Origin of the sequence: Deinococcus peraridilitoris DSM 19664 (assembly GCF_000317835.1) — a bacterium.
Classification (GTDB): domain Bacteria; phylum Deinococcota; class Deinococci; order Deinococcales; family Deinococcaceae; genus Deinococcus_A; species Deinococcus_A peraridilitoris.
Genome location: NC_019793.1, coordinates 508987 through 733151, shown reverse-complemented (window position 1 = coordinate 733151; position 224165 = coordinate 508987). Strand labels below are relative to the sequence as shown.

Sequence of the window (224165 nt, the reverse complement as noted above, 5' to 3'; positions counted from 1 at the left end):
CTCGGTCGAGATCGGCAAGCACGTCGAGACCCGCACCGAGACGCTGGAAGTGCCCGTGCGCCACGAAGAAGTGGAAATCACGCGGCACACCGTAAACCAGCCAGTCACGGGCGCGCCCGCCGAACTCGGCTCGCAGCGCATTCAGCTGGACCTCGAAGCCGAGCGGCTGCAGGTGCGCAAGCAGGCCTTTGTGGCCGAGGAGATCGAGCTGAGCAAGCGTTCGGTCACCGAGCAGCAGACCTTTACCGAGCAGGTTGGGCGCGAGGTGCTTGACGTGCGTGAGAACGGTGACCTGCGCGTGCGGACAGCGGAGGATACCGCAGCTTCGGCGCCCCGAACGACCACATCCCCAGCCGCTCAACGTACGGACACCCACCCGGAGGTATATATGACCGAACGCACCAACGATCAGGTTCGCCCCTTGTACGCCGCTGACGAGCAGACCACGGTGATCAAGGAAGTACGGACGCAGCCGGAGAACAACCGCAGCAAGATTCTTTACCCGCTGGGTGCCTCGGTGCTGGCCGGGCTGGCTTACGCGCTGGGCCGCCGCCAGGAGCACGAAGCGACCCCGCAGCACGCGCTGGCGCAGCACGTGTCCAACCTGGGCCGCTCGCTCAGTGGAGCCGGTTCGGCCGTGATCAGCCGCGCCGCGGAATCGGGCAGCGCCCTGGGCGAGGTGGCCAAAAATGTCACCCAGGGCGCCGTCAAGACGGTGGCCAAACTGCCCGAAGCGGTGTCGTCGAGCGTCGAGACGACTTCGGCGCGCCCGAGGGCCATGGAATTTCCTCTGCCTGCCATGCCGAAGCTGCTCAACACCCAAAGCGAGGACCATATGAGTGACAAAATCAAAAATGCCGCCCGTGAAGCTGCTCAGGAGGCCCGCCGCGCCGCCCGCGAAGTACCCCGCACGGCCGAGGTGCGCTCCTTCGTGAAGCAGGAAGTCCAGGAACTCGAAAAGCAGCTCGACCGCCAGCTCGACAAGCAGCTCGAGCGTCAGCAGAAGAGCTTCGAGATGCAGCAGAAGAACTACGAGCAGCTGCTCAAGCAAAGCGCCCAGCGTCACGAAGAAGTGCTCGAAGACCTCGGCAAGCAGCTGTCGAACCTCAAAGTGGACGTGCGCATGAAGGAAGGTGGCGGCTTTCCCTGGAAGCTGCTGCTGTTGGGCGGCGCCGGATACTACCTCTACCGCAATCCGGCCCTGCTTGAGCGCGCGATGGGCTACCTGCGCAAGCTCAGCCCGAACGCCGCTGAGAACCTGCAGAACGCCGGTGAGGCCGCGCGTGAGGGCCTGCAAAGTGTGCAGCGTGGAGAAAACCCCGGCCCGGCAGTGAAGAACGCCCTGTCCGAAACCCAGCAGGCCGCGCAGAAAGCCGTCAGCAACGTTCAGGACAAGGCCCAGGACCTCAAGAACAACGCGCAGGATCAGGCCCAGCAGGGTGGGCAGGGAAGCGCACCGGCGGGACAGAGCCCTCAGCAGGCGGGCGTGCCTCCAGTGGATCCCGCCAGCCGCCAGTCGGGCATGACCGGAGCTCAGCCGAAGGGTCCTCAGGACCAGGCGCAACAGTCTCAGGGCGCGCCGGCCACGCCCTCCAACATGACCGGCCGGATGGGCAACCAGACGACCGGCAACCAGAAGGGCGACAAGAACAACCGCCGCTAAGCCTGCTTGCAACCTGTCAAAGAACTCCTGGCCCAGGCCAGGAGTTCTTTTTTGATCACTGCAACCGTATGCCGTCTATACCGCTCAGACACCATCCTCTTCCGGCGCTTGCAGAGTGACGGGTGTAACGTTGTATCCTGAGATGCGAGGAGGATGACCGAAAATCATGGCGAATCCTACGAACGACCCGGCATTTTTTGCATTTTGTCGCGAAGAAAGTGGACGGCATGTCACTCGGCACCTCACAACGGAGCCACGATGAACCATGACTTTGATGTCGTTTCGGCCGCGCGCAACTGGCGCCTGGACAGTGTCACGCCAGCCACTCCCGCTGCAGTCGTCGGTGAGCTGTTTGCGTCGGATGTCCTGACGCTCGACGAATTGCGCCACCGCCTGAGCAAACCCGTCTTCCGGTCGCTGCAGTCCACCATCGAAGGCGGAGCGACGCTCGATCCGGCCATTGCGGACACCGTTGCGCTCGCCATGAAGACCTGGGCCATGGAAAAGGGCGCCACGCACTACACCCACTGGTTTCAGCCGCTGACCGGTTATACGGCCGAGAAACACGACAGCTTCCTGTCACCCACCAGCGAGGGTTCGGCGATCGCGCAATTCGGCGGTAAAGAGCTGATCCAGGCCGAGCCTGACGCCAGCAGCTTTCCCTCGGGGGGGCTGCGCGCCACCTTCGAAGCGCGCGGCTACACCGCCTGGGACCCTTCCAGCCCGGCGTTCATCATGCGTCACGCCAACGGTGCCACCTTGTGCATCCCCACGGCCTTTGCCAGCTGGACCGGTGAGGCGCTCGACCTCAAGACCCCCTTGCTGCGCTCGGTCGAGGCGCTCAACAAGTCGGTCCTGAAGGCGCTCGACCTGTTCGGTCACACCGAGTCGCGCCGGGTGGTCAGCACGCTGGGGGCCGAGCAGGAGTATTTCCTGATTGCCGAGGAGTACTACTACCGCCGCCCTGATCTCGTGATGAGCGGCCGTACCCTGTTCGGCGCCCAGCCGCCCAAGGGCCAGGAACTCGAGGACCATTACTTCGGCGCGATTCCTGACCGTGTGCTGTCCTTTATGACCGACGCCGAGATGCAGATGTACGCTCTGGGCATTCCGGTCAAGACCCGCCACAACGAAGTGGCCCCCGGTCAGTTCGAGATCGCTCCGATTTTCGAGCACAGCAATGTCGCCGCTGACCACCAGCAGCTCGTCATGCAGATTCTGCGCAACACCGCACGCAAGTACGGCCTGGTGTGCCTGCTGCACGAAAAACCCTTCGCGGGCGTCAACGGCAGCGGCAAGCACTGCAACTGGAGCATGGGCACCGACATCGGCCTCAACCTGCTCGAGCCCGGCGATACCCCGCACGAGAACGTGCAGTTTTTGTTCTTCTGCGCCGCGGTGATCAAGGCCGTCGATCTGCATCAGGACCTGCTGCGCGTCAGCGTAGCGAGCGCCAGCAACGACCACCGCCTGGGCGCCAACGAAGCGCCGCCCGCCATTATCAGCATCTTCCTGGGCGAAGAACTGACCGACATCTTCAACCGCCTGGAGAGCGGCCAGGGTGGACGCGGCGCCGAAGCGGGCGTGTTGGGGCTGGGCGTCTCGGTGCTGCCGCCGCTGCCCCGTCACGCGGGCGATCGCAACCGCACCAGCCCATTCGCTTTCACCGGCAACAAGTTCGAATTCCGCGCCGCCGGTTCCTCGCAGTCGATCAGCATGCCCATCACGGTCCTCAACACCATCGTGGCCGACGCAGTGTCGACGCTGACCGAGCAACTGCAGGCGAAGCTCGCTGCCAGCCAGGAATTCGACGCGGCCCTCGCGGAGCTGATCCGGGAAACCTATGTCCAGCACAAGCGCATCGTGTTCGACGGTGACGGCTACAGCGAAGCCTGGCACCAGGAAGCCGAGCGGCGTGGCCTGCTGAATCTGCGCACGGCCCTCGACGCCATCGAGCAGTTGGGCAGCGACAAGAACGTGGCACTCTTCGAGAAGTTCAACGTGCTTTCCCAGCGTGAAGTCGAGGCCCGCCAGGAAATCATGTATGACATCTACTTCAAGACGGTGAACATCGAGGGCGAGACCACCGAGTACATCGCGCAGACTCAGATTCTGCCCGCCGCCCTCAGTTACCTCAAGGACCTGTCGGCCGTGGGCGTCAAGAGCCGGGCCGTCGAAGGGACGACCGATGAAGTGACACGGGTGGTCGACGACCTGTACGACGCCCTGCAGATCCTGCGCGAGCACAACGCCGCGCTCGGCGGCGAGGAAGTGCACCAAAAGGCGCACCACATGCGCGACCACGTGCTGCCCGCCATGCAGGCCGTGCGCCAGGCCGCCGACAAGCTGGAGCGCATCGTCAGTGAGCAGCACTGGCCGCTGCCCAGCTACCGCCAGATGCTGTTCGTGAAGTAAATCAGGTGAAGTAAACCAGTCCAGGGAGGCCGGCCGCGGAAATGATTTCCGCGGCCGGCCTCCCTAATCGTTCAAACCCGGGCTCTCCCAGGCCAATCAAGTCAACCGATCAGCGCCCTGAACTGACTGCGGAGCGTTGATTCAGAGTTTGCCTGCGTAATTCGCGCAGACGACCGTCGAACCGTTGGTCATGACACGTTGCACGCGCTGCACCGAGTAGCGCCTTCCCGCGTGATGAATTTCGTCGTTGCGGCGAACGCTCACGCCTGGCAGCACCGTAAAGACCTCGGTACCAGTGGAACAGGAGTGCGCGCTGATCTCGTTAGGCTGAATGATCATGCTTCAGTCTATCAGGCAGCCACGACTCTCCGTTGCCAGAAGACGAGAACACCCACCGGGGCAGAGCCGGTGGGCCGTCTAGGAAACGCCTCAGCGACGGGCGCCGGTATTGTCGGGCACGACGACGGTTGGCGTGGGCTTGCGCAGTCCGGCCAGCCCCGCCAGCCCCAGCAGTCCCAGCCAGCCCCAGTCCATGCCCCGGTCTTCGTTTTGGGTTGCGGTGTTGGTGGTGCCAGTATTGGCCGTGTCGGTCGTGTCCGTGGTGCCGGTCGTTCCGGTGGTGCCCGTGTCCGTCTGGGCGAGCGCGGGCAGCGGAGCGAGGAGCAGCAGTAAAGCAGTCAGCGTAGTTTTCGTCATTTTCGTCATGTTCAAGCCTCCTGTCAGCTTTTGCCGGTGTCCCTTTGTTCGGCGCCCTCAGTGTGCGGCGATGATTCGTGCAATCTGCGTGCGCAGCCTTAAGGCGCTTTCAGCTGACGGCGAGCGATTCTTTATCACCCACGCCCGCGGGGCGTATTTCGCTACCCTGCGCACATGTACCTCGTTCAGCTGTTGCTGCCGCTGTATGACAACGAAAATCGACCTTTCCCGGGCGCGCACTACCGGACCCTGCGCGAAGAGCTCACCGCACGCTTCGGAGGCCTGACCGCGTATTCACGCGCGCCGGCCCTGGGCCTCTGGCAGGACGAAGAGCAGGGTCAGGTGGTGCGTGACGACGTGGTGGTATACGAGGTGATGACCGGCGAGCTCGACCGCGACTGGTGGCGAGATTATCGCAAAACCCTGAAAACGCGTTTCCGGCAGGACGACCTGCTGATGCGCGCCCAGCAGGTCGAAGTGCTTTGACGCTCGACTGGCCAGGCGCGGAAGGTGCAGGTATGTGAAAGGGGACTTGCCATCGGCGAGTCCCCTGGCGGTCTTCAGGTTCAGCGGGATTGTTCCTGATTGTCTTCTTCCTGATTGTCGTCGGCGGTTTCGTCGTCCGCGAGGCCTTCATTGTTGGTGACGTTGCTCTCGCCGCCGCTGCTCACGTTGTTGCCGCCGTTGTCCTTACGGACTTCACCGCCGGTGGTCGTGTCGGTTCCGGCCCCGCTGGCCGCGCCACGTCCATTGGGGTCCTCGGCCTTGTCGTCCTCGTTCTCGCCACCGCTCGGCGTTCCCTCGCCCTGTCCGCCGACGGCGCCGTTCTCACCCTGATCGCGCTTCTCACCGCCACTCGCGCCACCCGCCGGGGCACTGTTGGTCTGGTTGCCGCCCTCAGCCTGCGCGCTGGGGGCGGGCGCAAAGTTGTACAGCAGCACCAGGGCGATCAGCCCGATCAGCAGCCCGGTGGCCAGGCCCAGAATTCCCTGTTTCATGGTCATCCTCCCTGTCTTCATGCTGGGCCACCCGCATAAGCTGCGGCTCTCAGAAGGCTTGTGAAAACCGTAAGCCTGCTGGCACCATAAACGGGCCACAAAAAAGCGTCCCCAGGTGGGAACGCTGATCCGGGCCGCGCCTCAGACTTCGAGGGCGAGCTTGTTCACATCATTTTCCAGCGGCACCCCGGCCGGGTACTCGCCGTTGAAGCAGGCAATGCACAGCCCTGGGCCCGCAATGGCGCGCCGCAAGCCGACTTCGCTGATAAAGGACAGGGTGTCCGCGCCGATCAGCGAGCGGATTTCCTCGACGCTGTGCGTGCTGGCCACCAGTTCCTTACGGGCGGCGGTATCGATGCCATAAAAGCAGGGATGCTGGATGGGCGGGCTCGACACCCGGAAGTGTACCTCGGTGGCGCCCGCTTCACGCAGCAGGTTCACGATCTGGCGGCTGGTGGTGCCGCGCACGATCGAGTCGTCCACCAGCACCACCCGCTTGCCGCGCACCGCGCTGGTGGGGGAGAGCTTGAGCTTGACCTTCAGTTCGCGCGCTTCCTGGGTCGGCGCGATAAAGGTGCGCCCGGCGTAAGGATTCTTGTACAGGCCGTAATCGAAGGGAATGCCGCTTTCACGCGAGTAGCCAATGGCCGCCCCGATGCCGCTATCCGGCACCGGTACCACGATGTCCGCTTCGACCGGGTACTCACGCGCCAGCTGCTCGCCCATGCGGATGCGCGATTCGTGCACGTCGGTGCCGTCGACCTGGCTGTCGGCGCGCGCGAAGTAGATCCACTCGAAGGCGCAGGGCGTGGGTTTGTGGCCTTCGAGCACCTGCAGGCTGTGCAGTCCGGTGCGGTCGGCCCACACCAGCTCGCCGCCCTGCACGTCACGTACGAATTTGGCGCCCACCGCGAACAGGGCACAGGGCTCCGAGGCAAAGACCCACGCGCCGTCGTCGCGCTGCCCGATGCACAGGGGACGCACGCCGTTGGGGTCCCGGAAACCCAGCAGCTGCGTGCGGCTCATCAGCACCACCGCGTAGCCGCCCTGCAGCTCGCGCATGGCCCGCGCGGTGGCGTCGATCAGATCGAGCCTCGCGAGACGCGCCACCCGGTTGAGCATGACCTCGCTGTCGTTGGTCGTCTGAAAGATCACGCCGTCGTCGAGCATCTCCTGGCGCATCTCGCGGGCGTTCACAAAGTTGCCGTTGTGCGCCAGGCCCAGAATGCCCTTGTTGGTGCGCACCGTCAGCGGTTGCGAATTGAAGCGCAGGTTGCTGCCAGTGGTGCTGTAGCGCACGTGACCGATGCCTACCCGTGCGCCGCCCAGCCGCACCTTGTCAAGGCGCGTCTCGTCGAAGACCTGACTGACCAGCCCCAGGTCCTTTTCGACCAGAAAGCTCTCGCCGTCGCTGACACAGATGCCGGCCGCTTCCTGTCCGCGGTGCTGCAGCGAGAACAGCCCCAGATAGGTCAGCCAGGCGATGTCGGCCGGCTGCGGGCTGTAAATCCCGAAGACGCCGCACTCTTCCTGAGGCTTGTCGGTGGCTGGGTCGAAGATCAAGACAAAACCTCACGCAGAGGGCGTTCGAAGGCGTCGGAGAGGGCGCTGAGGGTCACGCTCAAGTCTAGGGCCTGACGAGGCAGCGAAATGGCGAACTCGTTACCACCCACGGTTCCCAGCTGAGAAAAAGGCACGTCAAGTTCGCGCAGCAGCGCCTCGGCCTGCTCCTGCTGGCCCGCCGCAATCGCCACGACCAGACGCGAGTGCGCTTCGCCGAACAGGGTCGCGTCGGGCCGCAGGTCGGTGTCGAGCGTGACGCGCAGGCCCAGGTTACCGCTGATGGCCATTTCGGCCAGGGCCACGGCCAGTCCGCCTTCGGCAAGGTCGTGCGCGGTCCGCGTGAGGCCCGCGCGAATCAGCGCCAGCACGCCCTGGATCACGCGCTGTTCACGTTCCAGGTCGAGGGCCGGCACCTGACCCGCCTCCAGACCGTGAACGGTCTCCAGGTACTGGCTGGCCCCCAGTTCGCCGCTCAGCTCTCCCAGCAGGTACAGGGCGTGGTCGGCGCTCTTGAGGCCCATGGTCGCGCGAAGCTCCACGTCGGGCAGCACTCCGACCATGCCGATCGTCGGGGTGGGGTGAATGGCGACCGTGCGGGTGGTGCCGTCCGGCTGGGCTTCGTTGTACTGGTTGTACAGGCTGACGTTGCCGCCCGTCACCGGGGTGTTCAGGGCCCGGCAGGCGTCCGCGATGCCCTGGGTGGCGCGTTGCAGCTGGTAGTACACCTCGGGACGGTGCGGGTTGCCGAAGTTCAGGTTGTCGGTGATCGCGAGCGGCGTGGCGCCCACGCAGGCCAGGTTGCGCGCCGCTTCCGCGACGGCAGCGGCCGCGCCCGTGTAGGGATCGAGGTACACGAAGCGCGGATTGCAGTCGCTGGTGGCCGCCACCCCCTTGCGAATGCCCTTGACCCGCAGCACGGCCGCGTCTGCTGCGCCGGGCAGCACGACGGTGTTGGTCATCACCTGATGGTCGTAACGCTCGAAGATCGGGCGTTTGCTGGCAATGGTCGGGTGCGACAGCAGTTGCAGCAGCACCTCGTCCAGTTTTTCCGGCACCGGCACGCCCGAGAGGTCCATCTCGCGCCGGGCGCGAATCTCTTCGCTCTCGACGCCTTCACGGGTGTACTTGGGCGCCTCGTTCAGCACGCTCACCGGCAGGTCGCACACGACCTCGCCGTGCCAGAACAGGCGGTAATTGTGGTGCTCACGAACCTCGCCGATCACCACGACGTCCAGTTCCCACTTGGCGAGCAGATCGAGGAGTGCCTGCTCCTTGCCGGGCACCGGCACCAGCACCATGCGCTCCTGCGACTCGGACAGGCACAGTTCCATGGGGACCATGCCTTCCTCGCGGGTGGGCACGGCGCCCAGGTCCATGTCGACGCCCAGATTCGCGCGGTAAGCCATCTCGCAGGTGCTCGAGACCAGCCCGGCGGCGCCCATGTCCTGCACGCCCGCCACCAGCCCTTCCTCAATGGCTGCCAGGGTCGCTTCGAGCAGCAGCTTTTCCATGAACGGGTCACCGACCTGCACGGCAGGCCGGTCGGCGCCCGAGGCGTCGCTGAGGTCGGCGCTCGCGAAGACCGCGCCGCCCAGGCCGTCGCGGCCGGTCTTGCTGCCGACGTACACGATCTGGTTGCCTACCGCGCCCATGGTGCCCTTGGCGAGATCCTCGTGCCTGAGGAGGCCCAGGGCCATGACGTTCACCAGCGGGTTTTCCTGGTAGCTGGGGTGAAAGGTCACCTCACCGCCCACGGTGGGCACGCCGATGGCGTTGCCGTAATGGCTGATCCCCTCCACGACGCCGTGCAGCAGAAACTGGGTGCGCGGGGAATCCAGGTCACCGAAACGCAGCGAATCGAGCACCGCAAAGGGGCGCGCGCCCATCGCGAAGATGTCACGCAGAATACCGCCCACGCCGGTCGCGGCGCCCTGTACGGGCTCCACGGCGCTGGGGTGGTTGTGCGACTCCATCTTGAAGGCCACCGCGTACCCGTCGCCAATGTCCACGACCCCGGCGTTCTCGCCCGGCCCTTGCAGCACCTGAGGGCCGGTGGTGGGAAACACCGAGAAGAGCGGGCGCGAATTCTTGTAGCCGCAGTGCTCGCTCCACATGGCCCCCACGATGGCGGCTTCCAGGGCGTTGGGTTCACGGCCAATCTGCGAAACGAGAAGATCGTACTCGTCGGTTGTCAGGCCGAAGGTACCGGCGCGGTCACGCAAAGAAACGGTCTGGGTCACAACAAACTCCCGGAGTGCTTGAGGGCGAACTGCATCTGCCCGCGGTGGTAGGCGGTATGGCGAACGTGGTAGAGAAGGCCGTCGATGACTGCCCTGGGTCTGGTCAAGGTGGGCCACGTGGCGTGGGGAGAAAAGCGCTCGGCGGGCGCCTCTTCGATAAAACGCAGGGTGTCGGTACTGACGGTATTCAGTGCGTTCACGATGACGTCCTGAGGGTCTGTGATGCAGGCGACGCTTGGGCCGAAGACGCTTTTGGTGAACTCCGCGTCCTCAAATCCCAAATAGGCGTAGCGAAGAGCCGGATTCACGCCGTTCAAACCGGGCTGTACCACACAGCGCGACCAGTCGACGATGTGCAGAACATGCCACGCAATGCTGTGTCCCTGGTCCGGTTGCCTGTGAAAGGCTGCGGGTGAGCATGTTTGCGCGACGTCCTGAAACGCAGCGAACTCCTGACTCAGGGCACGCCAGAGGAGCTGCCTCGTGGCTTCGTGCGGCATAGCTTACAGGCGGCTCTTGCCCAGTTGCAGGGCGGTCAGCTTGATCTGCCCACGGTGATAGGCGGTGTGGCGCAGCTGCCCGCCCAGGCTGGGCAGCAAAGGGCGCTCACCAAAGGGCGTGACCGCGCTGCCCGCGAGCGCTCCGTCGCTCAGGGAGCGCAGCTCGCGCAGTGCCTCGGCAAAGACCGCCTGCACCTCGACCAGAACGGCCGTCTTGCCGCCCTGTTCGGTCACGCGGGTGGGGCCTTGCAGCTTCTGCGTCCACTCCTTGTCTTCCCAACCCAGATGTCCGTAGGACGCCGTGAAGTCCTGCAGCACCAGGACACGCGTCCATTCGGCGATGTGCAGGGCGTGCCAGGCGACACTGTGCCCACCGCCTTGCGGTGCGTGCGCGAACAGGTCCTCGGGCACCGCCTCCAGCGCGCTGACGAACGCCTTGGTTTCCGTTTCGAATTGCTGCACCAGAAAATCCTGCAGCGAAGCGGCGGCGCTCATACGGCGAGCGCTTTCTTGCCCAGAAAAGCCTGCAGGCTCTCGAAGATGCCGCGTCCGTCGGTGCCACCCAGCACGCCTTCGACCACGCGTTCCGGGTGGGGCATCATGCCCAGCACGTTGCCTCGCGCGTTCACGATGCCGGCGATATCGTTGAGGCTGCCGTTGGGGTTGCCCAGGTAGCGAAACGCCACGCGGCCCTCGCCTTCCAATTCGGCCAGCGTCTCGGGGTCGGCGTAGTAGCTGCCTTCACCGTGCGCGACGGGCACGCTGAGGGTCTGGTCGAGGCTGTAAGCGCCCGTGAAGACGCTGCTGGTGCTGGTGACCTGCAGGGTGACACTGCGGCACACGAAGTGCAGGTGACCATTGCGGGTCAGCGCGCCGGGCAGCAGGCCCGACTCGCACAGAATCTGAAAGCCGTTGCAGATGCCCAGCACCGGGCCGCCCGCGTCCGCGAATTGCTTGACGCTCTCCATGATGGGGCTGCGCGCCGCGATGGCGCCGCTGCGCAGGTGGTCGCCGTAACTGAAGCCGCCCGGCAGAATCACGGCGTCCACCCCCCCGAGGCTATGCTCGGTGTGCCACACCAGCTGCGCCTGACCGCCCTGCACCTCAACGGCGCGCACCGCGTCGGCGTCGCAGTTGCTGCCGGGAAACTGCACGACCGCGACGCGCATCAGACGCTCGCCTGCAGCGCGAGCTCCTCGATTTCGACGCGCGCGTCTTCCATGACGGGGTTGCTCAGGACGGTGCCCGCCAGTTCGCGCGCCTGCGCTTCGACGGCGGCGCGCTCTCCTTCGAGGACCATCTCGATCAGTTTGCCGACCCGCACCCCCGACACGTTGTCGTGACCGAGGTGACTGACGGCCCGCTCGACCGTGCGGCCCTGTGGATCGAGGATGCTGGGCTTGAGGGACACGAAAACACGAACCTGGTATTTCATGGATGCCTTCTTTGCAAACAGGACTAAGGAGTTGGGCAGGAAACGAGGGCGCGTCAGTGACTCGGCGTCAGCGGCTCAGGGGCGTGCTCGTGGGGTCCGCTTCGCTGATGACGCGGCGCAGCATTTCCTGATAGGCGTCCTCGACGCCGCCGAGGTCACGGCGGAAGCGGTCCTTGTCGAGCTTCTCGCCGCTCTGGGCGTCCCAGAAGCGGCAGGTGTCCGGGCTGATCTCGTCGGCCAGCACGATCTCGCCGTCCGGAGTCTTGCCGAACTCCAGCTTGAAGTCGATCAGGCGTACGCCACGCGCCGCGAAAAAGGGCGTCAGGAAGGCGTTGACCCGCAGGGCCAGCGTGCGGATGACCGCGAGGTCCTCCTCGGTGGCCCAGCCCATCGTGACGGCGGTGTCGGTGTTGATGAGGGGATCGCCCAGTACGTCACTTTTGTAGTAGTACTCGACCACGGGCTGCGAAAGCAGCACGCCCTCGGAAAGTCCCAGACGCTTGCTGAACGACCCGGCGGCGACATTGCGCACGACCACCTCGACGGGCACGATCTCGACCGCTTTCACCAGCTGCTCGCGCTCGGAGAGCTGCGCCAGAAAGTGGGTGGGAACGCCGGCCGCTTCCAGGCGTGGGTACAGGACGCTGGTGATGGCGTTGTTCACCACGCCCTTGTCCGCGACCGTGCCGCGCTTCTGGGCGTTGAAGGCGGTCGCGTCGTCCTTATACTCGACGATGTACTCGCCCGGCTTGTCCGTGGCGTAGACTTTCTTGGCTTTGCCTTCGTAGCGGAGTTCACCCTTCATGCTGTCTCCTCCTGGCGGAGGAAGTGCCCCCGCGTTCTGCTGAAGCGGCGCAGCGCTCCAATAAGGTAGGACGAGCGCAGCACAGGACGTGCTCCGCTCGTTGGCTGGTGTCATCGGTCATACGTTCTCCAACGCCGCCTCTCGTGCGGCCATCGCCCGACATCGGGCGCGCGCCTCGCAGGGCACAGTCTGGAAAAGCTACAGAAAAAGATGTGACCGGGCGTCCGCTCGGTCCTGCCTCAGCTTAACATCTCTGATGAAGAGAACAAGAAGGGGGTCCGCGCCTCGTACAGTAATTCTGCAGTGAATGGGTAACGAAAGGGGAGTGCAGCCTGGCGGTGACAGGATACGGTGATGAACATGCTGCACCAGTCATGCCCGGCCAACGACGCGCGGAATGAACAAGTCCTTGCCTGCCGTGCCCGCGGGCGCGCCGTAGACTGACTTCATGGAGCACTACCTCATCGTCGAAGAGCAGGAAGGCGACATCGTGGAAGTAGAACTGAGCAATGGACTGCGCACCGAACTGCCCCTCGCGTGGCTGCCCGCGGGCGCCTCGAACGGCGCGGGTTTTCGGGTGGAAGTGGGTGTCGGCCAGATAAGCTTCGTGCCTGACGAGCGCGCCGCCCGTTTTGTCCGCGAGCGTAACAAGCAGACCCTGCTCGAATTCACCGACGAGGTGGAGTGAGTTCTTCACTTCTCGCCGGGGCGGAGGTTGTGTACGCCGTGCCCGACCTGCACGGAAGGCTCGACCTGCTCGAAGGCGCCCTGGCGCACACGCAGGGCGCGCATCTGGTCGTGCTGGGCGACGTGATCGATCGAGGGCCGGGCAGCCTGGAGTGCGTGCGGCTGCTGCTGGAACTCGAACAACTGGGCCTCGTGACGCTGTTGTGGGGAAACCACGAACAGATGGCCTACAGTGCCCACGCCTGGTACACCCGTTACGAAGAGAAGGGCGAACTTGACGACCTCCGCGCTGCCCGGTCCAATTTCAGGTGGTGGCAAGGCAATGGAGGCGATGCTCTGCAGCGCGAGGCAGGCCGCTTTGGCGTGGAGAATTACCCACCCGAGCTGGTCGAGTACTTTTCCCGCCTGCAGCTGATGGTGTTCGTTGACGCGCGCGGCGTGCACACGGCGCCGCCGGACGACGTGAGCGTGCTGGCGGTGCACGCCGCGCCGCCCCAGCCGCACCCGGATTACCCGGACCCGGACACTGCCGCCCTGTGGCTGCGTCCGGAAGACGGTCCGTTTCCGTTGCCGCCTGGCGTGAGCTGGAGCGTGCATGGCCACACACCACTTCCCAACCCACGCCAAATAGGCGCGCAGGTGTATACCGACCTGGGCGCGGTCCGTACCGGGCGATTGTGCCTGACCCGGCTCGATCCGGGCGGTCCTCGTGAGTTGCTGGTGCTGCACGCGCCGAAGGCCACCCACCGTGCCGCGCGCCCTGAGTACCCTGGAGAGCTGCCCTTTCGGTCGGTCTTTCTGACTTCCTGATCGCCGGGCAGGCGCGAGCGGAACGTCCGCCTTCAGGGCTCACACGCCACCTTGAGCTTTTGTTTATACTTATTGCTTGGAACGGCCACGCCAGACGATCGGGCCACCTCCAGGAGAACCATGAAGAAAATGCTCGCACTGCTCGCGCTCGGCACATTTGCCGGCAGCGCTTACGCCGCCGAAAACTGCCGTGTCATCAACATGGGTTTCAACCCGGCCCAGGACAGCAACGCCGTGCTTACCAACGGCCGCGCCATTGCCAAGTACATTGAGAAGAACGTGCGCGGTGTGGAAATCAACACCACCGTGGCGCAGGACTACGGCGCCCTCGTCGAGGCGATGCGCTCCAGCAAGCTGGATTTTGCCTGGCTCTCGCCGGTCAGTTACGTCGAAGCGCGCGACAAGGCAGGTGCCGACGTGCTGCTCAAGAGCGTGCGTGGCGCAGGCCCGTACTACTGGAGCGCCTTTGTGGTCCGCAAGGACAGCGGCATCAAGAAGATCGAGGACCTGCGCGGCAAGAACATTGCCTGGATCGATCCGACCAGCGCCGCCGGTTACACCTTTCCCCGCGCGGCCCTGGTGGCCAAGGGCATCGATCCCGACAAGTTCTTCGGCAAGCAGACCTTTGCTGGCAAGCACGACTCGGCGGTGCTGTCGCTCGTGAACGGCACCGTGGACGTTGTGGCCACCTTCAGCAACAACACCAAAGGGGATAGCGGCTCCTGGACGCAGCTCCTCAAGCCCGAGCAGGCCGCCCTGGTGACGCCCGTTGCCTACAGCAAACCCATTCCCGGCGACACCCTCAGCGTGCGCGCCGCCTACCAGAAGGAGTGCGAGGCTGTCACGACGCGCGTGCGCGCCGCGATTGCCGGCATGGGCAGCAACCCCGAGGGCAAGGCACTCCTCACCAACCTTTACCGCATCGACAAGATGATTCCCGCCAAGGACGCCGATTACAACATCGTCCGTGACGCCATGAAGGCTGCACAGAAGAAGTAAGCACGGCCACTTCAGGGGGAGGCGCAGGCCTCCCTCTTTTTCTGGCCTGTCCGAACTGATTTCGAATTGATTTCACCAAAGGCCGCTAGAGCAGCCTGGAGGACCTGCATGATCGAGGTCAAGAACCTCAGCAAAATCTACCCCAACGGCACCGTGGGCCTTGATGACGTGAACGTCACCATCCAGAACGGCGAGTTCGTGTGTGTCATCGGACTCTCGGGTGCGGGCAAGAGCACCTTCCTGCGCTGCATCAACCGCCTGAACGACGCCACCAGCGGCCAGATCCTGATAGACGGTGACGACATCGCCTTTGCGAGTGGCCCGCGTCTGCGCCAATTGCGCCGCCGCATCGGTTTCGTGTTTCAGCAGTTCAATCTCTCCACCCGCCTGAGCGCCATGGAGAACGTGCTCTCGGGGCGGCTGGGTTACCACAACCGCTTTTCAGGCGTGCTGGGTCTGTTCACCGCCGAGGACCGCAGAATTGCCGAAACGGCCCTGACGCGCGTCGGCCTGGCCGACCGCATGAACGTGCGTGTCGACCAGCTCTCCGGCGGTCAGCAGCAACGCGTGGCCATCGCGCGCGCCGTCGCGCAGCAACCCACCTTGATTCTCGCCGACGAGCCCATGGCGAGCCTCGACCCCAAACTCAGCAATGTCATCATGGGCATTCTCAAGGAATTCAACAAGGACGGAATCAGCGTGCTGGTCAACATTCACGTGCTGGAACTCGCCCTGCAGTATGCCGACCGTATCCTGGGCTTCAACAAGGGCAAGCTGGTCTTCGACGGTCCTCCCAGCGCGCTGAGCCAGGACGAAATCGACCGCATCTACTCCGGAAGCGTGGCGGACCTGTGAGCACCCCGCTTCTGCTGGCAATTCTGGCGGCGGGGATCACCTGGCTGGCGCGCGGCTCGGGACGGCGGCTCGGTGTGCTGGGCAGTGTCGGTCTGCTGATCGCCTTCTTTGCCCTGCCGTTTGTTGCCGTCGTCGGCGCGCGCAGCGATCAGGCGCTGGGCATGACGCCCTTCGGGCTCAGCTTCGTGTATCCGCTGCTGTGGACCGCGCCCGTGCTGGCCCTCGTGGCCCTGCTCCTCAGCCTGCGAGGCTCGGCCCGTGTGGGCGGCCTGGCGCTGGCGGGGGCCGGACTCGTGGGCATTGGCTTGCCCCTGGTGTTCCAGAACGGCAGTGAGCAGCTGCTCAGCGTGCGCAGCGTTCCCGGTGTGCTGGAAGTGCTCTTTCCGCTGGTGATCGGCGTCGCCCTGGGTTTGCTCGCGCTGGGGCAACGGGGTCGGCAGCGCGCTTATGGTCTGGTCATCGCGCTCGCGGTGCCGCTGACCCTGCTGGCCCTGCTGGCGTCGGGTACGGGCGAGCGTCTGTTTCCGGATCTGCGCGGGTACTACAAGCTCGCGGCGCCGGTGGCCGCGCAACAGGCTGCCCTCGTCGTCAATGACTGGCAGGCCGATCTGGAGTTTTACAACGAGGACGCGCAGAAACTGGCGCGTGACTGGCAGACGGTGCGCCGACAGCTCGCGACCGGCGGTTATGCCTCGACCGAGCGCGCCAAGCAACGCCGGGACTTTTACCGGATTCGCCAGGATTACGCCGACCGCCGCCTGGAGCCCGGCACCGTGCCGACCCTGCAGGCCATCTCGACGGCCGGCCAGTTGCCGTTCGGGTACGCGCCGGGGCCCGATGCGAGTGAGGCTGGTGTCCGCCGTGTGCTGGTGCGCCGGGCCGATTACGGCTTCGGGGCCTGGATCCTGTTTGCCGGTCTGGCACTGGGTGGGGGCCTGATTCTGGTGGGCCGGGGTGCGCTCGCCCAGGAACGGGGCGACCTGCGCAACGGCCTGCTGCTGGCGGGCGTGGTGACCGCCGTACTGGCCGGGTTCAACTCCACCGAGTTCAACTTGCGCGAGCTGATCATCGGCTGGCCCAACCTGGTAGATCTGATCGGGCGTTCATGGCCACCGGACACCGGCTTTATCAGCGAGGTCATGAAGCAGATGCTGGTGACGGTCAACATCGCCTTGATCGGAACCGTGGTGGCGGCGGCTTTTGCCTTGCCGCTCAGCCTGCTCGCCGCGCGCAACCTGACCTTCCGCAACGCCCTGATGCGCTTTTCGTACGTGGTCACGCGCACCTTCTTCAACGTGGACCGTGGCGTCGATACGCTGATTCTGGCGCTGATCATCGTTTCCGCCGTGGGCCTGGGCCCCTTCGCGGGCGCGCTGGCGATGGCCGTTCACTCCATCGCCGACCTGGGGAAGCTGTACTCCGAAGCCATCGAGAACGCCGAGCGCGGTCCTATCGAGGCACTGGAATCGGTTGGTGCGCCGGGCACCAGCGTCATTCGCTGGGGCCTGATGCCCCAGGTGCTGCCGCTCTTCCTGAGCTACACCCTCTACCGCTTCGAGATCAACTTCCGCGTTTCGATCGTGCTGGGATTCGTGGGTGCGGGCGGTATTGGTTTCCTCCTGAACGAGACCATGCGCGCCTTTCAGTATCAGCAGGCCATGGTCGGGATCATCACCATCGTGCTGGTCGTGAATTTGCTGGATTTCATCAGCGCCGAGATTCGCCGCCGTCTGGTATAAACGTTCTGGCTGCGGCGGGGTGGCCCGTTTGACCCACCCCGCCGTTTTTCGCGCGATTGACGCGTGTTTACTTGCGCCCCATCCTCATCAGCTGCGCGACCGCGACACTACCGTCATGAAGACTCGCATGGCCGGACAGACCGTTCTCACGCTGATCCTCGCGGGCGGCAAAGGCAAACGCATGGGGGTGCTGACCGAAGGTCGCGCCAAGCCGGTGATGCCCTTCGCGGGCGTGTACCGCCTGATCGACTTCGCCCTCAGCAACTGCGCGCACAGCGGCCTGTCGGATGTCTGGGTACTGGAGCAGTACGAGTTGCACAGCCTCAACGACCATTTGTCCAGCGGGCGGCCCTGGGACCTCGACCGCACGCACGGTGGCCTGCAGGTCCTGCCTCCTTACCAGGGCCAGGACGATCAGAATGAACAGGGGTCCGAAGGCGAGGCGTTTGCGCACGGCAATGCGCACGCATTGTTTCTCAACCGTCACCTGATCCGCGAATTCGCTCCGGACGTGGTGCTGGTCCTCTCGGCCGATCACGTGTACCTGCTCGACTACGCTGAGGTGGTGCAGCGGCACCTGCAGACCCGGGCGAGCGTCACGATGGTCACCACCCAGGTACCGGTGGGGGAGACAGCGCACCGCTTTGGGAATGTTACGGTGAACGGCGAGGGCCGCGTCACCGGTTTTGCCTACAAGCCCGAAGAACCCATCTCGGACCTTGTCACGACAGAAGTGTTTGTTTACGACGCCACGACGCTGCTCGATCGACTGGAAGAGCTGGCGCGCCGGCACGGCGATCTGCAGGACTTCGGCGATGAACTGCTGCCCGACCTCGTGCAGGGTGGGCGCGCTTTTGCGCACCGCTTCGAAGGGTACTGGCGCGACGTCGGCACACCGCAGGCGTACTGGGAAGCGCATATGCAGCTGGTCGACGGCGAAATTCCGTCCCTGGACGCGCCTAGTTGGCCGCTGCTCACCTTCGGGGTGCCGCGCGCCCCGGCACGAATCGAGGGAAGTGCGCGGATCATTGCGAGCCTGCTTTCGCCGGGCAGCCGGGTGGCAGGCCACGTGGAGCGTTCGGTGTTGGCGCCGGGCGTCGTCATCGAAGCGGGCGCCAGCGTCCATGAGAGCGTCCTGCTGAGCGGCACGGTGGTTCGCGTGGGCGCGCGCGTAGAGCGCGCGATTGTGGACGAGGACTGCGAAATTGGCGCGGGCGCGGTGGTGGGCGGGTCCGGTGAGTTGACGCTGGTCGGACAGGGCGCCCAGATCAAAGCGAACTCGCACATCGAACCGGGGCAATCATTGCCCGCGCGTGAGCGATTCGCGAAACTTCAGACCTTCAAGGGCCACTGAAAAGCAGCGTACCGTACCGTCTACAACGCGATGTCGAGACCGCTCAGGCACTCCTCGGCAATCGCCCGAGCGAGCGGATCGCGCGTCGAACGCGCGTACGAAATGCCCAGGTGCAAATGCTCCTGGGCGACGCCGCGGTTGTCGAGGGCGAGGGTCTGGTAGTACGCGAGGTGGGTGTGGGCCAGCAGCACGTCGCGCGTGCGTTCGGGCGGCAGGCTGCGCAGCAGCTGCAAGGCCTGGTTGTACTCCCGCACGGCTTCCTGGTCGTTGCCTTCGATGGCCGACTCGCGCCCCCGCTGCAGCAGGCGGGCGGCGGTGAGAAAGGCAGGGCGCATGCCCGCAGTGTAGCGCGCACATCCTGCGGCCAGGAAGCTCTCCGCTCAGGCGGAAGCTTTGCCTTGCGGCCGCGCTGTGAACTCCGGACAAGCCGGACGACGCGAAGTAGCATGAAGCATGACCGCGTTGTTGGCGTCACCCGTGCTGGATTTCGTGCTGTGTGCGCTGCTGGCGCTCGTGGGTCTGTGGTGGGGCGGTCAGGCACGGCGCGGCCTGACCGCGAGCGGATCGGTGCTGGGTGGACTGCTCAGCGGAGGGCTGCTGTTGCTGCTGATTTTCATCAACCTGGGTGGGAACCTCGTACCGGTCGTGGTGGGCGTGGTGGCCCACCTCGTGGGGTCGTGCGCGGCGGTCTTTTCTTCCGGTCCGGACACTTGAGGTGCTTACGACGAGGGCTTCGCGCCGGCGCCCGGCGCATCGTGAAAATCGCGCTCTTTGCTGGACAGGGTCCAGGTAGCGTTCGGCAGATTCATGGGCAGGGTGACTGTCACGGTGGTGCCCTGCCCGACCTGGCTGGTCAGGGCAATCTGCCCGCCGTGCTGCTGTACGATCCAGCTGGCAATCGACAGGCCCAGACCGGTCCCGCCCGGATCGCTGCTGCGGGCCGGGTCCGCGCGGTAGAAGCGTTCGAAGACGAACGGCAGATCTGCCTGCGGAATGCCGGCGCCTTCGTCGTGCAGCGTGATTTCTGCCTGCCCGCCTTGTATGCCAAGCCGCAGTTCGACGCGCTTTCCGGGGGGCGTGAACTTCAGCGCGTTGTCCAGCAGAATCAGGATCAGTTGTTTCAGGCGGTCGGCGTCACCATTGACCGTGATTTCTGGAGGCGGGGACGGGTGCGTGAGCAACTGTCCCCGCGCCAGGCGCGACGCGTCGCGGAAAGCGTCGAGGGCGACGCTGCCCAGGTCCACCGGGGCGAGGCGCAGTGGCACGCCCGCGTCGCTGCGGGCCAGCAGCAGCAGATCGTTGACCAGCCTGCCGAGCCGGACCGCTTCACGCTCGGCTTCAAGCGTGACCTCCTGACGTTCACCGGGGGGCATGATGGGATAGCGCCGCAGCAATTCGAGGTTGCCCTGCATGACGGCCAGCGGGGCGCGCAACTCGTGACTGGCATCGGCGATGAAGCGCTGCTGTAGCTTGGCGGCCGCGTCGAGGCTGGCGAGCATTTCGTTGAAGGTCAGCGCCAGCCGCCCCAGTTCGTCGCGGTGATCGGGGGTGGGCACCCGCCGGGCAGTATCGCGGGAGGCCGCGATGTCGTGCGCGGTGCGGGTCAGTCGGGCGATGGGCGCCAGGGCGCTGCCGGCAATCGCCCAGCCCAGACCGACCACCACCGCGAGTGAGGCCAGACCCAACCCGAACAGCAGGGTCCGCAGGTGCGCCACGGCGTCATCAAGCCGCCCCAGGGGGGTCAGCGTCTCGACGTAGGCAATGGGAATGCCCCCGTTGTCGAGGCGCACGACGTAGCGCCGCCAGCGTTCACCGCCGTAGCGCACCATCCCGAACGCGGCGTTTTCCCGCGCCGGCGCCGGGGAGGCCGTTGTCGGCACCAGGCGGGCCAGCCAGTCATACGCCGGTCCGGCCGGTGTATTGAGGGGGGCGGTGGGCGAGGTGGGCGGAATGTTCGGCCCGCCCGAGGAGGTCTGGCGCAACTGTCCGTCCGGTCCATACAGGCGCAGCAGCACTTCCAGGCTGTCACGGTCGGCGTTCAGCACATACGAGCGACCTGCGGCGCGCACGCCCGCCGAAACGTGGTTGGCACTCAGGACCAGCACCCGGTCGAGCACGGAGTACTGGCTGCGGCTGTACACCGCGTAACTGAGCAGCGAGACGGTCAGCAGTGCCAGACCGCACAACGCGCCGTACCATAAGGCCAGCCGCAGGCGAATCGACATGCCCTTCCTCCCTTCGGCTGCGCCAGTGGTCTTGCGTGGCTGCGGTGAACTCATCCTTCGCGCAATACGTACCCGACACCGCGGATGGTATGGATCAGGCGCGACTCGCGCTCGGCCTCCAGCTTCTGGCGCAGCTGTTTGACGTACACTTCCACCACGTTGGCGTCGCCCAGGTAGTCGATGCCCCAGGCGCGGTCGAGCAGCGCGGCTTTGGACAGCACCCGGGTAGGCTGCTCCAAAAACACCTGAAACAGCCGGAATTCCTGTGCGGTCAGTACGATGTCCCGCGTCCCGCGCGTCACGGAGTGTGCGCCGATGTCCATACAGACATCGGCGAAGCGCAGCACCTCCTGGCGAATGTTCTGGTGGCGGCGCAGCAGGGCCCGGACGCGCGCCAGCAGCACGTCGAAGCGAAACGGCTTGGTGACGTAGTCATCCGCACCGGCCTCCAGACCGGCCACCTGATCGTTGGGCGCGTCCTTGGCGGTGAGCAGAATGACCGGCAGGTCCGCCTCCACCGCACGCAGGCGGCGCAGCACCTCCAGGCCGTCCAATCCGGGCATCATCACGTCAAGGATCACCAGGTCCGGTTGACGCTCGCGGGCAATTCTGAGTCCGGCTTCCCCGGAAGGGGCCACATCCACCGCGTAGCCCTCGTACGTCAGGCCACGCTTGATCATGGTGGTCATTCCAGGGTCGTCGTCGATGGCCAGAATGCGCTGCATGACTTCAAGGTACGCGCCCAAGGCCGAAATGCCAACCTGCTTGGCCCAACTCAGTTTGGCCTCAGGAGGCCAACAGGCCCGCATCAGCGCTGAAGGTTACCCTGATTTTGGGTCGAGAGGGTCGCCGGACTCCGCCGCAAGGCAGCCTCCTATCCTGATGGTCCCAGCAAAGCAACATATCCCGGCGACCCCCGGCTCGCGAATGGGCGCGCCTGAGGGCGCGTGTTCTTTTGACCTTCTCCGAAGCGGACGGCGATGACTGCCTGCCTTGATTCCCATGATTTTTCCGCAAGATCTACGTCCGAATTGCCGATTGAAAGGAGTGGTCCGTGCTGAGCAGCCAGAACATGATCGGAAGCCTTGTCGTTCGCCCCAACGGGGAGCTGCTTGGCGTCGTCACCGATCTGGTCGTGGAATACCAGGCGCGCCGGGTGCTGGCGTTGCGAGTCGACATCTGCCGCGCGGGGTCCTGTGAAGCTGATTTTCCCCTGGATGAAATGGTCGTGGTGCCCTTCGAGGCGGTGTATGACCTGCAGCCGAAGTTCGTGGTGATCACCAACCGCGACGATCTGGTCTGCATGTCCAAGCTGCCCCTTGTGCAGGCCACCTGCGCGCAATCACTCACCTTGGGGCAGGCGCCGCTGTACGATCAGCAGGGCGGCGTCCTGGGGCGGCTCGAAGGGCTGCGCTTCGACGCAGATAGTGGAGAGCTGCTGGCCTTCGAGATGAACGCGCAAGGCGCCGAGCCGTGCGGGCGGGTGGTTCTTTCCGCCGCACAAGTCCAGTGCGTCGAGGGCGCATTGACGGTTTCGCCCGCGTTGGCCTCATTGTTCGCCGAAGTCGTGGCGCCGGGCGAACGGCGCTTCCCCGGTGGCACAGCGCTCCCACTTGCCTGAGCATGGCCTGGCGCTGCCCGGACGCGGCAGCGCGTGGCGGTTTCAGTATTGGCCTCAAAAAGCATTGCCGCGACCGACGACCGGTCGCCTGCTTCAGGACGAGACGTTCGGATGAGCTCTCGGCCATAACCCCGCTCCCCGGCGGGCGTCTCGCCCGTATGCAGTCTTCCTGGGGCGAGAGCATCATCGGCTGACGGTCAGGCCGGTCATCAGTCAAGCTGCGTCAGCGCCACGTTCTGCAGGATCTGTTCCACATCACTGCGCTGGCAGAGTTCGGTGCCTGGGGTCATGGCCGTCGCAGTTCCGCAGGCCACCCCATAGCGCAGGGCGCTCGCCGGATCGAGACCTTCGCCCAGCTTGGCGCACAGACCGGCGACCATCGAGTCACCCGATCCCACCGCCGATTGTGTGGTGACGCGTGGAGGTACGGCCTGCCACGCTCCGTCTGCCCGAATCAGCAGCGCGCCAGCGGCACCAAGGCTGACTGCGACTGCTCTCACACCGCGTGCGAGCACTTCACGGCCAGCGCTCAGCACCGCTTCCCGCGAGGGGAGTTCACGTCCGACCAGACGTTCGAGTTCATACTGATTGGGCTTGATCAGGTCCGCACCCGCCTCGACGCCGCGCTGGAGCTCATCGCCGTCAGCGTCGACGACGATGGGGATGTCTTCCTGCCTGGCACGCCGGATCACCCGCGCGAAAAAGTCTGCCGGAACACCAGGCGGTTTGGACCCCGAAACGAGCAGCCACGACGGGCGACGCAGCGAGAAGAGGTTCTCGTAGAGTCGTTCGGCGTCATGTGGCTCCACTGCCGGTCCGGGCGCGCTCACGCGGATCTGGGCGCCGGAGGGGTCCTGAATGATGGGGTTGGTGCGGGTGTTGTGCGCGACTGGCACGAACCAGGTGCGCACCCGCTCGGCTTCCAGCAGGGCGCCCACCTCCAGGCCGGTGGTGCCACCCAGGAAACCCAGCGCGACGGTGGGGCACCCCAGGCGGGCCGCAACGCGTGACACGTTGATTCCCTTGCCGCCCGCACCACGAAAGACCGTTTGGGCGCGGCGCGTGTCGTCGGTCCGGAAGTCGGGAACGAGATACGTGAGGTCGAGGGTCGGGCTGAGGGTGATGGTGTGAATCATGCCAGGCTTCTCCTGTGACACCTGCCGGGCGGGCAGGGCGGGTGATAACTGCCAGTCGGGTGTCATCCCGCCATTCGAGGCGGGGCCGCTTTGTGTCGCTCGGGCGCGTTGTGTTGCTGCGAGAAGCCCCTCTTTCAAGGGAAAGAGGGGCTTCTCGCATTCGCTTGATTCAGCGGCGGTCGCGGTCGGGTCGGGGGCCCCGGTCGCGTCCGCCCTCACGCGGGGCGCGCGGAGCGATCTTGCCCTCCAGTTCCGGGCGGATCAGGTCAATCTTGCCCCGGTCGTCGATACCGACGATCTTGACCATCACCTTGTCGCCGACGTTCATGACGTCTTCGACGGCATTGACGCGCTCCTCGCTCATCTGCGAGATGTGCAGCATGCCGTCCTGACCGGGGAAGAGGTTGATAAAGGCCCCAAAGGCGGCCGTCTTGACAACCGTTCCCTCGAATTCCTCACCGACCTTGGCCTGACGGGTGGTGTTCTGAATGCGTTCCAGCACGCGCTGTGCGGCGTCGGCGTCGCTGCTGAAGATCCGGATGGTGCCGTCCTCGTCCACGGTGATCTGCGCGCCCATGGCTTCGAGTTCGCGGATGTTCTTGCCACCCGGCCCGATGACCGAGCCGATCTTCTCGGGATTGATCTTGGTGGTCAGAATGCGCGGCGCATACAAACTCATCTCGCTGCGCGGCGCGGGCAGCGCTTCGGTCATCTTGCCGAGAATGAAGAGCCTGGCCTCGCGCGCCTGGGCAAGCGCCTCACGCATGATCTGCGGGGTGATCCCGCCGATCTTGATGTCCATCTGCAGCGCGGTGACGCCCTGCGCGGTGCCGCAGACCTTGAAGTCCATGTCGCCCAACGCGTCTTCAAGCCCGAGGATGTCGGTGAGAATGCGGTAGCGGCCCTCTTCCATCACGAGGCCCATCGCCACGCCCGCGACTGCCGAGCGCAGCGGCACGCCCGCGTCCATCAGGCTCAAACTGCCCGCGCAAACGGTCGCCATCGAGCTCGACCCGTTGGACTCCAGCACGTCACCGACCACGCGAATTACGTACGGAAACTGCTCGAAAGGAGGCAGCACCGCGCGAATGGCGCGCTTGGCCAGGTAGGCGTGCCCGATCTCGCGGCGCGACTGCCCGCCCATGCGCTTGACTTCCCCGGTCGAGTAAGGCGGGAAGTTGTAGTGCAGCAGGAACTTGTCACCCGTCTCCTCGGTCAGGTCGTCGATCAGAATCTCATCGCGTTCGGTGCCCAGCGTGGTGGTGCCCAGCACCTGCGTTTCGCCACGCGTGAAGAGCGCGCTGCCGTGCGCACGGGGCAGGTAGGGCGCCTCGATCCAGATCGGACGGATGGTCCGGCCGTCGCGTCCGTCGGCGCGCAAATCTTCTTCGAGAATCAGGCGGCGCAGCTCGGCCTTCTCGACTTTTTCCCAGGCCGATTTGAGCAGCGCGGCTTTTTCACTTGCTCCTTCGGCTTCGGCATCGGGAACGTGCCGGGCGATCAGCCCGTCACGCAGTCCCTTGAGCGCCACGCTGCGGTCCTTTTTCTTCGGGGTCAGCAGGGCCTCGCGGAGACCGGCTTCACGGGCCGCGAGGGCCAGCTCGGGAACCAGTTCCGAGGCCGCGTCACTGGGCAGCACCGGCTCGAATTTTTCCTTGCCGACCTCTGCGCGCATCTGCTCGATCAGGCTCAGTACGCCTTGCATCTCGGCGTGCGCGAACTCGATGGCGCCGACGAGCAGTTCCTCGTCCGCTTCACTTGCCCCGGCCTCGACCATCATGACCGCGTCACGCGTGCCGGCGACGACCAGGTCCATCTCGGAGCGCTCCAGCTGCTCCCCTGTGGGATTGATGATGTACGCGCCATCCACGCGACCGACGCGTACGCAGGCAGTGGGGCCTTTCCAGGGAATATCACTGACCGACAGCGCCGCTGAGGCACCCAGCGCGCCCAGGACGTCCGGCGCGTTTTGCTGGTCGGCCGACTGCACCGTGATGATCACCTGGGTTTCCTGGCGGTATCCCTTGGGAAACAGCGGGCGAATCTGGCGGTCGGTGATGCGCGCGCTCAGAATGGCCCGCTCTCCCGGACGCCCTTCACGGCGGTGAAACGAGCCGGGAATCTTGCCGACCGCGTAGTGCCGCTCCTCGAATTCCACGGTCAGCGGCAAAAAATCGAGGGTCGAGGGTCGCTCGCTCGCCTGGGCCGTGACCAGCAGCACCGTCTCGCCGTACCGCAGGGTGACGGCGCCCGAGACCAGCTTGGCAACCTTGCCGGTTTCAATGCTGAGTTCGCGCCCGCCCAGCGTGGTGGTGTATTTGCGTGCCGTGGAAAGGGTCACTGGGCCCTTCCCGTGCTCCGCGCCGTCGCGAAGCGTGTAACATTCAGGTCTTTTCGCATCGCGACATTCTATCCCGAGCGATCGACAAGGATTGTCGCGAGAAACCTGACGGATCTACCGTTACGGCAGGCGCTGCAAGGGTAGATCGGTGAGATGTGACGTGAGCGGGGAGGACGCCAGTCCTCCCCGCTCACTGCGAAGGTCTTACTAGTTGGTGACCGTGACCGTTTCCGACAAGACAGGTTCGTTGACGCCGTCTTCGACTTTCAGCTGGACCGTGCCGCCCACCTCGACATTCTTGATGGTGGCGCTGAAGTCGGTCCCGGTGAAGGCCGTGTCGATGACGCTGGTGAAACTGGGATGTTTGCCGCCTGGTTTCTGGGTGTACGTCAGCGTAATCTTTACGCTGGGCGCTTCGTGGGAGATGGTCGCCTTGACGCCCGCGTTGCTGCTGTTGCCCTTCTGGATGGCGACGACCAGGCCGATCACGCTTGGCGCAACGGGTTTTCTGGCGGTAACCGAGGCTGCGGCGGCCTGGGAGGTATTGCCTGCGCTGTCCGTGACCGTGGCCGTGTAAGAGGTCGACGTCGGAGCATCGAACGAGTCCGTGGCAGTCCAGGTGCCGTTTGCCAGGGTTGCGGGGAGCGTCTTGCCATTTCCCTTGAAGACGACGGAGCTGACGCCGGACCCGGCATCGGTGGGGGTGAGCGAGAGTGTCACGGTGCCAGGAACGATGACCACTTCAGGAGAGGCTTGAACGGTGCCGGCTTCTGGCGCCGTGAAGTCGGCCTTGACTTCCACCGTGGCCGGCGTGGCGCTCTGGTTGCCTGCCTGATCGGTCACCGTGAGGGTGAAGGTCGTCGTTCCTTCGGGGATGCCCATGAGTGGAACGCTGAAGCTGCCGTCTGCGGCGACATCACTCTTGAGGAGTTCACCGGTGCGGTTGCCAAAGGTCCAGCTGGCGCTCTTGAAGTTCGCTTCACCGACATTGCCGGTGATGGTGATGTTGGATTGCTTCGTCCAGTCGACCGGATTCAGGCTGGCCGTCGGTGCGGTCGTGTCGACCAGAAAAGCAGCGCTGATGGCGCCTGAGGCAAGACCAGCTTCATCCAGGATGCGCACGCTGACGTGACCTTCAGCGTCATTGGCGTATTGGGTCAGGTCCAGGTTGGTGACGTAGAGCGAGAATCCACTGTCGGTCCAGGTGGGCTCGGCCACGAGCGAGTAATTTTCGCCGTCAAGGGCATACTCGATCTTGAGACTGCTCGCTTGGGTCATGTTGTCGCTCGCCACCCCGGTCACCTGCAGGCGGTATCCTTCGCCATGTTTCTGGAATACGGCGCTGGCCTGGTGCAGTTCAGGTGCAACCATATCCGGCGATTCGGCGGGCGTGTAGGAGACTGCAAGCGTGCGCACGTCGGAAACCAGCCCGGCGGCGTCGTAGGCTCTGACCTTGATGGTATTGAGGCCCTGCAGCAGGTTCTCAACACTGAAATCAAGGGCGACACTGGTGCCTGCCTGGACGTCGAGGTCTGTTTCGGCGGCTTCATTGAGGCTGTATGTCACGCGCATGACGCCGAGGTTGTCGGTGGCGTTACCGGTGATGGTGACGTGCGATACGCTGACGTTTTGCGGCGCCGTGACAGTCACGACGGGTTTCTCGGTATCAGGAGTCTCGATGACGGGTACCGCTACGCATTTGAGCGTGGCGGTCGCGGTTTTGGAGACGGCGCTGCTGCCACTGCCGACCGTCAGGGCAATCGTGGCGGTGTAGGTGGAGGTGATGGAGACGTTCGGGCAGACGGCGCTGAACTCGACGGTCTGAGAAGCATTGGGCTGCACGGTCGCGCTCGCACCCTTGGTGACGTTGAGCCAGGCCGGGGTTCCTTTGGGGAAGGTCACGGTTGTGCTGTAGGTCAGCGCGCTGCCGCCAGTGTTCTTGAAACTCAGGGAGCCCGAGCCCTTGGCCTGGGATTGCAGTTCGAGCATCGGTGGGCTCGAAAGACTGTCAATTTTTCCAGGAGCGGGGGGGGTGCTGCCACAGCCAGTCAGCAGGGCGACGGAAACGGGAAGGGCCAGCCAAGCGTAGTGTTTCATAACTACTCCTCGCGGGCCGGTCTCACCATTGGCTCCCCCTGCGCATTGGTGACCGTATGCTGAGCAGGCTTCATCGCTTCCCGTTATGTTTTTCACACCGAAGTGTTGCCTTCATTTTGTACCATACTTCTTACAAATATCTTACATTCCTCACAATATTAATTGAGCGTGAACAGGTCGCTGCAGCGCTCATATCTTGCTCGTTGCGCTTCAGATGTCGCTAAAATGATGAGATTGTAATGTAATCAGAGTGAAGCCCACTGTCCTGCGGAAGTCGGTGAGGAGCGTCTGATCGGCAGGGGTTGCGTTGAGCGTGCTTATTCAGCAGCAAGCAAAAAGCAGAGCCCCCTCCGAAGAGGGGGCGATTGGTTGCGGGGACAGGATTTGAACCTGCGACCTCCGGGTTATGAGCCCGACGAGCTACCAGACTGCTCTACCCCGCGTTACCCGTGTTGTCTGCGCGCCGAGTGTGCACCCGTTCGTTCGCGCTCAAAGATACTAGCGCGGCTTTTTTGCTTCGTCAAGCGCCGCCGGAGAGAGTTCGGCAGCCATTGTGCACCGCGCTCACTCGAATGCCACTTTGTTTTGTAGAGTGCAGGGATGAGCGGTCCCAAGGTACTGATCCTGATCGGGCTCGCGCTGACCGTGTTGGGAGTGGTGTGGTTGGCCAGTCCCCAGACCTTCCCCAAACTGTTTTCATGGTTCGGGCGTTTGCCGGGCGACATCCGTATTCACAACGAAAACGCCAGCGTATTCATTCCGCTGACCAGCATGATTGTGGTCAGTGTCGCGTTGAGTCTGCTCTTCCGCCTGTTCAAATGACGTCGTTTGGATTTTCCATCTGCCTGGAGGAACGCATGATCAAGATGTACACGACCAGCTGGTGCCCGGACTGCCATGCCGCCAAGTCAGCGCTCGGCAAGAAGGGATTGCCTTATCAGGAAATCAACATCGAGCAGGACGAAGGCGCGGCTCAGTACGTCATGAGCGTCAACGGGGGCAAGCGCAGCGTGCCGACGCTGGAATACGAAGGTCATGCCGCCAGTCTGAGCGGTTTTCGGCCAGCCAAACTCGATGAATTCCTGAAAAGCGCCGGACTGACCTGAGCCCTGGGTCCGCAACGCCAGAAGGAGGTCGGAGTGTCAACTCCGACCTCCTTTATCGTGGTCACGTTTTTGAGGAAGTTGTTCTCGAAGGAGCTGGCATAAATCCGCCGATCCTTCCGGCTGGGTGGCAGGCCGGCCCAGCGCCCGCGGCTCGCTGTGCAGCTTACGCTTCCGGCAGTGGGAGGTCCGGCTGCCCGCGCGAAAGGATTCCCCACCTATACCGCTGCTCGGGGCTCTAGAATGATGGCGCTGGTGTGCCTGTCCCGCAGGGAATGAGGTCCGTACGTGACGAATTCGGTGGTCCCGCAACCTTCCAGAGCATCGATCAGAGCCTCCCTGGAGGCTTTGCAGGCGCGTATTCAGCGTCAGGATGCCCGGAGTGCGGCAGAGCTGGCGCTTCTTCACCGGGACGCGGCGTATTTCGGCCTTGACCTCAACGATCAGCTGACGGCGATGCGGCATGCACTCTTTGCCCTGGAGTTCGCGCGGGTCGCGGGCGATCGGTCGCTGCAGGCCAAGGCGCACGTCACGCTGGCCTTGGTGCAGGCCGAAGCGTACGATGACCTGGGTGCCGAGCAGCAGTTCAGCCTGGCCGAAGAACTCGCGCTGGAAGCCGGAGACGACCGTGGCATGGCGTTGATCGCGGTGAACCGCTCGCACGTGTTGATGCAGCGCCGTGAATATGCCCGTGGCGTCGAGCCGCTGCGGCGCCTGCTTCGCTCACCCCACGCTGTCGGTCTGCAGGCCCCCGAGAATGCCGGAATGGCCGTGGCGTTTCACATCAACTACACGGTCTGCGTGGCCGAAGCCCTGCTGCAGGGTCGGCAGGATCACCTGGCCTACCCGGAACTGCACGAAGACTTCCACCGCGCGGTCACCCGCCTGCAGGAAGTAAAAGCTGACCCGACGTTCGTGCTGGGCAATCCGCTCGACACCCTGGAAATTCTCGATGCGCTTGCACGGCATGCGCAGTGGCGCGGCGAGAGTGCTGAGGCGATCAGTTTGGCTGATGAGCGGGTTGCGCTGGCCGCCAGGACCGAGAGTCCCGCGCTGCAGGGCGCGGCCTTGTTCGAACGCGGCCGATTGCACGCACGCAGCGAAGCGTGGAATCTGGCGATCAGGGATTTCGAAGAAGCGGTGCTGCAGTTCGATGCGGCCCGGCAGGATCTGCCCGCTGCTCGCGCGCGCGACGCGCTGGCCGGCGCGTATGCCACCATCGGCCGGTTCCGGGAAGCCTTTGAGGTGCAGCGGGAAGTCACGCGGGGCGTAGAGCAGCTGTACCGTGACGTCTATCAGCAGCGCGCCCGCCTGGACGATCTGCAGGTTCAGGCCCGTGAGGCAGAGGTGCGGGCCTCGGCGTTCGCCGAGGCGGCCCTGCGTGATTCTCTCACGGGCGCACCCAACCGGGCGCGTGCCATGCAAGTGCTGGGCACGGTGCATCAACTGGCCCAGGGGGGAACGTCCAGCGCCGTCGCGCTGATGGACCTCGATCATTTCAAGCAGGTGAACGACACGTTCGGACATGCGGCCGGTGATGTGGTGCTGCAGCGGGTAGTCGAGGTCCTTTCGGGAGCGATTCGCGAGGTGGATTGTCTGGCGCGCTTCGGGGGAGAGGAGTTCGTGCTGATTTTCGCCGGGGTGACGGTTCGTGAGGCAGAGCACGCTTGCGCACGGCTGCTGGAACGGATCAGTTCGATTGACTGGAGTGATGTGGACGCCCGGTTGCACGTGACCGCGAGTTTCGGGGTGGCGGCCGTCAACGGGGTACGTGGCCTCAAGGAGACCTTGCAGGCCGCCGATGAAGCCCTCTACGCCGCTAAGGCCGCCGGCCGGGCGCGGGTCCGCGTCGCCGGTGAGATCTGAGGCAACGCGAGAAGCACTTAAGTCCCTCCCACTTGAGTTTTGGTGTTCTCCCAAAACGTGGGGCGAGCGGAGGCGAGCCGGGGAAGCGTGTCTGCCGCTGGGTTCTGTCGTTCTGGGTGCGGTTCCCAGAACAGTAGAACTGAAGCGGTAGACACCCAGATCGGCGATCGAGCCTGCCGTTGGCAATGCAGCAGTTGAGAACACTCGGGTGCCCCAAATGAACGCACGTTCTTATAAGCCGTCTGGCGGTAGAAGCGCACGCAGCAGTGTGACTACACTCGTTTCATGTTGCTCCTGATGCCCCGACCCTACCGGTTGGCTGCGCTCGGTGCACCGAACAACACCGCGCTTCTGCCCGGACGCGCGACGCGAACGCGGTGAGGTCAGGTCGTGCGGCGAACCTGCCACCGACCTGGCCTGCCATTGTCTCTCCCGCTTCCGGGTTGTTGCGCCCCGCGCAGACAGGAGCACCCTATGACCGAGAACGATCGTGTTGGAATGCCGCCCGGACCGCTTGACGCTCCGGGCGACTCCGGGCGTCAGGACCGTATACTTTTGCGTATGCAAGTTGTCCTGCCCGACGGCAAACGCCTTGATTTACCGCACAATGCCACTGCCCGAGACGCCGCCGCGCAGATCGGCCCCCGACTCGCTCAGGACGCTGTGGCCGCCCGCGTCAACGGGATTTTGCACGACCTCCTGACCCCGCTTCCCGACGGCGCCGAAATTGGCATCATCACCAAAAAGCAGCTTGCCGACGTGTCCGAGGTGTGGCGTCATACCCTCGCGCACGTCATGAGTCAGGCGGTGGGGGAATTCTACGCTGCCAAGGGTTTTGACCCGCAGGCCGTAAAACGTGGCGTCGGTCCGGCGATCGAAAACGGCTTTTACCAGGATTTCGATCTGCCCGAGCCGCTCACTGAAGCTGATCTGCCCGAAATCGAGAAGCGCATGCAGGGCATCATCGACGCCAACCTCGACCTGTCTCGCCACGAAGTCGGCCGCGAGGAAGCCCTGCGGGTCTTCGGCTACGATCCCTACAAGGTCGAGTTGATTCAGGAGCTGCCCGAAGGCACTCCGGTCACCTTTTACCGACAGGCCGATTACGTCGATCTGTGTCGCGGACCTCACCTGCCGCGCACCGGACTGTTGCCGCGCGCCTTCAAGCTCACCAGCACCTCGGGCGCCTACTGGCGCGGCAGCGAGAAGAACCCCATGCTGCAGCGGGTGTATGGTGTGGCCTTCGCGTCCCAGGCAGAACTCGACGAGTACCTGCGCCTGCTCGAAGAAGCCAAGAAGCGTGATCACCGCCGCATCGGCAAGGACCTCGAACTGTTCTTCACCAGCGACGTGATCGGCCCCGGACTGCCGGTGTGGCTCCCCAACGGTGCCGCCATCCGCCGCGAGCTGGAGCGCTTTATCGTGGACCTCGAAGTGCAGCAGGGCTACCAGCACGTCTACACCCCCGCGATGGCCAAAAGTGAGCTCTACAAGATCAGCGGTCACTGGGACCACTACCAGGAAGACATGTTCCCGGTCATGAAAATCGACCAGGAAGAACTGGTCCTGCGGCCCATGAACTGCCCGCACCACATTCAGGTCTATTCGCACAAACCGCACAGCTACCGCGAACTGCCCATCAAGATCGCCGAGCTGGGCACCATGTACCGCTTCGAGCAGAGCGGCCAGCTGACCGGCCTGTCGCGCGTGCGCTCGATGACCCTCAACGACGCCCACATCTTCTGCCGCGAAGACCAGGTCCAGGCGGAATTCAAGAAGGTCGTCGAGCTGATTCAGGGCGTCTACGAGGTGCTCGGTTTCGGGCAGTACCTCTACCGGCTGTCGCTGCGTGACCCGAACGACAAGGAAAAGTACTACCCGGACGACAGCATGTGGGAAAGCGCCGAGGGGCAATTGCGCGACGCCCTGAACGACATGGGCCTCAACTACTACGAGTCTCCCGGCGACGCGGCCTTCTACGGCCCCAAACTCGACGTGCAGGTGCGCAGCGCGCTCGGCAAGGACGAGACCATCTCGACCGTGCAGCTCGACTTTCTGCTGCCGCAGCGCTTCGAGCTCGAATATGTCAACGAGGAAGGAGGGCGCTCGCGGCCCATCATGATTCACCGTGGCGTGATCAGCACCATGGAGCGCATGACCGCCTTCCTGATCGAGAATACCGCCGGTGACTTCCCCCTGTGGCTGGCGCCCCGCCAGGTGATCGTGGTGCCGATTGCCGACCGGCACGTCGAGTACGCCCGCGAAATCGAGGTCACCTTGCGCGCCCTGGGCCTGCGCGCTGAGACGGACGATGGCAGCGAGCGCATGAACGCCAAGATCCGCAACGCCGAGCTGGCCAAGATTCCCGTGATGTTGATTGTCGGGGATCAGGAACAGGAAGCCCGCGCCGTCAGCGTGCGCGAACGCGGCAAGGGCGAGCGCAAAGGTGTGCCCCTGGCGGACATTTCGAGCGAACTCGAAACCCGCTACCGCCAGCGCCAACCCTAAGGGAGTCAGCGAAGCGGCGCGCACCCAAAGTGCGCGCCGCTTCGCCAGATCCTACAGCCCGAACACGCCGCGCTGCTGAGGATGCACCAGATCGACATATTCGCGGTGCTTCCCGATAAATGCCGCGACGAAGGGACACATCGGCACCACCTGTAATCCCCGCGAGCGCGCGTCATCGAGCGCGAAGCGGAGAAGAGAAGAGCCTACGCCCTGCCCCTCCAGGCCTTCTGGCACCTCCGTGTGCGAAAAAACCAGGGCGTTGGCGACCGGACGATACTCCGCAAAGGCGAGCCCGGCCTCGGTCTGGGCTTCATAGCGCTGGGCTTCCGAATTGTCGACGACCTGAATCTCTTGGGGTGTGCTCATGCCCTATGGTGACACCCGCACTTCGCAGGGCACTGCGCCCGATACACCTTTCAAAAGGTCCCAGCAGACGGGGCGGCGTAGGCAGGGGGATTGCCAACGCCATGCAGGTACCGGACCACCGTGAAAACACGAAGTGTCGGATGCTTCGCCTGCCCTCAGCGTACCTTTGACACGCTGAAAGGCGCATGCTAGTATTTCCTCCGCTGGGAGGGACGAGCAAGGCCTGCCAACAGGCCCCACTCAAGTCTCTCGGCCCGACCGCACGGCGGCTCGCGTATCTGGCGCTGTAGCCAAGTGGTAAGGCAGAGGTCTGCAAAACCTCCACCGGCGGTTCGAGTCCGCCCAGCGCCTCCAGAGATAGACTCGTAGCTCAGGGGTAGAGCACTACCTTGACACGGTAGGGGTCAGGAGTTCAAATCTCCTCGAGTCTACCAACAGGACGCACTTCTTCAGGAGTGCGTCTTTTTGTTTACCCCTCAATCACCCCTACGAAGCCTCGGAATTCGCCTCTTCCGCCCCTTCTTCGGGCGTCAGCAACGCCCGCAAGGGGTTCGCTACACCCAGCAGGGCCGACTTGCGCTTCTCTGCTCGGGAGTACGCGTACCGCGCCAGGGTGATCCGAGGGTCACTGTGCCCGGCCACGTCCGCAGCCGTGCGGGGATCCACGCCGTCCTCGATGAGGCGGCAGAGGAAGGTGTGCCTCAGGTCGTGAATGCGGTACGTCTCGTCGAGCTTCGCTTTGCGCAGGATGGCCCGCCAGTCCCGCCGGACGTTGTGCTGTGATTGCGGTGTGCCGGCAGGCTTGGGAACACCCACGCTTCCCCTGTGGTCGGCAGACCTCGTTCCTGCAGGTCATGCCGTTGCTTCGTGAGGACCCTCCAGAGGCCTGCGTCGAAGTACAGGACGCGCGCTGGCCTTCGTCTTTGGGTAGCTGATGGTTGGCACGTTGTCACGCGTGACGACCGTCCGGATGACGCTGAGGGTGCCGATGCCTTCGCGGGCGTCCCACATCAGGTCATCCCATTGCAGGCCGAGCGCTTCACCATGCCGCAGGCCGAGCGTGGCGATCACGGCGATCACCGCGAATTGCCGATGGTCTCGCGCGGCGTCGAGCAGCTTACGGACATCTTCAGTAGAGAGGTCCCGGCCGATGTGCTGTTCCTGCATGTAGGGCAGCTCGGTGACCAGGCCAGGGTGACTGCGCAGCACGTCGTGCCGCACGGCGCTCCTGAGGGCGCTGTTGATCATGATGCTGATGTGCCGGACGGTCGCCGGGCGTGCTTCGTCGCGAGGTCCTTGTAGAGGCGTCCGAGTGCTGCCGGGCGGAGGTCTGCGATGGGCGTGCCGCCGGTGGGTGTTTCTCGACGATCTTCACGAGGTACGTGAGCTTGAGCTGACTACCACTCAAAACGTCGCAGTAAAGTATTGCCCCAGTGAGTGGTCGGTAGGGGTGGTCGTTTCGGATGCCGAGTTTGATGGCTTCGGCTTTCACTCCAGGAGCGGGAGCGGCTTTTTGGGCATCACCGAGCATGAGGAAAGGACGGTGAACCTCTCTGAGTTGGTGACACCGTAAACAGGCACGCTCAACGAAAGTCCGTGCGGCCTCTTGAGTAATATGTGCTTCCATCGGACAGGTACTGGGGAGCGCTTGGTGTTCCGCGAGGTGTACACTGACAACAATTCCCCGCAGCACCTGCTTCTCCTCAACTATTTCAAGTCAACCCTGGCCCTTTCGAACTGTCACACGTTGCTGGATGCGACACGCGTCCTCACAGCAGGAGAACGGATGTCCAACTTGCGAGCGATCGTTGTTGGCAGCGGCTGGGCCGCCGAAGGTCACGCACGCGCCCTCCAACACCATGAAGTGAGCATCGCTGCCCTCTGCGGACGCACTCCAGAACCGGCGTATGCGCTGGTTGCACGCCTTGGAATACCAGAAGTTCGATTCGGTTGGCAAGACGCCATAGATACCTTAAAGCCCGACATCGTCTGTATCGCTACGCCAGCCGCACCACACCTCGACATCGCGACCGCTGCCATGACCGCTGGATGCCACGTGGTGTGCGAGAAGCCCCTCGCGCTCACCGCGACCGAAGCGCACGTGATGTTCACCACCGCTCCCCGCATGGGTGTTCGGCATGCCTACGCTGCGACGGGATACGCGCACCCCATCTACACCGCCGCACGCGACTTGATCCTCGGCGGAGCAGTGGGGCAGATGCGCGAGATCGAGTCGTTCATCCAGATTCGGGATGCCGAGCGGACGCCGTACTCCTGGGTTCATCAACTCGAGCAGGGCGGCGGGATGCTCAACAACATATTCCCGCACCAACTGCAGCAACTGACATACGTCACAGGCGCTGAAGTCGTCGCCGCGACCGGGGACGCCCGACCCCTGCAAGCCCGTGTTCCGTTCGTGGGAGACGTTCATGACTTTTGCCAGTTGTTCATGCCTCTCACGGACGAGCAGTTGGCACGCGCAGAGTGGAGGGAGCCGACCGTGGACGTCGCGTACTCGGTGGTGGTGAAACTCCGCTTTCCGGACGCTTCAGAAGCGACAGCGCTGGTGCACCTTACGCATGGCCCGGGCCGGTTGCAACCGAGCCGGCTGGTGTTGCATGGCGAGCGTGGAAGCGTGGCACTCGAAGGTGACATGTGGACGAACGAACGGCTTCGTCGCTTCAACGAGGGGTGGGAGGAGGTGGACGTTCCCGTTGGAGTGGGAGATCCGGTGCAGGCGCAATGGGATCAGTTTTTCGGAGCGTTCCTCGATGACGTCCGGGGGCATCCGTCGGAACCGTACCCGACGTTCGAGGATGGATGGGTTGCAGCGGAGGTGATCGGGGCGATGCGGGAAGGTCGATGGTGGCGTTGTGCTGAGCGGATCGCAGTGGCGGATGGCGGCTCCTGACAGGACGTTCTCAGGAGGATGGCCGACTGTCACGCCAACTCCAGATCGGAACCGGTGAGGCCGGGGGTGAGAATGAGCTTCTTGCGCTCGATGCCGTACCAACGGGTGAGGGTGAACGGAATCGGCAAGATGAACGGAGTGATGACATGGACACCCTTGAAGGCGCTGCGAATGGAAGCATTGACGAAGCCGTACTCACCACCCTCGTCCGTCAGACGCTGAACAGTGACACGGCGGAAATCACCGAGTGGACCGTCCGAACAATTTACGGGGGCGCGGGCGGAGGGAGCATCTACCGTTACGTTGGACAAGCGCAGGATCGCGGTACAACTCACCCCTGGTCACTAATTCAGAAAATCGTCCGTGCTTCCCCGGACTGCACCGACCCGTTAACCCCCAGGTACTGGGAGCGCGAACCACTGGCGTACCAGTCCGAACTTTTTGCCCGCCTCCCTGCTGGACTCGCCGCGCCACGCTGCTACCACATCGAAACGGCCGGGCATGAGTATCGACTCTGGCTGGAAGACATCCAGGAAAGCACCAGTGAATGGACGCTGGAGCACTATGGGCGAGTGGCACGAGAACTGGGTCGGTTCAACGCTGCTTACCTCACGAGTCCACCCGTACCTTCCTGGCCCTGGATGAGCCGCTCCTTTCTCAGGCACTGGATCGAACTCTGCGCAACGACCGCCCGGGAAGTCCGGCAGTTCCCGGATCACCCACACGTTCAGTTGTTGGGCCAACCGAACGCCATCAATCGGCTGTTGGCCCTATGGGACGACCGGGAGGTCTTCCTTGGCGCGCTCGAACGTCTCCCGCAGACCCTGTGTCACCTGGATGTCTTCCGGCGTAATCTTCTGCGCAGAATGACGAACGGGCAGGAGCAAACGGTGCTCCTCGATTGGGCATTCACGGGAACCGGTGCTCTTGGCGAGGAAATAGCGCCTTTGGTCACAGGCACGGTGATGTTTTTCGGCCTGGAGGCGGACAAACTGAGGAAACTCGATGCTGTCGTGTTCGAAGAGTATCTTGCTGGTCTTCACGAGGCTGGTTGGCGTGGTGATCCCCAGGAGGTGCGCTTCGCCTATGCGGCTACTTCCGCCCTGCGTTACACGTTCCCGCCGGTCAGCGTCCTTGATGAGCAGTTTATCCCGGTGGTGGAGTCGATCTTCGGACGGCCTTTTGCGGAAGTGACGGCGCACCATGCCGAAACCAGAAGCTTCCTGGCGGAGCGGGCAGATGAAGCACGCGCATTGATGGACAAGCTGAAGCTGTAACACTACGGAAAGTGACGGGTACCTGGGTCCCGGCGGTTCCCGCACCCCGCTCGTTTCGGTGAAACAAACGTCATGAGAGCCTGCGCGCGGACCGCCCTCGTTCGGCGGCCGATGCGGGTCGGCCCTCACGCTCTCAGAGCGTGTTTATGAAGGGTCACGGGTAGATTCAAGGCGTCGGAGCATGAGGCGGATATTGGCGAGGTAGAGCCAGGACTCGGAGGTTCTGGCTCGGCCTTCGTAGTCGCGGGAAAGGCGTCTGGAGCGGGTATACCAGGCCAGGGAGCGTTCAACGACCCAACGTCTGGGCAAGATGCGAAAGCCGCGCTGTCCTTCTGGCGGACGAACAATCTCCAGCACCCACTTGCACCACTGCTTCACCCACTCGACCAGACCGTGTTCATAGCGCTGATCGGCCCACACCAGCTTGAGGCGAGCGAAGCGTCGCTTGGCGTAGGCCAGCACCAACTTCCCACCGGTCCGGTCCTGAACGTTGGCACTGGTCATCAGCACCACCAGCAGCAAGCCCAGGGTGTCGACCAGCACATGCCGCTTCCGACCATTGGTCTTCCTGGCCGCGTCTACGCCTCGGGGTCCAGCTTGTGGACCGCCACGAACCGTCTGGGCATCCAGCAGCGCCGCACTCGGGTCTGGGTCTCGTCCTGCTGCCTGACGAGTTTGACGCAGCAGCACGCGATTGATGGCTTCCCAACAACCGTCTCGCTCGAAACGGCGAAAGTAGGCGTAGACCGTCTGCCATTTGGGGAAGTCGTGCGGGAGACTTCTCCAGCGGGCAAGGCCGCAAACCGCTTTGCGGCCTGTTCTGCCCAAGACAGGTGCAGCCGTTGGCCAGGACGTAGAAGATTGCCCAGATCACCTCGTACGGCTCGACGCGGCGAGGTCGGCCACTTGTCGCTACAGCGGGCAACAGAACTTCAAGGTGTTTAAACTGGCGACGGGTCAGGTCACTCGGGTACGGTTTGCGTTTCACACCTCAAACCTTGCCAGCGTCTCCTGACCCATCCCCTTCATAGACACGCTCTTAGTTTTTCGCTGAGCCGAGGGTGGTTTTCCTGGCTATGGATGCCGAGGTCATACACCCATCGCAGGTGCGGCCTCAAGCCGACGACCCAGTCAGCCGTTATGACCGTTCACTGCAGTGAAGCTTCACGTAGCTGCGTCTTCAGGCGGACCTTTTCATCCATCCCAAACTCGCCCAGTGCGCTCCACGCAGCCCCGCCACCAACGCCCACAGCAAATTCAACGACGGCTGCTCGCCCACAATCCTGTACCGCACGAAGGCTTCAACTGCACCTGCCTCACGTAAATCACCCATTGTCGTAATGCCCACTGATCGGAGCATGCGGCTGCTTATCGGACCAAGTGGCAATGACGAAATATCCGCGTGATCGTCACGAGTCATCCCGTTACCCTTCGTGCACGATCACCCTATGCTCAAAACTCTGCACTTCTTCAATACACGCCATCCACGCCGCGACTTCTGGAATACCCGAGGCTTCCGAAGCGGCACGTAACGCGTCGTCGAGGCTGCGCCACTCCAGCACGTCCAGCCATTGGCGTTCGTCTCCGCGTGACCGGACGCAGCGGACGAAGCCGGGGAAACGCTTCCGTAAGGCCGCTTCCGCTCCCGGCCATGCTTGCAGGGACAACTGTTCACTTCCGGGTTTGACCGTGTACCGAACGACTTCGAGTGCTCTTTGCATACCTACAGTTTGGACCGGGGCTCCTGACAACCCTATGTCAGGAGCCTCACGACACGCTGCGCTTCCTCGCGGACCCGGTCACGTAACTCGCGGGGATGGAGGGGTTCCGCTGCCGAACCCCAGCCCAACAACCAAGGCAGCATTTCACTCAGGGTTTCTACTCTATACGTCATGATGACGCCGCCTTCCTCCGCCACGGCTTCCTGGAAGGCGTAATGCTGACGTTCCATCACCCACCTCACCTGAGTGTCAGGGAAACGAATGCGAACCAGTTGAAAGGCACGTCCTCCTTGTTTCGTCACGCGCTCTCCGAAGGGTTCAGTCAGGATCTGCAGGGTCTCCATGCGCTCGAGGCGAAAGGAGCGTGTTGCCTGCCGTGAACGGCAGTACCCGGACAGGTACCAGGCATTCACGTGGTACCAGAGCCGCTCCGGCTCGACGACACGTGAAGTAGGCGTCTCCCGGTGCCGGCTGTGGTACGAGAAGTGAACCACCCGTCGATTTTGGATAGCGTCCTGGAGCTCCCGGAGGCGGCTGGAATCAAAGTCAATTCGTGTTCGTGCCTCTATGAATGAAACAAGCGCGGCTTGCCGCTCAGCGTCCTGACGTGTGGCGGCAGGAAGAACCACCGCCAGTTTTGCCAGGGCCAGCTGTGCATCCTGCGCAGTGCGGCCACCTGCGTGGGCGACGAAGAATCGACCGCTGAGGAACATGGCGCGGGCTTCATCGGGTGTAAACACCAGGGGAGGAAGAAAGTATCCTTCCATCAGCTCGTACCCCTGGCCGGGCATGGAAACGATCGGCACTCCGGCTTCGTTTAATGCGAGTACATCCCGGTACACTAGACCTCCTGCGAAAGTCATGACTGCACGTCAAGGGTAAGGTTGACGAGGGCGGCGATCAGGTGCAGGCGCAGCGCAAAGCGCCTGCGACGATGACGATACGTCTCCTTGAGCACCCGGAAGATCTTCAGCCGTCGGATGACATGCTCGATCCTCTGGCGGAAGTGCGCTAGCACGCGGTTTTCGTGCCGCTGCTCTTCGCTGAGCGGGACGCGCGCTGTGGCTTTATGCGGGGTCAGCGAGAGCGTGTGATCGTGGGCGATGCCCTGATACCCGGCGTCGGTGATCAGAGCGGTTTCTTGGTGCACCCGAACGCCCGAGTCGCGCAGCAGCGTGAGGTCATGGGTCGCACCGCGACCGGTTCCCACGCACAGAATCCGCCCCGTGACGGCTTCGATCATCAGCTGCATCTTCTGGGTGTGCCGCTTCTTCTTGCCGCTGTACCACGTCCGCTGTTTTTTGGGTCGCTCGCACGGCACTTCGGACACGTCGACGAGGACCGCGCTGTACACCGTCTCGGTCGTCAGCGCCGAGCGACGCGGCAAGGAGAACTGGCCGCTGGCCAGCAAGGCGGCTTCGACACGCTCGACGGTGCGCAGCACGGTGGTCTCGTGCACGCCCCAGTCGTCGCCGAGGTGAGCTTGAGTGCGATACTCCCGCCAGAATTCCAGTGTGAGCAGCAACTGCTCGTCCGGGGTGAGCGCTGCGGGACGGCCCGCCTTTGTCTTGGCCTGCTCGCGCTGATCAAGCACGTCGCGCATCGCCTCGAAGGTTTCGGGGTACACCCCGGTTCGCCGCTTGAACCGCACGCGGTTCAACTTCATCGTCCGTTCGTACCGCTCGTGCGCCATCCCCTACCCTAGCCCACGACTTTCGCAGGAGGTCTACTGTACGTTCACTGACTTCGAACTGCCGGGCGAGTTGTGCCGCTGTAACACGCTGCCGATGCTGAAAGACCAGCAGCAGCGCGAACAATCGATCTACGCGGTTCACGCTTCCAGCGTAACTGGAGTACGGCGCCTGGCAGCCAACTGGTCAATCCTGAAGCTGGAATACGGTCGCACAGCCAGATTTTACAACCCTCAGCACAATGCAGCTGTACCTTCTTGCGCTCCTAGAGCCGCGAAAGCCGGGTCGACGAGGGTGAGGTCGGTAGGATCAAGCAGAGCGGCTTCATGGGCTGTCACCTCGCCTTGATGCCGCTTCTTGTCATGAACCGGATGAGCTTAACCTCCATCGCCAAGAACACTGCCCTCAGGACAGCAATAACCTAAGGGTGTCCTGCCGAGACGTTCGGCCTGCTCTGCTTTGCCGAGGTGCAGGTACTTCTCTTTGGGGTCGGCATGATCTTGGCAGTTTGACGCTCGTAGGCGATATCGACTTGCAGCGTGATGAGCATGTCGTTGGGTAGTGCTTCAGATTTGACTTCGGGCGGCGATGCGAGCGCGCGCCGGTGAAGTGACTGTAGCCCAAGGGCGAATGCTTGCATTCCTGGTTGTACCACTGCAAAAAACGGGGCATGTCCGCTCGTACCTCTGTCATGGACTGCCGGTCGTGCGGGAAGGCGAACTGATATTTGTAGGTTCGGCCACGTCACTGGTGGTCTCGATTTCCTGATTCCGCTTCTCACGAATCTGGGACTGTGAGCTGAGTTCGGCAAGACGATGGGCAGGCGTCAGACTGTTTGATATGTCTGCCTCCACTTTTCGATTCGACAACACCTATGCGCGGGACCTGCAAGGCTTCTACGTGCCCTGGAAGCCGGCTTCCGTTCCTTCACCGAGCTTGCTGTTCTTCAACCAGGAACTGGCGCTCGAACTGGGGCTGGATCCCGAAGTGCTGGACGGGCCCGAAGGCGCCGCCATCTTTGCCGGCAACCAAGTTCCTGAGGGGGCCGAACCGCTCGCCCAAGCCTATGCCGGCCACCAGTTCGGCGGGTTCTCGCCTCAACTGGGCGACGGGCGCGCCTTGCTGTTGGGTGAGGTCATCGATCGGCTCGGACGACGCCGCGACATCATGCTCAAGGGCTCGGGCCGCACACCGTTCTCGCGGGGGGGTGACGGCAAGGCGGCCATTGGCCCCATGTTGCGTGAGGTGCTGATCGGCGAAGCCATGGACGCGCTCGGGATCCCGACCACACGGGCACTCGCCGTGGCGGGCACGGGCGAGCCCGTATACCGCCAGCAGCCTCTGCCCGGTGCCGTTCTCACCCGCGTGGCGGCGAGCCATTTGCGCGTGGGCACATTCGAGTTCTTCGGCGCTCGCGGCGAAACGCAGCGGGTCGGGCAGCTCGCCGACTACGCCATTGCCCGGCATGACCCAGACCTCGTCGATACAACCGACCGGTATCTTGCCCTGCTCCGGCGTGTGGCGCAGCGGCAAGCGGCCCTCATTGCAGGGTGGATGAACGTCGGATTCATTCACGGCGTGATGAACACCGACAACATGACGATTTCCGGCGAGACGATCGACTACGGACCGTGTGCCTTCATGGAGGCGTACGACCCGGATGCGGTGTTCAGCTCCATTGACCACGGTGGGCGCTACGCCTACAGCAACCAGCCGCTGATTGCGCGCTGGAACCTTGCACGTCTGGCCGAGACCCTGCTGCCGCTCATCGCCGAAGAGGAGAGCGAGGGCGCCGTATCGAAAGCCATCGGCCAGGCGACCGAGGTGATCGATGCCTTCCCCGAGTGGTATGCTGCCGCGCTTTTGAACGGCCAGAGAGAGAAGCTGGGCCTGCAAGGTGGCGAGGGAGGCGACGATGAGCCGGACCGCGCGCTCGCGGCTGACTGGTTGACGCTGCTGCACCAGCACGGGGTGGACTTCACCCTCGGGTGGCGCCGGCTTGCAGACGCGGCGTGCGGCGACGAAATGCCGCTTCGCTCTCTCTTCCCCCAACCGCAGACGCCCGACGCCTGGCTCGCCCGCTGGCGATCGCGCGGCGAGAGCGAAGGCGGACCTGCCCTGGCAGGGAGCGAACGGGCCGAGCGCATGCGCCGCGTCAACCCGGCGGTCATCCCACGCAACCACCGGGTCGAGGAAGCGTTGTCAGCGGCTTCCGAAAAAGAAGATCTCGCCCCTTTCAGGCGCCTGCTGAGTGCGCTCAGGCGGCCTTACGACGAGACGCAGGACCAGGCCGAATACACCGAACCGGCCGGCGCGGAGGTGACGGCCTGCTACCGCACGTTCTGCGGCACCTGACGATGCGAGCATTCGCGGGCGATCCCTAAGTAGCTCCCACTTGAGTTTTGGTGTTCTCCAAAAACGTGGGGCGAGGGGAGGCGAGGAGGGGAAGCGTGTCTGCCGCTGGGTTCTGTCGTTCTGGGTGCTGTTCCCAGAACGGAAGATCTGAAGCGGTAGACACTTAGGGTGGTGTTGCCTTCCTGCCGGGCCAGCTCGACGGCTTGCTGCTTGAACTCGCCACCGTACGTTCTGCGTCGTCCCATGTTGCACCTCGTTGTCGTCATTCTCGGAGTTCTTAATCCCGTCTGCGCACAACTGGTGCAACCTCAGTCTGGCGTTGAGGCTGGTGACGCAAGTGATGTTTGGGTGCAGGGCGGGCGACGCAGAGGCTGGCGTGCTCCGCGATGAAGGAGAGGCTTTTGATGTTGATGCTTTCCTGCTCGCGCAGTCCCAAGAAGTCGGTGGTTTGGGCGTCTGCCGGGAGCGTTCTGCGGGTGCCTGAGTTGTCATGAATGAGACCCGCTCTGTGTGAGGCAGGTCAGTCAGGCTTTGACGATTGGTGAAGGTGGCTGGCCTCCCGCTCCCGTTGAATAATCTGAGTCAGATGATACACTGTTGAATAATTCAATTCATTCACTGTGATTTCGTTGCTGAGTCAGCGTTGTGTTCCCTAACACATGGGAAACCATGACAGGCACACGCGTGCGCTGATTCGAAAGCCTGTCGCCCGACACAATGCACGCTCGGAAGCGCGATCAACTCGCAAGCCCTACAAAAGCCCGTCCCCGACTCAATTCAACCCAGGATCAAATTCTGGGCAGCACGCCACCCGAGGTTCAGCCCATGTTGTATCTCTTTCAGCGCCTCCTGCTCTTCATCTTCGTTCTGTGGGGCGTATCTGCCACGGTCTTCCTAGCCCTCCACCTCGCGCCGGGCAGCCCCGCGCAACTGCTGCTTGGACCGTTCGCCACTCCAGAAGCCCTGCAGCGCCTCACGGTCGAGCTTGGCCTGGATCAACCGGCTATCGTTCAGTATTTCAAATGGCTCGGTCAGGCCCTCAGCGGCGACCTCGGAACATCCATCAGCATCAAGCAATCGGTATCATCCGTCCTCTACGAACGGCTGACGAACTCCATGATCCTCGCGGTGCCCTCCTTCTTCGTCGCCACCCTTCTTGGCATTACCGCAGGTCTGCTGAGTGGACTGTACCGGCGAGGCTGGGTTGACCACAGCGCCAACACCATCATGTTCATCGCGCTGGCCCTGCCCGTCTTCTGGCTCGGGCTGCTCCTGATCCTGTTCTTCGGCTTACAACTCGGCTGGTTCCCCACCAGCGGGATGCACACCCCTGGTGGGAGTGGAGGCTGGATGGACGTGGCGCATCACCTGGTGCTGCCCGTCGTCGCGCTCTCTCTCGCTCCTGCTGCGGTCATCGCGCAGATCACCCGCTCGACCCTGCTCAACGAAGTCAAACAGGACTACGTGCGTACCAGCGTCGCCAAAGGCCTCTCGTACCGAAAAGCCATCATCAGGCATGCCCTGCGCAACACCTGGATTCCGGTGGTGACCACCCTCGGTCTCGAAATCAATTACGTCATCGGTGGAGCCGTGCTGGTTGAGAACGTCTTCAACTGGCCCGGCATCGGGCAACTGCTCGTGCAATCCGCCATCAGCCGTGATTACCCGGTGGTGCTCGGCGCGAGCCTGTTGCTTTCCGCCATCTTTGTTGCCGTCAACTTCGCCGTTGAAGCCTCCTACGCCGCAATCGACCCACGTCTTAAAGGCAACAATGCATAACGCCTCCGTATCGACCGAACCCCTGACGAACACCGAAGCGGCTTCTCAAAAGCGAAGCTTGAAAAGCAACGGCTATCTCCTGGCTGGCGCGGCCATCATGCTGCTGCTCGCGGCGTTTGCTTTGCTTGCCCCGGTCCTGGCGCCATCCGACCCGAACGCCATCAATCCTGTTCAGTCTCTCAAGTCCTTCAATTTCGAGGGTCACCTGCTCGGCACGGACAACCTGGGGCGTGACCTGCTGAGCCGCCTGCTGTACGGAGGACGCATCACGCTCATCAGCAGCGTCGTCGCGGCGTTGATCTCTACGTCACTCGGCACCGCACTTGGCCTGATCGCCGCGTACTACAAAGGCTGGATCGATGTGATCGTCATGCGCCTGACGGACATCCTGATGGGCTTCCCGTTCATTCTGCTGGCCATTTTGATCGTCGCCGCGCTCGGGCCGTCCACCATCAATGCCTTGATTGCCGTCGCCATCGCCAACGTCCCCTTCACCGCCCGCCTTGTCAAAAGTGAAGCCGCGCGCGTCCGTGAACGTGAATTCATCACTGCCGCCCTCGCCTTGGGGGCCAACCATCAGCGCATCGTGTTGTCTCACATGCTGCCGAACATCATCAGCGTCACGATCCCAACGCTCTTCATGACCACCGGCTGGATGATCGGACAAACATCTGCCTTGAGCTTCCTCGGCCTGGGCACCCAACCACCTACGGCCGACTGGGGCAGCATGCTCGCTGAGTCCCAGAACTACATGGCCTCACTCCCCCAGGTGGCGATGCTACCCGGGCTGATGATCGTCATCGCCGTGGTCGGATTGAATCTGTTCGGGGTGGGCTTACGAAGCAGCTTGATGCGTGAAGAGTGAAGAACCTGAAACCGCGACCCGTCGAACAGGAGGCTCCATGGTAAAACTCAACACCTTCTCGATCACCGCCCGGTGCGCCCAGACCGGACAGCTTGGCGTGGCGGTGTCCACCGCCGTGCCCGGCGTGGGCATGCTCTGTCCCTTTGTACAGGCTGAAGTGGGCGCCGTCGCCTCACAATCCTTCGTCAATCCTTACCTCGGCATCTGGGGGCTCGAGTACCTCGCCGATGGTCATTCCGCCAGCGAAACACTCGAGCTCCTCAAGCAACGCGATCAGGGACTGGCCCTGCGGCAATTCGCGATCGTCGACCGCCATGGAGGCTCCGCCGCGTTCTCCGGTGATGGCTGCGACGGCTGGTACGGTCACCTGACCGGACCTGACTACGCCATCGCCGGCAATATGCTCGTCGGTGCAGAGACGCTGAACGCCATGAAAGACAGTTTCGAGCGCAGCGAACACCGCCCGCTCGTCGAACGCCTGCTTGAGGCCCTGCAAGCCGGTCAGAACGCCGGAGGTGACAAACGCGGCAAACAGTCCGCGGCCGTGAAAGTGTACAGCACCGAGCAGTACCCGCTGGTTGATTTGCGCGTCGACGAGCACACCGACCCTGTTCCTGAACTGCAGCGCGTGTACGACGTCGCCAGGGAAACTCTGCTTCCACTCATCGGCATGCTCCCTTCAAAAGCTCACCCGCAGGGCCTCTTCAACATGGAGGAGTCCCGAAAACGCGGGCTGCTTCAGGATCACTGAAACGCGCGCCCAACCGCTGCCCCATCAGGAGAAACCATGAACAAGTACCTGCTCACCGCACTGCTCGCAACCATGACCCTCGGCGCCGCCCAAACGCCAAACCAGCTGATCGTCGGTTACGAAGCGGACGCCACTTCCCTCGATCCAGCTCAAGTTACGGACCTCAACACCATGCACGTGCTGTCGCATATGTACGATACCCTCGTCAAACTCGGGCCCAAAGGAGATTTCCAACCTGCCCTGGCGACCAAATGGCAGATGTCCAAAGACGGTCTGACGTACACCTTCACCTTGCGACCGGGAGCACGCTTCGCCAACGGCGATCCCCTCAACGCGGACGCGGTCGTGTTCTCCTTCGACCGGCAGCTCAACAAGAACAATCCCGGCTACAAATTCGGGCCCTTCCCATTCGCAGAGTTTTACTATGGCTCGGTCAGCAGGGTTCGCAAGATCAACGACAACACCGTCGAATTCAAACTCAAAAGTCCCAACTCCGCCTTCATGGCTGCCCTCAGCGTGCCCACCAGCTCCATCGTCAATCCCAAAGTTGCCCTCGCGAAAGGCAAGACCTTCGCGCTCCAAGGGGCTGGCAGTGGCCCGTACGCACTTGAGAAATGGAACCGTGGCGGGCAACTGATTCTCAAGAGCAACAACAACTACTGGGGAAACAAACCCAAAAGCCAGAAGCTGATCTTCGTGCCGATGATCCAGGAGAGCCAGCGCGCCGTGGCGCTGCAGTCTGGTACGGTTGATATCGTCATCAACCCGGCGGCCGAGAACCTCGCGAAACTCAAGAGTGGCGGTTTCAACGTCGCTCAGGAAGCCGGACCGCACATCTGGTGGATCGGCCTGAACCTCAAAAAAGCGCCCTTTGATAACAAGCTCGTCCGCCAGGCACTGAATTACGCCATCGACCGCAAAGCCATCACGGAAGGCGTGCTGTACGGCACCGGCACCCCGGCCGTGCAGCCCCTCGCGCCCATGCAACTCGGGTACAACCCGAACGTCAACCAATACGCCTACAACCCCCAGAAAGCCAAAGAACTCCTCGCACAAGCGGGACTCCCAAACGGCTTCACCACCACCCTCCTGGTTCCCACTTCCGGATCGGGGATGCAAAGTCCAGTGCAGATGGGCACCGCCATTCAGGCGTACCTTGGGCAAATCGGCGTGAAAGTCAACATCCAGCAGATGGACTGGGGCACGTTCCTTTCTAAAATCGGCGCGGGCGCCGAAAAATCAAACCTGGATATGTGGGAACTCTCGTGGATGGACACCCCCGTCGATCCAGCCTTCGTCCTCGACCCGCTGCTCTCCAGCAAATCCTTCCCGCCAGGTTTCAACTCCGGATTCTACAAAAACGCCGAAGTCGACAAGCTGATGGACCAGGGACGCATGGAAGCCGACCCCAAAAAACGCGCGGTGATCTACCAGAAGGCCATGGCCCTCATCAACGAGGACGCCCCCTGGTTGTTCGTCAATCACGCCCAGCAGGTCGTCGCATACAACAAAAACGTGCAGGGATTCACGCTCGATCCCATCTCGCCGTTCATCCTCAAACTCAGCAACGTCCAGAAACGATAACCAGCAGGCGCCCGCCCATACCCCCAACCCCGAGCGGCGCCAGGGTGTCCCAAGATTGCATCCTGGTGCCGCTCGCCAGCCAGGCAACGGCACGGACCATCACACCAACCCAACGGCAGGCCCGCCTGATCAACCGAGGATCAACATGACCAGTACCACCGACACTCAATCCGCCCTCGACGCACAAGTCATCACCTGGCGCCGCCATCTGCACCAACACCCGGAGCTGTCATTCCAAGAGCACGAAACCGCAGACTACGTCGAAACCCAGCTGCGTGAAATGAACGGCCTGATCATCACCAGGCCCACCCCAACCAGTATCCTTGCGGTCTTGCAAGGCCAGGCCGGCCCGGGCCGCACCGTCCTGCTCCGCGCGGACATGGACGCTCTGCCCATCCAAGAAGAAACCGAATATGACTTCGCATCTCAGAACGACGGCGTGATGCACGCCTGTGGACACGACGGCCATACCGCCATGCTGCTCGGTGCCGCCAAAGTCCTCTCCGAACAATCGCGGGCGCTGCATGGCGAGGTGCGTTTCATCTTTCAGCATGCCGAGGAACTCTTTCCGGGTGGTGCTCAGCAGGTCGTGGATGCCGGCGTGATGGATGGCGTTGATGTTGCCGTCGGCGCCCATTTGTTTTCCCCGATACCGGTTGGTTTGGTCGCCCTGAAATCTGGCCCCCTCATGGCCGCGCCGGATACCTTCGAACTGACGGTCATCGGGAAAGGCGGACACGGCGCCATGCCGCACGAAACGGTCGACCCGATCGTCATTGCCGCGCATATCGTCACGGCCTTGCAGACCATCGTCTCCCGGCAGCGCGATCCACTCGAGCCGGCAGTGGTGAGTGTGACAACGTTCCAGTCGGGAACGGCGCACAACATCATTCCCAACTCGGCTGTGCTCACCGGAACCGTACGAACCTTCGACGCGAGCTTGAGAGAGCAGATTCCGCGCTTGATGGAGCGACTCGTGCAGGGGTTGACGGACGGGTTCGGGGCCTCGTACCAACTGAATTACACCTTCGGATACCGCGCGACGGTCAACGACCCGGAAGTGACCGACGTCCTCCGGAGCGTGGTTCGTGACACGCTCGGCCCGGACGCCTTGATCGAGGCTCAACCCACTATGGGTGGAGAAGACTTCAGCGCCTACCAGACGAAAGCGCCTGGTACCTTTATCTTCATTGGTGCGCGCAACGAGCAGGCGGGAATCTCCGCTCCGCATCACCACCCAAAATTCGCAATTGATGAGCAAGCCCTCAGTCATGGTGTGAAAGTCCTGGTCGAGGCGGCTCTGCGGCTCTCGCAGCAGACCAGTGGTCCTTCCTGAGTCAAGGAAACCCATCCGGGTCACCGTGCGCATGCTGTTCGAGCATGACGTTGCAGTGTACGAAAGCGCCGCAGTGTACGAAAGCGCCGGATAGGGCGGCGACCGGATTGCCCGTGAGGCACAGGCATCGCCGTCGTGGCGTTCAGGTATGCGGACGGCGACCTGTGACTGGCGCCGGTTAGATCGAAACTGTCGCCCTATCTATCCGGCGCTCACTGCCTTCTCTCACGCTTTTGAATGGCAAGGGGGTCGCGTGTTACCCCCGCGTCAGCACCAGCCGGATGACGCGGCGAGCGGCCCCGTGTTGAGTCCGGCAATGGCGGGTTTGTCGCCCTCGATCTTTTCCGTTTGCCCCGGTGCGCCCTAGAGCATTTGTCCGTAGGATAGAAGGATGAGGGCGTATTCGTTGGATTTACGAGAGCGAGTGGTGGCGGCATACCAGGACACGCCAGTGATCGCGCAAGTGGCCCGCACCTTCCGGCTGAGTGAATCAGCGGTACGCAGCTATGTGCGGGCTCACGCTGCAGGCCAGCCCCTGGCGCCAGTCCGGCACAAAGGCCGGGTACGAATCCTGGGAGAAGCCAGCCATGCTGTCCTACGAGCCCAGGTGGAGCAGTACCCCGATGCGACCCTTGCTAAGCACGTGGAGTACTACTTCGAGCAGCATGGCGTGCGGGTCAGCATCAAAACCATGGACCGCATGTTCGAACGGCTCTCAATCACGAGAAAAAAAGACCGTCCGCGCCACTGAACAGTCCCCTGAAGCTCGAGCCGCCTTTGTGAATGAGATAACTGGACTGAAGCTGCACGACCTGGTGTGCTTCGACGAAAGTGGCTTCCACACCGGGATGAGTCGCGTCTATGCCAGGGCCCCACGAAATCAGCGAGCCTTTGCCCGCGTTCCGAGAAACACCGGCAAGAACCTCACCTTGCTGTGTGCCATGAGCTCGCGGGGCTCGCAGGCGGAACTGGTGATCGAAGGAGCGGTGAATGCTGCGGTGTTCGAGTCGTACGTGGATCAGGTGCTGTGCCCGACCTTGCAAAGCGGGCAGACGGTGCTGATGGACAATCTGTCGTCGCATCAGGGAGCGAAGGTCCGAGCGTTGATCGAGGCGCGAGGCTGCCAGCTGGTGTATTTCCCGCCGTACAGCCCGGATTTCAATCCCATCGAGATGTTGTTCTCCAAACTCAAAGCCTTGTTGCGGAAAGCTGCGGCCAGGACCACGGAGACAGTGATCGAGGCTTTGGGTTTTGCTTTGCGTGCTGTGACTCCGAACGACATCCTTGGCTGGTTCCACCACGCTCTGCCCCTCTCATCCCTATGACAAATGCTCTAAAAAGAAGTGAAGACGATGTACAGACCCAGCAGCAGCAGTGCCATCAGAAACACCTGCCGGAAGTGACCTTCGGCGATCCGGTGCCTTACCTTCTGCCCGAGCATCATTCCGACGACGGCGGGCACCACGCCGGCGGCAGACAGCAGCCCGAGTTGTGCGGTAAGGAGTTCCTGACTTCCCAGCGCCAGCGTGAGCCCAATCGTCGAGGTGGTGAACAGCAATCCCATCGCCTGCACCAGGGAGTCGCGCGGCAGACCGATGGCCTGCAGGTACAGCACGCCCGGAAACACGAACGATCCGGTGAGACCTGTCAGTACCCCGTTCACCGCTCCCAGCAGCGGACCCGCCCACATCTCCCAGGCAGGGCGAATCCTGATACGCGGACCGCGCAGTCCGACGAGCGCGTAAGCCACCAGCAGTACGCCGAGAAGCGCTGAGAGGACCCAGACATCGACTCGCCTGAGTGCCTGCGCTCCCACCCAAACCGTGAGGGTTGCGACCAGCAGGAAGGGCCACACGCGCCTGAGAATTTTTCGAAAGTGACCGCCCTGGCAGGCCTGCCAGAGGTTGGTCATCAGGGACGGCATGAGCAGCAGCGCCATGGCCGGGTGAAGCCCGATCACGGCGGTCAGGACTGCCAAAGCCACCGATGGAAGACCGAAGCCGACCACACCCTTGACGAATCCCGCGAACAGGAAGGTCAGCACGATCACGGCGAGCGGGACGGAATCGGCCACGGCGTCAATTATGACGACATTTGCACGTCAGACGAGAAAATAAGTATGACCCCACGGATGAACTGCGCCTGTGCCGGTGGAGTGGCTCACTGCACGCGCAGCCCGGACTGGACAGAGATACACCTCGAGAGCCGGAGCGACCATTCAGGGGCGTAAAGTTCTTGCACTGCGTGGCTCACGCCCGGATCGTTCACATTGAGGTCTTGCTAGGCTTGGTGGATGAATCCCTGTTTGGACGAGGTTGGCCGCGCGAGATCGGGAATGGCCCTTATGCCGCAGCTGTCCACTCGAAGGGGCACCTCTCCCCACGGACGGCCAGCATGAGCGTCACTGTCGCCGTCGTGCAGGCGGAAGTGGCTCCTGACCTCGAGCGGGGCCTGGAACTCACCGCCGAACTCTGCCATCAGGCCGCCGCGAAGGGCGCGCAGCTCATCGCCTTTCCCGAGACCTGGCTGCCTGGTTATCCCGCCTGGCTCGACATCGCGCGTGATGTGGCCTTGTGGGACCATCTTCCGGTCAAGGAAGCCTTTGCGCAGATGATGGAGAACAGCGTCGCCCTGCCCGGTCCTGCCGTCGACCGGCTGCGCGACGCGGCCCGCTCTGCCAGGGCGACCCTGGTGGTCGGCATGATCGAGCGCGTGTCCACAGGACGCGGACACGGCACGCTGTACAACACCATCCTCACGATCGGCCCGGAAGGAAAGGTGCTCAACCACCACCGCAAGCTCGTTCCCACCTACACCGAACGCCTGGTGTGGGGACCAGGTGACGCGGACGGACTGCGCGTCGTCGACACTCCCGTCGGCCGTGTGGGAAGCCTGGTGTGCTGGGAGCACTGGATGCCGCTGGCCCGTCAGGCCCTGCACGAACAGGCGGAAGACATTCATGTGGCCACCTGGCCGACCGTCAAGGAAATGCACCACATCGCCAGCCGTCACTACGCCTTCGAAGGCCGCTGTTTCGTTCTCGCCGCGGGAAGCCTGATGCGCGCGTCGGCGCTGCCGCCGGGGCTGGAGCTGCTGCCCGAACTGCAAGCCAACATGGACACGCTGGTAATGCGGGGTGGCAGCGCCATCATCGGACCGGACGGAGCCTACGTCGTCGAGCCCCTGTACGACGAGCCTGGAATTCTGGTGGCGGAGCTCGATCTGCGGCGCAATCTGCAAGAACGCATGACCCTGGACGTGACGGGGCATTACCACCGCCCGGAGTACCTCAACCTCGACATCCGCGCTTCGGGACGCCGCACAGCCGACCCCGAGATGGAATAACCGACGCAGACCGGAGCAAGAACCGGTTCTTGGCGCGGGCCCGCCGCAGGGCGCCATCACCGGGCTGTGCGTCAGGAACTGCTTGACCATCCTGCCGAACGTGCGGGAAGTTTGACGCCCATCGAGGTTGAGCTTCCCGCACGTTGATGGATGTCGGTGGACGCGCGGCAATGCGGCGTGCATCACTACGTTTGCGGCAGTCGGGCAGGAAGATGCCAGCATGAATCTCCAGGAACGCAGCATCCTGATCACCGGCGCAAGTGGTGGCATCGGCGCCACCCTTGCTGAGCACTTTGCCCGCGAAGGTACGCGCCTGACCCTCGTCGCGCGCCGTGCGGACGCCCTACAGGCCACGGTGGACCGCGTCATCCGAGAAGGCGCTCAGGCCACGGGCGTCATCGGTGACATCACTGATCCGGCCGTGCAGGAACGCGCTGTCCGGCAGGCTGTGGACACCTTTGGCCGGCTCGACATGCTGGTGAACAACGCCGGGAACGTCCGTGCGGGCCGTCTGGAAAACCTCACCCCTGAGGACATCCTGGCGATGATCAACCTGAATCTCACCGCCCCGATCCTGCTGACGCGCGTGGCGCTCCCAGCCCTGCGGGGCGATGGGGGAGGCGCCGTGGTGAACATTTCCAGCGGCTTTGGCCTGGTCGGTGGGCCCTTCTACCAGGTGTACGCAGCCACCAAGGCCGGCATCGCGCGGTTCGGGGAAGCGCTGCGGCGCGAGCTGCAGGGTGAGGGTGTCAGCGTCCACACCGTGTTTCCCGGGGCGACCCGCACGGCCATGATGGAAAGCAACGCCGCGGGGCCCGAGCTCGGCTTCCATTACCAGACGGCGGACGAAGTCGCCCGGATTGTCATAGACGGTCTCAAGGCGGATCAGACCGACATCATCACCGCTCCCGAGGAACGCCGGGCATTCTTCAGGAAAAACATCGAGCAGCCCGAGCAGGTGGACGCATTTTACGCGAGTATCAAGGACCGGCTCGAAGTGGCCGTCAAAGATCACTCCAGCCTGTAAGGGCGCCGAAGTACACCCGGCCTCCCACGCCACCGCCGGGCCATGCAAAGGAAACGCGAGCTGCTGAAATTCAAACGTGAATCTCAGCAGCAGCCCGCCCGGGTCAACCCCTCTTTTCCCTGAAAGGATTTACCATGACTGCACCCCTCAAGATTGCCCTTGTTATTTTTGAAGACATCAAACGTGACAGCGCCCGGGTATACCGGGCGCTCGTGACTGCCGAGGAACTCATCGAGAGTGGAGATGACGTGACGGTGGTGTTCGACGGGAGCGGCACCGAGAGCCTCGCGGCCGTGCTCGACTCCGAGAGCCGCCTGCACACCTTGTTCGAGCGGGTACGTCCCCAGGTACGTGGGGCGTGCAAGCTGTGTGCCCGGTCGCACGGCGTCCTGGACACGATTACCGAGGCCGGCATTCCGGCACTGAGCGAATACAAGCAGCACGCCAGCCTCGCGGCCCTGGTGCGCGAGGGGTACACCGTACTCACGTTCTGACGGACCTCGAACGACAAGGATTGCGCTCTATGCCTTAACGCGGGGCTTTGGCGGCACCTTGAACAGGCAGCCTTCAAGTGCCGAACCTGCGTGCGGTTTGCGCAGATTTCTTTCGTGTTCTGCTATACTCTTGTGGTGCGTTCCGCGCACCCGACGACACACCCGAAATGCTCGTGGACCTCGCACGTTGGGTCCGAAGAGCAGGCAATGGAGAAAACCATGAAAGTGAGAAGCAGCGTCAAGCCCATCTGCGACAAATGCAGCATCGTCCGCCGCCACGGGCGCGTTCTGGTGATCTGCGAGAACGTCAAGCACAAGCAGCGTCAAGGCTGAGATTACCGAAAAGGCAGGTGCGGCGTCCACGTGGACGCCGCACCTGCCTTTTCGTGAGCATTGGCTGCCGGGCTGCCTGACGTGATCCACCCGATTACGGTGAGAACTCAGCTTGGAGGTGGTGCAGGAAGACGTACAGGTCGCTGGAAGCCTGGCGGCCGTTCGTCTTGCCTGACGGGCAACTGTGTCTCCGATACCGTCCTCCCGCAACGTACGAAGTGTCAGGTCGGCCGGTTGGATAAACGGCGCTTTACGGTGGGTACACAAGAGCCGCACTCATAGCACTTATACGGTATTGCATTCATGAACTTTCAGGGTAGTAGCCCAAGTAGGCCGTTGCGGATGAAATGACCTGTGGCTGTGCATCGAGTTCCACGCAGCGAGTGCACAGCCGCTGTTCGAGGGCGTCGAGATCAGTGAAGGTCTGGTGGTGCGTCGCCTCACGCACCAAGGTCCACAAGCGTTCAGCTGGGTTGAGTTCGGGCGAGTAGGGTGGCAAGACGGCCAACACGATGTTGTCGGGCACCTTGAGTTTCCTGGTCGAATGCCAGCCTGCACCGTCAAGCACGAGCAGGGCGATGACCTTCTCGGGTAGTGAAGCCGCATAGGCGCGCAAGAAGACGCTCATGACGCACGTGTCAACCTTCGGCAATACGAACCAGAACACCCGACCCAGCGCAGGCTCGACGACTGCGTACAGGTACGTCCACTGGTACTTGACGGTACTGGGCGCCGTCGGTCGCTGACCTTTCTTGGCCCACAGACGGCGAGACGTGGGCTTGAGACCGAACCGCGCCTCGTCCTGAAAGCACAACCGCACGTCCTTGTCCGGATGTTCGGCTTGGAGCTTGGCACTCAGTGCGAGGATTTTTTTTGGAACGCCGCTTGCTCTTCCTTGCTGGCCGCCTGGGGATGCGCGGGACGCGACGTTTGCTGGCTGTAACCGAGCTTTTGCAAGTATCGCCAGCCGGTCGCTTGGTCAGGACGATGGCCCGTCTTCGCTGCAATCCAAGCCGCGACCTTTGCGCCCGTCCACAGTCCCCCGCCTGGCGGTGCCTCGGTGTCGAGCGCTTGCCCGAGTTCCAAGACGCCGCTGACGTCCAAGACCGCTTTCTTGCCGCCGCGTGCTTCGCCTGCACGCTTGTGGGTGGGTACGGCGTTGGGTCCGCCTTCGTTGTAGGCACGCACCAGGTCGTTGACCCAAGTATGCGAACGGTCGACGACTTGCGCGACGTGGCGATTGGCCTTGTCTTGCGAGATCAACCACAAGGCGTGCCAGCGTGTCTTGTCGGCAGGGTGAGCACAGCACCGATAGCACTTGCGCAATTCATCCGAGGTCAAGTGCGGCTTCAAACGAACTTCGGGGGGCACGCCTCAGCATGCTCCTCGGAAGATCCTCAACGCAAGACCGTATTAGGTTGAAAAATAGCTGCGGAAACCAGGACGGCCAGCCTTATCAGTGAAGCCAGTGGGCGCCCGTCAGGCGCAGGGGAGCGAGGACTGCATGAACTCATCAGCGGTGAACGTCCTGAACGAGGCCATCAAAGGGACAGTTGCGGGAGCAGCGGGCGTCTGGATGATGGACCGCATCGGCTGGTACATGTACCTGCGAGAAGACGAGCGGGCACTGCAGCAGGAGCTCGAGGCCCGCCCGAACGGCATGGATCCTGCGCACAACATCGCCAACCGAGTGGCGAACGCCCTGGGGAAGCAGCTCGTTCCGCCGCAGCCCAATCCGTGGGGCGTCACCGCGCATTTCGCCCTGGGCATTCTGCCAGCCGCACTGTACGGCGTGCTGCGCCACCGATTCAGGGAGCTTTCCAAGGCGCAAGGATTCCTGTACGGCCTGAGCCTGTTCGCCATGAACGACGAATTGGTGAACCCGCTTTTGAAACTGTCTGGCGGTCCGCGCGCTTACCCGTGGCAGGCGCACGCGCGCGGCCTGGTCGAGCACATTGTCCTCGGGATGGTGACGGACGCCGTGCTGCGTGTGATGGACCGCGAACTCCATCCACCCCGCCCCCAGGACCTCACACAGACTGTGGGAGCCAGAAGTGCCGCCCGCTCCTGAAGCCCTGGGTCCAGTACGTGCAGAGAGCACGCTCGGGTCGTGCTCGTTTTGTATGGATGGTCCTTTCGGGGTTCACCCTGGAAAGGGGTCAGGGCACGCCAAGGTGAACGCGCCAGATTGTCCCTTGCTTCTTGTCCCTCGTGCCAGAGACTCAGAGCAGTGGACCCCGGAGTTCAGCCTGACACCTGGTTCGTTTCCGTGCGGTTCGCCGTGCGAAAGCCACTTCTGGTATCAGTCTTTCCCTTGGAGTGATCGTCAAAGGAGGCCCTGATGATCCGCATCGCGAGAACGGTGAAAGCAGGTATTCTCGGCGCGCTGGCCATGGAAGCTTTTGCTTTTGCGGCCCATCAGTCGGGCCTCAGCCGCCTGAGCATGTCCCGCTACGAGGGCAGCATGGTCACGCGCCGAACGGACGGACTGAGCAGCAGGCTGAGCGGGATAGGGGCGCATCTGCTGCTTTCCATGCTGATTGCGTTACCGTATGCGGCCATCCTGGAACGTGTCCGGTCCCGTCCACCCGCTTTCGGGGCACAGCTCGGTCTGGTGCACTGGCTGATTGCCAGCCTCGTCCTGCCTGGCCTGGACGCCAGGAATCACACCGTGCAGGACGGCAGAACACCGGCCCTGAGGAGGTTCGCGCTTGGGTACGGGCCGGGGAGCGTCATGATGTTCCTGCTGGGACATTTGCTGTACGGGGCGGTTGTCGCGCACTTCTACCAGTCCGATTCCCACTGAGGACCCGGGCAGGAACGGGTGACGTTGGATACGTTGGTGTGGAGGTTGCGGTTGGCGTGCAGAGTGGGGCCCGCGCGCAGCAAACGGGTGACTCCCCGGTTACCAAGGATGTCCACGCCTGAAACAGCCGTCATTCGAACGGGTACTCATGGCCATCACGCCGTCAAGCTCAGTGCAGTAGAAGCGCCGGGTCTTGAACCGGTGCCTTACAGGAGGATGGACATGATCAAGGAACGCAACATGCTGGTTGAGGCGGCCCTGGGTGCGCTCGCTGGAGGGGCAGCGGCGTGGATGATGGGGAAAGCGACGTCGTACCTGTACGACCAGGAAAACCAGCAGGCCCGCGAGCGCGAAGATGCGGCGCGTGACGGAAAGATGGCGTATGGCGTCGCGGCAGAGAAGGCAGCGGAATTGATGGACCAGGAACTCGATGACGACCAACGACAGCAGTACGGGTCCGCCATTCACTGGGCGCTCAGCCTGGCAGCCGGCGCGGCGTATGGGGTGATGCGTGACGCTGTTCCGCTGTCCGGCTGGTCGAAAGGACTGCTGTTCGGCGCGGCATTTTGGCTGACGGTCGACGAGGCAGGAAACGCGGCCCTCGGTCTGACCAAGCCGCCACAGGCATTTCCCTGGCAGACGCACGCGCGCGGCCTGGCAGGACACCTGGTGTTCGGCGTCGTGACCGAAGCCTGTTTTCAGCTGTTCGACGCCCACCAATAGCCGAGCTTCCTGACCGACCTTCGGGCAGCGCCCGGATGGCCATATCCTCCGACCACAGCGACTCACCGAAATGCCGACGCGTCTTGGTGCTTTGTTGACCGTACCACGACCGTGCGGTGCGACCGCGTTGTCTCAGCGCGGCCATGATGACCACAGTAAACCCCACAACCGACAGCCCCACGGAGCTGCACGCCAGCCCGCTCAGCGCGGCCACAAGCTTGCTTTCGCGGCCCGTCACGACCAGCACGCCGCCGAGCCCGCTTGCTCGCAGCGCGCACCGAGCGGGGCACGAGCGGCTCTCCGGCCACGCCGAGCAGCAGCTTGTGCTGTCCCATCCGGCTCGACGCGCCCGCCGCGAGCAGCACCCCCGCTCCGCTCCCCGCCATGCCAGCAGTGTTCGGTTCACGTCGCCCGCCGGGCGCCCTGACAGGTTGCGAGTCTCCTCATGCACTCACGAATGCGAGACAAGTCGCCTCGTCTTCTCCCGCCGAGGGCTATAACGGGCGTGTGCCTCTCCTGCTGGACGCCCTCAGCCGCCCCCTGCGGGACCTGCGCATCTCGGTGACCGACCGCTGTAACCTGCGCTGCACCTACTGCATGCCCGCCGAGGTGTTCGGGCCGGACTACGCGTTCCTGCCACGCGCCGAGCTCCTCACCTTCGAGGAAATCGAGACGCTCGCGCGGGTGTTCGTGCGCGCGGGCGTGCGCAAGCTGCGTCTGACGGGTGGTGAGCCGCTGCTGCGCCGCGATCTGCCCGAGCTCATCGCGCGCCTCGCGGGAATTCCGGAGGTGGAGGATGTCGCCCTCACCACCAACGGGCTGCTGCTCGCCCGCCTCGCCCCGGCCCTGAGGGCCGCCGGACTGCGGCGTGTGACGGTCAGCCTCGACGCCCTCGATTCCGTGGTGTTCGGGCGCATGAACGGTCTGAACGTCCTGGTCGAGCGGGTGCTGGAAGGCATCGAGGCCGCCGCGCAGGCGGGCCTGGGCGTCAAGATCAACACCGTCGTGCAGCGCGGGGTGAACGACGACCAGCTGCGCGCCCTGTGGGAATACTTCCGTGACCGGCACGTGCTGCGCTTCATCGAGTTCATGGATGTCGGTAACCACAACGGCTGGAGTACCGAGCACGTTGTTCCCTCGGGCGAGGTCCTCGCCCGGTTGGGCGGTGACTTCACGGCGGCAGACCCCAACTACCGCGGTGAGGTCGCGTCGCGCTATGTGGACGGGCAGGGCCGCGAGGTCGGCCTGATCTCCAGCGTCACGGCGCCCTTCTGCGGGGACTGCTCGCGGGCGCGCCTCTCTGCGCAGGGCGTGCTGTACACCTGCCTCTTCGCCTCGGGCGGCACCGATTTGCGCGCGCCCCTGCGAGAAGGAGCAGGCGAGGACCAACTCTACGCGCTGCTCGAAGAGGTCTGGCGTGGCCGGACCGACCGCTATTCCGAGGAGCGCACCGAAGCCACCCCACGCACCAAAGTCGAAATGTCCCACATCGGCGGTTGAGGAGCCTTTACGCGATGCAGCTTATGACCCAGCGACCCATTCATCAGCGACTTTCAGGCACTGTCCGTGCCCCCTCCGTTTTTTTTCATCGCTGCACGCCCAATCGTCTTGAAGGGCGCACGGCGTGAACGTCACCGTCCTCTTCTTCGCGCGGCTGAAACGCGAGGCCGGTACGGAACAGGTGCACGTCGAACTGCCGCCGGGCAGCTCTGCGCGTGACCTCGCTGCCGGGGTGAGCGAGCAGCACGGCGTCTCGCTGCAGGGCTGCATGATCGCCGTGAACGAGCAGTACGCCACGCCCGACACCCTGCTGAGGGACGGGGACGAGGTCGCGTTTCTGCCGCCCGTCGCCGGCGGCAGCGGCGAAGGACAGGGTGAGGCGGACACCTGCCTGCTGACCGACGCGCCCCTCAGCCTGGGCGAGGCGCAGGATTTCGTGACGCGGCCCCAGTGGGGCGCTCAGGCCTTTTTCGTCGGGACTGTCCGCTCGCCCAACCAGGGAGTGGACATCGCTTTTATCGACTACGAAGCCTATCCACCGATGGCGCGGCGGGTGTTGCAGGACGCCGCGAACGCCGCACGCGCGAAGTTCGCGCTTGGCGGGGTGTATCTCGCGCACCGCACGGGTCGCCTCTTGCCCGGCGAGGCGAGCATCATCATCGCCGTGGGCAGCGCGCACCGCCGCGCCGCGCTGGAGGGCTGCGACTTTCTGATCGAGCACCTCAAGGTGCATATTCCGGTCTGGAAACTGGAAGTCGGCGTGAACGGTGAACGCTGGGTGGAGGGTACCGCCGGGGCGCCCACCCTGTAACCTGGCCGCTCAGTAACCGGCCGCTCAGAAGCCCTGAAAACCCAGGACGTTCACGAGGTACTGGCTCATCACCGCAAAGCCGTTGGTGAGCAGCAGCACGCCCGCCACCACCATCATGACGCCGCCCACCCGCTCCAGGGTGGGCGTGAAGCGCCCGAGCAAGCGGATCCGCTCGAGAAACAGGGCGCCCAGCAAAAACGGCACGCTGAAGCCCAGGGCGTAGGTCAGGAGCAGCGGAACGCCCAGCCCCGGCTGCTGCGCCGCGACGAACAGCACGCCCGCCAGGATCGGTCCCATGCACGGCGTCCAGCCCGCCGCGAAGGCCAGCCCGACCAGAGCGCTGCCCAGGTAGCCTGCGGGTTTGCGGGCCAGGTGTGTGCGCCGTTCCATCTTCAGCCACGGTGCCCGCAATGCGCCCAGCGTGACCAGACCGAGCAGCAGCACGATCACGCCGCCCAGCACCCGCACCGGTGTGCCATAGGTCGTCAGGATGATGCTGGCCGACTCCACCAGCGCCCCCAGCGCCAGAAACACCACCCCGAAGCCTGCCAGGAACGCCAGCGCGTGCTTGAGGGCCGGACGCCGTGCGGCGCGCTCTGACAGTTCCCCGCGGCTCATGCCCGTCAGGAAGCCCAGATACGCCGGCAGCAGCGGCAGCACGCAGGGTGACAGAAAGGACAGCAGCCCCGCTCCGAAGGCGAACAGAAAGCTGGGGCTGGAGATCATGGCGTCTGGATGGTCTTCAGGTACACGCGAAACTGCTCGGGTGGCATGTACCCGGAGTGGACTGCCGAGACCTTGCCCGCTTTATCGATAAATACCGACACCGGCTGCCCGATGATCCGGTAGGCCCGGGCCACGCTGGCCGCGGTGCTCGTCCCTTTGGTGCCCGGCGCGTCCACCAGGGGTGTAACGCTACCCAGCTCGTTTTTGCGGAAATAGGCCAGGGCGTCTTTGGCACTGTCCGTGGCGCTCACGGCGTACATGTTCTTCAGCTTCGCCGCCCGCGCTTCCTGATTGAGTTCGGGCAGCTCCTCCTTGCACACCAGGCACCAGGTGGCCCAGAAGGTCAGCACGACCGGCTCTCCGCGCAGGCTGTTCAGGGACACCGTCTTTCCGGCCTCGGTTTTCAGGGAGAAGTTCGGAGCGACGTCGCCCGGGCGCACAGCCTGGGCGACGCCCAGGCTTAGAAGCAGCAAAGTCGTCAGTACTCGCATGGTTGATCCTTTCATGGTTCCGAGCTTGTCTCTCTTCACTGTGTTGTAGCGCGCTGCCCGGCCCAGCCGTGTTGTCCGCACAACACACCCGCCGTGAAGCGCGTGTCAGGCTGTTGTGGCAGCGTTCCTGGTTTGCTTTCGGCAGGAAAGGAGCCTGATGTGCCTCCAGCTGCCACTGCTGATTGTTCCTGGGTTCTGATCCTGGGATGTGCGGCGTGGCGGGCCGTACCGGAGCGCGAAGGAGACCCACATGCTCAGACCGCTCCTGGCCACGGTGACCCTGCTGTTCGGTGGGGCGCACGCGCAGCCCGAACAGATCGACGCCCTCAAGGTTGAGTCGCAGTACAAGACCGTGCAGCTCGACGAGTTGCGCTCGGGTGGTCCTCCGCCGAACGGCATTCCGCCGCTGGGCTTTCAGGAGGACCACGCCGGCTTGCCCGACACCCGTCCAGCTCGCTTCGAGACGGTGAAGCAGGCCGCGAAGTGGCTCACGCCGCGCGAGCCGGTGATTCTGGTGAGCGTGGACGGCGAGACGGGCATCTTTCCGCTTCAGGTGCTGATCTGGCATGAGATTGCCAACGTCACCCTGGGGCGCGTTCCGGTGGCCGTGACTTTCTGTCCGCTGTGCAATACGGCGCTCGTCGCCGACCGTCGTGTGCCGGTCGGCGACGAGCAGCGCTCGCGCCTGGGCGGCACTCCGGGCAGCGAACTGCTGGTGACCTTTGGCGTCTCAGGCATGCTGTACAAAAGCGACCTGGTGATGTTTGACTCCGCCACGCACTCGCTGTGGTATCAGGCCATCGGGCGTGGCATCGTCGGAACGCTCGCCGGGACGCAACTGCGAATTTATCCGAGCCTGATTGTCTCCTTTCAGGAAGCCGCGCGCGAGGCGCCGGAGGCGCGCGTGCTCTCCAGAAACACTGGGTACCCCCGTGATTACGGCCGCAATCCCTACGTGGGGTATGACGACGCGGACGAACCGCCCTTCCTGTATTCCGGACCGCTCGACGGGCGCCTGGCGCCCAAGGAACGCGTCGTGACGGTCAGCGTGGGTGACACGCACGCGGCGTATCCTTTCGGGGTGCTGTCCAAAGGAGGCGTTGTGAACGACCGCGTGGCGGATACGCCCGTGGTGGTGTTCTGGTCGGCGGGAACCGCGAGCGCGCTCGACACCGCCCAGATCGGCGAAGCGCGGGATGTAGGCGCGGGTGTGGTGTTCGACCGGCGTCTCGGGGAACGGTCGCTCACCTTCGAACGCGTCAAAGGCGCCTTTCGCGACCGTGAGACGGGCAGCCTGTGGAGCATCGCCGGACGCGCCATCAGCGGGCCGCTGAAAGGCAGGACCCTGCGGGCGATCGCCCACGCAAACCACTTCTGGTTTGCGTGGGCGGCGTACGCGCCGCAAACCCGGCTGTACGCGCCGCGCTGAGCGCTGAAAGGAGCGAGCGGCCCGACAGGGGCCGCTCGCTCCTTTCAGCGCTCAGTCGGGCAGGATCTCCACGCCGCGCCAGAAGGCCACCCGGCCCCTGATCTTCTTCGCCGCGTCCTTGGGTTCCGGGTAGTACCACACGGCGTCGGGATTTTCCTTGCCGTCCACCACCAGGGTGTAATAGCTCGCCGTGCCCTTCCAGGGGCAGACGGTGTTGGTGGCGCTGTCCTTGATCAGCGCGTCGCTCAGGGCTTCCCTCGGGAAATACGCGTTGCCCTCCACCTTGACGATGTCGTCACTCTGCGCGATCGTCACGCCGTTCCATACTGCTCGCATCTGAAACCTCCCGTGTCTCTGGAATGCTGTGCCTGGCATAGGCCGGGGTGCCGCCCGCCGTCGTGACGGCCAGCGGCACACCACCGCTCCAGGCTCATTGCAGCGCAGCCTCACCCGCGGGCGTGTCGCCCAGAGAACAGAGTGGCTTGAGCTGTGCTTCATGCATCATGCCTCCTGGCCATGGATCTGCCCGTATGTCAAGCGCTTGACACACCGTCCCCCGGTGTTGGACGACGCTGAACCTGGAGGAAAATTATGAATACGCAGAACCTGAAGGCAGGCGTCGTCGGCGGGCTGGCAGGCGGAGTGGTATTTGGGGTGATGATGGCCACCATGGGCATGCTGCCCATGATTGCGAGCCTTGTCGGCAGCGAGAGTGCCGCAGTCGGTTTGCTGGTGCACCTCCTGATCAGTGCAGTGATCGGGCTGGGCTTCGCGCTGGTCCTGGGAGAGCGCGTGCGGGGTACCGGGTCCGCTGCGGGCCTCGGCGCGCTGTACGGCCTGGCGTGGTGGGTACTGGGACCCCTGCTGATGATGCCCGTCATGATGGGCATGGGCCCACAGTTCGCCAGTGCCCTGAGCATGCCGAACCTGATGAGCCTGCTGGGCCACCTGATCTTCGGCGTCGTTCTCGGCGTGACCTACGCGGCGATGGCCGGACGCACGGTGCCCCGCACCCGGCTGACTTCTTAAACCAGTCTGAGTTCGCCAGCCCGCTTGTCCCGGCGCGTGTCGTCATGGCGACACGCGCGCGCCCACGCTGGGGCACACTGGAGACATGCGCAGCCACCGGGAGTATGTTTACGTGCAGGAGGGGCGGTCATGACAGTCTTCGATCCCGCCCGGCGCCTGCTGTCGATGTTGGGCGTCGCTCCGCACGCGCGCGGTACCCTAAAAGGCAGTGCCACGAAAGCCTGGGCAGTCACCGAGACCGACTGGATGAAGTCCCTCAGCGACCGCGATATGCAGCTGATGGGCCAGATCTGCCCGCCGCGTCCTTTCGCGCGGGGTGAGCGTGTGTTCCGCCATGGCGATCCGGCCGGGTGCCTCTACATCCTGCTCGAAGGGCACGTGAAGCTTGCCCAGCCCACCTGGCTGGGCGGCGAGCGGGTCATCTCGGTGTGTGGTCCCGACGACTTTTTCGGGGAGAACTTCCTGACCGGAGCCGATCAATGCCTCGCCGACGCCGTGTGCCTGAGCGAGCCGACGGTCGTGTGCCCGGTGAGCCGCGAGCAGTTTCTGGAAGTCGCGGCGAGGCTGCCGAACGTCGCACTGACCTTCGCGATGGTGCTGGCGCGCCGCAACGCGGACCTCGAAGCAAAGCTGCACGTCATGACCCAGCCCGTGCAGATCAGGCTCGCCCGCGTGATGCTGGAACTCGCCGCGCGACTTGGCGAGGAGGTGGGGGAGGGCGTATACCACCTGAAAATCGACCTTCGGCACGACGAGATCGCCAGTATGGCGGGCGCCAGCCGGGTCAGTGCCACGCAGGCCATCAGCGCATGGAGGACGCAGGAACTGGTGCTCGGGACCCGCGGCGATTACCGGGTGAACGTTCCTGGCCTGGCAAAATTCATCGAGCGACTGGAACTCGAGGCGCTCGAGTGAAGCGGGAAGCGGATACCCCTCCTGCCGCACAGTGGAACGTGCCGTGCGTCCTGGGTGACCAGACGTTGCGCGCGGACGTGATCGTGATCGGCGGAGGCTCGGCGGGTCTCACGGCTGCGCAGCTCGCCGCGACCGCCAGGAAACGCGTGATGCTCGTGGAGCGTGACCGGCTGGGCGGAGAGTGCCTCTTTACCGGATGCGTGCCGTCCAAGACGCTGCTTGCGCTGGCCCGGCGCGTGCACGCCGCCAAGACGAGCGAGTCCCTCGGTCTGGCGTCGCTGGGAGCGCCGTGCTGGTCGAGCGTCCGCGCGGCGCTCGACCGCGCCCGGCTGGCCTTTCAGGAGTTCGACTCGCCGCGCGCGGTGCAGCACAGCGGCGTGCGCGTGGTCAATGGTGAGGTGCGCTTCGTGGCGCCGCGCACGCTGGAAGTGCAGTGTGGCGGTCATACCCACCGCCTGGTGGGCCGGGAGTTCGTGCTCGCCACCGGTTCGGAAGTGGTCCTGCCGCCAGTCGAGGGCCTGACCGAGGTGCCCTACCTGACGCACGAGTCGCTCTTCGAGTTGCCCGTGCAGCCCGGTCATCTGCTGATTCTCGGGGGCGGCGCTCAGGGCTGCGAAATGGCGCAGGCCTTCGTCCGGCTCGGCAGCGACGTCACGCTGGTGCACTCGGGCGAAAGACTGCTGCCCCAAAGCGACCCGGCGGCGTCGCGGGCGCTGTTGCGGGCGCTGGAAGCCGACGGGGTGCGCGTTCACCTGAAGGGCCATGTGGAGCGTCTGGAACGCATGCCGGACGGAATCTGCGCGCACCTGCGCGGCGGCGCGGCGCTGGAGGCCTCGCATGTGCTGCTCGCCACCGGCAAGCGGCCCCGCGTACGCGGGCTCGGCCTGGAGGTGATCGGCGCGAAGTTCGACGAGGGGGGGCTGAAGGTGAACACCCGCATGCGCTCGGTCAGCTGCGCCTATCTGAGCGGCGCGGGGGACGTGGTGGGGAGTCCCATGTTCACGCACGGCGCCACCGGGCGCGGCACGCTCGCCGGTCTCGGCACGCTCGGCGTCCCGGGAAGGCTCCTCGCACGCCTGCGTGCGCGGGCGTCGCGGGCGTCGCGGGCCGAGGATATCCCCTGGGTCGTTTTCACCGATCCCGAGATCGCGCACTGGGGCATGACCGAACACGAGGCCGTGCGCCGCTTCGGTCGGCGCGTGACGGTCGTGGAATACGACCTGCGCCGTCTGGACCGCGCCATTACCGAGGGAGAGGGCGGCTTTGTGAAGCTGGTCGCCCTGAAAGGCTGGCTCGGCACGCCGCTCGGTCTGCGCATTCTGGGCGCGCAGGCCGTTTCAAGCCGGGCGGGCGAACTGATTCAGTTGCTCAGCCTGCCCGCCCGGCTGGGAGTTCACCCCCTACGCCTTGCACTGCTGAGCGCGCCATACCCGACGTTCGGGGACGCGGTCCGCCAGACGTACCTGGGCTTGTTCCTACGGGGACACGCCTTTGGCCGCCGCCGTGACGGGCGCGGTGACGGGCGCGGTGAAGCCTGAACAGCGGCGAGCGCTGACGCGGCCTCAGCGCTCGCCGCGTTCGTCTGCGAACTGGTAGCGCCCGATCCAGACCCGGTCCGCGAGGTGCTTGAGCGTCAGCAACAGTGAACCGCGCAGCCCCAGGTGCGGCCCGAGGGCCAGCAGCGCTTCACGCTCCCCGGTGGAGAGCAGGTAGGGCGCCACCGGGTAAGCCTTGAACGCGGCGAGCCCCACCGTATCCGGGCCCTTTCCGGCCTGCCAGGCATCCACAAGACGCTCCATGTTTGCCCGCAGGGTCAGGCCCTGTTTCACGGCGTTCACGCCGCTGCGTTCGAGCATCGGGCCTTCCATGCGCGCGCAGTCACCGGCCGCAAACAGCCAGGGCTCACCGGGTACGCGCAGAAAGCCGTCGACCCACACGTAACCCCGCTCATCAACGGCCAGCCCGGAGTCGGCGAACAGCGGCTGTCCGCTGGTACCGGTGGCCCACACCACCTGGTCCTGTGCCACGCGCTCGCCGTTCTGCAGGCGCACGACGCCGTCCTCAACCTGCTCGACCTGCGCGCCCAGCCGCACGTCCACCCCGCGTGCGCGCAGGAGCTGCCCCGCGCGGCGCCCGAGCGGGGGCGCGAACTGCGGCATCAACGTCTGCCCGGCGTGCAGCAGCGTCAGGCGCAGCGCGTGCGGGCGCGCACTGCGCTGCAGGCGGGCGCTGACGTTCAGCATGACCTCACAGCCGGCGCTTCCGCCGCCCACGATGACCAGCGAACGGACCGGCTGTTCGCGCGACAGCACGTCCGCGAGCCACCGTTCCAGGCGCAGCACGTGGTGCAGGGGTTTGGTGAGGACCGCGTTTCCCGCGCGCGCCTGGCGGGGATTGGTGGCGCCCACGTCGAACACCGCGAGGTCGCAGGCAACGGCTGTGCCTTCCTCGGTGAGGACGGTGCGACGCTTCAGGTCGATGCCCGTCGCGCGGGTCTGCAGAAAGCGGACGCGGGCGGCCAGACACCAGCGCAGCAGATCGATGCGGATTTCGCTCAACCGGTACGCCCCGCCAAGGTATTCGGGCGTCATGCCGGAGTAAAGCAGGTGACGGGTATCGTTGATCAGCGTGACCTCCACGCCCCGGGCGGTCCAGCGACGCGCGGCCTTCAGCAGGGCGATGTTGGCGTGCCCGCCACCCACCAGCAGCACCCGCAACGGGCGTTCCGGCCGGAATCCCGCATGGCGTGCCTGAAGCGTGCGCTCCGCCTTCACCCGGCATCCACCTGAAAGATCTCGCGCAGCGCTTTGCGCTGCAATCTGGGGACCTGTGCGCCCGGCGCCGGGTACCCCACCGGCAGGACCAGCATCGCCTCCTCGTTTCTGGGACGCCCGAGCAACTCTCCCAGAAACGCCATCGGGTTGGGCGTGTGCGTCAGGGTGGTGAGCCCCATGTGGTGCACGGCGGCGATGAAGAGGCCCACCGCGATGGCCACGCTCTCGGTCGTGTAGTAGTTCTTGTAAGTCGAACCATCGGGGCGCAGACCGAACTTCTCGCGAAAGACCACCACCACCCAGGGCGCATCCGTCAGGTGCTCCTTGACGTAATCGGTGCCGAGGGGCGCCAGGGCTGCGCGCCACTCCTCGGGCATCCGCGCGGTGTAGGTCCTGAATTCCTCTTCTTCGGCGGCTTCGCGGATGCGGCGTTTGAGTTCGGGGTCCTGCACCGCCACGAAGCGCCAGGGTTGACGGTGAGCGCCGCTCGGCGCCGTGCCCGCGCTGAGGACCGCCAGCTCGATCAGTTGGCGCGAAACGCTTTCCGTGCTGAAATGCCGGGTGGTTCGCCGGGCGCTGAGTTCCCGGTAGAACGCTTCGGCGCGCTTCTGCATTTCCTGGGGGGGCAAGCGGTGGAACACCAGCGGTTCGAAAACCGGTTCCGGGTAGCCCGGGTAGAGTTCCTGAAAGCTCGGCTTGGGTCGCGTCATGGTGTTGCTCCTTTCGGCGCGCTGAGAAGGGTGTTTCCAGGCTAGCGCACGCTCTCTGTCAGTCGCCTGCCCCGATGTGCCCGCCTGGTTTAGGCGGACCCGGGCCTCAGGACCCGGCGCCCTCGTAGCGCGCGAGGCCGCGCCGCCAGACCACGAGCGAGAGCGCAAAGACCGTCAGGCCGACGGGCAGGGTAAGCCATCCCAGGCGGGCGTATTCGTCACGCAGCAGGCCCGCCGCCGGGTAGAAGGCGATGAAGGCATACGGCAGCACGAAGGTCAGCACAAAGCGCACGGCCGCCGGGTACACCGTCAGCGGATAGCGTGAGAAATTGATGGAGTTGTAGACGACCGGAAAAAGGCTGGCGCTCCGCTCCTGCGTCCAGAAGGACAAACTCGCCACCATCACCCACACGCCGCCGTACACCAGCCACGCGCCCAGGATGCCCGAGAGGGCGGCCAGGATGTCGGCGGCCGTCCATGTCACCCCCAGGCGGGCGGAGGCGATTCCCAGCACCACGACCCCGAGCATTACACCATTGAGGGCCTGCGGGCGCAACAGTTCGAGCTGCACCTGCAGCAGGGCGCTGAGCGGCCTCGTGAGCACCCGGTCGAGGTCGCCGCCCACCACGTAGCGCCCGCCCACATCCGAGAGCGCCGCGAAGGAGGCGTTGAAGAGCGCGAAGGGAATCAGGAAGAAACCATAAATGAACAGCGCCTCGTCGAAGGACCAGCCCGCCAGTGAGCGCACACGCGAAAACACCACTGCCAGAAACGCGATGTCGACTGCCTGCAGCAGCAGGTCCGAGCCCACCTGCACCAGAAAGTCCGCCCGGTAGCTCAGGCGCGCCTTCAGGAGCATCGACACGTAGGCCAGGGTCAGGGACAGTTGACGCCTCACCTCAGCCTCCGTGCACGGTCAGGCGGTCGAGGGCCCGCCGCCACAGCAGGCGCACCAGCACGAAGAGCGCGGCCGACCAGGCTGTCTGCACCAGCAGCCCGCTGACAACGTCCGTCCGGCCGAGGTATATGGCCACGGGCGTGTATGCGACGGCCTGAAAGGGCAGCCACGCCAGCACCCCTTGCGCCCACTCGGGAAAGAACGGCAGCGGAATCAGCACCCCGCCCAGCAGGTCCACCATGGCGTTCTTGGCGCGCTGAAGACCGATGGTGTGCTCTGTGAAGGCGGCGGCAATGCCGACCAGCAGATTGAGTTGCGAGTACACCGTGAAGGCCAGGACTGCCCCGACCAGAAAGCCGAGTGCGGCGCCAGGGCTGGCGGGTGGCAAGGCGCGGTACACCATCAGGATCACCGCTCCGGAGGGAAGCGTGAACAGCAGCGCGCGCACCAGGGCCTCACCGGCGGCGCCCGCGAGTTTCGACCACGGGTAGTCCACGGGACGCAGCAGAAACAGCGCGATGTCGCCGCGCCGCACGTCCTCGGTCACCTCGCGGTCGAGCGCGTTGGTATAGAGCGAACGCAGCACCCACGCCAGTGCCACGTACGTGAGGGCACCGAGCAGCGAGAGGCCCGCCACTTCCTGCTGGCCCTGGTAAATGGCGCGGTAGATGGCGGCGTACACGCTGACATAGATGAAGTACGACATGATACCGATCAGAAAACGCGTGCGGTTGGCGATGAGGTCGAGAAACCTCAGGCGCACGAAGCCCCCGTAGACCGCGCGCTCAGTCATGCCGGCTCCGGTCGTACAGTTCGCGCAGCACGTCCTCGATGCTGGCTTCGCGCAGTTCGAGGTCCTCAACGGGCACCGCCGAGAGCGTCAGTGCCACCAGTTCGGGTGTGCGAACCCGCCGCGCGTCGTACACCGCGCACAGCCGCCCGTTGCCTTCGTCAGCCCAGCTGACGCCCAGCGCCGCGGTTGCCCGGTTCAGATCGTCCAGCTGGCCGTGCGGCGAGACGATCCTGAGGCGGTCGCCGCGTCCCAGGTCGCTGCGCAGGCGGCCCGGCGTTCCGTCGAAGATCAGCCTCCCGCGGTCGATGACCATGACGCGCCCGCTGATCGCTTCGACGTCCCCCAGGTCGTGCGTGGTGAGCAGCAGCGTCGTGCCCAGTTCGCGGTTGATGCGGCGCAGAAACTCGCGGATGCGGGCCTTGACGCTCACGTCGAGGCCGATGGTCGGTTCGTCGAGGAACACGACGCGCGGGTCGTGCAGCAGGGCCGCGGCGAGGTCGGCGCGCACCCGCTGCCCCAGCGACAGCTTGCGTGCCGGGGTGGCCAGCAGGGCGCGCAGGTCGAGCACCTCGTCGAACATCGCGAGCCTTGCCTGAAAGAGGCGCTCTGGAATGTGGTACACACGCTGCAGCAGACGCAGGGACTCGATGACTGCCAGATCCGTCCAGAGGGTCGTGCGCTGCCCGAACACCACGCCGATGTGGCGCACGTAGGCCTGACGCTCGGCGTGCGGAGAAAACCCCAGCACGCGCACTTTCCCCTGCGTGGGTTTCAGAATTCCGGCGAGCATCTTGACGGTGGTGCTCTTGCCGGCACCATTCGGACCGAGGTAGGCGACGCTCTCACCGGGCAGCACCTCGAAGCTGACGCCTCCCACCGCTTCGACCGTGCGGTACTCGGGGTGCAGCAGGTCCTGCAGGGCTCCGTGCAATCCCGGGCGCTTTTTGGGAACGCGGTAAGTGCGGCCAAGGTCCGAGGCATGAATGATGGGCGAATTCAAGCGTTTCCTCCCTGGAGGGTGCGTAGGTTTCCACCCTACCGCACGCCGGAACACCAGGCCGCTTGGCCGCTTGTGTAAGCCGCTGCGGGGTGTCCTGGGATGGCCATGGGTAGCATGTTTTTTCAGGCGGCACGCATGAAGCGTCTCCTTCCAGAGGACCTGAGCAGCCTGCGCGCAGCAGGAAGGCGTCATCGTGGATGTCCGGAGCGAGGAGAGGTTTCACGCCGGGCACGCCGGGGGACTGCCCCGTGACCGCCCGGTCGTGACTTGCTGCAACAGGTTTCATCCGGGTTCGTCACGCGGCGCAGCGGAGTCCACAGAGCGACGGCGACTGAGTCGAGCGCCGCTGTGCGGACGTGGCTGAGGAACTACTCAGTACTCAGGCCGGAAGGATTGCGTGAGCCGTGGGCCTTGTCGACGCCCCGGGCGCGGGTCCCCGCCTGACCTGCCGAGCACTTCGAAGCGCAGGCTCGGTCCAGGGCGTGCACACGGATGGGACAGCGACGGCGCCCGTCACGCCGGCTGCCGGACCGCGTTCGTCGCCGGTGAAGGGCACGCTCTCGGCCCTCTCATGAAAAGCCTGGACCGAACAGGCAAGAATCACGGGGAAGTCGTCCAGTCGATCCTGCGCCGTTCCGGAAGCGGCGCTGCGTCACCGGTGTGTACTGAAAGGACAGGCATGCAAATTCAAGTTCAAATTCATCAGGTTGGCGTGGCGACCGCTGAAGGGGTCGCCCGCACGCACCACGTGCTGATCGACCGTCCAACCGAGAAGGGGGGCGAGGACCGCGGTATGATGGGCGGCGAGTACCTGCTGGTCGCGCTGGGAGGCTGTTTTATGAGCAACCTGCTCGCGGCGATCCGCGCGCGTGAGGCCGAGATTCACGACGTGCGGCTGGAGGTGACTGGCACGCTGGCGAGCGCTCCGAGTCGCTTCACTGAGATCGAGGTGGTGGTGGGGGCCCGCTGCGCCGACCCTGCCCTGCTGGAAAAGCTCGTCGAGATGGCCGACCGCGCCTGTATCTGTACCAACACGCTCCGGCCCGCCGTCATCCCGACGTTTCGCATTTCGGCCATCGAGCGTTGAGTCGCGGGCATGTCGCGCTTCTGTGCGGCTTTTAGTGGAAGTTCAGCTTCTCCTAAAGCGTGGCGTTTAAGGTGACCCGATGAGTGCCCAACCCCTTTCCATCTTGCTGATCGAGCAAGATCCCATCGAGACAGCACTCATTCAGACCGTCTTCGACGCCCGGCATCCGCAGGTGGATTTGCGTCATGTCCTCGACGCCCACGCGGCCTGGCAGCACCTGGAATCGCAGTCACTGCCGGACCTGATCATTTTCAATCCGCCGAACGTGCTGGACCTTGACTTTCTGATCGAAATCAAACAGCGCCAGGGACTGATGCAGATTCCGCTGATCGTCCTGACAGGCTCGAAGTACGACCTCGAGGTCTACCGGGCGTACGAGGCGCACGCCAATGCTTACGTGTGGCGGCCCGTGAACTTAGCGGAATACGAGGAGCTTTTCGAGGTGCTGATCCGCTTCTGGCGAGACATGGCCCGTCTGCCGCGCCAGAGCCCTTCCTGAAGCTCATACCGTCGTCCAGCTGAGCGCGCCCGCAGTTTTTCTGCCATTGACAGAAAGGGCTCCAGGGAGTATTCTTATAGACCGCCGACGGGAAGCTTCTGGCTTCGTCCGTCGAGCGGTATCTGACATGCCAAAATCTCTTGAGTCAAGCTCTTGAGTCAAGATCGACGTTGTCCGCACAAGTCGAACCCGATGGCTGGTGCGCCGATTCCGGCGGTCTGCCAATACCAGCAAGCCCCGGCGCCGCACGCGAGCCGACACGATCCAAAAGTTGGCGCGCTTCGGGTGGCGCCGTGGGGAGGAGGGTGCTCCACAGGCCACCTCCGGACCCGGGATTTCCCTCTGGCGTTCCGGGAAACACGCACAAGACCTCGCCTGGCACACGTGAATTCGCCCAGGCCACCCTGCAGCTTGAAGTGGTCCGGCGGACACGAGTCTACGGGCTTCCCTCACGATGTCGCATGACCCGTCTTATCCCCCTGGCCATCAAAGCCGGGCGATCACTCTGGAGAACTCACCATCATGCCAAGCAAAGCTGTCAGTACCACCAATGAAATCACTTCCCGCGCACCTCGCCGTGCGCGCGTCAAAAACAGTGGCCAGGCTCGAGCTGAAACGCCACCGGTCAGTTCAATGCCCGGTGAGGCCCAACCCTTCGCCGAAGAGCGCGAGCTGTTCGTGGCGTCCGCCGAACTTGACAACTCCGAGGACCTGACCGAAGCCGACCTCGAACTCGCCGAAGCCGAACTGGCCGAAGCGCAGGCATCGCTGGACCGAGCGGATGAAGACACCGAGATCCTGGCTGGTGCGGGTGAGGGATACACCGACCCCATCCGGCAGTACCTTCACGAGATCGGCCGGATCCCCCTGCTGAGCGTCGCCGAGGAAATTGCACTGGCGCGTCGCATGGAACAGGCCCAGGCTGCCCATGAGCAACTGGAGAGCGCCTTTGACCTCGGCGAACGCGAACGTCGCGCCTTGCAGCGCCAGATTGAGGACGGCGAAGCAGCCAAGCAGGGCCTGATCGAAGCGAATTTGCGCCTGGTGGTCAGCATTGCCAAGAAGTACTCGAATCGTGGCGTGAACCTGCTCGATCTGTTTCAGGAAGGCAACACCGGCCTGATCCGGGCTGTCGAGAAGTTCGAGTACCGTCGCGGCTTCAAGTTTTCCACCTACGCGACCTGGTGGATCCGTCAGTCGATCACCCGGGCACTTGCCGATCAGGCGCGCACCATTCGCGTGCCGGTGCACATGGTCGAGACCATCAACAAGCTCAGCCGGATCGCTCGCCAGCTGCAGATGGAGCTTTCGCGCGAAGTGAGTGATCTGGAACTGGCCGAAGCGATGGGGCCTGGCTGGAATGAGGCCAAAGTCAACGAGGTTCAGAAGATCAGCCGTGACCCCATTTCGTTTGATGCGCCGATGGGTGAGGAAGGCGACGCGGTGTTTGGCGACTTCGTCTCCGACGATCAGTTGGCCTCGCCGGGTGACAATGCCGACCGCAACCTGCTGGGTGAGGCGCTGGAACGGGCCCTCAGCAGCCTGAACGAACGCGAGGCACTGGTCCTGAAGTTGCGCTCCGGTATGGCCGACGGTCAGGAGCACACCCTGGACGAAGTAGGCCGACGTCTGGGCGTTACTCGGGAACGCGCCCGCCAGATCGAGAGCAAGGCGCTGCGCAAGCTCAAGTACCAGGAAAGCCGCGGCCAGGGTCTGCACGACTTTCTGGAGTAATACCAGGTGGCGTGGACGACCGAGCGAAGCGAAGGGGTCAATCGCGAACGGCGTGAGGATATTCAGCAACGAGGTTGCGGCAATAACGGAGCAGGAGCAGCTGAGTGGTGTTCCCAGCTGCTCCGAAATGCACGCCAGTTCGCCTTGGCACGTCAGAATCAGCGCTCACTCTGCTTTCCTGTTCACCTGCGCTCGCGTGGCGTGCTCATGTGCTGCCTGAACGCCAGGAAAATATTCAGAAGTCTGCCGGATCAAGTCGAATCAGATCGTCGGGGGCAATCTGGGCGAGCCCCGCGACGCGGTTGGCGTGTCTGGACAGGGCGCTCTCCAGTACCGGCGGTACCTCCAGCAGGCTGATGCTTTGCTGACGGGCCTCGGCCATCCGGGTGAAAGCCTGCTGGGCGGCCAGGATGGTCTCGTGGTCCATCCGGAAGCCTTGACGCGCAGCAAAGCGGGCGAGCACCTCGGCCAGTTCTGCCACCGTAAAGTCAGTCAGCTGCACCAGCCGTGCGAAGCGTGTACGCGTGGCCTCGTTGTACGTCTGGAAATACTCCAGCCGCTCCTGCTTACCGGCGACGATCACCGCCAGATCATCACGGTGCCGTTCCAGCAGCCGCATAAAGAGCGACACGACGTGTCCGCCCGAGGAGTCGAGTTCGGTCAAGGTGTAGGCCCGGTCGATCAACAGGACACCACCCGACGCGCGCTTGATGACCTGCTCCAGTGCCTCCATATTTTCCGGAGCGTCCCCGGCCATCAGGTCGGTGGCGAGTACCTCCACCACGTGCCCGCGTGTCAGCAGGCCCGCCGCCCGGTACAGGCGGGCCAGCAGGTGAGCCGCCGTCGTGCGCCCCGTGCCCCGCTTTCCGGCGAGCGCCAGGTGCGGAGTGAAGTCGGTGGTCGGCAGTCCGCTGGCGCGCCGCATCTCACGCACCCGGATCAGGTTGGCGATCTGATGGATCTGACGCTTGAGGTCTTCTTGTCCCACCAGCGCCGACACATCCCGCAGCACCGTCTCCATTTCATCTTGCTCGTGTGACGCGCCATGCGAGGTCTGTCCGCGGGCGCTGGAAGCCGAAGACGTTTTTGTGGACGTTGGTTCCTGCAAGTCAGGGACCGGCAGATCGATTTCCAGCGTCAGGTCGGTTCCTTTGGGCGTGCTGGGCAGGTGAGAGGGCAGCTCCAGTGAGAAGTCGGGGCCGAGATCGGGACCGGCGGGTCGCTGAGGGGTCAGTTCCTCGTCGTCCCAGACCTCATCCTCCAGCGTCTCGATGAACACCGGCGTTCTGGGGATGGGCACTTCAGTGGAGAGGGTCGGCAACGACAGTTCTGCTGCCGTTTCCGGTGTCCGTGCTGTGGCGGGCTCGTCCTCGACTTCGGGCGCCGTCTCCAGGGTGGACGAGTCCTCCGGGGACGCCTGGGACTGCGCGGCGGCAGTGGGCTCGCTGTCCTTGTCAGGAGCGGTGACAACGCTGCCCTGCGCTGTGGGCGCCGGCCCGAGGTGTTCCTCGATGCCGGCTTGCAGGCGAGCGAATCCGGCGGCGACCTGTTCCTGGTTTGCGCCACCCAGCAGGTCGTTGACGTAGGTTTCGATCACGTTCCGGGTTGTTTTTTGCAGCACGTCGAGCGCACTTCGCCAGGTGGCACTGGCGCTGGCGGCATGCAGCAACTCACGCAGGTAATCTGGGCGAAAGACGAAGGGGTCCAGCGCGTATTCCCGGAGCGCTTCGTCGTGCCATGCCTGCCACCCGGACGCACTTCGACCTTCACCGGACAGGGCGTTGAGCAAGGCGACACTGTGATGCCCGAAGGTGACCGGACCTGCCTGCCGGACGGACGTGGCGAACAACACCTGAAAGTGCCGCGCGAAGTCGTTGCGCCAGGCCTCACGTTGCTCCTCGCTGCGCGCGGGCACTGTGAGCGTGCCCCGCAGTTGCTGGAAACGCTCGCCCAGGACCTGGCCCAGCAGCCCTGTTGGCAGGCTGGGGGATGGCGGGAGCTGCGCGCGTGCACGCGCCGCACTTTCCGGCAGGTACTGTTCACTGCGCGCGGCCTGCGCGGCGTAGACCTGCTGGCGGAACGCGGCGCGCGTGCCGTCATCATCACGGCCCAGCGCCAGCAGGACGTCGAAAAGCCCCAGCGTTTCCTCGATGACCGTCGTGATGAAATCCTCGGCGACTTCGCGCTCGGTGCGCTGTCCAATCGAGCGCAGCGACTCGGGAACGAATTGCGCGATGTCCTGCAGGGACAGTGCCTCGTGAAGCTGACGCCCTATCTTGTGCCAGCCCTGCAGGTTGAGAAAGCCGCCCGACAGCTTCATCACGCGCGCCAGAACACGTAAATCGCGCAGGCTCGCTTCCTGTCCGGCGGAGAGAAACGCCGCCAGCAGGAACAGCTGATACTGCTCGGCCACGTGCAGCTGACTTTGCAGAAAATGCGCCGAAGCCGTCTGCGTCAGCAGCAGGCGCGTCGTGTGACGGCGCTGATTTGCCTGTTCCAGCAACGCCGTGACCTGGGGGGGCATGAAGAACTTGCCGCCCTCGACATCTACGGTTGCTTTATCAAACACTTCGGCCCAGCGAACGGAGTCGAACACTTCGGCGACGGGACGCGACGCCGCCAGGATTCCCGCCTCGGCTTCGGGCTGAAGTGGGGTGGTGCGCAGCTCACGCGAGCCGGAATCCTCCGGCGACGCGAGCTCGGCCACCGTCGGTGTTTCAGGCCGCTCCGCGCCCGTCAATGTCGGGTGCCGGGGAGCGCCGACGTCGGAACGCGCCGGCGCGCTGACGCGAAACCGGTCAGTCAGCAGGGTCTGGACCCGGGCCTGCTCGCCAGTGATAAAGTCGCGCCCACCCCGGTTGCCCGGAAGAATCAGCGCCAGCTCGATAATGTTCCAGAGTGCGTCCAGCGTCGCCTGCTCGGTGGGGGTCAGCTCGGGGCCGGAGGCCCTGGTGATGCCACGCTGGCGCGCGAGCACGAACGACTGTCCCAGCGAGCGCAAGGCTGCACGGGGAAGCAGCGTGCGGACGTCTGCCTGAATGTCCGCGTCGGGAAAGGCTGCGCCGTAGACTGCGTGATCCAGCGCTCCAAGCGCGCCCTTGCGGTTCAGGAACACCAGCACGCTCAGGCGGCATTCGCTCAGGAAGGTTCGCTGCAACGTGTCGGCTTCTTTTCCAAACGGAGCGTGGAAAGTACGTGCGCGGTAAATCAGCTTTTCGCCGGACCTCGACAGATCCGCGCGCAGGCCAAATGGCAGGGGATCGGTCGAGGGCGTGTCTTTGCGGCGGAACATGAATTCTTATTCAAGCACAGCCCGGCAGGAGACGTAAGCCCCTGCCGGGCGCCGGGAACGTTCGTCAGGAGTCTTCGCTTGTCAGACGCAACCCGGCGGGCGCAGGTGCCCGGAGGTGCAGCGTGGCTCCTGACATCGGGTGACGCAGAATCAGCTGCTCGGCGTGCAGCAGGTAGCCAGCGTCTCCCGGCAGGCCGGGGTGCTGTGAGCCGGGCAGTCCACCCGTCCCGTAGAGCGGATCTCCCTGCAGCGGGTGGCCGACACAGGCCAGGTGAATGCGAATCTGGTGTGGCCGCCCGGTGTGAATGTCGACCTCGAACAGGGTGGTGTCCGCGCGGCGCTCCAGCGGGCGGGCCACGCTGCGGGCAGCTTTGCCATCCGGCGAGGCTGCGTGCACGGTGCCCAGGCGGGGATGGGGCACCGGCCCGATCGGCGCGTGAATGTCGTAGCACTCGTGTTCGGCCACGCCGGACGCGAGGGCGCGGTAGATTTTTTGAATTGCGCGGTCACGCCACGCCCGAGACAGCTGCGCCGCCGCTTGCGGTGTGCGGGCGAACAGCACCAGCCCGGACGTGGCACGCCCCAGGCGGTGCAGCGGCGCGGCGTGAGGGGTGCGTGCGCGGACGAGCTGGAGCAGGGTATTTTCCAGGTACCCGGCTCCGGGCAGCGTGGGGAGACCACCGGGCTTGTTGACGGCCAGCAGGACGTCATCCTCGAACAGCACCTCATAGTGTCGGGGTGCCTTGTGTTCCTGCCACGGTGGCCGGTGCCACACCAGGATCTGCCCGGCCCGCAGCGTTTCGTGGGCACGGGCGGGGCGGCCATCGAGGAGCACCTCGCCCCGGTCCAGGCGCTCTTGCCACTGGCTGGGAGAAGAATGGGGATAACGGGCGCTCAGGTAGTGCAGCGTCGATTGGCCGGTGGCCTGTCCGTTCAGCTGTTCACGGTACGCGTAGCCCTGGTTCTTGCCCACCGGCCTACCATAGCGGACCTGCAGGCTGGTCCGGTACTGCCCGTCACGGCTGGCTGGTCTACTGGTCTGCTGACAAAAAACCCGCTATAATTCTGTTGTAAGCATATTCCGAAGCCCTGATTTTTCGAGGAGTAGAGTCATGCAACGATCTGACAGCATCACCAAACTCGCGCCCGCGCTCGTGAAGGCGCAGGGCCAGCTGCAGGTGGCCATCAAGGACAGCACCAACCCGGCCTTTCGCAGCAAGTATGCCGATCTCGGCGCTGTATGGGACGCCTGCCGCAATGCGCTGCAGGACAACCGCCTCAGCGTCTTGCAGCTGCCGTACCGCAGCGAGGCCGGCTGTGCCGCGCTGGAAACGGTGCTGTTGCACGAGAGCGGGGAATACATCTCCAGCATCAGCGAAACCCGCCTCGTCAAGGACGATCCGCAAGGCTACGGCAGCGCGATCACCTACCTGCGCCGCTACGCCCTGAGCGCCATGCTGGGCATCGTCGCCGACGATGACGACGGCAACGCTGCCAGCGGGTACACCCCCGGGCCACAGCGGCAGGTCATGCCGAGCCGCCCGTTTGGCAAAGCCCGCACTGCCGGAATCGGCAATGAAACGGCCAGCAAGCTGCAGTCCAACATGGCCTTGTGGCTGCGCGACACGCCGCATGCCGCAAAGCCCGCTCAGCAGTACGCCGGCGAAGTGCTGGGACGTGAGGTCGGCGACCTGGCCGACTTGAGCCCCGAAGACGCCGCGCGGGTACGCGATACCGCCAAGGCCGAGTCGAAAGCCAGCTGAAGCCGTTGTCCAGAACGACGCCACGAGCTTGCCCTGCTCGTGGCGTCGCCCTTTTGGGCCAGAAGTCAGCGCACGTCACGAATCTGGCGGATCAGGACCACGCCCAGCAGAAAACAGGCGGCGGCGATGCCAAAGACCAGCGTGTAGCCCAGATGCTCGCTTTGGCGGTTGCCCCAGTCGAGCAGCAGGCCTTGCGGGGCGCTCGACATCTGCGGCGCCACGAACGCGATGTGCCACACGCCCATGTCGCGCGCGTACGACTTGGCACTGGGCATGGCGTCGCTTCCCAGGGCCCAGTCCACGCTGACAAAGGCGCCGTACCCTAGGCCGAAGACAAACGAGAAGGCGAGCGCTACCGGCAGGTTCGGAGCGACCAGAAACAGCAGCGCGCAGGCGGCCATCAGAACGCCCGCCACGTAAATGACTGGCTTGCGGCCCACCCGGTCCGACAGGCGCCCGCCGATCAGGGTGCTGAGAATGCTTCCCACGATGATGCACAGCAGCATCACGCTGGTGACCGTTGCAGCGTCGGTCTGGCGGTTCAGCACATCACCCACGTAAAACTGCAAGAAGGGCTGCACGCTGTACTGCCCGAAGCTGAAGAGCACCCGTGTCACGAAGACCCATAAAAACGCCTGCAGGGCAAACAGCCGCCACCAGGGAATGCTGGGCGCCCGCTCACGTTCGCGCGGCTGTGGCTCGGGGATGAAGTGCAGGGTCACGAGGGCACTCAGCAGCAGCACCACGGCAATAGAGGCGTATGAAGCGAGTGCCGGTATCTGCAGCAGGCCGAAGACAAAGGCGCACAGCGCCCCGAGAAGCTGACCGCCTGCCTGCAAGAAGCCCATGATGCCGCTGGCCCGCCCGCGTTCCTGAGGGCGGACCAGCTCGGGAATCAGGGCGCTGTAGGGCGCGGTGGCCAGGTTGTTGCCGAACTGCACCACCAGAAAACCCAGAAAAAAGAGCCAGTATCCGGGTGCCAGGGCCATCAGGACAATGCCCAGCACATTGATCACAGCGCCCCAGCGTAAAAAGACCATGCGCCGCCCGAGGCGGTCGGACAGCGCGCCGACCAGTGGCGGCATGACCAGGGCGATCACGGCGCCCACCCCCAGCATCAGGCCCAGGTAGGTACCTTTCTGCTCGTCGCCCACGAAGCGCACGACACTCGCGGGCATCAGAATCAGGAGCAACAGCAGCCAATGAAAACTGGAGCCGAACCAGAACGCCGACAAGGAGAAGTACCGGCTGACCGGTACGGAGGCCGCAGAAAAGGCGTTGGTGGACGACATGTGCGTTCACTTTACATGCCCAGCGCGGCGCAGACGGCTTTTTTGTACCCGGTCCGGCTGCGGGTTCCCATTTCCGTGCGTTGAGGGGCGCTTTTCCCGGGTGCCCGGCTCGTGCAGGCAGACGAGAATCGTTGTGCGCTGGCAATGGCCTTGATGTGTAGAGACCGCTGGGTCCGCGCAAGCGGTCGGGACGCACCCAGGTGAGTTTGTACCGCGCCGGGCAGGAGCACAAGCTTCGCTTTGTACTCGTTCGCTGAATAGAAAGTCGGCCAGAAGGTTGCTGTGCCGCTCGAAGAGCATCCGTTTGCGCAGCGCACTTTTCTCGATCTGCCGGATGCGTTCGCGGGTCAGTGCTTGTGTGAAAGCTCAGTGCTCGTGTGAAAGAAGACTGTCAGATGGTTCCGCGTAGGTTGAACAGAATGCCTACCCTGCCCAGGCTCCTCAGCCCGGCCACCGACCGTTCCGCCGCACGTCGTCCCTCCTGGGCGTGGTCTGCACTGCTGCTGCTGACCGTTCTGCACACCTTGTGGGTTCTGGCTGGTTCCCGGCCGGAAGAACTGCGCGTGCTGATCGGAAACCTGGTGTTTCTGCCGATCTACGCGCTTGCAGCGGTCCTGACCTACCGCGCCGCCCGGGCACACGAGGGCAAGCTGCGCCGCGCCTGGTCGTTCATCTCGGCGGCGCTGCTGGCCTGGGGCCTCGGTCAGGTGGCCTACACCTATCTGGATTTGACCCACCGGGCTGTTCCGTTTCCCTCGGTGGCCGACGTGGGCTTTTTGCTGTTCGTTCCGCTCTTTCTGACGGGTGTGCTGCATCTGTGTGCACCTACCAGCAGCCGCACCCAGATCCTGACCTTCGTCCTTGACGTGCTGATCATCATGCTCACGGTGGCCGGGCTCGTGTTGCCGTGGGTGCAGCGCAGCGTGTTTGCCTTTGATCTGTCGTTCGCCGCGCTGGCACATCCGACGTCAGACCTGCTGCTGGTGACCATTCTGGTCTTCCTGCTCGGGCACCCGGGCAATCCTGGCCGGACCCACGCCGGGCTGCTCGGTCTGGGCGTGCTGGCCTTCAGCGGCGCGCACGTCGGCTATGGCTATCTGAGCGCCGGAGGGACGTATCAAGTCGGACAGATCATCGATCCCCTCTGGAACTGGGGTGCGGTGATGTTTGCACTGGCCGCCCACCGCAGCACCCAACCCGGCCACGCCGGCCAGACAGTCCGCGGGCGCTGGGGCCGTCTGGCGCCCCGCGCCCTGCAGTTTCTGCCGTATGTAGCGATCACCGTCAGCTTCGCGCGCATGTTCCTGCCGTCCCCCGCAGGTTCCTGGACACCCGCACTGAACGGCATCGCGATGACCGTGGCATTTCTGGTGCTGCTGCGCCTGCTGGTTGCCGAATTCCAGAATGCCCGCCTGACCCGGTGGCTGCGCGTGCAGGCGTACACCGACGCACTCACCGGACTTCCCAACCGCGCGGCCCTGTACGAGCAGCTTCCGGTGTTCATCGCGCGCGCTGGAGCAGCACCGCGAAGTGTCGGTGCTGTTCATCGACCTCGACCGTTTCAAACCCGTCAATGACCTGTTCGGTCACGCGATCGGCGATGCGCTCCTCAAACAGGTCGCCGGGCGAATCCGGCAGATACTGCCGCCGAACACGCTGTTGGCGCGGGTGGGCGGCGACGAGCTGATCGTCGTGGCCGAACAGCTGAACCGCAATGCGCTTGGGCAGATGGCAGCGGAGATTCTGAAGCACCTCGCCATTCCATACCAGCTCAACGGTCGACCGCTGGCCATTTCGGCGAGTATCGGTATTGCCCTGGTGCCACACGACGCTCTGGATGCCCAGAGCGCCCTGGGGCATGCCGACCTGGCGATGTACCGGGCAAAGCAGTCCGGCGGCAACGCCTACCGTTTTTTCGAGGCGTCGTGGCATGACGAGACCAGCGGGCAATTCGAAATCGAGGTGCAGCTTCAGGGTGCGCTGGAGCGTGGCGAATTCGAGTTGCACTACCAGCCCATCGTGGATCCGCACGCTGGCTCGCTGCGCAGTTTCGAAGCGCTGCTGCGCTGGCACAACCCGGTGCTGGGGATGGTTGGGCCCGACCGGTTCATTCCAGTCGCCGAGCAGTGCGGGCTGATCCTCCGTCTGGGTGAATGGGTCCTGCGTGAGGCCGCCTGGCAGATTCAGTCGTGGCGCGCCCTGGGGTACGGAGACGTGCGGGTGAGCGTCAATGTCTCGCCCGTACAGTTCGCGCAGAGCGAGTTCGTGGAGACCGTCACGGCGGCGCTGCACGCCGCCGCGCTGCCCGGCCAGGCCGTGGGGCTCGAACTCACCGAGTCTGCGCTGATTCATGACATCGAGGGCAGCAACGCGAAGCTGGCCGCCCTGCGTGCGATGGGCCTGCGAATTGCGCTCGATGATTTCGGCACCGGCTTTTCCAGCCTGTCCTACCTGCAGCGTCTTGACGTGGACGCCCTCAAGATCGACCGGTCCTTTGTGTGGTCGATGGATCAGAAGGGCGGCTCCCTGGTGAGGGCCATCGTAGAGCTCGCCCATGAACTGGGGTTGCGTGTCGTCGCGGAAGGTGTCGAAACCGCCTCGCAGCTGGCCGGTGTCAGCCGCTTCGAATGTGATTCAGTGCAGGGCTACTTTTTTTCGAAGCCGCTGCGGGCCGTGGACGCCCTGGAATACCTCCAACGCGACGCGGCCCGGCCGAAGGGAGACGGGCAGGCTTCGGGCGTGCTCCCGGACGCCCGTGCGCTGCAAGACGAGGGCTTTGACCGGGCCGACCCTGAACGCCCGATGCGTGGATGAACCGAACGAAGCAGGGCGGCGTTCACGCGTGAACGCCGCCCTGACTGCACTTCCGGAAAGGTCAGATCAACGAGAGGGAGCTGTCCTGCTCCAGGTGCGCCAGGTGCTCCGGGAAGCTGCCAGGCTTGTCCATGAACAGCTGCTCGGCTTTGTAACTGCTGCGCACTAGCGGGCCAGAAACCACCTCGACAAAGCCCATCTGCAGGCCGATCTCGCGCAGCTGCGCGAACTCCTCGGGCGTCACGTAGCGCTCGACCTTGAGGTGATGCTCGGTGGGGCGCAGGTACTGGCCGAAGGTCAGCACGTCCACACCAGCCGCGCGGCAGTCGCGCATGGCTTCGAGAATCTCCTCGTGCGTTTCACCCAGCCCCAGCATGATGCTGGTCTTGGTGTACACGTCCGGGCGCGCAGCCTTGGCGTGCGCGAGCACTGCCAGAGTCCCGTCGTACGACGCGCGGATGTCACGCACCGGATGGGTCAGGCGGCGCACCGTCTCCAGATTCTGGGCGTAGACGTCCACGCCCGCATTCAGCACCAGGTCCACGCAGTGGGTGTTGCCACCGAAATCGGGAGTCAGGGCTTCCACCCGGGTTTCAGGCGAGGTTTTCTTGATCTGCTCCACCGTGCGCGCGAAGTGGTAGGCGCCGCCGTCGGGCAGATCGTCACGGTCCACGCTGGTCAGCACGACGTATCTGAGGCTCATCAGCTGCACGCTCTCGGCGACCGAGTAAGGCTCGGTGACGTCCAGGCGGCCCATCGGGTTGCCGGTATCCACCGCGCAGAAACGGCAGGCGCGGGTGCAGATGTGGCCCATCAACATGAACGTTGCCGTACCCCGCGACCAGCACTCGGCGATATTGGGGCACATGGCCTCCTCGCAGACCGTGTGCAGCTTGTGCTCCTTGACGATCTTGCGCACCTCGCCGAAGACCTCGCCGGTTGGAATGCTGACTTTCAGCCAGGCCGGTTTGGGTTCGCGGTGTTTTTCCTTGACCGCGTCCTTGCGGTAGATGCCGTTCTTGACAAAGCGGGGTTCGGTGGTCATAGCGCTCCTTGCGCGGCAGGGGAAGGGTCGGCGGTGAGGGAGGGGGAGAGTTCGGGCAGGGTCCAGTCGTAATTCGCGAACACCTCGCGAAACGCCGCCACCGTGCGGGCCTTGGCGTCTGGCATGCTCACGGCCTGCGGCGCGCCACGCAAGGTCAACTCGCGCTCCAGCGAGGTCATCTGGGTGTCCTGCAGACCGCAGGGCAGGATCAGGTCGAAGTGGGCGAGGTTGGTGGCGACGTTGAGCGCGACCCCGTGAAAGGCGACGTTGCGCTGCACCGCCACCCCGATCGAGGCGAGCTTCTGGTCGAGCAGGCGGCCGTTCACCTCGCGGGCGTCCACGTACACGCCCGCGTAGCCCGGGTTGGCGCGCGCGCTGAGGCCGTAGCCCTCGGCCACACGCACGAACGCCGCTTCCAGCAGCCGCAGAAAGTCGCGCACCCGCCGTCCTACCGGAAAGATCGCGTAGGCCACCAGTTGCCCGGGCCCATGATACGTGACGTCGCCGCCACGCTCGACTTCAAACACCTCGATGCCGTGCTGGGCGAGCAGCTCGCGCGGCGCGATGATGTTGCCGCCTTCGCGCGCCTTGCGCCCCAAAGTCAATACGGGTGGATGCTCCACCAGGATCAACGTCGGCTGACCGCCGCGCACGACACGGTCATGCTCAATTTTCTGGCGCTCCAGGGCATGCGCGTATGGCAGGACGCCCAGATCCAGCACGCCGAATGGTTCGTTCACGCGGGCATTCTACTGTGTGCTGCCCGCGCCGGGCAGTTCGTGCGGCACACTCAAGGGTAAGGCGCAGTGGACAAACGACAGGAAGCGCAGACGCATTCGCCTGCGCTTCCTGTCTTGGCCTATCAAGCTCAGCGGTAGCCGGCACCCTCGGGGTTGTTGCGCTCGTCGGGGTCCTGGGGCACCTCGCGCACTCCAGGATGCGCGCGGGCGGGCTCAGGCGCATCGCTGCCTTCCAGACTGCCCGAGCCCGGTCTGACCGGCGCGGTTCCCCAGCTGGCTTCCTTCTCGAAGGCACCGCCTGCGCCCGTGAGTTTGGCCGCCAGTTCGGCCCAGGCGTCGGTGCGTGACCGGGTACCCGCGTTGACGTTGGCGTCGGGCACGCGGTGAGAGTAACCCACCCAGCCACTCACCCCCGGCTGGGTCAGGGCTTTTTGGATCTGGGTCACGCTGCCGTCCGTATAATTCAGGTAAATCGCGCTGCCCACGGCCAGTGCGACCTGTCCACGAACCTGCGACGCCGCGAACTGATTCCACTGTTCGTACATCAGGCGCTGGTCGTTGCCCGGTGCGGTGAAGTGTTCACGCTTGTAATTCATGATGACGTTCAGGTCGATCAGGCCCTGCTGCATCCACTTGGCCCAGTCCTGCAGGACCTCAACATAGGTGCGTGACGTGTGAAAGCCACCCAGGTCGGCTGGGCCGTATCCGTAGGTGATGGTCGCGGCGCTCACCCACACGTGCGGCTTGATGGCCTTCACGGCGCGGCTGGTGTCCCTGACCAGTTTGGTGACCTTGTCACGCCGCCACTGCATCCATTGCGCGTCGGTCGGCTCGGGCGTATCCGTGCGTCCGGTGTCCGCGCGGAAACGCTCCAGGGCGGTGGGATTGTAGCCCCAACTGGGCACGTTGAGGCCCAGGTTGAAATCCGGGTAGCGCACGCGGTCGAAGTGGACGCCGTCCACGTCGTAGTTCTTAACCACGCTGGTGTACATGCTGGTGATGTACTTCGCGGCGTCCGGATGCCCGGGGTCGAGCAGGAAGTCGTTTCCGGCACGCTCCAGGCCATCCGCGCGCTGCATCAGCCAGTAGTCGCGTCCGGTTTTGCCGCGCCCGTGCAGGTTGAAGACGTGATCCGGCTGGGAAGGCGCGGCCAGCTGGTTGTGAATGGCGGTCGTGATGATCCAGGCATGCACCTGGATGCCCTGGGCATGCGCTTTTTGCAGGAGGTACGCCAGTGGGTCAAACCCGCCGCCCTGCACGGCCGGGTCGCTCGTGCGCGGCATGGCAGCCTTGTTGCAGTAGCAGTCGCCACGCCGACCGATCTGCGCGAAAATGGCGTTGGCATGGAGCGCCTTCGTGTCCGCCACCAGGGAATCGATTTCGGCGGCAGTCTTGAGGCCCGGCCCGAAGGCATCGACCCAGATTCCACGCAACTGACCCGATGGAGCCGAGCGCTGCTTTTGAATCTCCACCGCAGCGTCCTGACCTTGTGTCGGCGTGGACTGGTTGCAGGCGAGCAGGCTGACGGTGAGTGCGCCCAGTGCCCCCAGACGAAGAAGGTGGTTCATGGTTGCCTTTCTGGCTGCCACAGGAGCAGCGCCCGGCGCGTGACCGTGCGCGCCGCTATGGTGTGGTGATGGAAATTCGGTGGTTCGAGGAACCCCTGCCGCCTGCTTTGCCGGTCACGCAGGTGTACGGCTGGGTCCTGAATGTTGGTGGCGCGGTGCTGGTGTTGCGCGACGGCGAGAAGTTCACCCTGCCCGGCGGTCAGCCCGAGGCAGGGGAGACCTGGCAGGAGACCCTCGCGCGTGAAGCCTGGGAAGAAGCCCGGGTGACCGTGCGTGACGTGAGGTATCTCGGGTATCAGCGCGTTTCGGAAGACACGGCCTGGTTCGCTGGCGCCCCGTACGCGCAGCTGCGCTTTGCGGCCCGCCTGCAGCGCGAATCGCCCACCGGCCCCGATCCGGCGACCGGGCGCACCTACCAACGGCACTGGCTGGCGCCGGACGCCGCCGTGCGGGCCCTCGGCTGGGGTGGTGAACAGCTCGGCGCCGCCTGGCGCCTTCTCGCGCTCAGCTGACGAGCGCATGCCAGGTTGCCGGTCCCACGATGCCGTCACTGGTGAGCCCCCGGGAAGACTGAAAGCTCTTCACGGCGCTTTCCGTACCGGGCCCGAAGTTGCCGTCCACGCTGAGGGCGTAACCCTTGCTGGCCAGCTGGCTCTGCACGCCCTGCACGGCGCTGCCGAGGTCACCGCGGCGCACGGTGAGGATCAGGCGCTCCCAGGTGAGTGATCCGACCACGCCGTCCTGGGTGAGCCCCGCGCCCGCCTGAAACCGGCTGACCGCTCCCGCCGTTCCGGAGCCGTACTGGCCGTCCACGGCCACGCTCTGGCCGCGTGCGTTCAGCAGATACTGCACGCTTTTTACCCGCTCACCGCTGAAGCCGCTGCGCACCGTCGGCCACACGCGCACGACCTGACCCCGCTTGGCGGCCACGTCCGAGCGGAGTTTGGGCAGCTGACTGTACAGCACGTCACCCGGGCAGGCGGTGGCGTAAAAGTCACGGTGCCCGTAGATCTCGGTGCTGACAATGCCGTAGCGGTCGCACAGCCAGGCGCACAGGGTGACCAGCTGGTTGTAGAGCACGCTGGGCGGCGCCACACTTTGGTAATTCCCCTCGTTCTCGATGCCCACGGCCACCTCGTTCTGACCGGGGCAGTGCGCGCCGACCACCTGCAGGTTGCCGTTCTGCGCGGCCTCCAGACTGCGGTGACGGCCTTCGAGCACGTAGCCGCCACGCGTGATGGTGAACTGCTGCCCGGAGTCGATCCAGCCGTTGTTGTTCTGGTGGTAGCTCTGAATGGAGCGGGCGAGTTCGTGCGCGTGCGCCAGCGAGGTGTCGCTCGTGTTGGCGGTGTTGGTGTGATGGACGATCAGGCGCGTCGGCCGCGCGCTGAGCACGGTGATGGCTTCCTTGGGCGGCGCGGCCTTCCACGAGGCGCAACCGATGATGCCGGGCTGCGTCACGGCCAGCGTGTTCAGGCGCTCGGCGTCAGGAGGGGTGACCTGCACACCGCAGCCCGCCAGCAGCAGGATGCCCGCCAGTCCCAGGCCGCGCTGCAGCACTTCACGCCGATTCATGGTGGTGTTCATTGACCCTCCAGGGTGGGCAGGAAGCGCGCCCGCCTTTGGCGGGCGCAGGGCGGGTCTCAGTCCGGCCAGGCGCAGTGAATGTGGTCCTGGTGGTCGGCGCGGTTGCTCGGTCCCAGCACCTCGATGGCGCCGAAGTCACGGCAGGCCTGCATGGCAGCGCGGTTGAGCGAGCTGTCCCCATTCACCCGCACCCCGTTCACGATGCCGATGTCAAAGCCGGTGCCCCGGTAGTGGTACGACGTGCTGGAGTGCACGCCGCCGGCAATCGAGGTGATGTAGATGGTGTAGCGCCCGGCGACGTTCTGCATGCCCTGCAGCATGTTCGCCTTGAGGTAGACCGTCAGGCCACAGTTGGCGTCGGTGCTGCAGCCGCGCTTGGCGGGCAGGCCGTTGGAGGTGTCGATGATGTTCTGACGCGGGCTGCCTCCCGAGGTGGAACTGCTGCTTCCCAGCGTGATGCGCGAGTTGTTGAGAATCTGGTTGGCGAGGCTCGCGGCGCTGCCGCCCGACGAGGTGCCGGTCACCAGGGCGTGCCAGGTGTTGAGGCCCACGATGCCGTCGGCACTCAGGCCCCGCTTGCTCTGAAAGTCCACCACGGCGCTTTTGGTGCCGCTGCCAAAAACCCCGTCGATCGTCAGGTTGTAGCCGTACTGGTTTTTCAGCTGGTCCTGTACGGCGCGCACGGCGTTGTTGCTGTCTCCTTCGCGGGTGGTGACGATCAATGCTTCCCACGTGTTGCTGCCCACCACGCCGTCGGACGTGAGGCCCTTGCTCGTCTGAAAGCTGCGCACGGCGCTTTCCGTGCCGCTGCCGAACGCGCCGTCCACGCTCAGGCTGTACCCGCGGTGGCGCAGCAGGTACTGAATGGTCACCACGTCACGTCCGCTGTCGCCATTGTTGTAGGCAGGCCAGCTCTTGACGGCGAGGGTGGTGAGCTGCCCAGCCTCCGGAGAGGAGCTCAGTGGGCCCGTCGGTGGCGCGCTGCAGGCGGCGAGAAGGAGGGTGAAGCCAAGCAACAAGTGTTTGTGCATGAAGCTCCCGTCCGCTCCTGCGCGGAGCGGCCATTGTGAATTGTCCGAAGGGACACGTTCACCTTAACCAGCTGTCCGGCCTGGGCTGCACGGACTTTTTCACATCCGCTAGGGCATGAATGAAGCATGAATGATCTGGTGGTTGTTTCGTTCTTTCGGTGAGCTGCATCTGAATTTGCAAGTGCACTGCTCTCATCGTTGCGTCCCTGCCATGCACACCGCTATACTTCCTTCTTGTGCCTTGGCCCGCGACGTGGCCGAGCGAAGTGGCAGTGAAGGCCTCTGAGTGCTTCGGGTGAGTGCTTCGGGGTGGTCCGCCTGCTGCGAAGGAGCAACTATGAAAATCAACCGTGGCGCCATCCTCCGCTCGATCGAGCAACCCCACCTCAAGACGACCCAGCCTGACTTTCAGCCGGGCGACACCGTGCGGGTGGATACCAAGGTGACCGAAGGCAACCGCACCCGCGTCCAGGCCTTCGAAGGTGTGGTCATCGCCGTCAACAACAGTGGTACCCGCAAGAGCTTCACCGTGCGCAAGATCAGCTTCGGTGAGGGCGTCGAGCGTGTGTTTCCCATCAACTCGCCGGGCATCGACAAGATCAACGTGCTCGAGCGCGGCAAGGTTCGTCGTGCCAAGCTGTACTACCTGCGTGAGCTGCGCGGCAAGGCCGCCCGCATCAAGACCGACCGTGGCCGCATGATGCGCGACTCGCAGCCCAAGAACGTCAGCAAGACCCAGAGTGCCGCTGCCGAAGTGCAGACCGGCGACTCGCAAGCCGACTGAGCCTCGCGGCGTTGCCTCTGTTCACTGGCCCTCTCCTGACACGGAGAGGGTTTTTTCTTACGCCCGATGTTGCCCGCCTGCTGCTGCCCCTTTGCTCGATCTGCCTCGTGGGTTAGCATGAACCCGCTTGAGACACGAAGGGAGATCGACATGACACAGCACATGAAACAACCTGTTCGCGTGGCCGTCACGGGAGCGGCCGGCCAGATCGGCTACAGCCTGCTCTTCCGCATCGCCTCGGGCGAGATGCTCGGCAAAGACCAGCCGGTCATTCTGCAGCTCCTCGAAATCACCCCGGCGCTGGGCGCGCTCAGGGGCGTCGTGATGGAACTCGAAGACTGCGCCTTTCCGCTGCTCGCGGGCGTGGTGCAGACCGACGACCCGAACGTGGCCTTCAAGGACGCCGAGTATGCCCTGCTGGTCGGCAGCCGTCCACGCACCAAGGGCATGGAGCGCAAGGACCTGCTCGAAGCCAACGGCGCGATTTTTACGGTGCAGGGCAAGGCCCTCAGTGATGTCGCGAGCCGCAACGTGAAGGTGCTGGTCGTCGGGAACCCCGCCAACACCAACGCCCTGATCGCCATGCGCAGCGCACCCAACCTCGATCCCCGGCAGTTCACCGCCATGGTGCGCCTCGACCACAACCGCGCGCTCTCGCAGCTCGCAAGCAAGACCGGCAAGAGCGTCACCACCATGCGCCACATGACCATCTGGGGCAACCACTCGGTCACCCAGTACCCCGACCTCTACCATGCCGAGGTGGACGGCCAGAATGCCTACGAGCTGGTAAACGATCATGCCTGGTACGAGCAGGAATACATTCCCACCGTCGCCAAGCGCGGCGCGGCGATCATCGAGGCGCGCGGTGCGTCGAGCGCCGCCAGTGCGGCGAGCGCCGCGATCGACCACATGCGCGACTGGGCCCTGGGCACTCCGGAAGGCGACTGGGTCAGCATGGCTGTGCCGAGCGACGGCAGCTACGGCATTCCTGAAGGGGTCATCTACGGCTTTCCCTGCACCTGCAGTGGCGGCGACTACCAGATCGTCCAGGGCCTCGACGTGAACGAGTTCAGCCGCCGCAAGATGGACGAAACCTACCAGGAGCTGGCCGAAGAGCGCGACGCCGTTCAGCACCTGTTTTCGTAAACGCCAGCAAGAAGTCGCCGGGCTGAGGGAGCCCGGCGACTTCTATCGTCTTCTTAGGCTAGTCCAGGGCGTAGAGCGCCTGAAAAGCCTGAACGATCTGCGCGCCGTACAACAGGTGCACCAGCGCACCCAACGCCAGCAGCGGCGCGAAGGGCAGCTTGTTCTCGCGGCGCAGGCTGAGGGTCACGACGCCCACCAGGGCGCCCACCAGAATGGCCACGCCCAGCGATACCAGTGCTCCTGTCACGCCCATGAAGGCGCCCAGCAGGCCCATCAGCTTCACGTCACCAAAGCCCATCGCCACCGGATCGTAATCCTGATCTTCGCTTTCGATCTCGTCGGGTTGCGTCCACCAGTACAGCGCGGCGAGCAGGCTCATGCCGCCCGCCGCGGCCAGGGCGTTCTGGGTCATGTCGATCACTCCGGGCCCGGTGCCTGACACGCCCAGCACAATCGAGACCAGCAATCCCAGCAGCAGCAGGATTTCCGGCAGGCGCACCACCCGGCGCGCAAAGACGTTCAGGGCCACCGAGAAGAGTCCCAGTACCACGCCCCACACCACGCCCAGCCAGGCGCCCACCAGCGCCGCGAGCGCTACCTGCTGGTAACTGACCGGAAACTCCGGAAAACGCCGCTCGCGAAAACGGCGCAGCACCAGTTCACCGTACAGGGCGATCAGGGCGATCAGCCCGGCCCCCAGCAGCGCGCCCGCGAGCGCGCCCTGCACGCCGGGCAGCCCGGCGATCAGCGCTCCGGTTCGCTCGTTGGCAAAGCCCAGCAGCAGCCCCAGCGCCAGTCCGGGCAATACCAGCGCGTCGGGAATGGTGCGGGTCTCGGCATCGATGAAGCTGATCACCAGCAGCAGTGTGAACATCGCCCACAAACCGAGCAGGCTCGCCCCCGCCGCCGACCAGGGCAGCAGTACGGCCAGCAGTGCGTATCCCAGCGCCGTGAGCAACTCGACCAGCGGGTAGCGCGCCGAGATGCGCGCGCCACAGTACCGGCAACGTCCGCGCAGGCCCGCCCACGAAAACAATGGAATCAAATCGAGGGCACTCAGGCGGTGCTGGCAGTTCGGGCAGTGCGACGGCGGAAATGCCACCGATTCGCGGCGCGGCAGGCGGTGGATCAGCACGTTGGAGAATGAGCCGATCAAGGCGCCAAGCAATGCACCCAGGACCACGATCAGGGTGTCGGTACTCATGGGCATCGGGTCAGTCGCCCGGAGGCGGATGAAAGTGGATCGGGCCAGGAGAGAAAGCTCGGCATACGCGGCCAGTGTAAAGGGTGCTGAGAAGCGTGAAGTGAAGCGCAGGCCAGTTGCCTTGGGCCCGATGGGTTGCCCGCCCGCTCGACCGCACTTTCAGAACCGAACGGGAGCCGGGCCTGGCCCTACGGACGCTGGGCCAGCCGCGCCGAGAACAGCGGGGCGAGCATGCCGCTGGCATAAGTCGCCAGACACTCGTAGCTGAAATCGTTGAGGTGCAGTCCGTCGGCGGACATCAGGTCTTGTGTTCGGTACTGCCCACTGACCAGCAGACGCTCCATGATTCGGTAGCGCGGCAGCAGGGGTGTGTTGGATTCTGCAGCGACGTCCCACACGGCCTGCTGGAAAACTTCGTAGTTGTGGGGACGCTGCTCCGGGCGCAGGTACTGGCTGTCGAGCAGGATCACGCTCACACCGTGGCCGTGCAGTTTGTCAATTTCGGAGCGCAGCTGACGCCGGAACTGTTGCGGATCGGCTTTTTTGATGGCGTCGTTCGTGCCGGTCTGCCACAAGACCACGTTGGGCCGCAACGCATAGACATCACGGTCGAGGCGCGCGACCATGTGCTGCAGGGTGTCGCCGTTGACACCCTTGTTGAAAACCTGCGCGTGCCCTTTTCCCCAGGCACGGTCAAGCAGACTTTGCAGGCGAGCCGGGTAATTGCTGCTGCGGCTCGACGCCCCCTCACCGAAGGTTGACGATGAGCCCAGCGCGACGATCCGCAGCGGGGCCGCTGCCTCACCCATCAGCTCGCCCCTGACCGGCGCCATCATGCTCGAGCATTCGGATGGCAGGACCTTGGCCTTGGACTGCATCTGCACGGGCGTGCCGCAGCTTCCGAATATCAGGGGCACCAGCATGAGTGAGGTATTCCTAAACATCTTTTTAAAGATAAAACAATGAGCACTCATTCTTGATGAGCTTCAGGCGGTGAGCGCGAGCGTCAGAAGGCATTCTCAACGTGCTCCAGCGTGCCGCCACACACGGGACCGGCAATGGCCACCACGTCGAAACGGCAAGGAAGCTGATCGGTCCCGAAGGTACGCAGCAGATAAAACAGGGCAGTCCGGCGAAGACGCAGGATTTTTCGAACACTCACACCTTCCAGCGGGCTGCCGTAGGAGACACGGGTCCGGTGCTTGACCTCGACGAACACAATCACCTCACCTTGACGGGTGATCAGATCGATTTCGCCGCCCCGAATACGGTAATTGCGAGCCAGCAACTGGTGTCCCTGACCTGTCAGGTATGCCAGCGTGCGCTCCTCGGCGTCCGCACCTTTCACAGGTCCTTGCGCTCAAAGGTGAACATCGCCAGCAAGCCAAAACCCACCGTGTAGATGACCAGCAAGGTAAGCGACTGCTGCATGACGGCGGTATTTTGCTGCAGGTACGCGTCGAGGTGCGAGGTGAGCAGCAGATTCTGGAAGCCCTGCGGAAACACGATCAGCAGTCGCATCAGCAGCAGGGTGGCAATGGTTGCCAGCGCCGCCGCCGAGGTGTTGAGGTAAATGACACTGAACAGCAGCGCCAGCGCCGCGATGGGCATCAGCGTCAGCGCGGCCAGACCGTAACCACGCAGCAGTTCCAGCAAGGCGCCCGCCGGAGTCAGCAGTCCCTGCCCGACCCAGGCGCCGGGACCCAGACCAGTTCCACCCGCGAACTCTCCCAGCCCCAGCCGGAGGCCTGCCAGCAGGCTGGCCAGCAACAGCACGCCCAGCAGCACCAACGGAAAGGTGAGGGCCACGATCAATTTCAGCAAGATCAGTTTGGCGCGGCTGACCGGGCGCAGAATCAAGGGCGCCAGCGTACCCAGGCTGATCTCGGAGCCGACCAGTTCGGCTGCCGTGACCGCCACGAAAATCGGCAGCAAAAACTGCGCAGACGTCACCAGGGCGAGCGCCGGCACCTGCCAGCCGCTCACCAGCGTAAGGTTGTACACCTCAACCAGCCGCGGAGCGTAACTCCAGATCCACGGCAACACCACACAGACCATGACCGCCAGCCAGGTCGAACGAAAGCCGAACAGCTTGCGGTATTCCAGCCAAACCAGCGTCAACATGCCACTTCTCCTTGGTCAGGCGCCGAGGCGCTCGCGGTAGTACTCGTACAGATCGAACAGGTCCGGTGCGGCCTCGAAGACCCGCACCCCTTCCAGCGCCAGGCGTGACAGCGCTTCGGGCACGACCGTTTCATTGGTCAGTTCAACCACCGCATACGGTGCGCGGGCCGACACGCGCGAAACGAACGGCAGATTGCGCAGCACGCTCACGGCGCGCTGCGGGTCGTCCACGCGGAAGCGGAAGGCATTGTGGCGCGAGCGCAGATCGACGGTGTCGACCAGGCGGCCACCACTGAGAATGCCCACCGTATGCGCGTAACCGGCGATCTCCCGCAAATGGTGACTGGACAAGATAACCGCGCCGCCGCTCGCGGCATGATCGGCGACAATACGGTGAATCAGGCTGATGCCCAGCGGATCGAGGCCGCTGGTGGGCTCGTCGAGAATCAATACCTTGGGGACGGCCAGAATGGCCGCGGCCACGCCCAGACGCTGGCGCTGGCCCAGCGAGAATTCACGTACGGGCCGGTCGGCCATGCGGGTCAGCTCGACGAGTGCCAGCACTTCCCGCACCCGCTCCATCCCGATGCGTGCCCCCCGGCTGCCCTGGGCCGCGAGTCGTGCGTGCATCACAAGATTCTGCGCGCCGGAAAACCGGGGGTAAAACCGGGCAGGCGCTTCTACCACGGCGCCCAGCAAAGCGCGCGCCCGGCTGCCTTCTTCATGGACGTTGCGGCCCAGCAGGTGAACCGAGCCGCTCGAAGGAATCGCCAGGCCGGTGACCGAGCGAATGAGGGTGGTCTTGCCGGCGCCGTTCGGGCCGGTCAGTGCGAACACCTCACCGGCCTTGACCATCAGGTTGATGTTTTCGAGGACGACGCTTTTGCCGTAACGTTTGCCCAGGCCGCGCACGGCCACTGCCGGAAGGCGCTCGTCGGGCGTGCCGGAGGAAGCGGGCGCTCGAGGTTCTGTGATCACGCTTCAGCTTAACGCGCGGTGAAGGTCTTCTGAGGTGAATTTTCTATGCCCTTCTCTCTCCCTGCCAGGACTGCGAGCTGGCCCGATGAAAGGTCTCGCGTGGCACGCGCTCCGAGAAGCGGCGCAGCCAGTCCACCGTCGACAGGGCCTGCGAGCGGTGACAGGCCATGGCACGCAGCTTGAGTGCCGTGAAAGCGCTGACATCCCGCTCGATGTTCGGCGCGAGGTACGAAGCCAGCAGCTGTGGGTCCTCGGGCGGCACGCCGGCATAAAACCACAGTTCGGGCAGCGCTTCGCCCTGGCTCTCCATGACCTTCCAGGCAGCCCGCACTGCCGCCGAGGTGGCAACATGGTCCGGGTGGCCGTTCGAGCCGTTGGGTGGAAAGGTCAGCACAATTTGTGGGCGGAACCTTCGCACGGCATTCTGCACGGTCAGGGCGAGTTCTTCCAGAAGCACGTTTTTCAGGCCGCCATCGGGGTAAGCGAGCTGCTGGTGGTCCTGCACTCCCAGGACGTCGAGGCAGGCGCGCAGTTCTGCCGCGCGCAACGTGGCGAGCTCTTCCGGGGAGGCCGCCAACCCCAGCGTACGGCCCTTTTCGCCGCGGGTGAGGGTCAGCAATCCGACTCGGTGACCTTCACCCGTCCACTCCAGGATGGTGCCACCCGCACCGTACACCTCATCGTCAGGGTGAGGAACGATCAAGAGCAGTTTCATGCCGGAACGCTAACACGGCGAGGCGCCGCATGCGCCACTCGGCGGATGGCGAAACGCGCGGTGCCCGGCACGATAGGGCATGAACTGCGCACCTCTCCCTCATGTCCCACCAGCCCACTTGGCACGCGCGACAATGGCGCCCGGCAAGGCTTCCTGCGTCGCGAACCCCGGCTGCGAAGCTGAGCGTTCCGAGTCGGAGGGCGAGTTATGACCAGCACGACCCGGCAAGAACTGCACGTCCGCGAAGCGACCCCTGACGACTACGAGCAGCTTGCCGCACTGCTCAGCGCGACCTGGCCCGACAGTCCCGAAACAGTGCGCAGCCTGCGGGAGGAGGACCGTGAACGCGAGGCACGCTGCCGTCACCTGCGGCTGCTCGCCTTCGACGGTGAGCGCCTGGTCGGAGCCTGCGGTTACGGTCAGTTTGCCGGCATGTACCACCCGCGTAAATTTTACGCGTGGGTGCGCGTTCATCCTGCGCATGAAGGACAAGGCTTCGGGCGGCGTCTGGTGGACACCTTGCACCGGCGCCTGGCGCGCTTCGATCCCATCTCGGTGCTGGCCAGCACCCGCGAAGACCACCGGCGGGGCATGAACTTCGCGCAGCAGCAGGGCATGTCCGAGAAAATGCGCTATTTCGAGTCGCGCCTGGACGTCAACAGCTTCGATTTCACGCCTTATGCACACGTGCTGCCGGACATTCGGGCGCGTGGTTTCGAGATCCGCGCCCTGAGCGAATTTCCCGACGACGAAGAGCACCGGCGCAAGCTGTACGAACTTTTCTGTGACATTCGCCGGGATGTTCCGCGCCCGGACGAAGCCAGCGAAATCGCGCACGATTTCTTCGTCTCGGCCACCTACGACAGTCCGTACTTCTTGCCCCCGGGATACCTGATCGCGGTGGATACGCGCAGCGGCGCCTGGGCGGGCAGTTCGGCCCTGTGGAAGAGCGACCAGGCCTACCTCGACACCGGACTCACGGGCGTACGGCGCGCGTATCGGCGCCAGGGACTGGCCCTCGCCATGAAACTGCGCGCCATCGAGTTCGCGCGCCGCGAGGGAGCACCGGAAATTCGCACTGGCAACGAAACGAACAACCGCCCGATGCTGGCGATCAACGAGCGGCTCGGCTTTGTCAAACAGCCGGCCTGGGTCGACTTCGTGAAGGTGCTGACTCGTGAGTAACTGCAGGGGCGGGATCGGCCCCGTCGTGCCCGAGCCATGAGGTGTTCCGCGCTGGACCGGGCGTGCCCACCGCGCACCTGCTCATGAAATCCCCATCTTTTCCGGTCATGCCCTCACAAGCGTGACCATCCGTTTTGAGTTCCTTCAATCAGGGTGACGAAACCGGTTGGCGGGGAACGAACCACCTACCCTTTGGCTCAAACGATGCGAGGCTGCCAGGCGGCAGCACGTCGCCGTTCACACCAGACGAGGTGAGCTTTCGTGCAGGACCTGCAGCGTACGGACTATGTGTTCGTCAACAACATCCGCTTTGTCGCCATGATCTCGATCATTGCAGTTCATGCACACTTCCTGACCTACCACGAGGACCTCAGCTTCCTGCCCTCGCTGGTGCTGCTGCAGGCGTTCAAGTTCGGTACCATCTGTTTTTTCATGATCTCGGGGTTTTTGCTGGGTGGCCAGCTGCTGTCGCGTCCTCCCGGCGAATACCTGCGCCGGCGCGTCAACAGCACCTTTGCGCCCTGGTTGTTCTGGGCCACGCTGTTCATCGTGCTGTTGACCTTCAAGGATGCCGCGCTGGGACGGTTGACCCTGGCCGAAATCGGCAAGAACCTGATCGACACGTTGTTTTTCACCAACTTCTGGTTCGTACCCAACTTTTTGCTGGCCCTGACCATGCTGCTGCTGCTGCGCCGCTGGTTCGAGCGCCCGTGGCTGGGTGCGGCGCTGCTGGGCCTGACGCTGTTCTACAGCGCCAACATCTACCTGCGCTGGCTTCCCACCGAGCACACCACGGCCCTGCTGGGCTTCGTGTTCTACCTGTGGCTGGGCGTGCAGGCGAGCCGCCACGCGGGCCCGCTGATCGCGGCCGTCCGCCGCTTGCCTTGGCCGCTGCTCATCGTGACGGTGGGCGCCACCTGGGCGCTGGCACTGTTCGAAGGCCTTCAGGTGCGCGCGCATAGCGCGCCCGACGTGCTGAACACCCTGCGCCTCAGCAACCAGCTGTTTTCGCTGGCGGTGTTCGCCGCGCTGCTCAAGTTCGACTGTCCACTGTGGCCCCGCTGGATGGACGTGCGCCGTCATACTTTCGGCCTGTTCCTAAGTCACTGGCTGGTCCTGACCGTGTGCATCGACTTGCTGACCGTCGTCGGTGGCCAGTTGACCGGGGTTGGGCGCGCAGAATTCGCCGCCAACCCCGGGTCCTACATTCAGCATCCTGCCACCCGGTTGGCATTGTGGGCTGCGATGTTCGTGGTGGTCTACGGCGTCTCCTTCGTGCTGACCCGCTTCCTGGCGCGTTCGGCTTTGTGGTCGTGGACGGTGGGTGCAGGCGCCACAAGTCGCGCGAGTGGCGAGCAGCGGCTGCCCGGCACCCACACGCAGACTTCGGGCGGGCACGACTGATCTCAAACGGCGTTGACGACGGGGCGACAAGACAGCGAGCGTACTCAGCGACGGGGTTGCCGCAATGCAGCCCCTGAGTATGTGCTCAGGCTCTCCGAAATGAACGACAGTTCGTATGACAGGCCTTGACCGGTACTGCACCGCACCAAGGCCACGCCCGGGACAGGTGGCCTGGGCGTCGCTCCGAACTTCCCGATCTTACAGTTGGGCTTACAGCTTGGGCAGCGTGACGCCGGTCTGTCCCTGGTACTTGCCCTGGCGATCCCGGTACGTGACGTCGGGGCGGTCGCCTTCAAAAAAGAGCAGCTGCACGATGCCCTCGTTGGCATACACCTTGGCCGGCAGGGGCGTGGTGTTGCTGAGCTCCAGCGTGACGTGGCCTTCCCAGCCGGGCTCCAGCGGCGTGACGTTGGCCACGATACCGCAGCGCGCGTACGAGCTTTTTCCCAGGGCCACAACCATCACGGTGTCCGGAATGCGCAGGTACTCGACGCTGCGCGTCAGCACGAAGGAGTTGGGAGGAATGATGCACTCGTCGCCGTCGAACTCGACAAGGGACTGCACGTCGAAGGACTTGGGATCGACCACAGTATTGAAGGCATTGACGAAAATGCGCCATTCGGGTGCGGCGCGCAGATCGTAGCCGAAGCTCGACAGGCCGAAGCTGATGATGCCGCGGCCGCTTTCGCTTTTCCGCACAAGATTGTCAGAGAACGGTTCGATCATGCCCTCACGGGCGCGCTCGCGAATCCACCAGTCGGGCCGGATGCTCATGGAGAGATTCTACGGGTTGGATCGTGCCTTCTCCACGCATCGCGGTGTTTCCTCTCCCCACGGTCCTGCCGTCACCGTGCCGCCGGTCCCCGCGGTGTGACGAGGTGGTCACCCTACCAGCTGAGGGAGCGCGATCTGAAGGGATACTGACGACGCGCGGAACCACGCACGTATGCGTGCGTGTCACAATGGAACGTTATGAATACTGGTTCCTCTGAACTGAACACCTCGGGAAACACACAAAGCCAGACCCGGTCGGGTTTCGTGGCCATCGTCGGCAAGCCCAACGTCGGAAAAAGCACTCTGCTCAACAGCATGCTGGGTGTCAAGGTCGCTCCCATCTCGCCCAAGCCGCAGACTTCGCGGCGGGGCGTGCGCGGCATCTACTCGACTCCGGAAGAGCAGATCGTTTTTGTCGACACGCCGGGCCTGCACCGGCCCAAGGACGCGCTGGGCAAGTACATGAACGGAGAAGTGCACTCGGCGCTGGCCGACGTGGACGTGATTCTGTGGGTGGTGGACCTGCGTCACCCCCCAGCCGACGAGGACGAGCTGGTCGCCCGGATCGTGCGTGACCTCCCCAAACCGCTGGTGCTGGTCGGCAACAAGCTCGACGCCGCCAAGTACCCCGACGAGGCCCTGCGTCTGTACGCCGCGCAACTCGAAGGCCGCACGGGCGATACCCAGCAGGTGATGCTGAGCGCCCAGAACGATCCGGGCGCCACAGCCGAGCTGCGCGCCAGCGTACTGGCCCTCCTGCCTGAAAACCCGTTCTTTTTCCCGGTCGGAGCCGCTTCGGACCAGTCACGCGAGGACTGGGCCGCCGAGATCATCCGCGAGGAAGCCATGAAGCGCCTGCGTGACGAGATTCCCTACGCCATCGCTACGCGCGTGACCAGCTGGACCGAGCGGCAAGACGGCCTGCAGCGCATCGAGGCCGAACTGGTGGTCGAGAAGCAGTCTCACAAGGGCATCGTGATCGGGCAGGGCGGCAAACAGCTGCGCGACATCGGTCAGGCCGCGCGCAAGCAGCTGGAAGTCTTTTTGAGCAAGCATATCTACCTGGGCCTGGAGGTCATCGTGATTCCCAACTGGCGCGCTGACCAGGAAGCCCTGCGCGAGCTGGGATACGAGTAAGCCGCCGGTTCTTGCCCGGCAAACAAGCGGCGTGACGAAGCGGAAGGCAGGGTGAGCGTGGCCCGGCTTTCCGCTTTTCGGGTACAACCTGATGGAGACTTATGACGATTCCGGACCTGATTCAAAAAAAGCGCGACGGACAGGAGCATTCCCGTGACGACCTCGAACGGCTGATCGGTGGATACACGGCGGGGAGCGTGCCTGACTATCAGGTGGCCGCCTGGCTGATGGCGGTGTACCTGCGCGGGATGAGCGCACGTGAAACCGCCGACCTGACCGAGGTCATGGCGGAAAGCGGCGACCTGCTCGATCTGAGCGCCCTGCCGGATACGGTGGACAAGCACTCAACCGGCGGGGTGGGGGACAAGACCAGCCTGGTGCTGGCCCCCATGCTGGCCGCGCTGGGCCTGACGGTCGCCAAGATGAGCGGACGCGGACTGGCGCATACCGGCGGAACCATCGACAAACTGGAGAGCATTCCCGGTTGGCAGGACCAGCTGAGCGAGGAAGCGTTTCTGCGCCAGGCGCGTGAAGTGGGCCTGGCGCTCGTGGGGCAGAGCAAAAACCTCGCCCCGGCAGACGGGTTGCTGTACGCGCTGCGCGATGTTACCGCGACCGTCGACAGTGTGCCCCTGATCGCGTCGAGCATCATGAGCAAGAAACTGGCGGCGGGCGCCAGAACCATCGTGCTGGATGTCAAGGTGGGGGCTGGCGCTTTCATGAAGACCCTGGAGGACGCCGAGATCCTGGCGCGCGCCATGGTCGACATCGGCCGCCATGCCGGGCGCCAGGTACGCGCGCTGCTGACCGACATGGAAACCCCCTTGGGCCACCTGGCCGGCAACAGCCTGGAAGTGCAGGAAGCGATTGCCACCCTGCGCGGCGAAGGTCCGGAGGATCTGCGAGATCTGTGCCTGGCGCTGGCCGAGGAAGCCTTGCAGGCCCACGGCACTGGACCCGACGAGGCCCGCGCGCGTGCCCGGGAAGTTATCGAGAACGGCGCAGCCCTCGGGAAACTGCGCGAATTTGTCGCTGTGCAGGGCGGAGACCCCCGCTTCGTGGACGATCCGGCGCTGCTCGACGTGGCGCCGGGTCGTCTGGAGATCACGGCCCAGCAGGCCGGGTATCTTGACGAGATCGACGCGCTGGCTGTCGGGCGGGCGGTGCTGCTGCTGGGCGGTGGACGCGAGCAGAAAGGGGAGGCCATCGATCATGGCGTGGGTGTCGAGCTGCCCTTCAAGCCGGGAGCGGCCGTGCAGCCAGGCGACGTGCTGGCGCGCCTGTATCACCGTGAACACGGCGTGGAGCACGCCGCGCAGCTGCTGCGCGCAGGGCTGCGCGTGACGCCCACGCGCCGTGAGCCCCCCCCGCTGGTGTTGGGCCGCGTTCATTGAGCCCGGCTTCCCCGTGCGCCTGGGCCAGCTCACCTTCACCTGACCCCACGTCCGTGTTCATGCCCGCCCTGCTAGGCTGAGGCACCGGAGGTTTCTCATGAAGCTCAATACCGTCGTGCTGATTGTGGTGCTGGCGCTGCTGATCGTGTTCGCAGTCTTCAACTTCGACGCCTTGATGTATCCGCACACCCTCAATCTGTTTGGTGCTGCTTCCTATACCGTACCGCTGGGCATGATCGTGCTGGTGATCGGCGCCCTGATCGCGCTGCTCTTTTCGCTGCTCACCTCGTACGCCGATCTGCGTTCTCGTGCGGCGGAAGCGCGCACCCTGCGGGAAATGGAGAACCTGCGTCAATCGCTGGATCAGCAGGAGAGCAGCCGGTTCTCGCAGTTACAGGCTTACCTTTCGGAGCGCTTCGCGGCCCTGGAGCAAGGTGGAAGTAGAGGGCAGAGCGAACTGGGTCCGCAACTGGCGGCCCGCATGGACCGACTGCGCGACGAACTGTCCGCCGATCTCGGCCAGATTGACGACTACCTGCGTCGCCGTCTGGGCGACCTGCCCCCCGAAGATCGCCCCGGACGCTTCTGAAGTTGCGTACCGTGGAATGCTGACTGCTGCGCGTGGGCACCGCGCGTCCCTGCGGGGGCGGCAGTGAGCGAACGCGCGTTAGACTCAGTACAGCCGCGCCGCGCCGACGCCTCTAGAATGCGCGAAGGAGAAAAAGCCCTTGGCACTCGATAAGTTCTTCCGACGCAAAAAACCCCAGCAGACCACTGACTCCGAGGCGCTCCCGGACCTCTGGACCAAATGCACGTCGTGCAAGGCCAGCGTGTACAACCGCGATTTCGAGGCCAACGCCTACGTCTGCCCAAAATGCAACCACCATCAGCGCCTGGGCGCCACAAAGCGTGCCGAGGTGCTGCTTGACGACGGCAGCTTTGTGCAACTCAGCGGCCGGGTCACCCCGCTTGATCCCCTCGGGTTCGTCGATACCGAACCGTACCCCGAGCGGCTGCGGCGCGCGCAGGCCAAGACGGGCCGACCCGACGCCATTCTGACGGGAACCGGACGGATTCTGGGGCAAGAGGTCACGGTCGCCATCATGGACTTCGACTTCAGTGGGGGCAGCATGGGCAGTGTCGTCGGTGAAGAGATCACCCGCGCAGCCGAGCACGCCACCCGTACCAACACGCCCTTCGTGCTGGTCGCGGCGTCCGGTGGAGCGCGCATGCAGGAAAGCGCCCTGAGCCTGATGCAGATGGCGAAGACGACCGTCGCCCTCGAAGGCCTGGCCGATGCCCGCCTGCCTTACATCAGCATCCTGACCGATCCGACGACCGGGGGTGTCACGGCGAGTTTTGCCACCATCGCTGACGTGATCATCGCCGAGCCCGGTGCGCTGATCGGCTTTGCCGGGCCCCGCGTCATTCAGCAGACCATCCGTCAGAACCTCCCGGATGGCTTTCAGCGTGCAGAATTCCTGCTGGAGCACGGCATGGTCGATCTGGTCACCGACCGCCGTCAGCAGCGCGAAGTCCTTGGGCAGCTCCTCACGGTGTTGATGGCAACGCGGCGCCCCCAGGCTCCGAGCGTCCAGCTCGAACACGGCAACGCGATGACCGAGCGGGGTGCGGTATGAGCGAAGCCAGCCTGCAAGGCCTGGAACGTCAGATTGTCGATCTGGAGCGCCTGGCACGTGAAACCGGCGAGAACTTCGAGGCAGAACTGCAACCGCTGCGCGACAAGCTGGGCCGGCTCCGCAGCGAGCGCAGTCAGAACCTCAGTCGCTGGGAGCGGGTTCAACTGGCCCGCGCACCCGGAAGGCCGACCGCGCTCGAGTACGTGCACCGGCTGTTCACCGGCTTCGTAGAGCTGCACGGTGACCGCGCCTTTGGCGACGACCCGGCCCTGATCGGCGGTCCGGCGCAGTTCGGGGACCAGAGCGTGATGCTGCTGATGCAGCACAAGGGGCGTGATACCAAGGGCAAGATCCGCCGCCGTTTTGGTATGAGCAATCCCGAGGGTTATCGCAAGGCCATCCGGTTGATGGACCTCGCCGACAAGTTCGGCCTGCCGGTGATTGCGCTCATAGACACACCCGGCGCGTATCCCGGCATCGAGGCCGAGGAACGGGGACAGGGCTGGGCGATTGCCGAGAGCATTCAGCGTATGGCCCGGCTGCGCGTTCCGGTGGTGTGTGCCGTGATCGGCGAGGGCGGTTCCGGCGGCGCCCTGGCGATCGGGGTAGGCAACCGCGTGCTGATTCAGGAAAACGCCTGGTACAGCGTTATTTCCCCCGAGGCCTGCGCCAGCATCGTCTGGCGCGACGCCGCCAAAGCTCCCGAAGCCGCCGAGGCCTTGCAGCTCACGGCGCCGGACCTCAAGCGCCTCGGGATCGTCGAAGATGTCATTGCTGAGCCCGTAGGGGGTGCGCATCTCGATGCGGTCGAAGCGGCGCGCCTGCTGGGGGAGGCCCTGGAGCTGCACCTGCGCGAACTGCAACAGCTCAGTTCGGAACAGCTGCTCGCCCAGCGCTCGCAGCGTTTTCGCCGCCTGGGTGTGTTCGCGGAAGTTTGAGCTTCCCACTTGCGTCCCCGAAACACCTTTGCTACACTTCTTCTCGCTGACCGCGCCCACGCGCGCCAGCGGTGTTCGGCAGTAGCTCAGCGGTAGAGCGTTCGACTGTTAATCGAATGGTCGTAGGTTCGATCCCTACCTGCCGAGCCAGAAAAAACCCCCTCCAGGAGGGGGTTTTCCTTTTGGGAGAAAAACTGAATATGGGCTGATCGACGCCGTGCCACTAAAAGTGCCACTAAATGTCATTTTCAGTTTTCGCGACGCTCCGCCACCCTGCGGGTCCACGCTTCGTGTTACCGGGCAGGGCGACGACGTCAGGGTACAGCGGCGCCCGTCTGATCATGCCTTTTCTCAGCGTAAGCGTTCGGTGCGAGGCGACCACTGCGCGTCAAGTTTGGTTGATGGCGCTGTATGGCGCGGCAGTGAGGTTGAACGATGTTCGCTGCCTTGCCGACTTTTGGCGCGAATTCTTTCCGGTTTTTTCGAAACCCTGGAATGGGCAGCGGGCGAGATGATTGAACTGATGAACAATGACGGTGGCGTCCCGTAAGTGAGTAAAATGAGCTTCTATAAACATGCTGCGCCTGCCTCCTCACAACATGTTCGTCGGTAATAATTGACGGCCAGGCACTGAAGTCGTCGTTCGAGCATGCGGCAACCACATAACGAGTCAATGAAAACCGATGGGTTCCGTGAGCATCCCCACTGCTGCTGGCAAAAGCGATCAAGCATTGCGGTGGGGCCATCCAGCAAGGAAGGCTGAGATTAAGGTCAAATTTGCGGTGATGGTACAGACAGCCCGTCTCCACCCTTGCCGGCGAGAAGGGCAAAGCAGAAGGCGAAAGAGAACCATAAATCGTTTAGCGTTTGTATACTCTTCTAACCTAACGTCTAAGCTTTCCCGTATACAACTAACTTTTTACTCATGATACTCTTTATCTCTGAAAGACCCCTATGCGCGAGAAGTTTTTAACTTTAACATCAACACACGCAACTGAAGCTCAGCTGATGGAAAGAGCAAGAAAGTCTCAAGTAGGGCACTTTCAACGCTAGCCACCCGTCTCAACCGCCCGTGGAGGAAGGCAACGCGTGCAGGCTCGCAAGACCTGACAGGAACGACGGCCCCAGGAGTTCGTCCTTTTGCAGCAAGTTGCGCTCTGCGACGCAGCCCGAGCCTCAAACACGCAGAAAAGGAAACGGCTGATGCACCCTCCCGTTCGAGCATTGAGTGCTGTACTCCTGTCCCTCTCCCTGGCCGCCTGCGGCACCCAGCCCAAAAGCACTCCAGCGCAAACCGCCGTGATACCGCTCGACACCGTCACCGTGAGCGATAACGATCTTGTGACCAGCGGAAAACGTTCCATCCAGCCTGGTCAGGCTGGAACTGTCAGCGTGTACCTGGTCGCCACCAGTGAAGCAGGAGATGCCAGAAACTGCAACGCCACACCCGGACAATCCGTGCGGGTGGCACTGACCACGACCGACCCCAGAATCGAGAAGGACTCCACCGGCATCGCCGGATATACCACCCTGACGGATTGCGGTCAAAGCGCGGCGGGCAGCATCCGCTACAGCGCGTCCACCAGCGCTACTCCCAGCACCGACGACAGTGACGTCGCCCGCATGACCCTGGTCGCCTCCGGCGGCAAACAAGGCAGCACCTACACTTACCCGCTGGCTTCCTTTACCGTTCAGTTCACCCCCGCACCTCCTCCTCAGGCTCCCCGCGACAGCAGCGGTCCGGAGATTACGTCGGAAATCATCGGCACGTTAGGCCTGAACAACTGGTATACCAGCGACGTCACGGTACGCTGGAACGTCACTGACGACGGGAGCGCGATCAGCAGCATGACCGGCTGTGACGCCAGCACGGCTCAGGAAGATACCTCCGGGCTGACGCTCACCTGTTCTGCCACCAGCGCGGGCGGAACGACCAGCCGATCCGTCACCTTCAAGCGTGACGCGACGGCGCCCACCATCAGTGCCGCCCCCAGTCGCGCGCCCAACCAGCATGGCTGGTACAACGACGATGTGAACGTCAACTTCACCTGCAACGACAGCCAGCCCGGATCGGGCCTCGCCGCCGGCGCCTGCCCGTCCGCCCACACGCAATCAGAGGAGACCGGCCAGAATGGCCAGAATATCTCGAAGAGCGTGACCGACCAGGCGGGAAACTCGGCGACCAGCGACCCTGCCAACATCAAGCTCGACAAGACCGCCCCACGGCTCAACCCCAGCGTGACCCCCAACCCGGTGCTGCTTGGCGGGACGGCCAACGCCAGCGCGGGCGCCAGCGACCCCCTGTCAGGTCTCGCGAGCCAAGCCTGCGACGCGGTCGTGACCAGCCGTGTTGGTGCGCAGCAAGTAACCTGCCGCGCCGCTGACCTTGCCGGCAACACCGCCCAAGGCAACGCCGCGTACAGCGTCATTTACGAATTCCAGGGGTTCTTCAGCCCGGTGGACAACGGTGGCACGCTCAACCGCGCCAAGGCGGGCAGCGCTGTTCCCGTGAAGTTCAGCTTGAAGGGCGATCAGGGCCTGTCGATCCTCGCTTCCGGTTCTCCCACCGCCAAGGTCATCAATTGCAGCTCCACCGCGAGCACGGATGATGTCGAGGTGACCTCCACCGCGGGTTCGAGCAGCCTCAGCTTTGACAGCGTAGCCGGTCACTACGTGTACGTCTGGAAGACCGACAAGGCCTGGGCAGGCCAGTGCCGCCAACTGGTCGTAAAGCTGGCCGATGACACCGTACACACTGCCAACTTCACCTTTGTCCGCTGAAGAAGCCGCGCGCCCGATGGCGTTACCTCAAGTGCAGACCCACCCTCAGGGTAGGTCTGCACTTGCTTCCCGGGGCGCCAAGTCGAGCGCGGGGTGACCATCCCACACCGCGGCGCTGCTTCAGCAGAGACAGCGTCAACTTCATGGGCCGTGGCGAATCGCTCAACTGGCCGGGCACTGTCAATCGAGGACCCGTACGATGAACAGCACCGGACGCTACGGCGTACTGTCGTCCTCCAGCAACTCCTTCAAGCTGATCCGCCGCCCGCTTACGTTCCTGAGGCAGCACGTCCTGATACACCCGCGCGGTGAAGGCCGGATCGGCATGCCCGACAAACTCCGCGATCGCCCGCAGCGACAGGCCTTTTTTGGCGCCCAGGATGCTGACGTAGGTGCGGCGCAGGTCATGCACCCGGATCTTCTTCACGCCCGCTTCGCGGCACAGGCGGGTGTGGGTGCGGTTCATGGTGCTGGGCCGCAACGGCCAGCCGTCACTCCACGACAGAAATACGAAGTCCTCTTCCCGCCAGGGTGCGGGAGTCAAGGCCGTGACGGGCGCCCAGCGCTCACGGTGCTCCTGCAGGATCGGCAGCAGATCATTGGGCAGCGGCACCACCCGCACGGCGTTGCGCGACTTCGGCGGGCCGAACTGCAGCTTGCCGGCAATTTCGGTGATGGTCACCCGGACGTGCAGCTCACGCTGCTCGAAATCGAGGTCCTGCCAGCGCAAGCCCGCCAGTTCTCCGCGCCGCAGGCCGGTCAGGATCGCGGTGATCCACAGCGCCTTGAGTGGATGGTCCTGGACGTGCTGCCAGAAGGTCTGCACTTCGGTGAGCGTCCAGGACTGCTGGAGGGTGCGGGGCACCTTGGGCGCGCGAACCAGCGCGGCGACATTGCGGGCGAGGATTTCTTCGCGCACCGCGTCCTGCAAGGCGGTCTTGAGGTGATTGTGGGCCCGGCGGATGCTGGATTCCGACCTGCCCGCCTCGCGGAGCTTGCGGTGCAGCAGCCGGATGTCGTCGGTCGCGAGTTTCTCCAGCCGGACCGGACCGAGGTACGGCTTGACGTGATTCTTGAAGGTGCCGCGGTAATCGAGCAGGGTGGAAGGGCGGCGTTTGTCGTTCTGTTCTTTGGCGAGCAGCCAGCCATCGAGATACTCCCCCAGCGTTTTGCGCCAGGCGATGGTGAGGGTTCCTTTGTCCCGCTCGACCATCGCCTGGCGCAGGTACCGCTCGGCTTCTTTCTGGGACGCGAAGGCGCGCTCCAGGTGACGTTTGCCGCTGGGGTGATGCCAGGACAGCGGGACCCGCGCGACCCACTGCTCACGCTTTTTCCGGTAGAAGATGCTGCCGGAGTCGTTGCTGCGGCGTTTCTGGTTACGCAGCATGCCAGGAGCCTTCAAGCGTGGAGTCAGGCGCGCGGAAGGACCCTCCGTCAGGAGTGTGGGCGGTGGGGAAGCGGGCGTGGGTGGCGTGCATGGGGTTCCTTTCAGAACAGCGGCCCACCGAAGGGTGGGCCGCTGCTGTCATTGCTGGTGGAGGAGCTGCTCGTCGATCCAGCGCATCAGGGCCCGGCGTGGAAAACGGTAGCGTTGACCGAGGCGGATGCAGGGCAGGTACTTGGTTGCCAAACTGGCCAGGACCGTCACGCCCCTTCTAATCTGGTCGCCAACTTCGCGGTCGAAGGATGAACCGGCCTGCCTGTTAAAGGCGGCTCTCACCCGCTACCCCGTTCAGGGGCCGCTCGGCTGTCAGCGCCCGTTCCTCTGACGACTCAGGCAGCACGATCTCCACGGCGATCACTGCCTGCGGGGTGTAGAACTTGCTGCCGCTCACCGCGATGAAGCCGTCATGCGTGAGGCGCTCCAGAAAACGGCCGACTGCCTGGGCCGTACTCAGCGGAGTGTGAATCTCGGTGGGACTGGCGCCGCCCACCAGGTTCCCGTCGTGATCGAAGCTGCCCGACGGTGGGATGACGCTCACGAGTTCGGTCTCAAGTTCCTCGGCAAAATCCTGCTGCAGACCATCCGCGAAGTGAACCCGAATCGGCATGCCGAAGCCTACCACGGAGTCGATTCGGGCCGTGACGGACGTAAAAGGCACCCGAGATGGCTTCCGGGCGAGGCTGTCAGGAGGCTTCGTTCCCGACCACGGCGGCCTGGGAAGCGAAGCCGTACCCTCGGCCCCGTTCACTCCATTTCTTGGCTACTGGCCGGACTGAAAGAATTTGTAGATGGTCTCGATGCCGTTGACGTTCCCGTCAACATCGCGTTACAGGGACAGGTTTCCCTGGTCTCCGCACTGGTCGCCAACGTCCTACCCAACGTCCCGGTGATCGGGCCCTGATGGAGCATCTACGTCATCCAGCCTCCCACCGTCTGGCTTCAGGGTGTCCTCGGCGTACCGGCCAGCACGGGGCACGGCTTGACCTTGCTGCTCACGACAGCGATGCTGATGTTCAGCGGGGCGATCATCGGCGCCGAAAAGCACCGCAGACCTTTCCGTCTCCATCAACGCCAAACCGCACGAAAGGTCACGCCGCCCCGTGCTATCCGAATCCGGCGACCAGCCCCCACAAAGCCACGCCTCGTCGGTCACCTCGCCAGGAGAGGTTGAAGAGCCTCACTGAATGGCCAATCCGCAGAAGACGCCCGAAGACGCGTTCGTCGGGCCCGGCACAAAAGCGTCCATCCTGATTCCAGTAGGCTGGAGAATACGCCGCTTCGGCGGCCTTTCTCGCCTGGCTCGCAGCAGTACGCCGGCGTTCGGCAGCTCGACGGTGGGTGACGCAGGTCACGGCCTGTCCGCTTCGGTCGCCTGCTTTCAGGCGCCTGCCGGCAAGCTGACGCTGCTGAAACCACAGAAGTCAAGTTCCATCCCACGTCCACGATGACCGTGGCGCGCTCCACGACCGCAGGGTCGGTTCTTTCGCTCCTGAACGGTGGTCCTGAACCGCCACGCCGTCTGTCTACCGCTCATCCCTGATCCTTGAAGGAGGACACTCTTGCCCTCCAGCAGCATTTTTGACGTTCCCATTCTGATTGGCGCCGCCCTGATTCTGCTGAGCCTCTTCGCCAGCAAGCTCGGTGGGCGGCTTGGCGTGCCAGCCCTGCTGCTGTTCGTGGTGATCGGTATGCTCGCCGGCAGCGAAGGACTCGGCGGGATTCCTTTTGAAAATTACGAACTGACGCAGCTGGTCGGCATCATCACCCTGGTGCTGATTCTCTACTCCGGGGGGCTGGAAACCCGCTGGAAGGACACCAGACCCGTGCTCGCCAAAGGGCTGGTGCTGTCCACGCTGGGGGTGTTCATCACGGCGGGAGTCCTGGGCGCCGCCGCGCACCACCTGCTTCACCTGCCCTGGCTGACCAGCCTGCTCCTCGGCGCGGTCGTGTCATCGACCGATGCCAGCGCGGTCTTCAGCGTGCTGCGCGAACGGGCACTCGGGCTGAAAGGGCAGATCAAGCCGCTCCTGGAATTCGAGTCCGGCACCAACGATCCGATGGCCGTGTTCCTGGTCATCGGCCTCACCAGCCTGATCATGCAGCCTTCCTTGCCGTGGTACAGCATCATTCCGCTGTTCCTGCAGCAGATGCTGATCGGCGGCGCGGTGGGTTATGTGGCCGGGCAGGTTGCGGTTCACGTGCTGAACAACATCAACCTGAAGTTCGACGGCTTGTACTCGGTGCTGTCCATTTCCTTGATGGCCTTGATGTACGGCAGTGCCGCCGTGGTGGGCGGCAGTGGGTTTCTGGCGGTGTACATCGGCGCGGTCGTGCTCGGCAACAGTGACTTCATCCACAAGCGCTCGCTGCGGCTTTTTCACGATGGCCTGACCTACCTGTTCGAGATCGGTATGTTCCTGCTGCTCGGTCTGCTGGTCTTCCCGAAGCAACTGCTGAGCGTCGCCGGACCGGCCATGCTGCTCTCGCTGATCCTGATGTTCATCGCGCGGCCCCTGGCGATCTACCTCAGCCTGGCGCTTTCTCCCATGAAAAAGCGTCACAAGAGCATGATCGCCTGGGTGGGATTGCGTGGTGCCGTTCCGATCATCCTGGCGACCTTTCCGTTGCTGGCCGGCGTTCCGGGTGCACAGATCATCTTCAACGTCGCGTTTTTTATCGTGCTGACCAGCATTCTGATTCAAGGCACCAGCCTGCCTTTCGTGGCGCGCCTTTTGCGGGTCGACACGGATCTCGTCACGCCGCAGGTTTCGCCGCTTTCCTACGCATCGCTCGACTCGGAGAAAACCGACCTGGTTGACATTCGCGTGCCACGCCACTCCATCGTGGAAGGCAAACGCATCGTCGACCTGGGTTTCCCGGAAGACGCCCTGATTGTCCTGATTCACCGTGATGGCGAGTACGTGATTCCCAAAGGCGCCACCACCGTCGAAGCGGGGGACGGCATCCAGATTCTCGGAAGTAAAGCCGACGTGGATGAAGTGCGCCGCCGCATCGCGCAGTCCCTGCCGAAAAATCCGCCCCCCCTGGAGGAGCTTTCCTGATACCCCAGCTGCTGATACCCGAGCGCTCATTTCGGGCCGGTGCCGCGCCCTCTCGTCTGGTGCGCCACGACACGCGAGGCGCTCGTAAACGCCTGGACGAAGCACTCATTTCGGGGTCAAATGGTCCGGCGGAGCTACACTTGGCAGTATGGTGCGCCTTGAGGAAACCAAACTGCCGGGAGTAGGTGTCCGGCATGATTTTGCCAGCCAGTACGGCAAGCGCGTCGGTGTCATCACGCACCGTGATGGACGCCGCGAAATTTTCGTGTCCCGCCAGGATGACCCGGACGCCTGTGCGCAAAGCATCACCCTGACCGAAGAGGAAGCCGAAGCGGTCGCGGACCTGCTGGGCGGCAGTACCATCACCCGCCGTCTGGCGACCCTGCCGCAGGACATCGAAGGACTCGCGATGGACTGGGTGCCCCTCCCGCCCACGTCACGTTTCCTGCGCTGCCCGATGGGCGACGCGCAGTTGCGTTCGCGGACCGGCACGTCGATTGTCGCGGTCATGCGCGATGGTCAGGCGCACCCCGCGCCAGATCCGCAGTTCGTGCTGCTGGCAGGCGATACGCTGGTGCTGGTCGGTACGCCTGACGGGGTGCTCGCCGCATCACGGCACCTGGGAAGCTCGTAAGGCAAGGCGTTGGTATTGATGTTCCGACTTCTGCTGCGCTGAATCACCTGTCGTTTTCCAGTCTTCTCACCCAACCCCAGGAGGTCCTCCGTGGAACTCGGTCGTATTTTTCTGGAGCTGGGCGCCGTCACGCTGGCGCTCGCCTTCGTCGGGCGCGCCGCCGGACGATTCGGTATCACCCCCATACCGCTGTACCTGCTGGCCGGCCTCGCGTTGGGTGCAACGTTTCACCTGGGCAACGAATCCGAGGATTTCGTGCACGTCGGAGCGGAAATCGGCGCAGTTCTGCTGTTGTTCGTGCTGGGTCTGGAGTACACATCCGCGGAGCTCAAATCCAACTTGCGGTCGAACTCGGGCGTCGGTGTGGTGGATCTGCTGTTGAATTTCAGCCCGGGTCTGCTGGCCGGGTTCGTGCTCGGCTTCACCCCGCTGGGCGCGATTCTGCTCGGTGGTGTGACGTACCTGAGTTCGTCGGGGATCGCCTCGAAAGTGCTGACCGACCTGGGCCGCCTTGGCAACCGCGAGACACCGATTGTGCTGGCCGTGTGCGTACTGGAGGACATTGCCATGGCCTTCTACCTGCCGGTCGTAGCGGCGTTGCTGGTCGGTGGTGGATTGCTCGCCACGGGCGTGAGCCTCATGGTGGCGCTGCTGGCGTTCGGCGTGACGTTTTACGCGGCGATGCGGTTCGGCCCGGCGTTCAGTCGCCTGCTCAACGTAGGGTCGAAAGAAACCCTGCTGCTGAGTGTGTTCGGGCTGGTGCTGCTGATCGCCGGACTCGCAGACCTGCTGAAAGTCAGTGCGGCCATCGGTGCGTTTCTGGTCGGCATCGCGCTTTCCGGCGATGTCGCACACCGCACCCGGCCGTTGATCGAGCCCTTGCGTGATCTGTTCGCTGCCATCTTCTTCATCTTCTTCGGGTTGCAACTGGACCTCAGCTCCGTTCCGGACGTGATTCTTCCGGCCGTGATCCTGGCCGTCGTCACCACGTTCACCAAACTCCTGACCGGCTGGTATGGCGCGGCTCGACTGGGCGCGCGGTCCCGGGGCCGTTTTCGGGCCGGGGCGTCGCTCGTTGCGCGGGGAGAATTCAGCATCCTGATCGCCGGTCTGGGTGTGTCTGCGGGCATTGCGCAGGGCATCGGGCCACTCGCGGCCGTGTACGTGTTGCTTACGGCCATTCTGGGACCGTTGCTCGCGCGTCTCGACGAGCCGCTGGCACCGTTCCTGTCTCGCTTCGACCCCGGCGCCAAGGTGGCGGCGGATTCCTCGGTGGCTGTCGGCCAGCGCGGTACAGACTGAGACCCGCCAAGCCCTGGGAACCTGAGCAACGAAAAACCCCATTGCTCTCCCACGTCGCCTCGCATAGACGGTTTTGCTTCGCTCAACCGTCTATGCTGCACACCTCGTCGCGCCTGGCGAGGTGTGCTTCCACTTCCGGGCGTGTCAGCCAGGCGGGGCGCAGTTCTCCACGCGCAAAGAGTGGGAGCTGGTCACCCACGTGCGGTGAATTCGGCTGCGAACTGTTGCCGTAGGCGAGCAGCACCCGCGCCCGGACCGGACGCGAGAATTCGATGGCGGCAATGTAGGTCGTGCCAAAGGCCATGTCGAACATTCCTTCTGCCGCGGGCTGAAAGCCAGAAACCCGGAACACGCCAAACGGATCGAGGTGGCCGTGGCCGGGCACGCTGTACTCGCCCCGTCGGGCGTGAGTCAGCGTTCCCCAGGGCCGCTCGAGGCTGCCGTATTCCTGCAGCAGGGCCGAAGCGGCCTGCTCCAGCGCGCTCAGGGCAGCGCCTTCGTCGGCCAGCCCGCGTGGGGTATCGAGAGGCTCGCTTTCCTGCCAGGGCTCGCGGGTCACGTTCGAGAGCGTCCGGTTGGCGCCCAGGCCCACCAGCCAGCGTGAAAAGAGGTGGGCCTGGGCGCTGGCAGAATCGAATCGATGGTCCCAGCCTGCCAGCACGCCGGCTGCCTGGCGGGCGAGTTCGCTCCCGGACCGTTCTGCCGCCTCCAGCAGGGGAGGGACGAGACGCTCCGCGGTCTCCGAGCGTGTATCGTTCACGCAGGCCATCAGGTCCTCCAAGGTGGGCCGCTCCAGTGAGCGCAGCATCCGGATCGAGCGCTGCTCGCGCGGAGTTACCATTTGCGGTGACAGGTATCCAGGAAACGCCGCCGGATCCAGCGCCGGCGGCAAGGTGGCGAGCCAGGGCGGGTTGTTGGCATTCTGCAGCCAGCCGGAGGGTGGATCGACCAGGCGGGGCAGTTCGCTGAAGTCGTGGACCTCATGCCAGATGAGTTCGCGGCGATCGCCACTCAGGGTGCCCGCCCAGTCGCTCCAGTGGCCGCCCGCTCGCCGCGGTACGAGTCCGGTGAAGTAGTACGCCGCGTGGCCGTCCGTGTCGGCGTACAGGACGTTGAACATGGCGTTCTGATGGCGCGCGAGGGCGCGTTCGAATTCGCCGTGGTCGCGCGCCTGCGCCATCGCCCAGTACTGGGCGAAAATGCCGGGAATGGGCGCAACATCAAGGCCCACGCAGCGCACGGCCACGGGTCGGCCGTCCTGCTCGGTCACCACCGGGCCGTGTTCGCTTTCAAGCACCTTCAGGTGCTCCGTCCGCAGGGCGCCGTCGGGCGCCCGCACCAAAAGCGTCTCGTGACGGACGGTAAAGGCGCGTTTCTCACCGTCCAGCAGGTAGCCGTCCCCGTTCGGCGTCAGGGCGAACGCGTCCCAGCCCTTGAGGGTATTGACCGTATGGGCCCAACCCAGGTGTTCGTTGAAACCGTAGCGCAATACTGGCCAGCCGACCTGTGCGACGCCGTACAGGTTCAGGTCCGGCTGGCCGTTCTGCGAGATGTTCAGGTGCGCTTCGAAGAAGGTATGGGCGTCACCCCAGTACAGGTGAGGATTGGCCAGCAACAGGCCGTGGCCGCTCTCGCTGCGCGACCCGCCGACGGCCCAGGCGTTGGACCCCGCGACACCGGTACCCATGGCCGGCGCGTCGGGAAGCAGGGTGCTGTACGGTAGGATGTCGTTGTAAGGCTCACCCGCGGGGCGTTGTCCGCCCAGCGTGAGGTACACCAGGTAAACCCGCTGGATGTGCGCGAAGACGTCGTCGGGCGTGACGGGCAGCACGGCGCGTGTGTCCGGGGCAAGGGCGTCGGCATGCCCTTCGGCATAGGCATTGACGCCGTTCACGAACGCGGTGATGTTGGCATGCATCTCGCGCTCCTGCGCGGCCAGCCAGACGGGAGCGCGCTGCGCAACGCCCATCTGGCGAATCAGGCGGTCGCTGGCGAGGTATTTCTCCCCCCAGTACTCAGCGCCCCGGCCTCGGGCGAGGCCGTAAAGCCTGAGCAGAAGGTCGCCATGCGCGTGCATCTGTGCCCAGCCAAAAGCGCGAAATGCCGCTTCTTCACTTCGGGCAAATACGTGCGGGACACCCCAGGTGTCCCACAGAATTTCGGCGAGATCAGGCATAGCCCAGCCTACCCTGCGCTGCGGGGGCACGCCGCGTTCAGGCGCTCAGGTGATCAAGCCACGTGTTGGTCAGATCCTGCATCGTCGAGAGAAAAGCTTCGAAACTGCTGGGTTTGGGAACGTAGTCATCGGCGCCCAGCTCCTCGCACGCGGTGCGGTCGACCTTGGAAGTCGAGAACACCACGATGGGCACGTGCCGCAGGTCGGGATCATTTTTGACCGAGCTCAGCACCTGAAAGCCGCTGACCCGCGGCATGTTGAGGTCGAGCAGCACCAGCGCAGGATGGCCTTCGGGACGGGACTCGAAGACTCCCCGACGGCGCAGGTAATCGAGCGCCTCCTGACCGTCACGGGCGACGGCCACCTGCCCGTCGAGACCGCGCTCCTGAAACACCAGCTGGGCGAGTTCGATGTCCAGTTCGTTGTCCTCGACCAACAAGATACGGTGCGCTGCCATGCTCGACCTCAGACAGAAAAAAGACGTTCCGTGAACAAGCGGCTCACCTGGAGCGTCCTGTTCACCTGTTCTTCATTCTACTTTGTGAATCTGCTGTTTTTCCCATATGGGTATGAGAAAAATTTATACAGGGAACGGTCTGACCGTGCGGATCAAATACTGCGCTCGCCAGTGTATCGTGTCCACCGCAAGTCATGCCGCCGTATGACGGCCAAGAGGAGCCCGTGCCAGGCACCACCCTTCATCTTGCACATTCAGCCAGATTGCCCGAAGCGGACCAAGGATACCCGGGTGATCGGCACTGTCTTGAAGGCCCAGAACGCCCCGAGTACAGTGCCAACTCACTATCGCGCCGAGGCCATCAGCGGCCCGTCCACTCGCTAAGCGGGGAGCCAGATCGAGCGGGAGTCAGTCCCCCAGCAGGCCGGCTTCCTGAAAGGTCAGCATCTCGCGCAGGGACGCGGCGGCGGCGCGAAACAGCGGTACGGCCAGCACGCCGCCCGTGCCCTCGCCCAGCCGGAGCGACAGGTCAAAGAGCGGTGAGAAGCCCAGATAAGCGAGTTGCGCGCCGTGTCCACGCTCGGCGCACAGACCCGCCGGAAACAGGTAATCACGCACGCGCGCCTGCAGTTGTACCGCGATGAGGGCGGCAGCGCCCTCGACAAACCCATCGAGAATTACGGCCCTGCGGGCGCGCGCTCCAGCAAGCATGACGCCCAGCATGGCGGCCAGCTCCAGTCCGCCCAGGTCGGCGAGCACGCCCAGCGGGTCAGTCGGCGCGCTCGCCTGACGGGCCAGCGCGTCGCGGATCACCGTGATCTTGTGGTCGAGCTGTGCGTTGTCCACGCCGGTGCCCCGCCCCGTGACGTCGGCCGGATCGAGCGCCAGCAGACGCGCCGTCACGGCGGCAGCGGGCGTGGTGTTGCCGATGCCCATTTCACCGGCCACCAGCAGGTCGGCGCCGTCCGCGATCGCTTGTTCGGCGGCCCGCACGCCCGCAAAGACGGCCTGCAGAGTCTCCTCGCGCGTCATCGCGGCTTCCCGGCGCAGGTTTCGTGTGCCGGAGCGCACCTTGGCAGCGATCAGGCGCGGCGATTCGGGCAGCGCGGCGTTCACGCCCACGTCAAGCACGTATACCCGCGCGCCGATACTGCGCGACAAGGCGTTCACCGCGGCGCCTCCCGGACCGCTGGGGGTGTCCATCAGAAAGTTGGCGACCATCGCGGGAGTCACGCTGGCCGGAAACGCGCTGACGCCCTCGTCGGTGACGCCGTGATCGCCGGCGCAGACGATCACCGCGGCGCGCTCGGGCGTGGGCCGCTCGCTGCCAAAAACAGCTGCCAGCCGCACGGACAGATCCTCGAGCGCCCCAAGCGCGCCAGGAGGTTTGGTGAGCTGGTCCTGCCGGGCGCGGGCGCGCTCAGCGGCGGCCGAATCCACCGGCACGATCTGGGAAAGGAGGTCGTGGAAACGCGCTTCGAGGTCGCTCATCAGGTCAGGCTAGCAGAGCAGCAGAGCGTTCGCGCCACGCGAAGCTCAGGCCTCTTGACCGGCCCAATGCTCCAGCAGCGCTACCGCCCAGGCCGGACTGTCCAGGCGATGCGGCGCGAGCGTTTCGCCCTCGCCGACCTTGACGGCCGTGCCATCCAACGCCAGCACCGCAGCAAACGCCTCCTCGTCCGTGACATCGTCACCCAGAAATACCGGGTGGTGTTCTGGAAAGCGCCGTGCCAACGTGAGGGCCGCGCGGCCCTTGCCGAAACCGCCCGGGCGAAACTCGTGCACTTTCTTGCCCTCGACCGTTTCCCAGCCTGGGGGCAGATTTACGCCGGTCAGGAAGTCCTCGATGGCCGCGTGAAGTTCTGCTGGGGCATTGCGGTAATGCACCGCCATCGTCCAGCCCTTGTCCTCCAGGCGCAAACCGGGCAGGTTGGCGAACACACCCTCACGGTCGATCAGCGGCTGCAGCTGACGGCTGATCTGGCTCAGCGCCTCCCGGTCAGCCCTCGGGGGGGGCTCGCCGGGCCATTCCATGCCGTGCAGGCCGATCACGGTCAGGTCAGACGTATTCAGAAATCCCTGAGCTGCCGCCACACTGCGCCCAGTGATGACGGCCACCTCATGGCGGGGGTGATGCAGCAGCCGTTGCAGGGCTGCTCGGGCGCCCTCCTCGGGCCGGGCGTCCTCCGGGCGGGCGACGATGGGCGCCAGCGTGCCGTCGTAATCGCACAGAATCAGCAGCGGCCAGTCTGCCAGACGAACGAGCGCTTCCGGCAGGGTCATGTGGCCGCCAGCTCCGAAAGAAAATTTTCGCTCCAGGCGCGCAGGTTGCTTTGCTTCAGACGCGAACGCAGCTGATGCAGGCGCGCCTTCTTTTCGTCGAGCGGCATGCGCATGGCCTGCATCAATTGCTGCGCCAGGCCGTCGTGGTCGTACGGATTGACGTGGATGGCCTCGGGCATCTCGGACGATGCGCCGGCGAACTTCGACAGAATCAGCGCGCCGTCGCGTGAGCTCGCCACGAACTCCTTGGCGACGAGGTTCAGGCCGTCGCGCAACGGCGTGACCAGCATGACGTCGGCCGCGCGGTAATGCGCGATCAGCTCTTCGCGCGACAGGCCCCGGTAGATGTAGTGAATCGGCGACCAGCCACTCTCGGCGTGTTTGCCGTTGATGCGCCCTACCAGTCCTTCCACCTGAACGCGCAGCTGCCGGTAGGACTCGACGCGCTCGCGGCTGGGTACGGCCACCTGCACCATGGTCACTTGCCGCTTGAAATCGGGGTAGGCGTCCAGGAACGCGTCGAAGGCTTCCAGACGCTCGGGAATGCCCTTGGTGTAGTCGAGGCGGTCCACCCCGAGCAGCATCATGGTCTGCAGCCCCTGCCGGATACGCTCTGAAGCCGCTTCTACCTCGGGCGAACTGGCAATGGACTCGAACACCTCGGTCTCGATGCCGATGGGACGGGACACCACCCGCGAGAGCCGCCCGGCATGACGCACGCCTTGCGGCGTGGTCTCGGCGCCCAGTGCGATTGCGCAGCCCGAGCGGAAGTGACGCACGTAGTCCTCGGTGTGCATGCCGATCAGGTCGGCGCCCAGCATGCCCTCCAGCACCTCACGGTCCCAGGGCAGGGTCCGGAAGACTTCGGAGGACGGCCACGGAATGTGCCAGAAAAAGCCGATCCTGGCGTTTGGCAGCGCCTCGCGAATCATCTTCGGGACCAGCGCCAGCTGGTAGTCGTGCACCCAGATCAGGTCGCCTTCCTGATAGCGCTGCACCGCCGCTTGTGCGAAACGGCGGTTGACGGCCTGATAGGCGCTCCAGGAGGAGCGCAGGTAACGCGCGCGCCCGATGAAGTAGTGACTCATGGGCCACAGGGCCCGGTTCGAGAAGCCGTAGTAAAAATCACGGACCTCGGCTTCGCTGAGCTTGAGGCGTTCCAGTCGGTACCGTGGACGTTCGGTGGGCAGCTCCACGCTGCCAATGTGGGGGTGTTCCTCGCCCCAGGCAATCCAGGTGCCCCCGGCGTGCTGCAGGGCCGGATCGAGGGCAGCGGTCAGTCCACCAATCGATGGTACCCACTGAATGTCGCCGCTCTCGGATTTGCGAGGCGCGTACGGCTCGCGGTTCGAAATGACAATGAGACCCAAGGTCAATGTTCCTTTCCTGAACCCGCATGGCGGGAAGGAGCAAGGCAGGAATACCCAGCAGCTGTCCAGCAAAGCGTTGCAAATCCGGTGCCGGCACGGGCAGGGCACGCGGCGTGATTATAGCCTTGCCTGCCTCTCGCTGGCGCGCCGGAAACCTTCACTCAGCGTTCAAGCGTGGAGCTGGTGGGGGCCAGTTCAGACCGACCAGCCACCACGCTCCGGCGGCCCGTCGGAGCACTGCCGCGCGGCCCGGCCAGATTTCCAGCGCGCCGAGCGGCAAGGTGAGCTGCAAGACCGCCCGCACTGGACCCGCGTGGGTAAAGGCCAGCACGACGCCGTGCTCGGGCAGTTCATCGAGCCAGCCCTGCAGCCGGGCGTGAAAAGCGCGCCCCGTTTCACCACCGGGTGGGCCGTCGTCGGCGTCCGGGCAGGACAGGGCCTCGATCCAGCGGCGCGGCGCCTCGCCAAAGTTCGTTTCGAGCGCGGCCCAGGTCTGGCCGGCCATCACGCCGAAGTGCGCTTCACGCAGTGCATTCGTTTCATGCGCCTGCGGAAAGCCCGAGAGCACGGCGCTTTCCCGTGTGCGGCGCGCGGGAGAAACCCATGCCTCACCCGGCGGCAGGAGCGGGGCCAGGGCGCGCATCTGCGAGCGGCCTTCCGTGCTGAGCGGCGCGTCCTCGTTTGGAGCGGGATACCGCCGTTCGGTGTTGGGGGCGCTCGTTCCGTGGCGTACCAGCCACAGTTCTAGCCACTCCCGCTCAGGCCATTGCCGTTCAGGCACGCGAGGCCACCAGTGCGAGCAGTGCAGCGATCTCGGCAGTTTCGATGACCGCCCCATAGGCGTCACCGTTCAGGCCTCCCCCCAGACGCGCGGCGGCGAAGCGGCCGACCAGCACGGCCATGGCGAGTGCGGCAAGCAGGCCCAGCCAGGCCTGCGGCAGCAGCAGTACCGGCAGGGTCAACACCAGGGCGAGGGGCCACCAGCCCTGTCGTGCGCTCGCACCCAGCGACCCCGGCCGGGCAGCTGGAAAGAAATGCATGGGCGCGAGCACGACCAGTCGCGCCACGACAGCCGCGACCACCACGTACAGCGGACCGGACACGGCGGCGAGCAGGCTCCACTTGAGCAGCAGGGCGGTGACGCCGGTGGCAAGGCCAAACGCCCCGACGTGCACGTCACGCAGAATTTCCAGGCGCCGTGCCGGAGATTTCATCACCAGCAGCGCGTCACCGCAGTCGACCAGCCCGTCGAAGTGCAGCATGCCGGTGACGCCCAGCCATACCGCCAGCGCCAGCGCCGCCCCCACCCCTGCTGGAAGGCCGAGGCCTTGCGCTCCCCAGAGGGTGAGGGCCACGAACGCGCCCACGACGTACCCCGCAAGCGGATAGAAACTGCTTGCCCGGCGGAATTCGTCGGGCTGTACGGACCGAAGCTGCGGCAAGGGCAGGGTCGTCAGAAAGGTCAGGGCCAACTGGGCGGCGCGCAGCAGTGAACGCATCATGCGCATTGTAGGGGCACCACAGGTGCACTCGGGCCAGGCTGAACCCTGACGGAGCCGGAGAGCTGACGGAGCAGGAGAGGACGTATCGGACGCGGACGGCCTGCACACCGACTTCGCCTGCCTGCGTATGGCTGCGAGGAGACGGCAAATTCAAAAGGGCCCAAGTGCGCAGGGGCGAACATTGGCTCGGCTTTAACGAACTGAACGCTGCTCTGGTAAACGGATGAAGCGTAATTTATGCGCTTCGCCAAAGACAAACACCCGTGCGAGATAGACAAAAGGAGATACATGTCGAGTGCCAGTTTGTGTATTAAGGAGGTCGCCGAGGATATCATAGGAGTCTCTGATAGACAGTTGGACACCGTTTATTTGTGGATGCAGTGCTAAACTGCAAGCATACCATTCTTTTCTGTTATGTAGGGAGCCAACATGAAATATACCCTGACGTGCTTAACACTTACCTCAATGCTCGCCCTTGGTTTTTCTGCAACTGCACAACAAAATAATCAACAGAACCAGTCTGGTAACCAACAGGGTGGCAATATGCCGGAAATCTCTTGCCTCGTGGCGACTGGTCAGGCTACTGGCGGCACGGCAGGTGGTGCCGGGGCGACAGGCGGCACGACCGGCGGCACGACCGGAACCACGGGAACCGGCGGTACCGGCACGGCGGGTGGCACGACGGGTGGAACTGGCACGACCGGCGGCACGACCGGAACCACGGGAACCGGCGGTACCGGCACGGCGGGTGGCACCACGGGCGGAACTGGCACGACCGGTGGCACGACGGGCGGTACCGGAGCGACCGGTGGCACCACTGGTGGTACAGCTGGAACCGGTGGCACCACGGGCGGCACGACGGGAACAGGTACCGGCGCGACCGGTGGCACCACTGGTGGTACTGGGACCACGGGAGCTGGGGGCACGACGGGCGGTGCGGCCAGCGGCGCGCAAACGCTACGTGGTCTCGACAACAACCAGATCTGCTTCCTGGACAAGGCCGCACGCAGTGACCAGTACGAAATTCGTTCTTCGCAGCTTGCTGTACGAAACTCCAAGAATCAGGCAGTCGTTCAGTACGCGCAACGGATGATCCGCGAGCATCAGCGGTCCTCGCAGCAGCTTACCGCGCTTGCCCGGCAATTCGGCGGGCGGCTGCCGCAACAGCCGAATACCCAGCAGCTGCAGAACATCAACACCCTCAGCCGTCTGACCGGTACGGCGTTTGACGCTGCTTACATGACGCAACAGGTCGCCGCCCACCGTGAGACGGTAGATCTCTACAAGCGCTATTGCGATGGAACGCTGTTCAGTAGCGGCAACTCCGGTGGTCAGTCGGGTTCCGGCGTCAATAACTGCAATACCGGGGGCGGCCAACAAAGCGGTGGTACAACGGGTGGCACGACGGGTGGTACCGGTGGTACAGGCGGCACGACAGGAACCGGTACCACGGGCGGTGGCACCATGGGAACTGGTACCACCGGTGGAACCACGGGAACCGGTGGCACCACCGGCACGACTGGCGGAACTGGTGCGACCGGTGGCACGACGGGCGGAACTACCGGCACGACGGGTGGCACCACTGGTGGTACAGCTGGAACCGGTGGTACGGGTGGAACTGGCACGACTGGCGGCACGACCGGAACCACGGGAACCGGCGGCACCGGCACGGCGGGTGGCACCACGGGCGGAACCGGCGCGACCGGTGGCACCACGGGCGGTACCGGAGCGACGGGTGGCACGACGGGCAACGCCAATCAAAATCAGAACAACGATCCCAGGCGCCTCATTGCAACCTTCACCAGCCAGATGCTGCCGAGCATTCAGCAGCACCTCCAGGAAGCTCAGCGCCTCCTGCAAGGGCTTGGCAAGTAAGAACAGCGAGCGCAGCCAACACGCAGCATGAGTCCTCAGGGCAGAACGACCACGTTGGGTCGTTCTGCCCTGAGGACTTGCCAGGTACCGCTGGTTCCTGATCGAGTTGGATTGAACACATACGCGCCGACCGATTGCAGCTGCCCTCCCAATCATCTGTCCGCTCAGGCTTTCTCCGACGCTGCCGCCCGGCATGCTCAAGCCATCAGCGGGTTTGAAACAGCGCCCACAAGACTTCGGCGGACTCACCCCGCAGGAGCAGTTCTTCAGAGGAATTCAGGTATGCCGAAGGCCGCCCGATGCTGACGAGGATCTCTCGGGCCTGTGCGTGGCTGAGCTTGTCGAGGGGATGCGCGCCCACACGTGCACGCCATGACGAAAACAGCTCACGATGAGAGCCGTTCTCCTGGCCGGAAACGGGAGTTGCCGCCATCAGATGCTGGAGGCTGTTCAGGAACGCCCGCGCCGTGATGGGGTCATCGAGGCGCAGGTCGCCCGGCGTACTGCCAGGCGCGCCGAACAGGCCTCGTTGCAACAGCGCTCGCGCCGTGGGAAAGGACTCGTGCTTGGCGTCTTCTTCGTTTCCGCGAGGGCCGGGCGCCTCGAGCCGTACTCCGCGAAGCGTCAGAAGCTTGTTGTACCGTGCCAGGCTACGTTCGTGCTCTACCAGGGCGGGAAGTGCCACGCGCTCCTGCCTGGCGAGCACGACACTCAAGGCAGCCGCCTGTCCGAGCGCCATTTGCAGCGGCGCCACCCGTGCGGAAAAGGCGGCGGCACTGTCGAACGAAGCCGCCTGTGATACCACCAGCAAGTTCGTCGGCCCGTGCTGAGGCAACAGCGCGCGTAAGGGCACCTGATACGGCGCCGGTCGCCCCAGCCCGTAGGCTGCTTCACCCGGCAGATACATCTGTCCGTCGAGAGCGTACCCGCCAAGCGCGGCACCGTCCGGGAAACGCCGACCGTACAGGACGTCGTCGGCTTTCAGGCGGTAGCGGCCCAGAAGATGGCGGCTTTCACGCACGTACAACTCGGGCGCCACGCCTCGCAGGACAGCGCCGCCAAATACCTGCGGTAAAGCGCGCCGCAGGAAGAACGTGACACGCTCGGCTTCGTGCCGGGCGTCCTCGTGGGCCCGCTTCAGTGAATCGGCATTCGTGCCGTCCACGCCGAAGATCAGCAGACCATTGACCAGCAGGCTTGTGTCATCTTGGCGGGCAACATTGAGGCCACGTAAATAGAAGCGCTCAGGATCACTGGGCACGTAATCCTGCGTGACGTTGCCAAGACCACGACCACTGCGGCCGTGCACCTGCGCACGGTTCCCGAGCACCTGCCCCTCCAGGGCGAGCTGTTCGGCCAGTGCTGACCACGTCACACCTTCCAGGCGAAAGACCAGGGTCGCGGCCATCTGCCGGTCATCCAGGCCGGTGTCCTGACGCCCCAGCGTGAAACGCGCACCTGTCTGCGCCGCCAGTTCGGCCGTGTCCGTGGCGTCAATGACGTACCGGGCCTGCACGGCATGGTTACCGTGCCCTCCTGCGAGGATCAAGGTGCTGAGCAGCGGACCGTCCTGCCTGAACTGCCGTACGGCAGTATTCAGCTTCAGGTGTACGCCCGCATCACGCAGCATTTCACGATGCGCCCGGGCTGCCTTCGCCACATCGAAGGACACGTCATGCTGAAGTTTGCGGAAGAACGGCCGGAACAGTCCGCCGTACAGGGGCTCTCCTTCGGCGTCATACGTGAGATCGAGTGTGGCGAGCCAGCTTTTGGTCAGTACTCCGCCCAGCGTGCCGCCCGGCTCGATCAGCAACACGTTGAGGCCTTCCCGGGCGCCAGCTGCGGCCGCCGTAACACCTTGCGGCGTGCCACCGTATACCACCAGGTCATACGGCACGCGAACGCTGTGTCCCAGCGAAAGGTAAGCGCTCAGGGCGAACAACATGCCTGCGCCCAGCGTCAGCCACCACTTCATCTCCCGCACCTTCTACACCCTAGCGCGCCCATGCCCACACTGACGTTGTGCTTGGCCAGCGCATGACACGACGGCCAAAGCGTCTTGCGCACCTTCTCAAGCTCTGCTGGCCGGAAGGGCAAACAATACAGGAAAGTCCCAAAGGAGCAACCTCATGACCGATGCCCAGAAAAACGCCAATCCCGCTTCGGACGCCACCGACCTCGATCGTCAGGGCGGCAGTTCCACCCAGGGCAGCGACCGCGGCACCACGCTCGACTCGGCGCGTACGGGAGGCCGGACAGGCGGAATGGGTGGAATGCCCGGCACCCTGAACGCCGACACGGACATGGCGGGCACGGCACCCACCGGTGAACTTGAAGACCAGTGACCGGTATTCCCGCTGAATGCACAGCTGCCAGAACCGCAGGAACACAGGGGAGAACATGAACGACGACCAGAGCCGCCCTCAGGACACGCCAGATGAAAGCGAGGTGGTGCTGACCACCCTGCCCGAAAATGCACCGGAGGCGCCGGAGGCATCTTCAGCTGAAAACAACGAAACGCCCACTGAGCTGATCGGCAGACTGCATCAGACCCAGCTGTCCGGGTTCACCGAACCGGATAACGAAGACGGCTGAGTGCCTCCGGCGGGGTTTGACGGAGCGGGACGCTCATTGGCCAGTTGGCCGTGTGCGCCGCGCGACCGCCATGACCGGTGAAGTGGCTGCCTGAGAATCGCCCGCCAGGCAGACAGTACGGCTGGCGGGCGATTCTCCTGGCTCACTGTCCGGTGGGGAAGGTGTCGGGCAGCGCCTCTTCGTCACGGTTCGCGCGTGGGGCGTCCAGGGGCACGACCGCGTCCGTTTCATCAAAGTGCAGAATCGCGTCAAACTGCTCGGGCAGGCTGGCGTGAAAATAGTGGCTCCAGCGTTCGGTTTCCGGCCGGTAGATCACCCCGATCGCGCGCTGCAACCGCTCTTCACGCAGGACTTGCGTGCCACTGTTGGTGTCGCGCAGATTCACCCAGAAGTTGGGACTGGGCAGGTGCGCGGCGACTTCGTGCAGTAACTCCTCGTAGCTGCCGCGCAAACCGGGCCGGACCCGTTTGCGTTTGGGGCGCTCGCCCCAGTCGTCTGCGGCCATGACCGTGCCCGTGTAGGTGCTGAAGCCGATGTTGTAGACCTCGCCCGGGTGCCGCTCGCGTACAAGTTGCCCGACGTTCAGTTCACCGCCGCGTCCCATCTGGGTCGCCCGCGCGTCGCCCAGGTGCGAGTTGTGCGCCCACACCACGATCCGCGCGCGTTGCCCCTGGCTTTCGAGGTGTTCGGCCAGGGCATCGAGGGTATCGGCCATGTGGGTGTCACGCAGATTCCATGATTCATTGCGCCCCCGGTACATGGCCCGGTAGTACCCTTCGGCGTTCTGGGCGAGCCGGGCGTTCTGCTCGGCATAAAAGTGCTCGTCGTGCGCCAGTGCGCCTGCGGCGGTCAGTTCCGGCTCGCGGCGCTGCAACTCCACCAGCTGCGCCACCGCTGCGCCCTCGCAGGGTTCGCTGCCGTGGCTGGTGTACAGGCCGTACGTCTGGCCTTCGTGCCCGAAATCCTCAAAGCAGGCGTAGCGCTCACGGGCACGGCGCGCAGCCTCCGGATCCACGCGGTCGAGGTACTGCACCACCGCTTCCATGGAGCGGTGCAGGCTGTACAGGTCCATTCCGTAAAAACCCACGCTCCCCTGCTGCGCGTGACGCGTGTTGTGCTCACGCAGCCACTCCACGAAATGTAAAACGTCTTCGTTGCGCCACATCCACTGCGGGAAACGCTGAAAGTCACCCAGGGCGTCCAGGGCGCTGCCGTCGCTGCTCTCGCTCTCTCCTTCCAGGGCCGGAGCGCGCACATAGCGGTTCACGCGGTAGGCGTCAGGCCAGTCTGCTTCGACCAGCACCGCCGTGAAGCCGCGCTCCTCGATCAGGCGCCGGGTGATACGCGCCCGTTCACGGTAAAACTCGTGGGTCCCGTGCGACGCTTCGCCGACCAACACGAAGCGGGCGTCTCCGATGGCTTCAAGCAGGTCACCGTAATCATCTGAGCCGCCGTACAGCGGACGCGCCACGGCGCGAACAAGACTCAGGGTGTCATTTGCCGTCATATTGACCTCCGTTTTCCGGCACCGTCATGTTCTTGTACTGTCATTTCCTGGCACTGTGCCGTCAGGTGCGTGGGCGAGCAGCGCCATCACCTGCTCATCGCTGGTCTGGTCGAAATTCCGGTACCACAGCCCGACGGCGTGAAACGGCTCGGGTTGCGACAGACAGACCACCTCATCCACGACCCGCGACAGTTCCCGGCAGGTATCACCCGCTCCTACGGGCACCGCGACCACCAGCCGCCGGGGGCCCGCCTTTCTCGTGGCCTCGATGGCGGCGTACATGGTCGAGCCGGTGGCCAGCCCGTCATCGACCAGCACGACCGTGCGCTCTGCGAGTTGCAGTGGTCCCCTGCCAGAGCGGTACACGGCTTGGCGGCGCAGCAGTTCGCGGCTTTCGCGCTCGGTCACGCTTTGCAGGGCTGCTTCGGAGACCCGCAGGAAGCGCAGGGCGTCTTGCTGTACCACCCGCACGCCCCCCGGTCCGATCGCGCCCACCGCGTACTCCTCGTGTCCCGGCGCGCCCAGTTTGCGAACCACCATGACGTCCAGGGGTGCCCCGAGGTGCACGGCCACCTCGAACGCCACCGGGACTCCCCCACGCGGCAGACCCAGCACCAGCAGACCTGGCGCGCCGCGCAGGTGTTCCAGTTTCAACGCAAGTCGCCGCCCGGCGTCAGTGCGGTCGTGAAAAGGCGTCATACCGGTAGGCTAGACGGCAATGTTTAATCCGGTGCTTCAACACCATGAAGCCCCCGGGGTGATTCCGACGTCAAAGCTCCATGTCGATTTGTGGTACGGACGCGCCCGTTTCGCTGGGTTTGGCGCTTTGCTGAACCGAGCGGTTTACGGCGAGCAGAATGGTGTTCACGTCCGTGCTGCTGAGGACGCCCTTGTCCTGCAGCACGCTGAGAATGGCCAGGCCCAGCTTTTTGGCGTAAAGCGCGTCGGCAGCACTCGCTTGGGTGTCTTCAGAAGGCATGCCGTTACCCTAGCGCAAACACAAAATGGTGCCCAGCGTCACTCGTCTTTTTGACTGGGTCGCGCAGGACCTTCTTCAGGCAGGGCGTTGCCACTGGCTCCCGTTCCTCCCTGACCACCGATGTCCGCGCCCACCGGGCCGCCGCCACCCTTGCGCGAATTGAAGCTTGATGCTTCTCCACCGTCTGAAGCGCTGTCTGCCACGCCGGAACCGGTGAGCTGGCCCTCCTGTTCGCCGTGGCTGCCGTGGCCGGTCGCTGCCGGAGTCTTCTCGTCGCTCATGTCGATCCTCCTGGGCTCAGGCTAGAAAATCGTCTTGAGCGGCAGGTGGCAAGGCTCTTCACGCAACGGTCACCTCAGGGCTCCGTCAGATGCGGGCACGGCAAGGTCTGCTAAGGTATCGGGCATGAGGCGGTACGCACGTGAGGCCTGATGTTCCGCAGTGGCGGGTTTGGATCACCATGTTGCTGGCCGCGCTGTGGGGGGTGCTCGCCATCTCGACGGCGAGGCAGGAGAACTGGCCGTTCTTTGCGCTTTGCAGCGTGATGTTTTTGTGGAATGCCTATCAGCTCTGGTTGTATACCCGCAAGCCACGCGGACCATAGCCGCGCGGTGTCGAACGCGCTCCCTGCCCGGCCACCCCGATGTCGGGTACGACATCCGGCCTGCGTTTCCCGTCACAGGCGCACTTCCCAAGCGGGTAGTCCTGAGGCGTCTCGACGGTCAGCCTGGGCCCGCTGACGCCCCCGTCAGAATTGAATGCTGGCTCTAGGTCCGGTTATGGGCGCCTAATAGGTGTTCTGCAAGACTCCCCGCTAGCCTGAAGCATGTGGCTCGAAGAGCTTTGCAATGACACTTATGAACTGATGAAAAGCCTATTGTCTGCCTCTCCACGCGATGAGCGCCGCATTCATGACGTCCTGCAGGACCTGTGCGTTCAGTTGACCGGACGAAACTCTACCGCGTGCGAGCAGCAATACCTGCAGTCCGGTGGGCTGGTGGAATTCGATGTGCTGCTGCACGGGTATCTGCACGAACGGCGTGACCTTTTCCGTCCGGCGGAGCAGCAGTCGATCACACCGCCAGAGGGCGTGGTGCGGCAGGTCGGCAGGCAGCTCAAACCCGTGATGCTGGGAAGCGCTCTCGGAGAAGACCAGGTCGCCAACTTCTGACGCGCCCGGGTGGTCGGTGGTGGCGGGCGTTGTGCCCCGCTTGTGCGGCTGAGCCCATGCGGCCGTCTGTCTTGGTGTGCGTCGCCTGCGTGTGCAGGGCCGCCCTCTGGTTCGTGGGTCATGTCAGGCAGCGGTGGTGTAGTGCTTGCAGGTGGACCTGACTGACCGTCGCCGGGAGCGCTGAACAGTGTCGGTTGCCGGGATGGGTCATGATGGCAGACATGAACGGACCGTCCGTTCATGGGACGCAACGCCGGTCAGACTTGACGGGCAGAGGTGCACTCGGCATGCTTTCGGAGAATCCGCGAGTGTTCTTCGACGCTGTCTGATCCGTACCGTCGTCATAAAACCCATTCACGTCGCGCCACCTTTTGAAGCGCGTCGCCCCAAGGGAGGCCGAGCATGTCAAGTAAACTGGAGCAACTGCGCCAATTGTCGGTGGTGGTGGCGGACACCGGAGATCTGGGCGCCATTTCCAGATTCCGCCCCCGCGACTGCACCACCAATCCCTCGCTAATCCTGAAGGCCGCACAGCAGCCGGAATCCGCCGGACTCGTCCGTGACGTGATCGAACAGGCCGCCCAGGCAGGTGACACGACCGAAGTGATCCTCGACCGGCTGGCGGTGCGTTTTGGCGTGGAGCTGACGAGGCTCGTTCCAGGTGACGTGTCGACCGAAGTGGACGCGATGCTTTCCTTTGACACGGACGCCATGATCGACAAGGCGCGCTTTTTGATCTCGCTCTACCAGCAGCAGGGGGTAGGCAAGGAACGCATTCTGATCAAACTTGCCGCGACCTGGGAAGGAATTCGCGCCGCTGAGGTGCTGGAACGCGAGGGTATTCGCTGCAATCTGACACTGGTCTTCGGACTGGAGCAGGCCGTCGCCTGCGCGCAGGCCGGTGCCTTTCTGATCTCGCCTTTTGTGGGGCGTATCACCGACTGGTACAAGAAAACCGAGGGGCGCGAGTCGTACCCGGTCGATGAAGACCCTGGCGTGCAGAGTGTGAAGCGCATCTACCGGCACTTCAAGGAGCAGGGTTATCAGACGGTGGTCATGGGCGCCTCGTTTCGCAGCGCCGCGCAGGTCGAAGCGCTGGCCGGCTGTGATCGCCTGACGGTCAGCCCGGCCCTGCTCGCTGAACTCGATCAGGATCAGGGCGTGCTGGAGCGGCAGCTCATGCCCGAAGGAACGGCCAGTGCGAAGCAGGAGGCCATCACCGAAGCGGTCTTCCATTGGGCCCTCGTGGAGAACCAGATGGCCGGCGAGAAGCTCATCGAAGGGCTGCGCCTCTTTCACCGCGATTACCTGGCCCTCAAGCAGGATGTTCAGGGCAAACTCGAGCTGCTTTCCCATTCGGGTGTCGTCACCCGCTAACGAAGTCTGATTCGCGCCGGACTCCACGCTCTACTCGGAGCGTGGAGTCCGGCGTCGATCGGTTTTGCGAATCAGTTCCTCCACTGCGGGGATCAGCACAGGCTGCTCCTCCGTGGGCGTCTGTTTGAGGATCTCCCAAAGCTCGTACCACTGCTCGATGGAATGTTTATTCCGGGTCACGCGTGAAAGCCATAATGCATCGGCAAACAGATCTACGACGCGCGCGTCATTCTTGCCCACATGACGAGCCTGACAGATGCACTCGGTTTTGAGGTTGGTCTTTGATTGGTGTTGTCTTTAACTCGTGTTGAGGCGTTGTCCCTGAATCCGGCAGGACGCCTGGAGGAGCAGGGAAGTTCTGCCATGATCAAAACAGAGGAACCCCGTTCGAAACGGGGTTCTTGTTTGGTGGGTTGCGTAGGGCTCGAACCTACGACCCGCTGATTAAAAGTTGATTCTCTACATTCACTCCATAGAACTCCTGAGATCACTGACGCCCTCCCAGACACGCTTTCTGTGATTCTGCTGCTCTCTGCAACCCTCCTGATCCCGCCTAGATCCTTCGGCGTTGTGTCACGGTTGTGCCACTTTTACAGGTCGGTCAAGAACCTGCCTACACCAACACTTGCCCATCAGCACAATCAACCCGCCACATTGATTCCCCGAGCGCTCAATATCCTGGCCTGTACCCTGGTGTGCTTTCGGGTACACTAGCGCACCCAATCAACGTGGAGGGCGCTTCGAGCTGAGGGCTTGCAGTTCAAGAGCATGCCTGGTAAGCCGCTCGGGGAAATCCAGCTGCGTTCGCCACGACCAGAAAAAGTCCAGGTTGAGCGAGGTCGCTCGTGGTTCGACCCGCACGGCTGGTTCGAAACATGCTGCTCGCAAATCAGTCCAGGTGGCCTCAAGCCCTCGGTGAGTTCCTCGGACTGTTCCAGGCTGAGTGGCGCCATACGGCCCAGCGAGAATGGTGCCCGGTGTCCGTCTAGGGCATGCGGCGGCATTCTCAAGCGCGGGTTATTCAGCATCGCGCTCATTGCTCTGCTCATGTCAGCCCGCCCGAAACCCAGCCCACGCGAGCGCAGGCAGAGCATTCTGTTCGCCATGGTCTTCGTGTTCGGAATTTTGGCCTGGATTCTGTCGCAGATATTGCCCGTGACGCCAGAGGTGCGGGTCGCCGCACGCCCCGAGGGCCAGCGTGGCACTTCGTGGTGGAGGACAATGGGATCGGGGTAGCGCCTGAGTACGCCGAGCGGGTGTTCGGGATGTTTCAGCGCCTGCATGCCCGTGGGGCGTATGAGGAGTCAGGAATCGGCTGGCGGCGAGTCAGCGGATCGTGGAGCTGTATCAGGGCCGCATCTGGCTGGAGCCGAGGGAGGAGCAGGGCACGCGGGTGCAGTTCACGCTGCCCGCCGTGCCTGAGGAGGATTCTCGTGCGGCGCCATGAATCGGAGAGTACCGTGGGGTCATTTGAGGGCGTGCGGCGCGGTCGTTGGTGGAGTGTACGATCCGGGCGGGGAAGCGTGACGTACTAAGGGTGGCAGGAGATCGGATCGTTCGGTGGTTCCGCTCTGCGAATCAGCGGGAAGAGCGCGGTCGATCTGGCGATCTGGCCACACTCCTCGGGGCAGCTGAAGGCAGGTTGGTTGACCACCCACCTCGATCACGACGGCGTTCGGTAGCGTGGACGGCATGGCCCTGAAAAGGCGACTCCGGCAGCAGGTGAGATGCGCGCAACCGTGGCTGGTGCCGCTCGCCCGGCTGGGGTACCTCGCCAAAGGGTTGGTGTTCCTGACGCTCGGTGTCTACACGGTGCGGGCGGCCGCCCGCGCAACGCGGGCGCAGAGTGTGCATGGCGCGCTGGCACAGCTGGTCGAAGAACCGTTCGGGCGGCTGTTGCTGAGTGGCCTGACGATAGGTCTCGGCGGCTACGCGTTGTGGCTGCTGGTGCGCGCGGTGCTTGACCCGGACGGGCAAGGCACCAGTGTCCTCGCCTGGGTGCGGCGTCTGGCGTGCCTGCTCAACGCCGCGGTGTACCTGGGACTCGCGTGGTTTGTGCTGCGGGTGGCGTGGAACGGTGGGGGCGCCACTTCCGAAGCGCCCATCCGAAGCTGGACAGCAACGCTGCTCGAACCACCGTTCGGTCCGTGGCTGGTGATCCTGGCTGGCCTGGTGGCCCTGGGAGTGGCCATCAACCAACTGGTCGTGGCGTGGACGGGCATGTTCCTGGAATTCCTCGATCTTTCAGCGCTCAAGGTGCGTGACATCACCGCCTTGCGTCTGTTGGGACAATTCGGCCTGCTGGCGCGCAGCGTGGTGTTCAGTACCATTGGGGTGCTGCTCATTCAAGCTGCCTGGTGGCACGATCCACAAGAAGCGGGCGGCGTCGCCAAAGCCTTGACGGTGCTGGGACAGCCACCGCTGGGCACCTGGGTGCTGAGCGGTGTCGCGCTGGGCTTTATGGCCCTCGCGTTGTATTCCTTCCTGCAAGCGCGCTTCCGGCAAGTGTCCTGCTGAGAAGCCACTGAGTTTGGCGTCGCTGGATGACGTTCTTTCCCTGGACGGGTGCCGGCGCACACGAGTGCCGTCGGGGAACTGCTGCTCAGGACGAAGCTGGTTTCCCGATGAGTTCGAGAACGCTTCGGAACCGGTCGGACCGACATGAAAAGCCGAAGGCCAGTGTTGCTTATACTGACAGCGCTGGGGGAAGCCGGCTCGCGTTGCTCGAACAACCCTTCTCCGCTTGACCTTCCCGACGTCAGGCCCCATTCACCGGTGACGCACCCTCCGGTCCTTTCGTCTGCCCTACGGAAAGCCTTCCCCATGACCCACCCCCCTCCCGATCCTCAGGAACTGGCACAGCTTCAGCAGGAACTGCGCGCGCACCAGGAACGCGAAGCCTACTCGCCGATCGCGCAACTCACCCTCGATTCGCAAGGCAACATCCTACACGCCAACCCGGCCGCCTGCGCGCTGCTCGCCAGCGACGAAGCACAGCTCAGACGAAAACACCTCGGTCACTTCATACACCCGGAGGACAGCCGTTCCCTCACGTATTTTCAGCATCAATTCCTGTCCGGCTCCGCGCGTGCCGTGGTGGAGCTGCGTCTGCTGCCGCGACCTGACGCCTTGTGCTACGCGCGGCTCGAAGGGCAAGCGGTCTGGACTCAGCCATCCGCTAGCGTGCGCCTTCACGTGGCACTGACTGACCTGAGCGTGCAACGCCACGCGTTCGACGAATCCTTGAGGCGCCAGGCGGACCTCGAACTGGAGCTCACCCGCACCAAAGCACAAGTGCAGGCCCTTCACGCGGAATTCCAAGAAGTCGCGGAGCTCTTCAGCGAGGAGCTGCTGCCTCGTCTGCAAGCCCTCAGCGGGCACGGACTTCCCGCCAGCGAAGCGCAGGTGCCTCGGGAACTCGAAGCTCGCATGGAGGGTTTCGCGGCGTACCTGCACGCTCGCCGTCAGCGGCTGCGGCTGGAACGCGTTAACATGAATACGGTGCTTCGGCCGTTGATTCAGCAGTGCACCCAGGAAGGGCGGGCCCCCCAGAACCGCGTGACGTGCGAGCAGCTTCCGGAGGTCACGGGAGACGCGCAGGCCCTGGAGTGGGTGTTGCGTGCGCTGCTCGACAACGCCTTGAAGTTCCGTCAGGACGGTGAAGCCGCTCGGGTGCATGTCGGCACGTTGAGGCAACCGCAGGAAGACGTGGTGTTCGTGCGCGATTCGGGTGTGGGCTTCAACAGGCGTCACAGGTCACGCCTGTTTCGCCTGTTCGGTCGCCTGCACGGTGACGCGTTCGAGGGGCATGGGGTGAGCCTGGCCGTGGCGCGCGTGTTGGTGGAGCGGCAGGGTGGGCGTCTCTGGGCGGAAGGCAAACTCGGGGAAGGCGCCACCTTTTACTTCGCGTTGCCACGCGATGCAACGCCCAAAAACTCCTGACCATTCAAAGCGGCATGACGCAAAGCGGCTCGTGGCTGCTCCGAGCGCGAACTCCTGGAAAGGACCGTGGTGCCCACGGGGCATACTGGAGGCGCATGAAGGAATTACTCCGCCTGAACGACCAGGATGTGCAGGTCCGCGTGATGAACCAGGATGGTCACGAAGTGCTGGGGACGCTCGATGAAGGAGAGCGCTGCTGGTATCCCGCGCGGACCGGCTGTTGCGTGCTTGCCCGGCATTTCTGCGTTCTGCTGCCGGAGCGCGCTTGACGCTCGTGGAATGCCATCAGGGCGTGCCCGTGGGTTCCCGTGGACGCCTGTACTTGCAGTACGCCGTGCGTGGCGCTTCCCCCTTCGACGTGTGGGTGTTCGAGGGCCCTGGGGATCTGGTGGATTTGAAACGGGCGGTCGTCACGCTGCGCGACTCTTGACCGCCGCATACCGTCGAGCACGCGTCCCCGATCATCCCTGGCCATGCACACCTCAAGGCAGCTGGCGTGCGCTGCCAGGCGCATTGGTCGAAGAGCCGTGGCGCCCAAAATCTTTGAACTTAAAGTGTTTTTTACTGATTGTCTTTGCGGCATTCAGGACGGTCATCAAAGCTACTCTTGTGCCGCTCGGCATGAACGACCAAACCCCATTCAAAATGAGGAGGACGCATCATGACGGACAACAACGACAACCGCGGTTTTGCAGGCATGGACGAAGAGAAGCAACGCGAGATCGCCAGCGAAGGCGGCAAAGCTGCGCACGAGAGTGGTAACGCGCACGAGTTCACTTCCGAAGAAGCCCGCGAAGCCGGCCGTAAAGGCGGCGAGAATTCCCAAGGTGGCGGTAACCAGGGTGGCGGGAGCGAGTAACCTGTCGGCACGCGCAGAACCATAATCCGAACGCTGAACGAAGGAAGAGCGCCAGAAGCAGGTGCTCTTCCTTCATTGACCAAGGGTGAAGCGACGTGCCAGACCACATGCAGCGTGCACGGCTTTGGATGAGCAAGCCGTTGAGTCCAAGTTCGGCCGTAAGGTTCCGTGAACTTCGCTCGCACGTTTGTCTTGTGGCGGTTCAGTACAAGAATAGGGGAGGTTGTCATGCGTGTACGGGTGTCATGGGTGCTGTACGGTCTTGGTTTCGCGTCGATTGTGGTTTCAGCGGTGAATTACTTCAGCGGAAAACCAAAACTGGGCGGTGGGCAGGAACGAACAGGGCTGTTTATTGGTCAGTGGCCACCGACGCTGTTCATTCTGGGCAAGATCGTCGAAGACTGGGAGACGCGGCGTGCCGCAGCGACGTCAGCAGAAGGCGGCGAAGCGGAGGCGACGCCGACGACGGAGGAAGCCACACCGACAGCGACAGACGCGTAAACAGAAATCACCCTGGCCGTTCGTTGAACCTTGCTGTCTCGCGAGCTGGTCCTGATGGACATGGAAAAAGCGGAGCTGCACGCTCCGCTTTTTGGTGGTGGCAGGTTGCTGGAGTTGCACCAGCCTTCGCTCGTTCCTGCTCGTACGTCCGTTGTTGCCGAGGTGGACGCCTCCCCCGCGATGATCGGTTGAGACTTCGCCACACTGAATGGTGTTGCCCCAAGCACAACCACACTAGCGTCCGGCGTATTCACGGCGATGAGCAGGAGGCTGAGTAAATCTTCAAGTTCCCGCATCTGATGAATTGGGCTGAATGCCAGCACGAGCGTGGCCGGTTCCAGGGTTCTCCGAGCGTCAGTTGGGGTGCTGCCCGTCCAGCCAGGTGCGGCCGAGATCGTTCAAAACGTCAATGAGGTGTTGCATGTCACTCGGTTTGACAACGTAGCCATCAGCCCCCAGTTCGCTGCTGAGGTCCCGGTCGTGTGGGTCGTTGGAGGTAGTAAACACCACGACCGGCACATGCTGGAAAATCCGGTTGCTCTTAAGCCGCTTGAGGACATCGAAGCCGTTCAGTCGCGGCATGTTCAGGTCGAGCAGCACGAGGTGAGGACACGAATCGGTGAGGTAGGCGTAACGACCTTTGCGCTTGAGGTAGTCCAGGGCGTCCTGGCCGTCGGTGGTAACGACCACCTCGCAGGCGAGGTCGCTGAGGTCGAGGGCCGCGCGGGCCAGCTCCAGATCATGTGGGTTGTCGTCGACCAGCAGCAGCTGTCGGCCTTGTCCGATCTTCAAGAGCGAGCCTTTCGCATGAGGGCGATGGTCAGAAAAAGCAAGGAAGGAGACTGATACGTCTTCATAGATGATAATGTTTTGAGGTTTTAATATTGTGGTTCGTCTCAGTTTTCTTTCAGCGTATACGAGGTGAGCTCACAAGTCTCGCTCTTTTCGGGAGGGGTTCCTCGTGCACCACTGCTCCGCAATTGAAAAGCACATGACGAAGTCGTTCACCTGAGCGTTGGTCAGACGCCAAAACAGAATGACAGCCACTTAAGTCGCCGAGGAGCGATCAGCGAATCCCGAGCGGACTGTCACAAAAGGTTGTGTTTGATGGTAGTTCTGACCGTGATGAACGCCGTGACCTGGCAGTCATGGCGTGAGAAAGCGGGCGCACCAATTGGTGCGCCCGCTTTTGTTGCGGTTACTTGTTCCCCGGCTTCACGATGTTCAGTTCCGCTTCAGCACGCCGATTCGAGGAGCGGTCCGCCTCATACTGTTGGAGCTGAACCTGCTCCAGGAACTTCAGCCACGACTCGAACAGGTCAACACCACCATGCCCGATGGCATGCACTTCCTCCGGGTAGACGTCGCGTCCGGTGAAGTCACGGGCGAGCTGCGAGAGCAGCTCGTGCAGCAACGCCCATTGCCCTTCATCCGTGGGAATGAAAGGTTGGTCTTTGAGAAGGTCACGCACAGCGTCCGCGAGGCGTGCGTGCAGCCCGAGGAGCGGCATGGCCACACTGTAGTGCCAGACGACTTTCTGCACTGGGTTCAGTCTTGCAAAGCGCTGGGTGGCACAGCCATGCTGCGCGAAACCAGACGGGGTCAGTCGGCCGCGCTGGCGACGGATTCGAGTGAAAACAGCGCTTGTGTGACGTCCCAGAGGAGGTCTTCGTCGGCGTCGAGGACGTATGAGCCGCGCAGGTACAGTCCTTCGAGGGCGTTACGTCCCAACAGGCGGACGATGTGCGCGACGTGCACTTCCCCCGCGACCCATGGGGTAGTGATGCGGACGCGGTCGAGAGTGCCCAGCGTCCAGCGGCAGGTGAGGACGTTCGTCATGCGGTCTCCTGAGAAGGGGATCAACGGAAGGTGATGGTGACCTGATGAAAAGCTAAAGCCGGAAGCGTTTCCGTGCCACTTAAGGAACCTTTACTTGAAGCGCCGCCCACTTCAGCCGCCCGAGGCGATCCATACACAATCAACCCTTTACGGCCGCCTTACGCGATAATCCTGGCAAGCCCTTTCCATGAGGAACACGTGACCCACTGGCGCACTTCATCACAACACCAACACGGAGGCCAGGTTGACTCATTCCATCCTCGTCATCGAGGACAATCCCGACATCACCCGCGTTCTTCAGGACATCCTCGCCAACGCTGGATACCGCCCTACGACCACCAGCAGCGGTCTGGACGGGCTCAGCGCCGCACGCGAACTCAACCCCGACCTGATCGTGCTCGACCTCGGCCTGCCGGACATCAATGGCGGAGAAGTGGCCCGCCGCGTCCGTCAGTACTCCAGCGTGCCGATCATCATCCTGACCGCCGTGGATGTTGTGGATCGCAAAGTCGACCTGCTCGAGGCGGGCGTGAATGACTACATCACCAAACCCTTCGACCCGGACGAGCTGCTGGCGCGCATCAACGTACAATTCCGCCGACAGGAGCAGGAAGCCGAAGCAGTGCTTCAGGTCGGCGAGCTGTGCATTCAGGTGGCACAACGACGGTGCACCTTCGCGTCCCGGGAAATCACCCTGACCGCGCGGGAATTCGATCTGCTGCTGCTGCTTGCCCGTCCCCCCGGCAAGGTCCGCTCGCGTCAGGAAATCGAAGAGAAGCTCTGGAAAGGTGAATTACCCGAGTCCAGCGGTGTGCTGGAAGTGCACCTGTCGAATCTGCGCGCGAAACTCCGGGAGGTCGACGCTCACGGCGTGATCCGCACCATTCGTGGGCAAGGGTACGCCTTGCAGTGTTCTGCGCGTGACCCGGAAGACCTCGCTTCGTCCTGACCTGCTACGCCGTCCTGCCTGCATGCGCAGGTTGGCATGGTCGTGCTCTTCCCGGCTACCGAAAGCGTTCGTGAAGGCCAGGGCGCCGACCAGAAAGCTTTTCATGATCGAGCGGGTATCGTGACGGTATGACACCTTCCATCCTCGTCGTTGAGGATGACCCGCACATCGCGGGGAACCTCGAAGACACCCTCACCGGCGCCGGGTACCGCGTGCGAATCGCCATGGACGGCACCGAGGCCCTGCGCGAAGCCTTATTGACACCACCGGACGTGGTGCTGCTGGATTTGGGGTTGCCGGACATTCCCGGGGAGCAGGTGCTGCATCAGCTGCACGAAGCGCACGAAACACGCCCGGTTCCCGTGATCGTCCTGACCGCGTACGCCAGCCCGGAAGACCGCAATCTGTTGCTGGAGGCTGGAGCGAGTGATTACCTCAGCAAGCCGTACCGCAACGAGGAGTTGCTCTCCTGTGTGGAGGCGCACCTCAATCCCGGTTCACCGACCAGCAGCGTCAAGGCTGGCCCGCTGGTGTTCGACCTGGCAGCGCGCTGCGTGAGGTGTGAAGGGAAGGACGTCGGGCTGCTCGGCACGGAGTTTGACGTACTGCTCGCGCTGGCCAGGCAGCCGTACCGGGTGGTGTCCGCCGAGGAGTTGGCACTGCGGGTGCACCTGAAAGCCAGCGCGGGGGTGCAGCAGCTGGTCGCAATTCAGGTGGCGAACGTGCGTCTGGCGCTCGAGCAGGCGGGCATGAAGGACCTGGTGCGTGTCGCGAAACGTTTTGGGTACGCGTTCGTTCCGGCCCGGGCATAAAGCGGAGGCCGCATCCTTCATGCTTGCTTCAGCGACGAGTTCGCGGCGTGCTGGGCAGCCATCTCCGTTTTGCAAGAGGCGAGGGCGCATCGGGGACGAATTACGCAAGGCGCCTTGCGTCTTTTTTCGTAAAGGAGCTCAGGAGGAAGCCCTTCACGTGGACGACAAGTTCTCCAGCCGGTCCGGCAGAGCCAGCATCAGCGCCATGCCCGGCACACCCGGCGCGTTTCCATCGACCCATACCTGCCCCCGTGCCGCGCCACAATACGCCGCGCGTTTGCCGGGCCGATTCGGTCACCCGCGCCAAGACCGGACCGAGGCGCGCGGAAGACACTGAAGAACTCCTCCGCCTCCCCGGCGGACAGTTTTGCACCATTGTGCCGCACCCATACGACCGCTTTCCCGTCACGCAGCTCACCGTCCACCTCAATCACCGCACCGGGGATTTCCTGCGTCGCATCCAAAGCCACCGCCATCAGCTCCGCGAACACCTGCCGAAGCAGCAACGCGTCTCCCACACTCGCAGTGGCGTGCCAGTCACCCACTTCACCTTGCGGCCCTCAGCAATGGCTCCAAGTCATGCTGCGCGCTTTGTGGTTCAGGGCATGCAGATGGTTTCGCTCCTGCGTGAGGGTGTGCAGCAACGTTTCTCGCTCGCGGACCAGGACTTTGAGCTCTTCCATAGACGCCAGAGGGAGCTCCCAGGCTTGGGCTGCATCAACTGGCCGCAGTACCAAGCGATGATCTCGGCGTCCATCTTGTCCGTCTTCCCTCTGCGGAGTGTAGAACAGAAGAAGAACTTGATCTGCACTGGGTTCTCGACACTGATCGTACAGCCAGCCTGGGGGAGCGTTCGCGCGCAGGTTCCCCAGGACACGCCGGTTGCTTCCATCACCACGTGGAGCTCAGTCGGCAGCCGTGCAGAGTCGTCCATTTCAGGAGATGCTCGCAGCCAGTTGGGGTGTTCTCGATCTTCTTGAGGGAGAAGGCCTTGCCTGCTGTTGGTCCTGTTGATAGGAGCAGGTGGGCGTAGAAGTCGTCCTTGCCGATGTCGATACCAACCACGGACATACATGACCTCCCGGAGCGTAGAGTGGTCGGGCGTTGCTTGCCCTGGACTGACTCTTGTGTGCAGGCTCGTGGCCTCGGATAGGATGCAGTCTGCAAGAAAGCGCTCGGATCAGCCAGGTCTAAGTCGCGGTCTTGGTGGACCAAAAGTGCGTACTGGCTGTTTGATCCGGGCTGGCCGGACAATTCATTCTGATCAGGAATGCTGCCCGTACTGAAACATAAAAGTGCGTTCCAGACGATTGTTCCTCGCTCCGCCAGCTTAGGCCGCAACTTTCGCAGGAGGTCTATTGCTGACATAGCCGCAAAAGAGGGGTATGTCTTCCTCTGAACGACAAACCGTTACCTAGAAGATGCCTTTTCTTTACTTCTCGAAGACGGACATATTCCCCGTAGCCTCAAGCACGACCGTGTCAATTTCTTCCAGCGTGGTATGGCCCTGAGCCCGAACTGCGGCCAGGATGTCATCCTCAGTGATGCGCTCGCGTCGCATCGCTTTCTGGCGCAACGTTCCATGGCTATACAGCACTACGGGTTCAGAGGTGATGGCCTTCGAAAAGGATTTGAAGTGAAACTTCAGCAGGGAAAGCAGGTACTGAAGCCCGATCAGCAGAACGATTGCGGCGAGTGCTTCGGACAGCGAAAGGTCTTTCGCTGTGAGGGCGCGCCCGAATACAGCTCCCACAGCAACGGTCACGATGAAGTCGAAGGTGTTGAGGCTGGAAAGGGTTCGGTTGCCGGTGATCCTCAGGAGCAACACCACCGATAAGAACAAGAGGGTGCCAACCACGACGATACGCCCGAGGGGCTGCCATCCGGAAAAAAAGTACTCGACCTCTGTCAAGGCAATGCGCTCCTCTTATCTTCCCTGCCGCCCAGAAGAAGGCGAGGCAGCAGAAGAAATCTGGCTTGTAATCAAGTGAAGCCTCAGCGGACTTACCGAAGCGTGATTCTGAAAGGTTAGCCGCTTTTAGAAGCTACCCGGCAAGGTTTCGAAATAACAGGTCGCTGGGGTAGGGCCGTCGCGTCACACCTCATTCTGCTTCACCCCAACACCATCAACTATTAGACCTCCTGCGAAAGTCAGTTGGGACATGCACGGGTGAGGTTGCACTGCGCGGCGATAAGTTGAATCCGGAGGGCAAAGCGACGCAGCCGATGGCGATAGACTCCCTTGAGCACGCGAAATATTTTCATGCGACGGATGACATGCTCTATTCCTTGTCGAGTCCACGCCAAGACGCGGTTCTCCTGACGCTGTTCGTCCGAGAGCGGCGACGCTCGTGTCGCCTTGTGGGTCGTGATGGCATGTCCGTGGCTCCTCCAGAGGCCCTGATACCCCGCGTCCCCAATCAAGGTAGTGTCGCGTGACAACCGAACCCCAGACTGGCGGAAGAGTTTCAGATCGTGAACCGTCCCGGCACTCGTGGCCGTGCCGAGAATCCTCTGGGTCGTGGTGCACAGCAACACCTGAAATTTCAGGGTGTGCTGTTTTTTCTTTCCGCTGTACCGCCCTCGTTGCTTTTTGGGCCACTCGCATGGCACCTCGGAGGCGTCTACAGCCATGATGCTGTAGACGATCTCCGCTTCCTGGAAGACGCGTTTTTTGGGAAGCTGGAACTGCCGACTGGCGATCAGGGCTGCTTCAATGAAGGTCGCTGGAGTGCCGCGCATCCGCTTTCATGACATGCGCCACACTGCAGCTTCACTGATGATTCGTCGTGGCATTCCACCGAAGACCATGAGTGAGCGCCTCGGGCATGCCGATGTGGCCTTCACCCTACGGACCTACACCCATCTGTATGACGACCAGCGCGAAGAGGCCGCGTTCGATCTGAGTGAACTGTTTCCGCCCGCCGGGTCGGGTGCGAATTGAGCTGGTTGTGTCACTCGGGTGGTGGAGCGTGGTCTGGCCACCCTATAGAAACAGAGGAACCCCGTTTAGAACGGGGTTCTTGTCTGGTGGGTTGTGTAGGGCTCGAACCTACGACCCGCTGATTAAAAGTCAGCTGCTCTACCAGCTGAGCTAACAACCCAGCGGAGGAAAGTATAAGGACGCCCGGCGCGGGTGTCAACCTCACGCCGGGCGTTTTCGGGAAGCAGGCGCTCAGGCGCGCGGTCCACCCGGACCAAAAGGCAGCTTGGGCATCTTGCCGCCTTTGCCGCCCATGCCCATCTTCTGCATGACTTTCATCATTTCCTTCATCTGCTCATGCATTTTCAGCAAGCGGTTGATGTCCTGCACCTGTACGCCCGAGCCCTGCGCGATGCGTTTGCGCCGCTTGCCGTCGATGATCTTGGGGTTGCGCCGCTCTTTGAGGGTCATGCTGGAGATCATCGCGTCGATGCGCTGAATCTGTTTTTCGTCCACGTTGAATTCGCTGGGCAGCATACGGCTCATGCCGGGAATCATCTTGAGCAGGTCGCCCAGCGGTCCCATCTTGCGAATCTGGCGCAGCTGCGTGAGCAGGTCTTCCAGATCGAACTCTCCGGGCTTCTTGGGCAGCGTCGCTTCGATCTCGGCCTGCTGGGCGCGCTCGATGAGGCTCAGCACGTCGCCCATGCCGAGAATGCGCCCGGCGATGCGGTCCGGGTAAAACGGCTCCAGGCCACTGAGTTTTTCGCTGACGCCCGCGAAGTAGATGGGTTTGCCCGTCACGAAGCGGGCACTGAGGGCTGCCCCACCTCGCGCGTCCCCGTCGAGCTTGGTCATGATCAGGCCCGAAAGCCCGATGCGTGATTCGAAGGTCTGGGCGACGTTGAGGGCTTCCTGACCGGTCATGGCGTCCACTACCAGCAGCGTCTCGGTGGGGGACAGGGCGCCTTTGAGGTCGGCGAGCTGGTCCATCAAGGCCTCGTCGATCTGCAGGCGTCCGGCGGTGTCCACGATGATCAGGTCGCGGTAGTCCTTTTGCAGGTGTTCGGCGAGGCGGGTGCGGGTGGTGACCGGATCCTCGTGGTCGGCGACTTCCAGCACGGGCACACCGACCTGCTGGCCAAGGGTCCGCAACTGCTCACGCGCCGCAGGGCGCTGGGTGTCGGCGGCCACCAGCAGAACCCGGCGGCCCTTGCTCTTGTAGTGGCTGGCGAGCTTGCCCGCGCTGGTGGTCTTGCCCGCGCCTTGCAGGCCGACCAGAAAGAACACGTTGCCTTCGTTCTTGAGATTGGGTTGCTGCGCCTTGCCGCCCAGGGTCTCGATCAATTCGTCGTGTACGACCTTCACGACCTGCTGGCCTGCTTGCAGGTTGCCCAGCACTTCCTGCCCGACGGCCTTCTCGCTGACGCGCGCTACGAAGTCCTTGGCGACGCCAAAATTCACGTCGGCTTCCAGCAGGGCCATGCGAATCTCACGCATGGCTGCCTTGACCTGCGCTTCGGTCAGGGTGCTGGACTTGCGCAGGTTGTCCAGGATGTCCTGAAGTCGGTTACCCAGTGACTCAAACATTGTTTTTACGGTAGCACGCGCACTTGTGGCAGACCGTTCCCGACGTACACTGCCGTATTACCAAAGAGCGGCGCCAGTGCGCCGCTCTTTGGTAATCAGTTGTTACGGTTACTGGTACTCGTAGAATCCACGCCCGCTTTTGCGTCCCAGCAGCCCGGCCTGCACCATCTTGCGCAACAGCGGGCTGGGGCGGTACTTGTCGTCACCCAGCCCCTGGTGCAGCACTTCCATGATGGCCAGGCAGGTGTCCAGACCGATGAAATCTGCCAGCGTGAGGGGCCCCATCGGATGGTTCATGCCCATTTTCATGATGCCGTCGATGGCTTCTTTTTCGGCGACGCCTTCCATGACGCACTGAATCGCCTCGTTGATCATCGGCATCAGGATGCGGTTGGAGACAAAGCCGGGAAAGTCGTTGCAGGAGAGCGGCGTTTTGCCCATCATGCGCGCCGTCTCTTCGACGAGGCGCGCCGTTTCGTCGCTGGTGCGGTAACCACGGATGACCTCGACGAGCTGCATCAATGGTACCGGGTTCATGAAATGCATCCCGATAAACTGTTCGGGTCGGCCCGAAGCGGTGGCCAAACTGGTGATCGGAATGCTGCTGGTGTTGCTCGCCAGAATGCCGCCCGTTTTCACGATGCGTCCCAGGCCCCCAAACAGTTCCTGCTTGACGGCCTCGTTCTCGACGATGGCTTCGACGGTCAGGTCGCACTCCGCGAAGTCTTCCAAGCGGGTCGTGAAGTGCACCCGGTCCAGCACGGCCTGCGGGGTCGCGTCCAGCTTGCCTTTCTCGTGCAGCTTCCCGAGGCTTTTTTGTATGGTGGCGCGTCCACGCTCTAAAAAGCGCTCCTCGACGTCCCGCAAGACCACCGTGAATCCCGCCTGCGCGGCGACCTGCGCGATGCCCGCGCCCATCTGTCCTGCTCCGATGACTCCGAATTTCATAAGGTTCTCCTTGGGGCTGTCAACCGGTGGCCGACCGCCTCAGTCACGAATCTGGTCCGTCGAATCTTGCCCGGTCTGGACCCGTAAATCGCTGATGCCGTATTCCACCCCGTCGAGCAGGGCCGTCCACATCGCCCGAATTACGTCCTGATCGATGCCGACCGTGGTCCACTCCCGCCCGGTGCCCGTGAAGCTGACGGTCACGCGCACCTTTCCGGGGGCGAGATTACGAATTCGGGCGCGTCCCAGCCGAAGACCATCGGCTTTTTCGCGCAGTCCGGGCGATCCGCGCAGCGCCTCGATCAGCACCAGGTACAGCGCCTCGAGCGGTTCTCGTCCTTCGGCTCCCACATACAGCGTTTCGCCGTCCACGCGGACCTTGAGGCTTGACTCCACGACCGTCTGGTTCAGGCCGCGAATCACCTCGAAGAGCCGCAGGCGCTCCACGCCCAGCTGCAGGGTGGCGTGCCCCGTCAGGGCAGCCAAACGCAGTTCGAGCGACGCAGAAGCGTCTTCATAGGTATAGCCCTGATCCTCGAGGCCTTTGAGGACTGACAGGATGTGCGCGTTCGCCGCACTGTCAGAGCTGAGATCGACGCCGTACTGCCGCGCGATTTCCTGCAGGTAGGTGGGTCGGGTGAGCCCGGGCAGCAGCAGACGGCGGGTATTGCCGACCCGTTCGGGTTCGATGGCCTCGTACGCCTGAGGTGCCGACAGCACTGCCGCGACGTGCGTCTGCGTTTTGTGCGCAAACACCTTGCGGCCCACCACCGGGTGATGGTCCATCTGCTCACCCAGCCCCACGATCTCCGCCACCCGGCGCGCGACGTCGCTCAGGCGCGCGAGCTGCTCGTCGGACACCACGTCCACGCCCATCTTGAGCTTCAAAATCGGCAGCAGGATGCACAAATCGGTGATACCGGTGCGCGCCCCATAACCGTTGACCGTGCCCTGCACGTGCGCGGCGCCAGCTCCCAGGCCCGCGAGGGTATTGGCCAGAGCCAGCCCCAGATCGTCGTGCAGGTGCAGCCCCAGCACCGCGCTTCCCACCGTGTCGCGGGCTGCGCGCATGCCTTCCTGAATCAGTTCGGGCAGGCTGGCGCCGTTGCTGTCGCCCAGACTGATGATGTCCGCGCCGCTTTCCACGGCAGCCTTCAGGTTGGCCAGCGCGTACTCGCGGTCCTCGCGAAAGCCGTCGAAGTAATGCTCGGCGGTGTAGATCACCTCTCGCCCGGCTTCTTTCATCAGGCCCACCGAATCACGCAGCATGGCGAGGTTCTCGTCGCGGGTCGTGCCGAGCACTTTCTCGACGTGCAATGTCCAGACCTTGCCGTACAGGTGAATCACGGGCGCAGCCGTTTCGAGCAACAGCTGCATTCCCCGGTCGCGTTTCACGACCGTCTCGGGCCGGCGGGTCGCGCCGAATGCCGTGATCCTGGCCTTAAGGCCCAAATCGCCCACCTGCTCGAAAAAGTTCAGGTCGCGTCCTTCCACCTGTGGCCAGCCGCCTTCCAGGTAGTGTACGCCCAGGGAGTCGATGAGGGGCGCGAGACGCAGTTTGTCCTCGACCGTCAGGGTGATGTCCTCGGTCAGGGCGCCGTCGCGCAGGGTGGTGTCGAGGATGGTCAGGGTCATGGCTTACCTTACAGTGCACGTTCAGCGCGCGGCGAGCGGGTCTGAAAGCGGGTGTCTGACAGGGCGCGGCCGGTTGCCTCCGTCTCCCTGCGGCTTTTCTGTTGGGCGCAGTTCGTCAGGCGAGGCGGCGCACGGCCAGGGCGAGGCCGTTGCCTCCGCCCATACACAGGGTCGCCACGCCCGTCTCGCGGTCCTGCTGTCTCAGGGCGTGCAGCAGGGTCACCAGGATGCGCGCGCCGCTCGCGCCGATAGGATGACCCAGCGCGACCGCGCCGCCGTTGACGTTGACGCGCGAATCGTCGAGCCCGAGTTCCCGGATCACCGCGAGGCTCTGCACGCTGAAAGCTTCGTTGAGTTCCCACAAGTCGACGTCGCTCACCGTCCAGCCGAGCCGCGAGAGCAGCTTCTGGGTGGCAGGAACGGGGGTCATCATGACCCATTCGGGATCAAGCCCTCCGGTGGCGTAGCTGACGATTTCGGCAAGGGGGGTCAGGCCCAGGGCGCTGGCTTTCTCGGCGCTCATCAGCAGGACGCTCGCCGCGCCGTCGTTCAGCCCTGGTGCGTTGCCTGCCGTGACGCTGCCGCCTTCCTTGAATGCTGCCCGCAGTTTTCCGAGGGTTTCGAGCGAGCTGTCCCGGCGTGGCCCTTCGTCTTCGGTCACGAGGGTCGTGCCCTTGCGGCCCTGAATTTCCACGGGCACGATCTCGTCCTGAAAGCGTCCGGCGTCTTGAGCGGCAATCGCGCGCTGGTGGCTGCGCAGCGCGAAGGCGTCCTGTTCCTCGCGGCTGATGGCGTACTTGTCGGCGACCCGCTCGCCGGTCAGGCCCATGCCCTCGTCGTTGATCGAGCACCACAGGCCGTCGTGCGTGTTGGCGTCAATCAGCTGGCCGTGGCCGAGGCGCTGACCGGTGCGGGCCTGCGGCATCAGGTAAGGCGCGCTGCTCATGCTTTCCATGCCGCCCGCGAGTACAGCTTCCTGGTCACCCGCAAGAATGCTCTGGGCACCCAGAATGACGGCTTTGAGACCCGAGCCGCACACTTTGTTGATGGTCAGGGCTCCCGCGCTCGCGGGCACGCCGGCACGAATGGCCGACTGCCGCGCCGGGTTCTGGCCGCTGCCGGCCTGTACCACCTGACCCATGATCACGTCCTCGATCAGCTCGGGAGAGACGCCGGAGCGCTCCAGCGTGGCGCGCAAGGTGGTGGTGCCCAGTTCGGTGGCCTTGACTCCGGTGAGGGATCCCAGAAATCGACCGGTCGGCGTTCGGGAGGCCGAAACGATGACGGCTTTGACAGCAGTTGACATGGAGCAAGTCTAGCCCAAACGGACTAACAGACGTTAGGTCGGCCGAGGTCACTGGGAGTGGTGTTCAGCTGCCGGTCACGGGTGAGGCGCGGAAATACAGCACCAGAATGATCAGGGCCAGCACCAGAATCGTCACGGCGACGATCGCCCCAATCCCGATGTTCTTGGGAAAATTCGTCTTGCGGTCGATGTCCTTGTCGAGGTCTTGGTCGTCGGGCATATGCGCACCATAGGCAAACGCGGCATGAGCAGGGTTCAGGCACCCCCAGCTGCCACTTAGCAACCATGAAGACAGCGAGGCCTGGAACCAAACCGTTCCTTGCGGCGTAATGGGCTCGTGGCACTCACTGTCTTTCTCGTGGCCTGGCTGATCGGCGTGATCGGAACGTTCGTTCCCGTGCTGCCGGCTACGCTGATCATTTTTCTGGGCGCACTCGCGGCCGCCTTTCTGGAGGACTTTCAGCGCCTGTCATGGCCCTGGCTGGTGGGCATTGCGTTGGTGACGCTGTTTGCGAGCCTGGTCGACAACCTCGCCGGAAGCTGGGGCGCGCGCAAGTACGGCGGTTCACGTGCGGCGGCCTGGGGCGCCCTGCTGGGCAGCCTGGTCGGTCTCTTTCTCCCCTTCGGCCTGCTCATCGGGCCGGCGCTGGGCGCGCTGACGGCCGAACTGCTGTTCATGCGCCGTCCCCTGGCCGAAGCCGTGGGTAGTGTCTGGGGCACGCTGGTGGGCCTGCTGACCGGCATCGCGGCCAAGTTCGTGCTGCATGTCCTGATCGGCGTGGTGGTGTTGTGGCGCCTGCTGAGTTGAAAGCAGGGCAGCCGGGCACGCAAGGCCTGGTGCTGTATTCCCGTGCGGGCTGTCACCTGTGTGAGGACGCCGAACGGATGCTCGCCTCGCTCTCCGTGCCCTTCACCCGAATCGAGGTGAGCAGTGACGATGACCTCGAGCGCCGCTACGGCTGGGACGTGCCGGTGCTGACGCGCTCCCCTTCGGCCGGTCACCCGCCGGAGGTGCTGCTCAAGGGGGTCTTCTCGCGCGCGCGGATTCTGGCGAGGCTGGCCGGGCGTCCCTGAAGCGCCCGCTTTCAGCCTTCCTGCTACCCCGAGCCTTTACACTGAGACGACATGGATCCTGTGGCAATTCAAATAGGCGGCTTCACGATCGCCTGGTATGGCATTCTGATCACCGCCGGCATTCTCATCGGTGCGGTGATCGCGACGCGTCTGGCGCGGGCACGTGGCCTGAACGTCGATCTCCTGAGCGACATGATGTTCTGGGAAGTGGTGTGGGGCGTGGTGGGTGCGCGCATCGTGTTCATCCTGACCAGCCCGCAGAACTTTCAGAACGCCTCGTTGCTCGATTATCTCAACATCCGTCAGGGTGGCATCAGCATTCACGGCGGACTGATCGGCGGCATTCTGGTGCTGCTGTACTACGCGCGACGCTACCGGGTGAATCTGTACCGCTACGCCGAGCTGATGATTCCCGGCGTGGCGCTGGGCATCATCGGTGGGCGCATCGGTAACATCATGAACGGCAGCGACACCGTCGGCCGCGTCACCGGCTGGCCGATCGGGTACGTGTGGCCCGGCAGCGCGCGCAGCTTTCACGACACGATGTGCAACCCCAACGCGCAGGAGAACCTGGCCCAGTATTGCCAGAACGGCGTGGTGACCGCGCCAGTGCACTTTACGCAGCTGTACGGGGTGTTCATCGGCGTGGCGCTCCTGATCGCCAGCTATTTCTGGCTGCGCTCGTACCGGCCCGGCTGGGCCTTCTGGCAGTTCTGGCTGTGGTACAGCCTGCTGCGCGCCGGACTGGAGGAAACTTTCCGCCTCAACCCGCTGGCCTGGAACGTCTACCTCGAAGAAGGTCTGGACGCACCCGGCATCGGTCTCTTCACCAGCACACATCTCGCCTCGGTTCCGATCATTCTGGTGGCCATCTACATGCTGTACAGAATTTCCCGCCAGCCCGCCGTTCCTCACACTCCGGAGCCTGTCCGTGACCACAAGACCCATGCCAAGCGCGTTTGATCCTTGTCCGTTCGCCTGGCTTTCCTGCCCCGTCCGGAGGCGTCATGTCTGAGGCGCCACTCGATGTCGTGATCCTGGCAGCCGGTCAGGGCACCCGCATGCGCTCCAGACGGCCCAAAGTACTGCAGCCCGTGCTGGGTCGGCCAATGGTCGCCTGGGCCGTGAACATCGCCCGTGAACTGAACGCGCGCCAGACAGTTGTCGTGACCGGACATGGCGCCGAGGAAGTCGAGGCAGCGCTGGCGTCCGACGGCCTGACCTTTGCCCGTCAGGACCGTCAGCTGGGCACAGGGCACGCGTTTCTGGCCGGCGCACGGCAACTTCCCGGAGACGGGGACGTGCTGGTGCTTTACGGCGACACGCCGCTGCTCGCTTCCACCACCGTGCGCGCCATGCTGCAGGCGCACCGGGCAGAGCAGAGCGCGCTGACGGTGCTGACTGCGCGGCTTCCCGACGCTACGGGTTACGGGCGCGTCGTGCGCGGCGCTGACGGTCAGGTCGAGCGGATCGTCGAGGAAAAGGCGGCGACAGACGAAGAAAAGCGTCTCAACGAGTTTAATTCGGGTGTGTACCTGATGGACCGCCGCGCGCCGCAGCTGGCAAGTCGAATTGGCCGCGACAATGCCGCCGGAGAATACTACCTGACCGACCTCGTGGCGCTCTACCGGGACGAGGGCGCGCGGGTGTCGGCCTTCGTGATTGCGGACCCCGACGAGGTGATGGGCGCGAACGACCGCGTACAGCTCGCTCAGGCCGAGGGCATCATGCGCCGGCGAGTCAACGAACGCCTGATGCGTGCCGGGGTAACCCTGCTCGACCCGAAAACCACCTACATTGACGATACGGTGGGCATCGGACAGGACACCGTGGTCGGCCCGGGCGTGGTGATTCGGGGACACAGCGAGATCGGCCCGGATTGCGTCATCGGGGCCTACAGTGTGCTCGAGGATACCGTGCTGGCAGGCGGTGTTTGCATCAAGCCACACAGCGTGCTGGAAGGCACGCGGGTCGGCAGTGGCAGCGATGTCGGACCGTTCGCGCGCCTGCGCCCTGGGACAGTGCTGGCCGAGCAGGTTCACGTCGGTAACTTCGTGGAAGTCAAGAACGCCACCCTCGAAGCGGGTGCCAAGGCGGGTCACCTGGCTTATCTGGGTGACGCGCAGATCGGACGCGAGGTGAACATCGGCGCGGGTACCATCACGGCCAACTACAACGGCGTGGTGAAGTCGCAAACCGTCATTGGGGACGGCGCCTTCATCGGGAGCAACAGCGTGCTGGTTGCCCCCGTCCGTGTGGGAACCGGCGCCATCGTCGGGGCAGGCAGTGCCGTCAACAAGGACGTGCCCGAGGGTGCATTGGCCGTGGCGCGCGGCGCACAACGCAACATAGAGGGTTGGGCCCGGCGGTTCTGGCAAGGGGTGTTCGGGCAGATTCAGGGCAGGCACGAGGTGCTCACCCGCTGGCTGACCCACGGTGACCGGCCGACACGCCCGGAGGAGCGTGGCGAGTCTGTGTCGGAATGACCCTGACCCGCTCACCCTGCCCGAGCGACCGATTGACTTCCCGCCGGACTGTGAAGCCTGTCTCAGCATTGATCCCGACATGCAGGACAGTTTCCTGGACGCCCGGGCGTTACCCTGACCTGAACGAACCCGCTACGCTCCAACATCCACCTCGCCCTCAAGTGCGTATCACTTACTGGAGGATCACATGGGACCCCTTGAAATCATTCTGATCATCGTCGCGTTGCTGCTGCTGTTCGGTGCGCGTAAGCTTCCTGAGCTGGGCAAAGGCTTCGGGCAGGGCATCCGCGAATTCAAAAGCGGCGTCAAAGACGACAAGGACGTCAGTACGGCCGACCGTCGGGTCGAGACGTCCAAGCCGGAAGACCGCGCGTAGAGGCAGGCGTCATGGGAAAGCTGGTCACCAACCACGCCGAAGCGCCGCTGCTTGATCACCTCGAGGACCTGCGCAAGCGGCTGATCATCGCCGTGCTGTTCTGGCTCGCGGGGACAAGCTTCGCCTGGTTCTACCGCACTGAACTGCTGGAGTGGCTCAAGCGCCCGCTGACCTTTTCGGAGCTGTACAACGCGGGCAAGCTGCAACTCGTTTCGCAGCAGCTCACCGATCAGCTGATCATGAGTTTCTTGATCGCCATGTGGGGCGGGCTGGCCCTCACGCTGCCCTTCATCCTGCACCAGGTGTGGCTGTTCGTCGCGCCTGGTCTGTATGCCCACGAACGCCGCTGGGCTGCGCCCTTCGTGCTGGGTGCCGGATTTTCGTTTATCATCGGCGCCGCCTTCTGTTACTTTGTGATCCTGCCGCAGATGGTGCCGTTTCTGGTGGACTTCCTGGGTGGGGCCGTCAACGGCGTGTACCCGATTGCAACGTACATCTCGCAGGTGGTGACCTTTCTGGTGGCCTTCGGAATCATCTTCGAGCTGCCCATCCTGTCGTTCGTGCTGACCAAGATCGGCATCGTGAATGCAGGAATGATGGGACGGGTACGGCGTCCGGCCGGGATCGTGATCCTGATCGTGGCGGCGGTCATCACGCCCACCACCGACCCCATCAACCTGATGCTGGTCGCGGTGCCGATCTACGTGTTGTACGAATTGGGCATCATCGTCTCACGTCTGGCGGCGCCGCGAGGGCGTGCCGCCCTCGCTCAGGAATAACGACGACCTGGCCATCTCGGGTGGCCGGGCCTTTCGAACCCATCTGCACAACTTCACGAACTTGACTATCTTGCGCACGTTCCTCGGACGTGCGCTTTTCTAGACTGAGGGCATGCAGACCATTGAACAACTGCGTTCAGAAATCGACGGCATCAACCGTGAATTGCTGACGCTCCTGAACAGACGCGCCGCCCTGGCCGCCGACATCGGACGCATCAAGTCGCTTGAAGGCAAAAGCCAGTCTCACTACGACCCGGTACGCGAAGACCAGCAGCTGCGTGAACTGGAGAAGCTCAACGGCGGGCCTTTCTCGCACGCCACCGTCAAGAAGATCTTCACGGAGATCTTCCGGGCGAGCCTCGACCTTGAAGAGTCCAACGATAAAAAGCAGCTGCTGGTGTCGCGTAAGGTGAAGCCAGGCGACACGGTGCTCAGCATCGGAAACGTGCGTGTCGGGGGAGAAGTCCCGCAGGTGCTGGTCGCCGGACCCTGCTCGATCGAGTCCGAAGAGCAGATGGACGCGACGGCGGCGTTCCTCTCAGCGCGCGGCGTGAAGATTCTGCGCGGCGGCGCCTACAAACCACGCACCTCGCCTTACGGTTTTCAGGGCATGGGCGTTGACGGGCTGGTGCTGGGCAGCAGCGTCGCCAAATCCTACGGCATGCAGTTCATCACCGAGGTGATGGATACCCGCGACGTCGAGATCGTCGCCGAGCATGCCGACATTCTGCAGGTGGGGGCGCGGAACATGCACAACTTCGCCCTGCTGCGTGAAGTGGGCCGTACCCGCAAACCGGTGTTGATCAAGCGTGGTCTGTCGGCCACCATCGAAGAGTGGCTGTACGCCGCCGAGTATGTGCTCTCGGAAGGCAACAGCCACGTGATTCTGTGCGAACGCGGTATCCGTACTTACGAAAAGTGGACCCGCAATACCCTCGACCTCTCGGCGGTGGCGCTGGCCAAGCAGGAAACACACCTGCCCGTGATCGTAGACGTGACGCACGCTGCAGGACGGCGCGATTTGCTGATTCCGCTGGCGCGCGCCGCGCTGGCCGTGGGTGCCGACGGCATTCACGTCGAGGTGCATCCCAACCCGGCCACCGCGCTCAGCGACAACGAGCAGCAGCTCAACTTCGCGGGCTTCGAGGCGTTCAATGCTGCCATCGAGCCACTGCTGCGCCGCGCTCCTCAGGAAGTGTCGGTCTGAGCTGAGGTCAATCTGCGTGCCCCGACGCACTTCATGAATATCGCGCGCCTGCTTTGGGCGCGCTTTTTCGGAGCCCCAACCCGTATACTGATTTTTAAGTTTTTATTCATCTTGGTTGCCGATGCCAGGTCAACCTGAAGGGGGTCGTGTTGTCATTTCTACTCAGTATCTCCCGCGCCATTGACCGGGTTTCCGGCTGGTTTGGAGCCGTCATCGCCGTCATCACCATGGTCATGATTCTGGTCGGTGTCTGGAACGTTATCGGGCGCTTTATCGGACGCGCGGTCGGGCAAAACCTGACCTCGAACTCGTTTCTCGAATGGCAGTGGTACCTGTTCTCACTCGTGTTCCTGCTTGGTGGCGCCTATGTCCTGCGTCACAACGAACATGTCCGCGTCGATGTGTTCTATGCCCGCATGACACCTCGGGGCCGGGCCATCACGAACTTGGTGGGAACACTGCTCTTTCTGATTCCCTTTTGCATCATCATGCTTTACGTGAACTGGCAGTTCTTTTACACTTCGTGGCTGATCCGGGAAGGCTCGCCTGATCCGGGCGGACTGCCCCGCTATCCCATCAAGTTCGCGATCGTCCTGGGTTTCGCGCTCCTGCTGCTGCAGGCCGTTTCGGAACTGATCAAGTCTGCGGCGATTCTGATGGGACGTCTGCACGAAGAGCGCAAGGACCAGCTTGAGCTGATCAAGGCTGAAGTGGTGGAAGGCCCATGAGACGCCCTGGGAATATGTCGCGGCGCTTGCCTCTGGGTTGTCGGTCGCGCACATCACAGCGCGGAGGGATTGTTTGATGGATGGAATTCTGGGCTCCATCATGTTTTTCGGGGCGCTCGTCCTGATTTTCAGCGGCTATCCGGTGGCCTTTGCGCTGGCCGGTACGGCCATTCTGTTCGGCCTGCTCGGGCTGGCAACTGATCAGTTCAGCATTGGACTGGTGCGCGCACTTCCCGACCGCATCTTCGGCACCATGAGCAACTTCACGCTGCTGGCCATTCCGTACTTCGTGTTCATGGGCAATATGCTCGGGAAGTCAGGGATCGCCGAGGAGCTGCTGCGTACGGCAGGTCTGCTCTTTGGGCGTCTGCGCGGAGGCCTGGCCGTCGCGGTGATTCTGGTGGGCACGCTGCTGGCCGCCACCACCGGCGTCGTGGCGGCCACGGTCGTCACCATGGGCCTGATCTCGTTGCCAATCATGCTGCGCTACGGGTATGACAAGGGGCTCGCGAGTGGTGTCATTGCCGCTTCCGGCACCCTGGGACAGGTCATTCCGCCTTCGGTGGTGCTGGTGGTGGTGGGCAGCGTGCTGGGCGTGTCGGTGGGTGACCTGTTTCTCGGGTCCATCGTGCCGGGACTGATGCTCTCGGCACTGTACATCGTGTATACCCTGATCGTGGCCGGAACCCGCTGGCAGGCGGCGCCTGCCCTGCCCCCCGAGGAAGTCAACATTCCACGCGCGCAGCTGGCCATGCAGGTCGTGCGGGCGATGTTCCCCCCGCTCATTCTGATTCTGCTGGTGCTGGGCTCGATTTTCTTCGGTGTGGCCTCGGCCACCGAGGCCGGCGCGGTGGGCGCCATCGGGGCGCTGATCCTGGCCGCCATGAACCGCCGCCTCGGCTGGCGCAACCTGTATTCGGTACTGGACGGTACGGCCCGTCTGACGACCTTCGTGATCTTTATCCTGATCGGCTCGACGGCCTTCGCCCTGGTCTTCCGCGCGCTGGACGGCGACATCTTCATGCAGGAATTGCTGGCCAACCTGCCCGGCGGCACCACGGGCTTTCTGATCGTGGCGATGGTTTCGGTGTTCATCCTGGGCTGTTTCCTCGACTTTTTCGAGATCGCCTTTATCATTCTGCCGCTGCTCGCCCCGGTGGCCCGCGAGCTGGGCATCGATCCAGTCTGGTTCGGCATCATCCTGGGCGTGAACCTGCAGACTTCGTTCCTGACGCCACCTTTCGGGTTTTCGCTCTTCTATCTCAAAGGTGTCGCGCCGCCTGCTGTGCGGACCGCTGACATCTACCGGGGAGTGTTGCCCTTCATCGGTATTCAGCTGCTGGTGTTGCTGCTGGTCATTTTCTTCCCGGTGCTGACTTCGCTGCGCGCGGCAGGTCCGTAAGTTCCAGGCAAAAGGAGGCGGGGGCCATGGCCCCCGCCTCCTTTTGCACCACGCCAGGCTTACTTGGTGTTGGCGTAGTTGTTATACGTCTGCTGCGCGGTGTTATGCCACGCCCGGACATTTTTGCCGAAGGACTGGAAAGCCGCGTACACGCGCCGGTAATCGGCGTTCTTGGCGGCATTCTCGGCGTGCAGCGCGTCCATCTCCTTGCGCCCGGCGTTCATGATATCGTTGGAGAAGCGGCGCAGTTGCGTGCCACCCTTGACCAGGCGCTGCAGCGCGGCCTGGTTCTTGGCGTTGTACTCGGCGAGCATCGACATGTTCGCCTCGGCTGCGGCTGTCGCCAGCATTTCGCGGAACTCGGCGGGCAGACGCTCGTACTCGCGCTTGTTGACCATCAGATCGAGCGTCGCGCTGGGCTCCCAGAAGCCGGGGTAGTAGTAGAACTTGGCTGCCTTGTGCAGACCGAGTTTCTCGTCGTCGTATGGACCGACCCACTCGGCCGCGTCGATGGCGCCGCGGTCAAGGGCCAGGTAGACCTCACCACCGGGGAGCAGCTGGACGTTGACGCCCAGTCGGGCCATCAGCTGACCACCGATGCCGGGAATGCGCATCTTGAGGCCCTTGAGATCGGCAGCCGTCTTGACTTCCCTCTTGAACCAGCCGCCCATCTGGGTGCCGGTGTTGCCCGCCGGGAACTGCACGATGCCGAATTTGTCGTACACACCGCGCAGCAGGTCCAGGCCGCCTCCGTGGTACATCCAGGCGTTCTGCTGATCGGCGGTCAGTCCAAACGGCACCGCCGTGGCAAAACCGAGGGTTGCTTCCTTGCCGACGTAGTAGTAACCGGCAGAGTGTCCGCACTCCACAGTGCCCGCCTGCACGGCGTCGAGCACCTGGGTTCCGGGCACGAGTTCACCCGCTTCGAAGATGCGGATCTGAAAGGCGCCGCCCGACATCTTGTTGACGCGGTCCGCGATGACGTCCGCGCCACCGAAGATGGTGTCGAGCGACTTGGGAAAGGAGCTGGCCAGACGCCAGCGGACGTTGCGGTTCTGAGCGAAGCTGTACGGCGAAAACACGGTGCTGACGGCAACAGCGGCCCCAGCGCCCTTTAGGAACTTTCTACGGTTCATGACAGTCCTCCTGAGCAACAGACAATTTGGAATTTCCGAGAGTCTAGCACGCGTGGGCGCACGCTGAATATCCGGTGAATCGTACAATGTGAGATTTTAGATGGCGCGCGTAAGGCGCTGCTGCTTTACAAAGGCCTGAAAGGCGTCCAGGCTCAGGTGATTCACGACATCCTGTCGTCTCAGCCCGGCCTTGCGCGCCACCATCACGCCGTAACGCGAGTCACGCAGCCCGGACAGCACGTGCGCGTCAGTGTTGATGGCAAACTGCAAGCGTCCCCGCCAGCGCAGCACCTCGCGCCAGTCGAGGTCGAGACGGTAAGGGTTGGCGTTGATCTCCACCACCGTACCCCGCTCGCTGGCCGCCTGCAGCACGGCGTCCAGATCGAGTTCGTACGGAGGGCGGCGCAGCAGCAGGCGTCCGGTCGGGTGGCCCAGGATGGTTACCAGCGGATGCGACACCGCCCGCACGAGCCGCTCTGTCTGGCGCGCCGCGTCGAGCTGGAAGTAGCTGTGAACGCTGGCGACCACGTAATCGAGATCGGCGAGGACTTCGTCGGGATAGTCGAGCGAGCCGTCTTCGAGGATATCTACCTCCGCTCCGGCCAGGATCGGTAGGCCCGCACGCTGCAGTTCTCGCACTTCCCGCACCTGCTCGCGCAGCCGTTCGATGCTGAGGCCGCCCGCGTAGTGTGCGCTCACTGAATGGTCGCCCGTACCCAGATAACCCTGGCCCTGCGTCACCCGCCGGGCTTCCTCGGCCATTTCGCGGAGGCTGGCAGTGCCGTCGGACCAGGTCGAGTGGGTGTGCAGCAGCCCCAGGATGTCTTCGCTGCGCAGCAGTTCTTCTGCAGGGGGCAGCTGATCGATGCCATACCGCTGGTGTTCCTCCTCACGGTACTCGGGAGGCACGAAGGGCACTTCGAGCGCCGCGAAAACATCCGCCTCATCGGGCGTCGGAATGAGCCTTCCCTCACGCCGCAGGCCGTGGCTGTCCAGGGTGAAACCACGCTGCTCGGCGTGTCGCAGCACCTCTGTGCGCAGTGCGCCGCCCGTACACATCAAATCGAGGGCGCCTCGCGTCTCGGCGCTGGCGTAGCCGACCTCGACGGGAACGCCGTTCACCTCGCCCTGCCAGGCCGGGTGCGGAGCGTGCCTCAGGTCGCTGACCAGTCCATCGAGGGCTGAACGCACCGCGTCACGCTCTCCGGTCACCGTGAGGTCCACGTCGCCCGCGCTTTCCAGACCGCGCCGGAGGCTGCCCGCCACGCACGGCGAAAAGCCCGAGAGCGAGCGGCAGAGCTGCTCGGCCACCGTGCAGGCAGTCGAAAGGTGCTGGCGGCCCTGCGCACGCAAGGCGAACTCGACGTTTTCCAGGATGGCCGTCTGGCTTTTGGCGCCAAAGCCCTTGAGGGCCGCGACGCGTCCGTCAAGACAGGCTTCACGCAACTCCTCGAGGGAGCTGACGCCACTGCGCCACAGGGCCTGAATCTTTTTCGGTCCCAGTCCACGCACCCGAAAAAGACTCAGGACCCCCGGCGGCACGAGCGCGGCGGCCGCTTCGAAACTGGGAAGTTGCCCGGACACGGCGTATTCGCGCAGCTCGGCACCCAGGGTGGCACCAATACCACGCACACCCCGGAAACCGCGTTCCACGACGTCCTCGAAGGGTTCTTCCAGGGCCTCGAACGAACGCGCCGCCGCCGCGAAGGCCTTGACCCGAAAGGGGTCTTCGCCCAGCAGCTCCAGCACGTCGGCGGTGCCCTTGAGTACGCTCACCACCTGCTTTTTATCCACGCTGCGCCTCACTGTCCTCTTCCTGCAGAATGCGCGCCTTGAAGGTGACGACCCGCGCGCCTTCTTCCAACAGGAGCTGCCGGGCGTCGCCCAGGCGGTAGCCGACTTCTTCCGGGGAGTGCGCGTCGCTGCCCAGCACGAAGGGAATGCCGCGCGCGACCGCCTGATAGGTCAGTTCGGGTGAAGGATAGGCTTCCCCGACTACCTTGCGCCACCCGGCCGTGTTGAAATCGAGCGCCAGGCCCCGCGCGGCAATCACATCCAGCGCTGCCAGGGCGGGCCCGTCCTCAGGAGCGCGCAGACCGAATTTCTTGGGCAGATCGAGGTGACCGATGGCGTCGAAGAGGCCGCTGCGTGCGGCGCCTTCGATGAGCGCGTAGTAGCTGCGGTACAGCGCGCCCGGGTCACGGCGTTCGTACTCGTCCTGAAATTCGGGATTGTCAAATCCCCAGGCGCCGATGTAGTGCACGCTGCCGATGACGTAATCCCACTCGTGGGCGCTCAGGACTTCCTCGATCCAGTGCTCGGTGCCGGGATGAAAGTCGGCCTCGAGCCCCAGACGCACCTCCAGCCGGCTGGCAAACGCGCTCTGGGCTTCGCGGACCGAGCTGACATAGTGGTCGAGCTGATCGCGGCGCATGCGCCAGGGCGCGTCGTACCAGGCCGGCATGGGCATGTGGTCCGTGAAGGTGATTCCGGCCAGGCCGGCGTCGAGCGCGGCCCGCGCCATTTCCAGCGGGGTGCCGGTGGCGTGCTGGCACAGTGGAGTGTGCATGTGTGAATCGAAGTACAGCGCGGACGGTCGGTTTTTGAAGTCTTGGGGCATGGGCGTCGTGGGCCCATGCTACCCCTCCGGTACCCGCGAGAACACGCGAAGCCGGAGGGTCAGTCCGGTGAGGACGCAGCGCTCAGGGGCGGCACCGCTACCGGGCGGCCCTGATCGTCCACCGCCACGAACACGAAGGTGCCGCTGGTGGCCAGCTGTTGCTCGCCGCTGGCCAGCTGTTCGCGGTAGACGTCGACGCGCACGGTCATGCTGGTCCGGCCCACCCGGGTGACCTCGGCTTCGAGCGCCACGGCGTCCCCGGCGCGAATGGGCACGTGAAAATCGACGCCATCCATGCGGGCAGTGACCACTGCGCGGCGGGAATGGCGCACGGCAGCCACCGACGCTGCCTTGTCCATCAGGCTCAGCACGAAGCCGCCAAAGGCCGTTCCGAGGTAGTTGGTGTCCTTGGGAAACACCAGCTCCAGCATTCTCGCCGAGGAGCGAGGGGCCAGCGTACGCGGGGTGGGAGAGTCCATGGCCTGAGTCTAGCGGCCTCGCCCCCGCATCCGTTGGGAAGTGCGCGCCCGCACGCCACCTTCTCCATGCGTTCTCCTAAGAGACCTGTAAGGGAAGAGTAAGGTCAATAGGAGTAAGGAATAAGGTAGCTACCAGAAAGGAGTGCTCGAATAGAACTGGTGATCAGAGGCGTTTTCGTTCTGTGGGTGGTGCTTCCGCACTTGCTTCACCTCTAGAAACTTGATAGACTTGCACTCAACTTTCTTGGGCAAGAGCCTCGTCCCCAACCCGCCTCAAAGGAGCGATACATGCCCGCAGCCAACACGCCAAGTGAAGGGATCCAGAGCCACACCCCGTTGCCCCGCAACATGCCGGTCTGCCCGGTGCGCGGCAGCGTTATTTATCCCACCATGGTCCAGCACATCGATGCGGGCCGCGCGCTGTCCATTGCCGCCATCGACGCGGCGATGAACGAAAACAAGGTCATCATGATCGTCTCGCAGCGTGACAAGGACCTCGACGATCCTGATGTCGACGATCTGTATGAGATCGGCACTGCCTGCTCGATTCTGCGGGTGCGCAAGAATCCGGACGGAACCCTGCAGATGCTGGTTTCGGCCCTGTCGCGCGTGCGCGCCTCCCATTACAGCAAGGGCGAGTTTCTGCGCGCCGACGCACAGGCCATCGAAGTCGAGAATGGCGAGAGCGTCGAACTCGAAGCGCTGTCACGGGAACTCGAGACGAAATTCGAAGCGCTCATTCAGGGCGGCAAGTTTATGGCTCCCGAGACGGTTCAGCACATTCAGAACCTCGAGGACCCCGGCCAGATCGCCGACCACATTGCTTTCAACATGGACTTCAAGCTCGAGGACAAGCAAAGTGTTCTCGAAGCCGTGTCCCTCACCGAGCGCCTGCGCAAGGTGCTGACCCTGCTGGACGCCGAAGCCGAAGTGCAGAGCGTACAGCAGCGCATCCGCCAGCAGGTCAAGGAAGAAATCGACCGCAATCAGCGCGAATACTATCTGCGCGAGCAGATGAAGGCCATCCAGAAAGAGCTTTCCGGCAACGAAGGCGAGGAAGGCGACGAGGCCGAGGAGTTCCGTGCCAAGATTGAAAAGCTCGGCCTGAACGCTGACGTACGCAAGGAAGTGGACCGGGAAGTCAACCGCCTCGCGCGCATGCACCCTGACGCTGCCGAAGCGGGCGTCATCCGCACTTACCTCACCTGGATCACCGAGCTGCCCTGGAGCAGCCGCAGTGATGACAGTCTCGACATCGTCGAGGCAGTCAAAATTCTCGACGAGGACCACTACGGTCTGGAGAAGGTCAAGGACCGTGTGCTGGAGTTCCTGGCGGTGCGCCGCCTTCGCAAGGAGCGCGCCGAGCGGGGCGAGATCGACGCGGCCGAGGTCAACAAGGGACCGATTCTGGTGTTCACCGGTCCTCCTGGCGTCGGTAAGACCAGCATCGCGCAGTCAATCGCCAAGTCACTCGGACGCAAGTACGTTCGCATCGCCCTGGGCGGCGCGCGAGACGAGAGCGACATCCGTGGTCACCGGCGCACCTACATCGGCGCCATGCCCGGGCGCATCGTGCAGGGCATGCGCACGGCGGGCACCAAGAACCCGGTGGTGCTGCTCGACGAGATCGACAAGCTCGGCTCCAGCTACCAGGGTGACCCCAGTGCGGCGCTGCTGGAAGTTCTCGACCCGGCACAGAACCAGCACTTCACCGACCACTACCTGGGTGTTCCCTTTGACCTCAGCGAAGTGATGTTCATCGCCACCGCCAACTATCCCGAGCAGATTCCGCCCGCGTTGATGGACCGCATGGAAGTCATCGATTTCTCCAGCTACATCGAGCAGGAGAAACTGGAAATCGCCAAGCGTTACCTGCTGCCGCGCCAGCTCACCCAGAACGGCCTGAAGGGCAACCAGATCGCCATCACCGACGCGGCGCTCGAAAAGCTCATCAGCCACTACACGCGCGAAGCGGGCGTACGCAACCTGGAGCGCGAGATTGGCACTGTCGCCCGCAAGGTTGCACGCCGCATCGCCACGGGCGAGCTCAAGCGCGCCAAGGTGACCGACAAGGAACTCGAGAAGTACCTCGGTAACGCGCGCTACACCCCCGAGCACGAAGCGCGCGAGGACATGGTGGGCGTATCCACCGGTATGTTTTATACCCCGGTGGGCGGTGACATCCTCTTTATCGAGACCTCGGTGATGCCCGGCAAGGGCCTGGTGCTGACCGGGCAGCTGGGCGACGTGATGCGCGAATCCGCGCGTGCCGCGCTGACCTACGCCAAGACCAACTCCGAGCGTTTTCACATTCCGCGTGAACGGCTCGACGATTCCGAGATTCACATTCACGTGCCGGCTGGGGGCATTCCCAAAGAAGGTCCCAGCGCCGGAACGACCATGAGCGTGAGTCTCGTATCGGCCCTGACGGGTATCCCGGCGCGCCGTGACGTCGCCATGACCGGCGAAATCACGTTGACCGGGCGAGTGCTGCCCATCGGCGGCCTGAAGGAGAAGGTGCTGGGCGCACGACGTGCGGGCATCCGGCACATCATTCTGCCCAAGGCAAACGAGGGTGATCTGCGCGACATCCCGGCGCACCTGCGGACCAGCATGACCTTCCATCCCTGTGAGACGCTCGACGAGGTGCTCGACGTGGCCCTGGTGGGTGGTCTGCAGGCGCTGGAACGGCGTGGTTCGACCGCCAAGCGCAAGCCTGCCCGCCGCAAGAACGACGCCGGCGCCAGCGCCTGAGTTTCAGGACCCCGAGCACGCTCGGGGTCCTGTCTTTTCAGCCGCTCAAGCCGCGCGGAGCGCTCAAGTGCACGTTCTTTGTCTTTCTGTCATTCTGAATGCACGCTTCACCGCACACTTCGACTGCGGATACCGGGAGGTCCATGCACAAGGCATTTGCCGCCAGCCATACCAGGAGTAGGCCGTGACCGCGCCCCTCACCTACCTCGTTGCCAGCCCTCACATGGTGGGCACCATGTTCGAACGCGCCGTGGTACTGCTGCTCGAACACTCTGCCAACGGAGCCATGGGGCTGATTGTCAACTTGCAGACCGAGATGCCGATCGGAGAACTCCTCGCCATTGCCGAGGGACGCACCGACCACGCCTTTTTGGGTGGCCCGGTCGAGCCGCAGGTCGGCTGGTGCCTGTATGAGACACCGACCGGTAAGCCCGGCGAATTGCGTCTGGCCGCGACCCTGCACGTCACCTCGGGCCTGGAGGTCTTGCAGGAGGTGCTGGAGCAAGGCGGAGAGTTCATGTTGCTGCTGGGCTACGCGGGCTGGAGCGCCGGACAGCTGGAGCTGGAGACCCGGGCGGGCAGCTGGGTGTTTCTGGAGGCCGGACCCGAACTGGCGCTGCAGATTCCAGCCGAAGAACGCTGGGATAAAGCCTGGGAGCTGCTCGGTGTCGACCCGCACAGCCTCGCGAGCGGTGGCGCGCAGGCCTGAGAAGCCGCCCTCAGGCCTGCAGCTTGCGCGAGCGCTTCTCGGCTTCGACAGCGCGTTGCAGCTCCTGAATCTGTCGGAGCAGATTCATCTGCTCGGTAGGAGCGGCCGCCATCACCTGTTTTTTCAGCATGGCCAGCTCCTCGCGCATCTCATCAATGGTCAGTTTGCTCTCGATTTCGCGTCCCGCGCGCAGGGCAGACTCGGCGACCTTTTCCTCGAAGACCCGGGCGTTCTCGCGGCCGATCAGGCCGGGAGTGCGCGCTTCGAAGAGCAGCCGGATCAGCACCTGCTGCTCGGGCTGACCGTCGAAGCTGGCGATGATTTCCTCGGCACTGCTGGTGCCGCGCGCGGCCAGCATGACTTTTCTGACCGTTTCGTTGCGCCAGGCGCGTAAGCCGTCGAGCTTGTCGAGCAGCTGGGGATTTTGCAGGATTTCGCGCAGCAGGCGCAGTTCGCCTTCCTGCTCGTCGGGCTGCTGTTGCATGCCGCTGATCTGCACGTCGCTGAGGGTCTTGCGCTTGGCTTTGCTGGCAATCCACTCCAACAGCGCCTCCGGTTTGATGCCCAGCACCTCACAGACCCGCGCGCGCATGCGCTCGGCCACCTCGTCGAGGGGGTCTTGTGATTGCATGCGCGGCAAAAGGGTTTGCAGAATGCCGCGCTTGCCGGCTGTCGTGCTGAGGTCGTGCTGCGCGAGCGCGCTCGCCACCCGGTACTCGACCTCGTCCATGCCACCCGCCAGGGCGCCCCGCAGAATTTCGGTGCCGCCGGCCAGCAGGGTATCAGCCGGGTCCTTTCCGTCTGGAACTGTCAGTGCCCTCACCGCGAAGCGCGAGCCGATCACCTGATCGAGTCCGGCCAGGGTGGCGCGCTGCCCGGCGGCGTCGCGGTCGAACAGCAGCGCCAGCGAGCGTACTTCCTGGCGCTGCAGCAGCGTGGCGTGCTCGGCAGTGAGCGCGGTTCCCAGGGTCGCCACAGCGGTGCCGAACCCGTGCTGATGCATGGCGATCACGTCCATGTATCCTTCGACCACCACCAGCTCCCCACTTTTCTGGGCCAGCGCGCGCGCCTTGTCGTAACCGTAGAGCAGCTCACCTTTTTTGAACACTTCGGTTTCGGGAGTGTTGAGGTACTTGGGTTTCTCGTCGCCCAGCACCCGTCCGCCAAAGCCCACCAATCGTCCCAGGTGATCGCGGATCGGAAACATCACCCGTCCACGGAAGCGGTCGTACAGGCGGCCCGTTTCGGCGTTTTCGGACAGCAGCCCGGCGTCCAGAAGCTGTCGCTCGCTGATCCCTCGCGCTTTGGCGCGTTTGAGCAGGCCGTCCCACTCGCCGGGCGCGTAGCCCAACTCGAAGTGCTCGATGGTTTGCTCGGTCAGACCGCGCCGCTGAAAGTAGTCAGTCCCAACTCCCGGCAGGTGCTCACGGAAATACTCCAGCGCAAAGGCGTTCACATCGTACAGATCGCGCGAGGCTCGCTCTCCGTACGTCGCTTCGAGGGTGATACCGGCACGGGCGGCGAGCTTTTTCATGGCGTCGCCGAACTGCAGGTTTTCCACGCGCATCAGAAACGAGAAGGCGTCTCCGCCGGCCTTGCAGCCGAAGCAGTAAAAGTACCCCTGGGTGGCGTCGACCTGAAACGACGGGGTTTTTTCCTTGTGAAAAGGGCACAGGCCCTTGAAACGACCTTGCCCGACCGGGGTGAGCTGAACGTAATCACCGACCAGATCGGCGATGCTCAACTTTGCACGGATTTCCTCTTTGCTGCCCATGCGCCCCTGCCTTCGCTCACCCCGCCTTGCCGTGCTCGCCCCCGGTGAGGCCACCACCGTGGACCATCACGCTGCTCCTCATGTGACGTCGATGCCAGCCCGCCCTGTCGGCCTGGTGAAGTGAGGTTGAGAGCGCCCACCCTCAGTGTGGCGGGTAAGGTCCTCAGTGTACATCCCGGAATCCTTAGGGTAAAGAGCCGATTTTGTCGTGCTGGTGCACAAAATTCACAAGTGCGCTGGGCGCGGGAAATCCTGCGGCGCGTCTTCCCGACGCGCGCCTGGCCGTAACCTGGCCGTAAAAAGCCGGGTGCGCTCAACGCGCACCCGTGCAGAAAAGGGTTTGACTCAGTTGCTCAGAAAGCGGCCTTCGTCCTCGTATCCGGTGTAGGGCAACCCCAGGTGATCGTAGGCGTGGGCGGTCACCACCCGGCCGCGCGGCGTACGCTTGATGAAGCCCAGCTGGATCAGGTACGGCTCGTACACGTCCTCGATGGTGTTGGCGTCCTCGCTGAGCGCGGTGGCCAGCGTATCCACGCCGACCGGCCCACCCGAGAAGCGGTGGACCATCGCTTCGAGCATCTTGATGTCGCGCTCGTCCAGGCCCGCCGAGTCGAGGCCGAGCTTGTCGAGGGCGTCCTGTGCCCGCGCCAGGCTGATGTTCTTCTCACCGGCCACTTCGGCGTAATCACGTACCCGGCGCAGCCAGCGCTTGGCGATCCGCATGGTGCCCCGCGAACGCGCGCCGATCTCGATGGCTGCTTCCTCGTCGAGTCCGTAGCCGCTCAGGCGCGCGTCACGCAGCAGGCCGGTGGCGAGTTCCTCGGGCGTGTAGTACTCCAGGTGCTCGATGATTCCAAAGCGCGAACGCATCGGTGCGGTGATCAGACCGGGACGGGTGGTGGCGCCGACCAGCGTGAAACGCGGAATGGGCAACTCGATGGTGCGGGCTGCCGGGCCCTGACCCAGCACGATATCGAGCTTGAAATCTTCCATCGCCGGATACAGGTGCTCTTCGGCGACGCGTCCCAGGCGGTGGATCTCGTCGATGAACAGCACGTCACCCTCTTCGAGACTGTTTGTGAGGATGGCCGCGAGGTCACCGGGCTTTTCGATGGCAGGGCCACTCGTGACGCGGATATTGACTCCCATTTCATACGCAATGATGTGCGACAGGGTGGTCTTGCCCAGTCCGGGGGGCCCGAAGAGCAGCGTGTGATCGAGGGCTTCGCCGCGTCCTTTGGCCGCCTTGAGGTACACCGCGAGCTTTTCTTTCAGTCGGCTTTGCCCCACGTAATCCGAAAGGCTGCGGGGACGTAGCGTGAGATCAGCTTCCATGAGGTCATATTACGCTATATCCGAAATTTGTGCGAGTTTCTCGGCTTTAGTGGAATCGGACCTGATATCGGTGGGCCGGGGTGGGCTTGGTGCTGCGGGCAGGGCAGCTGCCCTGCCCCGTGAAGCTCAGTACCGTCCGCGTGCCAGCGCTTCGAGATCGCGGGTGATGAGGCCCTCGGCCAGGTCCTGCTGGGTATAGACCCGGCGCATTCGCCCGGCGCGGTCGATCACGGCCACGGTATCACCGTGGCTGAAGCTTCCCTCGCCTGCCTGGGCGGCATAGACGTAAAATCCCTTCTGCATGGCCTGCAGCGCCGCAGGTTTGCCGGAGAACCCGACGAAGTCAGCATGAAAGCGGTCAAGGTAATCACGCAGCTGCCTGGGTGTGTCGTGCTCGGGGTCCACGGTCAACAGCACGACCTTCAGGTTCGAGCGCTCCGGCTCAGACAACTGCTCGTAGGCGCGGGCCAGCACGCCCAGGGTGGCCGGGCAGACGTCCGGGCAGCGGGTGAAGCCGAAAAACACCAGGCGGGTCTGGGCGGTGAGGTTTGACAGGCGGCTCGGCCTGCCCTGGTCATCGACCAACCCTTCGTCGGGCACCAGGGGGCGGGTGTCCACCTCGGTGCCACCCAACGGCGCCAGATAGGTCCGGTAGGCCAGGACACCGCCCAGCGCGAGCGCGACGGTCAGCAGCAAGGTGGTCAGCAGGCGCAGCATGCCGCGAGCCTAGCGGCATGCTCAGGGCGAAGTGTCCCCATGCACTGCCCTTCCAACCAGACGGCTTCGCAATGACACCTGGAAAACCTCAGTGTGTCAGCAATTCGCCGCGTAGCACCGTCACGGCCTGCCCGGTCAGATTGACGCGGTCACCCAGAACTTCCACGGTCATCTGCCCGCCACGTTCCGACAATTGGCGCGCCCTGAAACGGTGGCCGCCCAGCCGGGCAGCCCAGTACGGACCTAAAGCACAATGCGTCGAGCCGGTCACCGGATCTTCGGGAATACCTACGCCGGGAGCAAAATACCGCGAGACGAAATCGGCGTTCTCGTGTTCACTTTTGGCAGTGACGACCACGCGCCCCGGCGCCAGGACCGCCAGCGCCACCAGATCAGGGGTGAGTTCCTGCACTTCACGTTCCGTGCGCGCCTCCACGAGAAAACGTGTTTTCGTTCGGCCGATGAAATTGGCTTTCCACAAGCCCAGCACTTCCAGCAGGCCATGTGGAGCGATCGTCTCCTGCACGCTCTCCACCGGAAAATCCAGTTCGATGCCCGCCGGGCTGCGCCGCGCGGTCAGCGTGCCACTGCGGGTTTCGAAGATGGCCGGAGCACGCTCAGGCAGCAGACCACATTCCCACAGCACGTGCGCGGAAGCCAGGGTGGCATGCCCGCACAGATCGACTTCGACTTTTGGGGTGAACCACCGCAGCTGCGAACTCTCGGCCTGGGTCCACACGAACGCGGTCTCCGAGAGGTTCATTTCCCGGGCCACCTGTTGCAGCCAGGCGTCGGATCGCGGTGAATCCAGCAGACAGACTGCCGCCGGGTTCCCTTGAAACGCCACGTCAGTAAAGGCGTCGACCTGAAACAGGGGAGTGGAAGAAGGCATGAGCAGACCTTACCAGCTCTGTCGCACCAGCTCCGTAACTCCGCTTCAGCCGAACCCCTCGGTTCGCGCGTTGGTGCAACCAGGTGGCACATTCCCAAGAAGCGTGCCCGGGTGGATGCCCGGGCACGCTGGTGAATGGTCGCAGGTTACGCCGAGGGCGCTACCAGATGTAGAAGATCGCGAGGATGAAGATCCACACGACGTCCACGAGGTGCCAGTACATCGCGGCCGGTTCGATGGACCCGTGGTTGTGCTTGTCGAGCTTGCCGGTGAGCGCCTGGTAGTACGGCAGCGCCACGCCCGTCGCGCCGATCAGGATGTGCAGACCGTGCAAACCGACGATGATGAAGAAGCACGATTGCCACAAATTCTGGCGCCAGTCACTCTCCGTTCCGAAGACCACAAACTCGAAGATCTGGAAGAGCGTGAAGATCACGCCGAGCATCAGGGTAATGAACAGGCCCAGACGGAAGCGGGTGGCTTTGCCTTTGCGCAAATCGGTTTCGGCCTGATGAATTACCCCAGAGGACGCCACCAGGATCAGGGTGTTCAGCGCGGCCAGCCAGATCTCGGGGCGCTCGACCGGTGGGACGGCCAGACCGGTGACGCGCAGGTATACGTATCCGGCAATCAGCACGGCGAACAGACCGACTTCGGAGACGATGAACCAGGCCATGGTCAGCCACCCGTTGCCGTACTTCGTCAGGTGGTGGTGATGAACTGGCACCGCGTACTCGAACGTGCCTGCCCATTTGAACAGCGCATAGAGGAAGAAGGCCAGACCGCCGTAGATGGTGATCGTATTGACCGCGTCATACGCGGTGCGGAACCCACTGTTGAACCAGCCATAGCTCAAGCCGTAACCCATGATGATCAGGCCGAGGGCCGACATGAACGGCCAGGGAGTACTTTGTGGCAGATGAATGCTGGCCGGATCAACGGGCTTCAGCTTCATGCCTTGCTTTTCCCAATCGTACAGGGGACGCTCGGTCGGGAAGGTTTTGGGGAAATCGTGCGCGAAGTTGTAGTGGGCAGGCGGGCTGGAGGCCGTCCACTCCAGCGTGTAGCCGCCCCACGGGTTCGGACCGAGCGTCGCGGGTTTGCGAAAGCTCTGAATGAAATTCCAGACCATTACGATGCTGCCTGCCAGCAGCAAGAAGGCGCCGATACTCGAAGCGAGATTGAGTTCGCTCCACAACACATTGCCTTCAGGGTAAGTGTAGTAACGACGTGGCATACCCAACAGGCCCAACAAGTACTGCGGCAGAAAGGTCAGCCAGGAGCCCACCATAAACAGCCAGAAATTCCACATTCCGAGCTTCTCGTCCAGAAAACGCCCGGTCATCTTCGGCCACCAGTAGTACAGGCCGCCGAACACCAGGAATGCCGTGCCGAACATCATCACGTTGTGAAAGTGTGCCACCACGTAATAGCTCTGGGTCACCTGGTAATCGAAGGGAATCATGCCGAGAGACACGCCGGTGATGCCGCCGATCAGGAAGTTGAACACGAAGCCCACCACCCAGTAGGTAGGCGTGCGCATGATGAGCCGTCCGCCCCACAGGGTACCGATGATGTTGAAAATCTTGACGCCGGTGGGAATGGCAACAATCAGGGTGAAGAGCGCGAAGGCAAACTGCCAGGTGTCAGGCAGGCCGAAGGCAAAGATGTGGTGTACCCACACCAGCAGCGAAGCAAGCGTAATGCCCAGCAGCGAGTACACCATCACGCGGTAGCCGAACAGTGGCTTGCGGGCCATGGTGCTGGCGATCTCTGCGGCAATCGCCAGGTAGGGCAGCAGCATGACGTAAACCGCCGGGTGCGAGTAGAACCAGAAGAACTGCGTCATGAGAGTCGGCACGCCGCCAATCTGCGGATTGAACATGCTCAGGCCGATTTTCAGTTCCAGGTACGTGACGAGCGCCGCGGCGGTCAGGCCACCCAGCGAAATCAGCTGCAGAACTGAAGTGGAGAAAATGCCCCAGGCGAAGATCGGCATTTTCCACAGGCTCATCCCGGGTGCCCGAAGATTGAGAATGGTCGCTGCGAAGTTCGCGCTGCCCAACAGGGACGCGATGCCGTTGAGGGTCAGCGCCACCATCAGGGTGCTGGTACCAATCGAGTTACGCGGATCGACCGAGAGCGGGTAATAGAAGGTCCAGCCGACGCCGGGCGAGCCACCGTTGACGGCCGAGGTCCCGAGCAAAATCAGCGAGAAGATGAAAAGCCATACCGCGAAGTTATTCAGCCGTGGCAACGCCACGTCCCGGACGCCCAGCATCAATGGCAGGAAGTAGTTCCCGAAGCCGAACAGACCCGCCGGAATCAGGAAGAAGAACACCATGATTGCGCCGTGGGCGGTCAGCACTTCGTTGTAGGCCTGTCCGATCAGGAGATTGTTGTTCGGTACCGCCAGCTGCGTACGCATCATGACGGCCAGGAGGCCGGCGATCGCAAAGCCGAACATTGACGTGACAAGGTAAAGAATGCCGATTTTCTTGTGGTCGGTGGTGGTTATATAGTCCCACAGCACCGCCGTGAAGCCCGGGCGCGCGTCAGAGTGGGAGGGTACGTGTACGGCCATTCAGTTTCCTTCCTTCTCTTTCATCGAGAGGGGACTTTGTTCCAGTATTCGGCGGCGGGGGGCAACTTGAGCGTGAGCAGGTATGCCTCGAGATCGTCGAGATCCTGTTCGCTGAGCAGCGATTTGCCGGTCTGCACGTTGCGGTAAGCCGGCATCAGGCTGCCGGGCTTGAGGCCTGGTGAATTGAGAATCCACTCCTTGAGGCGCTCCCGGGCCGCCTCGCCCTCCCACATGCCCGCGCCCAGCGTGTTGCGCGAAGCGAAGTAGCTCAGGTCCGGCCCCGCGAGGCCCGCCGCGCCCTGCAAGCCCTGCACGCGGTGGCAGCCGGCGCAGGAGGGCGAGCCGTTCTTGCCTTGCAGAAAAATCTGTTGACCGCGCGCTTCGCTGCTGCCCGGCGCGGGTACGGGCGCCCGGTACGCGCGCGCTGCCGTCACGAACGCATTCCAGTCATTTTCCGCGAGCACCACGACCTTGTAGCGCATGTTGGCGTGCGACGGCCCGCACAGCTGGGTGCAGTTACCCTGGTAGATGCCCGGACGCTCAATATCGAGGGTGTACTCTTTTTGGACTCCGGGAATTGCCGCCCGCTGTCCACCGATATTCGGTGCCCAGAACTGGTGCATCACGTCTCGTGAAGTGATGTTGGTTCGGATGGCGCGGCCCTGCGGCATCACCATCTCATTCCCGTTGGCGATATTGCCCAGTTGCGGATAGGTGAAGTTCCACCAGAACTGTGCAGCCAGCACGTCCACCTGGACTGGCTCCCCACGCAGGCTTTTGGCGTAGATATCCGGATTGTTGATGCGCACCATCGTGCGCACCGTCAGGATGGCCAGTACCGTAACGATCAGAAAGGGCACGGCGATCAAGGCAATTTCCAGCACGTTGTTGCCGTGGAACTGCGCCGGTTCGCGCACCTCCCCTTTGCGCTCGCGGAACTTGATGACGCTGTAAAAGAGTGCCCAGGACGTCGCGACAGCGATCAGAATCGACATGATGATCGCTGGGATGCTCATCTCCCAGACTTCGCGGTTGTAGCGCGAAGCGAGATCACCCAGGAAGAGAAAATTCCGCGTTTCCTTGTCTTGCGCGAAGGCGACGCCAGCACCGCAGGCAAACAAGGCTGCCGCCCGCATCGCGTGCAGGTTTCCCTGGCGCCAAAGGTGCGCGGGAAGGTGAGAAAACGTATTCAACATAACTCCTTTCTATTGCAACCCAGTGTATGAGGTTTCGCCCAGGGGCGGGAGTCCCGGCCTGCGCGGGCTCGAAGCGCGCTGGCCGCCCATAGACGCCTACAGTCCGGTCTGCCGAACCGCCAGGGAGCGCTTATGACAGCACCGCCCGATCCAGTGCCGCCGCGAGAAACACGATGGCAAGGTACAGCATCGAGTACTTGTAAAGCCCCACGGCAACAGGCCGCGTCACTTTGGGCGCCTTGTAGAGCTTCCACGCACCTTGCAGCAGCAGCACCCCCGAAACCAGCGCGACCAGCAGATAAAGCCACGAGACCTCACGAAGCAGCACTGGCTGCAGCGACAGCACGACGGTGAGGATTGCGTACAGGCCGATCTGAATGACCGTCAGTTTTTCGCCGTGCACGACCGGCAGCATGGGAATGCCCACCTGGGCGTACTCGTCCTTGATCATCAGTGCCAGCGCCCAGAAGTGCACCGGCGTCCAGAAGAAGACGATGGCAAAGAGGTACCACGCGAACAGGTTGAGGTCGCCCGTGACCGCCGCCCAGCCGACCAGTGGAGGGAAGCAGCCGGCTGCTCCGCCGATGACGATGTTGTGCCAGGTCATGCGTTTGAGCCACAGGGTATACACCACCACATAAGTGAGCAGTCCGGCCAGCGACAGCCAGGCCGTGAGTGGATTGGCAACAGTCCACAGCAGGGTGAACGACCCGACGGCCAGGGCCAGCCCGAACACCAGCGCGCTCTGCAAACTGATCTTGCCGCTGGTGGTGGGCCGTGTGGCGGTGCGGGCCATCTTGAGGTCGATGTCGCGGTCAATGATCATGTTGAACACGCCTGCCGCGCCAGCGGAAGCGTACCCGCCGACGGCCACGGCCAGCAGCAGGATCGGGTCGGGCCAGCCACGCGCGGCCATGACCATGGCCGTGAGGGTGGTGAACAGCAGCAGGCTGATCACCTTGGGTTTGGTCAGCGAGAGGTAATCGCGCCAGGTGGCACGTTCAGGGGTGGCGAGGGTCGTCACGCGTGCACCTCCGGGAAGCGTCGATGCGCTTTTGGGGCGGTAAGCAGGAAGAAACAGAGCAGTACGGTCACCAGCCACATCATGCACGCCAACAGCAGGTGGGTCAGCTGCATCCAGCCGGGCGCCTTGAGCGCCACGTTGAGAAAACCTGCCAGCATCTGCAGCGCGATGGTTCCGGTGAGCACCGAGCCCCACAGGCGCGCGCCCGCCGAGGGCCGCGCGATCTGGCCGAATCTGGAAAACACGAGCAGATAAGCGCTCACGGCAATGGCCATCACCGGGTGAACTACCCGCAAGCGCTCCAGAATGGTCGCAGCCGCCCCGAAGTCACGGCGCAGCGTATCGACCACCACCGTGCCTTCGGGCCGGAAAAGCAGATCGCCCAGCGCGGTCACGGCTCCGGCCATGCCGAGCAGGATCATGCTGACCAGCGCGAAAGCCACGCCCCATCCAAGCCAGCCCTGACCGCGCAGACGCGGGCGCGGTGCGCCGGAGGCCCACAGGGCCGTGAGCAGCAGCGCGCCTGTCAGCGCGAAAGTATTGGCAAAGTGAACGCCCTGCACGAAGCCGCGCGCCGGGTCTCTCGAATCTGCCGTGAGTCCCAACAGGACCTGCACGCCTCCCACGAATCCTTCCAAGATGATCAGCGTGAGTGACGCTGCGGCACCCAGCCGGACGGGATCGCCTTTGGGGCGGCGAAAAGCCCACACGACCAGCACGATGGCCAGCAATCCCGACAGGCTGCTGCTGACCCGGTGACTGACCTCGATGAGGGTATGCACGCTGGGAGACTGCGGCACGACCTCACCGTTGCACAGTGGCCAATGGCTGCCGCAGCCCGCTCCCGAACCGGAAATCCGGACGTAGGCGCCCCACAGAATGACCACGATGTTGTACGCGAGCACGCTCCAGGCAAAGGCAGAGAGGCTCAGGGCGCGGCGTGGCGCGGCCAGCTGCGCCTTCATTTTCTGCTCCCGAGACATGCCCCGGCCAAGTGTTCCGTGCCGGTTGTCGCGTCCGGCCCGCCGTTCAAAGCAAGATTTACCCGCACACCATACCTACCCTTCATGCGTCACCAGCGGCGCGCAGGAAACATGCTGTTTGATCTTCTCACTGCTCCTTTGGCCAAGCTGCGTGGTCCAGTGCGTCCAGGCGCCCTGCGTGCAGTTTAGCGGTATTCTAGGACCCGCCGTTCGCGCCCTTCAGTACAATTGTCCCCGCACCAGCACGCAAAAAAGTCCTCTAATGTAAACGAATGATGACCCCGACCTTCACCATGAAAGCCGATTTCTCCCGGCGCTTTGCTCGGAGCGGGCACTCCTGATGGGTCCGCTGCTCAGCCAGCTTTCCGTGATCACGATCATCCTGAGTGGGATGGCGCTCGTCGTCGGTGTTCTGCTGATCAAACGGGACCTGCGGGTGTGGCACATGCGTGCTATGTTGCTCGCCTCGGGCCTGGCGACGCTGTTTCTGGTGCTTTACCTGTGGCGTATCGGCATCGGGTACGGCAAGACCTACGTCGGTCCGGACGAGTGGCGCGGCGCGTACTTCACGCTGCTGATCTCGCACACCATTCTGGCTGCGTTCAACCTGCCCCTGGCAGTGCTGGCGGTCCTGAACGCCTGGAAGGGCCTGCGCGCCGCCGGAGACCTGCAGCAGATCGACAGCCCCCAGGCCCGTCCCTACTTTCAGCAGCACCGGGCCTGGGTGCGCTGGACCGTTCCGGTGTGGCTGTACGTGGCGGCCACGGGATGGATCATCTACCTCGTGCTCGAGCACCACGGCGCCGTCAAGGGAGCCTGATCCGGCTGCTGACCGGCTTGTGGTGCAGGGACTGTTCTTCGCGCCGGCGCAGAGTAGGCTGAACGCATGAAGAAGACCGTGCCCGACCTCGTCCGCTCGGAAGACAAACTGGTCATGGTGACGGCCTATGACTATCCCGGCGCCCTGAGCGCCGAGCGTGCCGGCGTTGACATGATCCTCGTCGGTGACAGTCTGGGCAACGTTGTGCTGGGTCTGGAAAGTACCGCTCAGGTCACCCTGGACGACATGATTCACCATGCCCGTGCCGTGCGCCGAGGCGCCCCGGCAACGTTTCTGGTCGTCGACATGCCTTTTGGCAGCTTTCAGACCGGCGTAACCGACGCGGCGCGCAGCGCCGTGCGGCTGGTCAAGGAAACCGGTGCCGACGCGGTAAAGCTCGAAGGCGGTGAAGAGGTGCTCGAGATCACGGCGCACCTCACCCGCTTCGGTATTCCGGTGATGGGTCATGTCGGTCTGCGGCCTCAGACGGCCAGCGCCCAGGGCGGGCTCAAGGTGCAGGGAAAAACGGTCGAGGGCGCCCGGATGGTGCTGGAGGGCGCGCGAGCCGCCGAGCGTGCCGGCGCTTTTGCGGTGGTACTGGAAGCCATTCCGAACAGGCTCGCTGCCCTGGTCACCGAGCGGCTGAGGGTACCCACCATCGGCATCGGGGCAGGGCCGCACTGCCGGGGGCAGGTGCTGGTGTACCACGACCTGCTAGGCCTGTACGAAGGCGACGAGAAGAAGCTGGCCAAGCGCTACGCAGAGTTGGGACGCGATGGCCGTGAGGCCATCACCGCCTTCGCGCAGGAGGTCCGGGCCGGCGTGTTTCCCACACCCGAGCACGGGTTTCTGATCAACAGCGACGTGTTGCGCAGGCTGCAAGAAAGCTTGGAGCAGGCCGGGACAGCGCAGCGGGTGGCCGAACTCGACGATCTTGGCGATGCCGAGCGGCTCGAAAAGCTGTACTGACGTCGCAACAGTACCTTTGGACAGCAGCGGCCCGGGTGGTGTGCTGTCGGCTGCCGAGAGGAGGAGTGCGGGGAGTATGCTAACCCTCTAGAGATGATCGAGCTTTCGACGACATGGCAACAAACAACGCAGGTGCTCGAACACGAGGACTTTGACGCGGCCTATTGGGTATTGGAGGGCGCGTTCAGTGCCGCTGGCCGTGCCCAGCGGGCCCGACTTTCACTGCTGGTCGCCAGCTTGCACAGTCTGTACGGTGACGCAGGCATCGAGGATACCCGGAGCGCTCTGCGCGAAAGCGTCACGCTCGATCCCGCCCTCAGCGCCGAGGCGCTGTATCAGGCCTTGAGTGCCGAACTGACTGCCCGAGAAAACCCCGGCGAAGGCGCGCGCCTGGCCCAGGAAGTGCTGCAGGCACAGACCACGTTGCCACTGGCTGAGGCAGCCGCCCTGGCGCGCTACCACGCGATGGTGGCCCTGGCGCTGGCTGAGCAGCCGCAGAGCGCGCTGGACAGCGCTCCGCCCTCCTCGGCGCTGCCGGTGCACCTGCGCTGGCGTCTGCGTTCCTGGCAGGCCGACAGCGAGGAGCAGTTGGGCCATCACGAAGACGCTGCGCTCCTCTACGCCGAGGCTGCCCATCTCGCACTGGGTCTCAACCGCGCCATCATGCTGCAGGAACGCGCGGCGGTGCTGTTACAGCTCGACCGTTTCGACGAGGCGCTCGAAAGCCTGGAGCGCGCTCACGTCGAGTACCGGGGAGGTGAGGAAGAGATGCTGCACCGGGCCAGCTGGCACTACCTGCGTGCCCAGGCGCTGCTGGGGTTGGGGCGCCTGCCAGAGGCGCTGCAGGCGATTCAGGAAGCCGGGCGTCTCGAACAGGAACACGGCGATCTGAGTTACGGGGTGGAGCTCGTGTGGGGACAGGTCATGACGGCGCTCGGTGACGGTGAGCAGGCCACGCAGCACTTTCACAAGGCCCTGGCACTGTCGCAGGGGGGTGACCGTGCCTACGCGCTGCATGAGTTGGGCGTGGCGTATCTGGACTGTGACATGCCGCTGGAAGCGCGTGAACGCTTGCAAGAAGTGCTTGCCCAGCAGGACTATCCCTTTGTGCCCGAGGTGTACGCCGATCTCGCCGAAGCGGAATACCGTCTTGGCCGTTTGCAGGAGGCGGAACAGAGCGCCCAGCAGGCGCTGTCACAGGGAGCGACCGTGCCAGCCAGCCTGGTTCTGGGCAGTGTTGCCCTCGACTATTACCACCTCGACGAGGCGCTCGAGCATTACGAACGGGTAGTGGGGGAGGCCGCGCCCGGTTCGCGCGACTGGGTGACCGGGCATCAGATGGCAGCAGATATCCTGGCCCAGCAGGGCTTTCGCGATCCGGGGGCCATTTACGCCCACGCCAGCCAGGCACTGGAGCATACAGACCGCAGTGACGAGTGGTATGCCACGCTGAGCGAACTGATATCGCGCGCAGAAAACGAAATGCGCGGCGGCAACCAGCGGACCCTGAACTGAGGCCGGTCTGCGGTCACCAGAGCCGCCCTGAGCCTGGACACCGGCCTTGTGCCCAGGCTTCTCACACAGCAGTGGCGATTCGTTTAACGAGCCGTGTGGGCTGTAATTTGGAGCACGCAACCCCACCTTGAGTCTGGTACACTCAAGTATCGCGTCGGCGCGGACAGGATCAGGCGCAGCTTACCGGTCTTTCACGCTGCCCGAAGCGGGGCACGGTGAGACGTATCGTTTCGGGCGCAGCCAGTGCTCAGGCAGACACGCTTTACTTCGAACATGGCACCCATTCTTTCTGGAGGACAATATCTTGAGGCGCTTCAATCCCTGGCTCATTCTGCTGCTCGTGCTCGGTCTGTATCTGGTCTTCGCCAATAACCCGGTCAACACGCAGCGGGAAGTCAGCTATACCACCTTCAAACAATTGGTCGAGCGAGGCCAGGTCGAACGGGTCACCTTGACCGAATCGAACGCGACCGTGCAGCTCAAGGCGCCCACAGAGGTGCTGACCACGACCGGCAAGACCGAGAACGTCGAGCGCTTCCAGACCACACTGATCACCAATGCCGCTACGCCCGACGCCAACCTGATCGGCCAGCTGCAACAGCAGGGTGTACAGGTCGAGCAGCGGCGCCAGAGTCTGTGGCCGGCACTGCTGATCAATTTTCTGCCCATTTTGCTGATGATCGGCCTGTTCTACTTCATCTTTATGCGGGCGCAGGGCGGACAGAGCAGCGTTATGCAGTTTGGTCAGTCGCGGGCCAAGAAGTATGGCAAGGAAAACCGCGTCAGTACGACTTTCGGTGACGTTGCCGGACAGGAAGAAGCCAAACGCGAACTCGTCGAGGTCGTCGACTTTCTGAAAAATCCGCAGAAGTACGTCAATATCGGCGCGGAAATTCCCAAAGGTGTATTGCTGGTGGGTCCTCCGGGCACGGGCAAGACCCTGTTGGCGCGCGCCGTATCAGGCGAAGCCGATGTCCCCTTCTTCACTGTTTCGGCTTCCGAATTCATGGAGATGTTCGTGGGGGTCGGTGCGAGCCGTGTGCGCACGCTGTTTGAGGACGCGCGCAAGAATGCGCCCGCCATTATCTTCATCGACGAGATCGATTCGATCGGTCGCAAGCGCGGTGCTGGTATCGGTGGTGGGCACGACGAGCGCGAACAGACCCTCAACCAGATCCTCAGCGAGATGGACGGCTTCGACAAGCAGACCAGCGTAATCGTGATGGCCGCCACCAACCGACCGGACGTACTCGACCCGGCGCTGCTGCGCCCCGGTCGTTTCGACCGTCAGGTCACCATCGATCTGCCGAATCTCAAGGAGCGTGAGGCGATCCTCAAGGTTCACATGCGCAACAAACCGCTGACGAGTGGTGTCGATGTGGATGAAATTGCCAAGAGCACCCCCTACTTTTCGGGCGCCGACCTGAAGAACCTCGTCAACGAGGCGGCCCTGGAAGCAGCACGCATCAACAAAGTGCAGATCGACATGAGTGACTTCTACCGGGCGCTCGACAAGATCACGCTGGGCCTCGAAAATGCCAGCCTGACCATCACGCCGGCTGAGCGGCGCGCCATTGCGTACCACGAAGCAGGCCACGCCGTCACGGCGGCTGTCACCCCAGGGGCCGACAAATTGCAGAAGGTCAGCATCATTCCGCGTGGACGCGCGTTGGGAGCCGCATTTTACCTGCCCGAGGAGCAGGTGCTGATGAGCAAGGAACGCCTGGAAAACCAGCTGGTGGTGTCACTGGGCGGACGTGCCGCCGAAGAGGTGTTCATCGGCACGGTAACCACGGGGGCCGCCGACGACTTCAAGAAGTCGACCAACATGGCCCGCCGGATGGTTCTCGAATGGGGCATGGGCGATACCTTTCAGCACCAGGCGCTGACCACCGAAAGCGGTCCGGTGTTCCTGGGCGAGGATATGGCCCGGCGCAAGGAATTCAGTGAGCACACGGCCCGACTGGTAGACGAAGACGTGAAGCGGATTCTGGACCGTTCTTACACGCGCGCCAAGCAGCTCGTCAGCGAGTACGCCGGCGCCATGCACGAAGTGGCCGAGGCCCTGCTCACCAGCGAGCTGATCACCGGAGATGTCGTGCGAAGCGCGGTCGAGAAACTTCGCGGCCACGAACAGCCACTGTCACACAATCCTGCCGACTGATTTCGGGAAATGAAAAGGCCCTGCTTGGCAGGGCCCTATTTTTGTGGTGAACGATCGTTGCCTGCCCCCTCGCACAACTGGCCTCGCTTCACCCGGGCGTCGCTGGCTCCTGGCAGGACTGGGACTGGATGGAAAATTAAACTATGCTAAAAGTCACCAACAGGCGGCAAGCGGCTACCGTGGAACTTGCGACGCGAATTTGGCGCGATACACTGGAGCAATTGCCTGAGCCCTGTCAAGGAAGCTTGCGGAATCCGAGGAGGAAGTTTTGAACGCCAAAGTGATCGTCGTGACCTCTGGTAAGGGAGGCGTGGGAAAGACCACCACCACTGCCAACATTGGCGCCGGACTGGCCAAGCTCGGCGAAAAAGTCGCCGTGATCGACGTCGATGTCGGTTTGCGCAACCTGGACGTCGTGATGGGACTGGAAAGCCGGGTGGTGTTTGACCTGATCGACGTGATCGAGGGCAAGTGCCGTCTTCGGCAGGCCCTCATTCGTGACAAGCGTGTCGAATCGCTCTACCTGCTTCCGGCCAGCCAGACGCGGGACAAAGACGCGCTGGACGCCGACAAGATGCAGACTGCCGTGCGGGCGCTGCTGGAGGAAGAGGGATTCGACCGCATTCTGATCGATTCGCCGGCCGGGATCGAGAGTGGTTTCAGGACAGCAGCCGCACCTGCCGAGGGCGCGCTGGTGGTCGTCAACCCGGAAGTCTCGAGCGTTCGAGACGCCGACCGGATCATCGGCCTGCTTGAAGCCCAGCAGGTGCGCGAGATCCGCCTGGTGATCAACCGTTTGCGCCCCAAAATGGTCGCCAGTGGCAACATGCTCAGTGAAGCCGATGTGCTCGATATTCTGGGTGTCAAACCCATCGGAATCGTTCCCGAAGACGAAGGCATCCTGGTATCGACCAACATCGGCGAACCGGCGGTGCTGGGGAGTAGCCGCGCCGGGCAGGCCTTTTTGAATACCGCCCGGCGCATTCACGGTGAGGACGTTCCGTTCATGAAACTCGAAGAGGACCGAGGCTTTATGGCCGCGCTGCGCCGCCTGTTCGGAGGAGCCGCGTCGTGACGCCGCGATCCTCGTTTGGCTCATTTCTCAGGGCTGGCCCTGGCGACGTTTATCCTTGCGTCCGGGTATCCCGGTCTGGAGGCCTGTGATGTTTTGGGGCAACCGCAGCAAACGATCGAAAGAAGCGCTCAAAGACCGTCTGGAGCTGGTACTGGCCTACGACCGCGCGCAGATTCCGCCCGGCAAGGTGGACGCCCTGCGGCGCGACCTGATGGAAGTGGTCGAACGCTACTTCCCGACGCAGGGTCGCTTCGGCCCGAACGTCGAGGTCGAGCAGCGCGGCGACACGGTGGTGCTGGTCGCCAACATTCCACTGAACGGCAACTGAATTTCCGCGCTGCAGGAAGTGCCTCAGCGAGGCACTTCCTGCTTGTCATGAGCATTTTTCGACACGCCGCTGATTTCGCAGTAGCCACTCAACATGCTTGGGGCGTCAGCCGCTAGTATCATGCACGTGGCGAAGTACGATCTCGGCCTGCCGGTGCTGGTGCTGTTGCTGCTCGGAGCGGGTCTGGTGACCGTGAGCAGCGTGGCGATGTCTCCCAATCTGGTTGACCAGGGAATTTTTCAGAAGCAGCTCCTGGGTGTGGCCCTGGCGGTCGTGCCGCTTGCACTGCTGCTGTGGGCGGGCCGGGACCGGATTTATGGCGCGGCGCCGTATCTGTATGTACTCGCGGTGGTGCTGTTGCTGGCCACCTTTGTGATCGGCAAGGAAGTGAACGGGCAGCGGAACTGGCTGGTGCTGGGCCCGTTGCAGTTTCAACCGCTCGAACTTGCCAAGCTGTCGCTGATCGTGCTGCTGCCGCTGGTGATGCGTGGCGGCTATCAGGGCGTGCGGTCGTATTTCTGGCCGCTGCTGCTCTTTCTGCCGGTGCTGGGGCTGGTGGTCAAAGAGGACTTCGGCGGTGGCATGGTGCTGGCGGGCATGCTGGCGTGCATGCTGATCGTGTGGCGTATTCCGTTGTGGCACGTGCTGTTGGTCGTGCTGGTCATCGGTGTGGCGTTCCCTACCGTCGTCTACCCCCGACTCAAACCGTACCAGCAGAGCCGCCTGACCATTTTCGTCAATCCCTACGAAGACCCCAAGGGCGCGGGCTACCACCAGATCCAGTCCACCATCGCCATTGGCTCGGGCGGGATGCAGGGCAAGGGGTACGGGAACGGTACCCAGACCCACAACGGTTTTGTGTACAGCCAGCACAGCGATTTCGTGTTCGCTTCCTGGGCCGAGGAGCAGGGCTTCGTGGGTGCCGTGGCGCTGCTGGGCATTTTTGGAGCACTGTTCTGGCGGCTGGCGGGGATGTCCAGCGACCTGACACGACCACAAGATCAGCTGCTTTTTGCCGGCATTCTGGGACAGCTGGGTGTGCAGACCGTGGAGAACATCGGCGCTTCGCTTTCCATGTTGCCGCTCACCGGCATCACCCTGCCGCTGGTCAGCTATGGCCTCAGTTCGCTGGTTTCAGTGCTCGTGACGTTGGGCCTGGCGTACGTGATCTACCGCGACCGCCTGGAACAGATCTGACGGGGCGCTTCGGAAGCTTGGTGAGTTGGATGCACTCGGTGAGGGTGTGAACGCTGCGTCATCCCCCCTTCCGTGGAAAGGCTTTCACAGGCGGTGCGCTATGCTGGGCCGGAACTTACAAGGTGCCGAAACCTGATTCGTATTGCAATTCCACAGTTTTCCGGAGACTCCATGACCACCACATCAAGCGCGATCGCACAAGCCCTTCAGCACGACCCGACCACCTTCTTGCAGACGTGGCTTGCTCACCAGCTCGCCGCTGCCAACATGCGCCGCGACCTGATCGGTGAGGCCGAGCTTCGGCGTGAGTCGCAGGAATTCATCAGCGTGTTTTCGCAGGCGGTGGCGGGTGGAAACCTCGCCAACATCGACAGCGCGGCCTGGCAGGACGTCAAGTCGTTTCTGGAGCGACTCTCGAATAAACGGGTGATGCAGGGTTTTTCCTCGTCCGAAGTGGCAATGTTCGTCATGTCCTTCAAGCAGCCCCTGTTCGAGGGACTCCGGACCGTGCTGACCGGTCAGCCCGAGCAGCTGGCCAACGAACTCTGGACGTCCACGGTGCTCATCGATCAGCTGGGTCTCTTTACCGTCGAGGTTTTTCAGCGTGGCCGCGAGGAGATCATCGAACGCCAGCGTCAGGAAGTACTCGAACTCTCGACCCCAGTGATCAAGGTCTGGGAAGGGGTAGTGGCGGTTCCCTTGATCGGTACGCTCGACAGCGAACGCACGCAGGTGGTGATGGAATCGTTGCTGCAGCGCATCGTCGAGACCGGTTCGACGTTGGCGATCATCGACATCACCGGGGTGCCCACCGTCGACACGCTGGTGGCGCAGCACCTGCTGCGCACCGTGGCTGCCGCGAAGCTGATGGGCGCGGAGTGCATCATCAGCGGCATTCGTCCGCAGATCGCTCAGACCATCGTGCACCTGGGCATCGATCTGAGCGGCGTGATCACCAAGTCGAGCCTTGCCGACGCCATTCAGGTCGCGCTTGCCCGCAAAGGGTACAGCGTGACGCGCAGTGCCCGGTCATGACCGAGCGCATTCCAGTTCTCAAGTTGGGCGATTGCCTGCTGGTCAGCATTCAGACGGACATTTACGACCGCCTGGCGCTGATCTTGCAAGACGACCTGACCTCCAGGATCGTCGAAACCAGCGCGCGTGGCGTGCTGATCGACATCTCAGGACTGGAAATCGTCGACTCGTTCATCGGCCGCGTGCTGGGCAACGTCGCCTCGATGGCGCGCATTCTGGACGCGCAAACGGTCATCGTGGGAATGCAGCCGGCCGTTGCCATTACGCTGGTCGAGCTGGGGGTCACCTGGCAGCACGTCGAGACTGCGCTGAACGTCGAAAAGGGCATGGAGCTTCTGGGCCTGCGGTTTCAAGGGCGAAGTGAGGACCTGAATGTCGACGTCGACCGCGCGGAATGACCGCATGGCCGTGCGAAGCGAGGATGACGTTGTGCGTGTCCGGCAGGCCGTACGTCAGCTGGCCGTCGAGCTGGGTTTTGGACTGGTCGATCAGACGAAGCTGGTCACGGCCGCGTCCGAACTGGCCCGCAATACCCTGGTTCACGGTGGGGGAGGCCACGTGCAGCTCGAACCTCACCACGCGCCTCGGCGCGGTCTGCGGCTTACCTTCGAAGACCAGGGCCCAGGTATTCCCGATATCGCCCTGGCGCTCACCGACGGTTACACTACCGGCGGTGGGCTGGGGCTCGGGCTCAGTGGAGCGCAGCGCCTGATGAGTGAGTTTTCCATTGATACCCTGCCCGGCCAGTACACACGGGTGACCATCGTGAAGTGGAAGTAGCCCATGATAAAGATTCCCGCACCACCGAAACGGCGGAATTGACGTGTCGGTGTCCATTGCCGTTGCTATCCGTGAAGCCAGCGCCGTCAGCGAAGCCCGGCGGCTGGCCGTTGAGCGTGCGAGTACGCTGGGTTTCAGCGAGTCCCGACTGTCAGACGTGGCCATCGTTACAACCGAGCTGGCGACCAACCTGATCAAACACACGCCGCACGGCGGTGAACTGCTGATTCAGTCGACTGACGCCGCGGTGCTGGAGCTGCTCTCCCTGGACCGTGGCCCAGGCATTGCCCGTGTCGGTGAAGTCATGCGAGACGGTTACTCCACGGCCGGTACGCCAGGCACCGGTCTGGGTGCGGTCAGCCGCCTGTCGAATACGCACGATGTTTACACCCTGGCCGGGATGGGGACGGTGGTGTTCGCGCAGCTCTTCGCAAAACACGGCGCGCTGCCGGCGAACGCCCGAATCGATGCGGGCACCGTCCGCCTGCCGCACCCGAAAGAGCGTGTGAGCGGGGACGGCTGGTCATTGACCGCTTCAGGAGCCCAGGTGCGGCTGACGGTGGTGGACGGGCTGGGACACGGCCTGCTGGCCAACGAAGCGGCGCGCGCGGCAGACAGGGTATTTTTTGACCATCCGAATCTGGGCCCCCACGCCATGCTGGAGCGTATCCACGAAGCCCTGCGGGCGACCCGGGGCGCGGTGGGCGCTATGGCCGAACTCGACATCGAGACCGGTACCCTGCGTTTTGCAGGAGTCGGGAACATTTCCGGCGTGGTGCTGTCCTTGCAGGGCCGACGGGGGCTGATGTCGCACAACGGTACTTTGGGGCAGGAAGCGCGTAAATTTCAGGAATATGTTCTTCCCTGGGCAGCTGGTGACGTGTTGGTGATGCACACTGACGGCCTCGCCAGCACCTGGAACCTCGCGAAGTATCCTGGCCTGTTGCGCCGTCGGGCGGCGGTCATCGCGGGCGTGCTGTACCGGGACTTCAACCGCGAGCGTGACGACGTGACGGTGGTCGTTGTGAAAGAGCGCGAAGCGTGAATCCCGAAGTGTTGCTGCGTGTCCCCGTTCGCGCCGAACAGGATGTCGTCACGGTGCGCGCGAATACCAAGCACCTCGCGGACCGGCTGGGTGTGTCCTCGCAGGGACAGACACGTTTGGCCACTGCCGTGTCCGAACTTGTTCGTAACGCCTACACCTACGCTGGAGGCGGGCAGGTGGAGTACGTGCTCGATGCCCAAGCCCAGATGCTGTACGTGAGGGTCACTGACCAGGGGCCGGGCATTCCTCGGTTGCAAGACGTTCTGGAAGGTCGCTTCGATTCTCCTACCGGGAGGGGGTTGGGGCTGCGCAGTACGCGCCGTCTGGTGGACGCTTTCGAGATTTCCAGCAGCCCGGGTAAGGGGACCACCGTGCAAGTCGGCAAAGCGCTGCCGAGCACGCCCGCGTTGCGTGAACTTGGCACGAAACGGCTCGCTGCCGAACTCAGTAAGCTGCGGCCCGCCAGTGCTGTCGAGGAGCTGCAGGCCCAGAACCAGGAGCTGCTCCGCGCATTGGAGGACCTCGCGCAACGTGAAGAGCAGCTGCGCGTCCTCAACAGGGAACTCGAAGATACAAACCGTGGCGTGGTCGCCTTGTACAGTGAGCTGGAAGACAAGGCCGAGCGCCTGCGTGAAGCCAACCACGTCAAGTCGATGTTCTTTTCCTACATGAGCCATGAATTCCGTACCCCGCTCAACTCGATTCTGGGGCTTTCGCGCATTTTGCTGGAGCGCCAGGACGGCGAGCTGTCGCCGGAACAGGACAAGCAGCTGGAGCTGATTCGCCGTTCCACCGGAGAATTGCTGCAGATGGTGAATGACCTGCTCGACGTGGCCAAAGTCGAGGCCGGCAAAACGGAAGTGTATCCGGCGAACTTCGAACTCGCTCAACTGTTCTCCACCCTCCGGGCGCTGTTCCAGCCACTGCTGGTCAATCCGGACGTGCGGCTGGTCTTCGAAGACGTCGGTGAACTGCCGGCTTTGTTCAGCGATCAAGGGAAACTGTCCCAGATTCTGCGGAACTTCATCTCCAACGCGCTGAAGTTCACCGAACAAGGCGAGATTCGTGTCTCCGCGACGCGCTGCGGCGCTCAGGCCGTACGCATCGAGGTGACTGATACGGGTGCCGGCATCGCTCCCGACGACCTGATGCGGCTGTTTCGTGATTTTTCGCAGGTTGGTCCGCAGCACGGAGCGCGCTCGGGCGGCACAGGCCTGGGGCTCTCGCTGGCCAGCAAGCTTGCGGGGTTGCTGCAGGGGCAGGTTGGCGTGAGCAGCGCGCCCGGACAGGGCTCACGCTTTTGGGTTGAGCTGCCGTTGGTGTTGCCGGAGCGCGAGTTAGAAGGAAGCAGAGAGAAAAGCGAGCGGAACGAGGGTGAATGTGATGCCTGAAGTTTCTGCACCGTCCGCATCCGTGGTGCGCACCCTTTATCGCCTTCTGGTGGTGGATGACAACGATGCGGGGCGCTACCTGACCAGCCGGACGCTGATTCGGGCCGGCTTCGAAGTGCTGGAGGCCGCGAGCGGTGCGGCAGCGCTGGAACGGGCACTGGATGAACCCGACCTGATTGTGTTGGACGTGAATCTCCCCGACATGGACGGATTTGAGGTCTGTCGTCAGCTCAAGGCCGATGAGCAGTTCACTCACTTGCCGATCCTGATGGTGTCGGCCTCGCATTTAAGCGCCCAGAACATGGCGTTCGGCCTCGATGTGGGAGCGGACGCGTACCTGGCGCACCCGATTGAACCGACGGTGCTGGTGGCCACCGTGCGCGCGCTGTTGCGTGTCCGGGAAGCTGAAGCGGAAGTCCGGCGACTCAACGCCGTTCTGGAGCGCCAGATCGAGGAGCGGACGCTCAGGCTGCAGGAGCTGGCACTCGACTTGCAAGGCATGACCTACTCGATTTCCAGGGATCTGCGACAGCCCATTGGGCACATTCGTGGTTTTACGCACCTGCTCGAAAAGCGTCTCGACGGCGCGCTGGACGAAAAAGCCCTGCAGTACCTGAATATCATCCGCCAATCGAGCGAGCGGATGAACAGCCTCATCGACGAACTGGTGGCCTTTTCCAGCCTGGGAGAACGTGAACTGCGCTTCACTGCCGTGCCCCTCTCGCAGCTGGTGGTGCAGGTGCGCAGTGATCTGGAGCCTCTCTCGGCGGGGCGCCGTGTGCGCTGGCAGATCGCGGAGCTGCCCACGGTTCAGGGTGACCTGATGCTCTTGCGGCAACTGCTGGGCAACCTGCTCTCGAACGCCCTCAAATTCTCACAGGGGCGCGACACCACGGAAATCCGGGTCTGGCACGTGGAAGACGAGCATCGCCATACAATTGGCGTTTCGGACAACGGAATCGGCTTTAACGTCCAGTACGCCGAGCGGCTCTTTCAGATGTTCGGCCGGTTGCCCGGCAGCGAGTCCTTCGAAGGAGCCGGGGTCGGTCTGGCCAGCGCCCGGCGGATTGTGACCCTGCACCGGGGGGTCATCCGTGCCGAAAGCGTGCCCGGTCAGGGTGCGACCTTTTCGTTCACCCTCCCCAAAGAGCCGCCGCACTAAAGCGATTGTCAAAGACATGGATAGGTTTTTGGTCAATGTCTTTGACCGAGCGGAGAGCGCGCAGTGCCCGAAACCGCTTTTGGGCACGCTGTCAGCGCGGGGAGCAAGTGACCTTGACCAGGAGCGTTTGGAAGCGGGCAGGCGTCCTTAAGGGCGTCCGTTCTGCCCAAGACGCGGGCAGGCGTCCATAAGGGCGTCTTGCGCAGGACAGCCCTCAAAGCGGTTTGAGGGCTTGCGCGCGTCCGTTCTGCCCAAGCGGCCAGGCTTGCTCATGCGAGTCCGTTCTGGCCAAGAAGACGCGGGCCGGCGTCCTGTAGGGCGTCCATTCTGCCCAAGACAATGGAATTGATGGCGTGTCTTCCTCCAAGGGTGGAATGGACAAACGCTCTAAAGGCACTTTTGCAACGGGACGAGGCGTGGCACCATTCCGATGACGTGAACCACGCTGGACGCGTCGGGTCAAATGTGACTTTCACGCACCTTGTGCACCGTATCCGCCCGTACGATGGCGCGCATGGAGTACCGTAATCTCGGCAAAAGCGGCCTGAAAGTCTCGGAAATCGCCCTGGGTGGCTGGGTCACCTTCGGGCACAGCGTCAACGACCAGCAGATGGTGCGTGACATCGTCCTGAAGGCCCATGAATCGGGCATCAACTTCTTCGATCAGGCCGACGTGTACGCACGCGGCAAGAGCGAGGAGATGATGGGCGCGGTGCTGCGCGAACTGCCTCGCTCGGAACTGGTGATTTCCAGCAAGGTCTTCTGGCCTATGAGCGACGACGTGAACGACCGTGGACTGTCACGCAAGCACGTGCTGGAAAGCATCGACAAGTCCCTGCAGCGGCTTGGCACTGATTATCTCGACATCTACTTCGCGCACCGCTACGACCCGAGCGTGCCGATGGAAGAAATTGTCATGGCCTTTGACCATGTGGTCCGCACGGGGCGCGCGATGTACTGGGGTACGAGCATGTGGCCCGCCGCGCGCATCGCTGAGGCAGTGGAGTTCGCGCGCAGCCACGGGCTCTACGGCCCGGTGACCGAGCAGCCCGAGTACAGCATGCTGCGCCGTGAGCGGGTCGAGGGTGAAATCCTGCCTTACACCGAGAGCGCCGGGGTGGGACTGGTGGTCTGGAGTCCACTTGCCATGGGCATGCTGACCGGCAAGTACGACGAGGGTATGCCCGAGGGCAGCCGCCTGACCGACAACGAAAATTGGGGCAAGAACTTCGTGACCGAGGAAAACCGCGCCCGCGTGAAAGCGCTCAAACCCATCGCCGACGAACTGGGCATTACCCGCTCGCAGCTGGCGCTGGCCTGGGCGCTGCGACAGAGTGGTGTGTCGAGCGTCATCATGGGTGCCACCAAGGTGCAGCAGGTCGAGGACAACGTCGCCGCGAGCGGCGTGAAGCTCGACGCCGAAGTCGTGTCGCGCATCGACGAGATCCTCAAGTAAGACCGGCAAAGCGACCGCACAGGGGGGAAGTGCGAACTTCCCCCCTGTGCGGTCGCCCGGAAGATGGCGAAATAGACAGCATGCGAAAGGAACAACAGGCGTGACGCTCGCCATCGAAACGAGGCAGCTGCGAAAAGAATACAAACAGCGCGCAGTCGTCCGGTCGCTCGATCTGGAAGTCAGCCAGGGCGAAGTGTTCGGCTTCCTGGGACCCAACGGGGCCGGTAAGAGCACCACTGTCAAGATGCTGCTCGGGCTGGTCAAGCCATCTTCCGGAACGGTGCGCGTGCTGGGAGGTTCGGTTGAGAGCCCGCAGGTGCGGCGTCAGCTGGGCTTCCTGCCCGAGCAGTTCCGGTTTCATACCTGGATGACCGGCAATGAGTTCCTGGCCTTTCACGGCCGGTTGGCGGGCCTTTCCCGTCGGGCGGTGCGCGAGCGTGCCCCGGAAGCCCTCAAGCTGGTCGGTCTGGAAGGCCGCGGACGTGACGAGCTGCGCGGGTATTCCAAGGGAATGCTGCAACGCATCGGCATCGCGCAGGCCCTCATTCACGGACCCAAACTGATTTTTCTGGACGAACCGACCAGTGCCCTCGATCCCCTGGGGCGCGTCGAGGTGCGCAATATCATCCACTCGCTCAAGGATTCCGGGGTGACCGTGTTCCTCAATTCGCACCTGCTGAGCGAAGTCGAGCAGACCTGTGACCGGGTGGCCTTTGTGAACCAGGGGCAGATGTTGCAGGCAGGCACCTTGCGTGAACTGCTCGGACCGGCGCTCACCCTCGACGTGCAGGCCGATCGTCTGACTCCCGAGGTGATGGCAAAACTGCGCAAACTCGGCGCGGTTGCCGCACTGGGCGAAGGACGCGCGCGCCTCGAACTGGCCGACGAACACCACGCACCGCGCGTGGCGGAGCTGGTGGTAGGCAGTGGCGCCCGGCTTTACGCGCTTACCCCGCACAAACCGGACCTGGAGGATCTTTTCGTCCGGTTGATCGAGAAAGGCGGCGACCGGTGAAAGGGCTGCTGCTGGTGGCCGAACTCACCCTGCGCGAGGCGGTGCGCCGCCGTCTGGTCATCACGCTGCTGGGGCTGACCCTCCTGTTTCTGGGATTCTATCTGTACGGCGTGAACCTGCTGGAGCGCAACCTGGCCGAACGTGCGAGCGAACTGGGCTTTGACCGGCCGCTGCGCTCCGCGAGTTTCTCTTATGCGGCCACCACCCTGTTCGGACTGTACCTCGTCAATTTTCTGGGTGGTCTGATGGCAGTGCTGTCCAGCGTCGGCGCCGTCAGCGGTGAGGTCGAGAGCGGCACCATCCAGAGCGTGGCGTACAAGCCTGTTTCACGCACCCAGATTGTGGCGGGCAAGTGGCTGGGATTCGCGGTCATCAACGTGCTGTATGTCTCGCTGCTGTCGGTCGGTCTGATCGTCGGCGTGCGTCTGTTGACCGGCTTCATGCCGCCCGACCCGGTGCCGGCCGTGCTGCTGATGAACCTGACGGTGTTGCTGCTGCTCACCCTGACCATTCTGGGAGGGACCATCTTCACGACGCTCGCCAACGGAATCGGCGTATTCCTGCTGTACGGGGTCGGCTTTGCAGGCGGAATTCTGAACAGCATCGGCGAATTCACCGATACCCCCATGCTGGCCCGGCTGGGCACCTGGAGCAGCTACGCCATGCCGGCCGATTCGCTCTGGAAAGGCGCGTCGTATTACCTGCAACCCAGTGAGTACCTGAATTTTCAGCGCTACGTCCGGGGTGGAGGCAATCCGTTCATTGGGACAGAGCCGCCCACCACTGCCCTGCTGATCTGGGCGGGCGCTTACGTCCTGATTGCCTTGATTCTGGCCCTGCTGCTGTTCCGGCGCCGGGATCTGTGATGTTCCCTTTCGGAATTCGAGCAGGTGCTGCGTGAGTCCGTAGGTACCATCGGACGGACGCTCTTGGTAGATGCAACAAGGCCCCCAGATCTGGGGGCCTTGTTGCGTCTTGTTGCGTGTGTGAGGTCTGCTTACTGAGGCAGGGTGAAGCCCGGTGGCAGCAGAACCGTATCGATGAGGTGAATGACACCGTTGTCGGCCTGCACGTCCGTGGCCACCACGGAAGCGTTGCCCACCTTGACCGTGCTTCCGCTGACGTTGACACTCAAGGGAGCGCCTTGCAGGGTTACGGCGCCCTGCAGGGTGGAAGCCTGTGCTGCGGTGGTTCGCATGGGCACCACATGGTACATCAGTACCTGGAAGAGGGCGTCCGGATTGGCCAGCAGCGCGTCACGCTGTGCTTGCGGAATTTTTGCGAAGGCCTCGTTGGTGGGCGCGAAGAAGGTATACTCGCCAGCCGTGTCGAAGGCTTTCTCAAGCGCGCCGGCTTTCAGGGCTGCGGCCAGCGTGCTGAGGCGCGGGTCCTTCTGAATCACCTTGGTGATGCTGTTGGGGAGAGCGGTGTTGGGATCGACGTCCCCGGCGCCACCCTGCGTTTGCGTGGTCGTGCCGGTTGTCGTGGTTCCTGTGGCGGCCGTGCCCGTACCCGTGGTCGAGGCAGTTCCGGTTGTGCTCGTCGTACCGGTCGTGGTCGTACCAGTGGTGCTGGTGGTTCCCGTCGCGGCTGTGCCGGTTCCCGTCGTGGCCGTGTCGGTTGTCGTGCTCCCGGCGGTACCGCTCGCGCTGCCACTCAGCGGTGTAGCGGGAATCTGCGCGGCCGTGATACCCGTGCTCACCGAACTGCCACCCGCGGCAGTGCCCGTCTGCGTGCCCGTGGCCTGGGTGCCGGTGGCCTGGGTGGTCGTCTGATTCGCCTGCGTCGTGTTCCCCATCGCCATGGTGCCTGTGGGCATCAGCACGGTGTCGATCACGTGAATCACCCCGTTGCAGGCGGTGATGTCGGCGCGGGTGACGTTGGCCCCGGCCACCATCACCATGCCGCTGCTCGTCGAGATGCTCAGGCGCTCGCCCGACAGCGCGTTGGCCCCGCTCAGCTGTGCAGCCTGGCGACCCGTCACGCGTCCTTGGACGACGTGGTGTTGCAGCACCCGGGTCAGGGCCGCCCGGTCGTTCATCAGCATTTGCAGCTGATCCTGCGGCACTTTGGCAAATGCGGCGTTGGTGGGAGCGAAAACCGTGAACGGCCCGCCACCCCGGAAGGTGTCGAGCAGCTCTGCCTGATTGAGGGCACCCAACAGGGTGCTGAATTGAGGATCGAGGGCCACGAGTTCGGTGATCGAGCTGCACGCTGCCTGGGTCGTGCCGCCGCCCGAGACGGCGCCACCGCCTCCCGCCAGCGCGACAGCGCCGAGCGCGAGAGACGAAGTCAGTGCCAGAAGCACGGTCTTCTTCATATTCACAACTCCTTTCCTTACGCGCCGAATCTTAACTCATGAGAGGAGTTTTACCCAGTAAGGGATTCTCAAGATCGGCCACGGCGGCCTTGAGAAAAACTTAATATGCGGATACGCGCCGATTTCAAGCGGCTTCCATTGTCGGCCGGTCAGGTCCAGCGAGCGGGTCAAAGGAAGAGATTTTGGGCTGTATTCAGCGCCCGAAGTACTCCGGCAGATCGTCGCGGGAGATCAGAATGTCACGCGGCTTGCTTCCCTGGTGCTTGGAGACGATGCCCATCGCTTCGAGCATGTCCATCAGCTTGCCGGCGCGGGCGTGCCCGACCGACAGGCGGCGCTGCAGGCGAGACACGCTGCCCTGGCCCTCTTCGATGCAGATTTCGGCGGCCTGTCGCAGGTATGGATCGGCAAAGTCCATGTCCTTGCTGCCTGGCCCACCTCCCTTCACGTCCGGTCCGCTGATCAGACCATCGAAATCCGCGCCGTACGTCTCACCGAACCAGTCTTCGAAGACCTGGCGGCGCAGGTACTCGGTGATGCGCGACGTTTCGCTTTCCGAGATGTAAGGTCCTTGCAGCCGCTGTGGCTTGACCAGCCCAGGCTGGTAAAAAAGCATGTCTCCCATTCCGGTCAGGCGCTCTGCTCCCATGGCGTCCAGAATGGTTCGCGAGTCGTGGCTGGAACTGACCGCAAAGGCAATGCGCGCGGGCACGTTCACCTTGATCAGGCTGGTCAGAATGTCCACAGACGGCCGCTGGGTGGCCAGCACCAGGTGCATGCCGGTCGCTCGCGCCATCTGGGCAAGGCGCATGATGGCGCTCTCGACTTCCTTGGGCGCGGTGATCATCAGATCGGCCAGCTCGTCGATGATGATCACCAGATGCGGCAGCTCGGCTTCGTGAATCTGGCGCATCTTGGCGTTGAACTGCTCCAGGTTTTTGGCGCCCGCCTGACTCATCATCTTGTAGCGGCGCTCCATGTGCGCGACCGCGCCGAGCAGCACACCGGCGGCGTCAGCTGGGTTGGTGACCACACCCCGCACGAGGTGTGGAATACCGTCGTAGGGCGTGAGTTCCACCATTTTGGGATCGATCATCAAAAAGCGCAGCTCGGTGGGCAGGTAGCGGTACAGCAGGCTGACGACCAAAGTATTGACACACACCGACTTGCCTGAGCCGGTCGAACCGGCGATCAACAGGTGCGGCATTTTGGCGAGGTCACCGACCAGCATTTCGCCGTCGATGCTCTTGCCCAGAATGATGGGCAGTTTGGCGCGGGTGGCCTTGAAGGAAGGGTTGGCCGCTGCCGCGTGAAAAGTGACCGGCTCGCGCTCGGCGTTGGGCACTTCCAGGCCGATGACGCTCTTGCCGGGCACAGGAGCCTCCACGCGCACTCCGCCTACGGCCAACGCCCGCGCCAGGTCGTTGGACAGACTGGCAATCCGGCTGATCTTCTCGCCGGGCGCAGGTTCGATTTCGTAGCGGGTCACGGTGGGGCCACGGGCATAGTCGACCACTTTGGCCTGCAAGCCGAAATGCGCGAGGGTCTGGTTGATGAGCTCTGCCCGGTTGCGTGCCATGGCATCCAGCGCGCTGGTGTTCAGGGCCGCCGCCGGAATGGGGTCGAGCAGGTCGAAGCCGGGACGCGCGATATCAATCGCGCCCTGCGACGCCGGGAGACGCGTTTCGCTGACGCTCAGCACGGACGACGCAAAGAGCGGGCCGGCGCGCAGAGGGTCACGGGCTTTTCCTGCCGGTGCCCTTTCCTTCGTGTCGGGTAACTCATCGCCGATCTCCCAAGGCAGGGGACCGTCGTTCGGAGCCTTGGTATGGACCACGGCGCTCGAAGCAGAGCCCAAGCCGGACGCGCCGACGGGTGACCCGACTTCTTCACCGGCGGCATCACCGATTGGGAGCCCATCGTCAAGGGCGACAGGCTCGTAATTACCGAATTCCAGGTCGATGACCGGGTGAACGGAAACCGGCGCCGGCGCATAGACCGTCGTGTGAACAGGGGAGAAGACGCCTTCGGCGATGGCCGTGCCCTGGGGCTCGGCGCCGGGTTGACCCAAGGCGGACTCGCCCGTGATGGCGCTGCGCGCGGCCAATTCCAGCTTCGTGGCCCAGCTGGCCTGTTCCCCCAATGTGCCGTCCGGGTCTGTCGACAGCCCGGAAGCGAGCGCCGAGGCCAGTTCGGCCGGCGCGTGATCGAAGCGCTCGGCCAGTTCCGGCCAGCCGGAGTACAGTGCGGCACGTTCCTGCCACTCGTCTGCCCGTGCCACAAATTCCTCCCACTCCTTCACTCGCGCACGGTGCCGTGGCAATTCGCGCGCCAGCAGTTCGGCGTCACTGTTCTCCAGTGCCTTCTCGGCCCGCTTGCGCTCACGCTCCAGCGTCGCGGCGCTCGTCGCGAGGCGCATCAGGTCCATGTGCAGTGCCCGGCGTACCCGGTCGAGGGCCGCGCTGGCCAGGGTCGCGTGCAGTTCGCGCGCGAGTTCGTGGCGGTTCTTGCGTACGTCCTGAGCAATCTCTTCGAGGGTCAAGGCCAGCTCGGGCGCCTCTCCGGCAACGGCGAGTTGCAAGTCACGCGCCGCTGAGGCGGTGAAATTCCGTGCCAGCTCACGCCAGCCCGCGAGGTCCTTGGCCAGGTGGGTCAGGCCTTCCTCGTCGCGTTTGGGCAGGTCGCGCAGGGCCTGCTTGATCTCGGCTTTCCAGTGCCCCAACTCCTTGCTTTCAGGGTACAGCGTTTCGAGGGCGGCCAGATCGCGGACGTGTCCGTGCAGTTCGCTGCGCAGCTCGCCGCGGATCCGGCTGCGCTCCTGCCCGTCACGGCGCGCTTCGATGGCGTCGCGGGAAGCGCCGAACACCGCCAGCGCGCCGATGCTGACCAGCCGGACGAAGTTTTTGGCGAGCGAGAAGGCCGGCCAGGAAAAACACACTTCAAGACCCAGGCTGAGGGTGAGCAGGGGCAGCAACACCGAAAAATATCCGAGGCCCAGAAACAGCGGCGACATGAGGTTCGCGGCCAGGGCGCCCGCCTGGCCTGGCACGAACAGCTCGTGCAGGCACAGCAGCGACAGCACGACAACCACTCCTCCCAGAGCGCGCCGGGTCAGGTTGCGCAGATCGCGGCCCAGAAAGACCAGCACGCCGTAAGACAGCGGCAGCACCGGCAGCAGCAGGGCGCCCCATCCACCCCAGCCGAGCAGAGTCCGGTTGGCGAGCGCCATGAAGCCGTCCCCACTGACGCTCGGCGAACCGCCGACAGGCAGCATGACGGTAATGGCCAGAAAGAGGCCCAGGGCGAACAGTACCAAGCCGAGGGCTTCGCCGTCGAAGCGGCTGGTTGTGGAAAGAGGACGTTTGGCTCGCTGTTTGGCCCTGGCCATGTCGACAGTGTAGCCCAGGGAATTCCGCGTTGGGCGCGGGAGCGCGCCAGGCGCGTGTGGCGGACCGGGAACGCGAAATATCGCTCATGATCGAGGATTTCCCCACCGGAGCATAATGGGCCATGCACGAGAGGCAAGAGGTGCTGGTGCTGCCGCCGCCGCTTCGGGCGCGGCTTTGGGGACACGCCCGCTCGGAAGCGCCGCGGGAGTGTGTCGGCCTGCTGGGAGGAAGGGAGCAGGCCGCCGCTACCCTGTATCCCCTGAACAACGTGGCCCCCCGACCTGAGCGCGAGTACCGGGCCGACGCACTGGAGGTGCTGCGGGCCCTCAAGGCCATGCGTCGGGAAGGGCTCGAGTTGCTGGGCATCTACCACTCGCATCCGGCCGGACCGTCTTGGCCCAGTGAAACGGACGTGAACTTGGCCCGCTACGCTGTCCCGTACCTGATCGTGGATTTGCAGGGCGCGACACTGCGGGCGTTCCGATTGCCCGAAAAACGCGAAGTCCGACTGGGCTGAACGGGCGGCACTGCCGCCCGTTGTGTAATATCCTCCTGCGACGGCACCACACCTTGCAGTAGCCTGTGACCATGCCAAGTGCTTCGGGCACGAACTGGTCGCTCGCAGCGCGCGTGACACTCCTGTTCGCCCTTCTGGCAGCACTGATCGTCCTCGGGCTGCTGAGTGCCGTGTGGTACCAGGCCAAAGCCCAGGCTGAGGATGACCAGCGGGCATACCTCACCCGGCTTGCTCGTGTGGCGGCCAGAAGCCTTGATACGGACATGAGCGCGCGCTTCGAGGATGTGGCTTTTGTCGCCGGTCTGGCCGAGTTGCGCAGTGCGCCGGCCCAGGAGCAGCGTCAGCTTCTGGAGCGTCTTCAGCGCCGACACCCCGAGTTTGCCTGGCTGGGTCTGGCCGATCCGCAGGGACGGGTGCGCGCGGCCACGGGCGGTCTGCTGGAGGGGCAGGATGTGCAGACACAACCCTGGTTTCGCCGTGGATTGACCGGGGCGGCGCTGGGAGATGTCCACGCCGCGGAGCTGTTGGCCGAGTTCCTGCCCGGAGCGCACAATGAGCCCCTTCGGCTGGTTGACATCAGCGTCCCCGTGCTGGACGAAGACGGCAGGCTGCGGGGTGTGCTGGGTGCCCATCTCAGCTGGTCGTGGCTTGCACGCGTCGAGCTCAGCGTGCACGAACTCGCCCCAGCAGAGCGTCCCGTCGAAGTGCTGATTCTCGATCGCCGTGGTCGCGTCCTGCACGGCGAGGCCGCTTCGCCGGTCGCCCGACCGGAAAGTACACCGAACACCGGGGAAGCCGAGGGTCGGGAACATGTTACAAATCACGTCGTTCAGGCCCGTGGTTTCCTCTCCAGCCTGTCACTGGCGCAGGGTCAGGACGCCTATCCGGGCCTCGGCTGGCAGGTACTGGTGCGCCAGCAGTCGGGTACGGTCCTCGTGCCCATTGCTCACCGGCAGCGTCAGGTCCTGGGTTGGGGAGCGGCGAGCGTGGCCCTGCTGTCGTTGCTGGCGTGGTGGGGTGCGCGCTGGGCGACAGATCCGCTGCAGAGACTGCAACACTCGGTCGCTGGCATGCTCGATGATCCGGCTCCCGTCGGCGTGAACGAGGTGCGGGGCTACCGTGAAGTCGAACAGCTGTCGGCCAGCCTGGCAGGGTTGGCCGCTCGCTTGCGCGCGCGCGAAGAGGAACAGAAGCGCTGGCGTGCCCGGCTGGAGCAGCGTCTCAGCGAGGAGCATGCGCAGCTTCAGCAGACAAACGAGGAACTGGAGACCTTCTCGTATTCGGTGTCCCACGATCTGCGCGCACCCCTGCGTCACGTCCAGGGATTTGTGGGCATGGTCCGCCGTTCGATGGCCGAGCGGCTGGACGACAAGTCCGCACGTTACCTCACCGTCATCGAAGGCTCGGCGTCACGTATGGACGCCCTCATCGACGCGTTGCTGGATTACTCCCGCACCTCGCGCCGTCCGATGCATCCAGTTTCCGTCGATCTGAACATGTTGATCGAACAGGCTCAGACGAATCTCGAACCACTGTTGGTCGGGCGTCCGGTCGATTGGAACATCTCACCGCTGCCCGTGGTCGTGGGCGATTCCTTCCTGCTGCAGCGCGCCCTCACCAACCTGCTGTCCAACGCCCTCAAGTTCACCTCGACGCGCGAGAATGCGCGCATTGCGGTGTGGGCCGACGAACATCCTGACGAGTGGATGGTGCAGGTACGTGACAACGGTGTGGGTTTTGATCCACGCTTCGCCGAGAAGCTGTTCGGGGTATTTCAGCGCCTGCACCGTCAGGAGGAATTCGAGGGCACTGGCATCGGCCTGGCCCTCGTTCGCCGGATCGTGCTGAGGCACGGCGGGCAAGTGTGGGCCGATGCCCGGCCCAATCAGGGCGCGACCTTTGCCTTTACCCTGCCCAAACGCTCCTTGACCGCAGAAGAAAGGACCCAAGAAGACGAGATCGGCGTGCCGTGATCAGGGGCGCGAGGCAAGCGCCGGCAGCAGACGCCGAGCGCCCAGATACCGCTCGGCGTAGTACGTCTCATCAAGCCGACTGACGGTCACCCGCCGATCGTAGGTGCTGGCATGCACGAAGCGATCGCCTTGCAGCACGATGCCCACATGCGACGCCACGCCGCCACCCTCGGTATCGAAGAACACCAGATCCCCTTCCTGAAGTGCGCTGCGCTCGACCACCTCACCGACCAGAAACTGATCCTGGCTGCGGCGGGGAAGCTGCAGTCCCAATGGGATATACACCTGGAGCACCAGTCCGGAGCAGTCCAGTCCCGCCGCCGAATTGCCGCCGTACACATACGGGACGTTCAGGAAGCGCAGGGCCAGATCGGCCACCGGCGTGCGCAGGGCGATTGACCCGGTGGGCAGGTCAGAAGGTCGCGCGGCCAGGGACGACGGTCCGGGAGGCACAACTGGAAGCTGCAACCGCTGTCCGATTTTCAGCTCCGATGAAGTGAGGTTGTTGCCTGCCATCAGTGCCTCGACCGTGACGCCTGCGCGTCGGGCCAGCGAGTAGAGGGTATCGCCCGGCCCCACGGTGTGAGGGAAACTTCCCACTGCGGGAGTGGCCTCTGGGGCCGGCAGTGGAGAGGAGTTGATGTGGAGCCGATGCCCGATTCTGAGTTCCGGGCTGCTCAGATTGTTGTCGGCGAGCAGCCGTTCGATGCTCAGCCCGAATTTCCGGGCAATCGCGTAGAGGGTATCGCCGCCCTGAACAGTGTATTCGATGGGTGCACCGAGCGCCGATGTGGCGCCGGATGTCAGCAGCAGGGCAACACGCAGCCAAGAGTGGAGCATACGCACCTTTCGGAAGAGTCGGCTGGGGTACTGCACGCCAGACAGCACGGCGCGCTTGAAGTGAGAACTCTGAGCGAGAGTGTAACACGCGCCGGGACAGACCGTGCGGTGTGGTCGCACGGGTGTAGGCTGCGTGCATGGTCGCCCGCTGGTGGTTTCGGTTCGCAACGTGGCGGCAGCGTACCTTTCAGGCCCTTTCCGTCGCCGTTTTCCGGCGTTACTGGACTTCCCAGATGATCAGCCTGGTCGGTTCTTGGATGCAGTCCACCGCCCAGGCTTACCTCGTGCTGGAGTTGACGAACAACTCCAGCCGTGCGCTGGGGCTGGTCAACGTGGCCCAGTTCGCCCCCAGTTTGGTCTTTTCATTGTTCGCCGGCGCGCTGATCGACCGGCTCTCCAAGCTGCGGGTGCTGCAGGTCACGCAAATCGTGCTGATGTTGAGCGCCCTGACGCTCGGTGTGCTGATTCAGACGGGCACCGTCACCCTGACCCTGCTGCTTGTCCTGGCAGTGGTTGCCGGCACCGCCAACGCGTTCAACATGCCCACACGTCAGTCGATGGTGGCCGATTTCGTGCCCCGCTCGCTGCTGGCGAACGCGGTCGCGCTCAACAGCCTCTCCTTCAACGTGTCACGCACCGTGGGCCAGGCGCTGTTCGGTTTTGTGGTGCCTGTCGGCATCTATCTGCTGGCCCGGGGGGACGGTGACTCCATCGCGCGGCTGGCCTTTCCGTTTTACCTCAACGCCCTGGCATTTGTGGCGGTGATCCTGATTCAGTCCACGCTGCCGGTCGTGCGCCAGCCTGACGATGGGGGGCACCACCACCTGCTGCTGGACACCCTGCAGGGCCTGCGGTATGTGCGGGCCACCCGGCAACTGCTGTACGTGATGCTTTATGTCGGTGGGCTGTCGCTCACCATCATCAACTTCAACGTGATCATTCCCTACTACGCACGCGTGGTGTACCACCTGGGCGACACCGGCTTCGGGCTGCTCAACGCTGCCTTTGGGGCGGGAGCGATGCTGGGCGCACTGTGGCAGGCGTCCAAACCCAACCCGGTGCGCAATCTGCGCCTGGGTGCCCTGATGCTGCTGGCGTTCTCGGCGCTGCTGGCCGTGATCAACCACCCCGTGCTCGCGGCGCTGGCGCTGGCCGGGTGTGGCTTTGCGATGTTGTCGTTGCTGATCAGTGCCAACTCGACCGTGCAACTGGTGGTCAAGGACGCCCTGCGGGGCCGTGTCATGAGCCTGTACAGTTTCGTACTGGTGGGCATGGCGCCGCCCGGTGCCGTGATTTCCGGTGAGTTGATCTCACAAGATGGCCCCCTTGGACCACGGCTCGGCCTGGTCGTGCTGGCCTTCCTGGGCGGGGCTGTGGTCGTGCTCCTGTGGCGCAAGCTGCCGCGAGAGCTGCCGACACTGCCCGCACGCGCTCCCATTCCCCGCGAGCAAAAGCAGGCTGCAGATGACTGAAAGCGGTTGTCAAAGACATTGATAGGTTTTTGATCGATGTCTTTGACCGAGCGGAGAGCGCGCAGTGCCCGAAACCGCTTTTGGGCACGCTGTCAGCGCGGGGAGCGAGTGACCTTTGACCAGGAGCGTTTGGAAGCGGGCAGGCGTCCTTAAGGGCGTCCGTTCTGCCCAAGAAGCGGGCAGGCGTCCTCATGGGCGTCTTGCGCAGAGCAGCCCTCAAAGCGGTTTGAGGGCTTGCGCGCGTCCGTTCTGCCCAAGACAATGGAATTGATGGAGTGTCTTCCTCCAAGGGTGGAATGGACAAGCGCTCTGAGATACCTGCGCCAGCGTTCTGGCGGGTCCGGTGTGCCGACAACTCAGTTGGGCAGGGCCGCATCAGCACAGGGTAGACGAACTCCGGCCATGCCCACGGTATTACACGAAAAGCGGCGCTTCGGGATCGTCGGTCATGAGTCTGGGTTTGCGGCTGCGGTTGAGAATCCAGACGGCCAGACCTGTTGCGACGCCGACACCCACCACCACGCCCAATGTAACCGCGATCAGGGTGGTGTGGTGATGTTCTTCGAGGGCCTGGCGCAGACGTTCCGTGGCGCGTCGCTCGGCTTGCTCCTGGAAATTGACGCTCATGCGCGAAGTATACAGGCCACTTCCTGCTTCGGACGTTCAGCGAATACGAACTGTCGTTCGTTTCGGAGCAGCTGAGAACCACCCAGGTGCTCCTTTCTTGCCGCAGCCCGATGGTTGAGTTCACTCGCTGACTTTGCAGAACGGACGCCATCAGGCGCCTGCCCGCATCTTGGGCGTTGACGCGCGGAAGTCAACGCCACCGGCTACAAGTGAAAGGCTGCTTCCTGGTGCACTGGCACACTTCAGAATGGCCAGCGCCACGGAATGATCAGCATTGCCACCACAAACGTGAGTAGGGTCAGGCCGCTGCCCACCCGCACGAAGTCCAGAAACTTGTAACGGCCCGGTCCAAAGACCAGCAGAGAGGCGGGCTCCAGCGGCGTGATGAACGAATTGCTTGCCGCAATGGCGATGCCGATGGCAAACGGGCGCGGACTGTACCCCAGTTGCTGCGCCACGGCAATGGCGATGGGCAGCATGACCAGTGCTGCCGCCTGGTTGGACATCGGCTGGGTCAACAGCACCGTGAGCACAAAAAAAGCGGCCAGCAACCCGTACGGTCCAAGCGGTTCAGTCACCGAAGCCACGTACTGCGCGATCATCTTGGCAGCCCCGCTTTCCTCGAAGGCCGTCGCGAAGGCCAGCATCGAGGCGATCAACACCAGCACCGACCATTCGATGGAGTTGTAGCCCTCCTGCGGTGCGATCACCCGCAGCGCAAACAGCACCGTCACTGCCGAAACCACCGCGACGGCGAGCGGAAGCGGGGTGAAGAGGCTCAGCAGGATCGCGCTGACGAACACGATGACCGCGATGGGCGCGCGCTTGGTGTCACGCTGCTGCTCGCTGACGTCGGCGAGCACCGTCAGGTGTCCTTCCAGAGCGTTGAGGCGGTCGCGAGGGCCCTGCACCAGCAGCACGTCGCCCACCTGGAGCCGGGTGCTGGCCAGCGCGTCGCTGGCACGGGCGCGGCGGTGGAGTCCCAGCACGGACAGGCCGTAGCGCTCGCGGAAACGCGAACCGCGCAAGCTGCGTCCCAGCAGGGGAGACTGCGGCATCACGAGCGCCTCGGCAAGGCCCATCTCGTTGAGGTCGGCGCCCTGCAGGCTTTCATTGAGCCGGTCCTCCTGCTTGACGTGCACGCCCATACGCGATTTGGCGGCCAGCAGGCGTTCGGTGGGGCCTTCGACTACCACATGATCCCCGGCGGCCAGCGTAAAATCGGCGCCCGGAGCGTTGATGGTCTGTTCGCCGCGCCGCACCGCGACGACCGTCAGCCCGTAGTCGCGGCCAAAACCGGTCTCGCGCAGCGACCGGCCGATCAGCGGTGACTCGGCGTTGACGGTCAGTTCGGCCATGTAGGCGCGCAAGCCGTAGCGGTCGGCGACTGCGTCCTGATTGGCAGGCAGCAGCCGCGGTGCCACCAGAAACAGGTACAGCATTCCGAGCACGGTGATGGGCAACCCGACCCAGGCCAGTTCGAAAAAGCCCAGCGGGGGCAGGTCATAGCGCGGCAGGATGCCCGAGACGACCAGGTTGGTGCTGGTCCCGATGACCGTCACGGTGCCGCCCAGAATCGAGGCGAAGGCCAGCGGCATCATGATTCGTCCGGGTGGAAGTTTGGCCCGGCGCGCGAGGCCCAGCATCACCGGCAAAAAGACCGCCGTGGTGGCGGTGTTGGACGTGAACGCCGACACGCCGGCGACGGTGGCCAGCATCAAGCGGACCGTGCCCCAGGCATTGCTGGCCCGACGGGACAGCGCCTGCCCGATGGCCTCGATCACGCCGGTGCGCAGCAGGGCGCGGGTCAGGATAAAGAGGGACGCGAGCGTCAGAATGGTGTCGTTGCCAAAGCCGGCGAATGCCTGCTGTGGCGTGATTTCACCGGAAATCATCAGTGCGGCGAGCAGCAGCAGGGCCGTCACGTCCACGGGAAGGAGTTCGGTGGCAAAAAGAAACAACGCCAGCACGAACAGAATCAGCACGACGGTCACGCTTTACGCTAGTGATTTTCCGTTTGTGGCGCGTCGGCCAAACCTTAAGGAAATTTGTACCCGGAGCGAGCAGGCCGGACGGTGCCCGGCCTCAATTGCCAATCAACCGTACAAGGGCGTCCCGCAGGGTCTCGACGGCCAGCTGGTATTCGTCCAGTGGAAGGTGCTCTTGCGGAGTGTGGTCGAGTCGCGAGTCTCCGGGTCCGTACGCGAGTGTCGGTACCGGCCAGTGCTCGGCCACCACGTTCATGTCGCTGGTGCCCGTTTTGACCTTGAAGATCGGCTCGCCGCCCTGGGCTCGGATCGCGACGCGCAAGGCCCGCGCGAGCGGTGAATCCTTGGCGTGCCGGACGGCCATTTCGTGCCCCATAAAGGACAGCGAGACGGCCAGTATACCAAGCGTGATGTCGCCCGCTCCCTGGTTTGGGTCCTGCAGCAGACCATTCAGGGCAGCCTCGGCCTGCAGCGGCGAGACGGCCGGTGGCAGACGCAGGCCAATGGTGGCCTCGGCATCCTGGGAGAGCCCGTCAGTGGTGCTGCTCAGGTGCTGCAGCGTCGCCTGAACCGAGTCAAAGGCTCCTTTGCCGGAAACCGTGCGGGCCCACTCGCGAACCCGGAACCAGTATTCGGTCAGGTCATCGGCAGCGCTGGTGCCCTCGCCCGCGCTGTGAAAGTTATCCTTGCGTACCTGTGCCTTGACGACCAGCCGTCCCTTGTATCCCAGCGTGATGCCCTGGGCACCACTGGGCTCGCCGATCAGCACGAAGTCGGGCCGGTAACGGGTGACGGCGAAGCGCGCACCCTTGCTGGAGGGCGCTTCCTCTTCGGTCGCACCGATGCACACGAAGCGCGCGCGCGCGAGGACCGAATCGGGCAGCTCGGCCACGGCGGCCATGAAGGTGCAAAAGCTCCCCTTGGCATCCACGCTGCCCCGTCCGTGCAGAACGCCCTGTTCGATGCGCACGGGGATATCGCCTGGCACGGTGTCGATATGGCCCAGCAGCACGACGGTCAGCGAACCTTCGCCGCGTGAGCCGACCGCGTTGCCGGCCTCGTCGACGTGGGCGCTGAAGCCGTGGTCGCTCATCCAGCGAACCAGAAACCCGGCCACCTGCGCTTCCTGACCGGAGACACTGGGCCGCTCCACGGTTCCCAGCAGCAGTGCGGTTCGCCGCTCCCGGAGCGACTGTTGCCCGGCGATCGTGGTCACGCGTTTCCTTTCACCGCTCAGCCTCCCGCGACAGCAGGTCGGCCAGGTAAGCGACCGTCCGCACGACCTCACCGAACACGAAGAGCGCGATAGCGCCCACGACGCCTACCCCGATGGTCCACAGGCCGCTCAGTGGTGCCCCGGCGCGCCATTCCAGCAGCCCGACCCCGGCTCCCGTCACGCCCATCAGGATGGCGAGCAGGCGCAGCGTGGGCACAAACCGCTGCAGGGGATGGCCAACTCCGGTGTGGGAGTTGTGCCCGGAAGAGGCACGGGGAGCCCCAACAGGCGCTGCAACGGGCGTCGTAACGGGTGCGGTGTTTTCCTGCTGGGGCGCGGCGGGTGTTGCACTGGCAGCCGTGGCCACCGTGGACGGGACGGCGCTGACCGGCGCCGAGGAGATTCGGACCGGGTCGCGGCCCGGCACACCGGCTGCGGTCGGTGCCGTCACGGCTGGCAGCGTGGTTTCCGGGCGGCTTGGGATCACCCGCACAGCTTCGATCGGCGCGGTCGTCGAGCGCGTCTTGACGTCGGCACCCGGCGCAGCGGCTGGGTTTTGACCGGTTTCCGCCCTTCGCGAGGTCGCCAGGTCCGGACTTTTGGCCAGCGTGGGTTCGCGCTCCGCACTGGAAGCCGTCGGGGGGATCACCACTTCACGCACCCGGAGAGGGGTTGCGGCGCCGGAGGCGTGAAGTTCATCGGCGGGCGCCGGAGACGCGGCAACGGCTGCAGGCACGGCAGGTGAGGTTTGCAGTGAACCGGACGTATCTGGTGCGGTGGCGTTCCAGCCGGTCTTCCAGGCTCCTGTCCCGGTCAGGGCAGGTGGAGGCGGCAGGGTCTTGGCGCGCGCGGTCGCGTGACGCACTTCCGCGAAGAAATGCTGCACGCGGGCGACTTCGAAGCCCACCAGGGGCGCCGTGATGATCGTCGAGTTTCCGGCTTTGACCCGAAGAATGCCGTCACCATCGCTGTGGATGCGGGTGATGTCACGCAGGCTGACGCTGCTTGCTTTCTGTCCTTCGAGATAGAACAGCATGTCCTCGGTGAGGGCAAAAAATGCTCCCTCGCGGTCGAGGGTGGCAGTCGGCCGGACATCGAACCCGGCGGCGCGCAACGTCTGAAGCACTTGGTCGTTCATGCACATCACCCTTTCTGAATCAATCGAAAATGAACTACGGAGAAATTACGACGGCCACGGCAATGCGCCAAACGGTCAATGGCCGCAACCCGGGTCAAGCTGGCACGGGCACACCAGAGGTCTGCTGAACGGGCGTGGCGTCCTGCTTCCTGGCTTATAGGTTAGCGTGTCGAGCCATCAGAGCGGGAGAAGGCGGCACCCGGCCTGACGCTTGCCCCTGACGGTGAAGCGGGTGGGATGCTGGGTATGCTTGGCGTCCGTGTGTCCGGAGTAACCGACGAGGGCGTCAGTGAACGCGTACCACAAAGGTACCGGCCAGCAGGTCATGCAGGCCCTGCTTGTCACGGGTCAGACCGGACAGGGCAAAGCCGCTGCCCAGCGTGAGTACCCCCAGCACTTTTCCCAGAAAGCGGGCGACAGCCTGACTGATGCTCAGACGGTCACCGTGTGCATTGATGACACGCAGGCCCAGCACCAGCTTGCCCAAAGTCGCTTTTCTTGCCGAGCTTTCCATCAGCACGAAATAGCTCCAGGTGCCCACCAGACCAATCAGGCCCAGGGTCTCATAAAAGGGGACCTCGGGTGAGGCCTGGTCGGCATACACGACGCCCATCGTACTGCCGACCACCAGTGCCACCACTGCGAGCCCTATGGCGAGAATCATGCTGTCAACCAGTCCGGCGAGAACGCGCAGCCAGAATCCGGCATGCCGGATGGTCACTGAGGTTCCCGCTGTAATCATGAGTAAATCATGACACAGTGATGAGTCGTGTCAAGGGGGCGGGTCTTTGCAGTACCTTGAGCGGGTGCCCACGCTGCGAATTCTCGGCGGTACGGCCAAGGGTCGCGCACTTCAGGTTCCTGACAGCGCCCGGCCCACCGGTGCCCGGCTGCGCAAAAGTCTGTTCGATCTGCTCGATTCCCGCCAGGGAGCAGGGCGCTTTCTCGACCTCTATGGCGGCAGTGGTGCCGTCGGCCTGGAGGCCGCCAGTCGCGGATACGACGTCACGCTGGTTGAAAGGAACCCGGCGGCGGTGCGCATTCTGGAGCGCAATGCCCGCCTGTTGTCGCTGCCGGTGCACGTGGTGTCCGGCGAGGCGCTGGGAGTGTTGAGCCGTCTGGGCGCTTTCGACACCGTCTTTGTCGATCCACCGTACCTGCAGGACATTCAGCGTGCTGCTTCCAGCGTGCTGAAGAGCGGTGCGGTGCTCGCAGGGGGGCTGCTGATCGTGCAGCACCCGACCCAGCTCACGCTGGGCGAGCACGAGGGGTACACGCTCGAACGCCGGGTGTACGGCTCGAACGTGATGACGCTGTACACTCGCCTGGAATGAAACACGCCGTCTATCCCGGCTCTTTTGACCCCGTCACCAACGGACACATGGACGTTCTGACGCGTGCCAGCAAGATCTTTGATACCGTCACCGTCACCGTCATGCACAACGCACGCAAACAGGGCAAGCACCTCTTTTCCCTGGAAGAGCGCCTCGATATCCTGCGCGAAGCCACCGGTGGCCTCCCGAACGTGCGGGTCGACGGCTTCAGTGGCCTGCTGGTGGAGTACATGCAGCGCAATCAGAACGGCGTCATCGTGCGTGGGTTGCGGGCGGTGAGCGACTACGAGTACGAACTGCAGATTGCTCACCTCAACCGACAGCTCGGCGACGTCGAGACGGTGTTCATCATGGCAGCCACCCGCTGGAGCTTTGTCAGCAGCAGCATGGTCAAGGAAGTCGCGAGCTATCAGGGTGACATCGGAAAAATGGTGCCGCCCGCCAGCGAACGGGCCCTCAAGCGCCGTTACTCCCTGGAAGCCCTGTAGCCGCAGCGTGTGCCGGATTGTGCGTGGATCGGTGTCGCGCCAACGGTCACGACGAAAAGAGCCCCGGCACTCGGGGCTCTTTTCGTCGTCCCGTCCGTGAGCGTCCGGTGTACTCAGACGGTCATCTCGCAGGATGTTACTGGCCGCCTGCCTGGGTGTAGAGTTCGGCGACCTTGTCCCAGTTCACAACGTTCCAGAACGCCGCGATGTAGTCGGGACGGCGGTTCTGGTAGTTCAGGTAGTAGGCGTGCTCCCACACGTCAAGGCCCAGAATCGGGATGCCGCTGGCGCCCGCCACGCCCTCGCCCATCAGAGGATTGTCCTGGTTGGCCGTGCTGACCACGTCCAGCTTGCCGTTCTTGACGACCAGCCAGGCCCAGCCGGACCCGAAACGCGTGGTGGCGGCCTGTGCGAACTTCTGCTTGAAGTCGTCAAGCGAACCGAAGTCACGCTCGATGGCGCCGGCCAGGGCGCCGCCGGGGCCGCCCGATCCCTGTCCCAGGATCTGCCAGAACAGACTGTGGTTGACGTGACCGCCCGCATTGTTGCGCAGGGCGCCACGCTTGTCCTGTGGCACGCGCTCGAGGTTCTGGATCAGTTCCTCGGGGCCGAGGTCCTGCAACTCGGTGAGGCCCTCCAGCGCCGCATTGGCGTTGTTGATGTACGCCTGATGGTGCTTGGTGTGGTGAATTTCCATCGTGCGGGCATCGATGTGCGGCTCAAGCGCGTCATACGCGTAGGGCAGCTGCGGCAATTCGTATTTGGCCATGTCAATCAGGCTCCTTTCAATTCCGCCTGGAAACCTTCCGGCGGTCCGGGCTCATCTTAAACCCGGCGCGAAAACGCAGATTCAGTTCAAGCTCTCATTCACCCGTCAGCTCAGGGGGCAGGCCCCCGCCCAAAGCCAGCCAGGCCGACAGCAGATCCTCGGGCGGAGCAGCGGTCAGAAGCAGTTCTTCTCGCGACAGCGGGTGGAGGAAGCGCAGTTTCCAGGCGTGCAGTGCCTGACGGCCAATGACCTCGCTGGCGCGTCCGTACGTCGCGTCCCCCACAATGGGTGAGCCCAGGTGAGCGAGGTGTACGCGGATCTGGTGGGTGCGGCCCGTGTGTGGCTGGCAGCGCACGAGGGTGAACGTTCGTGCATGGCTTCGGAGGCGCGCGAGCGGGGTGAAGAGCGTCTGCGCCTCGCGGCCGCCCACCCCGCCCACCGTCATGCGCTGGCGGTCGATGGGATGGCGGCCGATGGGCGCGTCCACCTTGATGGGCCGGTCGGCCGCCCAGCTGCCCCCCGCCACGGCGAGGTAAGTCTTGTGGGTTTCGCGCTCTTTGAAGGCGGCGGCGAGCACGGCGTGCGCACCCACGGTCTTGGCCACCACGATGACGCCGCTGGTGTCCTTGTCCAGGCGGTGCACGATGCCGGGCCGGTAGCCTTCCGGGCCGCGTGCGCCGTCCTGCTCCGGAAGCGTGCCGCGTCCCAGCAGCGCGTTTACCAGGGTGCCGCTGTAGACCCCGGGCGCAGGGTGGGTGACCATGCCCGGGGGCTTGTTGACCGCAATGAGCTGATCGTCTTCGTAGAGCACGTCCAGCTCCACCTGTTCGCCTTCGACGGTGCCGGTGATCACGCTCGGAACGTCGACTTCGACCGCTTCACCGCCGCGCAGTTTCACGCCGGCCTTGCTGGCCACCACGCCATTGACACGCACGGCACCAGCGTCGATCCATTGAACGACCTGCGAGCGGCTCACGCCGCTCAGGCTGCTCACCACGGCATCGAGGCGCCCGGTGGTGGCGCTGAATTCGAGTCTGTTTCCGGAATCGGTCATCCAAAAAGAATACGGGACCGATCCCGGTCCCGTGGGGTTTTGAATCTTGTCAGGCTTGCGCGCTGGGAGTGTCGAGTGCCTGAATCTGCTCGGGTGACAGGTGATACCTGTGCCCGCACCAATGGCACACCACTTCCTGCCCTCCCTCGTCGATCATTTCCTGACGCTCGCTGGGATTGAAGTAGGTCAGGGAGGCCAGCGCCCGCTGCTCGGAGCAGCGGCAGGCGAAGGTCACCGGCTGCGCGTTGCTCTGCAAGACCAGGTCCAGGCCCTCGGTGGCCTGCTGCACGGTTTCCAGCAGGGAGCCTCGCCGCAGGTTGTCGGTGATGGAGCCCATTGAGGCGATGTTTCCCTCGATTCGCGCCAGGGTTTCGTTTGTCACGCCGGGCATGGCCTGCACGATGAGGCCGCCCGCGTGGGCGACGTGGCCGCCCTCAACATAGACGCCCAGCAGCACCGCACTGTTGATCTGCTCGGAGCGCGCCAGATAATAGGTCAGGTCCTCGGCGATCTCGCCGCTCACGAGTTCCACGGTGCCGGTGTACGGCTCAGCATTTTCCAGCAGGCGCATCACGCCCAGATCGCCGCTGCCGATGACACCGCGTACATCGAGCTTGCCGTCGCTTTCACGGGGGGGCAGCTCGGCGTGCGGATTACGGACGTATCCGCGCACCCCACCGTCTGCGCTGCCTTCTGCGACGATCCAGCCGATCGGGCCGTCTCCCTGGATTCGGATGGTCACGCGGGCGTTGTCCGTCTTTCCAAGCACTTGTGCGAGCAGCAGCGCCCCTGCGAGCGTGCGGCCCAATGCCGCTGAGGCAGTGGCGCTCAGATCGTGGCGGGCACGCGCCTCTTCCACGACCGCCGTAGCGTCGACGGCCAGCACCCGCAAGGTGTCCTGCGCCGCCGTGCCCCGCAAAAGAAAAGAAGCCTGTTTCACCTGCTCACTGTAGAGAATTGCGGGTTTTTCGAATAGGAGGCGGGTGCCATTGCTGTATTCAGGGAATAAGAAAACTTGATAGTTATAAAGTCAGATTTTTCGTGTGCTGACAGCATTCGGGTGTCGGCAGTCGTGGCTGACCCTGAAGAAGGGCCAAGGTTCCCGGCAATTGTCGCTCAGGCGACCTGGATACCCTGAGGTATGAATGATGACCGAACCCGACCGGGTGACCTCACGCCCCTCGGCAAATCCGTGGAGGAAGTCGAGGGGGGAGGCACCAACCGCCACAATCCCGGCATTCCAGGCGAAGAGGTGCGCAGCGAAGGAGAACTGCCTCCCATCCCACTCCTGAGTGGCCCGAGCAGCATGCCTATTTCGAGCGGCGGCACCACCGGAGCCAACCTCAACAGCGAAGAAGGTGCCGACACCCGGCGTGCCGACGACGGCCGCGGTGATGAGGCCACCGATAACAGCACGTCCTGACCGGACTTGTGAGGCTCCTGCCGCACAATGGGCATGGCGATCCAGCAGGCTGACATCCAGCAGGATGACGCGCACGAGACGAGCAGGCCCTGGAGGTACGCATGGCAGACGACAGCAAGCTGACGGGTATTCCACCCCTTGGCAGGTCAGTGGAAGAAATCGAGCGTGACGACGGAAACCAGGAGAATTCGCGCGTGCCCGGGTCGACACAAGGTGATGGGGCCTCGTTCACGCCGATCACCCAGACCAACCTGTCCACGGTGCCCAACGTCGGTGGCCCGGTGGCGGGCGGGCTCAACGCCAGTGCGGGCGCCCATGACGAGGCTGCGAGCGGCACGGTGCACCAGCGCGACAAGAACTCGCCTTCATAAGTTCCTGAACCGCCCGTTCGGGAATCTTCAGGCCGTCGCCAGTTCGCGGGGACGGTAAGCCACCGCTTCGGCCAGGTGCGCTTCGGTGATGTCTGCCGCGCCTGCGAGGTCCGCAATGGTCCGGGCTACCCGCAAAATCCGGTCGTACCCACGGCCGGTGAGGCCCAGTTGCCGGGCAGCTGTCCGCGCAAAGTTCTCGGGTCCGGCATTCAGCGCGGTATGCGCGCGCAGGACCGCGCCGGCCAGCAGGCTGTTGCGTTCCCCTTGACGCTCCAGCATCTGCGTACGGGCCAGGTGAACGCGCTCGCGCACGGCGGCGCTGGGCTCGCCCACATTGGCCCGCGTGAGTTCATCGACGGTCAGCCGTGGAACGTTGACCACCAGGTCGATGCGGTCGAGCAGCGGTCCGCTGATGCGCACCGCGTAGCGGGCACGCTCGGTGGCCGAGCAGCTGCAGTGTTTCTCGGGATCGCCATGATGCCCGCACGGGCAGGGATTCATGGCCGCCACCAGCTGAAACCGTGCCGGGTAGCTGACACTGGCGCGCGCCCGGCTGATGGTCACCAGCCCGTCTTCCGAAGGCTGTCCGGTTTGAGGATTAAAGAGGGTCGATCCGCAGGTCGGCGCGACCGTCGGGATAGAGGGTGAGGCTGAGGCCGAGGTCCTGAGCGGTCTCAGCAATGCTGTCTTTCCGGAGCGCTTCGCGAATCTTCGCGCGGGCTTCCTTGAGGGGGAGCTGACGAGGGGAGGCTTCTTCCTGCTGGGCTTCCAGGAGCGCCTGGCGTTGCTCCTCAAGGCGGCGTTTCTCCTGCGCGAATTCATCGAGACTGAGGACGTCGCCGAGGTACGCTTCGCGCGCCCGGGTGAGCTTGCGCTCGATCTGCGCGAGGGCTGGTGTGAGATCGACCGGCTCGGGCGGCTGGTAGGTCGTAGATTCAGCCAGTGCCAGGTCATCCAGCTGCAGCTGTTCGAGTTGCTCCCGAACCTGCGCATGCAGCTTGCGGGCGCCGTAGTACCGGCGGTGCGGGCAGGGTTCACCCCAGTACCCGTCGCGGCGGTAGATGCGGTAGCAGTAATAGAAGTGGTAGGGGTTTCTGCGGCTGTGCCCTTCGCGGGGCTGGTTCGTCGCGCTGCTCATGGTGCTGCCGCACGCGCCGCACTTGACGCGTTTGGCGAGGCCGAACTCCGAGGCGTCCATGCGGGATGCTGGGCGGCCGCCCCTGGTGCGGGCGTCGATGGCGCGCTGCGTGGCGTCCCAATCGGCGGGGGAGACGATGGCGGGCACTTCGCACGTCACCAGGTCACGTCCATCCCCGCGGCCTTTGCGGGCGCGGCCGAACTGGTAGACGCCTTTGTAGAGCGGGTTGCGGAGGGTGTACTTGACCGTGCTGTGCGACCAGCGCGCCCCGCCACGTCGTGGAATGCCAAGCCGGTTGAGTTCCGTGACGATCTCATGCGCGGTCTTGCCTTCACGCGCCCAGGCGTACATCTGCCGGATCCACCCGGCCTCTTCCTCGAAGATCTCCCCGGCCTGCCAGCCGTACCCACTCGGCGGCACGACCGGCTTGCCGCGGCGGACTTTGGCGCGCATGCCTTCGCGCAGGCGCTTCACGATGCGCATGTGGTCCGCTTGGGCAAAGACGCTACGCACCCCGAAGTTCAGCGCGCTCATTTCGTCCTTCGGGTCGATGACGCCCATGTCGGCACTGTGGACTTCCATGCCGGTGTCGAGCAGCTCCTCGAGGACCGCGTAAGCGATGCCGGTGCGTCGCGCGAGGCGATCGACGCTGCTGATCAGCACCGCTTCGTAATTGCCGGCGTCTTCGAGGAGGGCGTTGAGTTGCGTGCGGGTGGCTTTGGTGCCGGTGATGACGTCCTGGTACGTGCGCGTGAGGCGCAGGCCTTGCTGGGTGGCGTAGCGTTCGGCGGCCTGACGCTGCACGTCGAAACCGAAGCGTTCATCACCCGCCTGCTGCGAGGTGGAGACACGAAGGTAGAGGACGGCAGAACGAGGCATGATCACTCCAAATGAAAAAGGAGCAGGGTTATTCCCTGCTCCCTCAAAGTGGTTTACGGATTGGGGATTCGCTGGAAACTCTTGTCGAGGTGACGGAACACTGCGTCAATTAGCTCTCGTTGGCCGTTGCTGATTGATCCCGCAACGCTCACGTTGTTCCCTGCCTGGAGTGCGGTAAACGTCATACGCACTGTCTGACGTCCAACAAAGAGTTGGAATCCAGGGGTGTTTTGCGTGACAAACGTGACGCCGTTATTCGTAATCGCCTCGACCGTGAAGTTGTTGAATTGATCACTCGGGCGAAGCTCAGTCCCGTATTGGCTGATCATGGCAAGGATCTCTCCCGACTGCCCGACATATCGGGTAGGGGGGACGCCCTGGGCTGGCGCACAGGCAACAAGAGCGATAGATAAGGCGGTCAGGGCGACAATACTTTTCATACGTTCCTCCGAAGCGATGGTGGTTTAGCTAGCGACCAGCACGCTGATACTGGTGCGGGTGTGCGGAATGCGGTAGGACGAGACGTCAACGTCTTCGACTCGGAAACGCCTGCTCTGTTGATCATCAGAGAGGTGAAACTCCTCTGGGAGCTTGTCGAACAGTCCAAAGGGCGTTCTGAAGTTGAGGCGTACCAGATCGGAAACGTAGCGGCCACTGCTGACCATCCCGGCGCAGCTGGCGTGCGGATCGTCGAGTACCAGGCGGCGTAGGGCGGTAGAGCGGCTGACCCTTCCATGCCTGCGCAGGTACTCAACCGCTTGAGCGCTGTTCCCGTACGAGACGCGGGCCTCACGGAGCATCGGCGCGGGCATCAGTAGGAGGCGGGCGCCAATATTGCAGAGCCGTTCAATGTGCTCCTCTGCCTGGTCGGAATCGCCGTAATAAAACGTCAAAGCGGCGTCGACGTCGCACTGTTGCATCAGAATGTGCGCGAGTTCGTGGAAGCGTGTGAACCGTCCGTGATCCCCGACGCCGACGTCCTCCTTGCAGAGGTTGATTACTGCCGGAGGGTTCGCGGTCGCGCTGCTGTATTCGTGATCAACGATCCTGACGCGCACACCCATCATGTTGGTAAGGCGTCGAAAGTCGAGCTCATACCCATAGGCGGCGTGGGTGCGTTGAATATGAGCGAGGTACGTTGCTTCGAGTTCAAGCACGCTACTCCTAATTGCCTTCGGGCTCAATGCCGTGCCGGGTGAAGTCGCGATAGATGTCGTACCAGTCTTCGGCAGTCTGCGGCCGGCTGCCTCGAAAACGCATGCTGGCCAAATACTGCTGCCATTTGGGCTTTAGAAGGTCGGGGGCGCGCTCGCTGTACCTATCAATGGCATCCTGTAGAGCCTCCGGGATGGGGTAGAGCATTTTGCGACCCTGTGGGGGCGCAATGTCGACAACCAGGTTGGGGTTGAGGTACCGGATATCCTCTGCATTCAGGTCGAGTGCCTGTGCGATGGATTTGAGATGTTTGCTCTTGGCTGCATTAATGCGGCCACTCAGGAGGTTCGACAGGTAGTCGGGATCGGGAACGGTAGTTCTTTCGGCAAGCTGCTGGATCTGCCAGCCCTTGTCCTGTAAGCGGTCTCGCAAGAATTTACCCGCCTCGCGTGCGTCCAGGACCCCATCTTTGTCGCGTGCCTCTGCCATAGGTATCCCCGGGAAGGGGCTGAGCGTGGGAATCATGAGCATGCCCCTGTTACGCGTCACATTACTGTTAGGTTTCACAGGTGTGAATGTTGACAGTGCTTGATAACAGGCTTGACATGTTGCCTGTGACATGCAACAGTTAAGCCATGTTCGAAACAGCAACTCCGCGCGCGATCTTCTCGCAACGCCTGCGCACCCTGCGCAGCGAGCGCGAACTCAGTACGTTCGCAGTTGCGGAGGGCATCCTCGGATCGCGTGACCGCGCCAGTGAGGTCACCAAATGGGAGTCCGGGAAGCACTTCCCTGCCCCTGAAAACCTCGTGAAGATCGCTGATTTCTTCTCGTGCTCTACCGACTACCTGTTAGGCGTCACAGATGACAGGCAGACTGTGAAGGGAGCCGCATGACCCGTCAGAAGCATCCACCCCTGCGCTTCACCGTCACCTGGGCCGACCCCGTGAACGGCCCTGCTCGAGCGGCCAGGAATCTGCTGGCCTCGGCGCTGAAGCGTGAACGCGAAGAAGGCAAAACCGCAGCTGCCCAGCAACTGCGTGAGCAGTCGGCCGCACAAGCCGCCGACTAAGCAACCGCCGCGCCCTACGGGCTGCAACCCAGGCGCGGCAGAAGGAGATACCAAGATGTTATACCAAGCCGGAACCGCCCCCAGAACATTAGAAAGTTCACAAAATGCGCTCAATGCGCCTTCATCCCGCCCGCTGATCAGCCGCGTCGCCCGCGGTCTGACTGCCCAGGGCCGGGAGCGCGTCAGCGTCCTGCTGACCGACCGCGCGTACTTCGACAGCGCCGCCCACAGCCTCACCTATGAAGTCACCATCACCCGGGACGAGCAGCTGCTCGTGAACGGCACGCCCGTGATGGACGACACCCGCGCGGAATTCTGGGCTGGCCTCGGAGCCAGAGCCGCACGGCGCACAGCACGCTGCAGCGACTGCGGCACCCCTGGCTCGGCCATCTGTGATGTCTGCCTCGAGGCGCGCCGATGATGCGCCCTGACCTCCTGGCCGAACGTGACTGCCTCACCGCTCGCCTGATGGAACTCGAAAAGGAAATCGACGGTTGCGCCGCTGCCCTCCCGGGCACCCTGCAACTCGGCACGCCCGTCAAGGTCTTTGATACGCACAGCGGAACCATCACGCGAATCAAAGGGCACCTCGACACGTACGGCACCGTGACTGTGCACGCCTACCAGGTGCGCGCCGACAACCCCACCCAGTTCGACCTCATCGACCGCCTGATGGGCCGCAGTGACACCCGGCTCAGTCCAGAAGGGTACTACAGCCCTCAGCAGGTGCGGCCACTCCCCGTGGAGACCGGCCGATGAAGCGCCTCTCGTACTGGCTGCTGGCCATCGCCATCGTGCTGCCGATGATGATCGGCACCCTCGCCAACGGCGGCTGGCTGCTGCTCTTGATCGCCATTCTGTGCGGCCTGATCGCCATCGGCCTCAACCCCAATCTGCTGCCCGACGAACTCAAGAGGGACTGACCCAACTCGGAGGGGCGCGCATTCCGAAAGCACGCGCAGACCGCACAGCCACCATCCGCCACTCGAGCCCCGCACCAACCACTGGGCGCCCCGCCCCGAAGGGCACAAGGAGAAACAGCATGGGAATCAAACCGAAGAAAAACCAAGGCGGAGACTTCGAACGCGTCACCTTCCCGATCGGCCCCGTCGTCATGACACTCGAGAAGATCGTCGCACGTCACTTCGAAGGCGGCTTCGAAGCCAAAGAACCCGTCAAGCTCATGCTGATCTGGAAAGACGCCGACGGTGACGAATTCACCGACTTCGTTTCCTTCCCCAAAGGCTTCGGCTTCAACGAAAAGTCTGCCTTCTGGAACCGCATGGCCGCCTTGATCGGCAAACCCCAGCTGACCGAAGACGACCTCGAAGGCTTCGACATCGAACTCCCCCACGTCGATGAAGACAGCGACGATCCCGTCGCGGAATTCCTCAGCTTCCTGCGGGATCCCGAAACCCTCAAGCCCAAACTGAACCCCGAAAACCAGAAGCCCTGGAGCATCGCGATCGATGGCATCACCTTCGAAGGCGAAAAGGTCGTGGGTAAGCAGTGCGTGCTGCAGATGAAACCCAAAACCGACAAGGACGGCAAGGTCCAGGAAGGCAACAAGGTTGCCGCGGACGGCGCGATCCCCCTGAACGCCATGGGCACCGGGAAGAAGAAGAGCGGTGGGCAGACCCAGGCGCCCCCACCCCAGGCGGCCAGCTCCGCTGCGGCCGCGATGCCCTGACCCACAAGAGCGAGGGAGCAGTGTGTTCAGACACTGCTCCCTCGATTCGTCCCCTGACGATTCCACTCACCAAACAGAGGACCCAACACCATGATCACACGCTTGACGCAACTCGTGGGCATCGGAGCGGCACACGCAGACCGCATCCGCAAATACCTCGGTCGAGGCAACGAAAGCCGCGCCATCGAAGCCATCGAACTCGACCCATACCTCCTTACGACCGTTCCTCGCGTTGGGTTCCGCATCGCTGACAAAATCGCCCGGCATCACTACGGCGAATCCCAGAACAGCCTGCGTCGGCACACCATGGGCAACCAGCACATCCTCGAACACGACGGCAGCATGAACGAACGCGACTTCGAAGCCGCCCGGCAGAAACTCGATCTGTTCGGTGCGGACCACAAGCATGCCGGGGTAGAGCTCGAGCACGGCCGCGTGTGGCTGCCTGAAGTCCTCCAGGCTGACGTCGCCTTCGCAGAGTGGACTGCGGATCTGCCCCTCGGGCACGAGTCGACCGTGCGCCTCCACGTCACGCCCGAGATCGACGCGCTGCTTCGGGGCCTGGATCCGACGCAGCAACGCGCCGCGCTGTCCATCGTGGCGGGCAGCAGCTCGATCAGCGCCATGACCGGGGACGCGGGTACCGGCAAGACCCACGTGATCGCCACCGGCTGCAACGTCGCCCGTCACCTCGGTTTGAAGGTCTGCGTGATGGCCTTCGCCGGGAAAGCCGCGGACCGCATCCGCCAGGCGCTCGACGCGGCCGGCGCAATCGCTGACAGTGGCACCATTCACCGCCTGCTGGGCTACACCGGCACGGGCTTCAAACCAGAGCGCCTGCCGTACGACGTGGTGATTGTCGACGAGTGCAGCATGATCCCGACCATCCTGCTGTGGGAAGTCGTGAAGCACCTCAGGAGCGGTGCGCGCCTGGTGCTCGTCGGTGACCCCGGGCAGCTGCCCCCCGTCGGGTATGGCCAGCCCTTCACGGACCTGATCACCCTCGGTGTCCCCCGCGTGCACCTCGAGAGGAACTACCGTCAGGCGGAGCAGCTCGACATCGTCAAGTTCGCCGGGGGCATTCGCGCCGGTCGGGAGTGCGCCGCCCGCAGCGTGGAACTGCACGTCGCCCGGGACCTCAGCGAAGTCCTGAATGACCTGCTGGCCGAGAAGGCCTTGCAGGAAGGGGAGAGCGTCGAAGCCTTCGGGCAGCGCGCCAGTGAATGGCAGGTCATCACCTGGCGCAATGAAGACGCAGACGAATTCAATGCGGGAATCCAGGAAGCCGTGAATCCCTGGGGCTTCCCGCTCTTCACGTATCGCCCGTGGGGTGGTGAGCAGGTGGAAGTGCGCGCGGGTGACAAAGTCATGGTGCGCGCCAACGATTACGACTACGGCGTCTTCAACGGGCAGCTCGGCGTGGCCCTCAAGACCGACACCGTGGAGCTCGTGCGGGAGCGGGAAGCTCTGACCCTGGAGGACTTCGCGGTCGCTGACCCGGACGGCATGGTCCGTGAGCGCATCACGAAGCTCTGCGTGATCGTCCGGATCGGCGCGGACACCATCGCGATTCCCCTCGAGGAAGCCGCGGACCTGCTGAAGCTCGGGTACGCCATCACCGTGCACAAAGCGCAAGGCAGCGACTGGGATCACGTCATCGTGTACCAGCGTGGCCCGGTGAGTTTCGATGCACAGCGCTGGTGGTACACCAGCGTCACCCGCGCCCGTTCGCGCCTGACGGTCGCCTACGAAGCGAAAGTCAAGGGAGACGCTGACCAGGCGCGCTCCCTGTTCTGGCTGAACGCTTCTCGTGGCGCTCAGGATGGACCGAGCATCTTCGTGGGCCGCGTGAAGAAAGTGCTCGCGACGCGCAGCCAGAAGCAACTGCTGCTCTCCAGTGAAGCGAGCGCGCACCTGAGCCCTGAGGAAGTGCGCCAACGCACTCAAGGCTGGCTCGGACAATGACCTTCACGCTCTGGCAGTGGGCCAACCTCCTGTACGACGGCATGATGCCCAAAGCGGGCTTCATGGAGTTCCGGCTGCTCGGCCAGCGCGGCAAGATCGACGATCGCCTCTGGATGGAATGGCCCACCCCCGAAGCCCTCGCGCCCAACCTGCCCAAGAAATGGATGCAAGGCGCCGCGTACTTCGGCATCGCCCTACGCACCCCCGAGGGGCAGGCGGCGAACAGCGGCACCAAAAAGGACACGCAACCCACGCACCTCGTCTGGTCCGAAATCGACCTGAAAGGCACCCGCTACACCGACGGGCAGACCGACGTCGAAAACATGACGGGTGACGAGCTGCGCCAGGCGGCCCGTGAAGCCTTCGATGACGTACAAGCCATCCTCGAGGAGCACAACCTGCCCGCGCGCGCCATCGTGTACAGCGGGCAGGGCCTGCACGTGTACCTCGCTCGCCGGGCGCGCAGCACCCAGGAGGACACCGAAGCGTACTGCCGGGGCCTGTGCAACCTCCTCGAAGGCGACCCCAGCGCGAGTGAGCAGGCTCGCATCCTGCGGGTTCCCGGCACCTTCCACCGCAAGAACCCCGAGCGCCCCCTCGCCGTGGAAGTCTGGCACGCCGACCCCGCGGCGTTCGTCGACGACGGGGTGCTCGAATCTCACGCGGTCCGTCAGCAGCACACCCGCACGGCCTCCGACGGCACCTTTATCAACAACGGCCAGGCCATCGACGCGGACCTCAAGGTCATCGCCGCGCAATGGAAAGACCTCAAGAACACCGCGCACCCCAGCGGCCAGGGCCGTCACTACCTGGCGCTATACACCGCCGGCTGGCTCAAACAGAACGGCTACAGCGAAGGGGACGCCGACGCCATCGTGCGCAACCTCGCGCAGGAAGCCCACGACGAAGAACTCCCTGACCGACTGCGCGCCGTACGGGACACCTACCGCACCGAAACGCCCGGCAAAGGCTGGACGGGCCTCACCGAGACCTTCGGGCTCGAATTGCAAGGCATCATCCTCAAGGAAGGACCCAAGCCCAACATCCGCGGCGCCGGTACCCAGATTGCGGAGAAGAAACGAACTCCCGCGGCCGGCAAGCTCACCCTGGTCGATTACGCCGCGATCTTCCTGGAGTACAACCGCGAACACAACTACGAGTACGCCTACCACGAGCACTGGCAGAAGTGGTTCGAGTACCAGCACGGCGTCTACACCGAAGTGCTCGATACCACCATGCGCAAACGTCTCGACCTGGTCATGCAGGAACGCGGCCTGTGCGACCTGAAGAAGAGTGACCTCAACGAAATCCTGCTGAAAGTCGCTCACACGCCCGGCATCGGCAAAGCACGCGTCGATCAACAACCGTGGGAACTCAACTGCGCCAACGGCATCCTCGACCTCAACACCCTCGAGCTCGCCGAGCACACCCCCGAGTACTTCAGCGTCGTACAGACCGGCACCCGCTGGGACCCTGAAGCGACCAGCGCCGAATGGGCGGAGTTCCTCACCACCGCCGTGCCCAACCCTGCCGATCGGGCGATCCTGCAGCGCTACTGCGGCTATGCCCTCACGGGCGACACCAGCGCCCAGAAAGCCCTGCTGCTCATCGGCGAAGGTGGGACAGGCAAGAGCACCTTCGTCCGCGTCATCAGCGCCGCCCTCGGGGGTCTCAGCCCGTACAGCCTCGCCACCAGCAGCGCCCTCGAGAACATCCGTGACGGCAGCTTCATCGTCGGAACCTTGGTCGGTAAACGCCTCTGCGTGATCAGCGAGCTGCAACGCAACGTCGACTGGTTACCGTTCAAGCGCATTACCGGCGAAGACCCCATCAGCATCGACGTCAAGAACAAAGACGCCTTCATCACCAAACTCGACACCAAGCTGATCATCCTCAGCAACGTCCTGCCGTTCCTCGGTGAAGACGCCAGCAACAGCAGCCTCACGCGCCGCTTCCTGCCGGTCTCCTTCAACGTCAGGCCCAAGAACCCCGACCCCACCCTCGAAGCGCGCCTCAGCTCCCCGGAGAACCTCAGCGGCACCTTGACCTGGATGGTCAAAGGCCTCGTGGCCCTGCGCGCTGACAACATGCGCTTCCCGGTCAGCAGCCAGAACAGTCTCGAGCGGCAGATCGTCGAACAAAGCAACCGCCTCATCACCTTCCTGGAGGAGGTCTGCATCGGTGATCCTGCGGTTTCGGTCGCCAATGCAGACCTCTGGGCCGCGTACCTGCGCTGGTGCGAAGACACGCGGCATAAGGCCGTCAGTAGCACCCGCTTCGGTACCGATCTCCCCGCTGCTCTTCGCCAGCTTGGTTGGGAAGCCGAACAACGCCGCTCGGGCAAGATGCCACGCACCTGGTTCGGTCTTGGCCTGAGAGGGGGCTTCTACCGTGCGGAGTGAGCCGGGTGTGCCGGGTTGTGTGCCGACTCGTGTGCCGGGTTTGAAGCCCTCCCAGCGCTATTTGTGCCGAGTGTGCCGACTTTCTCAAAAGTCATACACGCAAAGAAGAAAGACACCACTCGGGACACACGCATATGCGCGCGCACGCACGTATGAAGACTTCCTCAAGAAAACCCGGCACACCCGGCACACCCCCGATAAACACGGCGTTCAACCCGGCACACAACCCGGTCCCCAACCCGGCACAACCCGGCACACGGAGGTCGTCATGGGCATAACTCCCGGCAAAACGAAACGCACCAAAGCCCCAGCTGCAGGAGCCGCCACCCTCGAGCGACCTGCCAGCCCCGAAGAACTCATCAACCAGATGCGCTGCGACATCCTCGACGCCCTCGAAACCACCCAAGGCGGAGACGACGACAGCCGGCACCTCTACATGGGCGCCAGCCTCAGCCACTTCGCCGAATGGACCCAAGGCAACCCCTTCACCATCACTTTCCCACCCAGCTACAACACCCGCCTCACTCGCGCCATCAGCTGGCTGCAAAGCCTCAAACCCCACGAGTACCCCTACAGCCGCGAACGCGCCCAAGGCACCCTCATCAACGCCTGGCGCACCTACGGCACCGAAGAGACCCAAGTCGAACACCACTGGGAACTCATCCCCAAACTCTGGCAGCCACCCGAAGACGAATTCGGACCTCTGGCGCAAACCACCCAGATCCCCTGCCTGCCCATCTGGGATGACACCGAACACGGACGCCTCGCCGAAGAATTCGACGTTTACTCCGGCCTGGTCGGGTACCTCAACCAACAGCTCGGGTACCACCTGCTCGATATGGACCCCCATCCCGAACACATCCTCTGAGGAAATGACATGACGACAAATGCAGACAAAACGACGGAACTGGCCAAGCAGGTGGTGCGATGAGCCTCACGCAACTCGTG

227 protein-coding genes, 5 tRNA genes and 1 pseudogene (2 of these 233 only partly in view) are annotated in these 224165 nt (G+C 63.8%); 122 read left to right on the top strand and 111 right to left on the bottom strand.

From position 1 onward, the window contains the following. Nucleotides 1–1663: the 3' portion of a PRC and DUF2382 domain-containing protein gene (locus DEIPE_RS21960; RefSeq protein WP_015234613.1), read on the top strand. Its footprint begins 509 nt before the window's first position; only the last 1663 of its 2172 coding nucleotides appear in the window; its start codon lies off the left edge, out of view; it ends in the stop codon at nucleotides 1661–1663. 258 nt (nucleotides 1664–1921) lie between these two features. Beyond that, complete coding sequence (locus DEIPE_RS03540) at nucleotides 1922–4078, top strand: glutamine synthetase III family protein (RefSeq protein ID WP_015234612.1); 2157 nt, start codon at nucleotides 1922–1924, stop codon at nucleotides 4076–4078. A 141-nt stretch (nucleotides 4079–4219) separates the two neighbouring features. Here DEIPE_RS03540 and DEIPE_RS03535 read toward each other — a convergent pair whose 3' ends face one another. Beyond that, nucleotides 4220–4417 (bottom strand): hypothetical protein, encoded by a 198-nt coding sequence (locus DEIPE_RS03535; RefSeq protein ID WP_015234611.1) that lies wholly within the window; start codon nucleotides 4415–4417, stop codon nucleotides 4220–4222. A 90-nt stretch (nucleotides 4418–4507) separates the two neighbouring features. Beyond that, complete coding sequence (locus DEIPE_RS03530; protein ID WP_015234610.1) at nucleotides 4508–4783, bottom strand: WGxxGxxG family protein; 276 nt, start codon at nucleotides 4781–4783, stop codon at nucleotides 4508–4510. Nucleotides 4784–4948: 165 nt separating this feature from the next. Between DEIPE_RS03530 and DEIPE_RS03525 the strand changes: the two genes are divergently transcribed. Continuing rightward, nucleotides 4949–5260 carry a hypothetical protein gene (locus tag DEIPE_RS03525; RefSeq protein ID WP_015234609.1) on the top strand — a complete coding sequence of 104 codons (312 nt, stop codon included), beginning with the start codon at nucleotides 4949–4951 and terminating at the stop codon, nucleotides 5258–5260. Nucleotides 5261–5340: 80 nt separating this feature from the next. Here DEIPE_RS03525 and DEIPE_RS03520 read toward each other — a convergent pair whose 3' ends face one another. The 8 genes from DEIPE_RS03520 to purC all read right to left on the bottom strand — a co-directional run bounded on the left by DEIPE_RS03520 (nucleotide 5341) and on the right by purC (nucleotide 12315). Next, nucleotides 5341–5772 (bottom strand): hypothetical protein, encoded by a 432-nt coding sequence (locus DEIPE_RS03520; RefSeq protein WP_015234608.1) that lies wholly within the window; start codon nucleotides 5770–5772, stop codon nucleotides 5341–5343. A 141-nt stretch (nucleotides 5773–5913) separates the two neighbouring features. Beyond that, nucleotides 5914–7335, bottom strand: a complete 1422-nt coding sequence (gene purF, locus DEIPE_RS03515; RefSeq protein ID WP_015234607.1) for an amidophosphoribosyltransferase — start codon at nucleotides 7333–7335, stop codon at nucleotides 5914–5916. After that, nucleotides 7332–9575: a phosphoribosylformylglycinamidine synthase subunit PurL gene (gene purL, locus DEIPE_RS03510; protein WP_015234606.1), complete on the bottom strand. Its 2244-nt coding sequence runs from the start codon at nucleotides 9573–9575 to the stop codon at nucleotides 7332–7334. Before purL ends, purF begins: the two co-directional genes overlap by 4 nt. After that, nucleotides 9572–10075 carry a DinB family protein gene (locus DEIPE_RS03505; RefSeq protein WP_015234605.1) on the bottom strand — a complete coding sequence of 168 codons (504 nt, stop codon included), beginning with the start codon at nucleotides 10073–10075 and terminating at the stop codon, nucleotides 9572–9574. Before DEIPE_RS03505 ends, purL begins: the two co-directional genes overlap by 4 nt. A 3-nt stretch (nucleotides 10076–10078) precedes the next feature. Next, on the bottom strand, nucleotides 10079–10570 hold the full coding sequence (locus tag DEIPE_RS03500; RefSeq protein ID WP_015234604.1) for a DinB family protein: 492 nt from the start codon (nucleotides 10568–10570) through the stop codon (nucleotides 10079–10081). Continuing rightward, nucleotides 10567–11244 (bottom strand): phosphoribosylformylglycinamidine synthase subunit PurQ, encoded by a 678-nt coding sequence (gene purQ, locus DEIPE_RS03495; RefSeq protein ID WP_015234603.1) that lies wholly within the window; start codon nucleotides 11242–11244, stop codon nucleotides 10567–10569. The genes DEIPE_RS03500 and purQ overlap by 4 nt, the downstream gene beginning before the upstream one ends. After that, nucleotides 11244–11510: a phosphoribosylformylglycinamidine synthase subunit PurS gene (purS, locus tag DEIPE_RS03490; protein WP_015234602.1), complete on the bottom strand. Its 267-nt coding sequence runs from the start codon at nucleotides 11508–11510 to the stop codon at nucleotides 11244–11246. Before purS ends, purQ begins: the two co-directional genes overlap by 1 nt. Before the next feature lie 67 nt (nucleotides 11511–11577). After that, complete coding sequence (purC, locus tag DEIPE_RS03485; protein ID WP_015234601.1) at nucleotides 11578–12315, bottom strand: phosphoribosylaminoimidazolesuccinocarboxamide synthase; 738 nt, start codon at nucleotides 12313–12315, stop codon at nucleotides 11578–11580. 448 nt (nucleotides 12316–12763) lie between these two features. Between purC and DEIPE_RS03480 the strand changes: the two genes are divergently transcribed. The 6 genes from DEIPE_RS03480 (at nucleotide 12764) to DEIPE_RS03455 (ending at nucleotide 18759) form a co-directional block, all read left to right on the top strand. After that, complete coding sequence (locus tag DEIPE_RS03480; protein ID WP_015234600.1) at nucleotides 12764–13003, top strand: hypothetical protein; 240 nt, start codon at nucleotides 12764–12766, stop codon at nucleotides 13001–13003. Further along, the gene (locus tag DEIPE_RS03475; RefSeq protein WP_015234599.1) at nucleotides 13000–13812 is read left to right on the top strand and encodes a metallophosphoesterase; all 813 of its coding nucleotides are present in this window, start codon (nucleotides 13000–13002) and stop codon (nucleotides 13810–13812) included. The genes DEIPE_RS03480 and DEIPE_RS03475 overlap by 4 nt, the downstream gene beginning before the upstream one ends. Before the next feature lie 120 nt (nucleotides 13813–13932). Then, nucleotides 13933–14811 (top strand): phosphate/phosphite/phosphonate ABC transporter substrate-binding protein, encoded by an 879-nt coding sequence (locus tag DEIPE_RS03470; protein ID WP_015234598.1) that lies wholly within the window; start codon nucleotides 13933–13935, stop codon nucleotides 14809–14811. Between the two features lie 108 nt (nucleotides 14812–14919). Further along, nucleotides 14920–15666: a phosphonate ABC transporter ATP-binding protein gene (phnC, locus tag DEIPE_RS03465; protein ID WP_015234597.1), complete on the top strand. Its 747-nt coding sequence runs from the start codon at nucleotides 14920–14922 to the stop codon at nucleotides 15664–15666. Continuing rightward, nucleotides 15663–17405, top strand: a complete 1743-nt coding sequence (gene phnE / locus DEIPE_RS03460; protein ID WP_015234596.1) for a phosphonate ABC transporter, permease protein PhnE — start codon at nucleotides 15663–15665, stop codon at nucleotides 17403–17405. The genes phnC and phnE overlap by 4 nt, the downstream gene beginning before the upstream one ends. 115 nt (nucleotides 17406–17520) lie before the next feature. Beyond that, nucleotides 17521–18759, top strand: coding sequence for a glucose-1-phosphate adenylyltransferase family protein (locus DEIPE_RS03455; RefSeq protein ID WP_015234595.1), 1239 nt, complete (start codon nucleotides 17521–17523; stop codon nucleotides 18757–18759). 20 nt (nucleotides 18760–18779) lie between these two features. On the opposite strand, the gene DEIPE_RS03450 is transcribed toward DEIPE_RS03455, so the two are convergent. Beyond that, nucleotides 18780–19094, bottom strand: coding sequence for a hypothetical protein (locus DEIPE_RS03450; RefSeq protein ID WP_015234594.1), 315 nt, complete (start codon nucleotides 19092–19094; stop codon nucleotides 18780–18782). 118 nt (nucleotides 19095–19212) lie between these two features. Between DEIPE_RS03450 and DEIPE_RS03445 the strand changes: the two genes are divergently transcribed. After that, entirely contained in the window at nucleotides 19213–19473 is a 261-nt protein-coding gene (locus DEIPE_RS03445) for a hypothetical protein (RefSeq protein WP_015234593.1), read from the top strand. 5 nt (nucleotides 19474–19478) lie between these two features. Here DEIPE_RS03445 and DEIPE_RS03440 read toward each other — a convergent pair whose 3' ends face one another. Beyond that, complete coding sequence (locus DEIPE_RS03440; protein ID WP_015234592.1) at nucleotides 19479–20984, bottom strand: sensor histidine kinase; 1506 nt, start codon at nucleotides 20982–20984, stop codon at nucleotides 19479–19481. 50 nt (nucleotides 20985–21034) lie between these two features. Then, nucleotides 21035–21709, bottom strand: a complete 675-nt coding sequence (locus DEIPE_RS03435; protein WP_041231138.1) for a response regulator transcription factor — start codon at nucleotides 21707–21709, stop codon at nucleotides 21035–21037. 329 nt (nucleotides 21710–22038) lie between these two features. On the opposite strand from DEIPE_RS03435, the gene DEIPE_RS03430 reads away from it, so the two are divergent. Next, nucleotides 22039–22605: a PRC-barrel domain containing protein gene (locus tag DEIPE_RS03430; protein WP_015234590.1), complete on the top strand. Its 567-nt coding sequence runs from the start codon at nucleotides 22039–22041 to the stop codon at nucleotides 22603–22605. A 209-nt stretch (nucleotides 22606–22814) separates the two neighbouring features. Here the strand turns inward: DEIPE_RS03430 and pfkB are convergent, their stop codons facing one another. From pfkB to DEIPE_RS03410, 4 genes are all read right to left on the bottom strand, one after another. Then, entirely contained in the window at nucleotides 22815–23807 is a 993-nt protein-coding gene (pfkB, locus tag DEIPE_RS03425; RefSeq protein WP_083865715.1) for a 1-phosphofructokinase, read from the bottom strand. A gap of 103 nt (nucleotides 23808–23910) precedes the next feature. Continuing rightward, nucleotides 23911–26082 (bottom strand): polyribonucleotide nucleotidyltransferase, encoded by a 2172-nt coding sequence (gene pnp / locus DEIPE_RS03420; protein WP_015234588.1) that lies wholly within the window; start codon nucleotides 26080–26082, stop codon nucleotides 23911–23913. Between the two features lie 207 nt (nucleotides 26083–26289). After that, on the bottom strand, nucleotides 26290–28179 hold the full coding sequence (locus tag DEIPE_RS03415) for an Ig-like domain-containing protein (RefSeq protein WP_015234587.1): 1890 nt from the start codon (nucleotides 28177–28179) through the stop codon (nucleotides 26290–26292). Nucleotides 28180–28545: 366 nt separating this feature from the next. Beyond that, nucleotides 28546–28622 (bottom strand) — tRNA-Met (locus DEIPE_RS03410). A gap of 157 nt (nucleotides 28623–28779) precedes the next feature. Between DEIPE_RS03410 and DEIPE_RS03405 the strand changes: the two genes are divergently transcribed. The 4 genes from DEIPE_RS03405 (at nucleotide 28780) to thrS (ending at nucleotide 33656) form a co-directional block, all read left to right on the top strand. Further along, nucleotides 28780–29001, top strand: a complete 222-nt coding sequence (locus tag DEIPE_RS03405) for a DUF2905 domain-containing protein (protein WP_015234586.1) — start codon at nucleotides 28780–28782, stop codon at nucleotides 28999–29001. Between the two features lie 35 nt (nucleotides 29002–29036). Then, nucleotides 29037–29285 (top strand): glutaredoxin family protein, encoded by a 249-nt coding sequence (locus DEIPE_RS03400; RefSeq protein ID WP_015234585.1) that lies wholly within the window; start codon nucleotides 29037–29039, stop codon nucleotides 29283–29285. Between the two features lie 345 nt (nucleotides 29286–29630). Then, the gene (locus DEIPE_RS03395; protein ID WP_245557583.1) at nucleotides 29631–31148 is read left to right on the top strand and encodes a GGDEF domain-containing protein; all 1518 of its coding nucleotides are present in this window, start codon (nucleotides 29631–29633) and stop codon (nucleotides 31146–31148) included. Between the two features lie 561 nt (nucleotides 31149–31709). Continuing rightward, complete coding sequence (gene thrS, locus DEIPE_RS03390) at nucleotides 31710–33656, top strand: threonine--tRNA ligase (RefSeq protein ID WP_041230676.1); 1947 nt, start codon at nucleotides 31710–31712, stop codon at nucleotides 33654–33656. A 51-nt stretch (nucleotides 33657–33707) separates the two neighbouring features. Here thrS and DEIPE_RS03385 read toward each other — a convergent pair whose 3' ends face one another. Next, a complete protein-coding gene (locus DEIPE_RS03385; RefSeq protein WP_015234582.1) occupies nucleotides 33708–34022 on the bottom strand; it encodes a GNAT family N-acetyltransferase in 315 nt (104 codons plus the stop codon). Between the two features lie 280 nt (nucleotides 34023–34302). On the opposite strand from DEIPE_RS03385, the gene DEIPE_RS03380 reads away from it, so the two are divergent. After that, nucleotides 34303–34376 (top strand) — tRNA-Cys (locus DEIPE_RS03380). Nucleotides 34377–34381: 5 nt separating this feature from the next. Next, a tRNA-Val gene (locus tag DEIPE_RS03375) sits at nucleotides 34382–34456 on the top strand. Nucleotides 34457–34508: 52 nt separating this feature from the next. Here the strand turns inward: DEIPE_RS03375 and DEIPE_RS03370 are convergent. Next, entirely contained in the window at nucleotides 34509–34838 is a 330-nt protein-coding gene (locus DEIPE_RS03370; protein WP_041230675.1) for a tyrosine-type recombinase/integrase, read from the bottom strand. 36 nt (nucleotides 34839–34874) lie between these two features. Next, complete coding sequence (locus DEIPE_RS03365) at nucleotides 34875–35270, bottom strand: site-specific integrase (RefSeq protein ID WP_041230674.1); 396 nt, start codon at nucleotides 35268–35270, stop codon at nucleotides 34875–34877. A gap of 538 nt (nucleotides 35271–35808) precedes the next feature. On the opposite strand from DEIPE_RS03365, the gene DEIPE_RS03355 reads away from it, so the two are divergent. After that, nucleotides 35809–36933: a Gfo/Idh/MocA family protein gene (locus DEIPE_RS03355; protein ID WP_157448753.1), complete on the top strand. Its 1125-nt coding sequence runs from the start codon at nucleotides 35809–35811 to the stop codon at nucleotides 36931–36933. Nucleotides 36934–36962: 29 nt separating this feature from the next. Here the strand turns inward: DEIPE_RS03355 and DEIPE_RS24800 are convergent, their stop codons facing one another. Further along, nucleotides 36963–37244: a hypothetical protein gene (locus DEIPE_RS24800; RefSeq protein ID WP_245557656.1), complete on the bottom strand. Its 282-nt coding sequence runs from the start codon at nucleotides 37242–37244 to the stop codon at nucleotides 36963–36965. Here DEIPE_RS24800 and DEIPE_RS03350 point away from each other — a divergent pair. Continuing rightward, on the top strand, nucleotides 37152–38210 hold the full coding sequence (locus DEIPE_RS03350) for a phosphotransferase (protein WP_245557624.1): 1059 nt from the start codon (nucleotides 37152–37154) through the stop codon (nucleotides 38208–38210). The two genes, DEIPE_RS24800 and DEIPE_RS03350, sit on opposite strands and share 93 nt — an antisense overlap. Nucleotides 38211–38354: 144 nt before the next feature. On the opposite strand, the pseudogene DEIPE_RS03345 reads toward DEIPE_RS03350, so the two are convergent. The 5 genes and pseudogenes from DEIPE_RS03345 to DEIPE_RS03330 form a co-directional block, all read right to left on the bottom strand. After that, a pseudogene (locus DEIPE_RS03345) lies at nucleotides 38355–39198 on the bottom strand (IS5 family transposase). 192 nt (nucleotides 39199–39390) lie between these two features. Continuing rightward, on the bottom strand, nucleotides 39391–39543 hold the full coding sequence (locus tag DEIPE_RS25450) for a TfoX/Sxy family DNA transformation protein (RefSeq protein WP_425387730.1): 153 nt from the start codon (nucleotides 39541–39543) through the stop codon (nucleotides 39391–39393). A 91-nt stretch (nucleotides 39544–39634) separates the two neighbouring features. Beyond that, entirely contained in the window at nucleotides 39635–39931 is a 297-nt protein-coding gene (locus DEIPE_RS03340; RefSeq protein WP_015234578.1) for an antibiotic biosynthesis monooxygenase, read from the bottom strand. A 32-nt stretch (nucleotides 39932–39963) separates the two neighbouring features. Next, on the bottom strand, nucleotides 39964–40794 hold the full coding sequence (locus DEIPE_RS03335; RefSeq protein ID WP_083865711.1) for a helix-turn-helix transcriptional regulator: 831 nt from the start codon (nucleotides 40792–40794) through the stop codon (nucleotides 39964–39966). Continuing rightward, nucleotides 40791–41597 (bottom strand): IS5 family transposase, encoded by an 807-nt coding sequence (locus DEIPE_RS03330; RefSeq protein WP_245557582.1) that lies wholly within the window; start codon nucleotides 41595–41597, stop codon nucleotides 40791–40793. The genes DEIPE_RS03335 and DEIPE_RS03330 overlap by 4 nt, the downstream gene beginning before the upstream one ends. 865 nt (nucleotides 41598–42462) lie before the next feature. Here DEIPE_RS03330 and DEIPE_RS03325 point away from each other — a divergent pair. The 8 genes from DEIPE_RS03325 to DEIPE_RS03290 all read left to right on the top strand — a co-directional run bounded on the left by DEIPE_RS03325 (nucleotide 42463) and on the right by DEIPE_RS03290 (nucleotide 51617). Beyond that, nucleotides 42463–43977, top strand: a complete 1515-nt coding sequence (locus DEIPE_RS03325) for a protein adenylyltransferase SelO (RefSeq protein WP_015234575.1) — start codon at nucleotides 42463–42465, stop codon at nucleotides 43975–43977. Nucleotides 43978–44802: 825 nt separating this feature from the next. After that, nucleotides 44803–45756 carry an ABC transporter permease gene (locus DEIPE_RS03320; RefSeq protein ID WP_015234573.1) on the top strand — a complete coding sequence of 318 codons (954 nt, stop codon included), beginning with the start codon at nucleotides 44803–44805 and terminating at the stop codon, nucleotides 45754–45756. Nucleotides 45757–45814: 58 nt separating this feature from the next. Next, entirely contained in the window at nucleotides 45815–46621 is an 807-nt protein-coding gene (locus DEIPE_RS03315) for an ABC transporter permease (protein ID WP_157448752.1), read from the top strand. A gap of 37 nt (nucleotides 46622–46658) precedes the next feature. Further along, a complete protein-coding gene (locus DEIPE_RS03310) occupies nucleotides 46659–47372 on the top strand; it encodes a DUF1028 domain-containing protein (protein ID WP_015234571.1) in 714 nt (237 codons plus the stop codon). A 36-nt stretch (nucleotides 47373–47408) separates the two neighbouring features. Further along, nucleotides 47409–48956, top strand: a complete 1548-nt coding sequence (locus DEIPE_RS03305) for an ABC transporter substrate-binding protein (RefSeq protein WP_015234570.1) — start codon at nucleotides 47409–47411, stop codon at nucleotides 48954–48956. A gap of 145 nt (nucleotides 48957–49101) precedes the next feature. Continuing rightward, nucleotides 49102–50292 carry a M20 family metallopeptidase gene (locus tag DEIPE_RS03300; RefSeq protein ID WP_015234569.1) on the top strand — a complete coding sequence of 397 codons (1191 nt, stop codon included), beginning with the start codon at nucleotides 49102–49104 and terminating at the stop codon, nucleotides 50290–50292. Between the two features lie 391 nt (nucleotides 50293–50683). Continuing rightward, on the top strand, nucleotides 50684–51043 hold the full coding sequence (locus tag DEIPE_RS24435; protein WP_083865707.1) for an IS630 transposase-related protein: 360 nt from the start codon (nucleotides 50684–50686) through the stop codon (nucleotides 51041–51043). A 28-nt stretch (nucleotides 51044–51071) separates the two neighbouring features. Next, nucleotides 51072–51617 carry an IS630 family transposase gene (locus tag DEIPE_RS03290; protein WP_041230611.1) on the top strand — a complete coding sequence of 182 codons (546 nt, stop codon included), beginning with the start codon at nucleotides 51072–51074 and terminating at the stop codon, nucleotides 51615–51617. 8 nt (nucleotides 51618–51625) lie between these two features. On the opposite strand, the gene DEIPE_RS03285 is transcribed toward DEIPE_RS03290, so the two are convergent. After that, the gene (locus DEIPE_RS03285; protein ID WP_015234568.1) at nucleotides 51626–52366 is read right to left on the bottom strand and encodes a sulfite exporter TauE/SafE family protein; all 741 of its coding nucleotides are present in this window, start codon (nucleotides 52364–52366) and stop codon (nucleotides 51626–51628) included. 320 nt (nucleotides 52367–52686) lie between these two features. Between DEIPE_RS03285 and DEIPE_RS03280 the strand changes: the two genes are divergently transcribed. The 4 genes from DEIPE_RS03280 to rpmJ all read left to right on the top strand — a co-directional run bounded on the left by DEIPE_RS03280 (nucleotide 52687) and on the right by rpmJ (nucleotide 55491). After that, the gene (locus tag DEIPE_RS03280; protein ID WP_015234567.1) at nucleotides 52687–53637 is read left to right on the top strand and encodes a carbon-nitrogen hydrolase family protein; all 951 of its coding nucleotides are present in this window, start codon (nucleotides 52687–52689) and stop codon (nucleotides 53635–53637) included. A 220-nt stretch (nucleotides 53638–53857) separates the two neighbouring features. Then, a complete protein-coding gene (locus tag DEIPE_RS03275; protein WP_015234566.1) occupies nucleotides 53858–54664 on the top strand; it encodes an SDR family NAD(P)-dependent oxidoreductase in 807 nt (268 codons plus the stop codon). Nucleotides 54665–54798: 134 nt separating this feature from the next. Next, entirely contained in the window at nucleotides 54799–55158 is a 360-nt protein-coding gene (locus DEIPE_RS03270) for a DsrE family protein (protein ID WP_015234565.1), read from the top strand. A gap of 219 nt (nucleotides 55159–55377) precedes the next feature. Next, the gene (gene rpmJ, locus DEIPE_RS03265) at nucleotides 55378–55491 is read left to right on the top strand and encodes a 50S ribosomal protein L36 (protein ID WP_015234564.1); all 114 of its coding nucleotides are present in this window, start codon (nucleotides 55378–55380) and stop codon (nucleotides 55489–55491) included. A gap of 301 nt (nucleotides 55492–55792) precedes the next feature. Here rpmJ and DEIPE_RS03260 read toward each other — a convergent pair whose 3' ends face one another. Then, entirely contained in the window at nucleotides 55793–56311 is a 519-nt protein-coding gene (locus tag DEIPE_RS03260) for an IS630 family transposase (protein WP_041230670.1), read from the bottom strand. A 35-nt stretch (nucleotides 56312–56346) separates the two neighbouring features. After that, entirely contained in the window at nucleotides 56347–56754 is a 408-nt protein-coding gene (locus DEIPE_RS03255) for a winged helix-turn-helix domain-containing protein (RefSeq protein WP_157448751.1), read from the bottom strand. 241 nt (nucleotides 56755–56995) lie between these two features. Here DEIPE_RS03255 and DEIPE_RS03250 point away from each other — a divergent pair, with 241 nt between their 5' ends. The 3 genes from DEIPE_RS03250 to DEIPE_RS03240 all read left to right on the top strand — a co-directional run bounded on the left by DEIPE_RS03250 (nucleotide 56996) and on the right by DEIPE_RS03240 (nucleotide 59020). Continuing rightward, the gene (locus DEIPE_RS03250) at nucleotides 56996–57562 is read left to right on the top strand and encodes a DUF1440 domain-containing protein (protein ID WP_015234563.1); all 567 of its coding nucleotides are present in this window, start codon (nucleotides 56996–56998) and stop codon (nucleotides 57560–57562) included. 270 nt (nucleotides 57563–57832) lie between these two features. After that, nucleotides 57833–58297 (top strand): hypothetical protein, encoded by a 465-nt coding sequence (locus tag DEIPE_RS03245; protein ID WP_015234562.1) that lies wholly within the window; start codon nucleotides 57833–57835, stop codon nucleotides 58295–58297. 222 nt (nucleotides 58298–58519) lie between these two features. After that, nucleotides 58520–59020 carry a DUF1440 domain-containing protein gene (locus tag DEIPE_RS03240; protein ID WP_015234561.1) on the top strand — a complete coding sequence of 167 codons (501 nt, stop codon included), beginning with the start codon at nucleotides 58520–58522 and terminating at the stop codon, nucleotides 59018–59020. A 62-nt stretch (nucleotides 59021–59082) separates the two neighbouring features. Here DEIPE_RS03240 and DEIPE_RS25440 read toward each other — a convergent pair whose 3' ends face one another. Beyond that, a complete protein-coding gene (locus DEIPE_RS25440) occupies nucleotides 59083–59355 on the bottom strand; it encodes a hypothetical protein (protein ID WP_425387728.1) in 273 nt (90 codons plus the stop codon). A gap of 172 nt (nucleotides 59356–59527) precedes the next feature. Here DEIPE_RS25440 and moaA point away from each other — a divergent pair, with 172 nt between their 5' ends. Further along, complete coding sequence (moaA, locus tag DEIPE_RS03235; RefSeq protein ID WP_041230668.1) at nucleotides 59528–60520, top strand: GTP 3',8-cyclase MoaA; 993 nt, start codon at nucleotides 59528–59530, stop codon at nucleotides 60518–60520. A gap of 124 nt (nucleotides 60521–60644) precedes the next feature. Then, the gene (moaD, locus tag DEIPE_RS03230; protein ID WP_015234559.1) at nucleotides 60645–61331 is read left to right on the top strand and encodes a molybdopterin converting factor subunit 1; all 687 of its coding nucleotides are present in this window, start codon (nucleotides 60645–60647) and stop codon (nucleotides 61329–61331) included. Between the two features lie 24 nt (nucleotides 61332–61355). Here the strand turns inward: moaD and DEIPE_RS03225 are convergent, their stop codons facing one another. Next, entirely contained in the window at nucleotides 61356–62057 is a 702-nt protein-coding gene (locus DEIPE_RS03225) for a cytochrome c biogenesis CcdA family protein (RefSeq protein ID WP_015234558.1), read from the bottom strand. Then, nucleotides 62054–62548, bottom strand: a complete 495-nt coding sequence (locus DEIPE_RS03220) for a TlpA family protein disulfide reductase (protein ID WP_015234557.1) — start codon at nucleotides 62546–62548, stop codon at nucleotides 62054–62056. The genes DEIPE_RS03225 and DEIPE_RS03220 overlap by 4 nt, the downstream gene beginning before the upstream one ends. 250 nt (nucleotides 62549–62798) lie before the next feature. Between DEIPE_RS03220 and DEIPE_RS03215 the strand changes: the two genes are divergently transcribed. Continuing rightward, the gene (locus tag DEIPE_RS03215) at nucleotides 62799–63977 is read left to right on the top strand and encodes a DUF3179 domain-containing protein (RefSeq protein WP_015234556.1); all 1179 of its coding nucleotides are present in this window, start codon (nucleotides 62799–62801) and stop codon (nucleotides 63975–63977) included. Nucleotides 63978–64028: 51 nt separating this feature from the next. On the opposite strand, the gene DEIPE_RS03210 is transcribed toward DEIPE_RS03215, so the two are convergent. Further along, nucleotides 64029–64313, bottom strand: a complete 285-nt coding sequence (locus tag DEIPE_RS03210) for a DUF427 domain-containing protein (protein WP_015234555.1) — start codon at nucleotides 64311–64313, stop codon at nucleotides 64029–64031. A 255-nt stretch (nucleotides 64314–64568) separates the two neighbouring features. Here DEIPE_RS03210 and DEIPE_RS03205 point away from each other — a divergent pair, with 255 nt between their 5' ends. The 3 genes from DEIPE_RS03205 to DEIPE_RS03195 all read left to right on the top strand — a co-directional run bounded on the left by DEIPE_RS03205 (nucleotide 64569) and on the right by DEIPE_RS03195 (nucleotide 67459). Beyond that, on the top strand, nucleotides 64569–65006 hold the full coding sequence (locus DEIPE_RS03205) for a hypothetical protein (RefSeq protein ID WP_015234554.1): 438 nt from the start codon (nucleotides 64569–64571) through the stop codon (nucleotides 65004–65006). A 129-nt stretch (nucleotides 65007–65135) separates the two neighbouring features. Continuing rightward, entirely contained in the window at nucleotides 65136–65921 is a 786-nt protein-coding gene (locus DEIPE_RS03200) for a Crp/Fnr family transcriptional regulator (protein ID WP_015234553.1), read from the top strand. Beyond that, nucleotides 65918–67459, top strand: coding sequence for a dihydrolipoyl dehydrogenase family protein (locus DEIPE_RS03195; RefSeq protein WP_015234552.1), 1542 nt, complete (start codon nucleotides 65918–65920; stop codon nucleotides 67457–67459). The genes DEIPE_RS03200 and DEIPE_RS03195 overlap by 4 nt, the downstream gene beginning before the upstream one ends. Before the next feature lie 24 nt (nucleotides 67460–67483). Here the strand turns inward: DEIPE_RS03195 and DEIPE_RS03190 are convergent, their stop codons facing one another. The 5 genes from DEIPE_RS03190 to DEIPE_RS03170 all read right to left on the bottom strand — a co-directional run bounded on the left by DEIPE_RS03190 (nucleotide 67484) and on the right by DEIPE_RS03170 (nucleotide 72096). Then, complete coding sequence (locus tag DEIPE_RS03190) at nucleotides 67484–68695, bottom strand: FAD-dependent oxidoreductase (protein ID WP_015234551.1); 1212 nt, start codon at nucleotides 68693–68695, stop codon at nucleotides 67484–67486. Next, nucleotides 68692–69405, bottom strand: coding sequence for a nitroreductase family protein (locus tag DEIPE_RS03185; protein WP_015234550.1), 714 nt, complete (start codon nucleotides 69403–69405; stop codon nucleotides 68692–68694). Before DEIPE_RS03185 ends, DEIPE_RS03190 begins: the two co-directional genes overlap by 4 nt. 106 nt (nucleotides 69406–69511) lie before the next feature. Then, complete coding sequence (locus tag DEIPE_RS03180; protein WP_015234549.1) at nucleotides 69512–70303, bottom strand: ABC transporter permease; 792 nt, start codon at nucleotides 70301–70303, stop codon at nucleotides 69512–69514. Nucleotide 70304: 1 nt separating this feature from the next. After that, the gene (locus tag DEIPE_RS03175) at nucleotides 70305–71096 is read right to left on the bottom strand and encodes an ABC transporter permease (RefSeq protein ID WP_015234548.1); all 792 of its coding nucleotides are present in this window, start codon (nucleotides 71094–71096) and stop codon (nucleotides 70305–70307) included. Further along, nucleotides 71089–72096 carry an ABC transporter ATP-binding protein gene (locus DEIPE_RS03170; protein WP_015234547.1) on the bottom strand — a complete coding sequence of 336 codons (1008 nt, stop codon included), beginning with the start codon at nucleotides 72094–72096 and terminating at the stop codon, nucleotides 71089–71091. The genes DEIPE_RS03175 and DEIPE_RS03170 overlap by 8 nt, the downstream gene beginning before the upstream one ends. A 679-nt stretch (nucleotides 72097–72775) precedes the next feature. On the opposite strand from DEIPE_RS03170, the gene DEIPE_RS03165 reads away from it, so the two are divergent. The 3 genes from DEIPE_RS03165 to DEIPE_RS03155 all read left to right on the top strand — a co-directional run bounded on the left by DEIPE_RS03165 (nucleotide 72776) and on the right by DEIPE_RS03155 (nucleotide 75416). Then, nucleotides 72776–73183 (top strand): OsmC family protein, encoded by a 408-nt coding sequence (locus DEIPE_RS03165; RefSeq protein WP_015234546.1) that lies wholly within the window; start codon nucleotides 72776–72778, stop codon nucleotides 73181–73183. 79 nt (nucleotides 73184–73262) lie between these two features. Then, complete coding sequence (locus tag DEIPE_RS21955; protein WP_015234545.1) at nucleotides 73263–73682, top strand: response regulator; 420 nt, start codon at nucleotides 73263–73265, stop codon at nucleotides 73680–73682. A gap of 522 nt (nucleotides 73683–74204) precedes the next feature. Continuing rightward, a complete protein-coding gene (locus DEIPE_RS03155) occupies nucleotides 74205–75416 on the top strand; it encodes an RNA polymerase sigma factor (protein ID WP_157448747.1) in 1212 nt (403 codons plus the stop codon). Between the two features lie 235 nt (nucleotides 75417–75651). On the opposite strand, the gene DEIPE_RS03150 is transcribed toward DEIPE_RS03155, so the two are convergent. Beyond that, nucleotides 75652–78708 carry an AAA family ATPase gene (locus DEIPE_RS03150; protein WP_015234543.1) on the bottom strand — a complete coding sequence of 1019 codons (3057 nt, stop codon included), beginning with the start codon at nucleotides 78706–78708 and terminating at the stop codon, nucleotides 75652–75654. Nucleotides 78709–78772: 64 nt separating this feature from the next. After that, nucleotides 78773–79681, bottom strand: a complete 909-nt coding sequence (locus tag DEIPE_RS03145) for an RluA family pseudouridine synthase (RefSeq protein WP_015234542.1) — start codon at nucleotides 79679–79681, stop codon at nucleotides 78773–78775. A 139-nt stretch (nucleotides 79682–79820) separates the two neighbouring features. Here DEIPE_RS03145 and DEIPE_RS21950 point away from each other — a divergent pair, with 139 nt between their 5' ends. Then, nucleotides 79821–80471 (top strand): ERF family protein, encoded by a 651-nt coding sequence (locus DEIPE_RS21950; protein WP_015234541.1) that lies wholly within the window; start codon nucleotides 79821–79823, stop codon nucleotides 80469–80471. Nucleotides 80472–80536: 65 nt separating this feature from the next. On the opposite strand, the gene DEIPE_RS03135 is transcribed toward DEIPE_RS21950, so the two are convergent. Continuing rightward, nucleotides 80537–81763 carry an MFS transporter gene (locus tag DEIPE_RS03135; protein WP_015234540.1) on the bottom strand — a complete coding sequence of 409 codons (1227 nt, stop codon included), beginning with the start codon at nucleotides 81761–81763 and terminating at the stop codon, nucleotides 80537–80539. A gap of 419 nt (nucleotides 81764–82182) precedes the next feature. Between DEIPE_RS03135 and DEIPE_RS21945 the strand changes: the two genes are divergently transcribed. Both DEIPE_RS21945 and DEIPE_RS03130 read left to right on the top strand, forming a co-directional pair. After that, a complete protein-coding gene (locus DEIPE_RS21945) occupies nucleotides 82183–83340 on the top strand; it encodes a GGDEF domain-containing protein (RefSeq protein ID WP_052326617.1) in 1158 nt (385 codons plus the stop codon). Further along, nucleotides 83294–84577: a putative bifunctional diguanylate cyclase/phosphodiesterase gene (locus DEIPE_RS03130; RefSeq protein ID WP_052326616.1), complete on the top strand. Its 1284-nt coding sequence runs from the start codon at nucleotides 83294–83296 to the stop codon at nucleotides 84575–84577. Before DEIPE_RS21945 ends, DEIPE_RS03130 begins: the two co-directional genes overlap by 47 nt. Nucleotides 84578–84638: 61 nt before the next feature. Here the strand turns inward: DEIPE_RS03130 and lipA are convergent, their stop codons facing one another. From lipA to DEIPE_RS03115, 3 genes are all read right to left on the bottom strand, one after another. Next, the gene (lipA, locus tag DEIPE_RS03125; protein ID WP_015234539.1) at nucleotides 84639–85622 is read right to left on the bottom strand and encodes a lipoyl synthase; all 984 of its coding nucleotides are present in this window, start codon (nucleotides 85620–85622) and stop codon (nucleotides 84639–84641) included. After that, entirely contained in the window at nucleotides 85619–86362 is a 744-nt protein-coding gene (lipB, locus tag DEIPE_RS03120) for a lipoyl(octanoyl) transferase LipB (RefSeq protein ID WP_015234538.1), read from the bottom strand. Before lipB ends, lipA begins: the two co-directional genes overlap by 4 nt. Before the next feature lie 128 nt (nucleotides 86363–86490). After that, the gene (locus DEIPE_RS03115) at nucleotides 86491–87930 is read right to left on the bottom strand and encodes a glycoside hydrolase family 10-like protein (RefSeq protein WP_015234537.1); all 1440 of its coding nucleotides are present in this window, start codon (nucleotides 87928–87930) and stop codon (nucleotides 86491–86493) included. Nucleotides 87931–87932: 2 nt separating this feature from the next. Here DEIPE_RS03115 and DEIPE_RS03110 point away from each other — a divergent pair, with 2 nt between their 5' ends. Continuing rightward, nucleotides 87933–88442: an NUDIX hydrolase gene (locus DEIPE_RS03110; protein WP_015234536.1), complete on the top strand. Its 510-nt coding sequence runs from the start codon at nucleotides 87933–87935 to the stop codon at nucleotides 88440–88442. Here the strand turns inward: DEIPE_RS03110 and DEIPE_RS03105 are convergent. Both DEIPE_RS03105 and DEIPE_RS03100 read right to left on the bottom strand, forming a co-directional pair. Beyond that, nucleotides 88435–89517, bottom strand: a complete 1083-nt coding sequence (locus DEIPE_RS03105; RefSeq protein ID WP_015234535.1) for a peptidoglycan recognition protein family protein — start codon at nucleotides 89515–89517, stop codon at nucleotides 88435–88437. The genes DEIPE_RS03110 and DEIPE_RS03105 overlap by 8 nt on opposite strands. Nucleotides 89518–89573: 56 nt before the next feature. Further along, nucleotides 89574–90548 carry a peptidoglycan-binding protein gene (locus DEIPE_RS03100; protein ID WP_015234534.1) on the bottom strand — a complete coding sequence of 325 codons (975 nt, stop codon included), beginning with the start codon at nucleotides 90546–90548 and terminating at the stop codon, nucleotides 89574–89576. 337 nt (nucleotides 90549–90885) lie between these two features. Here DEIPE_RS03100 and rplS point away from each other — a divergent pair, with 337 nt between their 5' ends. Further along, the gene (rplS, locus tag DEIPE_RS03095) at nucleotides 90886–91332 is read left to right on the top strand and encodes a 50S ribosomal protein L19 (RefSeq protein WP_015234533.1); all 447 of its coding nucleotides are present in this window, start codon (nucleotides 90886–90888) and stop codon (nucleotides 91330–91332) included. A 150-nt stretch (nucleotides 91333–91482) separates the two neighbouring features. Further along, complete coding sequence (locus tag DEIPE_RS03090) at nucleotides 91483–92478, top strand: malate dehydrogenase (RefSeq protein ID WP_015234532.1); 996 nt, start codon at nucleotides 91483–91485, stop codon at nucleotides 92476–92478. Nucleotides 92479–92536: 58 nt separating this feature from the next. Here the strand turns inward: DEIPE_RS03090 and DEIPE_RS03085 are convergent, their stop codons facing one another. The 6 genes from DEIPE_RS03085 to DEIPE_RS03060 form a co-directional block, all read right to left on the bottom strand. After that, entirely contained in the window at nucleotides 92537–93688 is a 1152-nt protein-coding gene (locus DEIPE_RS03085) for a prepilin peptidase (RefSeq protein ID WP_015234531.1), read from the bottom strand. A 182-nt stretch (nucleotides 93689–93870) separates the two neighbouring features. Beyond that, a complete protein-coding gene (locus DEIPE_RS03080; protein WP_015234530.1) occupies nucleotides 93871–94605 on the bottom strand; it encodes an SGNH/GDSL hydrolase family protein in 735 nt (244 codons plus the stop codon). A gap of 83 nt (nucleotides 94606–94688) precedes the next feature. After that, entirely contained in the window at nucleotides 94689–95030 is a 342-nt protein-coding gene (locus DEIPE_RS03075) for a YraN family protein (RefSeq protein WP_015234529.1), read from the bottom strand. Next, the gene (locus tag DEIPE_RS03070; RefSeq protein ID WP_015234528.1) at nucleotides 95027–95806 is read right to left on the bottom strand and encodes an ABC transporter permease; all 780 of its coding nucleotides are present in this window, start codon (nucleotides 95804–95806) and stop codon (nucleotides 95027–95029) included. Before DEIPE_RS03070 ends, DEIPE_RS03075 begins: the two co-directional genes overlap by 4 nt. Nucleotides 95807–95821: 15 nt before the next feature. After that, nucleotides 95822–96781: an ABC transporter ATP-binding protein gene (locus DEIPE_RS03065; protein ID WP_245557623.1), complete on the bottom strand. Its 960-nt coding sequence runs from the start codon at nucleotides 96779–96781 to the stop codon at nucleotides 95822–95824. A gap of 46 nt (nucleotides 96782–96827) precedes the next feature. Further along, a complete protein-coding gene (locus tag DEIPE_RS03060) occupies nucleotides 96828–97499 on the bottom strand; it encodes a PIG-L deacetylase family protein (RefSeq protein ID WP_015234526.1) in 672 nt (223 codons plus the stop codon). 207 nt (nucleotides 97500–97706) lie between these two features. Here DEIPE_RS03060 and DEIPE_RS03055 point away from each other — a divergent pair, with 207 nt between their 5' ends. Both DEIPE_RS03055 and DEIPE_RS03050 read left to right on the top strand, forming a co-directional pair. After that, nucleotides 97707–98684 carry a GNAT family N-acetyltransferase gene (locus DEIPE_RS03055; RefSeq protein WP_015234525.1) on the top strand — a complete coding sequence of 326 codons (978 nt, stop codon included), beginning with the start codon at nucleotides 97707–97709 and terminating at the stop codon, nucleotides 98682–98684. 261 nt (nucleotides 98685–98945) lie between these two features. Further along, nucleotides 98946–100088, top strand: coding sequence for an acyltransferase family protein (locus tag DEIPE_RS03050; RefSeq protein WP_015234524.1), 1143 nt, complete (start codon nucleotides 98946–98948; stop codon nucleotides 100086–100088). 210 nt (nucleotides 100089–100298) lie between these two features. Here DEIPE_RS03050 and dcd read toward each other — a convergent pair whose 3' ends face one another. Then, nucleotides 100299–100862, bottom strand: a complete 564-nt coding sequence (gene dcd / locus DEIPE_RS03045; RefSeq protein WP_015234523.1) for a dCTP deaminase — start codon at nucleotides 100860–100862, stop codon at nucleotides 100299–100301. 198 nt (nucleotides 100863–101060) lie between these two features. Between dcd and era the strand changes: the two genes are divergently transcribed. From era to DEIPE_RS03010, 7 genes are all read left to right on the top strand, one after another. Continuing rightward, nucleotides 101061–101999 carry a GTPase Era gene (gene era, locus DEIPE_RS03040; protein WP_015234522.1) on the top strand — a complete coding sequence of 313 codons (939 nt, stop codon included), beginning with the start codon at nucleotides 101061–101063 and terminating at the stop codon, nucleotides 101997–101999. 101 nt (nucleotides 102000–102100) lie between these two features. After that, nucleotides 102101–103393 (top strand): thymidine phosphorylase, encoded by a 1293-nt coding sequence (locus DEIPE_RS03035; protein ID WP_015234521.1) that lies wholly within the window; start codon nucleotides 102101–102103, stop codon nucleotides 103391–103393. A gap of 97 nt (nucleotides 103394–103490) precedes the next feature. Then, nucleotides 103491–103982: a LapA family protein gene (locus DEIPE_RS03030; protein WP_015234520.1), complete on the top strand. Its 492-nt coding sequence runs from the start codon at nucleotides 103491–103493 to the stop codon at nucleotides 103980–103982. Nucleotides 103983–104121: 139 nt separating this feature from the next. Continuing rightward, complete coding sequence (gene accD / locus DEIPE_RS03025; RefSeq protein WP_015234519.1) at nucleotides 104122–105033, top strand: acetyl-CoA carboxylase, carboxyltransferase subunit beta; 912 nt, start codon at nucleotides 104122–104124, stop codon at nucleotides 105031–105033. Then, nucleotides 105030–105971 (top strand): acetyl-CoA carboxylase carboxyltransferase subunit alpha, encoded by a 942-nt coding sequence (locus DEIPE_RS03020; protein WP_015234518.1) that lies wholly within the window; start codon nucleotides 105030–105032, stop codon nucleotides 105969–105971. Before accD ends, DEIPE_RS03020 begins: the two co-directional genes overlap by 4 nt. Before the next feature lie 75 nt (nucleotides 105972–106046). Next, a tRNA-Asn gene (locus DEIPE_RS03015) sits at nucleotides 106047–106121 on the top strand. Nucleotides 106122–107195: 1074 nt separating this feature from the next. After that, a complete protein-coding gene (locus tag DEIPE_RS03010; protein WP_041230666.1) occupies nucleotides 107196–108752 on the top strand; it encodes a PxKF domain-containing protein in 1557 nt (518 codons plus the stop codon). Between the two features lie 22 nt (nucleotides 108753–108774). Here DEIPE_RS03010 and DEIPE_RS03005 read toward each other — a convergent pair whose 3' ends face one another. The 3 genes from DEIPE_RS03005 to DEIPE_RS02995 all read right to left on the bottom strand — a co-directional run bounded on the left by DEIPE_RS03005 (nucleotide 108775) and on the right by DEIPE_RS02995 (nucleotide 110803). Further along, entirely contained in the window at nucleotides 108775–110139 is a 1365-nt protein-coding gene (locus DEIPE_RS03005) for a tyrosine-type recombinase/integrase (protein WP_015234515.1), read from the bottom strand. Nucleotides 110140–110277: 138 nt separating this feature from the next. Further along, the gene (locus tag DEIPE_RS24645; RefSeq protein ID WP_217218459.1) at nucleotides 110278–110400 is read right to left on the bottom strand and encodes a helix-turn-helix domain-containing protein; all 123 of its coding nucleotides are present in this window, start codon (nucleotides 110398–110400) and stop codon (nucleotides 110278–110280) included. A gap of 55 nt (nucleotides 110401–110455) precedes the next feature. Next, entirely contained in the window at nucleotides 110456–110803 is a 348-nt protein-coding gene (locus DEIPE_RS02995) for a hypothetical protein (RefSeq protein WP_015234513.1), read from the bottom strand. Nucleotides 110804–111380: 577 nt separating this feature from the next. On the opposite strand from DEIPE_RS02995, the gene DEIPE_RS02990 reads away from it, so the two are divergent. The 4 genes from DEIPE_RS02990 to DEIPE_RS02975 all read left to right on the top strand — a co-directional run bounded on the left by DEIPE_RS02990 (nucleotide 111381) and on the right by DEIPE_RS02975 (nucleotide 115194). Then, a complete protein-coding gene (locus DEIPE_RS02990; RefSeq protein WP_041230663.1) occupies nucleotides 111381–111644 on the top strand; it encodes a hypothetical protein in 264 nt (87 codons plus the stop codon). Nucleotides 111645–111755: 111 nt separating this feature from the next. Then, nucleotides 111756–113258, top strand: a complete 1503-nt coding sequence (locus DEIPE_RS02985) for a potassium/proton antiporter (RefSeq protein ID WP_015234512.1) — start codon at nucleotides 111756–111758, stop codon at nucleotides 113256–113258. Between the two features lie 148 nt (nucleotides 113259–113406). After that, complete coding sequence (locus DEIPE_RS02980) at nucleotides 113407–113892, top strand: cation:proton antiporter regulatory subunit (protein WP_015234511.1); 486 nt, start codon at nucleotides 113407–113409, stop codon at nucleotides 113890–113892. Nucleotides 113893–113982: 90 nt separating this feature from the next. After that, nucleotides 113983–115194: a cation:proton antiporter gene (locus DEIPE_RS02975; protein WP_015234510.1), complete on the top strand. Its 1212-nt coding sequence runs from the start codon at nucleotides 113983–113985 to the stop codon at nucleotides 115192–115194. Nucleotides 115195–115276: 82 nt separating this feature from the next. Here DEIPE_RS02975 and DEIPE_RS02970 read toward each other — a convergent pair whose 3' ends face one another. From DEIPE_RS02970 to DEIPE_RS02940, 7 genes are all read right to left on the bottom strand, one after another. Continuing rightward, a complete protein-coding gene (locus DEIPE_RS02970; RefSeq protein WP_052326615.1) occupies nucleotides 115277–117370 on the bottom strand; it encodes a penicillin acylase family protein in 2094 nt (697 codons plus the stop codon). 37 nt (nucleotides 117371–117407) lie between these two features. Beyond that, on the bottom strand, nucleotides 117408–117827 hold the full coding sequence (locus tag DEIPE_RS02965; RefSeq protein WP_015234508.1) for a response regulator: 420 nt from the start codon (nucleotides 117825–117827) through the stop codon (nucleotides 117408–117410). Between the two features lie 408 nt (nucleotides 117828–118235). Continuing rightward, entirely contained in the window at nucleotides 118236–119318 is a 1083-nt protein-coding gene (gene cobT, locus DEIPE_RS02960) for a nicotinate-nucleotide--dimethylbenzimidazole phosphoribosyltransferase (RefSeq protein ID WP_015234507.1), read from the bottom strand. 45 nt (nucleotides 119319–119363) lie between these two features. Then, nucleotides 119364–120110, bottom strand: a complete 747-nt coding sequence (gene otsB / locus DEIPE_RS02955) for a trehalose-phosphatase (protein WP_015234506.1) — start codon at nucleotides 120108–120110, stop codon at nucleotides 119364–119366. Then, nucleotides 120107–121486 (bottom strand): alpha,alpha-trehalose-phosphate synthase (UDP-forming), encoded by a 1380-nt coding sequence (locus DEIPE_RS02950; RefSeq protein ID WP_015234505.1) that lies wholly within the window; start codon nucleotides 121484–121486, stop codon nucleotides 120107–120109. The genes otsB and DEIPE_RS02950 overlap by 4 nt, the downstream gene beginning before the upstream one ends. Before the next feature lie 151 nt (nucleotides 121487–121637). After that, nucleotides 121638–122261: a histidine phosphatase family protein gene (locus tag DEIPE_RS02945; RefSeq protein ID WP_015234504.1), complete on the bottom strand. Its 624-nt coding sequence runs from the start codon at nucleotides 122259–122261 to the stop codon at nucleotides 121638–121640. Next, nucleotides 122254–122988, bottom strand: coding sequence for an adenosylcobinamide-GDP ribazoletransferase (locus DEIPE_RS02940; protein WP_015234503.1), 735 nt, complete (start codon nucleotides 122986–122988; stop codon nucleotides 122254–122256). Before DEIPE_RS02940 ends, DEIPE_RS02945 begins: the two co-directional genes overlap by 8 nt. Nucleotides 122989–123525: 537 nt before the next feature. Here DEIPE_RS02940 and DEIPE_RS23740 point away from each other — a divergent pair. Further along, nucleotides 123526–124857: a DUF4142 domain-containing protein gene (locus DEIPE_RS23740; protein WP_157448745.1), complete on the top strand. Its 1332-nt coding sequence runs from the start codon at nucleotides 123526–123528 to the stop codon at nucleotides 124855–124857. A 205-nt stretch (nucleotides 124858–125062) separates the two neighbouring features. Here the strand turns inward: DEIPE_RS23740 and DEIPE_RS02925 are convergent, their stop codons facing one another. Then, complete coding sequence (locus tag DEIPE_RS02925) at nucleotides 125063–126832, bottom strand: FAD-dependent oxidoreductase (RefSeq protein WP_015234500.1); 1770 nt, start codon at nucleotides 126830–126832, stop codon at nucleotides 125063–125065. Between the two features lie 154 nt (nucleotides 126833–126986). Between DEIPE_RS02925 and DEIPE_RS02920 the strand changes: the two genes are divergently transcribed. Together DEIPE_RS02920 and DEIPE_RS02915 are read left to right on the top strand one after the other, a co-directional pair. After that, nucleotides 126987–127202: a hypothetical protein gene (locus DEIPE_RS02920; RefSeq protein ID WP_015234499.1), complete on the top strand. Its 216-nt coding sequence runs from the start codon at nucleotides 126987–126989 to the stop codon at nucleotides 127200–127202. A 55-nt stretch (nucleotides 127203–127257) separates the two neighbouring features. After that, complete coding sequence (locus DEIPE_RS02915; protein ID WP_041230661.1) at nucleotides 127258–127452, top strand: hypothetical protein; 195 nt, start codon at nucleotides 127258–127260, stop codon at nucleotides 127450–127452. Nucleotides 127453–127594: 142 nt separating this feature from the next. Here DEIPE_RS02915 and DEIPE_RS02910 read toward each other — a convergent pair whose 3' ends face one another. The 4 genes from DEIPE_RS02910 to DEIPE_RS02895 form a co-directional block, all read right to left on the bottom strand. After that, nucleotides 127595–128959, bottom strand: a complete 1365-nt coding sequence (locus tag DEIPE_RS02910; RefSeq protein ID WP_015234497.1) for an erythromycin esterase family protein — start codon at nucleotides 128957–128959, stop codon at nucleotides 127595–127597. Nucleotides 128960–128983: 24 nt separating this feature from the next. Then, nucleotides 128984–129658, bottom strand: a complete 675-nt coding sequence (locus tag DEIPE_RS02905; protein WP_015234496.1) for a phosphoribosyltransferase — start codon at nucleotides 129656–129658, stop codon at nucleotides 128984–128986. Between the two features lie 70 nt (nucleotides 129659–129728). Further along, entirely contained in the window at nucleotides 129729–129938 is a 210-nt protein-coding gene (locus DEIPE_RS02900; RefSeq protein ID WP_015234495.1) for a hypothetical protein, read from the bottom strand. A 38-nt stretch (nucleotides 129939–129976) separates the two neighbouring features. After that, entirely contained in the window at nucleotides 129977–130219 is a 243-nt protein-coding gene (locus DEIPE_RS02895) for a hypothetical protein (RefSeq protein WP_015234494.1), read from the bottom strand. 140 nt (nucleotides 130220–130359) lie between these two features. Between DEIPE_RS02895 and DEIPE_RS02890 the strand changes: the two genes are divergently transcribed. From DEIPE_RS02890 to tal, 3 genes are all read left to right on the top strand, one after another. Then, a complete protein-coding gene (locus DEIPE_RS02890) occupies nucleotides 130360–130542 on the top strand; it encodes a hypothetical protein (protein WP_041230660.1) in 183 nt (60 codons plus the stop codon). Between the two features lie 261 nt (nucleotides 130543–130803). Further along, complete coding sequence (locus tag DEIPE_RS02885) at nucleotides 130804–131109, top strand: hypothetical protein (protein WP_157448744.1); 306 nt, start codon at nucleotides 130804–130806, stop codon at nucleotides 131107–131109. Between the two features lie 402 nt (nucleotides 131110–131511). Continuing rightward, nucleotides 131512–132486: a transaldolase gene (tal, locus tag DEIPE_RS02880; protein ID WP_015234491.1), complete on the top strand. Its 975-nt coding sequence runs from the start codon at nucleotides 131512–131514 to the stop codon at nucleotides 132484–132486. A 30-nt stretch (nucleotides 132487–132516) separates the two neighbouring features. Here the strand turns inward: tal and DEIPE_RS02875 are convergent, their stop codons facing one another. Then, nucleotides 132517–132726: a hypothetical protein gene (locus DEIPE_RS02875; protein WP_015234490.1), complete on the bottom strand. Its 210-nt coding sequence runs from the start codon at nucleotides 132724–132726 to the stop codon at nucleotides 132517–132519. 1452 nt (nucleotides 132727–134178) lie between these two features. On the opposite strand from DEIPE_RS02875, the gene DEIPE_RS02870 reads away from it, so the two are divergent. From DEIPE_RS02870 to DEIPE_RS23720, 7 genes are all read left to right on the top strand, one after another. Then, a complete protein-coding gene (locus DEIPE_RS02870; RefSeq protein ID WP_015234489.1) occupies nucleotides 134179–135003 on the top strand; it encodes a DUF1206 domain-containing protein in 825 nt (274 codons plus the stop codon). A 306-nt stretch (nucleotides 135004–135309) separates the two neighbouring features. Next, nucleotides 135310–136428 (top strand): ATP-binding protein, encoded by a 1119-nt coding sequence (locus DEIPE_RS21930; RefSeq protein ID WP_015234488.1) that lies wholly within the window; start codon nucleotides 135310–135312, stop codon nucleotides 136426–136428. A 95-nt stretch (nucleotides 136429–136523) separates the two neighbouring features. Then, the gene (locus DEIPE_RS23730) at nucleotides 136524–136697 is read left to right on the top strand and encodes a hypothetical protein (RefSeq protein ID WP_015234487.1); all 174 of its coding nucleotides are present in this window, start codon (nucleotides 136524–136526) and stop codon (nucleotides 136695–136697) included. Continuing rightward, on the top strand, nucleotides 136694–136858 hold the full coding sequence (locus DEIPE_RS23725) for a hypothetical protein (RefSeq protein WP_015234486.1): 165 nt from the start codon (nucleotides 136694–136696) through the stop codon (nucleotides 136856–136858). The genes DEIPE_RS23730 and DEIPE_RS23725 overlap by 4 nt, the downstream gene beginning before the upstream one ends. A gap of 231 nt (nucleotides 136859–137089) precedes the next feature. Continuing rightward, the gene (locus tag DEIPE_RS02860) at nucleotides 137090–137287 is read left to right on the top strand and encodes a KGG domain-containing protein (RefSeq protein WP_015234485.1); all 198 of its coding nucleotides are present in this window, start codon (nucleotides 137090–137092) and stop codon (nucleotides 137285–137287) included. 228 nt (nucleotides 137288–137515) lie between these two features. Then, nucleotides 137516–137788: a hypothetical protein gene (locus DEIPE_RS02855; protein ID WP_015234484.1), complete on the top strand. Its 273-nt coding sequence runs from the start codon at nucleotides 137516–137518 to the stop codon at nucleotides 137786–137788. Nucleotides 137789–137818: 30 nt separating this feature from the next. Next, complete coding sequence (locus DEIPE_RS23720) at nucleotides 137819–137980, top strand: hypothetical protein (RefSeq protein ID WP_157448743.1); 162 nt, start codon at nucleotides 137819–137821, stop codon at nucleotides 137978–137980. Nucleotides 137981–138142: 162 nt separating this feature from the next. On the opposite strand, the gene DEIPE_RS02850 is transcribed toward DEIPE_RS23720, so the two are convergent. From DEIPE_RS02850 to DEIPE_RS02840, 3 genes are all read right to left on the bottom strand, one after another. Next, nucleotides 138143–138580: a response regulator gene (locus tag DEIPE_RS02850; protein WP_015234483.1), complete on the bottom strand. Its 438-nt coding sequence runs from the start codon at nucleotides 138578–138580 to the stop codon at nucleotides 138143–138145. Nucleotides 138581–138986: 406 nt separating this feature from the next. Beyond that, entirely contained in the window at nucleotides 138987–139331 is a 345-nt protein-coding gene (locus tag DEIPE_RS02845) for a hypothetical protein (protein ID WP_015234482.1), read from the bottom strand. Nucleotides 139332–139390: 59 nt separating this feature from the next. After that, nucleotides 139391–139627, bottom strand: coding sequence for a hypothetical protein (locus tag DEIPE_RS02840; RefSeq protein WP_015234481.1), 237 nt, complete (start codon nucleotides 139625–139627; stop codon nucleotides 139391–139393). 244 nt (nucleotides 139628–139871) lie between these two features. Between DEIPE_RS02840 and DEIPE_RS02835 the strand changes: the two genes are divergently transcribed. Together DEIPE_RS02835 and DEIPE_RS02830 are read left to right on the top strand one after the other, a co-directional pair. After that, a complete protein-coding gene (locus DEIPE_RS02835) occupies nucleotides 139872–140576 on the top strand; it encodes a response regulator transcription factor (protein ID WP_015234480.1) in 705 nt (234 codons plus the stop codon). 128 nt (nucleotides 140577–140704) lie between these two features. Next, nucleotides 140705–141388 carry a response regulator transcription factor gene (locus DEIPE_RS02830; RefSeq protein ID WP_015234479.1) on the top strand — a complete coding sequence of 228 codons (684 nt, stop codon included), beginning with the start codon at nucleotides 140705–140707 and terminating at the stop codon, nucleotides 141386–141388. A 197-nt stretch (nucleotides 141389–141585) separates the two neighbouring features. On the opposite strand, the gene DEIPE_RS02825 is transcribed toward DEIPE_RS02830, so the two are convergent. From DEIPE_RS02825 to DEIPE_RS02810, 5 genes are all read right to left on the bottom strand, one after another. Then, a complete protein-coding gene (locus DEIPE_RS02825) occupies nucleotides 141586–141933 on the bottom strand; it encodes an ATP-binding protein (RefSeq protein ID WP_052326613.1) in 348 nt (115 codons plus the stop codon). Nucleotides 141934–141986: 53 nt separating this feature from the next. After that, nucleotides 141987–142280 (bottom strand): IS110 family transposase, encoded by a 294-nt coding sequence (locus DEIPE_RS25435; protein ID WP_425387727.1) that lies wholly within the window; start codon nucleotides 142278–142280, stop codon nucleotides 141987–141989. Next, on the bottom strand, nucleotides 142280–142459 hold the full coding sequence (locus DEIPE_RS24430; RefSeq protein ID WP_169316587.1) for a hypothetical protein: 180 nt from the start codon (nucleotides 142457–142459) through the stop codon (nucleotides 142280–142282). Before DEIPE_RS24430 ends, DEIPE_RS25435 begins: the two co-directional genes overlap by 1 nt. 361 nt (nucleotides 142460–142820) lie before the next feature. Beyond that, nucleotides 142821–143300: a DUF421 domain-containing protein gene (locus tag DEIPE_RS02815; RefSeq protein ID WP_015234478.1), complete on the bottom strand. Its 480-nt coding sequence runs from the start codon at nucleotides 143298–143300 to the stop codon at nucleotides 142821–142823. Nucleotides 143301–143539: 239 nt separating this feature from the next. Continuing rightward, nucleotides 143540–144130 carry an IS5/IS1182 family transposase gene (locus DEIPE_RS02810; RefSeq protein ID WP_015234477.1) on the bottom strand — a complete coding sequence of 197 codons (591 nt, stop codon included), beginning with the start codon at nucleotides 144128–144130 and terminating at the stop codon, nucleotides 143540–143542. Nucleotides 144131–144143: 13 nt separating this feature from the next. Here DEIPE_RS02810 and DEIPE_RS02805 point away from each other — a divergent pair, with 13 nt between their 5' ends. After that, a complete protein-coding gene (locus tag DEIPE_RS02805; RefSeq protein ID WP_041230658.1) occupies nucleotides 144144–144332 on the top strand; it encodes a tyrosine-type recombinase/integrase in 189 nt (62 codons plus the stop codon). Nucleotides 144333–144416: 84 nt separating this feature from the next. Here the strand turns inward: DEIPE_RS02805 and DEIPE_RS02800 are convergent. From DEIPE_RS02800 to DEIPE_RS23715, 6 genes are all read right to left on the bottom strand, one after another. Next, nucleotides 144417–144492: transfer RNA gene (locus tag DEIPE_RS02800), tRNA-Lys, on the bottom strand. Between the two features lie 71 nt (nucleotides 144493–144563). Then, nucleotides 144564–145901 carry a signal recognition particle protein gene (gene ffh, locus DEIPE_RS02795; RefSeq protein ID WP_015234476.1) on the bottom strand — a complete coding sequence of 446 codons (1338 nt, stop codon included), beginning with the start codon at nucleotides 145899–145901 and terminating at the stop codon, nucleotides 144564–144566. A gap of 108 nt (nucleotides 145902–146009) precedes the next feature. Continuing rightward, nucleotides 146010–146849 (bottom strand): 3-hydroxyacyl-CoA dehydrogenase family protein, encoded by an 840-nt coding sequence (locus DEIPE_RS02790; RefSeq protein ID WP_015234475.1) that lies wholly within the window; start codon nucleotides 146847–146849, stop codon nucleotides 146010–146012. 39 nt (nucleotides 146850–146888) lie between these two features. Then, nucleotides 146889–148484 carry a citramalate synthase gene (gene cimA / locus DEIPE_RS02785; protein WP_015234474.1) on the bottom strand — a complete coding sequence of 532 codons (1596 nt, stop codon included), beginning with the start codon at nucleotides 148482–148484 and terminating at the stop codon, nucleotides 146889–146891. 115 nt (nucleotides 148485–148599) lie between these two features. Then, on the bottom strand, nucleotides 148600–149790 hold the full coding sequence (locus DEIPE_RS02780) for an acetyl-CoA C-acetyltransferase (protein ID WP_015234473.1): 1191 nt from the start codon (nucleotides 149788–149790) through the stop codon (nucleotides 148600–148602). A 64-nt stretch (nucleotides 149791–149854) separates the two neighbouring features. Beyond that, on the bottom strand, nucleotides 149855–150010 hold the full coding sequence (locus tag DEIPE_RS23715) for a hypothetical protein (protein WP_015234472.1): 156 nt from the start codon (nucleotides 150008–150010) through the stop codon (nucleotides 149855–149857). Nucleotides 150011–150127: 117 nt separating this feature from the next. Here DEIPE_RS23715 and DEIPE_RS02775 point away from each other — a divergent pair, with 117 nt between their 5' ends. The 9 genes from DEIPE_RS02775 (at nucleotide 150128) to DEIPE_RS02735 (ending at nucleotide 157842) form a co-directional block, all read left to right on the top strand. Beyond that, nucleotides 150128–150598 carry a DUF456 domain-containing protein gene (locus DEIPE_RS02775; RefSeq protein ID WP_015234471.1) on the top strand — a complete coding sequence of 157 codons (471 nt, stop codon included), beginning with the start codon at nucleotides 150128–150130 and terminating at the stop codon, nucleotides 150596–150598. Beyond that, nucleotides 150580–150864: a glutaredoxin family protein gene (locus tag DEIPE_RS02770; protein WP_015234470.1), complete on the top strand. Its 285-nt coding sequence runs from the start codon at nucleotides 150580–150582 to the stop codon at nucleotides 150862–150864. Before DEIPE_RS02775 ends, DEIPE_RS02770 begins: the two co-directional genes overlap by 19 nt. A 51-nt stretch (nucleotides 150865–150915) precedes the next feature. Continuing rightward, nucleotides 150916–151827 carry a prolipoprotein diacylglyceryl transferase gene (gene lgt / locus DEIPE_RS02765; RefSeq protein WP_015234469.1) on the top strand — a complete coding sequence of 304 codons (912 nt, stop codon included), beginning with the start codon at nucleotides 150916–150918 and terminating at the stop codon, nucleotides 151825–151827. Between the two features lie 44 nt (nucleotides 151828–151871). Then, entirely contained in the window at nucleotides 151872–153350 is a 1479-nt protein-coding gene (gene glmU / locus DEIPE_RS02760; RefSeq protein ID WP_015234468.1) for a bifunctional UDP-N-acetylglucosamine diphosphorylase/glucosamine-1-phosphate N-acetyltransferase GlmU, read from the top strand. Between the two features lie 187 nt (nucleotides 153351–153537). After that, entirely contained in the window at nucleotides 153538–153726 is a 189-nt protein-coding gene (locus tag DEIPE_RS02755) for a twin-arginine translocase TatA/TatE family subunit (protein WP_015234467.1), read from the top strand. A gap of 11 nt (nucleotides 153727–153737) precedes the next feature. Continuing rightward, nucleotides 153738–154505 (top strand): twin-arginine translocase subunit TatC, encoded by a 768-nt coding sequence (tatC, locus tag DEIPE_RS02750; RefSeq protein WP_015234466.1) that lies wholly within the window; start codon nucleotides 153738–153740, stop codon nucleotides 154503–154505. 112 nt (nucleotides 154506–154617) lie between these two features. After that, nucleotides 154618–155712, top strand: a complete 1095-nt coding sequence (locus tag DEIPE_RS02745) for a bifunctional 3-deoxy-7-phosphoheptulonate synthase/chorismate mutase (RefSeq protein WP_015234465.1) — start codon at nucleotides 154618–154620, stop codon at nucleotides 155710–155712. A gap of 146 nt (nucleotides 155713–155858) precedes the next feature. Next, nucleotides 155859–156440: a TRAP transporter small permease subunit gene (locus tag DEIPE_RS02740; protein ID WP_015234464.1), complete on the top strand. Its 582-nt coding sequence runs from the start codon at nucleotides 155859–155861 to the stop codon at nucleotides 156438–156440. A gap of 76 nt (nucleotides 156441–156516) precedes the next feature. Then, the gene (locus DEIPE_RS02735) at nucleotides 156517–157842 is read left to right on the top strand and encodes a TRAP transporter large permease (protein WP_015234463.1); all 1326 of its coding nucleotides are present in this window, start codon (nucleotides 156517–156519) and stop codon (nucleotides 157840–157842) included. A 59-nt stretch (nucleotides 157843–157901) separates the two neighbouring features. On the opposite strand, the gene DEIPE_RS02730 is transcribed toward DEIPE_RS02735, so the two are convergent. The 4 genes from DEIPE_RS02730 to DEIPE_RS02715 form a co-directional block, all read right to left on the bottom strand. Continuing rightward, entirely contained in the window at nucleotides 157902–158978 is a 1077-nt protein-coding gene (locus tag DEIPE_RS02730; RefSeq protein ID WP_015234462.1) for a TRAP transporter substrate-binding protein, read from the bottom strand. 96 nt (nucleotides 158979–159074) lie between these two features. Then, nucleotides 159075–160772: a helix-hairpin-helix domain-containing protein gene (locus tag DEIPE_RS02725; protein WP_015234461.1), complete on the bottom strand. Its 1698-nt coding sequence runs from the start codon at nucleotides 160770–160772 to the stop codon at nucleotides 159075–159077. Then, the gene (locus DEIPE_RS02720) at nucleotides 160765–161547 is read right to left on the bottom strand and encodes a histidinol-phosphatase HisJ family protein (protein ID WP_041231109.1); all 783 of its coding nucleotides are present in this window, start codon (nucleotides 161545–161547) and stop codon (nucleotides 160765–160767) included. Before DEIPE_RS02720 ends, DEIPE_RS02725 begins: the two co-directional genes overlap by 8 nt. Nucleotides 161548–161657: 110 nt before the next feature. Further along, entirely contained in the window at nucleotides 161658–162077 is a 420-nt protein-coding gene (locus DEIPE_RS02715; protein WP_015234459.1) for an acyl-CoA thioesterase, read from the bottom strand. Between the two features lie 288 nt (nucleotides 162078–162365). Between DEIPE_RS02715 and lon the strand changes: the two genes are divergently transcribed. Continuing rightward, nucleotides 162366–164831: an endopeptidase La gene (gene lon / locus DEIPE_RS02710; protein ID WP_015234458.1), complete on the top strand. Its 2466-nt coding sequence runs from the start codon at nucleotides 162366–162368 to the stop codon at nucleotides 164829–164831. 184 nt (nucleotides 164832–165015) lie between these two features. Beyond that, entirely contained in the window at nucleotides 165016–165540 is a 525-nt protein-coding gene (locus tag DEIPE_RS02705) for a YqgE/AlgH family protein (protein ID WP_015234457.1), read from the top strand. 10 nt (nucleotides 165541–165550) lie between these two features. Here the strand turns inward: DEIPE_RS02705 and dnaG are convergent, their stop codons facing one another. The 8 genes from dnaG to DEIPE_RS02665 form a co-directional block, all read right to left on the bottom strand. Continuing rightward, entirely contained in the window at nucleotides 165551–167314 is a 1764-nt protein-coding gene (gene dnaG / locus DEIPE_RS02700; protein ID WP_015234456.1) for a DNA primase, read from the bottom strand. 345 nt (nucleotides 167315–167659) lie between these two features. Continuing rightward, nucleotides 167660–168649 carry a Holliday junction branch migration DNA helicase RuvB gene (gene ruvB, locus DEIPE_RS02695; RefSeq protein ID WP_015234455.1) on the bottom strand — a complete coding sequence of 330 codons (990 nt, stop codon included), beginning with the start codon at nucleotides 168647–168649 and terminating at the stop codon, nucleotides 167660–167662. 126 nt (nucleotides 168650–168775) lie between these two features. Then, nucleotides 168776–169366 carry an SCO family protein gene (locus DEIPE_RS02690; RefSeq protein WP_015234454.1) on the bottom strand — a complete coding sequence of 197 codons (591 nt, stop codon included), beginning with the start codon at nucleotides 169364–169366 and terminating at the stop codon, nucleotides 168776–168778. Nucleotides 169367–169454: 88 nt separating this feature from the next. Beyond that, a complete protein-coding gene (locus tag DEIPE_RS02685) occupies nucleotides 169455–170258 on the bottom strand; it encodes a PhzF family phenazine biosynthesis protein (RefSeq protein WP_015234453.1) in 804 nt (267 codons plus the stop codon). 160 nt (nucleotides 170259–170418) lie between these two features. Next, nucleotides 170419–172842 carry a cbb3-type cytochrome c oxidase subunit I gene (locus DEIPE_RS02680; RefSeq protein WP_015234452.1) on the bottom strand — a complete coding sequence of 808 codons (2424 nt, stop codon included), beginning with the start codon at nucleotides 172840–172842 and terminating at the stop codon, nucleotides 170419–170421. Between the two features lie 20 nt (nucleotides 172843–172862). After that, nucleotides 172863–174038, bottom strand: a complete 1176-nt coding sequence (gene coxB / locus DEIPE_RS02675; protein WP_245557581.1) for a cytochrome c oxidase subunit II — start codon at nucleotides 174036–174038, stop codon at nucleotides 172863–172865. A 130-nt stretch (nucleotides 174039–174168) separates the two neighbouring features. Continuing rightward, nucleotides 174169–175062 carry a heme o synthase gene (locus tag DEIPE_RS02670; protein ID WP_015234450.1) on the bottom strand — a complete coding sequence of 298 codons (894 nt, stop codon included), beginning with the start codon at nucleotides 175060–175062 and terminating at the stop codon, nucleotides 174169–174171. After that, entirely contained in the window at nucleotides 175059–176027 is a 969-nt protein-coding gene (locus tag DEIPE_RS02665; RefSeq protein ID WP_015234449.1) for a COX15/CtaA family protein, read from the bottom strand. The genes DEIPE_RS02670 and DEIPE_RS02665 overlap by 4 nt, the downstream gene beginning before the upstream one ends. Before the next feature lie 358 nt (nucleotides 176028–176385). On the opposite strand from DEIPE_RS02665, the gene DEIPE_RS02660 reads away from it, so the two are divergent. The 16 genes from DEIPE_RS02660 (at nucleotide 176386) to DEIPE_RS02585 (ending at nucleotide 192863) form a co-directional block, all read left to right on the top strand. Next, a complete protein-coding gene (locus DEIPE_RS02660; protein WP_015234448.1) occupies nucleotides 176386–176865 on the top strand; it encodes a DUF420 domain-containing protein in 480 nt (159 codons plus the stop codon). Nucleotides 176866–176931: 66 nt separating this feature from the next. Further along, nucleotides 176932–177834, top strand: a complete 903-nt coding sequence (panB, locus tag DEIPE_RS02655) for a 3-methyl-2-oxobutanoate hydroxymethyltransferase (protein ID WP_015234447.1) — start codon at nucleotides 176932–176934, stop codon at nucleotides 177832–177834. 93 nt (nucleotides 177835–177927) lie between these two features. Then, entirely contained in the window at nucleotides 177928–179349 is a 1422-nt protein-coding gene (locus tag DEIPE_RS02650; RefSeq protein ID WP_015234446.1) for a tetratricopeptide repeat protein, read from the top strand. Nucleotides 179350–179653: 304 nt separating this feature from the next. Further along, entirely contained in the window at nucleotides 179654–181513 is a 1860-nt protein-coding gene (gene ftsH / locus DEIPE_RS02645; protein ID WP_015234445.1) for an ATP-dependent zinc metalloprotease FtsH, read from the top strand. Between the two features lie 268 nt (nucleotides 181514–181781). Further along, nucleotides 181782–182588: a septum site-determining protein MinD gene (gene minD, locus DEIPE_RS02640; protein ID WP_015234444.1), complete on the top strand. Its 807-nt coding sequence runs from the start codon at nucleotides 181782–181784 to the stop codon at nucleotides 182586–182588. Between the two features lie 88 nt (nucleotides 182589–182676). Continuing rightward, on the top strand, nucleotides 182677–182916 hold the full coding sequence (minE, locus tag DEIPE_RS02635) for a cell division topological specificity factor MinE (RefSeq protein ID WP_015234443.1): 240 nt from the start codon (nucleotides 182677–182679) through the stop codon (nucleotides 182914–182916). A 120-nt stretch (nucleotides 182917–183036) separates the two neighbouring features. Continuing rightward, nucleotides 183037–184113, top strand: coding sequence for an FtsW/RodA/SpoVE family cell cycle protein (locus DEIPE_RS02630; protein ID WP_015234442.1), 1077 nt, complete (start codon nucleotides 183037–183039; stop codon nucleotides 184111–184113). A 171-nt stretch (nucleotides 184114–184284) separates the two neighbouring features. After that, complete coding sequence (locus tag DEIPE_RS02625; protein ID WP_015234441.1) at nucleotides 184285–185148, top strand: STAS domain-containing protein; 864 nt, start codon at nucleotides 184285–184287, stop codon at nucleotides 185146–185148. Beyond that, nucleotides 185145–185546, top strand: coding sequence for an STAS domain-containing protein (locus tag DEIPE_RS02620; protein ID WP_015234440.1), 402 nt, complete (start codon nucleotides 185145–185147; stop codon nucleotides 185544–185546). The genes DEIPE_RS02625 and DEIPE_RS02620 overlap by 4 nt, the downstream gene beginning before the upstream one ends. Beyond that, complete coding sequence (locus DEIPE_RS02615; RefSeq protein WP_015234439.1) at nucleotides 185521–185928, top strand: anti-sigma regulatory factor; 408 nt, start codon at nucleotides 185521–185523, stop codon at nucleotides 185926–185928. The genes DEIPE_RS02620 and DEIPE_RS02615 overlap by 26 nt, the downstream gene beginning before the upstream one ends. A 43-nt stretch (nucleotides 185929–185971) precedes the next feature. Beyond that, complete coding sequence (locus tag DEIPE_RS02610; RefSeq protein ID WP_015234438.1) at nucleotides 185972–186973, top strand: ATP-binding SpoIIE family protein phosphatase; 1002 nt, start codon at nucleotides 185972–185974, stop codon at nucleotides 186971–186973. After that, nucleotides 186970–188364 carry an ATP-binding protein gene (locus DEIPE_RS02605; protein ID WP_015234437.1) on the top strand — a complete coding sequence of 465 codons (1395 nt, stop codon included), beginning with the start codon at nucleotides 186970–186972 and terminating at the stop codon, nucleotides 188362–188364. Before DEIPE_RS02610 ends, DEIPE_RS02605 begins: the two co-directional genes overlap by 4 nt. Next, nucleotides 188357–189526, top strand: a complete 1170-nt coding sequence (locus DEIPE_RS02600) for a sensor histidine kinase (protein ID WP_015234436.1) — start codon at nucleotides 188357–188359, stop codon at nucleotides 189524–189526. Before DEIPE_RS02605 ends, DEIPE_RS02600 begins: the two co-directional genes overlap by 8 nt. 514 nt (nucleotides 189527–190040) lie before the next feature. Beyond that, entirely contained in the window at nucleotides 190041–190982 is a 942-nt protein-coding gene (locus tag DEIPE_RS02595; RefSeq protein WP_041230654.1) for an aldo/keto reductase family protein, read from the top strand. A 100-nt stretch (nucleotides 190983–191082) separates the two neighbouring features. Next, nucleotides 191083–191997, top strand: coding sequence for an ABC transporter ATP-binding protein (locus DEIPE_RS02590; RefSeq protein WP_015234434.1), 915 nt, complete (start codon nucleotides 191083–191085; stop codon nucleotides 191995–191997). After that, a complete protein-coding gene (locus DEIPE_RS02585) occupies nucleotides 191994–192863 on the top strand; it encodes an ABC transporter permease (protein WP_015234433.1) in 870 nt (289 codons plus the stop codon). The genes DEIPE_RS02590 and DEIPE_RS02585 overlap by 4 nt, the downstream gene beginning before the upstream one ends. A gap of 131 nt (nucleotides 192864–192994) precedes the next feature. Here the strand turns inward: DEIPE_RS02585 and DEIPE_RS22880 are convergent, their stop codons facing one another. Both DEIPE_RS22880 and DEIPE_RS02575 read right to left on the bottom strand, forming a co-directional pair. Beyond that, the gene (locus DEIPE_RS22880) at nucleotides 192995–194317 is read right to left on the bottom strand and encodes a fasciclin domain-containing protein (protein ID WP_015234432.1); all 1323 of its coding nucleotides are present in this window, start codon (nucleotides 194315–194317) and stop codon (nucleotides 192995–192997) included. A gap of 193 nt (nucleotides 194318–194510) precedes the next feature. Next, a complete protein-coding gene (locus DEIPE_RS02575; protein WP_015234431.1) occupies nucleotides 194511–197705 on the bottom strand; it encodes a DNA translocase FtsK in 3195 nt (1064 codons plus the stop codon). Nucleotides 197706–197827: 122 nt separating this feature from the next. On the opposite strand from DEIPE_RS02575, the gene DEIPE_RS02570 reads away from it, so the two are divergent. Together DEIPE_RS02570 and DEIPE_RS21920 are read left to right on the top strand one after the other, a co-directional pair. Continuing rightward, on the top strand, nucleotides 197828–198223 hold the full coding sequence (locus DEIPE_RS02570) for a M67 family metallopeptidase (protein ID WP_015234430.1): 396 nt from the start codon (nucleotides 197828–197830) through the stop codon (nucleotides 198221–198223). Between the two features lie 71 nt (nucleotides 198224–198294). Further along, a complete protein-coding gene (locus tag DEIPE_RS21920; protein WP_015234429.1) occupies nucleotides 198295–200196 on the top strand; it encodes a sensor histidine kinase in 1902 nt (633 codons plus the stop codon). Here the strand turns inward: DEIPE_RS21920 and DEIPE_RS02560 are convergent, their stop codons facing one another. After that, the gene (locus DEIPE_RS02560) at nucleotides 200197–201036 is read right to left on the bottom strand and encodes a C40 family peptidase (protein WP_015234428.1); all 840 of its coding nucleotides are present in this window, start codon (nucleotides 201034–201036) and stop codon (nucleotides 200197–200199) included. A gap of 137 nt (nucleotides 201037–201173) precedes the next feature. Here DEIPE_RS02560 and DEIPE_RS02555 point away from each other — a divergent pair, with 137 nt between their 5' ends. Beyond that, entirely contained in the window at nucleotides 201174–202508 is a 1335-nt protein-coding gene (locus tag DEIPE_RS02555) for an MFS transporter (RefSeq protein WP_015234427.1), read from the top strand. 414 nt (nucleotides 202509–202922) lie between these two features. On the opposite strand, the gene DEIPE_RS02550 is transcribed toward DEIPE_RS02555, so the two are convergent. From DEIPE_RS02550 to DEIPE_RS02530, 5 genes are all read right to left on the bottom strand, one after another. Further along, nucleotides 202923–203135: a hypothetical protein gene (locus DEIPE_RS02550; protein ID WP_015234426.1), complete on the bottom strand. Its 213-nt coding sequence runs from the start codon at nucleotides 203133–203135 to the stop codon at nucleotides 202923–202925. A 242-nt stretch (nucleotides 203136–203377) separates the two neighbouring features. After that, nucleotides 203378–205129 carry an SLC13 family permease gene (locus DEIPE_RS02545; RefSeq protein WP_015234425.1) on the bottom strand — a complete coding sequence of 584 codons (1752 nt, stop codon included), beginning with the start codon at nucleotides 205127–205129 and terminating at the stop codon, nucleotides 203378–203380. Nucleotides 205130–205220: 91 nt separating this feature from the next. After that, a complete protein-coding gene (locus DEIPE_RS02540; RefSeq protein ID WP_015234424.1) occupies nucleotides 205221–206339 on the bottom strand; it encodes a [LysW]-lysine hydrolase in 1119 nt (372 codons plus the stop codon). A gap of 10 nt (nucleotides 206340–206349) precedes the next feature. Then, nucleotides 206350–207477 (bottom strand): RodZ family helix-turn-helix domain-containing protein, encoded by a 1128-nt coding sequence (locus DEIPE_RS02535; RefSeq protein WP_015234423.1) that lies wholly within the window; start codon nucleotides 207475–207477, stop codon nucleotides 206350–206352. Nucleotides 207478–207763: 286 nt separating this feature from the next. Then, nucleotides 207764–208219: an RDD family protein gene (locus DEIPE_RS02530; protein ID WP_015234421.1), complete on the bottom strand. Its 456-nt coding sequence runs from the start codon at nucleotides 208217–208219 to the stop codon at nucleotides 207764–207766. A 64-nt stretch (nucleotides 208220–208283) separates the two neighbouring features. Between DEIPE_RS02530 and DEIPE_RS02525 the strand changes: the two genes are divergently transcribed. Further along, a complete protein-coding gene (locus DEIPE_RS02525) occupies nucleotides 208284–208811 on the top strand; it encodes an RsmD family RNA methyltransferase (protein WP_157448740.1) in 528 nt (175 codons plus the stop codon). After that, the gene (gene coaD, locus DEIPE_RS02520; RefSeq protein ID WP_015234419.1) at nucleotides 208808–209299 is read left to right on the top strand and encodes a pantetheine-phosphate adenylyltransferase; all 492 of its coding nucleotides are present in this window, start codon (nucleotides 208808–208810) and stop codon (nucleotides 209297–209299) included. Before DEIPE_RS02525 ends, coaD begins: the two co-directional genes overlap by 4 nt. A 136-nt stretch (nucleotides 209300–209435) precedes the next feature. On the opposite strand, the gene DEIPE_RS02515 is transcribed toward coaD, so the two are convergent. The 3 genes from DEIPE_RS02515 to hslO form a co-directional block, all read right to left on the bottom strand. After that, nucleotides 209436–210068, bottom strand: coding sequence for a Fe-Mn family superoxide dismutase (locus DEIPE_RS02515; RefSeq protein ID WP_015234418.1), 633 nt, complete (start codon nucleotides 210066–210068; stop codon nucleotides 209436–209438). A gap of 94 nt (nucleotides 210069–210162) precedes the next feature. After that, a complete protein-coding gene (locus tag DEIPE_RS02510; protein ID WP_015234417.1) occupies nucleotides 210163–211122 on the bottom strand; it encodes an RluA family pseudouridine synthase in 960 nt (319 codons plus the stop codon). A 49-nt stretch (nucleotides 211123–211171) separates the two neighbouring features. Then, entirely contained in the window at nucleotides 211172–212062 is an 891-nt protein-coding gene (gene hslO / locus DEIPE_RS02505; RefSeq protein WP_015234416.1) for an Hsp33 family molecular chaperone HslO, read from the bottom strand. 201 nt (nucleotides 212063–212263) lie between these two features. Here hslO and DEIPE_RS02500 point away from each other — a divergent pair, with 201 nt between their 5' ends. Together DEIPE_RS02500 and DEIPE_RS02495 are read left to right on the top strand one after the other, a co-directional pair. Then, nucleotides 212264–212545, top strand: a complete 282-nt coding sequence (locus DEIPE_RS02500) for a hypothetical protein (RefSeq protein ID WP_015234415.1) — start codon at nucleotides 212264–212266, stop codon at nucleotides 212543–212545. 101 nt (nucleotides 212546–212646) lie between these two features. Further along, nucleotides 212647–212916: a hypothetical protein gene (locus tag DEIPE_RS02495; protein WP_015234414.1), complete on the top strand. Its 270-nt coding sequence runs from the start codon at nucleotides 212647–212649 to the stop codon at nucleotides 212914–212916. Nucleotides 212917–212943: 27 nt separating this feature from the next. Here DEIPE_RS02495 and DEIPE_RS02490 read toward each other — a convergent pair whose 3' ends face one another. The 5 genes from DEIPE_RS02490 to DEIPE_RS02470 are packed head-to-tail and all read right to left on the bottom strand — an operon-like array spanning nucleotide 212944 to nucleotide 216613. Continuing rightward, a complete protein-coding gene (locus DEIPE_RS02490; RefSeq protein WP_083865693.1) occupies nucleotides 212944–213480 on the bottom strand; it encodes a magnesium chelatase subunit ChlI family protein in 537 nt (178 codons plus the stop codon). Nucleotides 213481–213514: 34 nt separating this feature from the next. Continuing rightward, complete coding sequence (locus tag DEIPE_RS02485; RefSeq protein ID WP_015234413.1) at nucleotides 213515–214933, bottom strand: recombinase family protein; 1419 nt, start codon at nucleotides 214931–214933, stop codon at nucleotides 213515–213517. 53 nt (nucleotides 214934–214986) lie between these two features. Then, nucleotides 214987–215373, bottom strand: coding sequence for a hypothetical protein (locus tag DEIPE_RS02480; RefSeq protein WP_015234412.1), 387 nt, complete (start codon nucleotides 215371–215373; stop codon nucleotides 214987–214989). Between the two features lie 24 nt (nucleotides 215374–215397). Continuing rightward, nucleotides 215398–216090: an ImmA/IrrE family metallo-endopeptidase gene (locus DEIPE_RS21915; protein ID WP_015234411.1), complete on the bottom strand. Its 693-nt coding sequence runs from the start codon at nucleotides 216088–216090 to the stop codon at nucleotides 215398–215400. 7 nt (nucleotides 216091–216097) lie between these two features. Next, nucleotides 216098–216613, bottom strand: a complete 516-nt coding sequence (locus tag DEIPE_RS02470; protein WP_015234410.1) for a helix-turn-helix domain-containing protein — start codon at nucleotides 216611–216613, stop codon at nucleotides 216098–216100. A 110-nt stretch (nucleotides 216614–216723) separates the two neighbouring features. Here DEIPE_RS02470 and DEIPE_RS02465 point away from each other — a divergent pair, with 110 nt between their 5' ends. The 10 genes from DEIPE_RS02465 to DEIPE_RS02425 all read left to right on the top strand — a co-directional run. After that, complete coding sequence (locus tag DEIPE_RS02465) at nucleotides 216724–216984, top strand: helix-turn-helix domain-containing protein (protein WP_015234409.1); 261 nt, start codon at nucleotides 216724–216726, stop codon at nucleotides 216982–216984. Continuing rightward, nucleotides 216981–217160 (top strand): hypothetical protein, encoded by a 180-nt coding sequence (locus DEIPE_RS02460; protein WP_015234408.1) that lies wholly within the window; start codon nucleotides 216981–216983, stop codon nucleotides 217158–217160. Before DEIPE_RS02465 ends, DEIPE_RS02460 begins: the two co-directional genes overlap by 4 nt. Before the next feature lie 55 nt (nucleotides 217161–217215). Then, nucleotides 217216–217581, top strand: coding sequence for a hypothetical protein (locus tag DEIPE_RS02455; RefSeq protein WP_015234407.1), 366 nt, complete (start codon nucleotides 217216–217218; stop codon nucleotides 217579–217581). Continuing rightward, nucleotides 217578–217919 carry a hypothetical protein gene (locus DEIPE_RS02450; RefSeq protein WP_015234406.1) on the top strand — a complete coding sequence of 114 codons (342 nt, stop codon included), beginning with the start codon at nucleotides 217578–217580 and terminating at the stop codon, nucleotides 217917–217919. The genes DEIPE_RS02455 and DEIPE_RS02450 overlap by 4 nt, the downstream gene beginning before the upstream one ends. Beyond that, nucleotides 217916–218083 (top strand): hypothetical protein, encoded by a 168-nt coding sequence (locus DEIPE_RS23710; RefSeq protein WP_015234405.1) that lies wholly within the window; start codon nucleotides 217916–217918, stop codon nucleotides 218081–218083. The genes DEIPE_RS02450 and DEIPE_RS23710 overlap by 4 nt, the downstream gene beginning before the upstream one ends. 119 nt (nucleotides 218084–218202) lie before the next feature. Further along, the gene (locus tag DEIPE_RS02445) at nucleotides 218203–218850 is read left to right on the top strand and encodes a hypothetical protein (protein ID WP_015234404.1); all 648 of its coding nucleotides are present in this window, start codon (nucleotides 218203–218205) and stop codon (nucleotides 218848–218850) included. A 90-nt stretch (nucleotides 218851–218940) separates the two neighbouring features. Beyond that, complete coding sequence (locus DEIPE_RS02440; RefSeq protein ID WP_015234403.1) at nucleotides 218941–220815, top strand: AAA family ATPase; 1875 nt, start codon at nucleotides 218941–218943, stop codon at nucleotides 220813–220815. Further along, complete coding sequence (locus DEIPE_RS02435; protein ID WP_015234402.1) at nucleotides 220812–223217, top strand: DNA primase family protein; 2406 nt, start codon at nucleotides 220812–220814, stop codon at nucleotides 223215–223217. Before DEIPE_RS02440 ends, DEIPE_RS02435 begins: the two co-directional genes overlap by 4 nt. Before the next feature lie 268 nt (nucleotides 223218–223485). Next, nucleotides 223486–224085, top strand: a complete 600-nt coding sequence (locus DEIPE_RS02430) for a hypothetical protein (protein WP_015234401.1) — start codon at nucleotides 223486–223488, stop codon at nucleotides 224083–224085. A 59-nt stretch (nucleotides 224086–224144) separates the two neighbouring features. After that, nucleotides 224145–224165, top strand: partial view of a hypothetical protein gene (locus DEIPE_RS02425; RefSeq protein ID WP_015234400.1) — the 5' end (the start) only. Its footprint extends 849 nt past the window's final position; the window shows 21 of its 870 coding nt (coding positions 1–21); its start codon is at nucleotides 224145–224147; its stop codon lies beyond the right edge, outside the window.

Excerpts from the sequence above, each read along its gene's own strand:
- DEIPE_RS03540 (WP_015234612.1), top strand. The coding sequence starts at position 1,922 with ATGAACCATGACTTTGATGTCGTTTCGGCCGCGCGCAACTGGCGCCTG.
- DEIPE_RS03535 (WP_015234611.1), bottom strand. The coding sequence starts at position 4,417 with ATGATCATTCAGCCTAACGAGATCAGCGCGCACTCCTGTTCCACTGGT.
- DEIPE_RS03530 (WP_015234610.1), bottom strand. The coding sequence starts at position 4,783 with ATGACGAAAATGACGAAAACTACGCTGACTGCTTTACTGCTGCTCCTC.
- DEIPE_RS03525 (WP_015234609.1), top strand. The coding sequence starts at position 4,949 with ATGTACCTCGTTCAGCTGTTGCTGCCGCTGTATGACAACGAAAATCGA.
- DEIPE_RS03520 (WP_015234608.1), bottom strand. The coding sequence starts at position 5,772 with ATGAAACAGGGAATTCTGGGCCTGGCCACCGGGCTGCTGATCGGGCTG.
- DEIPE_RS03505 (WP_015234605.1), bottom strand. The coding sequence starts at position 10,075 with ATGCCGCACGAAGCCACGAGGCAGCTCCTCTGGCGTGCCCTGAGTCAG.
- DEIPE_RS03500 (WP_015234604.1), bottom strand. The coding sequence starts at position 10,570 with ATGAGCGCCGCCGCTTCGCTGCAGGATTTTCTGGTGCAGCAATTCGAA.
- purQ (WP_015234603.1), bottom strand. The coding sequence starts at position 11,244 with ATGCGCGTCGCGGTCGTGCAGTTTCCCGGCAGCAACTGCGACGCCGAC.
- purS (WP_015234602.1), bottom strand. The coding sequence starts at position 11,510 with ATGAAATACCAGGTTCGTGTTTTCGTGTCCCTCAAGCCCAGCATCCTC.
- purC (WP_015234601.1), bottom strand. The coding sequence starts at position 12,315 with ATGAAGGGTGAACTCCGCTACGAAGGCAAAGCCAAGAAAGTCTACGCC.
- DEIPE_RS03480 (WP_015234600.1), top strand. The coding sequence starts at position 12,764 with ATGGAGCACTACCTCATCGTCGAAGAGCAGGAAGGCGACATCGTGGAA.
- DEIPE_RS03470 (WP_015234598.1), top strand. The coding sequence starts at position 13,933 with ATGAAGAAAATGCTCGCACTGCTCGCGCTCGGCACATTTGCCGGCAGC.
- phnC (WP_015234597.1), top strand. The coding sequence starts at position 14,920 with ATGATCGAGGTCAAGAACCTCAGCAAAATCTACCCCAACGGCACCGTG.
- DEIPE_RS03455 (WP_015234595.1), top strand. The coding sequence starts at position 17,521 with ATGAAGACTCGCATGGCCGGACAGACCGTTCTCACGCTGATCCTCGCG.
- DEIPE_RS03450 (WP_015234594.1), bottom strand. The coding sequence starts at position 19,094 with ATGCGCCCTGCCTTTCTCACCGCCGCCCGCCTGCTGCAGCGGGGGCGC.
- DEIPE_RS03445 (WP_015234593.1), top strand. The coding sequence starts at position 19,213 with ATGACCGCGTTGTTGGCGTCACCCGTGCTGGATTTCGTGCTGTGTGCG.
- DEIPE_RS03440 (WP_015234592.1), bottom strand. The coding sequence starts at position 20,984 with ATGTCGATTCGCCTGCGGCTGGCCTTATGGTACGGCGCGTTGTGCGGT.
- DEIPE_RS03435 (WP_041231138.1), bottom strand. The coding sequence starts at position 21,709 with ATGCAGCGCATTCTGGCCATCGACGACGACCCTGGAATGACCACCATG.
- pfkB (WP_083865715.1), bottom strand. The coding sequence starts at position 23,807 with ATGACACCCGACTGGCAGTTATCACCCGCCCTGCCCGCCCGGCAGGTG.
- DEIPE_RS03415 (WP_015234587.1), bottom strand. The coding sequence starts at position 28,179 with ATGAAACACTACGCTTGGCTGGCCCTTCCCGTTTCCGTCGCCCTGCTG.
- DEIPE_RS03405 (WP_015234586.1), top strand. The coding sequence starts at position 28,780 with ATGAGCGGTCCCAAGGTACTGATCCTGATCGGGCTCGCGCTGACCGTG.
- DEIPE_RS03400 (WP_015234585.1), top strand. The coding sequence starts at position 29,037 with ATGATCAAGATGTACACGACCAGCTGGTGCCCGGACTGCCATGCCGCC.
- thrS (WP_041230676.1), top strand. The coding sequence starts at position 31,710 with ATGCAAGTTGTCCTGCCCGACGGCAAACGCCTTGATTTACCGCACAAT.
- DEIPE_RS03385 (WP_015234582.1), bottom strand. The coding sequence starts at position 34,022 with ATGAGCACACCCCAAGAGATTCAGGTCGTCGACAATTCGGAAGCCCAG.
- DEIPE_RS03365 (WP_041230674.1), bottom strand. The coding sequence starts at position 35,270 with ATGATCAACAGCGCCCTCAGGAGCGCCGTGCGGCACGACGTGCTGCGC.
- DEIPE_RS03355 (WP_157448753.1), top strand. The coding sequence starts at position 35,809 with ATGTCCAACTTGCGAGCGATCGTTGTTGGCAGCGGCTGGGCCGCCGAA.
- DEIPE_RS25450 (WP_425387730.1), bottom strand. The coding sequence starts at position 39,543 with ATGGGTGATTTACGTGAGGCAGGTGCAGTTGAAGCCTTCGTGCGGTAC.
- DEIPE_RS03340 (WP_015234578.1), bottom strand. The coding sequence starts at position 39,931 with ATGCAAAGAGCACTCGAAGTCGTTCGGTACACGGTCAAACCCGGAAGT.
- DEIPE_RS03335 (WP_083865711.1), bottom strand. The coding sequence starts at position 40,794 with ATGACTTTCGCAGGAGGTCTAGTGTACCGGGATGTACTCGCATTAAAC.
- DEIPE_RS03330 (WP_245557582.1), bottom strand. The coding sequence starts at position 41,597 with ATGAAGTTGAACCGCGTGCGGTTCAAGCGGCGAACCGGGGTGTACCCC.
- DEIPE_RS03325 (WP_015234575.1), top strand. The coding sequence starts at position 42,463 with ATGTCTGCCTCCACTTTTCGATTCGACAACACCTATGCGCGGGACCTG.
- DEIPE_RS03320 (WP_015234573.1), top strand. The coding sequence starts at position 44,803 with ATGTTGTATCTCTTTCAGCGCCTCCTGCTCTTCATCTTCGTTCTGTGG.
- DEIPE_RS03310 (WP_015234571.1), top strand. The coding sequence starts at position 46,659 with ATGGTAAAACTCAACACCTTCTCGATCACCGCCCGGTGCGCCCAGACC.
- DEIPE_RS03305 (WP_015234570.1), top strand. The coding sequence starts at position 47,409 with ATGAACAAGTACCTGCTCACCGCACTGCTCGCAACCATGACCCTCGGC.
- DEIPE_RS03300 (WP_015234569.1), top strand. The coding sequence starts at position 49,102 with ATGACCAGTACCACCGACACTCAATCCGCCCTCGACGCACAAGTCATC.
- DEIPE_RS24435 (WP_083865707.1), top strand. The coding sequence starts at position 50,684 with ATGAGGGCGTATTCGTTGGATTTACGAGAGCGAGTGGTGGCGGCATAC.
- DEIPE_RS03280 (WP_015234567.1), top strand. The coding sequence starts at position 52,687 with ATGAGCGTCACTGTCGCCGTCGTGCAGGCGGAAGTGGCTCCTGACCTC.
- DEIPE_RS03275 (WP_015234566.1), top strand. The coding sequence starts at position 53,858 with ATGAATCTCCAGGAACGCAGCATCCTGATCACCGGCGCAAGTGGTGGC.
- DEIPE_RS03270 (WP_015234565.1), top strand. The coding sequence starts at position 54,799 with ATGACTGCACCCCTCAAGATTGCCCTTGTTATTTTTGAAGACATCAAA.
- rpmJ (WP_015234564.1), top strand. The coding sequence starts at position 55,378 with ATGAAAGTGAGAAGCAGCGTCAAGCCCATCTGCGACAAATGCAGCATC.
- DEIPE_RS03250 (WP_015234563.1), top strand. The coding sequence starts at position 56,996 with ATGAACTCATCAGCGGTGAACGTCCTGAACGAGGCCATCAAAGGGACA.
- DEIPE_RS03245 (WP_015234562.1), top strand. The coding sequence starts at position 57,833 with ATGATCCGCATCGCGAGAACGGTGAAAGCAGGTATTCTCGGCGCGCTG.
- DEIPE_RS03240 (WP_015234561.1), top strand. The coding sequence starts at position 58,520 with ATGATCAAGGAACGCAACATGCTGGTTGAGGCGGCCCTGGGTGCGCTC.
- DEIPE_RS25440 (WP_425387728.1), bottom strand. The coding sequence starts at position 59,355 with ATGGGACAGCACAAGCTGCTGCTCGGCGTGGCCGGAGAGCCGCTCGTG.
- DEIPE_RS03225 (WP_015234558.1), bottom strand. The coding sequence starts at position 62,057 with ATGATCTCCAGCCCCAGCTTTCTGTTCGCCTTCGGAGCGGGGCTGCTG.
- DEIPE_RS03220 (WP_015234557.1), bottom strand. The coding sequence starts at position 62,548 with ATGCGAGTACTGACGACTTTGCTGCTTCTAAGCCTGGGCGTCGCCCAG.
- DEIPE_RS03215 (WP_015234556.1), top strand. The coding sequence starts at position 62,799 with ATGCTCAGACCGCTCCTGGCCACGGTGACCCTGCTGTTCGGTGGGGCG.
- DEIPE_RS03210 (WP_015234555.1), bottom strand. The coding sequence starts at position 64,313 with ATGCGAGCAGTATGGAACGGCGTGACGATCGCGCAGAGTGACGACATC.
- DEIPE_RS03205 (WP_015234554.1), top strand. The coding sequence starts at position 64,569 with ATGAATACGCAGAACCTGAAGGCAGGCGTCGTCGGCGGGCTGGCAGGC.
- DEIPE_RS03200 (WP_015234553.1), top strand. The coding sequence starts at position 65,136 with ATGACAGTCTTCGATCCCGCCCGGCGCCTGCTGTCGATGTTGGGCGTC.
- DEIPE_RS03185 (WP_015234550.1), bottom strand. The coding sequence starts at position 69,405 with ATGACGCGACCCAAGCCGAGCTTTCAGGAACTCTACCCGGGCTACCCG.
- DEIPE_RS03175 (WP_015234548.1), bottom strand. The coding sequence starts at position 71,096 with ATGACTGAGCGCGCGGTCTACGGGGGCTTCGTGCGCCTGAGGTTTCTC.
- DEIPE_RS03165 (WP_015234546.1), top strand. The coding sequence starts at position 72,776 with ATGCAAATTCAAGTTCAAATTCATCAGGTTGGCGTGGCGACCGCTGAA.
- DEIPE_RS21955 (WP_015234545.1), top strand. The coding sequence starts at position 73,263 with ATGAGTGCCCAACCCCTTTCCATCTTGCTGATCGAGCAAGATCCCATC.
- DEIPE_RS03155 (WP_157448747.1), top strand. The coding sequence starts at position 74,205 with ATGCCAAGCAAAGCTGTCAGTACCACCAATGAAATCACTTCCCGCGCA.
- DEIPE_RS03150 (WP_015234543.1), bottom strand. The coding sequence starts at position 78,708 with ATGTTCCGCCGCAAAGACACGCCCTCGACCGATCCCCTGCCATTTGGC.
- DEIPE_RS21950 (WP_015234541.1), top strand. The coding sequence starts at position 79,821 with ATGCAACGATCTGACAGCATCACCAAACTCGCGCCCGCGCTCGTGAAG.
- DEIPE_RS03135 (WP_015234540.1), bottom strand. The coding sequence starts at position 81,763 with ATGTCGTCCACCAACGCCTTTTCTGCGGCCTCCGTACCGGTCAGCCGG.
- DEIPE_RS21945 (WP_052326617.1), top strand. The coding sequence starts at position 82,183 with ATGCCTACCCTGCCCAGGCTCCTCAGCCCGGCCACCGACCGTTCCGCC.
- lipA (WP_015234539.1), bottom strand. The coding sequence starts at position 85,622 with ATGACCACCGAACCCCGCTTTGTCAAGAACGGCATCTACCGCAAGGAC.
- DEIPE_RS03115 (WP_015234537.1), bottom strand. The coding sequence starts at position 87,930 with ATGAACCACCTTCTTCGTCTGGGGGCACTGGGCGCACTCACCGTCAGC.
- DEIPE_RS03105 (WP_015234535.1), bottom strand. The coding sequence starts at position 89,517 with ATGAACACCACCATGAATCGGCGTGAAGTGCTGCAGCGCGGCCTGGGA.
- DEIPE_RS03100 (WP_015234534.1), bottom strand. The coding sequence starts at position 90,548 with ATGCACAAACACTTGTTGCTTGGCTTCACCCTCCTTCTCGCCGCCTGC.
- rplS (WP_015234533.1), top strand. The coding sequence starts at position 90,886 with ATGAAAATCAACCGTGGCGCCATCCTCCGCTCGATCGAGCAACCCCAC.
- DEIPE_RS03090 (WP_015234532.1), top strand. The coding sequence starts at position 91,483 with ATGACACAGCACATGAAACAACCTGTTCGCGTGGCCGTCACGGGAGCG.
- DEIPE_RS03085 (WP_015234531.1), bottom strand. The coding sequence starts at position 93,688 with ATGCCCATGAGTACCGACACCCTGATCGTGGTCCTGGGTGCATTGCTT.
- DEIPE_RS03080 (WP_015234530.1), bottom strand. The coding sequence starts at position 94,605 with ATGCTGGTGCCCCTGATATTCGGAAGCTGCGGCACGCCCGTGCAGATG.
- DEIPE_RS03070 (WP_015234528.1), bottom strand. The coding sequence starts at position 95,806 with ATGTTGACGCTGGTTTGGCTGGAATACCGCAAGCTGTTCGGCTTTCGT.
- DEIPE_RS03060 (WP_015234526.1), bottom strand. The coding sequence starts at position 97,499 with ATGAAACTGCTCTTGATCGTTCCTCACCCTGACGATGAGGTGTACGGT.
- DEIPE_RS03055 (WP_015234525.1), top strand. The coding sequence starts at position 97,707 with ATGACCAGCACGACCCGGCAAGAACTGCACGTCCGCGAAGCGACCCCT.
- dcd (WP_015234523.1), bottom strand. The coding sequence starts at position 100,862 with ATGAGCATCCGGCCCGACTGGTGGATTCGCGAGCGCGCCCGTGAGGGC.
- era (WP_015234522.1), top strand. The coding sequence starts at position 101,061 with ATGAATACTGGTTCCTCTGAACTGAACACCTCGGGAAACACACAAAGC.
- DEIPE_RS03035 (WP_015234521.1), top strand. The coding sequence starts at position 102,101 with ATGACGATTCCGGACCTGATTCAAAAAAAGCGCGACGGACAGGAGCAT.
- DEIPE_RS03030 (WP_015234520.1), top strand. The coding sequence starts at position 103,491 with ATGAAGCTCAATACCGTCGTGCTGATTGTGGTGCTGGCGCTGCTGATC.
- DEIPE_RS03020 (WP_015234518.1), top strand. The coding sequence starts at position 105,030 with ATGAGCGAAGCCAGCCTGCAAGGCCTGGAACGTCAGATTGTCGATCTG.
- DEIPE_RS03005 (WP_015234515.1), bottom strand. The coding sequence starts at position 110,139 with ATGCTGCGTAACCAGAAACGCCGCAGCAACGACTCCGGCAGCATCTTC.
- DEIPE_RS02995 (WP_015234513.1), bottom strand. The coding sequence starts at position 110,803 with ATGCCGATTCGGGTTCACTTCGCGGATGGTCTGCAGCAGGATTTTGCC.
- DEIPE_RS02990 (WP_041230663.1), top strand. The coding sequence starts at position 111,381 with ATGGCCAATCCGCAGAAGACGCCCGAAGACGCGTTCGTCGGGCCCGGC.
- DEIPE_RS02980 (WP_015234511.1), top strand. The coding sequence starts at position 113,407 with ATGGTGCGCCTTGAGGAAACCAAACTGCCGGGAGTAGGTGTCCGGCAT.
- DEIPE_RS02970 (WP_052326615.1), bottom strand. The coding sequence starts at position 117,370 with ATGCCTGATCTCGCCGAAATTCTGTGGGACACCTGGGGTGTCCCGCAC.
- DEIPE_RS02965 (WP_015234508.1), bottom strand. The coding sequence starts at position 117,827 with ATGGCAGCGCACCGTATCTTGTTGGTCGAGGACAACGAACTGGACATC.
- cobT (WP_015234507.1), bottom strand. The coding sequence starts at position 119,318 with ATGAGCGACCTCGAAGCGCGTTTCCACGACCTCCTTTCCCAGATCGTG.
- otsB (WP_015234506.1), bottom strand. The coding sequence starts at position 120,110 with ATGACCCTGCCGGAAGCGCTCGTTCGTCTGGCAGACTGGCCGCTGCTG.
- DEIPE_RS02940 (WP_015234503.1), bottom strand. The coding sequence starts at position 122,988 with ATGCGCATGATGCGTTCACTGCTGCGCGCCGCCCAGTTGGCCCTGACC.
- DEIPE_RS23740 (WP_157448745.1), top strand. The coding sequence starts at position 123,526 with ATGCCGGAAATCTCTTGCCTCGTGGCGACTGGTCAGGCTACTGGCGGC.
- DEIPE_RS02925 (WP_015234500.1), bottom strand. The coding sequence starts at position 126,832 with ATGAAGTGGTGGCTGACGCTGGGCGCAGGCATGTTGTTCGCCCTGAGC.
- DEIPE_RS02920 (WP_015234499.1), top strand. The coding sequence starts at position 126,987 with ATGACCGATGCCCAGAAAAACGCCAATCCCGCTTCGGACGCCACCGAC.
- DEIPE_RS02915 (WP_041230661.1), top strand. The coding sequence starts at position 127,258 with ATGAACGACGACCAGAGCCGCCCTCAGGACACGCCAGATGAAAGCGAG.
- DEIPE_RS02910 (WP_015234497.1), bottom strand. The coding sequence starts at position 128,959 with ATGACGGCAAATGACACCCTGAGTCTTGTTCGCGCCGTGGCGCGTCCG.
- DEIPE_RS02905 (WP_015234496.1), bottom strand. The coding sequence starts at position 129,658 with ATGACGCCTTTTCACGACCGCACTGACGCCGGGCGGCGACTTGCGTTG.
- DEIPE_RS02900 (WP_015234495.1), bottom strand. The coding sequence starts at position 129,938 with ATGCCTTCTGAAGACACCCAAGCGAGTGCTGCCGACGCGCTTTACGCC.
- DEIPE_RS02895 (WP_015234494.1), bottom strand. The coding sequence starts at position 130,219 with ATGAGCGACGAGAAGACTCCGGCAGCGACCGGCCACGGCAGCCACGGC.
- DEIPE_RS02885 (WP_157448744.1), top strand. The coding sequence starts at position 130,804 with ATGAAAAGCCTATTGTCTGCCTCTCCACGCGATGAGCGCCGCATTCAT.
- tal (WP_015234491.1), top strand. The coding sequence starts at position 131,512 with ATGTCAAGTAAACTGGAGCAACTGCGCCAATTGTCGGTGGTGGTGGCG.
- DEIPE_RS02870 (WP_015234489.1), top strand. The coding sequence starts at position 134,179 with ATGGCCCTGAAAAGGCGACTCCGGCAGCAGGTGAGATGCGCGCAACCG.
- DEIPE_RS21930 (WP_015234488.1), top strand. The coding sequence starts at position 135,310 with ATGACCCACCCCCCTCCCGATCCTCAGGAACTGGCACAGCTTCAGCAG.
- DEIPE_RS23730 (WP_015234487.1), top strand. The coding sequence starts at position 136,524 with ATGAAGGAATTACTCCGCCTGAACGACCAGGATGTGCAGGTCCGCGTG.
- DEIPE_RS02860 (WP_015234485.1), top strand. The coding sequence starts at position 137,090 with ATGACGGACAACAACGACAACCGCGGTTTTGCAGGCATGGACGAAGAG.
- DEIPE_RS02855 (WP_015234484.1), top strand. The coding sequence starts at position 137,516 with ATGCGTGTACGGGTGTCATGGGTGCTGTACGGTCTTGGTTTCGCGTCG.
- DEIPE_RS02840 (WP_015234481.1), bottom strand. The coding sequence starts at position 139,627 with ATGACGAACGTCCTCACCTGCCGCTGGACGCTGGGCACTCTCGACCGC.
- DEIPE_RS02830 (WP_015234479.1), top strand. The coding sequence starts at position 140,705 with ATGACACCTTCCATCCTCGTCGTTGAGGATGACCCGCACATCGCGGGG.
- DEIPE_RS25435 (WP_425387727.1), bottom strand. The coding sequence starts at position 142,280 with ATGGAAGCAACCGGCGTGTCCTGGGGAACCTGCGCGCGAACGCTCCCC.
- DEIPE_RS24430 (WP_169316587.1), bottom strand. The coding sequence starts at position 142,459 with ATGTCCGTGGTTGGTATCGACATCGGCAAGGACGACTTCTACGCCCAC.
- DEIPE_RS02810 (WP_015234477.1), bottom strand. The coding sequence starts at position 144,130 with ATGCGCGGCACTCCAGCGACCTTCATTGAAGCAGCCCTGATCGCCAGT.
- DEIPE_RS02805 (WP_041230658.1), top strand. The coding sequence starts at position 144,144 with ATGCGCCACACTGCAGCTTCACTGATGATTCGTCGTGGCATTCCACCG.
- ffh (WP_015234476.1), bottom strand. The coding sequence starts at position 145,901 with ATGTTTGAGTCACTGGGTAACCGACTTCAGGACATCCTGGACAACCTG.
- DEIPE_RS02790 (WP_015234475.1), bottom strand. The coding sequence starts at position 146,849 with ATGAAATTCGGAGTCATCGGAGCAGGACAGATGGGCGCGGGCATCGCG.
- cimA (WP_015234474.1), bottom strand. The coding sequence starts at position 148,484 with ATGACCCTGACCATCCTCGACACCACCCTGCGCGACGGCGCCCTGACC.
- DEIPE_RS02780 (WP_015234473.1), bottom strand. The coding sequence starts at position 149,790 with ATGTCAACTGCTGTCAAAGCCGTCATCGTTTCGGCCTCCCGAACGCCG.
- DEIPE_RS23715 (WP_015234472.1), bottom strand. The coding sequence starts at position 150,010 with ATGCCCGACGACCAAGACCTCGACAAGGACATCGACCGCAAGACGAAT.
- lgt (WP_015234469.1), top strand. The coding sequence starts at position 150,916 with ATGGATCCTGTGGCAATTCAAATAGGCGGCTTCACGATCGCCTGGTAT.
- glmU (WP_015234468.1), top strand. The coding sequence starts at position 151,872 with ATGTCTGAGGCGCCACTCGATGTCGTGATCCTGGCAGCCGGTCAGGGC.
- DEIPE_RS02755 (WP_015234467.1), top strand. The coding sequence starts at position 153,538 with ATGGGACCCCTTGAAATCATTCTGATCATCGTCGCGTTGCTGCTGCTG.
- tatC (WP_015234466.1), top strand. The coding sequence starts at position 153,738 with ATGGGAAAGCTGGTCACCAACCACGCCGAAGCGCCGCTGCTTGATCAC.
- DEIPE_RS02745 (WP_015234465.1), top strand. The coding sequence starts at position 154,618 with ATGCAGACCATTGAACAACTGCGTTCAGAAATCGACGGCATCAACCGT.
- DEIPE_RS02735 (WP_015234463.1), top strand. The coding sequence starts at position 156,517 with ATGGATGGAATTCTGGGCTCCATCATGTTTTTCGGGGCGCTCGTCCTG.
- DEIPE_RS02730 (WP_015234462.1), bottom strand. The coding sequence starts at position 158,978 with ATGAACCGTAGAAAGTTCCTAAAGGGCGCTGGGGCCGCTGTTGCCGTC.
- DEIPE_RS02720 (WP_041231109.1), bottom strand. The coding sequence starts at position 161,547 with ATGCACACTCCACTGTGCCAGCACGCCACCGGCACCCCGCTGGAAATG.
- DEIPE_RS02715 (WP_015234459.1), bottom strand. The coding sequence starts at position 162,077 with ATGGACTCTCCCACCCCGCGTACGCTGGCCCCTCGCTCCTCGGCGAGA.
- lon (WP_015234458.1), top strand. The coding sequence starts at position 162,366 with ATGCCCGCAGCCAACACGCCAAGTGAAGGGATCCAGAGCCACACCCCG.
- dnaG (WP_015234456.1), bottom strand. The coding sequence starts at position 167,314 with ATGGGCAGCAAAGAGGAAATCCGTGCAAAGTTGAGCATCGCCGATCTG.
- ruvB (WP_015234455.1), bottom strand. The coding sequence starts at position 168,649 with ATGGAAGCTGATCTCACGCTACGTCCCCGCAGCCTTTCGGATTACGTG.
- DEIPE_RS02690 (WP_015234454.1), bottom strand. The coding sequence starts at position 169,366 with ATGCTGCGCCTGCTGACCACCTTGCTGCTGACCGTCGCGCTCGCGCTG.
- DEIPE_RS02685 (WP_015234453.1), bottom strand. The coding sequence starts at position 170,258 with ATGCCTTCTTCCACTCCCCTGTTTCAGGTCGACGCCTTTACTGACGTG.
- DEIPE_RS02680 (WP_015234452.1), bottom strand. The coding sequence starts at position 172,842 with ATGGCCGTACACGTACCCTCCCACTCTGACGCGCGCCCGGGCTTCACG.
- coxB (WP_245557581.1), bottom strand. The coding sequence starts at position 174,038 with ATGTTGAATACGTTTTCTCACCTTCCCGCGCACCTTTGGCGCCAGGGA.
- DEIPE_RS02665 (WP_015234449.1), bottom strand. The coding sequence starts at position 176,027 with ATGAAGGCGCAGCTGGCCGCGCCACGCCGCGCCCTGAGCCTCTCTGCC.
- DEIPE_RS02660 (WP_015234448.1), top strand. The coding sequence starts at position 176,386 with ATGGGTCCGCTGCTCAGCCAGCTTTCCGTGATCACGATCATCCTGAGT.
- panB (WP_015234447.1), top strand. The coding sequence starts at position 176,932 with ATGAAGAAGACCGTGCCCGACCTCGTCCGCTCGGAAGACAAACTGGTC.
- DEIPE_RS02650 (WP_015234446.1), top strand. The coding sequence starts at position 177,928 with ATGATCGAGCTTTCGACGACATGGCAACAAACAACGCAGGTGCTCGAA.
- minE (WP_015234443.1), top strand. The coding sequence starts at position 182,677 with ATGTTTTGGGGCAACCGCAGCAAACGATCGAAAGAAGCGCTCAAAGAC.
- DEIPE_RS02630 (WP_015234442.1), top strand. The coding sequence starts at position 183,037 with ATGCACGTGGCGAAGTACGATCTCGGCCTGCCGGTGCTGGTGCTGTTG.
- DEIPE_RS02625 (WP_015234441.1), top strand. The coding sequence starts at position 184,285 with ATGACCACCACATCAAGCGCGATCGCACAAGCCCTTCAGCACGACCCG.
- DEIPE_RS02620 (WP_015234440.1), top strand. The coding sequence starts at position 185,145 with ATGACCGAGCGCATTCCAGTTCTCAAGTTGGGCGATTGCCTGCTGGTC.
- DEIPE_RS02615 (WP_015234439.1), top strand. The coding sequence starts at position 185,521 with ATGTCGACGTCGACCGCGCGGAATGACCGCATGGCCGTGCGAAGCGAG.
- DEIPE_RS02600 (WP_015234436.1), top strand. The coding sequence starts at position 188,357 with ATGCCTGAAGTTTCTGCACCGTCCGCATCCGTGGTGCGCACCCTTTAT.
- DEIPE_RS02595 (WP_041230654.1), top strand. The coding sequence starts at position 190,041 with ATGGAGTACCGTAATCTCGGCAAAAGCGGCCTGAAAGTCTCGGAAATC.
- DEIPE_RS22880 (WP_015234432.1), bottom strand. The coding sequence starts at position 194,317 with ATGAAGAAGACCGTGCTTCTGGCACTGACTTCGTCTCTCGCGCTCGGC.
- DEIPE_RS02575 (WP_015234431.1), bottom strand. The coding sequence starts at position 197,705 with ATGGCCAGGGCCAAACAGCGAGCCAAACGTCCTCTTTCCACAACCAGC.
- DEIPE_RS02570 (WP_015234430.1), top strand. The coding sequence starts at position 197,828 with ATGCACGAGAGGCAAGAGGTGCTGGTGCTGCCGCCGCCGCTTCGGGCG.
- DEIPE_RS21920 (WP_015234429.1), top strand. The coding sequence starts at position 198,295 with ATGCCAAGTGCTTCGGGCACGAACTGGTCGCTCGCAGCGCGCGTGACA.
- DEIPE_RS02560 (WP_015234428.1), bottom strand. The coding sequence starts at position 201,036 with ATGCTCCACTCTTGGCTGCGTGTTGCCCTGCTGCTGACATCCGGCGCC.
- DEIPE_RS02555 (WP_015234427.1), top strand. The coding sequence starts at position 201,174 with ATGGTCGCCCGCTGGTGGTTTCGGTTCGCAACGTGGCGGCAGCGTACC.
- DEIPE_RS02550 (WP_015234426.1), bottom strand. The coding sequence starts at position 203,135 with ATGAGCGTCAATTTCCAGGAGCAAGCCGAGCGACGCGCCACGGAACGT.
- DEIPE_RS02535 (WP_015234423.1), bottom strand. The coding sequence starts at position 207,477 with ATGAACGACCAAGTGCTTCAGACGTTGCGCGCCGCCGGGTTCGATGTC.
- DEIPE_RS02530 (WP_015234421.1), bottom strand. The coding sequence starts at position 208,219 with ATGATTACAGCGGGAACCTCAGTGACCATCCGGCATGCCGGATTCTGG.
- coaD (WP_015234419.1), top strand. The coding sequence starts at position 208,808 with ATGAAACACGCCGTCTATCCCGGCTCTTTTGACCCCGTCACCAACGGA.
- DEIPE_RS02515 (WP_015234418.1), bottom strand. The coding sequence starts at position 210,068 with ATGGCCAAATACGAATTGCCGCAGCTGCCCTACGCGTATGACGCGCTT.
- DEIPE_RS02510 (WP_015234417.1), bottom strand. The coding sequence starts at position 211,122 with ATGACCGATTCCGGAAACAGACTCGAATTCAGCGCCACCACCGGGCGC.
- DEIPE_RS02500 (WP_015234415.1), top strand. The coding sequence starts at position 212,264 with ATGAATGATGACCGAACCCGACCGGGTGACCTCACGCCCCTCGGCAAA.
- DEIPE_RS02495 (WP_015234414.1), top strand. The coding sequence starts at position 212,647 with ATGGCAGACGACAGCAAGCTGACGGGTATTCCACCCCTTGGCAGGTCA.
- DEIPE_RS02485 (WP_015234413.1), bottom strand. The coding sequence starts at position 214,933 with ATGCCTCGTTCTGCCGTCCTCTACCTTCGTGTCTCCACCTCGCAGCAG.
- DEIPE_RS02480 (WP_015234412.1), bottom strand. The coding sequence starts at position 215,373 with ATGAAAAGTATTGTCGCCCTGACCGCCTTATCTATCGCTCTTGTTGCC.
- DEIPE_RS02470 (WP_015234410.1), bottom strand. The coding sequence starts at position 216,613 with ATGATTCCCACGCTCAGCCCCTTCCCGGGGATACCTATGGCAGAGGCA.
- DEIPE_RS02465 (WP_015234409.1), top strand. The coding sequence starts at position 216,724 with ATGTTCGAAACAGCAACTCCGCGCGCGATCTTCTCGCAACGCCTGCGC.
- DEIPE_RS02460 (WP_015234408.1), top strand. The coding sequence starts at position 216,981 with ATGACCCGTCAGAAGCATCCACCCCTGCGCTTCACCGTCACCTGGGCC.
- DEIPE_RS02455 (WP_015234407.1), top strand. The coding sequence starts at position 217,216 with ATGTTATACCAAGCCGGAACCGCCCCCAGAACATTAGAAAGTTCACAA.
- DEIPE_RS02450 (WP_015234406.1), top strand. The coding sequence starts at position 217,578 with ATGATGCGCCCTGACCTCCTGGCCGAACGTGACTGCCTCACCGCTCGC.
- DEIPE_RS23710 (WP_015234405.1), top strand. The coding sequence starts at position 217,916 with ATGAAGCGCCTCTCGTACTGGCTGCTGGCCATCGCCATCGTGCTGCCG.
- DEIPE_RS02445 (WP_015234404.1), top strand. The coding sequence starts at position 218,203 with ATGGGAATCAAACCGAAGAAAAACCAAGGCGGAGACTTCGAACGCGTC.
- DEIPE_RS02440 (WP_015234403.1), top strand. The coding sequence starts at position 218,941 with ATGATCACACGCTTGACGCAACTCGTGGGCATCGGAGCGGCACACGCA.
- DEIPE_RS02435 (WP_015234402.1), top strand. The coding sequence starts at position 220,812 with ATGACCTTCACGCTCTGGCAGTGGGCCAACCTCCTGTACGACGGCATG.
- DEIPE_RS02430 (WP_015234401.1), top strand. The coding sequence starts at position 223,486 with ATGGGCATAACTCCCGGCAAAACGAAACGCACCAAAGCCCCAGCTGCA.